At 72.7% G+C, this 224411-nt stretch carries 203 protein-coding genes, 6 tRNA genes, 2 rRNA genes, 1 other RNA gene, 1 pseudogene and 2 riboswitches (1 of these 215 running past the window's edge); of the genes and pseudogenes, 123 read left to right on the forward strand and 90 right to left on the reverse strand.

Features of this window, described 5'->3' with window-relative positions; translation table 11 throughout:
• A 23S ribosomal RNA gene (locus tag ACIP5O_RS03605) occupies window positions 1-141 on the forward strand; the annotation flags it as partial.
• 82 nt (window positions 142-223) lie between these two features.
• Window positions 224-340: ribosomal RNA gene (gene rrf / locus ACIP5O_RS03610) — 5S ribosomal RNA — on the forward strand.
• A gap of 94 nt (window positions 341-434) precedes the next feature.
• On the opposite strand, the gene ACIP5O_RS03615 is transcribed toward rrf, so the two are convergent.
• Genes ACIP5O_RS03615 through ACIP5O_RS03635 form a run of 5 tightly spaced genes read right to left on the reverse strand, consistent with a single transcriptional unit; the run spans window position 435 to window position 5881 of the window.
• Window positions 435-1745 carry a DUF58 domain-containing protein gene (locus ACIP5O_RS03615; protein WP_401288151.1) on the reverse strand — a complete coding sequence of 437 codons (1311 nt, stop codon included), beginning with the start codon at window positions 1743-1745 and terminating at the stop codon, window positions 435-437.
• 12 nt (window positions 1746-1757) lie between these two features.
• Window positions 1758-2741: an AAA family ATPase gene (locus ACIP5O_RS03620; protein ID WP_401288153.1), complete on the reverse strand. Its 984-nt coding sequence runs from the start codon at window positions 2739-2741 to the stop codon at window positions 1758-1760.
• Window positions 2738-3979: a DUF4350 domain-containing protein gene (locus ACIP5O_RS03625; protein WP_401288155.1), complete on the reverse strand. Its 1242-nt coding sequence runs from the start codon at window positions 3977-3979 to the stop codon at window positions 2738-2740. Before ACIP5O_RS03625 ends, ACIP5O_RS03620 begins: the two co-directional genes overlap by 4 nt.
• Window positions 3976-4668: a DUF4129 domain-containing protein gene (locus ACIP5O_RS03630; protein WP_401288158.1), complete on the reverse strand. Its 693-nt coding sequence runs from the start codon at window positions 4666-4668 to the stop codon at window positions 3976-3978. The genes ACIP5O_RS03625 and ACIP5O_RS03630 overlap by 4 nt, the downstream gene beginning before the upstream one ends.
• A 4-nt stretch (window positions 4669-4672) precedes the next feature.
• The gene (locus ACIP5O_RS03635) at window positions 4673-5881 is read right to left on the reverse strand and encodes a hypothetical protein (protein WP_401288161.1); all 1209 of its coding nucleotides are present in this window, start codon (window positions 5879-5881) and stop codon (window positions 4673-4675) included.
• 331 nt (window positions 5882-6212) lie between these two features.
• Between ACIP5O_RS03635 and mtrA the strand changes: the two genes are divergently transcribed.
• The 6 genes from mtrA to ACIP5O_RS03665 all read left to right on the forward strand — a co-directional run bounded on the left by mtrA (window position 6213) and on the right by ACIP5O_RS03665 (window position 13734).
• Window positions 6213-6890, forward strand: coding sequence for a two-component system response regulator MtrA (mtrA, locus tag ACIP5O_RS03640; RefSeq protein WP_010356958.1), 678 nt, complete (start codon window positions 6213-6215; stop codon window positions 6888-6890).
• Between the two features lies 1 nt (window position 6891).
• Window positions 6892-8934 carry an MtrAB system histidine kinase MtrB gene (gene mtrB / locus ACIP5O_RS03645; RefSeq protein WP_401288165.1) on the forward strand — a complete coding sequence of 681 codons (2043 nt, stop codon included), beginning with the start codon at window positions 6892-6894 and terminating at the stop codon, window positions 8932-8934.
• On the forward strand, window positions 8924-10786 hold the full coding sequence (locus ACIP5O_RS03650; protein WP_401288168.1) for an LpqB family beta-propeller domain-containing protein: 1863 nt from the start codon (window positions 8924-8926) through the stop codon (window positions 10784-10786). Before mtrB ends, ACIP5O_RS03650 begins: the two co-directional genes overlap by 11 nt.
• A gap of 155 nt (window positions 10787-10941) precedes the next feature.
• The gene (locus ACIP5O_RS03655) at window positions 10942-11793 is read left to right on the forward strand and encodes a ComF family protein (protein WP_401288171.1); all 852 of its coding nucleotides are present in this window, start codon (window positions 10942-10944) and stop codon (window positions 11791-11793) included.
• A gap of 294 nt (window positions 11794-12087) precedes the next feature.
• Window positions 12088-12783 carry a ribosome hibernation-promoting factor, HPF/YfiA family gene (gene hpf / locus ACIP5O_RS03660; protein WP_185893500.1) on the forward strand — a complete coding sequence of 232 codons (696 nt, stop codon included), beginning with the start codon at window positions 12088-12090 and terminating at the stop codon, window positions 12781-12783.
• Between the two features lie 198 nt (window positions 12784-12981).
• Window positions 12982-13734: a response regulator gene (locus tag ACIP5O_RS03665; RefSeq protein ID WP_401288175.1), complete on the forward strand. Its 753-nt coding sequence runs from the start codon at window positions 12982-12984 to the stop codon at window positions 13732-13734.
• A 19-nt stretch (window positions 13735-13753) separates the two neighbouring features.
• On the opposite strand, the gene ACIP5O_RS03670 is transcribed toward ACIP5O_RS03665, so the two are convergent.
• Window positions 13754-14923, reverse strand: a complete 1170-nt coding sequence (locus ACIP5O_RS03670; RefSeq protein WP_356540644.1) for a DNA glycosylase AlkZ-like family protein — start codon at window positions 14921-14923, stop codon at window positions 13754-13756.
• 87 nt (window positions 14924-15010) lie between these two features.
• The gene (locus ACIP5O_RS03675) at window positions 15011-15595 is read right to left on the reverse strand and encodes a GNAT family N-acetyltransferase (protein ID WP_401288177.1); all 585 of its coding nucleotides are present in this window, start codon (window positions 15593-15595) and stop codon (window positions 15011-15013) included.
• A 240-nt stretch (window positions 15596-15835) separates the two neighbouring features.
• Here ACIP5O_RS03675 and secA point away from each other — a divergent pair, with 240 nt between their 5' ends.
• A complete protein-coding gene (secA, locus tag ACIP5O_RS03680) occupies window positions 15836-18646 on the forward strand; it encodes a preprotein translocase subunit SecA (protein WP_401288179.1) in 2811 nt (936 codons plus the stop codon).
• A 117-nt stretch (window positions 18647-18763) separates the two neighbouring features.
• Here the strand turns inward: secA and ACIP5O_RS03685 are convergent, their stop codons facing one another.
• Window positions 18764-19516 (reverse strand): Rv3235 family protein, encoded by a 753-nt coding sequence (locus ACIP5O_RS03685; RefSeq protein WP_401288182.1) that lies wholly within the window; start codon window positions 19514-19516, stop codon window positions 18764-18766.
• A gap of 275 nt (window positions 19517-19791) precedes the next feature.
• On the opposite strand from ACIP5O_RS03685, the gene ACIP5O_RS03690 reads away from it, so the two are divergent.
• A complete protein-coding gene (locus tag ACIP5O_RS03690) occupies window positions 19792-20298 on the forward strand; it encodes a DUF6912 family protein (protein ID WP_401288185.1) in 507 nt (168 codons plus the stop codon).
• A 98-nt stretch (window positions 20299-20396) separates the two neighbouring features.
• Window positions 20397-21056 (forward strand): HAD family hydrolase, encoded by a 660-nt coding sequence (locus ACIP5O_RS03695; protein ID WP_356540651.1) that lies wholly within the window; start codon window positions 20397-20399, stop codon window positions 21054-21056.
• Window positions 21057-21082: 26 nt separating this feature from the next.
• Here ACIP5O_RS03695 and ACIP5O_RS03700 read toward each other — a convergent pair whose 3' ends face one another.
• On the reverse strand, window positions 21083-21637 hold the full coding sequence (locus tag ACIP5O_RS03700) for a DJ-1/PfpI family protein (RefSeq protein WP_366375172.1): 555 nt from the start codon (window positions 21635-21637) through the stop codon (window positions 21083-21085).
• A gap of 384 nt (window positions 21638-22021) precedes the next feature.
• Between ACIP5O_RS03700 and ACIP5O_RS03705 the strand changes: the two genes are divergently transcribed.
• Window positions 22022-26986 (forward strand): NAD-glutamate dehydrogenase, encoded by a 4965-nt coding sequence (locus ACIP5O_RS03705; protein WP_401288189.1) that lies wholly within the window; start codon window positions 22022-22024, stop codon window positions 26984-26986.
• A 64-nt stretch (window positions 26987-27050) separates the two neighbouring features.
• On the opposite strand, the gene ACIP5O_RS03710 is transcribed toward ACIP5O_RS03705, so the two are convergent.
• The 3 genes from ACIP5O_RS03710 to ACIP5O_RS03720 are packed head-to-tail and all read right to left on the reverse strand — an operon-like array spanning window position 27051 to window position 30275.
• Window positions 27051-28535, reverse strand: coding sequence for a glycosyltransferase 87 family protein (locus tag ACIP5O_RS03710; RefSeq protein WP_401288191.1), 1485 nt, complete (start codon window positions 28533-28535; stop codon window positions 27051-27053).
• 11 nt (window positions 28536-28546) lie between these two features.
• The gene (locus ACIP5O_RS03715; protein WP_401288194.1) at window positions 28547-29347 is read right to left on the reverse strand and encodes an ABC transporter ATP-binding protein; all 801 of its coding nucleotides are present in this window, start codon (window positions 29345-29347) and stop codon (window positions 28547-28549) included.
• Window positions 29340-30275 carry an ABC transporter permease gene (locus ACIP5O_RS03720; protein WP_401288195.1) on the reverse strand — a complete coding sequence of 312 codons (936 nt, stop codon included), beginning with the start codon at window positions 30273-30275 and terminating at the stop codon, window positions 29340-29342. The genes ACIP5O_RS03715 and ACIP5O_RS03720 overlap by 8 nt, the downstream gene beginning before the upstream one ends.
• 232 nt (window positions 30276-30507) lie before the next feature.
• On the opposite strand from ACIP5O_RS03720, the gene ACIP5O_RS03725 reads away from it, so the two are divergent.
• Window positions 30508-31107, forward strand: a complete 600-nt coding sequence (locus ACIP5O_RS03725; protein WP_401288197.1) for a TetR/AcrR family transcriptional regulator — start codon at window positions 30508-30510, stop codon at window positions 31105-31107.
• A gap of 37 nt (window positions 31108-31144) precedes the next feature.
• Here ACIP5O_RS03725 and ACIP5O_RS03730 read toward each other — a convergent pair whose 3' ends face one another.
• From ACIP5O_RS03730 to ACIP5O_RS03745, 4 genes are all read right to left on the reverse strand, one after another.
• On the reverse strand, window positions 31145-32020 hold the full coding sequence (locus ACIP5O_RS03730) for a carbohydrate ABC transporter permease (protein WP_356540658.1): 876 nt from the start codon (window positions 32018-32020) through the stop codon (window positions 31145-31147).
• A complete protein-coding gene (locus tag ACIP5O_RS03735; protein ID WP_401288200.1) occupies window positions 32017-33378 on the reverse strand; it encodes a carbohydrate ABC transporter permease in 1362 nt (453 codons plus the stop codon). Before ACIP5O_RS03735 ends, ACIP5O_RS03730 begins: the two co-directional genes overlap by 4 nt.
• 10 nt (window positions 33379-33388) lie before the next feature.
• A complete protein-coding gene (locus ACIP5O_RS03740) occupies window positions 33389-34747 on the reverse strand; it encodes an ABC transporter substrate-binding protein (protein WP_401288202.1) in 1359 nt (452 codons plus the stop codon).
• Between the two features lie 123 nt (window positions 34748-34870).
• Window positions 34871-38824 (reverse strand): FtsK/SpoIIIE domain-containing protein, encoded by a 3954-nt coding sequence (locus ACIP5O_RS03745; protein WP_401288205.1) that lies wholly within the window; start codon window positions 38822-38824, stop codon window positions 34871-34873.
• Between the two features lie 502 nt (window positions 38825-39326).
• On the opposite strand from ACIP5O_RS03745, the gene ACIP5O_RS03750 reads away from it, so the two are divergent.
• From ACIP5O_RS03750 to ACIP5O_RS03765, 4 genes are all read left to right on the forward strand, one after another.
• Complete coding sequence (locus ACIP5O_RS03750; protein WP_401288208.1) at window positions 39327-41105, forward strand: serine/threonine-protein kinase; 1779 nt, start codon at window positions 39327-39329, stop codon at window positions 41103-41105.
• Between the two features lie 107 nt (window positions 41106-41212).
• The gene (locus tag ACIP5O_RS03755; protein ID WP_401288210.1) at window positions 41213-42454 is read left to right on the forward strand and encodes a serine/threonine-protein kinase; all 1242 of its coding nucleotides are present in this window, start codon (window positions 41213-41215) and stop codon (window positions 42452-42454) included.
• Between the two features lie 84 nt (window positions 42455-42538).
• On the forward strand, window positions 42539-43642 hold the full coding sequence (gene prfB / locus ACIP5O_RS03760; protein ID WP_121830831.1) for a peptide chain release factor 2: 1104 nt from the start codon (window positions 42539-42541) through the stop codon (window positions 43640-43642).
• A 383-nt stretch (window positions 43643-44025) separates the two neighbouring features.
• On the forward strand, window positions 44026-45066 hold the full coding sequence (locus tag ACIP5O_RS03765) for a hypothetical protein (RefSeq protein WP_401288212.1): 1041 nt from the start codon (window positions 44026-44028) through the stop codon (window positions 45064-45066).
• Window positions 45067-45154: 88 nt separating this feature from the next.
• On the opposite strand, the gene ACIP5O_RS03770 is transcribed toward ACIP5O_RS03765, so the two are convergent.
• On the reverse strand, window positions 45155-45337 hold the full coding sequence (locus tag ACIP5O_RS03770; RefSeq protein ID WP_053648388.1) for a hypothetical protein: 183 nt from the start codon (window positions 45335-45337) through the stop codon (window positions 45155-45157).
• Between the two features lie 233 nt (window positions 45338-45570).
• Between ACIP5O_RS03770 and ftsE the strand changes: the two genes are divergently transcribed.
• From ftsE to ssrA, 5 genes are all read left to right on the forward strand, one after another.
• Entirely contained in the window at window positions 45571-46260 is a 690-nt protein-coding gene (ftsE, locus tag ACIP5O_RS03775; protein ID WP_053648390.1) for a cell division ATP-binding protein FtsE, read from the forward strand.
• 29 nt (window positions 46261-46289) lie between these two features.
• On the forward strand, window positions 46290-47207 hold the full coding sequence (ftsX, locus tag ACIP5O_RS03780) for a permease-like cell division protein FtsX (protein WP_401288216.1): 918 nt from the start codon (window positions 46290-46292) through the stop codon (window positions 47205-47207).
• A gap of 78 nt (window positions 47208-47285) precedes the next feature.
• Window positions 47286-48473 (forward strand): S41 family peptidase, encoded by a 1188-nt coding sequence (locus tag ACIP5O_RS03785; protein ID WP_401288219.1) that lies wholly within the window; start codon window positions 47286-47288, stop codon window positions 48471-48473.
• Between the two features lie 18 nt (window positions 48474-48491).
• Window positions 48492-49031, forward strand: a complete 540-nt coding sequence (smpB, locus tag ACIP5O_RS03790) for an SsrA-binding protein SmpB (RefSeq protein WP_356540675.1) — start codon at window positions 48492-48494, stop codon at window positions 49029-49031.
• 102 nt (window positions 49032-49133) lie between these two features.
• Window positions 49134-49527: a transfer-messenger RNA gene (ssrA, locus tag ACIP5O_RS03795) on the forward strand.
• Window positions 49528-49583: 56 nt separating this feature from the next.
• Here ssrA and ACIP5O_RS03800 read toward each other — a convergent pair.
• Genes ACIP5O_RS03800 through ACIP5O_RS03810 form a run of 3 tightly spaced genes read right to left on the reverse strand, consistent with a single transcriptional unit; the run spans window position 49584 to window position 51530 of the window.
• Window positions 49584-49841 (reverse strand): Txe/YoeB family addiction module toxin, encoded by a 258-nt coding sequence (locus ACIP5O_RS03800; RefSeq protein WP_401288222.1) that lies wholly within the window; start codon window positions 49839-49841, stop codon window positions 49584-49586.
• Window positions 49838-50113, reverse strand: a complete 276-nt coding sequence (locus ACIP5O_RS03805; protein WP_381400977.1) for a type II toxin-antitoxin system Phd/YefM family antitoxin — start codon at window positions 50111-50113, stop codon at window positions 49838-49840. The genes ACIP5O_RS03800 and ACIP5O_RS03805 overlap by 4 nt, the downstream gene beginning before the upstream one ends.
• Before the next feature lie 46 nt (window positions 50114-50159).
• Entirely contained in the window at window positions 50160-51530 is a 1371-nt protein-coding gene (locus ACIP5O_RS03810) for an MFS transporter (RefSeq protein WP_401288225.1), read from the reverse strand.
• Between the two features lie 83 nt (window positions 51531-51613).
• Between ACIP5O_RS03810 and ACIP5O_RS03815 the strand changes: the two genes are divergently transcribed.
• From ACIP5O_RS03815 to ACIP5O_RS03845, 7 genes and pseudogenes are all read left to right on the forward strand, one after another.
• Window positions 51614-52621 (forward strand): LysR family transcriptional regulator, encoded by a 1008-nt coding sequence (locus ACIP5O_RS03815; RefSeq protein WP_401289316.1) that lies wholly within the window; start codon window positions 51614-51616, stop codon window positions 52619-52621.
• Window positions 52622-52740: 119 nt separating this feature from the next.
• Window positions 52741-54096: a nitrate/nitrite transporter gene (locus ACIP5O_RS03820; protein WP_401288228.1), complete on the forward strand. Its 1356-nt coding sequence runs from the start codon at window positions 52741-52743 to the stop codon at window positions 54094-54096.
• Window positions 54097-54180: 84 nt separating this feature from the next.
• Window positions 54181-55317: a uroporphyrinogen-III synthase gene (locus ACIP5O_RS03825; RefSeq protein ID WP_401288231.1), complete on the forward strand. Its 1137-nt coding sequence runs from the start codon at window positions 54181-54183 to the stop codon at window positions 55315-55317.
• A 201-nt stretch (window positions 55318-55518) separates the two neighbouring features.
• Window positions 55519-55719: pseudogene (locus ACIP5O_RS03830) on the forward strand (GNAT family N-acetyltransferase); the annotation flags it as partial.
• A 63-nt stretch (window positions 55720-55782) separates the two neighbouring features.
• Window positions 55783-58125: a HelD family protein gene (locus ACIP5O_RS03835; RefSeq protein ID WP_401288233.1), complete on the forward strand. Its 2343-nt coding sequence runs from the start codon at window positions 55783-55785 to the stop codon at window positions 58123-58125.
• Window positions 58126-58528: 403 nt separating this feature from the next.
• Window positions 58529-59959, forward strand: a complete 1431-nt coding sequence (locus ACIP5O_RS03840; protein ID WP_125659098.1) for an NAD-dependent malic enzyme — start codon at window positions 58529-58531, stop codon at window positions 59957-59959.
• Window positions 59960-60303: 344 nt separating this feature from the next.
• Entirely contained in the window at window positions 60304-60585 is a 282-nt protein-coding gene (locus ACIP5O_RS03845) for an HU family DNA-binding protein (RefSeq protein ID WP_017237029.1), read from the forward strand.
• A gap of 186 nt (window positions 60586-60771) precedes the next feature.
• Here ACIP5O_RS03845 and murA read toward each other — a convergent pair whose 3' ends face one another.
• A complete protein-coding gene (murA, locus tag ACIP5O_RS03850) occupies window positions 60772-62118 on the reverse strand; it encodes a UDP-N-acetylglucosamine 1-carboxyvinyltransferase (RefSeq protein WP_401288237.1) in 1347 nt (448 codons plus the stop codon).
• 277 nt (window positions 62119-62395) lie between these two features.
• On the opposite strand from murA, the gene ACIP5O_RS03855 reads away from it, so the two are divergent.
• From ACIP5O_RS03855 to ACIP5O_RS03905, 11 genes are all read left to right on the forward strand, one after another.
• A complete protein-coding gene (locus ACIP5O_RS03855; RefSeq protein WP_401288239.1) occupies window positions 62396-62956 on the forward strand; it encodes a YqgE/AlgH family protein in 561 nt (186 codons plus the stop codon).
• Between the two features lie 117 nt (window positions 62957-63073).
• The gene (locus ACIP5O_RS03860; protein WP_356540691.1) at window positions 63074-63358 is read left to right on the forward strand and encodes a DUF3039 domain-containing protein; all 285 of its coding nucleotides are present in this window, start codon (window positions 63074-63076) and stop codon (window positions 63356-63358) included.
• Window positions 63359-63660: 302 nt separating this feature from the next.
• Window positions 63661-64965: an extracellular solute-binding protein gene (locus ACIP5O_RS03865; RefSeq protein ID WP_401288241.1), complete on the forward strand. Its 1305-nt coding sequence runs from the start codon at window positions 63661-63663 to the stop codon at window positions 64963-64965.
• A gap of 5 nt (window positions 64966-64970) precedes the next feature.
• The gene (locus ACIP5O_RS03870) at window positions 64971-65927 is read left to right on the forward strand and encodes a carbohydrate ABC transporter permease (protein ID WP_401288243.1); all 957 of its coding nucleotides are present in this window, start codon (window positions 64971-64973) and stop codon (window positions 65925-65927) included.
• Window positions 65924-66772, forward strand: coding sequence for a carbohydrate ABC transporter permease (locus ACIP5O_RS03875; protein ID WP_401288246.1), 849 nt, complete (start codon window positions 65924-65926; stop codon window positions 66770-66772). The genes ACIP5O_RS03870 and ACIP5O_RS03875 overlap by 4 nt, the downstream gene beginning before the upstream one ends.
• Before the next feature lie 4 nt (window positions 66773-66776).
• A complete protein-coding gene (locus tag ACIP5O_RS03880) occupies window positions 66777-68450 on the forward strand; it encodes a beta-N-acetylhexosaminidase (RefSeq protein ID WP_401288249.1) in 1674 nt (557 codons plus the stop codon).
• 246 nt (window positions 68451-68696) lie between these two features.
• Window positions 68697-69572, forward strand: coding sequence for an FAD binding domain-containing protein (locus ACIP5O_RS03885; protein ID WP_401288251.1), 876 nt, complete (start codon window positions 68697-68699; stop codon window positions 69570-69572).
• Window positions 69569-71047 carry a 2Fe-2S iron-sulfur cluster-binding protein gene (locus ACIP5O_RS03890; RefSeq protein WP_401288252.1) on the forward strand — a complete coding sequence of 493 codons (1479 nt, stop codon included), beginning with the start codon at window positions 69569-69571 and terminating at the stop codon, window positions 71045-71047. The genes ACIP5O_RS03885 and ACIP5O_RS03890 overlap by 4 nt, the downstream gene beginning before the upstream one ends.
• Window positions 71044-73380 carry a xanthine dehydrogenase family protein molybdopterin-binding subunit gene (locus ACIP5O_RS03895; protein WP_401288255.1) on the forward strand — a complete coding sequence of 779 codons (2337 nt, stop codon included), beginning with the start codon at window positions 71044-71046 and terminating at the stop codon, window positions 73378-73380. Before ACIP5O_RS03890 ends, ACIP5O_RS03895 begins: the two co-directional genes overlap by 4 nt.
• Before the next feature lie 193 nt (window positions 73381-73573).
• Window positions 73574-73876 carry a hypothetical protein gene (locus ACIP5O_RS03900; protein WP_401288257.1) on the forward strand — a complete coding sequence of 101 codons (303 nt, stop codon included), beginning with the start codon at window positions 73574-73576 and terminating at the stop codon, window positions 73874-73876.
• Window positions 73877-73881: 5 nt separating this feature from the next.
• Window positions 73882-74547, forward strand: coding sequence for a hypothetical protein (locus ACIP5O_RS03905; protein ID WP_401288260.1), 666 nt, complete (start codon window positions 73882-73884; stop codon window positions 74545-74547).
• Window positions 74548-74633: 86 nt separating this feature from the next.
• Here ACIP5O_RS03905 and ACIP5O_RS03910 read toward each other — a convergent pair.
• A tRNA-Cys gene (locus ACIP5O_RS03910) sits at window positions 74634-74708 on the reverse strand.
• Between the two features lie 186 nt (window positions 74709-74894).
• Between ACIP5O_RS03910 and ACIP5O_RS03915 the strand changes: the two genes are divergently transcribed.
• The 5 genes from ACIP5O_RS03915 to ACIP5O_RS03935 all read left to right on the forward strand — a co-directional run bounded on the left by ACIP5O_RS03915 (window position 74895) and on the right by ACIP5O_RS03935 (window position 79976).
• A complete protein-coding gene (locus tag ACIP5O_RS03915) occupies window positions 74895-76403 on the forward strand; it encodes an MFS transporter (RefSeq protein WP_401288262.1) in 1509 nt (502 codons plus the stop codon).
• A gap of 32 nt (window positions 76404-76435) precedes the next feature.
• Window positions 76436-76633, forward strand: a complete 198-nt coding sequence (locus ACIP5O_RS03920; protein ID WP_030210013.1) for an Arc family DNA-binding protein — start codon at window positions 76436-76438, stop codon at window positions 76631-76633.
• The gene (locus tag ACIP5O_RS03925) at window positions 76630-77001 is read left to right on the forward strand and encodes a type II toxin-antitoxin system death-on-curing family toxin (protein WP_401288264.1); all 372 of its coding nucleotides are present in this window, start codon (window positions 76630-76632) and stop codon (window positions 76999-77001) included. Before ACIP5O_RS03920 ends, ACIP5O_RS03925 begins: the two co-directional genes overlap by 4 nt.
• A 119-nt stretch (window positions 77002-77120) precedes the next feature.
• Entirely contained in the window at window positions 77121-78917 is a 1797-nt protein-coding gene (locus ACIP5O_RS03930) for a DEAD/DEAH box helicase (protein ID WP_401289319.1), read from the forward strand.
• Window positions 78918-79334: 417 nt separating this feature from the next.
• The gene (locus ACIP5O_RS03935; protein ID WP_053648453.1) at window positions 79335-79976 is read left to right on the forward strand and encodes an IclR family transcriptional regulator; all 642 of its coding nucleotides are present in this window, start codon (window positions 79335-79337) and stop codon (window positions 79974-79976) included.
• A gap of 365 nt (window positions 79977-80341) precedes the next feature.
• On the opposite strand, the gene ACIP5O_RS03940 is transcribed toward ACIP5O_RS03935, so the two are convergent.
• Window positions 80342-81301 (reverse strand): ArsR/SmtB family transcription factor, encoded by a 960-nt coding sequence (locus tag ACIP5O_RS03940; protein ID WP_401288268.1) that lies wholly within the window; start codon window positions 81299-81301, stop codon window positions 80342-80344.
• Window positions 81302-81380: 79 nt separating this feature from the next.
• Between ACIP5O_RS03940 and ACIP5O_RS03945 the strand changes: the two genes are divergently transcribed.
• Window positions 81381-82580, forward strand: coding sequence for an acetylhydrolase (locus ACIP5O_RS03945; RefSeq protein ID WP_401288270.1), 1200 nt, complete (start codon window positions 81381-81383; stop codon window positions 82578-82580).
• A gap of 58 nt (window positions 82581-82638) precedes the next feature.
• A complete protein-coding gene (locus ACIP5O_RS03950) occupies window positions 82639-83433 on the forward strand; it encodes a S16 family serine protease (RefSeq protein WP_401288272.1) in 795 nt (264 codons plus the stop codon).
• Here the strand turns inward: ACIP5O_RS03950 and ACIP5O_RS03955 are convergent.
• The 4 genes from ACIP5O_RS03955 to ACIP5O_RS03970 all read right to left on the reverse strand — a co-directional run bounded on the left by ACIP5O_RS03955 (window position 83387) and on the right by ACIP5O_RS03970 (window position 86121).
• On the reverse strand, window positions 83387-84700 hold the full coding sequence (locus tag ACIP5O_RS03955) for an MFS transporter (protein ID WP_401288273.1): 1314 nt from the start codon (window positions 84698-84700) through the stop codon (window positions 83387-83389). The genes ACIP5O_RS03950 and ACIP5O_RS03955 overlap by 47 nt on opposite strands.
• Complete coding sequence (locus tag ACIP5O_RS03960; protein WP_401288276.1) at window positions 84697-84885, reverse strand: hypothetical protein; 189 nt, start codon at window positions 84883-84885, stop codon at window positions 84697-84699. The genes ACIP5O_RS03955 and ACIP5O_RS03960 overlap by 4 nt, the downstream gene beginning before the upstream one ends.
• A gap of 48 nt (window positions 84886-84933) precedes the next feature.
• Window positions 84934-85539, reverse strand: a complete 606-nt coding sequence (locus ACIP5O_RS03965) for an ArsR/SmtB family transcription factor (protein ID WP_401288278.1) — start codon at window positions 85537-85539, stop codon at window positions 84934-84936.
• Between the two features lie 102 nt (window positions 85540-85641).
• Window positions 85642-86121, reverse strand: coding sequence for an Lrp/AsnC family transcriptional regulator (locus tag ACIP5O_RS03970; RefSeq protein ID WP_053648461.1), 480 nt, complete (start codon window positions 86119-86121; stop codon window positions 85642-85644).
• 121 nt (window positions 86122-86242) lie between these two features.
• Between ACIP5O_RS03970 and hppD the strand changes: the two genes are divergently transcribed.
• Window positions 86243-87388 carry a 4-hydroxyphenylpyruvate dioxygenase gene (hppD, locus tag ACIP5O_RS03975; protein WP_365538799.1) on the forward strand — a complete coding sequence of 382 codons (1146 nt, stop codon included), beginning with the start codon at window positions 86243-86245 and terminating at the stop codon, window positions 87386-87388.
• A 302-nt stretch (window positions 87389-87690) separates the two neighbouring features.
• On the opposite strand, the gene ACIP5O_RS03980 is transcribed toward hppD, so the two are convergent.
• Window positions 87691-89151 carry a hypothetical protein gene (locus ACIP5O_RS03980; protein ID WP_401288282.1) on the reverse strand — a complete coding sequence of 487 codons (1461 nt, stop codon included), beginning with the start codon at window positions 89149-89151 and terminating at the stop codon, window positions 87691-87693.
• Between the two features lie 98 nt (window positions 89152-89249).
• Here ACIP5O_RS03980 and ACIP5O_RS03985 point away from each other — a divergent pair, with 98 nt between their 5' ends.
• Window positions 89250-90653, forward strand: coding sequence for an FAD-binding oxidoreductase (locus tag ACIP5O_RS03985; protein ID WP_401288285.1), 1404 nt, complete (start codon window positions 89250-89252; stop codon window positions 90651-90653).
• A gap of 28 nt (window positions 90654-90681) precedes the next feature.
• Here the strand turns inward: ACIP5O_RS03985 and ACIP5O_RS03990 are convergent, their stop codons facing one another.
• Complete coding sequence (locus ACIP5O_RS03990; RefSeq protein ID WP_401288288.1) at window positions 90682-91173, reverse strand: SsgA family sporulation/cell division regulator; 492 nt, start codon at window positions 91171-91173, stop codon at window positions 90682-90684.
• A gap of 345 nt (window positions 91174-91518) precedes the next feature.
• Between ACIP5O_RS03990 and ACIP5O_RS03995 the strand changes: the two genes are divergently transcribed.
• Window positions 91519-92979: an RDD family protein gene (locus ACIP5O_RS03995; protein WP_401288290.1), complete on the forward strand. Its 1461-nt coding sequence runs from the start codon at window positions 91519-91521 to the stop codon at window positions 92977-92979.
• An 85-nt stretch (window positions 92980-93064) separates the two neighbouring features.
• Window positions 93065-93790: an RDD family protein gene (locus tag ACIP5O_RS04000; protein WP_401288292.1), complete on the forward strand. Its 726-nt coding sequence runs from the start codon at window positions 93065-93067 to the stop codon at window positions 93788-93790.
• A 28-nt stretch (window positions 93791-93818) separates the two neighbouring features.
• On the opposite strand, the gene ACIP5O_RS04005 is transcribed toward ACIP5O_RS04000, so the two are convergent.
• Window positions 93819-94115 (reverse strand): hypothetical protein, encoded by a 297-nt coding sequence (locus ACIP5O_RS04005; protein WP_401288294.1) that lies wholly within the window; start codon window positions 94113-94115, stop codon window positions 93819-93821.
• Window positions 94116-94440: 325 nt separating this feature from the next.
• On the opposite strand from ACIP5O_RS04005, the gene ACIP5O_RS04010 reads away from it, so the two are divergent.
• Window positions 94441-96885, forward strand: coding sequence for an immune inhibitor A domain-containing protein (locus ACIP5O_RS04010; RefSeq protein ID WP_401288296.1), 2445 nt, complete (start codon window positions 94441-94443; stop codon window positions 96883-96885).
• A gap of 122 nt (window positions 96886-97007) precedes the next feature.
• Complete coding sequence (locus ACIP5O_RS04015) at window positions 97008-97361, forward strand: hypothetical protein (RefSeq protein ID WP_401288299.1); 354 nt, start codon at window positions 97008-97010, stop codon at window positions 97359-97361.
• 30 nt (window positions 97362-97391) lie between these two features.
• On the opposite strand, the gene ACIP5O_RS04020 is transcribed toward ACIP5O_RS04015, so the two are convergent.
• Window positions 97392-97988 carry an isochorismatase family protein gene (locus ACIP5O_RS04020; RefSeq protein ID WP_401288301.1) on the reverse strand — a complete coding sequence of 199 codons (597 nt, stop codon included), beginning with the start codon at window positions 97986-97988 and terminating at the stop codon, window positions 97392-97394.
• A gap of 133 nt (window positions 97989-98121) precedes the next feature.
• Window positions 98122-99450: a nicotinate phosphoribosyltransferase gene (locus ACIP5O_RS04025; RefSeq protein WP_401288304.1), complete on the reverse strand. Its 1329-nt coding sequence runs from the start codon at window positions 99448-99450 to the stop codon at window positions 98122-98124.
• A 150-nt stretch (window positions 99451-99600) separates the two neighbouring features.
• On the opposite strand from ACIP5O_RS04025, the gene clpS reads away from it, so the two are divergent.
• The 10 genes from clpS to ACIP5O_RS04075 all read left to right on the forward strand — a co-directional run bounded on the left by clpS (window position 99601) and on the right by ACIP5O_RS04075 (window position 107491).
• Window positions 99601-99915 (forward strand): ATP-dependent Clp protease adapter ClpS, encoded by a 315-nt coding sequence (clpS, locus tag ACIP5O_RS04030; protein ID WP_383433558.1) that lies wholly within the window; start codon window positions 99601-99603, stop codon window positions 99913-99915.
• The gene (locus ACIP5O_RS04035) at window positions 99915-100505 is read left to right on the forward strand and encodes a DUF2017 domain-containing protein (RefSeq protein WP_401288306.1); all 591 of its coding nucleotides are present in this window, start codon (window positions 99915-99917) and stop codon (window positions 100503-100505) included. Before clpS ends, ACIP5O_RS04035 begins: the two co-directional genes overlap by 1 nt.
• A gap of 355 nt (window positions 100506-100860) precedes the next feature.
• On the forward strand, window positions 100861-102288 hold the full coding sequence (locus ACIP5O_RS04040) for an amino acid permease (RefSeq protein WP_401288309.1): 1428 nt from the start codon (window positions 100861-100863) through the stop codon (window positions 102286-102288).
• 76 nt (window positions 102289-102364) lie between these two features.
• The gene (locus ACIP5O_RS04045) at window positions 102365-102793 is read left to right on the forward strand and encodes a Mov34/MPN/PAD-1 family protein (protein WP_125661539.1); all 429 of its coding nucleotides are present in this window, start codon (window positions 102365-102367) and stop codon (window positions 102791-102793) included.
• 31 nt (window positions 102794-102824) lie between these two features.
• Window positions 102825-102898: riboswitch (cobalamin riboswitch) on the forward strand.
• A gap of 59 nt (window positions 102899-102957) precedes the next feature.
• Window positions 102958-103935 carry an ABC transporter substrate-binding protein gene (locus ACIP5O_RS04050; RefSeq protein WP_401288312.1) on the forward strand — a complete coding sequence of 326 codons (978 nt, stop codon included), beginning with the start codon at window positions 102958-102960 and terminating at the stop codon, window positions 103933-103935.
• The gene (locus tag ACIP5O_RS04055) at window positions 103932-105131 is read left to right on the forward strand and encodes a FecCD family ABC transporter permease (protein ID WP_401288315.1); all 1200 of its coding nucleotides are present in this window, start codon (window positions 103932-103934) and stop codon (window positions 105129-105131) included. Before ACIP5O_RS04050 ends, ACIP5O_RS04055 begins: the two co-directional genes overlap by 4 nt.
• Entirely contained in the window at window positions 105128-105913 is a 786-nt protein-coding gene (locus ACIP5O_RS04060) for an ABC transporter ATP-binding protein (protein ID WP_401288318.1), read from the forward strand. Before ACIP5O_RS04055 ends, ACIP5O_RS04060 begins: the two co-directional genes overlap by 4 nt.
• Window positions 105914-106044: 131 nt before the next feature.
• Window positions 106045-106155 (forward strand): putative leader peptide, encoded by a 111-nt coding sequence (locus ACIP5O_RS04065; protein WP_401288321.1) that lies wholly within the window; start codon window positions 106045-106047, stop codon window positions 106153-106155.
• Between the two features lie 101 nt (window positions 106156-106256).
• Entirely contained in the window at window positions 106257-106535 is a 279-nt protein-coding gene (locus tag ACIP5O_RS04070) for a MoaD/ThiS family protein (protein WP_125661526.1), read from the forward strand.
• A 5-nt stretch (window positions 106536-106540) separates the two neighbouring features.
• Window positions 106541-107491: a PLP-dependent cysteine synthase family protein gene (locus ACIP5O_RS04075; protein WP_401288324.1), complete on the forward strand. Its 951-nt coding sequence runs from the start codon at window positions 106541-106543 to the stop codon at window positions 107489-107491.
• A gap of 16 nt (window positions 107492-107507) precedes the next feature.
• Here the strand turns inward: ACIP5O_RS04075 and ACIP5O_RS04080 are convergent, their stop codons facing one another.
• Window positions 107508-107978: a type II toxin-antitoxin system PemK/MazF family toxin gene (locus tag ACIP5O_RS04080; protein WP_401288327.1), complete on the reverse strand. Its 471-nt coding sequence runs from the start codon at window positions 107976-107978 to the stop codon at window positions 107508-107510.
• A gap of 200 nt (window positions 107979-108178) precedes the next feature.
• Here ACIP5O_RS04080 and ACIP5O_RS04085 point away from each other — a divergent pair, with 200 nt between their 5' ends.
• Window positions 108179-108931, forward strand: a complete 753-nt coding sequence (locus tag ACIP5O_RS04085) for an MBL fold metallo-hydrolase (RefSeq protein WP_401288329.1) — start codon at window positions 108179-108181, stop codon at window positions 108929-108931.
• A gap of 79 nt (window positions 108932-109010) precedes the next feature.
• Here the strand turns inward: ACIP5O_RS04085 and ACIP5O_RS04090 are convergent, their stop codons facing one another.
• Both ACIP5O_RS04090 and ACIP5O_RS04095 read right to left on the reverse strand, forming a co-directional pair.
• Window positions 109011-110276, reverse strand: a complete 1266-nt coding sequence (locus ACIP5O_RS04090) for a PTS transporter subunit EIIC (protein WP_401288332.1) — start codon at window positions 110274-110276, stop codon at window positions 109011-109013.
• Window positions 110277-110544: 268 nt separating this feature from the next.
• On the reverse strand, window positions 110545-111849 hold the full coding sequence (locus ACIP5O_RS04095) for a PTS transporter subunit EIIC (protein ID WP_401288335.1): 1305 nt from the start codon (window positions 111847-111849) through the stop codon (window positions 110545-110547).
• Window positions 111850-112084: 235 nt separating this feature from the next.
• Between ACIP5O_RS04095 and ACIP5O_RS04100 the strand changes: the two genes are divergently transcribed.
• From ACIP5O_RS04100 to rdgB, 4 genes are all read left to right on the forward strand, one after another.
• Window positions 112085-112318 (forward strand): glucose PTS transporter subunit EIIB, encoded by a 234-nt coding sequence (locus ACIP5O_RS04100; protein ID WP_030210103.1) that lies wholly within the window; start codon window positions 112085-112087, stop codon window positions 112316-112318.
• Window positions 112319-112406: 88 nt separating this feature from the next.
• Window positions 112407-113138, forward strand: a complete 732-nt coding sequence (gene rph, locus ACIP5O_RS04105; protein ID WP_401288338.1) for a ribonuclease PH — start codon at window positions 112407-112409, stop codon at window positions 113136-113138.
• Between the two features lie 112 nt (window positions 113139-113250).
• Window positions 113251-113631, forward strand: a complete 381-nt coding sequence (locus tag ACIP5O_RS04110) for a hypothetical protein (protein ID WP_356540787.1) — start codon at window positions 113251-113253, stop codon at window positions 113629-113631.
• Between the two features lie 23 nt (window positions 113632-113654).
• A complete protein-coding gene (rdgB, locus tag ACIP5O_RS04115) occupies window positions 113655-114257 on the forward strand; it encodes an RdgB/HAM1 family non-canonical purine NTP pyrophosphatase (protein ID WP_401288341.1) in 603 nt (200 codons plus the stop codon).
• A 45-nt stretch (window positions 114258-114302) separates the two neighbouring features.
• Here rdgB and ACIP5O_RS04120 read toward each other — a convergent pair.
• The 5 genes from ACIP5O_RS04120 to bcp all read right to left on the reverse strand — a co-directional run bounded on the left by ACIP5O_RS04120 (window position 114303) and on the right by bcp (window position 117920).
• Window positions 114303-114377, reverse strand: a tRNA-Leu gene (locus ACIP5O_RS04120).
• 9 nt (window positions 114378-114386) lie between these two features.
• On the reverse strand, window positions 114387-115064 hold the full coding sequence (locus ACIP5O_RS04125) for an HNH endonuclease (RefSeq protein WP_401288344.1): 678 nt from the start codon (window positions 115062-115064) through the stop codon (window positions 114387-114389).
• Window positions 115061-115711, reverse strand: coding sequence for an HNH endonuclease signature motif containing protein (locus tag ACIP5O_RS04130; RefSeq protein WP_401288347.1), 651 nt, complete (start codon window positions 115709-115711; stop codon window positions 115061-115063). Before ACIP5O_RS04130 ends, ACIP5O_RS04125 begins: the two co-directional genes overlap by 4 nt.
• 126 nt (window positions 115712-115837) lie before the next feature.
• Window positions 115838-117334 (reverse strand): MFS transporter, encoded by a 1497-nt coding sequence (locus ACIP5O_RS04135; protein WP_401288350.1) that lies wholly within the window; start codon window positions 117332-117334, stop codon window positions 115838-115840.
• Window positions 117335-117446: 112 nt separating this feature from the next.
• Window positions 117447-117920, reverse strand: a complete 474-nt coding sequence (gene bcp, locus ACIP5O_RS04140; protein WP_401288353.1) for a thioredoxin-dependent thiol peroxidase — start codon at window positions 117918-117920, stop codon at window positions 117447-117449.
• A gap of 141 nt (window positions 117921-118061) precedes the next feature.
• Between bcp and ACIP5O_RS04145 the strand changes: the two genes are divergently transcribed.
• From ACIP5O_RS04145 to ACIP5O_RS04155, 3 genes are all read left to right on the forward strand, one after another.
• Window positions 118062-118382, forward strand: coding sequence for a DUF3618 domain-containing protein (locus ACIP5O_RS04145; RefSeq protein ID WP_401288355.1), 321 nt, complete (start codon window positions 118062-118064; stop codon window positions 118380-118382).
• 89 nt (window positions 118383-118471) lie between these two features.
• On the forward strand, window positions 118472-118810 hold the full coding sequence (locus ACIP5O_RS04150) for a co-chaperone GroES (RefSeq protein ID WP_030210124.1): 339 nt from the start codon (window positions 118472-118474) through the stop codon (window positions 118808-118810).
• A gap of 63 nt (window positions 118811-118873) precedes the next feature.
• Window positions 118874-118948: riboswitch (guanidine-III (ykkC-III) riboswitch) on the forward strand.
• Between the two features lie 30 nt (window positions 118949-118978).
• Window positions 118979-119299 carry a multidrug efflux SMR transporter gene (locus tag ACIP5O_RS04155; RefSeq protein ID WP_125661492.1) on the forward strand — a complete coding sequence of 107 codons (321 nt, stop codon included), beginning with the start codon at window positions 118979-118981 and terminating at the stop codon, window positions 119297-119299.
• A 15-nt stretch (window positions 119300-119314) separates the two neighbouring features.
• Here the strand turns inward: ACIP5O_RS04155 and ACIP5O_RS04160 are convergent, their stop codons facing one another.
• On the reverse strand, window positions 119315-121603 hold the full coding sequence (locus tag ACIP5O_RS04160; protein ID WP_401289322.1) for a transglycosylase domain-containing protein: 2289 nt from the start codon (window positions 121601-121603) through the stop codon (window positions 119315-119317).
• Window positions 121604-121809: 206 nt separating this feature from the next.
• On the opposite strand from ACIP5O_RS04160, the gene ACIP5O_RS04165 reads away from it, so the two are divergent.
• From ACIP5O_RS04165 to ACIP5O_RS04180, 4 genes are read left to right on the forward strand one after another with little or no spacing between them, the layout of a single operon-like run.
• The gene (locus ACIP5O_RS04165; protein WP_401289324.1) at window positions 121810-122610 is read left to right on the forward strand and encodes an ABC transporter permease; all 801 of its coding nucleotides are present in this window, start codon (window positions 121810-121812) and stop codon (window positions 122608-122610) included.
• A complete protein-coding gene (locus ACIP5O_RS04170; RefSeq protein ID WP_401288359.1) occupies window positions 122603-123475 on the forward strand; it encodes an ABC transporter permease in 873 nt (290 codons plus the stop codon). Before ACIP5O_RS04165 ends, ACIP5O_RS04170 begins: the two co-directional genes overlap by 8 nt.
• A gap of 10 nt (window positions 123476-123485) precedes the next feature.
• On the forward strand, window positions 123486-124475 hold the full coding sequence (locus ACIP5O_RS04175) for an ATP-binding cassette domain-containing protein (RefSeq protein WP_401288362.1): 990 nt from the start codon (window positions 123486-123488) through the stop codon (window positions 124473-124475).
• 11 nt (window positions 124476-124486) lie between these two features.
• Window positions 124487-125755: a DUF445 domain-containing protein gene (locus tag ACIP5O_RS04180; protein WP_401288365.1), complete on the forward strand. Its 1269-nt coding sequence runs from the start codon at window positions 124487-124489 to the stop codon at window positions 125753-125755.
• A 111-nt stretch (window positions 125756-125866) separates the two neighbouring features.
• On the opposite strand, the gene ACIP5O_RS04185 is transcribed toward ACIP5O_RS04180, so the two are convergent.
• The 11 genes from ACIP5O_RS04185 to ACIP5O_RS04235 all read right to left on the reverse strand — a co-directional run bounded on the left by ACIP5O_RS04185 (window position 125867) and on the right by ACIP5O_RS04235 (window position 134727).
• The gene (locus ACIP5O_RS04185; RefSeq protein WP_401288367.1) at window positions 125867-127114 is read right to left on the reverse strand and encodes a PQQ-binding-like beta-propeller repeat protein; all 1248 of its coding nucleotides are present in this window, start codon (window positions 127112-127114) and stop codon (window positions 125867-125869) included.
• Window positions 127115-127314: 200 nt separating this feature from the next.
• On the reverse strand, window positions 127315-127617 hold the full coding sequence (locus ACIP5O_RS04190) for a hypothetical protein (protein ID WP_401288370.1): 303 nt from the start codon (window positions 127615-127617) through the stop codon (window positions 127315-127317).
• 69 nt (window positions 127618-127686) lie between these two features.
• The gene (locus ACIP5O_RS04195) at window positions 127687-128730 is read right to left on the reverse strand and encodes a hypothetical protein (protein ID WP_401288373.1); all 1044 of its coding nucleotides are present in this window, start codon (window positions 128728-128730) and stop codon (window positions 127687-127689) included.
• A gap of 129 nt (window positions 128731-128859) precedes the next feature.
• Window positions 128860-129363 carry a TrmO family methyltransferase gene (locus tag ACIP5O_RS04200; protein WP_401288375.1) on the reverse strand — a complete coding sequence of 168 codons (504 nt, stop codon included), beginning with the start codon at window positions 129361-129363 and terminating at the stop codon, window positions 128860-128862.
• An 87-nt stretch (window positions 129364-129450) separates the two neighbouring features.
• Window positions 129451-129945 (reverse strand): ATP-binding protein, encoded by a 495-nt coding sequence (locus ACIP5O_RS04205; RefSeq protein WP_401288378.1) that lies wholly within the window; start codon window positions 129943-129945, stop codon window positions 129451-129453.
• A gap of 141 nt (window positions 129946-130086) precedes the next feature.
• Window positions 130087-130824, reverse strand: coding sequence for a class I SAM-dependent methyltransferase (locus ACIP5O_RS04210; RefSeq protein ID WP_401288380.1), 738 nt, complete (start codon window positions 130822-130824; stop codon window positions 130087-130089).
• A 63-nt stretch (window positions 130825-130887) separates the two neighbouring features.
• Window positions 130888-132288, reverse strand: a complete 1401-nt coding sequence (locus ACIP5O_RS04215) for a hypothetical protein (RefSeq protein ID WP_401288382.1) — start codon at window positions 132286-132288, stop codon at window positions 130888-130890.
• Window positions 132289-132290: 2 nt separating this feature from the next.
• The gene (locus ACIP5O_RS04220; RefSeq protein WP_401288384.1) at window positions 132291-133055 is read right to left on the reverse strand and encodes a hypothetical protein; all 765 of its coding nucleotides are present in this window, start codon (window positions 133053-133055) and stop codon (window positions 132291-132293) included.
• A 39-nt stretch (window positions 133056-133094) separates the two neighbouring features.
• Complete coding sequence (locus ACIP5O_RS04225; RefSeq protein ID WP_401288387.1) at window positions 133095-133679, reverse strand: hypothetical protein; 585 nt, start codon at window positions 133677-133679, stop codon at window positions 133095-133097.
• A 158-nt stretch (window positions 133680-133837) separates the two neighbouring features.
• On the reverse strand, window positions 133838-134137 hold the full coding sequence (locus ACIP5O_RS04230) for a hypothetical protein (protein WP_401288390.1): 300 nt from the start codon (window positions 134135-134137) through the stop codon (window positions 133838-133840).
• A gap of 80 nt (window positions 134138-134217) precedes the next feature.
• Complete coding sequence (locus ACIP5O_RS04235; protein ID WP_401288393.1) at window positions 134218-134727, reverse strand: nucleoside-diphosphate kinase; 510 nt, start codon at window positions 134725-134727, stop codon at window positions 134218-134220.
• A gap of 407 nt (window positions 134728-135134) precedes the next feature.
• Between ACIP5O_RS04235 and ACIP5O_RS04240 the strand changes: the two genes are divergently transcribed.
• Complete coding sequence (locus tag ACIP5O_RS04240) at window positions 135135-135788, forward strand: NUDIX hydrolase (RefSeq protein ID WP_401288396.1); 654 nt, start codon at window positions 135135-135137, stop codon at window positions 135786-135788.
• 2 nt (window positions 135789-135790) lie between these two features.
• The gene (locus ACIP5O_RS04245; protein WP_401288398.1) at window positions 135791-136204 is read left to right on the forward strand and encodes an NUDIX hydrolase; all 414 of its coding nucleotides are present in this window, start codon (window positions 135791-135793) and stop codon (window positions 136202-136204) included.
• A 146-nt stretch (window positions 136205-136350) separates the two neighbouring features.
• Here the strand turns inward: ACIP5O_RS04245 and ACIP5O_RS04250 are convergent, their stop codons facing one another.
• Complete coding sequence (locus tag ACIP5O_RS04250; RefSeq protein WP_401288400.1) at window positions 136351-137196, reverse strand: hypothetical protein; 846 nt, start codon at window positions 137194-137196, stop codon at window positions 136351-136353.
• Window positions 137197-137362: 166 nt separating this feature from the next.
• Between ACIP5O_RS04250 and ACIP5O_RS04255 the strand changes: the two genes are divergently transcribed.
• From ACIP5O_RS04255 to ACIP5O_RS04275, 5 genes are all read left to right on the forward strand, one after another.
• Window positions 137363-138058: a hypothetical protein gene (locus ACIP5O_RS04255; RefSeq protein WP_401288402.1), complete on the forward strand. Its 696-nt coding sequence runs from the start codon at window positions 137363-137365 to the stop codon at window positions 138056-138058.
• 24 nt (window positions 138059-138082) lie between these two features.
• Window positions 138083-139510: a hypothetical protein gene (locus ACIP5O_RS04260; RefSeq protein WP_401288404.1), complete on the forward strand. Its 1428-nt coding sequence runs from the start codon at window positions 138083-138085 to the stop codon at window positions 139508-139510.
• Window positions 139507-141333, forward strand: coding sequence for a DEAD/DEAH box helicase (locus ACIP5O_RS04265; protein WP_401288407.1), 1827 nt, complete (start codon window positions 139507-139509; stop codon window positions 141331-141333). The genes ACIP5O_RS04260 and ACIP5O_RS04265 overlap by 4 nt, the downstream gene beginning before the upstream one ends.
• A gap of 146 nt (window positions 141334-141479) precedes the next feature.
• Window positions 141480-142178, forward strand: a complete 699-nt coding sequence (locus tag ACIP5O_RS04270; protein ID WP_401288410.1) for an HNH endonuclease — start codon at window positions 141480-141482, stop codon at window positions 142176-142178.
• Between the two features lie 111 nt (window positions 142179-142289).
• On the forward strand, window positions 142290-143468 hold the full coding sequence (locus tag ACIP5O_RS04275) for a DNA cytosine methyltransferase (RefSeq protein ID WP_401288413.1): 1179 nt from the start codon (window positions 142290-142292) through the stop codon (window positions 143466-143468).
• On the opposite strand, the gene ACIP5O_RS04280 is transcribed toward ACIP5O_RS04275, so the two are convergent.
• The 3 genes from ACIP5O_RS04280 to ACIP5O_RS04290 all read right to left on the reverse strand — a co-directional run bounded on the left by ACIP5O_RS04280 (window position 143439) and on the right by ACIP5O_RS04290 (window position 146536).
• Window positions 143439-143924, reverse strand: a complete 486-nt coding sequence (locus tag ACIP5O_RS04280; RefSeq protein ID WP_401288415.1) for a very short patch repair endonuclease — start codon at window positions 143922-143924, stop codon at window positions 143439-143441. The genes ACIP5O_RS04275 and ACIP5O_RS04280 overlap by 30 nt on opposite strands.
• A gap of 20 nt (window positions 143925-143944) precedes the next feature.
• The gene (locus tag ACIP5O_RS04285; RefSeq protein WP_401288417.1) at window positions 143945-144949 is read right to left on the reverse strand and encodes an SEC-C metal-binding domain-containing protein; all 1005 of its coding nucleotides are present in this window, start codon (window positions 144947-144949) and stop codon (window positions 143945-143947) included.
• Between the two features lie 165 nt (window positions 144950-145114).
• Window positions 145115-146536: an MFS transporter gene (locus ACIP5O_RS04290; RefSeq protein ID WP_401288419.1), complete on the reverse strand. Its 1422-nt coding sequence runs from the start codon at window positions 146534-146536 to the stop codon at window positions 145115-145117.
• A gap of 100 nt (window positions 146537-146636) precedes the next feature.
• On the opposite strand from ACIP5O_RS04290, the gene ACIP5O_RS04295 reads away from it, so the two are divergent.
• From ACIP5O_RS04295 to ACIP5O_RS04315, 5 genes are all read left to right on the forward strand, one after another.
• Entirely contained in the window at window positions 146637-147161 is a 525-nt protein-coding gene (locus ACIP5O_RS04295) for a winged helix-turn-helix transcriptional regulator (protein ID WP_401288422.1), read from the forward strand.
• An 84-nt stretch (window positions 147162-147245) separates the two neighbouring features.
• On the forward strand, window positions 147246-147560 hold the full coding sequence (locus ACIP5O_RS04300; protein ID WP_401288425.1) for a DUF6412 domain-containing protein: 315 nt from the start codon (window positions 147246-147248) through the stop codon (window positions 147558-147560).
• 98 nt (window positions 147561-147658) lie between these two features.
• The gene (locus tag ACIP5O_RS04305; protein WP_401288428.1) at window positions 147659-148399 is read left to right on the forward strand and encodes a YidC/Oxa1 family membrane protein insertase; all 741 of its coding nucleotides are present in this window, start codon (window positions 147659-147661) and stop codon (window positions 148397-148399) included.
• 137 nt (window positions 148400-148536) lie between these two features.
• Window positions 148537-149394, forward strand: coding sequence for a fumarylacetoacetate hydrolase family protein (locus tag ACIP5O_RS04310; protein ID WP_356540825.1), 858 nt, complete (start codon window positions 148537-148539; stop codon window positions 149392-149394).
• 154 nt (window positions 149395-149548) lie between these two features.
• Window positions 149549-151366, forward strand: a complete 1818-nt coding sequence (locus ACIP5O_RS04315) for a choice-of-anchor A family protein (RefSeq protein ID WP_401288431.1) — start codon at window positions 149549-149551, stop codon at window positions 151364-151366.
• Here the strand turns inward: ACIP5O_RS04315 and ACIP5O_RS04320 are convergent.
• Together ACIP5O_RS04320 and ACIP5O_RS04325 are read right to left on the reverse strand one after the other, a co-directional pair.
• Window positions 151338-151820, reverse strand: a complete 483-nt coding sequence (locus tag ACIP5O_RS04320; protein ID WP_401288433.1) for a heme-degrading domain-containing protein — start codon at window positions 151818-151820, stop codon at window positions 151338-151340. The two genes, ACIP5O_RS04315 and ACIP5O_RS04320, sit on opposite strands and share 29 nt — an antisense overlap.
• Window positions 151817-152908 (reverse strand): Gfo/Idh/MocA family oxidoreductase, encoded by a 1092-nt coding sequence (locus tag ACIP5O_RS04325; protein WP_401288435.1) that lies wholly within the window; start codon window positions 152906-152908, stop codon window positions 151817-151819. Before ACIP5O_RS04325 ends, ACIP5O_RS04320 begins: the two co-directional genes overlap by 4 nt.
• Window positions 152909-152964: 56 nt before the next feature.
• Between ACIP5O_RS04325 and ACIP5O_RS04330 the strand changes: the two genes are divergently transcribed.
• The 13 genes from ACIP5O_RS04330 (at window position 152965) to ACIP5O_RS04390 (ending at window position 166027) form a co-directional block, all read left to right on the forward strand.
• Window positions 152965-154032, forward strand: coding sequence for an ROK family protein (locus tag ACIP5O_RS04330; RefSeq protein ID WP_401288437.1), 1068 nt, complete (start codon window positions 152965-152967; stop codon window positions 154030-154032).
• 205 nt (window positions 154033-154237) lie between these two features.
• Window positions 154238-155455, forward strand: coding sequence for a hypothetical protein (locus ACIP5O_RS04335; protein WP_401288440.1), 1218 nt, complete (start codon window positions 154238-154240; stop codon window positions 155453-155455).
• Between the two features lie 117 nt (window positions 155456-155572).
• On the forward strand, window positions 155573-156331 hold the full coding sequence (locus tag ACIP5O_RS04340) for a GntR family transcriptional regulator (protein ID WP_401288442.1): 759 nt from the start codon (window positions 155573-155575) through the stop codon (window positions 156329-156331).
• Window positions 156332-156475: 144 nt separating this feature from the next.
• Window positions 156476-157597 carry a TIGR03364 family FAD-dependent oxidoreductase gene (locus ACIP5O_RS04345; protein ID WP_401288445.1) on the forward strand — a complete coding sequence of 374 codons (1122 nt, stop codon included), beginning with the start codon at window positions 156476-156478 and terminating at the stop codon, window positions 157595-157597.
• 5 nt (window positions 157598-157602) lie between these two features.
• Window positions 157603-158289, forward strand: coding sequence for a phosphonatase-like hydrolase (locus ACIP5O_RS04350; protein WP_401288447.1), 687 nt, complete (start codon window positions 157603-157605; stop codon window positions 158287-158289).
• The gene (locus ACIP5O_RS04355; protein WP_401288450.1) at window positions 158286-159380 is read left to right on the forward strand and encodes an ABC transporter ATP-binding protein; all 1095 of its coding nucleotides are present in this window, start codon (window positions 158286-158288) and stop codon (window positions 159378-159380) included. The genes ACIP5O_RS04350 and ACIP5O_RS04355 overlap by 4 nt, the downstream gene beginning before the upstream one ends.
• Window positions 159373-160227 carry a 2-aminoethylphosphonate ABC transporter permease subunit gene (locus ACIP5O_RS04360; protein ID WP_401288452.1) on the forward strand — a complete coding sequence of 285 codons (855 nt, stop codon included), beginning with the start codon at window positions 159373-159375 and terminating at the stop codon, window positions 160225-160227. Before ACIP5O_RS04355 ends, ACIP5O_RS04360 begins: the two co-directional genes overlap by 8 nt.
• On the forward strand, window positions 160214-161011 hold the full coding sequence (locus ACIP5O_RS04365; RefSeq protein WP_401288455.1) for an ABC transporter permease: 798 nt from the start codon (window positions 160214-160216) through the stop codon (window positions 161009-161011). Before ACIP5O_RS04360 ends, ACIP5O_RS04365 begins: the two co-directional genes overlap by 14 nt.
• Window positions 161012-161039: 28 nt before the next feature.
• Window positions 161040-162098, forward strand: coding sequence for a 2-aminoethylphosphonate ABC transporter substrate-binding protein (locus ACIP5O_RS04370; protein WP_401288458.1), 1059 nt, complete (start codon window positions 161040-161042; stop codon window positions 162096-162098).
• Window positions 162099-162231: 133 nt separating this feature from the next.
• A complete protein-coding gene (locus tag ACIP5O_RS04375; RefSeq protein WP_401288460.1) occupies window positions 162232-163776 on the forward strand; it encodes an alkaline phosphatase family protein in 1545 nt (514 codons plus the stop codon).
• An 80-nt stretch (window positions 163777-163856) separates the two neighbouring features.
• Entirely contained in the window at window positions 163857-164636 is a 780-nt protein-coding gene (locus tag ACIP5O_RS04380; protein WP_121833311.1) for an HAD-IIA family hydrolase, read from the forward strand.
• A 132-nt stretch (window positions 164637-164768) separates the two neighbouring features.
• The gene (locus ACIP5O_RS04385; RefSeq protein WP_401288462.1) at window positions 164769-165347 is read left to right on the forward strand and encodes a hypothetical protein; all 579 of its coding nucleotides are present in this window, start codon (window positions 164769-164771) and stop codon (window positions 165345-165347) included.
• A 2-nt stretch (window positions 165348-165349) separates the two neighbouring features.
• Window positions 165350-166027: a class F sortase gene (locus ACIP5O_RS04390; RefSeq protein WP_401288463.1), complete on the forward strand. Its 678-nt coding sequence runs from the start codon at window positions 165350-165352 to the stop codon at window positions 166025-166027.
• A 67-nt stretch (window positions 166028-166094) separates the two neighbouring features.
• Here the strand turns inward: ACIP5O_RS04390 and ACIP5O_RS04395 are convergent.
• Window positions 166095-166168 (reverse strand) — tRNA-Lys (locus tag ACIP5O_RS04395).
• Between the two features lie 185 nt (window positions 166169-166353).
• On the opposite strand from ACIP5O_RS04395, the gene ACIP5O_RS04400 reads away from it, so the two are divergent.
• The 3 genes from ACIP5O_RS04400 to ACIP5O_RS04410 all read left to right on the forward strand — a co-directional run bounded on the left by ACIP5O_RS04400 (window position 166354) and on the right by ACIP5O_RS04410 (window position 171100).
• Window positions 166354-167754 (forward strand): peptidoglycan-binding protein, encoded by a 1401-nt coding sequence (locus ACIP5O_RS04400; protein ID WP_401288465.1) that lies wholly within the window; start codon window positions 166354-166356, stop codon window positions 167752-167754.
• Between the two features lie 776 nt (window positions 167755-168530).
• Complete coding sequence (locus tag ACIP5O_RS04405) at window positions 168531-170330, forward strand: SPFH domain-containing protein (protein ID WP_401288468.1); 1800 nt, start codon at window positions 168531-168533, stop codon at window positions 170328-170330.
• Window positions 170331-170506: 176 nt separating this feature from the next.
• Window positions 170507-171100: a lytic polysaccharide monooxygenase gene (locus ACIP5O_RS04410; RefSeq protein WP_356540853.1), complete on the forward strand. Its 594-nt coding sequence runs from the start codon at window positions 170507-170509 to the stop codon at window positions 171098-171100.
• Window positions 171101-171189: 89 nt separating this feature from the next.
• On the opposite strand, the gene ACIP5O_RS04415 is transcribed toward ACIP5O_RS04410, so the two are convergent.
• Both ACIP5O_RS04415 and ACIP5O_RS04420 read right to left on the reverse strand, forming a co-directional pair.
• A tRNA-Lys gene (locus tag ACIP5O_RS04415) sits at window positions 171190-171263 on the reverse strand.
• An 87-nt stretch (window positions 171264-171350) separates the two neighbouring features.
• Window positions 171351-172109, reverse strand: a complete 759-nt coding sequence (locus ACIP5O_RS04420) for an IclR family transcriptional regulator (RefSeq protein ID WP_401288471.1) — start codon at window positions 172107-172109, stop codon at window positions 171351-171353.
• 507 nt (window positions 172110-172616) lie between these two features.
• Here ACIP5O_RS04420 and ACIP5O_RS04425 point away from each other — a divergent pair.
• Complete coding sequence (locus tag ACIP5O_RS04425; RefSeq protein WP_401288473.1) at window positions 172617-173687, forward strand: LLM class flavin-dependent oxidoreductase; 1071 nt, start codon at window positions 172617-172619, stop codon at window positions 173685-173687.
• A gap of 292 nt (window positions 173688-173979) precedes the next feature.
• Window positions 173980-175689 (forward strand): glycosyl hydrolase family 18 protein, encoded by a 1710-nt coding sequence (locus ACIP5O_RS04430; RefSeq protein ID WP_401288476.1) that lies wholly within the window; start codon window positions 173980-173982, stop codon window positions 175687-175689.
• Window positions 175690-175820: 131 nt separating this feature from the next.
• On the opposite strand, the gene ACIP5O_RS04435 is transcribed toward ACIP5O_RS04430, so the two are convergent.
• Window positions 175821-177704: a putative bifunctional diguanylate cyclase/phosphodiesterase gene (locus tag ACIP5O_RS04435; RefSeq protein ID WP_401288478.1), complete on the reverse strand. Its 1884-nt coding sequence runs from the start codon at window positions 177702-177704 to the stop codon at window positions 175821-175823.
• 355 nt (window positions 177705-178059) lie between these two features.
• On the opposite strand from ACIP5O_RS04435, the gene ACIP5O_RS04440 reads away from it, so the two are divergent.
• On the forward strand, window positions 178060-179313 hold the full coding sequence (locus ACIP5O_RS04440) for a M6 family metalloprotease domain-containing protein (RefSeq protein WP_401288480.1): 1254 nt from the start codon (window positions 178060-178062) through the stop codon (window positions 179311-179313).
• A 78-nt stretch (window positions 179314-179391) separates the two neighbouring features.
• Here the strand turns inward: ACIP5O_RS04440 and ACIP5O_RS04445 are convergent.
• The 7 genes from ACIP5O_RS04445 to ACIP5O_RS04475 form a co-directional block, all read right to left on the reverse strand.
• Window positions 179392-179465, reverse strand: a tRNA-Lys gene (locus tag ACIP5O_RS04445).
• Complete coding sequence (locus ACIP5O_RS04450) at window positions 179456-180082, reverse strand: hypothetical protein (protein WP_401288483.1); 627 nt, start codon at window positions 180080-180082, stop codon at window positions 179456-179458. Before ACIP5O_RS04450 ends, ACIP5O_RS04445 begins: the two co-directional genes overlap by 10 nt.
• A gap of 232 nt (window positions 180083-180314) precedes the next feature.
• Window positions 180315-180671 (reverse strand): hypothetical protein, encoded by a 357-nt coding sequence (locus ACIP5O_RS04455; RefSeq protein WP_365538620.1) that lies wholly within the window; start codon window positions 180669-180671, stop codon window positions 180315-180317.
• Between the two features lie 127 nt (window positions 180672-180798).
• Entirely contained in the window at window positions 180799-182130 is a 1332-nt protein-coding gene (locus ACIP5O_RS04460) for an AAA domain-containing protein (protein ID WP_401288485.1), read from the reverse strand.
• Window positions 182131-182202: 72 nt separating this feature from the next.
• On the reverse strand, window positions 182203-183792 hold the full coding sequence (locus tag ACIP5O_RS04465) for a hypothetical protein (protein ID WP_401288488.1): 1590 nt from the start codon (window positions 183790-183792) through the stop codon (window positions 182203-182205).
• Window positions 183793-183829: 37 nt separating this feature from the next.
• Window positions 183830-184981 carry a hypothetical protein gene (locus ACIP5O_RS04470; protein ID WP_401288490.1) on the reverse strand — a complete coding sequence of 384 codons (1152 nt, stop codon included), beginning with the start codon at window positions 184979-184981 and terminating at the stop codon, window positions 183830-183832.
• The gene (locus ACIP5O_RS04475) at window positions 184914-185774 is read right to left on the reverse strand and encodes a phosphatase PAP2 family protein (protein WP_401288492.1); all 861 of its coding nucleotides are present in this window, start codon (window positions 185772-185774) and stop codon (window positions 184914-184916) included. The genes ACIP5O_RS04470 and ACIP5O_RS04475 overlap by 68 nt, the downstream gene beginning before the upstream one ends.
• Before the next feature lie 144 nt (window positions 185775-185918).
• Between ACIP5O_RS04475 and ACIP5O_RS04480 the strand changes: the two genes are divergently transcribed.
• Window positions 185919-186515: a histidine phosphatase family protein gene (locus ACIP5O_RS04480; protein WP_401288495.1), complete on the forward strand. Its 597-nt coding sequence runs from the start codon at window positions 185919-185921 to the stop codon at window positions 186513-186515.
• Between the two features lie 23 nt (window positions 186516-186538).
• Here the strand turns inward: ACIP5O_RS04480 and ACIP5O_RS04485 are convergent, their stop codons facing one another.
• On the reverse strand, window positions 186539-187837 hold the full coding sequence (locus ACIP5O_RS04485; RefSeq protein ID WP_401288497.1) for a tetratricopeptide repeat protein: 1299 nt from the start codon (window positions 187835-187837) through the stop codon (window positions 186539-186541).
• Window positions 187838-188061: 224 nt separating this feature from the next.
• On the opposite strand from ACIP5O_RS04485, the gene ACIP5O_RS04490 reads away from it, so the two are divergent.
• On the forward strand, window positions 188062-188505 hold the full coding sequence (locus tag ACIP5O_RS04490) for a hypothetical protein (RefSeq protein WP_401288500.1): 444 nt from the start codon (window positions 188062-188064) through the stop codon (window positions 188503-188505).
• 148 nt (window positions 188506-188653) lie between these two features.
• Window positions 188654-189517, forward strand: coding sequence for a spermidine synthase (locus ACIP5O_RS04495; protein WP_401288503.1), 864 nt, complete (start codon window positions 188654-188656; stop codon window positions 189515-189517).
• A 20-nt stretch (window positions 189518-189537) separates the two neighbouring features.
• Here the strand turns inward: ACIP5O_RS04495 and ACIP5O_RS04500 are convergent, their stop codons facing one another.
• Window positions 189538-190173 carry a hypothetical protein gene (locus tag ACIP5O_RS04500; RefSeq protein ID WP_401288506.1) on the reverse strand — a complete coding sequence of 212 codons (636 nt, stop codon included), beginning with the start codon at window positions 190171-190173 and terminating at the stop codon, window positions 189538-189540.
• Window positions 190174-190260: 87 nt separating this feature from the next.
• Between ACIP5O_RS04500 and ACIP5O_RS04505 the strand changes: the two genes are divergently transcribed.
• From ACIP5O_RS04505 to ACIP5O_RS04515, 3 genes are all read left to right on the forward strand, one after another.
• A complete protein-coding gene (locus ACIP5O_RS04505) occupies window positions 190261-190962 on the forward strand; it encodes a response regulator transcription factor (RefSeq protein ID WP_030210276.1) in 702 nt (233 codons plus the stop codon).
• Window positions 190959-192380 (forward strand): sensor histidine kinase, encoded by a 1422-nt coding sequence (locus ACIP5O_RS04510; RefSeq protein WP_401288509.1) that lies wholly within the window; start codon window positions 190959-190961, stop codon window positions 192378-192380. Before ACIP5O_RS04505 ends, ACIP5O_RS04510 begins: the two co-directional genes overlap by 4 nt.
• Before the next feature lie 193 nt (window positions 192381-192573).
• Window positions 192574-194088, forward strand: coding sequence for a cellulose binding domain-containing protein (locus ACIP5O_RS04515; RefSeq protein WP_401288512.1), 1515 nt, complete (start codon window positions 192574-192576; stop codon window positions 194086-194088).
• 86 nt (window positions 194089-194174) lie between these two features.
• Here ACIP5O_RS04515 and ACIP5O_RS04520 read toward each other — a convergent pair whose 3' ends face one another.
• The 7 genes from ACIP5O_RS04520 to ACIP5O_RS04550 all read right to left on the reverse strand — a co-directional run bounded on the left by ACIP5O_RS04520 (window position 194175) and on the right by ACIP5O_RS04550 (window position 202308).
• Complete coding sequence (locus ACIP5O_RS04520) at window positions 194175-195824, reverse strand: bifunctional aspartate transaminase/aspartate 4-decarboxylase (protein ID WP_401288514.1); 1650 nt, start codon at window positions 195822-195824, stop codon at window positions 194175-194177.
• A 30-nt stretch (window positions 195825-195854) separates the two neighbouring features.
• The gene (gene aspT / locus ACIP5O_RS04525) at window positions 195855-197558 is read right to left on the reverse strand and encodes an aspartate-alanine antiporter (RefSeq protein WP_401288517.1); all 1704 of its coding nucleotides are present in this window, start codon (window positions 197556-197558) and stop codon (window positions 195855-195857) included.
• A gap of 9 nt (window positions 197559-197567) precedes the next feature.
• Window positions 197568-199250, reverse strand: a complete 1683-nt coding sequence (gene aspT, locus ACIP5O_RS04530; RefSeq protein ID WP_401288519.1) for an aspartate-alanine antiporter — start codon at window positions 199248-199250, stop codon at window positions 197568-197570.
• A 188-nt stretch (window positions 199251-199438) separates the two neighbouring features.
• Window positions 199439-199511 (reverse strand) — tRNA-His (locus tag ACIP5O_RS04535).
• Between the two features lie 117 nt (window positions 199512-199628).
• Entirely contained in the window at window positions 199629-200231 is a 603-nt protein-coding gene (gene orn / locus ACIP5O_RS04540; RefSeq protein WP_125667717.1) for an oligoribonuclease, read from the reverse strand.
• A gap of 124 nt (window positions 200232-200355) precedes the next feature.
• Window positions 200356-201522: a helix-turn-helix domain-containing protein gene (locus tag ACIP5O_RS04545; protein ID WP_401288522.1), complete on the reverse strand. Its 1167-nt coding sequence runs from the start codon at window positions 201520-201522 to the stop codon at window positions 200356-200358.
• Between the two features lie 423 nt (window positions 201523-201945).
• Window positions 201946-202308, reverse strand: a complete 363-nt coding sequence (locus tag ACIP5O_RS04550) for a hypothetical protein (protein ID WP_401288525.1) — start codon at window positions 202306-202308, stop codon at window positions 201946-201948.
• A 398-nt stretch (window positions 202309-202706) separates the two neighbouring features.
• Between ACIP5O_RS04550 and ACIP5O_RS04555 the strand changes: the two genes are divergently transcribed.
• Window positions 202707-203228: a universal stress protein gene (locus ACIP5O_RS04555; RefSeq protein ID WP_030210300.1), complete on the forward strand. Its 522-nt coding sequence runs from the start codon at window positions 202707-202709 to the stop codon at window positions 203226-203228.
• A gap of 280 nt (window positions 203229-203508) precedes the next feature.
• Here ACIP5O_RS04555 and glmS read toward each other — a convergent pair whose 3' ends face one another.
• Together glmS and ACIP5O_RS04565 are read right to left on the reverse strand one after the other, a co-directional pair.
• Window positions 203509-205326 carry a glutamine--fructose-6-phosphate transaminase (isomerizing) gene (gene glmS / locus ACIP5O_RS04560; RefSeq protein WP_125665301.1) on the reverse strand — a complete coding sequence of 606 codons (1818 nt, stop codon included), beginning with the start codon at window positions 205324-205326 and terminating at the stop codon, window positions 203509-203511.
• A 70-nt stretch (window positions 205327-205396) separates the two neighbouring features.
• On the reverse strand, window positions 205397-205672 hold the full coding sequence (locus tag ACIP5O_RS04565; RefSeq protein WP_356540894.1) for a hypothetical protein: 276 nt from the start codon (window positions 205670-205672) through the stop codon (window positions 205397-205399).
• Between the two features lie 190 nt (window positions 205673-205862).
• Between ACIP5O_RS04565 and ACIP5O_RS04570 the strand changes: the two genes are divergently transcribed.
• Window positions 205863-207497 carry a beta-N-acetylhexosaminidase gene (locus ACIP5O_RS04570; protein ID WP_401288528.1) on the forward strand — a complete coding sequence of 545 codons (1635 nt, stop codon included), beginning with the start codon at window positions 205863-205865 and terminating at the stop codon, window positions 207495-207497.
• Window positions 207498-207629: 132 nt separating this feature from the next.
• Window positions 207630-208253, forward strand: coding sequence for a LysE family translocator (locus ACIP5O_RS04575; RefSeq protein ID WP_401288530.1), 624 nt, complete (start codon window positions 207630-207632; stop codon window positions 208251-208253).
• 40 nt (window positions 208254-208293) lie between these two features.
• Here the strand turns inward: ACIP5O_RS04575 and ACIP5O_RS04580 are convergent, their stop codons facing one another.
• Entirely contained in the window at window positions 208294-208503 is a 210-nt protein-coding gene (locus ACIP5O_RS04580) for a DUF397 domain-containing protein (protein ID WP_401288532.1), read from the reverse strand.
• Window positions 208500-209339, reverse strand: coding sequence for a Scr1 family TA system antitoxin-like transcriptional regulator (locus tag ACIP5O_RS04585; protein ID WP_401288535.1), 840 nt, complete (start codon window positions 209337-209339; stop codon window positions 208500-208502). Before ACIP5O_RS04585 ends, ACIP5O_RS04580 begins: the two co-directional genes overlap by 4 nt.
• A 100-nt stretch (window positions 209340-209439) precedes the next feature.
• Between ACIP5O_RS04585 and ACIP5O_RS04590 the strand changes: the two genes are divergently transcribed.
• From ACIP5O_RS04590 to ACIP5O_RS04605, 4 genes are all read left to right on the forward strand, one after another.
• Window positions 209440-209877 carry a hypothetical protein gene (locus ACIP5O_RS04590; protein WP_401288537.1) on the forward strand — a complete coding sequence of 146 codons (438 nt, stop codon included), beginning with the start codon at window positions 209440-209442 and terminating at the stop codon, window positions 209875-209877.
• A gap of 180 nt (window positions 209878-210057) precedes the next feature.
• Window positions 210058-210291, forward strand: a complete 234-nt coding sequence (locus ACIP5O_RS04595) for a DUF397 domain-containing protein (RefSeq protein ID WP_381407264.1) — start codon at window positions 210058-210060, stop codon at window positions 210289-210291.
• 77 nt (window positions 210292-210368) lie between these two features.
• On the forward strand, window positions 210369-211262 hold the full coding sequence (locus tag ACIP5O_RS04600) for a JmjC domain-containing protein (protein WP_401288540.1): 894 nt from the start codon (window positions 210369-210371) through the stop codon (window positions 211260-211262).
• Window positions 211249-211656 (forward strand): hypothetical protein, encoded by a 408-nt coding sequence (locus tag ACIP5O_RS04605; RefSeq protein ID WP_401288542.1) that lies wholly within the window; start codon window positions 211249-211251, stop codon window positions 211654-211656. Before ACIP5O_RS04600 ends, ACIP5O_RS04605 begins: the two co-directional genes overlap by 14 nt.
• A 77-nt stretch (window positions 211657-211733) precedes the next feature.
• Here the strand turns inward: ACIP5O_RS04605 and ACIP5O_RS04610 are convergent, their stop codons facing one another.
• The 4 genes from ACIP5O_RS04610 to ACIP5O_RS04625 are packed head-to-tail and all read right to left on the reverse strand — an operon-like array spanning window position 211734 to window position 217388.
• Window positions 211734-212894: an acyl-CoA dehydrogenase family protein gene (locus ACIP5O_RS04610; RefSeq protein ID WP_401288545.1), complete on the reverse strand. Its 1161-nt coding sequence runs from the start codon at window positions 212892-212894 to the stop codon at window positions 211734-211736.
• An 8-nt stretch (window positions 212895-212902) separates the two neighbouring features.
• The gene (locus tag ACIP5O_RS04615; RefSeq protein ID WP_401289327.1) at window positions 212903-213820 is read right to left on the reverse strand and encodes a hydroxymethylglutaryl-CoA lyase; all 918 of its coding nucleotides are present in this window, start codon (window positions 213818-213820) and stop codon (window positions 212903-212905) included.
• Between the two features lie 14 nt (window positions 213821-213834).
• Window positions 213835-215766 (reverse strand): biotin carboxylase N-terminal domain-containing protein, encoded by a 1932-nt coding sequence (locus ACIP5O_RS04620; RefSeq protein WP_401288548.1) that lies wholly within the window; start codon window positions 215764-215766, stop codon window positions 213835-213837.
• Window positions 215767-215780: 14 nt separating this feature from the next.
• Window positions 215781-217388, reverse strand: coding sequence for a carboxyl transferase domain-containing protein (locus tag ACIP5O_RS04625; protein WP_356540912.1), 1608 nt, complete (start codon window positions 217386-217388; stop codon window positions 215781-215783).
• Window positions 217389-217523: 135 nt separating this feature from the next.
• Here ACIP5O_RS04625 and ACIP5O_RS04630 point away from each other — a divergent pair, with 135 nt between their 5' ends.
• Complete coding sequence (locus ACIP5O_RS04630; RefSeq protein ID WP_356540914.1) at window positions 217524-218123, forward strand: TetR/AcrR family transcriptional regulator; 600 nt, start codon at window positions 217524-217526, stop codon at window positions 218121-218123.
• A gap of 90 nt (window positions 218124-218213) precedes the next feature.
• Window positions 218214-218993, forward strand: a complete 780-nt coding sequence (locus ACIP5O_RS04635; protein WP_401288552.1) for a phosphatase — start codon at window positions 218214-218216, stop codon at window positions 218991-218993.
• A gap of 9 nt (window positions 218994-219002) precedes the next feature.
• On the opposite strand, the gene ACIP5O_RS04640 is transcribed toward ACIP5O_RS04635, so the two are convergent.
• The 4 genes from ACIP5O_RS04640 to ACIP5O_RS04655 all read right to left on the reverse strand — a co-directional run bounded on the left by ACIP5O_RS04640 (window position 219003) and on the right by ACIP5O_RS04655 (window position 223348).
• Complete coding sequence (locus ACIP5O_RS04640; protein ID WP_401288554.1) at window positions 219003-219977, reverse strand: cation diffusion facilitator family transporter; 975 nt, start codon at window positions 219975-219977, stop codon at window positions 219003-219005.
• A 19-nt stretch (window positions 219978-219996) separates the two neighbouring features.
• Entirely contained in the window at window positions 219997-220905 is a 909-nt protein-coding gene (locus ACIP5O_RS04645; RefSeq protein WP_401288556.1) for an acyl-CoA thioesterase, read from the reverse strand.
• Window positions 220906-222063, reverse strand: coding sequence for an acyl-CoA dehydrogenase family protein (locus tag ACIP5O_RS04650; RefSeq protein ID WP_401288558.1), 1158 nt, complete (start codon window positions 222061-222063; stop codon window positions 220906-220908).
• A gap of 76 nt (window positions 222064-222139) precedes the next feature.
• On the reverse strand, window positions 222140-223348 hold the full coding sequence (locus tag ACIP5O_RS04655; RefSeq protein ID WP_401288561.1) for a helix-turn-helix domain-containing protein: 1209 nt from the start codon (window positions 223346-223348) through the stop codon (window positions 222140-222142).
• A 164-nt stretch (window positions 223349-223512) separates the two neighbouring features.
• Here ACIP5O_RS04655 and ACIP5O_RS04660 point away from each other — a divergent pair, with 164 nt between their 5' ends.
• Together ACIP5O_RS04660 and ACIP5O_RS04665 are read left to right on the forward strand one after the other, a co-directional pair.
• Window positions 223513-224118 carry a hypothetical protein gene (locus tag ACIP5O_RS04660; protein WP_401288564.1) on the forward strand — a complete coding sequence of 202 codons (606 nt, stop codon included), beginning with the start codon at window positions 223513-223515 and terminating at the stop codon, window positions 224116-224118.
• Between the two features lie 108 nt (window positions 224119-224226).
• Window positions 224227-224411 carry the 5' end (the start) of an ATP/GTP-binding protein gene (locus ACIP5O_RS04665; protein ID WP_401288566.1) on the forward strand. It continues 1075 nt past the right edge of the window, so 185 of the gene's 1260 nt are visible here — the first part of the coding sequence; its start codon is at window positions 224227-224229; the stop codon falls past the right edge of the window.

The raw sequence follows: 224411 nt of genomic DNA on the forward strand, positions 1-224411 counted from the left end.
CGGGAAGCCTGCTTCGAGATGAGTATTCCCACCTCCTTGAGAGGGTAAGGCTCCCAGTAGACGACTGGGTTGATAGGCCGGATGTGGAAGCCCCGCAAGGGGTGGAGCTGACCGGTACTAATAGGCCGAGGGCTTGTCCTCAGTTGCTCGCGTCCACTGTGTTAGTTCTGAAGCAACGAACACGCCCCCTGCGGGGTGCGGCGGTTCGTTAACTTCATAGAGTTTCGGTGGTCATAGCGTTAGGGAAACGCCCGGTTACATTCCGAACCCGGAAGCTAAGCCTTTCAGCGCCGATGGTACTGCAGGGGGGACCCTGTGGGAGAGTAGGACACCGCCGAACAATCATTGTGGGAAAGCCCCGCACCTTTATGGTGCGGGGCTTTTCTGCGTTCACGGGCCTTTTTACCCAGGTCCCCTCAGGCCGACGCGACCGGTCAGAGACGGCCGGCCGTCTTCAAGGCGAGGTATGCGTCCGCCAGGGCGGGAGCCAGGTTCTCGGGAGTGGTGTCGACGACCGTGACGCCGTGGCGTCGGAGCTGGTCTGCGGTACGGGTGCGCTGGGACTGCGTCTGGGTGGCCGCGGCGGCTTCGTACACGCCCTCGATCGTGCCGCGGTTCGCGGCCATGCGGGCGATGTGCGGGTCGGCCACGGAGGCCACCAGGAGCGTGTGGCGCTGGGTGAGCTGAGGGAGGACCGGGAGGAGGCCCTCCTCGACGGGGGCGGCGTCGAGGCCCGTCAGCAGGACGATCAGGGACCGGCGGGGAGCGCGGGAGAGCGCGATCGCGACCAGGCCGCGGGCGTCGGTTTCCACCAGCTCCGGTTCGAGGGGGGCGAGGGCGTCGGTGACGGCGGGCAGGACGTCGCCCGCGGAACGGCCCTGGACCTGGGCGCGGAGGCGGCGGTCGTAGGCCAGGAGGTCCACGCGGTCGCCGGCGCGAGAGGCGAGCGCGGTCAGGAGGAGGGTCGCGTCCATGGAGGCGTCCAGGCGCGGCACGTCACCGACGCGGCCGGCGGAGGTGCGGCCGGTGTCCAGCACGATCAGGACGTGGCGGTCGCGCTCGGGGCGCCAGGTGCGGACGGCGACCGCGGTCTGCCGGGCCGTGGCGCGCCAGTCGATCGAGCGGGTGTCGTCGCCGGGCACGTACTCGCGGAGGCTGTCGAACTCGGTGCCCTCGCCGCGGGTCAGCACGCTGGTGCGGCCGTCGAGCTCGCGGAGCCGGGCAAGACGGGACGGCAGGTGCTTGCGGCTGGTGAACGGAGGCAGGACGCGGACGGTCCAGGGGACCTCGTGGCCGCCCTGGCGGGCCGCGAGGCCGAGGGGGCCGTACGAGCGGACCGTGATCCGCTCGGCGCGGCGGTCGCCCCGGCGGGTCGGGCGGAGGGACGTGGTGAGGCGGCGGCGCTCGCCGGCGGGGACGGTGAGGCGCTGGCGCGAGGAGGCCTGTTCGGTGCCGGGGAGCCAGCTGCTGGGCGGCCAGGCGTCCCTGAGCTGGGCGCGGAGGCGGCGGCGGGACGGGTTGGTGACCGTGAGCCGCACTTCTGCCGCGTCACCGAGTCGAACGGATGTGTCACCGCTTCGGGTGAATTGGAGCGTTCGTACTGGCGCGGCCAGGGCGTAGTCGCACAGTATTGCGAGTGAGAGGGGCGCGTTCACCGCGAGCATCCCCGTCCAGCTGGGGGCGAGGATGCCGACGGGGAGCGATCCGAGGGCCGCGAGCAGCGCGGTTCGTCCGGTGAGGGCCATGGGGCGCCGTTCTCAGCGGGGGACGGGGACGTGGGCGAGGATCGAGTGGATGACGGAGTCGGCGGTGACTCCCTCCATCTCGGCCTCGGGCCGCAGGTGGATGCGATGACGCAGGGTGGGGAGAGCGAGGGCCTTCACATCGTCCGGGGTGACGTAGTCCCGGCCGGTGAGCCAGGCCCAGGCGCGGGCGGTGGAGAGCAGGGCGGTGGCGCCTCGGGGAGAGACCCCGAGCGTGAGTGAGGGGGATTCACGCGTGGCACGGCAGATATCGACGACATAGCCGGCGATCTCGGCGGAGACCGCGACCTTGGCGACGGCGGCCCGGGCGGCTTCGAGCTCGGCGGGGCCCGCGACCGGGCGGACGCCGGCGGCCTTCAGGTCGCGGGGGTCGAAGCCCTCGGCGTGACGGGTGAGGACCTGGATCTCGTCCGCGCGTGAGGGCAGAGGGACCGTCAGCTTCAGCAGGAAGCGGTCCAGTTGGGCCTCGGGGAGCGGATAGGTGCCCTCGTACTCGACGGGGTTCTGGGTCGCCGCGACCAGGAACGGCTCGGGCAGGGGGCGCGGGGTGCCGTCGACCGTGACCTGACGCTCCTCCATGGCTTCCAGGAGGGACGACTGGGTCTTCGGGGGTGTCCGGTTGATCTCGTCGGCGAGCAGCAGGTTGGTGAAGACCGGGCCCGGCTGGAAGGAGAACTCGGCGGTGCGGGTGTCGTAGACCAGGGAGCCGGTGACGTCGCTCGGCATCAGGTCGGGGGTGAACTGGACGCGCTTGGTGTCGAGTTCGAGCGCGGCGGCGAGCGCGCGGACCAGCAGGGTCTTGGCGACGCCCGGGACGCCTTCGAGGAGGACGTGTCCCCGGCAGAGCAGGGCGACGACGAGACCGGTGACGGCGGGGTCCTGGCCGACCACGGCCTTCGCGATCTCGGTGCGCAGGGCCTCCAGGGAGGCGCGGGCGCCGTCCGAGTTCGTAGCGGTCTCGGGGGTCGGGGCGCTCATGAGGTGCGTACCTCTCTTTCGAGGGCGTCGAGTTGGTCCGCCAGGCGGATGAGAGTGGAGTCGTCGGCGGGAGCCGGGCCGAAGAGGAGGTCCTCGGAGTCCGCGGCGGTTCCGGGGAGACGGGCGGAGAGCGCGGGGAGGAGGAGTTCGGGGGAGTGGGCGTCCCGGGTGGGGACGCCGAGGAGCGGGGCGAGCCGGGTGCGGGTCGCGGTGCGCAGGACGGAGGCGGCGCGGTCGCGGGCGTTCGCCTTGCGGTAGAGGCGGGCGCGGCCCTCGGTGGCCTCGGAGGCGCGGAGGGCGACGGGGAGCCGTTCGGCCACCAGGGGGCCGAGGCGGCGGCCGCGCCAGACGGCGGCGAGCAGGGCCGCGAGCGCGAGCTGGAGCGCTCCCCACAGCCAGCCGGAGGGGATGAGCGCGAGGAAGTTGCCGGTGGTGTCGTCTTCGGACGCGTCGGCGGAGGAGTCGTACAGGGAGGGGAGGTACCAGACGAGATGGGGCCGGGAGCCGAGGAGTTGCAGGGCGAGGGAGGCGTTGCCCTGCTGGTCGAGACGGGCGTTGTGGAGGATGTCGGGCGAGCCGAGGAGGACGGTGTCGGTGGTGCCGGTGCCGGGGAGGCGGACCAGGGTCGGCAGGCCGTCGGCGGGGTAGCAGGAGTCGGCGGTGGTGCCGGGGGCGACCTCGTAGCGTTCGCCGCCCAGGTCGACGCTGCCGGCGCGGGTGGCGGCGGGCAGGGTGCAGACGGGGGAGAGGTTCGTGACGGCCGTGCCGGGGGCGCTGGTGACCCCCGGGGCGAGCGTGCCGAGGGAGGGGGAGCCCGCACCGAGGAGGACCGTGCGGCCGGCGGAGTTCCGCGCGGTGGAGCGGAGCGTCGAGAGCTGGGCGTCCGTGAGCAGGTCCGGGGCGGCGACCAGGAGGGTGGTGTCGGGGTGCGTGGCCGCCGTGGCCTCGTCGAGGGTGGTGGCGAGGGTGAGCGTGACGCCCCGCTCCTGGAGGAGTTCGGCGACGGCCCGGCTGCCGTGGGGGTCGGTGGAGCGGGGGTCGAGGGCGCCGTGGGAGCCGGCGGAGCGGACCGTGGCGAGGACGAGGCCGCCGATCAGGACCACGGCGACGACGAGGGCCGCGCCGCGGACACGGGTCCAGACCTGGCGGGCGGAAGGGGCGGTCGACGTGGTGCCGTTCGGAGCGGTCGCGGCCGGTGTGGTGGCGGGTGCCAGGGGGCCGGTGGTCTCGCTGCTCATGCAGGCGTCCCCGAGGAAGAGGTGTCGAGGGTGGGGCGGGTCCGCTCCAGGGCGGTGTCCAACTCCTCGACGCGGCGGTACGCGGACTCGTCGGCGGTGCGGCCGCCATACGTGACGTCGTCGAAGGCACGGGCCGCGAGGCACAGGCCGTCCGCGTGGGTGGGGAGGGAGCGGCCCGCCTCGGCGGCCGCCTCGTCCGCGGTGCGGCCGGGGCGGGGGTCGAGCAGGGCGCGCTCTTCGAGGGAGCGGACGACGGCCCGCATCCGCTCTTGGACGGCCTCGTTCCAGCGGCCGGCGGAGGCGTGGCGGGCGGCGGCCTCCCGGTGGTCGCGGGCGGAGCGGGGGCCGTCCGCGAAGAGGGAGTCGCCCGTGGTGGAGGGCGTCCGGCGGGGGGTGCCCAGGCGCCACCAGAGGGCGGCGGCGAGCGCGACCACGGCCAGGACGATGACGACGAGGCCGAGCACCCCGCCCGGGGTGGCCTGGGAGGCGGAGCCGAAGAGGTCGTCGAGCCACTCCCAGAAGCGGTCCAGGCCGCGCTGGAGGAGGTTCGGATCGTTCTCGTGGTACCTCGGGTCGGACAGTTCCCGCTCCGCCGCCTCGCGGGCGGGGACACGGGAGATGTCCACCGGTACGTCGCCGTCGGCGCGCGGGCGCGCCAGTGCCGTGGCCGTGCCCCCCGTGCCCCTCACGCCATCAGCCTCCGACGGTCTCGGCGCCGGGGACGGGGTCGGGGCGGCCCGCGGCCCGGATCAGTTCGAGGTCCAGGGCTTCCCGGCGGATGCGCTGGTCCACGTAGAGGAGGACCGTCACCCCGGCGGAGATCGGGTAGGTGACCGCGCTGGTGATCACGCCGCCGATGCCGGTGACGATCAGGAAGGGCCAGCCGACGGAGTCGGCGGAGCCGGAGAGCAGCCCGGAGAGGGCCTCGCCGTCCACGACGAAGCCGATGATGGTGAACGGGATCGCGATGATCATCACGAACACGAAGATCAGCAGCTGTGTGAGCAGGGTGATGCCGAAGATCCGCCACCACGAGCCCCGCACCAGCTTCGCCGAGCGCCTCAGGGACTCGGCCACGCCCCCGCGCTCCAGCATCAGGGCCGGGGAGGCGAGGCTGAAGCGGACCATCAGCCAGACGTTCAGGACCAGCGCGCCGAAACCGCCGAGGGCGGCCAGGGCGATGCCCGGGGCGCCGCCGACCAGGATGCCGGGGAGCAGGCCGACGAGCATGGTGCCGGCGCCCAGCGCCGCGAGCAGCAGGGTCAGGCCGAGCAACGGGAGCAGGCGCGGGCGGGCCTCCCGCCAGGCGGTCCCCAGCGTGATCGGGCGGCCGAGGACCGCGCGGCTGACCACGACGGCAAGGAGGGCGGCACTGATCGTCGACGCCACCAGGGTCACGAGCAGGTCGGGGCCCAGGCCGATCAGGGAGGCCCGGGCCGATTCGAGGGACTGCCTCAGCTCCTCGGCGGGCGTGGCGTCCGGGTCGAGCGCCGGGGTTTTGGGGACGAGATACCGCTGGACCAGGGTGTGGGCGGTCTGGGCGAGCACCGCAACCGCGGCCGTGATGGTCAGCACCGTGCGCCAGTAGGCGCGGAGGGTCTTCACCGCGCTGTCGAGGATCTCGCCCACGCCCAGCGGGCGCAGGGGGATCACGCCGGGCTTCGCGGCCGGCGGCCTGCCCCACTGCACGCTGGGGGGAGGGGCTCCCCAGCCCCGGCCGGGGCCGGGGGGCGGTGTCCGGTCGGTGGGCGGGGACCACCGGCCGGCGGGCGGCTGGTCCTTGGACCACTGGGAGGTGGAGCCGTTCACGTCGGCCGGGCCGGCGGGGCGGGGGACGCCGGAGCCGTCCTGGCCGCCGGAAGGGGCTGATCCGGGCGAGGTCCAGCCCGGAGTGTCGTTCACGGTCGTGCACCTCGTGGGAATGGTCGCGGTGCCGGATCGGCGAACCGGCTCGGTCACGGCGGCCGACACCTGAACGCGGCGGCGGGCCGGGTGCCATCGTGCCACGCGGGGCCCGCCCGTGGGCGGGAGCGGCCTCGTCGTTCGTAGCTTCGTCCGGACCTTCATTGTGCGGGCGGCAGACGGCACACTGTGCGGATGCCCGATCCGGCCGTACGAACCGTGCGGCAGCGGGCCGAGCGGGTCGTTCTCCACAAGATCACGACCCTGACAGGGGGAGACGCTGTGGGACAGGTCACGGCAGGTAACGATTGGCTAATGGGATGATGTCGATATGAAGGGACGCGTTCTTGTCGTCGACGACGACACCGCACTGGCCGAGATGCTCGGCATCGTGCTGCGGGGTGAAGGGTTCGAGCCGTCGTTCGTCGCGGACGGTGACAAGGCGCTTGCCGCTTTCAGGGAGGCGAAGCCCGACCTGGTGCTGCTCGACCTGATGCTGCCCGGCAGGGACGGCATCGAGGTGTGTCGGCTCATCCGGGCGGAGTCGGGAGTGCCGATCGTCATGCTCACGGCCAAGAGCGACACGGTCGACGTGGTCGTGGGCCTGGAGTCCGGCGCCGACGACTACATCGTGAAGCCGTTCAAGCCGAAGGAGCTCGTCGCCCGCATCCGGGCGCGGCTGCGGAGGTCCGAGGAGCCGGCTCCGGAGCAGCTCACCATCGGTGACCTGGTCATCGACGTGGCCGGGCACTCCGTGAAGCGGGACGGGCAGTCCATCGCCCTGACCCCGCTCGAGTTCGACCTCCTCGTCGCGCTCGCCCGCAAGCCGTGGCAGGTCTTCACCCGTGAGGTCCTCCTGGAGCAGGTGTGGGGCTACCGGCACGCGGCCGACACCCGGCTGGTGAACGTGCACGTCCAGCGGCTGCGCTCGAAGGTCGAGAAGGACCCCGAGCGCCCGGAGATCGTGGTGACCGTCCGGGGTGTCGGTTACAAGGCGGGGCCGAGCTGACATGAGTACGGGCAGTGCTGCTCCGAAGCCCGGGGACCCGGGAAGCCGTACGGGGCGGGCTGCCGGACCGGGGCGGGGGGGCTCGCGTTCCGGCCGTCCGCCGCGCGGCGGACGGCTCCTCCAGGACGGTTCGCGGGGAGGGCCGGTCTTCCGGCTCTTCGCGCGCTGGATCCGTCGGCCCCTGCTGCCCGCCGTGCGCCTGTGGCGGCGGAACATCCAGCTGAGGATCGTCGCGGGCACCCTGCTGATGTCCCTCGGGGTCGTGCTGCTGCTCGGCATCGTCGTCATCGGGCAGGTCCGCAACGGTCTGCTCGACGCCAAGGAGAAGGCCGCCCAGAGCCAGGCCGCCGGCGGGTTCTCCGCCGCCCAGGACCGGGCGGCGACCACCCCCGCGACGCCCGGGCAGCCGGACGGCGGGCGGGACGGCGCCTCCGTGAACTGGCGCTCCACACTGGTCGAGCAGCTCGCCAGCGGTGGACAGAGCGCCTTCAATGTGGTCGCGCTCTCCCTCGACACCGGTGACACCGCGAGCCGTGGCGTCCGCGCCTCCGGCGAGGTCGACCCGGCCGCGAGCATCCCCGGTGACCTGCGGCACTCGGTGGCGCAGGGCACCGACACCTTCCAGAAGTTCACGCGGATCCACTACACCAGCAGCAAGGCGTCCGAGCCCGGCCTGGTGATCGGCAAGCGGCTGAACGACGCCGAGGGCACCCAGTACGAGCTGTACTACCTCTTCCCGCTGACCCAGGAGGAGGACTCCCTCACCCTGGTCAAGGGCACCCTGGCGACCGCCGGGCTCTTCGTCGTGGTGCTGCTCGGGGCGATCGCCTGGCTCATGGTGCGCCAGGTCGTCACCCCCGTGCGGATGGCCGCCGGGATCGCCGAGCGGCTCTCGGCCGGGCGGCTCCAGGAGCGGATGAAGGTCACCGGCGAGGACGACATCGCGCGGCTCGGCGAGGCCTTCAACAAGATGGCCCAGAACCTCCAGCTCAAGATCCAGCAGCTGGAGGAGCTGTCGCGGATGCAGCGGCGGTTCGTCTCGGACGTCTCGCACGAGCTGCGCACCCCGCTGACCACGGTCCGGATGGCGGCCGACGTCATTCACGAGGCCCGTGTCGACTTCGACCCGGTCACCGCCCGCTCCGCCGAACTCCTCGGCGACCAGCTCGACCGCTTCGAGTCGCTGCTCTCCGACCTCCTGGAGATCAGCCGTTTCGACGCGGGCGCGGCCGCCCTGGAGGCCGAGCCGATAGACCTGCGCCAGGTCGTGCGCCGGGTCATAGGCGGCGCCGAGCCCCTCGCCGAGCGCAAGAACACCCGGATCGTGGTCGTCGGCGACCAGCAGCCCGTGGTGGCCGAGGCGGACGCCCGCCGCGTCGAGCGGGTCCTGCGCAACCTCGTGGTCAACGCCGTCGAGCACGGCGAGGGCCGGGACGTGGTGGTGAAGCTGGCCGCCGCGGGCGGGGCCGTCGCCGTCGCCGTCCGCGACTACGGCGTCGGGCTGAAGCCGGGCGAGGCGACCCGGGTGTTCAACCGGTTCTGGCGCGCCGACCCGGCCCGTGCCCGCACCACCGGCGGCACCGGTCTGGGCCTGTCGATCGCCGTCGAGGACGCCCGGCTGCACGGCGGCTGGCTGCAGGCCTGGGGCGAGCCCGGCGGCGGTTCGCAGTTCCGGCTCACCCTGCCGCGCACGGCGGACGAGCCGCTGCGGGGCTCCCCGATACCCCTGGAGCCCGAGGACTCGCGCCGCAACCGCGAGCAGGCGGCCGCGGGCCAGGCGCGGGAGGACGCCCGCCGGGCGGCGGTGCCGGCCCAGTCCGGTGGGGACCGGGCGGCGCTCCCGGTGCCGCCGCGGCTGCCCGGGGCGCCCCGGGCGACCGTCGACCCGACGGCGCTGCCCGGCAGCGGGGCCCGGGTGGTGGCGCGGGCGGCGGCGGACACCGACGGCCGCGGGACGCACACGGCGACGGCCGGCCGGAACGGCGACGGGAACGACCGGGGGAACGGGAACGCGGAGCGGGAGGACGGGACACGTGGGCGCTGACTCCCGAGCGGAGCACGCGGGGCGGGGACGGGTCGCACGGACGACGGTGCTGGCCGCGTGCGGCGCTCTCCTGGCGGGCGGCTGCGCCTCGATGCCCGACAGCGGGGAAGTCCAGCCGGTGAAGGGCTCCAACACGGGGGACTCGCAGGTGCGGGTCTACGCCGTCGCCCCCCGCGAGAACGCGGTCCCGGACGAGATCGTCGACGGCTTCCTGGAGGCCATGACCAGTGACGACCCCGGCTTCGCCACCGCCCGCAAGTACCTGACGAAGAAGGCCGCGGGCACCTGGAAGCCGGAGCAGAGCATCACCGTGCTCGCCACCGCGCCCAACCGCAAGCAGGCCGACCGCAACGCCGATCCCGACAAGGAGGGCCGGGTCTACCCGCTCGCCGGTCGCAAGATCGCGACCGTGGACGCCCGCCACGCGTACCAGCCGATCAGCCCCGCCGACTACCTGTGGTCGATCCACGTCGTGCAGCAGCCGACGGCCAACGGCAAGGGCAAGGAGTGGCGCATCGACAGCCTCCCGCCCGGCCTGGTCCTCGGCGAGGCCGACTTCCTCCGCAACTACCGGTCGGTCAACAAGTACTACTTCGCCTCCGGGGAGGACTGGGTCGTCGCCGATCCCGTCTACATCCGGCAGCGGCAGGACCCGGTCACCCGGATGGACCCGGTGACCCAGACCGTCAAGGCGCTGCTCGACGGTCCGACGAACTGGCTGAAGCAGGCCGTCGACTCCAGCTTCCCCTCCCGTACGACGCTGAAGGCCGGGGTCACCTCGCTGGCGACGGACGACCAGTCCACGCTGAAGGTGCCGCTCCACTTCGAGGGGAAGCAGGTCGACGGGGTGGCGTGCCGGCGGATGGCGGCACAGCTCCTGTTCACGCTGCGCGACCTGCCGTCCGTACGGGTCGAGCAGGTGGAGCTGCTGGGCGAGGCGGGTTCGCTGTGCCGGCTCGGCAAGGGGCAGGCGGCCGAGTTCGCGGCGGTCCCGGAGACCGACCTCGACGAGAAGCCGTACTTCGTCGACGACGAGGGCAAGCTGAAGAAGCTGATGGTCGCGGGCAAGGAGACGGCCTCGCCGGTCGACGTGCCCGGGCCGCTCGGCAAGGGCACGGTGCGGCTCGGTTCGATCGCCGTCGACCGGGGCGAGGCCCGGGCGGCCGGGGTCGACGAACCCGGCCGGCGCCTGTTCGTCTCCTCGATCACCACGGAGCAGGCCTCCCGGCCGCCCGTCGTGGAGAGCAATGGCGTCCGGCCCGGGGACCGTCTCTCCGCGCCCAGTTGGGGCGGCCGGGGCGATCTGTGGGTCGCCGACCGGAACCCCGTCCGGCCTCGTCTGTGGATGGTGCCGGGCGGTACCGGGAAGCGCGTCGAGGTCCGCACGCCGTGGCTGGGGGACGACCGGATCGAGTCGCTGCGGGTCTCCGCCGACGGCGTCCGGATCGCCCTGGTGATCAGGCGGGGCGAGCGCACCACCCTCCAGATCGGCCGGATCGAGCGGCACACGACGGACGAGGAGGCCACCGTCTCGGTGGTGGACCTCCAGCCCGCCGCCCCCCGGCTGGAATCGGTCACGGCCGTCTCCTGGGCCGGGCCGAGCCGGCTCGTCGTGGTCGGCAAGGAGGCGGGGGGCGTGCAGCAGATCCGCTACCTCCAGACGGACGGATCGACCTCCACGACCTCGGTGCTCCCCGGTCTGAACGGGGTGAGTTCGGTGTCCGCGCCGCACACGGAGTCGGTGGAGACGCCCATGATGGCCGACTCCGAGGACGGCATCGTCCGGCTGCCGCCGGGGACGAACTGGCAGCCGGTGGTGAAGGACGGGGACTCGCCGGTCTATCCCGGCTAGTGGGTTCCCCGCCCCTCGCCCGCGCCGGTTCGCGCGGGGGCACCTGACGTACTTCCGGGGGTTCGCCGGGTCTCCCGGGGAGCGCCGGAAGGGGTGGCCGCCGGGGGTTTTCCACAGGGGTGGCCGAGGAGCGCGGGAAGGCGCACAGTGGAGCCATGCGGGGGTGGTGGCGCGAGATCGCCGGGCTGGTGCTGCCGGTCGCCTGCGGAGGCTGCGGCAGACCGCGGACCGAGCTGTGCCCGGAGTGCGCGGAGGCGTTGACCGGGACGGGGCCGCGCCGGGTGCGGCCGGCACCCGAGCCCGCCGGGCTGCCCGTGGTGCATGCCGCCGCGCCCTACGCCGACGCCGTACGGGAGGTGCTCCTCGCCCACAAGGAGCGCGGGGCGCTCGCGCTCGCCGGGCCCCTGGGCGGAGCCCTGGCCGGTGCCGTGGAGGCCGCCGCCGGGGCCGTCACGGGGCCCGGGGGAGGGCCGCTGCTCCTCGTACCGGTGCCGTCCTCGCGGCGTTCCGTGCGGGCGCGCGGTCACGATCCGACGCGGCGGATCGCCCTGGCGGCCGCCGCACGGCTGCGGCGGGCCGGGCGGGACGCGCGGGTGGTACCGGTCCTGAGGCAGCGGCGGTACGTGGCGGACCAGGCCGGGCTCGGGGCGCGCGGACGCCTCGCGAACCTCTCCGGGGCCCTGGAGGTCGTACCGGGCGGCGCGCGACTGCTCGCGACGGGACCGGCGGCGGGACGGACGGCGGGACGGGGCGCGGGGCCGGCGGCGGGAACGGTGGTGCTCGTGGACGACCTGATGACCACCGGCGCCTCGCTGGCGGAGGCGGCCCGCGCCCTCGGAGCCGTACACCTTTCGTTCATTCCTGAAATACCGCACGGTTTACCGGCCGGTTTTGCGCAGCGCGGATTCGAACAGCGGGCGGCGGCCGTGATCGCATCCTCTCCCGCCTCCTTCGAAATAAACCGGAACTCATTGAGATCTTGGAACGTTGCAGGTGGTGAGAGGTGAAAACGCTCGAACGGAGGTATGTCGCGGCAGCGGGTGCCGACACCCGTCCGAAGGGGCTATGTTCGGTTGTGAGGAATGGCGAAAGCCATCGTCTCGCCGAATACATGGTTGCGCCTCTGGACAGGAGTTCAGGGCGAATTAACCTCCTGTCGGTGGGGTGGGGATCTTGCCCACCGGGGAGGAGGAGGTGAAAGTCGCCGAGTCCGAGCTCCGGTAATCCACCGGAGTCTGGTGCAAAGGGAGATGCCCGGCGGTCGAGGAACCGGTCCGGGCGATCCGGGAACGGAGTTCTGCGTGGACATCGTCGTCAAGGGCCGCAAGACCGAGGTGCCCGAGCGGTTCCGCAAGCACGTGGCCGAGAAGCTGAAGCTGGAGAAGATCCAGAAGCTCGACGGCAAGGTGATCAGCCTCGACGTCGAGGTGTCCAAGGAGCCCAACCCGCGGCAGGCCGACCGGTCCGACCGCGTGGAGATCACCCTCCACTCCCGCGGCCCGGTGATCCGGGCGGAGGCCGCGGCGGCCGATCCGTACGCGGCGCTCGACCTCGCCAGCGACAAGCTCGAGGCGCGACTGCGCAAGCAGCACGACAAGCGGTACACCCGCCGCGGCAACGGCCGGCTGTCGGCGGCCGAGGTCGGGGACGTCGTGCCCGGCGTCGCCGAGTTCGACGGGGAGGGCAACCTCGTCCCGGGTGAGACCGACGAGGTGCCGACCAGGATGGTGGGCTCGATCGAGGTCCAGGGCGACGGTCCGCTCGTGGTCCGCGAGAAGACCCACAAGGCCGCACCGATGACGCTCGACCAGGCGCTCTACGAGATGGAGCTGGTCGGGCACGACTTCTATCTCTTCGTCGATTCCGACACCAAGCAGCCGAGCGTCGTCTACCGGCGACACGCGTACGACTACGGCGTCATCCACCTGGAGAGCGACCCGCTCGCCGAGAGCGACCCGCTCGCCGACGGCGGCGCGGGCGGTGCGCTCGGCGGCTGACCGCCGCCCCGCACCATCCACACCTCACGGTGCCCCTGGAGCGCACGGCGCGCCCCCAGGGGCACCCCCGTGCGTCCGAGGATCGACCCGCCGGCCGCCGGGGCATGAAATCATGGCGTGCACGCCAACCGGTGCTTCCTGGGCACCGGTTGGAGGACCGGAAACGAATTCAGGCCACGGCCTTCAGGGGGAGGAACGATGGCGGACAGCTTCGGGCCGGTGCTCAGCGGGCGCGAGCACGGTGAGTCGGTCCCGGAGGGATCGGATTCGGACAGCGGCACGTTCCGCAAGGAGCCGATCCGGGTCCTCGTCGTGGACGACCACGCCCTTTTCCGGCGCGGTCTGGAGATCGTCCTCGCGCAGGAGGAGGACATCCAGGTCGTCGGAGAGGCCGGTGACGGGGCCGAGGCCGTCGACAAAGCGGCCGATCTGCTGCCGGACATCGTCCTGATGGACGTGCGGATGCCCCGGCGCGGCGGCATCGAGGCGTGCACCACCATCAAGGAGGTGGCCCCCAGCGCGAAGATCATCATGCTGACGATCAGCGACGAGGAGGCCGACCTCTACGAGGCGATCAAGGCGGGGGCCACCGGGTACCTCCTCAAGGAGATCTCCACCGACGAGGTCGCCACGGCGATCCGCGCGGTCGCGGACGGGCAGTCGCAGATCAGCCCCTCCATGGCCTCCAAGCTCCTCACCGAGTTCAAGTCGATGATCCAGCGGACCGACGAGCGCCGGCTCGTGCCCGCGCCCCGGCTGACCGACCGCGAGCTGGAGGTCCTCAAGCTCGTCGCGACCGGGATGAACAACCGGGACATCGCCAAGGAGTTGTTCATCTCCGAGAACACGGTGAAGAACCACGTCCGGAACATCCTGGAGAAGCTCCAGCTGCACTCCCGGATGGAGGCGGTGGTGTACGCGATGCGGGAGAAGATCCTGGAGATCCGCTGAGGCTCCGGTACGGGGGCGTTCAGCCCAGTTCCCGTACCAGTTCCGGGGCCAGGGCCGGGAGGTTCACGCGGTCCGGGAGGATCGTCACCGTGTCGCAGCCGACCCACTCGGCCGCCTCGCGCAGGGCACGGGCCACCGCCGGGACCGCCTTGGGGCCGTCGAGGGTCACCTGGCGGGCCACCAGCGTCCGGCCCTCGCGGGCCGGGTCCACCCGGCCGACCAGCCGACCGCCGGCGAGCACCGGCATCGCGAAGTAGCCGTACACCCGCTTCTGCTTCGGCACGTACGCCTCCAGGCGGTGCGTGAAGCCGAAGATCCGCTCCGTGCGGGCCCGTTCCCAGATCAGCGAGTCGAACGGCGAGAGCAGCGTCGTGCGGTGCCGGCCGCGCGGCTCGGTCGCCAGGGCCGCCGGGTCCGCCCAGGCGGGCTTCCCCCAGCCCGCCACCGTCACCGGCACCAGCCCCGACGCCTCGACCGCCGCGTCGAACTGCTCGCCCTTGAGCCGGTGGTAGTCGGCGATGTCCGCGCGCGTGCCCACGCCGAGCGCCTCGCCCGCCTGCCGGACCAGGCGCCGCACGCACTCGGCGTCGTCCAGGTCGTCGTGGAGCAGCGCCTCGGGGACCGCCCGCTCGGCCAGGTCGTACACCCGCTTCCAGCCGCGCCGCTCGACGACCACCACCTCGCCGTACATCAGCGCCCGCTCCACGGCGATCTTGGAGTCGGACCAGTCCCACCACTCGCCCTTGTTCTTCGCGCCGCCCAGCTCGGTCGCCGTGCGCGGGCCCTCGTCCCGCAGCTGGGCGATCACCTTGTCGTACGCCCCGGGCGACAGCTCGTGGCCCCAGTGCGGGCGGCCGCGGTAGGCGCGCCGGCGGAAGGCGAAGAGCGGCCACTCCTCGACGGGCAGCACGCAGGCGGCGTGCGACCAGTACTCGAAGGCGTGCGTCCCGGTCCAGTACGCGTCCTCGACCGTCGTGCGGCCCACGGCGCCCAGGCGCGCGTACGGGATCAGCTCGTGCGAGCGGGCCAGGACCGAGATGGTGTCGAGCTGGACCTGGCCGAGGCTCCGCAGCACCCCGCGCACACCGGCGCGGCGGTCGGGCGCGCCCAGGAACCCCTGGGCGCGCAGCGCGATCCTGCGGGCTTCGTCGGCGGACAGTTCGGCGGCGGGGCGCGGCACAGTCGTCATGGACCGCACCCTAGGCCCCGGCACTGACAGTCCGGCACCGGCGCCCGGCACCGGCGGCCCGGTCCCGACACCCGGCGCGGGATCCCGTCAGGCCGCCGGGAGGTCGCGCGCGGGCAGGTACGGCAGGGGGCTCGGGAGGCCGAAGTCGGAGGGGAGCAGGGCGCCGACCCAGCCGTCCCGGAGCGTCCCCTTGTTGGGCAGGCCGGCGCGCTGGACGCCCTCCACGACGAAGCCGACGCGCTCGGCCACCGCGCGCGAGCCGGTGTTGCCCACCTCGGCGCGCCACACCAGACGGGTGCAGCCGAGGCCGGTGAAGGCCCAGTGGGCCAGGGCGCGGACGATCTCGGTCATGTAGCCGCGGCCGCGGTGGTCAGGGGCCAGCCAGTAGCCGACCTCCCAGGTGCCGGTGCCGCAGTCCCTCAGGGAGGCCGCGGCGAGCAGCGGGCCCCCGGCCAGCGGTTCGGCGGCGAAGACGTACTCGGTGTCCTCGCGCCAGCCGTCGGGCACCAGGCGGTTCAGGAAGAAGTCGGCGTCCTGCCGGGTGTAGGGGTCGGGGACGGTGGTCCAGCGCCGGATGGCGGGGTCCTGGCAGATCGCGTGCACGGCGTCGGCGTCGCCGGGGACGGGGTTGCGCAGCCGCAGCCGGTCGGTGGTGAGGGTGATCGGATCCATGCCGGGGATTGTGGTGACCGGTCCGGGTGGAAGCGAACACTTTTCGGGCGGGGCGGCACCTTCCGCCCACCTCGTGCGTTCTCATTCCGGGCGGGCGTACGGCTCCGGCACTGCGGGCCTCCCTGTGCGAGGGCGGTCTCGCTTACGATGGCCGTTGCGGTGGGGACCACCTGCCGTGCCCGCGCTCGTGTCCATGACAAGACCCAGTGCCAGGCCCGACCGGCAAGGAGACCAGCCTCAGTGTCCGTCTTCAACAAGCTCATGCGTGCAGGCGAAGGCAAGATCCTGCGCAAACTGCACCGCATCGCGGACCAGGTCAACTCCATCGAAGAGGACTTCGTCAACCTCTCCGACGCCGAGTTGAGGGCGCTCACCGACGAGTACAAGCAGCGGTACGCCGACGGTGAGAGCCTCGACGACCTGATGCCCGAGGCCTTCGCGACGGTGCGCGAGGCCGCCAAGCGCGTCCTCGGCCAGCGTCACTACGACGTCCAGCTCATGGGCGGCGCCGCCCTCCACCTCGGTTACGTCGCCGAGATGAAGACCGGTGAGGGCAAGACCCTCGTCGGCACCCTCCCGGCGTACCTCAACGCGCTCTCCGGCAAGGGCGTGCACCTGATCACGGTCAACGACTACCTGGCCGAGCGCGACTCCGAGCTCATGGGCCGGGTCCACCGCTTCCTGGGCCTGAACGTCGGCTGCATCCTCGCCAACATGACGCCGGCCCAGCGCCGCGAGCAGTACAGCTGCGACATCACGTACGGCACGAACAACGAGTTCGGCTTCGACTACCTCCGCGACAACATGGCGTGGTCCCAGGACGAGCTCGTCCAGCGCGGCCACAACTTCGCCTGTGTCGACGAGGTCGACTCCATCCTCGTCGACGAGGCCCGTACGCCGCTGATCATCTCCGGTCCGGCCGACCAGGCGACCAAGTGGTACGGCGACTTCGCCAAGCTGGTCACCCGTCTGACCAAGGGCGAGCCCGGCAACCCGCTCAAGGGCATCGAGGAGACCGGCGACTACGAGGTCGACGAGAAGAAGCGCACCGTCGCCATCCACGAGGCGGGCGTCGCCAAGGTCGAGGACTGGCTGGGCATCGACAACCTCTACGAGTCGGTGAACACCCCGCTCGTCGGTTACCTGAACAACGCCATCAAGGCGAAGGAACTGTTCAAGAAGGACAAGGACTACGTCGTCATCGACGGCGAGGTCATGATCGTCGACGAGCACACCGGCCGCATCCTGGCCGGCCGCCGCTACAACGAGGGCATGCACCAGGCGATCGAGGCGAAGGAGGGGGTGCAGATCAAGGACGAGAACCAGACCCTCGCCACGATCACCCTCCAGAACTTCTTCCGTCTGTACGACAAGCTGTCCGGCATGACCGGTACGGCCATGACCGAGGCCGCCGAGTTCCACCAGATCTACAAGCTCGGCGTCGTCCCGATCCCGACGAACAAGCCGATGATCCGCAAGGACCAGTCGGACCTGATCTACCGGACCGAGGTCGCGAAGTTCGCCGCCGTCGTCGACGACATCGCGGAGAAGCACGAGAAGGGCCAGCCGATCCTGGTCGGCACGACCTCCGTCGAGAAGTCCGAGTACCTCTCGCAGCAGCTCTCCAAGCGCGGCATCCAGCACGAGGTGCTCAACGCCAAGCACCACGAGCGCGAGGCCAGCATCGTCGCCCAGGCCGGCCGCCGCGGCGCCGTCACCGTCGCCACGAACATGGCGGGCCGAGGTACGGACATCAAGCTCGGCGGCAACCCGGACGACCTCGCCGAGGCCGAGCTGCGCCAGGCGGGCCTGGACCCGGTCGAGCACGTCGAGGAGTGGGCCGCGGCCCTGCCCGCCGCCCTGGAGCGCGCCGAGAAGGCCGTGAAGGCGGAGTTCGAGGAGGTCAAGGAGCTCGGCGGCCTGTACGTCCTGGGCACCGAGCGCCACGAGTCCCGCCGCATCGACAACCAGCTCCGCGGCCGTTCCGGCCGTCAGGGCGACCCCGGCGAGTCCCGCTTCTACCTCTCCCTCGGCGACGACCTGATGCGCCTGTTCAAGGCGCAGATGGTCGAGCGCGTGATGGCCATGGCCAACGTGCCGGACGACGTGCCGATCGAGAACAAGATGGTCACCCGCGCCATCGCCTCCGCGCAGTCGCAGGTCGAGACCCAGAACTTCGAGACCCGCAAGAACGTCCTGAAGTACGACGAGGTGCTCAACCGGCAGCGCGAGGTCATCTACGGCGAGCGCCGCCGCGTCCTGGAGGGCGAGGACCTGCACGAGCAGATCCAGCACTTCATGGACGACACGATCGACGACTACATCCGCCAGGAGACCGCCGAGGGCTTCGCGGAGGAGTGGGACCTCGACCGTCTGTGGAACGCGTTCAAGCAGCTCTACCCGGTGAAGGTCACCGTGGAGGACCTGGAGGACGCGGCCGGGGACCGGGCGGGCATCACCGCCGAGTTCATCGCCGAGTCCATCAAGGACGACATCCACGAGCAGTACGAGACGCGCGAGAAGCAGCTCGGCTCGGAGATCATGCGCGAGCTGGAGCGGCGCGTGGTCCTGTCCGTCCTGGACCGGAAGTGGCGCGAGCACCTCTACGAGATGGACTACCTCCAGGAGGGCATCGGCCTGCGCGCCATGGCGCAGAAGGACCCGCTGGTCGAGTACCAGCGCGAGGGCTTCGACATGTTCACCGCCATGATGGAGGGCATCAAGGAGGAGTCCGTCGGCTACCTGTTCAACCTGGAGGTCCAGGTCGAGCAGCAGGTCGAGGAGGTCCCGGTGCAGGCGGCCGCGCCCTCGCTCGACAAGGGCGACGCGGTGCCGGCCGGTGCCGGGCGTCCGGAGATCCGCGCCAAGGGGCTCGACGCCCCGCAGCGGCCGGACCGGCTGCACTTCTCCGCGCCGACCGTGGACGGCGACGGCGGTGTCGTCGAGGGCGACTTCTCCTCCGGCGACGGGGACTCCGGCGACGGCCTGACCCGCGCGGAGCGGCGCAAGGCGCAGAAGAACGCGGGCGGCGGGCGCCGCCGCAAGAAGTGACGCGCTGAGCTTCGGCGTACGAGGGGCCGTTCACCCGGTGGGGTGGACGGCCCCTTCGCCGTACCCGCTCCGTCGTCACGCGTGGTGGGCGGGCTTTTCGTCGTATCCGTCCTGCCGTCACGCCGTGCCCAGGCCGTCGAGCTCCACGGCCGCGCAGCGCCAGCGCCGGTCGGCGCCGCGCTCCAGGCGGAACGCCATCGCCCGGACGCGGGCGCCGGTGGCGATGGTCGCGAAGGCCTCGACGGCGTCCTGGGCGGGGTGCGTCTGGACCGAGCAGCGGCGCAGGACCGGGCGGGGGCCGAGGGAGCGCAGGGGCGTCTCCGGGGCGAGCCGGACGAGCTGCTCGTACGCCTCGCCGAGGGTGTGCCCGAGCATCCAGTGCACCGGCCGCTCCCCGCTCAGGACGGCGAGCAGGCGCTCGGCGAAGACGGTGTGGGGCGGGAGCGCGCGGGGCGCGCCGCGCTCGGGCGTACGCGGGCGCGTGCCGGCGGAGCCGCGCGGCCGGGTCCCGGCGGGGCCGCCCGGAGCGGTACGGGGGCGCGGGGCGCGGGGGCGGCGGGTGGCACCGCCGAGGGGCGGGACGGGGAGAGCGGCCGAGGCCGGGGCCGTGACGAGTTCGGCGGTCGGAGGTGCGGTGGGGACGGCGGGGAGGAGGGCCGTCAGAGCCGTGGTGGCAGGCCGGGCCGCAGTGGGTGCGGTGGTCGGAGGCGTGGGCGTGGCGGGGACGGCAGTCGGGGCGGGGGGCCCGGCGGGTCGGGTCGCCGTGGGCGGGGCGGTCGGGGACGGGGCCGTGGTGGTGGGGACGGCCGTCGTGGTGTGGCCGACGGGCGGAGTCGTGTCGGTGGTGGTCGTCGTGAGCGTGGTGGTCATGGTGATCCCCTGTCGTTCCGTAACCGAGTCGTACCAGTCAGTAACTACCGCTGGGGATCTTGTACGGCGACGACTCGGGGCATCGCAAGGCGCCGGCCACCCCGGGGTGGTCCGGAACGGGATCACCTATCCGGGTGACGCGGTCGGAAATCGGGTCTCCGGCGGTCCGGCGCGCGGGCGTCGGGGGTGGACGGACGGCGCGTCCGGCCCGCCGCCCCGAAGGGGGACTCCGCACGTATCCTGAGGATCTCTCCCTCTACGAAAGCGGCCAGCCGATGCGCGTCTACGTCCCCCTGACCCTCCCCGGTCTCGCACAGGCGCACAAGGCGGGCGAGCTGGGCCCCGGCCCGCTGACCGCCTACGCCGTCACCCCCGCGCTGCGCGAGTGGTACGTCTCCGACGACATCGAGGAGCTGGAGTACGCGGCCCTCGGCCGGGCCGCCGCCGCCTCCCTGCGGCTGCTCGCCGGCGACCCCGAGGCGCCCCGGCGCCGGATCGTCGTCGCCGTCGACGTGGCCGACAAGGACGCCGTCGCGGACCCCGACCGCGGGCTCGACGCCGACGCGGTCGGCGAGGTCCGGATCGCCGGGGCCGTACCGCTGACCAAGGCCGCCGCCGTCCATGCCGACGCGGACGACGCCGAGGCGGACGTCAGGGCGGCGGCGGACGCGCTGGGGGCGGCCGACCGGGGCGACGACGACGCGCGGTTCGTCGTGGACGGCGCCGAGGACCACGAACTGCTGTGGTTCGGGGTGCAGGAGATCCCCGGGTTGCTGGGCTGAGGGACCGGGAGGGTTCCGGGGGTTCCCGGGGGATTCCGGAAGGGTCTCGGAACGGCTCCGCGCTCTTCGCCGTCGGAGGCGGCGGGTACCGTCCTTCCATGGGGAAGCACGGAAAGCACCTGGTCTGGGACTGGAACGGCACGCTGCTCGACGACATCGACGCCGTCATCGGGGCGACGAACGCCGCCTTCGCCGAGCTGGGACTCGAACCGCTCACGCTGGAGCGGTACCGCGAGCTGTACATGGTGCCGGTGCCGCAGTTCTACGAGCGGCTCATGGGGCGGCTGCCCACCGACACCGAGTGGACCCTCATGGACGGCGTCTTCCACCGGCACTACCGGGCGCGCGCCGAGAACTGCGGCCTGACCGCCGGCGCCGCCGAGCTGCTCGCGGCGCGCCAGGCCTCCGGCTTCACGCAGTCGCTGCTCTCGCTCGCGCCGCACGCCGACCTCGTCCCCCTCGTGCGGCGGCACGGGATCGCGGAGCGGTTCCTGCGCATGGACGGACGGCCCGACACCTCCACGGACGGCAAGTCCGGGCACATGGTGCGGCACCTGGCCGCCCTGGAGGGGATCCGGGCCGAGCGGGTGGTCGTCATCGGCGACGCGGCGGACGACGCGCTGGCGGCGGCGCACGTCGGGGCGAAGGCCGTGCTCTACACCGGCGGCTCGCACAGCCGCGCCTCCCTGGAGCGGGTGGGCGTGCCGGTGGTCGACTCGCTCGCGGAGGCGGTCGCCGTGGCGGAGGAGCTGGTGTAGTCCTCCGCCCCGTACGACCGGGCCCCTCAGCCCTTCGACCTGAGGACCTTCAGGAACTCCCGCATCCAGACCGGGTGGTCCGGCCACGCGCGCGAGGAGACGAGCAGACCGTCGACCACGGCCGCCGTGTCCTGGAAGGACGCCCCCGCCGCCTGCATGTCCAGTTCCAGGGCCGGATAGGCCGTGACCCGGCGGCCCTCCAGGCTGCCGGTCGCCGCCGTCAGGAGCGGGCCGTGGCAGATCTGCGCGACCGGCTTGTCCGCGTCGAAGAAGGCCTTGAGGATCTTGCGCAGCTCCGGGTCGTTGCGCAGGTACTCCGGGGCCCGGCCGCCCGGGATCACCACCGCCAGGTACGCCCCCGGGTCGACCTCCGAGAAGGCCAGGTCGGCGGGCCAGGTGTAGCCGGGCTTCTCGGTGTACGTGTCGAAGCCGGGCTCGAAGTCGTGGACCACGAACCGCAGCGTCTTGCGGGCCGGGGCCGCGATGTCCACCTCGTACCCCTCTTCGAGGAGACGCTGGTAGGGGTACAGCACCTCCAGCGACTCCGCCGCGTCCCCGGTCACGATCAGGATCCTCGCCATGGCTCTCCCCGCTCGCAGAAGTCGGATGCCGTGCCCTGAGGACATGTGTCGCTGTCCATAACGTCAAACTTCCACCCCCTCTTTTGTACACATACGGCTCATGACGGGGCGGGGGGCGGGAGCGATAGGCTTTCGTCGTGATCAGCGCGATACGCCGAGGGGGCAGTGAAGCCCCCGGCTGCCGCCCGACCCGCTCCGGCGGTCGGGCCGACCGTGCGTTCGCCGATCTCCTCCGCCCGGGCGGGCCGCGATCAGTGGCCGAAAACGACCCGGGCATCTCTCATCCGGGCATGACGCCGTCTTCTGCGGAAACACGTCGTGGAGGCGTTGTGCCCTTCCTTCCACCGATGTCGCGCAACGGCGCGCGGCCAGGAGTCAGAGGACATGCAGACCAAGCTGGACGAAGCCAAGGCCGAGCTGCTCGAAAGGGCCGCCCGGGTAGCTGAGCACAGCCCGGTCGGGGGGCGACTTCCGACGGGGCCGGACGGTCCGGGCGAGCGCCCGGACGGCGACACCGTGCTCGAATACCTCCAGCGCTACTACCTGCACACCGCGCCCGAGGACCTGTCCGACCGGGACCCGGTCGACGTCTTCGGCGCCGCCCTCTCCCACTACCGCCTGGCGGAGAACCGTCCGCAGGGCACGGCGAACGTGCGCGTCCACACCCCGACGGTCGAGGAGAACGGCTGGACCAGCAGCCACTCCGTCGTCGAGGTCGTCACCGACGACATGCCCTTCCTCGTCGACTCGGTCACCAACGAGCTGTCCCGCCAGGGCCGCGGCATCCACGTCGTGATCCACCCGCAGGTCCTCGTCCGCCGCGACGTCACCGGAAAGCTCATCGAGGTCCTGTCGGCCCAGATCCACGGCGAGCTGCCGCACGACGCGCTCACCGAGTCCTGGATCCACGTCGAGATCGACCGCGAGACCGACCGCGCCGACCTCAAGCAGATCACCGCCGACCTGCTGCGCGTCCTGTCCGACGTCCGCGAGACGGTCGAGGACTGGGAGAAGATGCGCGACGCCGCGCTGCGCATCGCGGACGGCCTCCCCGACGAGCCCACCGCCCCCGACCTGCGCCCGACCGAGGTGGAGGAGGCCCGCGAGCTGCTGCGCTGGCTGGCCGACGACCACTTCACCTTCCTCGGCTACCGCGAGTACGAGCTGGTCGACGGCGACGCCCTGTCCGCCGTGCCCGGCACCGGCCTCGGCATCCTGCGCTCCGACCCGCACCACTCCGGCGACGACGAGGGCCACCACGCCCACCCCGTGTCGCCCTCCTTCAGCCGGCTGCCCGCCGACGCCCGGGCCAAGGCCCGCGAGCACAAGCTGCTGATCCTGACGAAGGCCAACAGCCGGGCGACCGTGCACCGCCCCTCGTACCTCGACTACATCGGCGTGAAGAAGTTCGACGCCGCCGGCAACGTCGTCGGCGAGCGCCGCTTCCTCGGCCTGTTCTCCTCGGCCGCCTACACCGAGTCCGTCCGCCGCGTCCCGGTCGTCAAGCGCAAGGTCCAGGAGGTCCTGGAGGGCGCCGGCTTCTCGCCGAACAGCCACGACGGCCGCGACCTGCTCCAGATCCTGGAGACCTACCCGCGCGACGAGCTGTTCCAGACCCCGGCCGACCAGCTCCGGGCCGTCGTCACCAGCGTCCTCTACCTCCAGGAGCGGCGCCGGCTGCGGCTCTACCTGCGCCAGGACGAGTACGGCCGCTACTACTCGGCCCTCGTCTACCTGCCGCGCGACCGCTACACCACTCGCGTCCGGCTGCGGATCATCGACATCCTGAAGGAGGAGCTCGGCGGCACCAGCGTCGACTTCACCGCCTGGAACACCGAGTCGATCCTCTCCCGGCTGCACTTCGTCGTCCGCGTCGAACCCGGCACCGAGCTCGCCAAGCTCACCGACGCCGACGTCGAGCGCATCGAGGGCCGGCTCGTCGAGGCCGCCCGCTCCTGGGCCGACGGCTTCGGCGAGGCGCTCAACGCCGAGCTGGGCGAGGAGCGCGCCGCCGAGCTGCTGCGCCGCTACGGCAACGCCTTCCCCGAGGGCTACAAGGCCGACCACTCGCCGCGCGCGGCCGTCTCCGACCTGGTCCACATGGAGGCCCTGGCCGGCAGCGAGAAGGACTTCTCGCTCTCGCTCTACGAGCCGGTCCTCGCGGCCCCCGGCGAGCGCCGCTTCAAGATCTACAAGACGGGCGACCAGATCTCCCTCTCCGCCGTCCTGCCGGTCCTCAACCGGCTCGGCGTCGAGGTCACCGACGAGCGCCCCTACGAGCTGCGCTGCGCCGACCGCACCCACGCCTGGATCTACGACTTCGGCCTGCGGCTCCCGGCCACCAACGGCAGCGGCGTCTCCCTGGGCGACGACGCCCGCGAGCGCTTCCAGGAGGCCTTCGCCGCCACCTGGACCGGCGAGGCCGAGAACGACGGCTTCAACTCCCTCGTCCTCTCCGCCGGCCTGAACTGGCGCGAGGCGATGGTGCTGCGCGCCTACGCCAAGTACCTGCGGCAGGCCGGCGCGACCTTCAGCCAGGACTACATGGAGGACACCCTCCGCAACAACGTCCACACCACCCGGCTCCTGGTCAACCTCTTCGAGGCCCGGATGGCGCCGGAGCGCCAGCGCGCCGGCACCGAGCTGATCGACGCGCTCCTCGAAGAGCTGGACGCCGCCCTGGACCAGGTCGCGAGCCTGGACGAGGACCGCATCCTGCGCTCCTTCCTGACCGTCATCAAGGCCACGCTGCGGACGAACTTCTTCCAGAGGAACTCGGAGGGCCGGCCGCACTCCTACGTGTCGATGAAGTTCGACCCGCAGGCCATCCCCGACCTGCCGGCCCCGCGCCCCGCCTTCGAGATCTGGGTGTACTCGCCGCGCGTCGAGGGCGTCCACCTGCGCTTCGGCAAGGTCGCCCGCGGCGGTTTGCGCTGGTCCGACCGGCGCGAGGACTTCCGCACCGAGATCCTCGGCCTGGTCAAGGCGCAGATGGTGAAGAACACCGTCATCGTGCCGGTCGGCGCCAAGGGCGGCTTCGTCGCCAAGCAGCTCCCGGACCCGTCCGTGGACCGGGACGCCTGGATGGCCGAGGGCATCGCCTCGTACAAGACGTTCATCTCGGCCCTGCTCGACATCACCGACAACCTGGTCGCGGGCGAGGTCGTGCCGCCGGTCGACGTGGTCCGCCACGACGAGGACGACACCTACCTGGTCGTCGCCGCCGACAAGGGCACCGCGACCTTCTCCGACATCGCCAACGGCGTCGCGGAGGCGTACGGCTTCTGGCTCGGCGACGCGTTCGCCTCCGGCGGCTCGGCCGGCTACGACCACAAGGGCATGGGCATCACCGCCCGCGGCGCCTGGGAGTCCGTCAAGCGCCACTTCCGCGAGCTGGGCCACGACACCCAGACCGAGGACTTCACGGTCGTCGGCGTCGGCGACATGTCCGGCGACGTCTTCGGCAACGGCATGCTGCTCTCCGAGCACATCCGCCTGGTCGCGGCCTTCGACCACCGGCACATCTTCCTCGACCCCAACCCGGACGCGGCCGTCTCGTACGCCGAGCGCCGCCGCCTCTTCGAGCTGTCCCGCTCGTCCTGGGCCGACTACGACACCTCGCTGCTCTCCGCCGGTGGTGGCGTCCACCCCCGCAGCGCCAAGTCGATCCCGGTCAACGCGCAGGTCAGGGCCGCCCTCGGCATCGAGGACGGGATCACCAAGCTGACCCCGGCCGAGCTGATGAAGGCGATCCTCCAGGCGCCCGTCGACCTGCTGTGGAACGGCGGCATCGGCACGTACGTCAAGTCCTCGGCCGAGTCGAACGCCGACGTCGGCGACAAGGCCAACGACGCCATCCGCGTCGACGGCCAGGACGTGCGCGCCCAGGTGATCGGCGAGGGCGGCAACCTCGGCGCGACCCAGCTGGGCCGCATCGAGTTCGCCCGCTCCGGCGGCCCCGAGGGCGAGGGCGGCAAGGTCAACACCGACGCCATCGACAACAGCGCCGGCGTCGACACCTCCGACCACGAGGTCAACATCAAGATCCTGCTCAACGGGCTCGTCGCCGAGGGCGACATGACCGTCAAGCAGCGCAACAAGATCCTCGCGGAGATGACCGACGAGGTCGGCACGCTCGTGCTGCGCAACAACTACGCGCAGAACACGGCCCTGGCCAACGCCGTCGCCCAGTCGCCGTCCCTGCTCCACGCCCACCAGCGGTTCATGCGCCGCCTGGGCCGCGACGGGGCCCTCGACCGCTCCCTGGAGTTCCTGCCCAACGACCGGCAGATCCGCGAACTCCTCAACAACGGCAAGGGCCTGAGCCAGCCGGAGCTCGCCGTCCTCCTCGCGTACACCAAGATCACGGTGGCCGACGAGCTGATTGGCACCGGGCTGCCGGACGACCCGTACCTGACCGGGCTGCTCCACGCGTACTTCCCGACGCTGCTGCGCGAGCGGTTCACCGAGGCCGTCGACGGCCACCCGCTGCGCCGCGAGATCATCACCACCGTCCTGGTCAACGACACCGTCAACGCCGGCGGTTCGACCTTCCTGCACCGCCTCCGCGAGGAGACCGGCGCGTCGATCGAGGAGATCGTCCGGGCGCAGACCGCCGCCCGCGTCGTCTTCCGCCTCGGCCGGGTCTGGGACGCCGTCGAGGACCTCGACAACCGGGTGCCGGCCGAGATCCAGACCCGGATGCGGCTGCACGCGCGCCGGCTCGTCGAGCGCGGCACGCGCTGGCTGCTCAACAACCGGCCGCAGCCGCTCCAGCTCACCGAGACCATCGAGTTCTTCGCCGAGCGCGTCGAGGAGGTCTGGTCGCGGCTGCCCGAGCTGCTGCGCGGCGCGGACCTGGAGTGGTACCGGTCGATCCTGGACGAGCTGACCGGCTTCGGGGTGCCGGAGGAGCTCGCGCGGCGGGTCGCCGGCTTCTCCTCCGCCTTCCCGGCGCTCGACATCGTCGCGATCGCCGACCGGACGGGCAAGGAGCCGCTCGCGGTGGCCGAGGTCTACTACGACCTGGCCGACCGGCTGCGGATCACCGACCTCATGGACCGGATCATCGAGCTGCCGCGTGACGACCGCTGGCAGTCGATGGCCCGCGCCTCGATTCGCGAGGACCTGTTCGCCGCGCACGCGGCGCTCACGCAGGACGTCCTGACGTCCGGCGGCGACGACGCGGGCCCGGAGGAGCGGTTCAAGGCCTGGGAGGAGAAGAACGCGGCGATCCTGGGCCGCGCGCGGACGACCCTGGAGGAGATCCAGGGCTCGGACACCTTCGACCTGGCGAACCTGTCGGTGGCGATGCGGACGATGCGCACGCTGCTGCGCTCGCACAGCTAGGAGCACGCGCGCGAGGGGCCCCGCCGGTTCTCCGGCGGGGCCCCTCGGCCTTTTCCCGCAGGTCTCACTCCTCCGGCGCGGCGGCGACCGTCGAGGTCCACAGGCGGCGGGCGGCGAGCAGGGTCGCGGCGAGCAGCAGACCGTTGCGCAGCACCATGACGGCGAGGCCCGTGGGGGTGCCATCGATGACGTCGAAGTACAGGACGGGGTACGCGAGCGCGCTCAGCGCCGCCGCCGGGAGGAGCAGCAGCGCCACCGGGCGCATCACGGTGTCCCGGGAGGTCAGGCAGACGGCGGCGAGCCCGAGCAGCCAGATCATGTACTGGGGGCTGATCACCCGGCTGGTGACGGTGAAGAGCAGGACGGCGGCGAACGCCGTGTCGTACGGGGTGGCGGGGGTCCAGCGGTGGGCCCGGACGCGCCAGAGGACCAGCCAGCACAGGGCGGCGGCGGTGAGCAGCAGGAAGAGGTGGCCCAGGGTGGAGACGTACGGGCCGACGTACTCCAGGGCGCCGTAGCGGAACTCGACCGTCCCCGGCCAGATGCCGGCGGACCGGGCGAGCGCGAGGGCCGTGCCGCCCAGGGACTCGATCTGGACGCCCCGGTTGCCCTGCTGCCGCAGGAAGCCGAGCGACTCGGAGAAGAAGAACGCGAGGGTGGCGAGGAGCGCGACGGCGGTGACGGCGGCGGCGGTCCACGCCTCCCGGGTGGTGCGACCCCGCGGGGTGCCGAGGAGTGCCAGCGCCGGCCACACCTTCACCATCGCGCCGATCCCGGCGAGCGCCCCGCCGAGCTGGTGGGCGGCGGTCCTGCGGGCGGTGAGGGCGAGCAGGGCGAGGACGGCGAGGGCGGTGGTCTGGACGTCGTACCGGGCGAGGGGGATGTGGAGGAGGAGCGGCAGGCCGCAGACCCAGATCCAGGCGCCGTGGGTGAGGCGGGCGCCGTCGGCGCGGGCGAGCGCGAGGGTGACGACCGCGTCGGCGAGGAGGGTGAGGGTGACGAAGGCCTGGAAGTAGGTGAGCCAGGGGAGGGCGCCGGGGGACATGATCACGAGCCCGGCCCCCGGCGGGTACTGCCAGGTGGCGTCGCCGGGCGGGAAGGTGCCCGCGGCGAACTTCCCGTACCAGTGCTCGTAGAGCGCCACCTCGCGGGCCACGCCGCCGATGCCGAGGTCGTCGCGGAGGAGCAGCAGGAGCATGCCGGCCCGGGTGAGGAGCCAGACGGCGGCGAGCGCGAGCCGGGGGCCGTTGCCGACCGTGACGAAGGTGGCGGAGGTGAAGGTCTCCGAGGTGAAGGGGGAGCGGGTGAGGGCGGGGGGTTCGGTGCTCGTACTGGTGGGGCGGGAGGCGTCGGCGGCCGGGTCGGATGTGGCCGGGTCGGACGCGGTGGAGACGGATGCGGTGGGGTCGGACGCGGTGGGACCGGACGCGGTGGAGACGGATGCGGTGGGGTCGGACGGGGTGGAGCCGGTCGCGGTGGGGCCGGTCGCGGTGGGGCCGGGGGGTTCGGTGCCGGCCGGGTGGGGGGTTTGGGGCTGATCGTTCGTCACCCCACCGCACTTTAGACCGTAATGTCTTTTTTGCCCGTGGTCTTCGCCCCTGACGCGGTGAACTCCTCGTACGCCGCCACCACCTCCCGCGCCGGGCCGTCCATCCGGAGCGTCCCCGCCTCCAGCCACAGGGCGCGCCCGCAGGTCTCCGCGACGGTGGCGTTCGAGTGGCTGACCAGGAAGACCGTCCCGGCCTCCGCGCGCAGCTCGTCGATCCGCTGCCGGCTCCGGCGCCGGAAGCGCGCGTCGCCGGTGGCCAGGGCCTCGTCGACGAGCAGCACGTCGTGGCTCCTCGCGGCGGCGATGGAGAAGCGCAGCCGGGCCGCCATCCCGGAGGAGTACGTCCGCATCGGACGGGAGATCGCGTCGTCCTTCTCGTTGACGCCCGAGAAGTCGACGATCCCGTCGTAGCGTTCGCGGACCTCCGCGCGGCTCATGCCCGTCGCGAGACTGCCGAGGACCACGTTCCGCTCGCCCGTCAGGTCGTTCATCAGGGCCGCGTCGACGCCGAGGAGGGAGGGGCGGCCGTGGGTGTAGATCCGGCCGCGGTCGACGGGCAGGAGTCCCGCGACGGCCTTCAGGAGGGTCGACTTCCCCGAGCCGTTCGAACCGATCAGGCCGATCGCCTCGCCCCGGTACGCGACGAAGCCGACCCCCTTGACGGCGTGGACCCGGCGGCCGGCCGGTGCCCTCCTCCACCAGCCGCCGCGCCCCTGATCTCGCCCGTGTCCTTGTCCGTGCACGGTGTACGTGACGTGGACGCCGTCGGCCACGACGGTCGGGATCCTCTCCTGCTCGCGCGTGTCAGCCACGGCCGTACGTCTCCTCCGCCTTCCAGAACCACAGGAACCCGCCCGCGAAGGCCAGGACGGCCCAGCCGGTGGCGAGCGCCCAGACGTGCGGCGGCAGCCGGTCCGCGCCGTGGCTCGCGATCAGGGCGAAGCGCACGAGGTCGATGTAGACCGCCGCCGGGTTGCACCGGAGGGCGAGCACCACGCCCTCGGGGAAGCGCCCGTCGTGCGCCAGGTTCCCGATCGACCACATGGCGCCCGAGGCGTACATCCAGGTGCGGAGCGCGAACGGCATCAGCTGGCCGACGTCCGGGGTGCGGGCCGCGATCCGGGCCAGGGCGAGCGCCAGGCCCGTGTTGAACAGGGTCTGGAGGGCGAGCGCCGGGACGGCGAGCAGCCAGCTCCACCGGGGGAACTCGCCGCAGCAGAGGAGGATCGCGACGAGCGCGGCGAGCGAGAGCAGGAGCTGCTGGAGCTGCTGGAGGGCGAGCGAGAGCGGCAGGCTCGCGCGCGGGAAGTGCAGGGCGCGGACCAGGCCGAGGTTGCCGCTGATCGCCCGGGTGCCGGCCAGGAGCGTGTTCGAGGTGAAGGTCCACACGAAGACGCCGGTGATCAGGAAGGGCACGTAGTCGGTCACGCCGTGCTCGGCGTTCATGAACACGCCGAAGATCAGGTAGTAGACGGCCGCGTTGAGCAGCGGGGTCGCCACCTGCCAGAGCTGGCCGAGGCGCGCCTGGCTGTACTGGGCGGTCAGCCGGGCGGTCGCGAAGGCGGCGATGAAGTCGCGGCGGGCCCAGAGCTGCCGGACGTACACGGGGAGCGGGGGGCGGGCCCCGCTGACGGTCAGGCCGTGGCGGAGGGCGAGGGCGCGGAGGTCCTCGGGGGGAGGGGCGGTCTGCGGCCGGGGCGGAGTGGTGTGCGGCGGGGGCGGCGCGAGGGTCGTGGTCATGGGCGGGCTCCGGGGCGGGCTTTCGGTCGGGCTTTCGGCTGGGCTTTCGGCTGGGCTTTCGGTACGGGGCGAAGTGGGGCGCGGAGGGCGGTGGCGGCATCGGCGACGGGACGGGGCGCGGTTGCCGGTCGCGACGGGACGGGTCCGTATCGTCGCTACCGGGACAGTAGGACGCTCAACGACGGAACGCAACCGTATCGTCGTCACGTCGTCGTTGGTTAGGATGCCGTTCATGACCGAACCGACCCCCCGCCGCGCCCCCGCCGGAGCCGCCGTACTCCGCGAGGACGTGACCGAGGCCATCCGCGCCGCCGTCTTCGAGGAGCTCGCGGCCGTCGGCTTCGCCCGGATGTCCATCGAGGGGATCGCGCGCCGCGCGGGCGTCGGCAAGACCGCCGTCTACCGGCGCTGGAAGTCCAAGCTCTCCCTCGTCCTCGACCTCGTCGGCGCCTTCGCCGCCCAGGGCCTGCCGGCGCCCGCCACCGGCTCCCTGTACGGGGACGTGCGCGCCCTCCTCGACGTGGCCGCACACGCCCTGAGCCACCCGGTCGCCTCCCGGGTCGTCCCCGACCTCCTCGTCGAGGCCGCCCGGCACCCCGAGATCGCCGACGCCGTCAAGGCCGCGCTGCTCGACGGACAGCAGGGCGTCGTCGCCCGGATCGTCCGCGAGGCCGTCGCGCGCGGCGAACTCCCCGGGGACGCCGACCCGGACCGGGCCCTCGACCTGATCGCCGGACCGCTGTACTGGCGCCTCGTCGTCGTCCGCACCCCGCCGCCCCCGGGGTACGTCGACGACCTCGCGCGCTCGGCGGTGGCGGCGCTCACGGGCTGAGCCCGCGCGCTCACGGGCTCAGCCCGCGAGGAGGGGGTCACTTCACCGCGCCCGCCATCACCCCCGACGCGAACTGGCGCTGGAACGCGAAGAAGACCACCAGCGGCACCACCATCGACAGGAACGCGCCCGGCGCGAGCACGTCCACGTTGTTGCCGAACTGCCGCACCTGCTGCTGGAGCGCCACCGTGATCGGCGGCGACTGCGAGTCCGCGAAGATCAGGGCGATCAGCATGTCGTTCCAGACCCACAGGAACTGGAAGATGCCGAGCGAGGCGATCGCCGGGCCGCCGAGCGGCAGCACCACCCGGGTGAACAGCCGGATCTCACCCGCCCCGTCGAGCCGCGCCGCCTCCAGGAGTTCGCGCGGGATCTCCGCGAAGAAGTTCCGCAGCAGGAAGATCGCGAACGGCAGGCCGAAGGCCGTGTGGAAGAGGACCACCCCGGCGGTCGTCTCGAAGAGCCCGACCACCCCGAACAGCTTCGACACCGGGACCAGGGCGACCTGCACCGGCACCACCAGCAGGGCGACCACGCCCAGGAACCACCAGTCCCGGCCCGGGAACTCCAGCCACGCGAACGCGTACCCGGCGAGCGAGCCGATCACCAGGACGAGCAGCGTGGCCGGGACGGTGATCAGGACGGTGTTGAGCAGCGAACCGGTGATCGTGTCGTTCGCCAGCAGATGGGCGTAGTTCTCCGTGGTCAGCCGGGCCGGGGCCGTGAACACCTCCCACCAGCCGCTCGCCGCGATGTCGGACGGCGAGCGGAGCGAGGAGAGCAGCAGCCCGACCGTCGGCAGCAGCCAGAACAGGCCCGCCAGGACGAGGAAGACCCGGACCGCGCCGGACGCGGCCACGGACGCGGCCCGCGCCGCCGGGGAGCGGGAGGGCCGCACCTGGGTTCCGTTCATCGGCGGGCCTCCCTGCGCATGCGGCGGACGTTGAGCACCATCACGGGGACCACGAGCAGGAGCAGCAGCACGGCGATGGCCGAGCCGACCCCGAGGTCCGCGTCCGTGCCGAAGGACGAGCGGTACAACTGGAGCGCGAGCACGTTCGCGTCGTCCTGCGCCGAGCCCGGCGCGATCACGAAGACCAGGTCGAAGATCTTCAACACGTTGATCATCAGGGTGACGAGGACGACCGCGAGGACCGGCGCCAGGAGCGGCACCGTGATCCGGCGGAACACCTGCCACTCGTTCGCCCCGTCCACCCGCGCCGCTTCGAGCAGTTCGCGCGGCACGGCCGCGAGCCCGGCCCCGATGAGCACCATCGCGAACCCGGCCCACATCCACACGTACGCCCCGATGATCGCGGGCGTGACGAGCGAGGGGCCCAGCCACTCGACGCCGTTGTACTGCTCCCGGAAGTTGCTCGCGGGCAGCCGGAGCACGGCCCCGTCCGCGCGGTCGGCGGGCAGCGCGAACGTGCCGTCGGCCGCCGCCGTCGCCGTGGCGACCACCTTCCCGTCCCGTACGGCCTCGATCCGCAGCCCCGCGAGGCCCCGCTCGGCCGGGTCGACCTCGTTCGGCCGCCCGCCGCCGCCCCGGGTGAAGTCCAGCCAGGCCGTGCCGGCGACCGTGCCCGGGTCCGTGCCGGCGGGCTCGGCGGCCGGGCGCGCGCCCTCCGGCATCTGCGCCGGGGCCACCCCGACCAGCGGGAGCCGTACGGGCTGCCCGGCCCGCACCGGTTCCTTCGTGACGTACGCGCCGTCCCCGGCCGCCTTCAGCGGGTGCACGGGCAGCGGTCGGGCCTTCGGGAAGACGGAGGACTCGGCGAAGGTGTCGTGGACGCCGACCCAGACGGCGTTCGCGACGCCCCGGTCCGGGTCCTGCTCGTACACCAGCCGGAAGATGATCCCGGCGGCCAGCATCGAGATCGCCATCGGCATGAAGACGAGCAGCTTGAACGCCGTTCCCCAGCGGACGCGTTCGGTCAGGACGGCGAAGACCAGACCGAGGGCGGTGGCGACCGCCGGGGCCACCACCAGCCAGATCAGGTTGTTCTTGACGGCCGTGCGGAGGGAGTCGTCCGTGAACAGGGCCAGGTAGTTGTCGAGGCCGACGAAGGAGGAGCCGGAGCGGTCGAAGAGCGAGCGCTGGACGGAGTACCCGATCGGGTAGACGACGAGCGCGCCGAGCAGGAGCAGGGCGGGCAGCAGGAACCCCGCCGCCACGGCCCGGCTCCGCCGCCCGTCCCCGCTCCCCTTCCTTTCGGAGGCGTCCGTTCCGGCCGTGCTCCCCGCGCGCGGGGCGGTGGTGGAGGACATCGCCGGCACCTCAGCCCTTCGCGGCGGCCCGGTACGCCTTCGCCGCGTCCGCCTCCAGACGCGCCTGGGCCCCGGCGACGTCCTTCGGGTTCTTCAGGAAGTCCTGGAGCGCCTTCCACTCGCCCTTGCCCGGAGTGCCGCCGAACGACTGCGGCATCTGGTCCGACATGTCGAAGCGGAAGTCGTCACCGGCGCCGATCAGGGCCTTGGCGATCTCGCGCTGGACGTCGTTCGGGTACGCCGCCGGGTCCAGGTTCTTGTTCGGCGAGAGGAAGCCGCCCGCGCCCGCCCAGATCTTCGCCGCGTCCGGGGAGGCGAGGAAGGCGAGCAGCGCCTGCGCGCCCTTGGTGTCCTTGAGGGCCACGGCCGCGTCGCCGGCCGTCACCACGGGCACGGTCCCGGCGTCCCCGACCTTCGGGAAGGGGAAGACCTTCGCGTCCGTGCCGATCTTCGCCTCGGTCTGGGCGATGTTGACGGCGGCGAAGTCGCCCTCGAAGACCATCGCGCCCTTCGGCTCGGCGCCGCCGGTGAAGGTCTGCGTCACCGAGGCCGGGTACTCCGTCTGCAGCGCGCCGCTCGCACCGCCCGCGAGCAGCGACGGCTTGCCGAACAGCTCGGCGAGCGTGGTCAGGGCGGCGGCGACCGACGGGTCCGTCCACTTGATCTCGTGCTTCGCCAGCCGGTCGTACTTCTCCGGGCCTGCCTGGGAGAGGTAGACGTTCTCGAACCAGTCCGTGAGGGTCCAGCCGTCCGCGCCGCCGACCGAGACCGGCGTGACGCCGGAGGCCGATATGGTCTCGGCGGTGGTCAGGAACTCCTTCCAGGTCTTCGGCTCGGCGGCGCCCGCGTTCTCGAAGACGGCCGTGTTGTACCAGACCAGGGACTTGTTGGCGGCCTTGAAGTAGACGCCGTACTGGGTGCCGTCCACCGCGCCGAGCTCCTGCCAGCCGCGCGAGTAGTTCGCCGCCAGCTGGGCCTTCGCCTCCGGGCCGACCGGCTTGAGCCACTTCTGGGCGGCGGCCTGCTGGATCGCGCCCACCTGCGGGAGCATCGCCACGTCGGGCGGGGAGCCGCCCGCGATCTTCGTTCCGAGGAAGTTCACGATCGGGTCCTGGGCGGGCACGAACGTCACCGTCGCGCCGGTCCGCCGCTCGAACTCCTTCAGGACCTTGGTGAAGTTCTCCTGCTCCGGGCCCGTCCAGACGGCGGCGACCTCGATCTTCTGGCCCTTCAGCGGGAGGGCGCCGGTGGGTTTCGCCTCCGGTTCCTCCGTACCCCCGTCGCCGCAGCCCGCGAGGGCGAGTGCGGCGAGCGTCGTGAGTGCCGTGAAGGTCACCCCGGCCTTGCGTGGACGAAGAGTTGTACGCATCGCTGCCCCGTCTCCTTCGTGCGCTGAGCTGTCCCGTGCCGACAGGTCTACGCCCGGTGATGCGGGGCCGCAATACCGCCTTCCGTGTCAAGTGGTGGATCGTGATTGGCTCGTGACGTGACGTCAGGAGGGGTTTCCGGCGGACGTCGCGGGAGAGGAGAGGGGGGCCACGGGCGTCGCCTCCACGGAGCGGGCCGCCCGGTCGAGCGCGCTCGCGAGGAGGGCCAGGTCCGTCGGTCCGTTGCCCAGCTCGCGGACCGGGCGGCGGGCGGGCGGGTCGCCCATCCGCTCCCACTCCAGCGGGACGACCGTCGGCCGGAGCGTCGCCGTCCGGGGGATCCGGCCGGTGACGCGGCCCGCCTGGAAGGGGGTCACCCGGCCGTCCGGATGCCCGAGCCGACCCCGGCCGGCCGCCGGGACGTCCGGTCCCGCCGTCACCGGGGGCGCGTCGAGCACGATCCGCAGCCGGGCGCTGTGGACCGGCTCGGTGTCGGCCGTGCGGTCCGGGCGGGCCGAGGCCACGACGAGGTGCACGCCGAGCCGCTCGCCGTGCCGGGCGACGGCCTCCAGGGCCCGCACGACGGACCCGGCGGCCGGCCGGCCGGGGGCGCCGAGCGCGGGCGCGACCAGGGCGTCGAAGTCGTCGACGAGCACGACCAGCCGAGCCAGCGCCCCGACCGCCTGCCCCCCCGCCGCCCCGCCCGAGCCGCCGCCGGAACCCGAGGCGGGCCGGGGGATCCGGACCCCGGGGTCCTCGGCACGGAGGGCGCGGCCGCCGGGACGGTCGGTGAGGTCGTCGGCGCCCGGGTACGGGCTCCGGCTGCTCGCCCGTCCGCCGAGGTCGTCGGCCCCGGCGCGGGGCGCGCGGCCGCTGGGACGGTCGGTGAGGTCGTCGGCTCCGGTACGGGGCACGCGCCCGCTGGGGCGGTCGGCGAGGTCGCCCTCGCCGGTCCGGAACGTACGGCCGCCGGCGCGGTCCTCCGGGCCGCCCCCGCCGTCACGGCGCGGCAGCCGCCCGCTGGGCGTGTCGGTCAGGAACGCGTCCGCACCGCTTCCGGGACGGGACACGCGCCCGCTGGGACGGTCGGCGAGGTCGCCGTCACCGGTGCGGAGGGTGCGCCCGCTCGCGCGGCCGTCCAAGTCGCCCGCGCCGGGGCGCGGCACCCGGCCGCTCGCCCGGCCGGTCACGTCGTCCGCGCCCGGGTACGCGCTCCGGCCGCTGCCGTACCCGCCGAGGTCGTCCCCGCCGGGGTACGCGCCCCGGCCCGGCGTGTCCCCCGGACGCGAGTACGGCGTGCGGGTGCTCCGGCTGCTCGGGAGGGCGCCGATCGTGCCGTCGCCCGTGCGGAGGGTACGGCCGCTGGGGTGGTCGCCGGTGTCCGGGAGGCGGACGGTCGCGCGGGCGCCCCGGGGGACGGACTCCGCCGCGCTCGGGGCGCGCTGGCCGATCAGCCGCTCGGCCACCTGCGGGGCGCGGGCGCCCCGGCGGTCGGCGAAGGGGGTGTCACCGAGCAGCTCGGCCCGCCGCTTCAGCTCGGCCCCGAGCGCCTGCGCGAACTCCCGCATCCGGACCGGGTCCGAGGCGACCAGGTGCTCGGTGACGTGCGGCAGCTCCGTACAGGCCGCGAGGCCCTCGCCGCGCTCGCCGCCCGCCCCGTCCACGAGGAGCAGGCCGAGCCGGTCGGGGCGGCCGCCCGCCGCGAGCGAGGCGGCGATCGAGCGGAGCAGCTCCGTGCGCCCGCTGCCCGCCGGCCCCTCGATCAGCAGGTGCGGCCCCTCCTGGGTGAGGTCCACGGCCAGCGGACCGTGCGGGCCCGCGCCCAGGACGGCCGTCCCCTCCCCGGCGGAGGCCCAGCGGGCCATCAGGGAGGCGGGGGTGGCCCGGGCGAGGCCCAGCTCGTCGAGCAGCCGGGAGGACGGGGGCAGCGCGGCGGCCCGCCCGTGCGGCGCCGCCGGGGTCTCCGGCCGCAGCGGGGCGAGGGCCCGCCCGAACCGCTCGGCCCAGGCGACGGAGACCGCGTCGACCACGCCGACGGTGCCGTGGCCCGCGACGCGCCCGCCCGCGGTCCGCAGCAGCCGCAGCGCCGTCGCCACGTCCCCGCTCAGGAGCGCGGCGGCCCCGCACTCGCGGAACGCCAGGGACGCCGCGCACGCGGCCTCGTAGGTCGCGGCCACCGGCGAGACCGGAGAGGCGGAGGGCGCCTCGGCGAGGCAGAGGAGGTGGATGCCGGCGGCCGCCCCGGCCCCCGCGAGCCGCGCCACCGTCTCGCGCAGCGCCGCCGTGCCGGGGTCGCCGTCCACGACGACGACCGTCCGGGGCCCCTCGTGGCGGGCGGCGGCCTCCGCGACGGACGCGCGGTCGGCGCTGGGCCAGCCGGGCCCGAGCGGGCCGTCGTCGAGCCGCCGGGTCAGTTCGGACGTACGCGCGTGGGCCTGGTCGCGGTCGTACGCCAGGAGCAGCCGGCAGTCCTGGCCGTGGGCCGGCCGGACGTGCGGGAGCCAGCCGAGCCAGCCCCAGGCGCGGCGCCGCTCCTCCAGGGGGCGGTTGCGGTCGGCGCTGACGAGGACGATCTCCAGGTCGGAGGGGGAGTGCAGGGCGGCGAGCTGGGCCACCACCGAGCGGGCGAACCCGGCGAGCCGGTCGCCGGGGCCCGCGAGGCCGAGCGACCCCGCCTCGCGCAGCCCGACGGTGACCGGGACCCCGGAGAGCTCGGCGCGGTCCGTGGTGCCGAGCCGGACCGCGAGGAACTCGGGGTGGTCCGGATCCCGCTCCCAGAGCCGGGGCCCGGGGCCGAGGGCGGTGAGCAGGACGGTCGCCGGGTCGGGCCAGGTGTCGGCGCCGGGCACGGGCCCCTGGGCGCCGTCCCGGGAGCCGTGGCCCTGCCGGGCGCCCGCGTGCGCGTCGGGGATCGGGGGGCGGACTCCGGCGGCCGGGGCAGGGAGTTCCTCGCGGCCCCCGGCGAGGCGCCGGGCCCACGCGCCGAGCCCGCGCCTGCCGCCCGCCCGCGCGGACGGGGACGGGACGGCCGGGGCCGCCGGGGTCCCGGCGCCGCTTCCGGTGGTGCCGTACGGGTCGTGGTGGTCGCCGTCGCGACCCCGGCCATGCCCGTCGCGCGTGTGGCCGTACCCGTCGCGCGTGTGGCCGTCGTCGTACGGGGCCCCGTGGCCCCCGCCGTACGGGCCGCCGTCCGCCGCGTCGCCGCCCCACGCGAGCGCGTGCCCGCCGCCGCCGTGGGTCGTATCACCGCGGGCCGTGTCGTCGTACGCCGGGCCGCGAGGAGCCGCTCCGGGGCCGCCGGGAGCCGTCCCGGGGCCGCCCGGAGTCGTCCCGGGACCGCCCTGAGCCGCCCCGGAGCCGCCCGCCGGGCCCGTCCGGCCGGCGCGGCCCGGTCCTCCCGGCCGGTCCGGTCCGCCGGTCCCGCGCATGAGCCGCAGGTGGCCCTCGCCGTCCGGGGCCGTCGCCACCGCGTCCGTACCGCCGGGGAGGCCGTCGCCGGGGCCCGTCAGGCGGAGGGCGGACTCGCCGAGGCGCAGCAGCGCGCCCGGGCGGAGCCGGACGGGGCGCTCGCCGACGGGGGCGCCGTCGAGGGTCGTGCCGTTCGTCGAGCCGTGGTCGGCGACCGTGACCCGGCCGTCCGCGCCGACCGTCACCGTGCAGTGCGCGCGGGAGACGTCCGGGTCGTCGAGCGGGACGTCGGCGCCGACGGAACGGCCGATTCTGATCGCTCCGCCGTGCAGCAGGTGCACCCCGCCCGCGTCCGGTCCGGCCACCACGTGGAGCCGGGCGGCCGCGGCCTCCCCGGCCCGGTCGTCGGGGCCCGGGACCTGGAGCGAGAGGACGGCGCCGTCGACCAGCGGGGGCTCGCCGAGCACGCAGCGCCGGCCGTCCAGCCGCTCCGCGCCCGCGTAGAGCACGGTCGTGCCCGAGGCGGAGGCCTCGGGTCCCGTGACGGCGGCGGCCAGCTGGGAGGCCACGGCGGAGAGCGCCGTCCCGGCGGGGGCCGTGACGAGCACGTCGCAGGCGCGCCCGGCGCCGTGGCCGGCGTGCGGCGCGAGGACGGTCAGCCGGATCTGCATCGCCGTCAGCGGTCCCTTCTGCGCGACGTGCCCGGCAGGGGAACCGCCCGATGTCTCCCCCCGCCCGACACGGACGCGTAGCCCGGTACAGGTCGGCACGGCGCGGGGCTCCCGACCCCATCGGTGCGACGTGCTGGAGGCATCCTCGCACCTGCCGCCGACAGCGCGCCCGCCGGTCGGCCGTAAGTGATCTTGAATGGTCGACTGTGGACGCAAAAGTGCCTGGTTGAGCATGCCTTCGGAACATGCCTGGCAACCGAACCGCTCGGACAAGCGTCTTCTTCCGGACAGAACCCGAGCTCATTCCGGACATCTCCGGTCGGAGCCGCCCCCGGGAACGGCCTGTGGACAACCGGCCCGCGACCCGTCCGGCACCGGCCATGATCGGCCCCACAGGCCCTAAAGTGGGTCGGACACCCGGACGGGTCACCACAGAGGAACAGGGACCGCGGGGACACCACGGGAACCACACCGGGACCACGATCAGCAGGGAGCGCGTGACGTGCGGCCTATCGGCAGCAAGTACCTGCTCGAGGAGCCGCTCGGCCGCGGCGCCACGGGCACCGTCTGGCGAGCCCGCCAGAGGGAGACGGCGGGTGCCGAGGCGGCCGTGGCCGGCCAGCCCGGCGAGACCGTCGCGATCAAGGTCCTCAAGGAGGAGCTGGCCAACGACGCGGACATCGTGATGCGCTTCCTGCGCGAGCGCTCCGTGCTGCTCCGGCTCACCCACCCGAACATCGTGCGCACCCGCGACCTGGTCGTCGAGGGCGACGTCCTCGCCCTCGTCATGGACCTCGTCGAGGGCCCCGACCTGCACCGGTACATCCGGGAGAGCGGACCGCTCACCCCCGTCGCCGCCGCGCTCCTCACCGCCCAGATCGCCGACGCGCTCGCCGCCAGCCACGCCGACGGCGTCGTCCACCGCGACCTGAAGCCCGCCAACGTCCTGCTCGCCGAGCGGAACGGCGCGATGCACCCGATGCTGACCGACTTCGGCATCGCGCGCCTCGCCGACTCCCCGGGCCTGACCCGCACCCACGAGTTCGTCGGCACGCCCGCGTACGTGGCGCCGGAGTCCGCCGAGGGCCGCCCGCAGACCTCCGCCGTCGACATCTACGGCGCGGGCATCCTCCTCTACGAGCTGGTCACCGGCCGGCCGCCGTTCGCGGGCGGCACCGCCCTGGAGGTCCTCCACCGCCACCTCAGCGAGGAGCCGCGCCGCCCCTCGACCGTGCCCGGCCCGCTGTGGACGGTCATAGAGCGCTGCCTCAGCAAGGACCCCGACCGGCGCCCGAGCGCGGTGAACCTCGCGCGCGGCCTGCGCGCGGTCGCCGCCGGCATCGGCGTGCACGCCACGCCCGCCCAGATCGAGGCGGCGGACGGCGTCGCGGCGCTCCTCGCCCCCGACCCGGCGCCCGCGCCGGTCCCGGAGACCCCCGGGGCCGCCGACCCGACCCAGGTGCTGTCCGGCGGCGCCCCCGGCTCCGCCGACCCCACCCAGGTGCTGCCCGCCGGGGCCGGGGCCCCGCCGCAGTACGACCCCGCCGGCGCGACCAGCGTCCTGCCGACGGGCGGCCCGGGCGGCGGCGCCGACCCGACGGCCGTCATGCCCCCCGTCCCGCCGGGCCCGCCGCAGGCCGGTCAGGGGGCGCAGTCCGACGAGCCGCACCCCTGGCAGAGCCAGCTGCGCGCCGCCCGCGACCGCAACGAGCAGACGCAGGTGCAGTACCTGGACCCGAGCCAGGACCCGCTGCGCCGGCGCCCGCAGCGCCAGCCCCAGCAGCCCCCGCACCCCCCGCAGAACCAGCAGCGGCAGCAACCCCCGCCGTACCAGCAGCAGCGCCCGGCCCCGCAGCGGCCCGCACCCCAGCAGTACCAGCCGCAGCACCAGCCCCAGCAGTACGCGCCCCCGCCGCCGCCCGCCCCGCAGCAGCAGTACGCCCCGCCCCGGCAGCAGTACACGCCCCCGCAGCCGCCGCCCCAGGCCCCGGCGCCCCGCGAGCCGCGCCCGCCGCGCGAACCGCGCCGGCGCAGCGCCAACCCGGTGCGCATCCCGGGGCTCGGCTGCCTCAAGGGCTGCCTGGTCATGATCGTCCTGTTCGTGGTCGCCGGCTGGCTCGTCTGGGAGCTGACCCCGCTCCAGAGCTGGGTCGCCGAGGGCAAGGGCTACTGGGAGGCGATCGGCGACGGCGTCTCGTCGTTCACCACCTGGGTCTCCGAGCTGCTCGACGGTGCGAACAGCGGCACCGGAACGGGTGCTACCGGCGGTACGGGACAGTAATACTGGTGATTTGTCGACTTCCGAGGGTCGTTTTCCCCTCGGAAGTGACGACCGGCGCCCGCGGACGCGTACGTTTGGCGTGAACCGCAGCCGCTGAGGGAGCAGTCTTGGCACGGAACATCGGCAGCCGCTACACCGCCCACCAGATCCTCGGGCGGGGCAGCGCCGGAACGGTGTGGCTCGGCGAGGGCCCCGAGGGGCCCGTCGCCGTCAAACTGCTGCGCGAGGACCTGGCGTCCGACCAGGAGCTCGTCGGCCGCTTCGTCGGGGAGCGGACCGCGCTGCTCGGACTCGACCACCCGCACGTGGTCAAGGTCCGCGACCTGGTCGTCGACGGCAACGACCTCGCCCTCGTCATGGACCTCGTGCGCGGCACCGACCTGCGCACCCGCCTCGACCGCGAGCGCCGGCTCGCCCCCGAGGCCGCCGTCGCGATCGTCGCCGACGTCGCCGACGCCCTGGCCGCCGCGCACGCCGCCGGGGTCGTCCACCGGGACGTCAAGCCCGAGAACATCCTGCTCGACATGGAGGGCCCGCTCGGCCCCGGCGGCGCCCACCCCGCCCTCCTCACCGACTTCGGCGTCGCCAAGCTCATCGACACCCCCGGCCGCACCAAGGCCACGCGGATCATCGGCACCCCCGACTACCTCGCCCCCGAGATCGTCGAGGGCCTCCCGCCCCGCGCCGCCGTCGACATCTACGCCCTCGCGACCGTCCTGTACGAGCTGCTCGCCGGCTTCACCCCGTTCGGCGGCGGCCACCCCGGGGCGGTCCTGCGCCGCCACGTCACCGAGACCGTCGTCCCGCTCCCCGGCATCCCCGAGGAGCTGTGGCAGCTCCTCGTGCAGTGCCTCGCCAAGGCCCCGGCCTCCCGGCTGCGCGCCTCCGAGCTCGCCGCCCGCCTCAAGGACGTCCTGCCGCTCCTCAAGGGCATCCCGCCCCTGGACGTGGACGAGCCCGACGCGGAGCCGGCCCCGGAGCCGTACGAGGAGGACGGGTACGCCACCACGACGGGCACCGCCGAGCCCGGCCCCCGCCGGGCCGCCGTCCCGCTGGTCCCCGGCGCCTCCGCCGACTCCCACCGCGACACCCACACCTCCATGCGGGTCCCGGCCCCCGACGAGCTCTCCGGCGGCCCCCTGGGCACCGCCCGCGCCCCCCGCCCCGCGGGCGCCCGCCGCCCCGGCTCGGCCCGCCACAAGGCGGGCGCGGTCCGCAAGCGCCGGATCACCCTCGCCGTCGCGGCGGTCGTCCTCGCGGGCGCGCTGGGCGCCGGCGGCTACTACGCGGCCTCCGGCGACGGGGAGACCCCGCCGCAGGACACCAAGCAGTCCTCCCCCGTCCCGTAGGGCCTTCCGGGCCCGGGGGACCGGCCGGACACCCCCCGGCGGTCGCGGGTTCGGCTCCCCGCCCGGAGCCGTTACGCTGGACGCGTGGCAGTCGTCGACGTATCCGAAGAGCTGAAGTCCCTCTCCTCGACCATGGGGTCGATCGAGGCCGTCCTGGACCTCGAGAAGCTGAGGGCCGACATCGCCGTGCTCGAAGAGCAGGCCGCGGCCCCGTCCCTGTGGGACGACCCGGAGGCGGCGCAGAAGATCACGAGCAAGCTTTCGCACCTCCAGGCCGAGGTCCGCAAGGCCGAGACCCTGCGCGGGCGGATCGACGACCTCGGGGTGCTCTTCGAGCTCGCCGAGGAGATGGACGACCCGGACACCCTCGCCGAGGCCGAGGCGGAGCTCACCTCCGTCCGCAAGGCCCTCGACGAGATGGAGGTCCGCACCCTCCTCTCCGGCGAGTACGACGAGCGCGAGGCCCTGGTCAACATCCGGGCCGAGGCCGGCGGCGTCGACGCCTCCGACTTCGCCGAGCGGCTCCAGCGCATGTACCTGCGCTGGGCGGAGCGCCACGGCTACTCGACCGAGATCTACGAGACCTCGTACGCGGAGGAGGCCGGCATCAAGTCGACCACCTTCGTGGTGAAGGCCCCGTACGCCTACGGCACGCTCTCCGTCGAGCAGGGCACCCACCGCCTCGTGCGCATCTCGCCCTTCGACAACCAGGGGCGCCGCCAGACCTCCTTCGCCGGCGTCGAGGTCCTGCCGGTCGTCGAGTCCTCCGACCACGTCGAGATCGACGAGTCGGACCTGCGCGTCGACGTCTACCGCGCGTCGGGCCCCGGCGGCCAGGGCGTCAACACGACCGACTCGGCCGTGCGCATCACGCACCTCCCGACCGGCATCGTGGTCTCCTGCCAGAACGAGCGCTCCCAGATCCAGAACAAGGCGAGCGCCATGAACGTCCTCCAGGCCAAGCTCCTGGAGCGCCAGCGCCAGGAGGAGCGCGCCAAGATGGACGCGCTCAAGGACAGCGGCAGCTCCTGGGGCAACCAGATGCGCTCGTACGTCCTCCACCCGTACCAGATGGTCAAGGACCTCCGTACGGAGTTCGAGGTCGGCAACCCGCAGTCCGTCCTGGACGGCGAGATCGACGGCTTCCTGGAGGCGGGCATCCGCTGGCGCAAGCAGCAGGACAAGTAGTCCCGCACCCCCTCCTTCCGGGCCCCGCACCGACACGGTGCGGGGCCCGGTCCCGTTCCGCCGTCTTCACCGAGTATTCGCTGACGCAAGCGGAAGACGACGCGTCAGGACGCTTTGTCGACAAGGGAACTGACTTGGCGGGGCCCGTGGTTCAGGGTTTACGTCACAGTTGCATCGTCGCATGTCGGTCAGTCGGTGATCTTTCGGGCATCGCACGCGCAACGACCTTGACGCTTCTTCGGAAACTCGGAAGGGTGGCGCACTGGCATGCGCATTTCTGGGGCGCGTGTGAACGGGGGCCGGTCCAGTCGTGACGCCGTCCCTGCCGCGCAGGCCCCGAGCGCTGCCCCATGACGAGATGAGCTACTGGGGGTAGCAGCCAGATGACCAACAAGACGCGGGTCCGCCTGGTGCGGGTCGCGGCCAGTGCCGTGATCATCGCCGGTGCGTCCCTGACGGCGGCCGGCGCCGCACAGGCCGTCGACAGCTTCGGCTCGGACACGAACCAGTCCGAGGAGATCAGCATCCAGGGCGGGGAAGAGGGCGACACCGACGGCACCACGATCGTCGGCCAGACCGTGGGCGGCAGCGACGGTGGCGCGGCCGACGGTGGTGCGGCCGACGGTGGCGCGGCGGACGGCGGTGCGGCTGACGGTGGCGCGGCCGATGGCGGTGCGGCTGACGGCGGTGCGGCTGATGGTGGTGCCGCTGACGGTGGCGCTGCGGATGGTGGCGCTGCTGACGGCGGTGCGGCCGATGGCGGCGCGGCCGACGGTGGCGCGGCCGACGGTGGCGCGGCTGACGGTGGCGCGGCTGACGGCGGTGCCGCTGACGGTGGCGCGGCCGACGGTGGCGCGGCTGACGGTGGCGCTGCGGACGGTGGCGCGGCCGACGGCGGTGCGGCCGACGGTGGCGCTGCGGACGGTGGCGCGGCCGATGGCGGTGCGGCTGACGGTGGTGCCGCTGACGGTGGTGCGGCCGACGGTGGCGCTGCCGATGGTGGTGCGGCCGACGGCGGTGCTGCGGATGGCGGCAACAGCGGTTCGTCGTCCAACAACGGCGGCTCCGGCAACAACGGCGGCTCCGGCAACGGCGGGTCCTCCGACAACGGCGGCTCCGCCTCCACCAACGGCGGTTCCACCTCCACCAACGGCGGCTCCACCGACGGTGGTTCCTCCAGCAGTGGTGACGCCGGTACCTGCACCGTCGACCTCGACGGTGCCGAGTGCGTCGACACCAACAACCCCGACACCAACAACGCCGGCTCGCAGCCCGTGCAGCAGGGTGAGGCCAAGGAGGAGCTCGCCGAGACCGGTGCGGCCGAGACCTCGTTCCTCGTCATCGGCGCCGCGACCATGATCGCCGGTGGCATCGGCTTCCGCATGCTGCCGCGTCTCGTCGCCGGCGGCCGTACCGCCGCCTGACGGCTCCGTACGTGACGAAGGGCCGGGGAGACCCCTCCCCGGCCCTTCGGTCGTGCTCCGGCTCGTGCGCGGGCCTTCCAGGCGGCTCCTAGGCCGTACGGACCGCCGCGAGCAGCGCGATCGCCGCCAGAAGGGCGATCGCCACCGTCAGCAGCATGGCGGGGGAAAGACCCTGGGGGGTCAGTCGCTCCCGGTTCGCGCGGCAGACGGGGCAGCGGCCCTCGGCGACCGGGGCCGCGCAGTTGGCGCACACCAGTCGGTCGTAGGTCATGCGCTCTCCTCCTCCCGCACTGGGGTACCCACCAGGGCAACGACCGGAGGGATCCGGACGTTCCCCTACCACTGTGCCAGCTCCGCGCCGTTTCGGCGCGCCCCGCCGGCCCGTCGTACTCCGCCCGGAAGGGCGAAAAGGATATACCGCGCAAGCCAGGACCGCGACTGCGAGGGCCGTCCCCGGTCGCGTAAGGTCACGCACACCTACTCCCGGCCGACCGTGGTGCATCCGTGATCCGATTCGACAACGTCTCCAAGTCCTATCCGAAGCAGAACCGCCCCGCGCTCCGGGACGTATCCCTGGAGATCGAGAAGGGGGAGTTCGTCTTCCTCGTCGGTTCCTCCGGCTCCGGAAAGTCGACCTTCCTGCGGCTGCTCCTGCGTGAGGAGCGCGCCAGTCAGGGCCAGGTGCACGTCCTCGGCAAGGACCTGGCCCGGCTGTCCAACTGGAAGGTGCCGCACATGCGGCGCCAGCTCGGGACCGTCTTCCAGGACTTCCGCCTGCTGCCCAACAAGACCGTGGCCCAGAACGTGGCCTTCGCCCAGGAGGTCATCGGCAAGCCGCGCGGCGAGATCCGCAAGGCCGTGCCCCAGGTGCTCGACCTGGTCGGCCTCGGCGGCAAGGAGGACCGGATGCCGGGCGAGCTCTCCGGCGGTGAGCAGCAGCGCGTCGCCATCGCCCGCGCCTTCGTGAACCGCCCGATGCTGCTGATCGCCGACGAGCCCACCGGCAACCTCGACCCGCAGACCTCCGTCGGCATCATGAAGCTGCTCGACCGCATCAACAGGACGGGGACCACCGTCGTCATGGCGACCCACGACCAGAACATCGTCGACCAGATGCGCAAGCGCGTCATCGAGCTGGAAAAGGGCCGCCTCGTCCGCGACCAGGCGCGCGGCGTCTACGGATACCAGCACTGAGCCTGTAGCGAGTAGGAGAAAGCAGACCCATGCGCGCTCAGTTCGTGCTCTCCGAGATCGGCGTCGGTCTCCGGCGCAATCTCACGATGACCTTCGCCGTCATCGTCTCCGTGGCCCTCTCGCTCGCCCTCTTCGGCGGCGCGCTGCTCATGCGCGAGCAGGTCAGCACGATGAAGGACTACTGGTACGACAAGGTCAACGTCTCCATCTACCTCTGCAACAAGGCCGACGCGGCCACGGCCGGCAAGTGCCCCAAGGGCGCGGTCACCGGCCAGCAGAAGGACCGGATCGAGGCCGACCTGAAGAAGATGGACATCGTCGAGTCCGTCCACTACGAGACGTCCGACGAGGCCTACAAGCACTACAAGGAGCAGTACGGCGACACCGCCCTCGCCTCCGTGGTGACGCCGGACCAGATGCCCTCGTCGTTCCGGGTCAAGCTCAAGGACCCGGAGAAGTACAAGGTGGTCGCCACGGCCTTCGCGGGCCGGGACGGCGTCGAGTCGGTCCAGGACCAGCGGAACATCCTGCAGAACCTCTTCGACCTGATGAACGGCATGAACATCGCCGCGCTCTGCGTCATGGGCCTGATGCTGGTCATCGCGCTGATGCTGATCGTCAACACCGTGCGCGTCTCGGCCTTCAGCCGCCGCCGCGAGACGGGGATCATGCGGCTCGTCGGCGCGTCCAGCTTCTACATCCAGATGCCGTTCATCATGGAGGCCGCCTTCGCCGGACTCCTCGGCGGCGGCGTCGCCTGCGTGCTGCTGCTCGTCGGCCGGTACTTCCTGATCGACCACGGCATCGCGCTCGCCGAGAAGGTCCAGCTGATCCAGTTCATCGGCTGGGACGCGGTCCTCGCCAAGCTGCCGCTGGTGATCGCCATCGGGCTCCTGATGCCCGCCGTGGCGGCTCTCATCGCGCTGCGCAAGTACCTGAAGGTGTGAGAAGACACCCCTGCCGGTGCATGGCGTCGTACGGCCAAAGCCCGTGCGGCGCCATCGTCTTGTCCTAGAGTGGGCGACATGCCGGACGGCACCGACCTCCTCTGTAGCCGGCCCCGCGGAGTGCTCCGTGGGGCCGTTCTGACGTTGGTCTTCACCGGCGTCCTCGCCACCGCAGCCGCCACGGGCTCGCTGCCCCGGCAGGAACCGGCGGTCAAGCGGGCCGGGGCGCAGCCGGGCGCGGGGCAGGGGCCCCGGGACCGCGCGCCCGTCGACAGCGCCGCGCTCAGCCGCGCCGCCGCCGCGGCCATGGCCGACGGGAAGTCGGGCAAGAAGGCCGCCGAGGAGTTCGTCAGCCGCAGCGGCGACCGCTGGGGCGCGGTGTACGACAAGCGGGAGTACGAGGAGTTCGAGCAGGCCCTCGACGGGGCCTACACGGGCGTCGGGCTCTCCGCGGGCCGGTCAGGCGGCGACCGGGTCCGGGTGACCCGGGTCCAGTCCGGCGGCCCCGCCGCCCGGGCCGGGCTCCGCGCCGGCGACTGGCTCCTCTCCGTCGACGGGCGCCCGGTCGACGGGCTCTCCGTCTCCGAGGTCGTCGCCCTGCTGCGCGGCGACGGGGTGCCGGGCTCGTCCGTCGCCCTGCGGGTCGAGCGCGGGCGCGCCGTCTGGACGCAGACCCTGCGCCGGGCCCGGCTCGCGACGGACCCGGTGACCGTCCGCCGCCTCGACGACGGGGCCGTGCTGATCCGGGTCGAGGCCTTCACCAAGGGCGCGGGCACGCGCGTGCGGGACGCGGTGCGGGAGGCCCCGGCCGGCGCCGGCGTCCTCCTGGACCTGCGGGGCAACGCGGGCGGCCTGGTCGCGGAGGCCGCCACCGCCGCCTCCGCCTTCCTGGACGGCGGGCTCGTCGCCACGTACGACGTGGAGGGCGAGGAGCGGGCCGTGTACGCGGAGGGCGGCGGCGACACCGGGCGGCCCCTGGTGGCGCTGGTCGACGGGGGCACGATGAGCGCGGCCGAGCTGCTCACCGGCGCCCTCCAGGACCGGGGGAGGGCCGTCACGGTCGGCTCCCGGACCTTCGGCAAGGGCTCGGTGCAGATGCCGAGCACCCTGCCCGACGGCTCGGTCGCCGAGCTGACCGTCGGCCACTACCGCACCCCCGCCGGGCACGCCGTGGACGGGCGCGGGATCACCCCCGACCTGACGGCCGAGGAGCGGGCCGAGGAGCGGGCGAGGACGGTATTGAGTGGCCTCGGAGGGGGCTCGTAGTGCGAAAATGACCGCACTATGGCAAAGGGACTCGTGAACGTGCAGGGCAAGCCTGCCAAGAAGAACCAGGACAAGGCGCCGGAGCGCAAGCTCGTCGCGCAGAACAAGAAGGCGCGGCACGACTACCTCGTCATCGACACCTACGAGTGCGGTGTGGTGCTCATGGGCACCGAGGTGAAGTCGCTGCGCATGGGACGGGCCTCGCTGGTCGACGGCTTCGTCCAGATCGACGGGGGCGAGGCGTGGCTGCACAACGTCCACGTCCCCGAGTACATGCAGGGCAGCTGGACCAACCACTCGGCCAAGCGGAAGCGGAAGCTGCTGCTGCACCGGGAGGAGATCGACAAGCTGGAGGCGAAGTCCCAGGAGACGGGTCACACGATCGTGCCCCTCGCGCTGTACTTCCTGAACGGCCGGGTCAAGGTCGAGATCGCCCTCGCCAAGGGCAAGAAGGAGTACGACAAGCGCCAGACCCTGCGCGAGAAGCAGGACACGCGCGAGACCAGCCGCGCCATCGCGGCGGCCAAGCGGCGCCAGCGCGCGGGGCAGTCCCTCTAGCCGGGGGAGCGCCTCCCGGGAATACGCTGGCGACGGCCGCCGTTGGTCACGTACGATGGGGCCTGCACCCCACCGCGGGTGCGACCTTTGAAAAATCAACATGGGGATGATCGGTTTCGACAGCGGATACCGATGCAGAGGAAGCGTGTCGAGGAAGCGGCAATGATCTCGTAAACCATATGTCGCAACCAATAATCGCCAACTCCAAGAGCGATAACTCCCGCTTCGCCCTCGCTGCCTAATTCTTAGGTAACGAACAGAAGCCTCTGTGAGGAGCGTCAGCCCGGGGACGGTCCCGACCCGGATCCTGGCGTCATCTAGGGATCTAAACCTCTAGCCCCGGTCACGGGGGTTGGAGGGAAATCAAACAGTGACTGAGCCCGTCGGAGACTTGTCCGCGTGATCTCCGGGGCTGAGAAACTCGTAGCGGACTGCACACGGAGAAGCTCTGCTTCCGTACCGTTGGACGCGGGTTCGATTCCCGCCATCTCCACTCATCCCATGTGGGCGAAGGCCCGGTGGTCACCACGACCGCCGGGCCTTCGTCATGTCTCAGTAGTGGTACCTGGCCTCGACGATCTTCACTTCCTCGGCGTCCGCCCGGTAGGCGAGACGGTGCTCGTCGTCGATCCGGCGGGACCAGTAGCCGGTCAGGTCCCCCTTCAGCGGTTCCGGTTTCCCGATTCCCTCGAAGGGATCCCGCTGGATCTCCCCGATCAGGCGGACGACCCGGCGTGCCGCCCGCCGGTCCGTGTCGATCCAGAACGGGAAGTCCTCCCGGGCCGCCGGATCGAAGTGGACGCTCCTCACTCCTCGCCTCCGGCCATCTCCCTCAGGTCGTCGGTGGTCGAGGCGACCGCCGCCCGTCCCTCCCGGTCCCGGGCCACGGCTTCCATGAGGCGCCCGGCGTTCTTGGGGGAGCGCAGCAGGTGGACCGTCTCCTGCCACGAGTCGTAGTCGGCAGCGGACATCAGGACGGCGTCACCGTTCCTGGAGGTGATCCGCACCGGCTCGTGGTCGTCATTGACGCGTTCGATGAGCGGGAAGAGCGTGGCCCGTGCCTCGCTGGCGCTGATGGACATGACGCGGTTCCCTTCCGTCGACCCGATGACGAGAAAACCATGGCCCTTACTTGTACCGGATAGTGGTACCAGTCTCTCTCCGGCGGCGGCTGTCGGTACGGAAAGCCATGCACAGGGCCAGCGCCGTGGCCGCCGCCGCGAGCGGGATCAGGAAGCCGGAGGACGGGAACGGCGCGTGGTCGGCCGCCCAGCCGCCGGAGGCCGAGCCGGTGGCGATGCCCGCGAGGAGGGCGGTCACGGCCAGGGTCATGCCCTCGTTGAGCCGGTCCGGGGGCGTGAGGCGCTGGACCAGGCCCATGCCCGTCACCATCGTCGGGGCCGTCGCCATGCCCGCGACGAGCAGGCCGGCGGCCAGGGCGGGCAGCGAGCCGGTCGAGGCGGCGAGCAGCGGCAGCGCCATCAGGGCCGCCATCGCGGCCAGGCAGGTGCGCAGCCGGGCGGTGCGGCGGGCGCGGCCGTAGAGCAGCCCCGCGGCGCAGGAGCCCGCCGCCTGGAGGGCGAGGACCGGTCCGGCGACGGGCCCGTCCACGTACGCGAGCGTCACCACCTCCATGGACCCGAAGACCGCCCCGGTGGCGAGGAAGACCGCGAGCAGCGGGACCATGCCGGGCGCGCGCAGCGGGGAGCCCGCCGGGGTGCGCGGGGCGACCGGCGGCTCGGTGGCGCGCTGGGCGGCGAAGAGGAGCGTCCCGCCGAGGAAGAGGACGGCGGCGGCGAGCGTGCCCGCCTGGGGGAAGAGCGCCGAGCAGAGGACGGCGGCGAGCACCGGGCCCAGCATGAAGCAGAGCTCGTCGGCGGCCTGCTCGAAGGAGTTCGCGGTGTGCAGCGCGTCCGGGTCGTCCCGCAGGAGGTGCGCCCAGCGGGCCCGGGACATGCCGCCCGTGTTCGGCGAGGTGGCGGTGGCGGCGACCGTCGCGAACAGCGCCCACGCCGGGGCCCGCTCGTACACGCACAGCGCCAGGACCAGATGGCCCAGGAAGGCGTACGCGGCGGCCGGGACCGCGACCCGGGCCTGGCCGTACCGGTCGACGAGCCGGGCGATCAGGGGCGCGGTGACGGAGCCGACGGCGAGCCCGGTGGCGGTGACCGCGCCGGCCAGGGCGTAGGAGCCGTACACCGACGCGATCATGATCACGGCGCTGACGCCGAGCATGCCCGCGGGCAGCCGCGCGACCAGCCCCCAGGCGGCGAAGGCGCGGGCGCCGGGGCGGGCGAAGAGACGGCGGTAGGAGGAGCGGGGACGGTCGGCCGGTCGGCCGGGGCCGTCGATCGTGCGGGCGGGGGCGTACGGGCGGTGGTCGCCCCTCCTCGGGGCGGGGACGCGCGGGCGGGCGGCGTCGGTCGTACGGGCGAAGTCGGCGTAGCGCGGTGCGAGCGCCGGGCCCGCGGGGGTCGGGGTGAGGTCCGGTTGCGGCATGGATCAAGGTTCGGGCGTGCGGTCCCGCCCGGTCCAACACCTGATCGGTGGCCATTCACGCACCCGTGTTGTTGAATGCGGCGGTGGCCTCCCCGTACGACACCGACCCCCGCCTCCTGCGCGCCTTCACCGCCGTCGCCGAGGAGCTGCACTTCACCCGCGCCGCCGCCCGCCTCTACGTCGCCCAGCAGGCCCTCAGCCGGGACGTCCGGCGCCTGGAGCGCGAGCTGGGCGCCGAGCTGTTCGTCCGGACCACCCGGCAGGTCTCCCTCACCCCCGACGGCGAGCGGCTCCTGCCGTACGCGCGCCGGGTGCTCGCCGCCCACGACGAGCTGCGCGAGGCCTTCCGCGCCGCGCCCCGGCCCCTCCTCGTCGACCTCAACAGCCCCGACCTCGCCCACGAGCGCGTCCTGCGCCGGGCCCGCGAACTCGCCCCCGACCTCGAACTGATGGCCCGCTACGAGAGCGGGCTCACCGGCGCCGCGTCGGCCGTCCTCGCCGGGCACCTCGACACCTCCTTCGGCCGGTACGGCGGCCTCGCGGCCGACCTGCGGGCCGGGCTCGACGCGCAGTTCGTGCGCTACGAGCCGATGGCCGTGATCCTGCCCGACGACCACCCGCTCGCCGACCTCCCCGAGGTCCCGCTCGCCGCGCTCGCCGGGGAGCGGGTCTACGCCGGGGCCGGGAACGAGCGCACCCCCGAGTGGACCGACCTCGCCGTCCGCCTCTTCGCCGGGCGCGGCATCGAGGTCGCCCCGCCCGCCCCGCTCGCCGTCGGCAAGGAGGAGTTCCGCCGGATCATGGCCAAGCACCGGCACCCGGTCCTCGCCGTCGTCGAGTTCCCGCCCATGCCCGGCTGCGTCCTGCGCCCGCTCGTCGACCCCGTCCCCCTGTCGCCCGTGAGCCTGGTGTGGCGCAAGGGGCTCCGCCACCCCGGCCTGGACGCCCTGCGGACCGCCGCCGCCGAGATCGGCGCCCGGGAGGGCTGGCTCGTCCGCCCGCCGGACTCCTGGCTGCCGGAGGACGAGCCCGGCCTCCCCGCACGGGGCCCGTCCGGCTCCCCGCTCACAGCGGTCCCGTCCCCCGGGTGAGAGCAAGGTTCCGCCGCCGTCACCTCCCGGCACCGGCCCGAAACGCGGCCTCCCTAGCGTCGTCCCCAGGAGGACCGGGGCTGTGGACGCCCCAGGACCCGACCCCGCGGAGGTGCGACATGGGCGGCCGGTGGATCGAACGGTGGGAACCGGAGGACGAGGTCTTCTGGCGCGAGGAGGGGGAGCGGACCGCACGGCGGAACCTGCTCTTCTCCGTCCTCTCCGAGCACGTCGGCTTCTCGATCTGGAGCCTGTGGTCGGTCATGGTCCTCTTCATGGGACCGCAGTACGGCGTCGACCCCGCCGGCAAGTTCTTCCTGATCGGCACCGCCACCTTCGTCGGCGCGCTGATCCGGATCCCGTACACCTTCGCCGTCGCCCGCTTCGGCGGCCGGAACTGGACCGTCTTCAGCGCCCTGCTGCTCCTGCTGCCGACCGGCCTCGCCTTCGCGGTCATGGAGCCCGGGACGTCGTACACCACCTTCGTCCTGGTGGCGGCCCTCACCGGGGTCGGCGGCGGCAACTTCGCCTCCTCCATGACCAACATCAACGCCTTCTTCCCGCTGCGGAAGAAGGGCTGGGCGCTCGGGCTCAACGCGGGCGGCGGCAACATCGGCGTCCCCGTCGTCCAGCTCGTCGGCCTCCTCGTCATCGGGACCGCCGGCGCGGTGCACCCGAGGATCGTGCTCGGCGTCTACCTGCCCCTGATCGTGGTCGCGGCCGTGTGCGCCGCGCTCTTCATGGACAACCTCGCCCCCGTCAGGAACGACACCGGGGCCGCGAAGGAGGCCGTGCGGGCCCGGCACACCTGGATCGTGGCCTTCCTCTACGTCGGCACCTTCGGCTCCTTCATCGGCTACAGCTTCGCCTTCGGACTGGTGCTCCAGACCCAGTTCGGCCGCACCCCGCTCCAGGCCGCCTCGCTCACCTTCATCGGCCCCCTGCTCGGCTCGCTCGTCCGGCCCGTCGGCGGCTCCCTCGCCGACCGGCACGGCGGCGCCCGCATCACCCTGTGGACCTTCGCCGCGATGGCCGCCGCGACCTCCGTGGTGATCTACGCCTCCCTGATCGAGTCGCTCGCCGTCTTCCTCGCCGGCTTCATCGGCCTCTTCGTCCTCAGCGGCCTCGGCAACGGCTCCGCGTTCAAGATGATCCCGGCGATCTTCCTCGCCCAGGGGCACCGCAAGGGGCTCGCGGGCGAGGCCGCCGAGGCGTACGGGCGGCGCCTCTCCGGGGCCGCCATGGGCATCATCGGAGCGGTCGGCGGGCTCGGCGGGCTCGGCATCAACCTCGCCTTCCGCCAGTCCTTCCAGACCTCCGGCACCGGCACCGCCGCCTTCGTCGCCTTCCTCGTCTTCTACGCGGCCTGCATGGGCGTCACCCGCGCGGTATACCTTCGACGGCCGGCGGCCGTGCCCGAGACCGCCGGGGACGTCACGGAGCCGGAGCCCCGGCCCGGTTACGCGAAGGTGTGATCCCCGGTGCCCGGCACGGACCGTAACGACCAGGAAATACGGGCGAACCGCGTCCGTCACGCGTCCCCGTCAGGCTCTGCGTCCATGGACGAGCAAGAACACGGCCCCCTCGCCGGCTTCACCGTCGGCGTCACCGCGGCGCGGCGCGCGGACGAACTCATCGCCCTGCTGCGCCGGCGCGGCGCCGCCGTCGTCCACGGCCCCGCCCTGCGGATCGTGCCGCTCGCCGACGACACCGAACTCCTCTCCGCCACCAAGGAGCTCATCGGCCACGCCCCGGACGTCGTCGTCGCCACCACGGCGATCGGCTTCCGGGGCTGGGTCGAGGCCGCCGACGGCTGGGGGTGCGGCGAGGAGCTCCTCGCCGTCCTGCGGAACGTCGAACTCCTCGCCCGGGGACCCAAGGTCAAGGGGGCCGTCCGGGCCGCCGGGCTCACCGAGACCTGGTCGCCGTCCTCGGAGTCCATGGCCGAGGTCCTCGACCGGCTCCTCGCCGAAGGGGTGACGGGCCGCCGGATCGCGCTCCAGCTGCACGGGGAGCCGCTGCCCGGCTTCGTGGAGGCGCTGACGGAGGGCGGGGCCGAGGTCGTCGGCGTCCCCGTCTACCGCTGGATGCCGCCGGAGGACCTCGGCCCGCTCGACCGGCTCCTCGACGCGGTCCTCGCCCGGAGCCTGGACGCGGTGACCTTCACCAGCGCCCCGGCCGCCGCCTCGCTGCTCTCCCGGGCGGGGGAGCGGGGGGTGCGGGCGGAGCTCGTCGCGGCGCTGCGGCACGACGTGCTCGCGGTGTGCGTGGGGCCCGTGACCGCGCTGCCGCTCCAGGCGGAGGGCGTCGGCACCTACCAGCCGGAGCGCTTCCGGCTCGGACCGCTCGTCCAGGTCCTCTGCACCGAGCTGCCCGCCCGCGCCCGGGTCCTGCCGGTGGCCGGGCACCGCGTGGAGGTGCGCGGCCACGCCGTCCTCGTCGACGGGGCCCTGCGCCCCGTCCCGCCCGCCGGCATGGCCCTCCTCGCCCTCCTCGCCCGCCGCCCCGGCTGGGTGGTCTCCCGCGCCGACCTGCTGCGCGCCCTGCCGGGCGCGGGCCGCGACGAACACGCGGTGGAGACGGCCATGGCCCGCCTCCGCACGGCCCTCGGCACCCCGAAGCTGATCCAGACGGTGGTCAAGCGGGGCTACCGGCTGGCCCTGGACCCGGCGGCGGAGGAGAAGTACGACGGGTAGGAACGGGTGCGGTGTCGGGCCGGCCGTTTCGTGGGAGCGGGCCCCCGCCTCGTACGCGCGACACGCCATCGCTTGCCCTGCGCGATCCTTCGCCCCGCCCGCGTGCCCACCCTCCCCCGGAGGGGGGACCCCCACGCCCAGCGGAACGACTGCCCACAACGGAGAGGCGCAAGGGCCGACCCGGGCGAGAGGGCCGAGGCCTGCCGCGCCGCCCGCGAGGAGCTCGGCCTGCACCGGATCGAGGCCGGGACCCTCCTCGACGACCACGCCTCCCCACGCGTCCTCGCCAAGGGCGGGTTCACCCGCATCGGCACCGCGCCCGGCTTCCTCCACATCGACGGCGCGTGGCGCGACCACCCCCTCTTCCAGCGGCTCCCGCACGACGACCCCCCGCCCGCCTGACACGGCGGCTCCCGGTGGCGTACGCTCGACGGCTGCCCAGTGCACGTGAGAAGGGGGCCTTAGGTGGCCGCGCAGGAAGCCGTGGACACGGTCAGGGACCGTGAGATCGGTGTCGAGCAGGAACATCTTGACCAGGTCTACCGCCGGCTGGAGGAGAAGATCCACGAGGCGGAGTTCCTGATGAACGACGCCGCCCAGCGCGGACAGGTCGGCACGCCCGGCGCGCTCGCCGAGCGCGACGCCCAGGTCTTCCGGGCCGGCATCCACCTCAACCGGCTCAACAACGAGTTCGAGGACTTCCTCTTCGGCAGGATCGACCTGCTGTACGGCAAGGACGGGAAGAAGGGGCCCGACGGCGCCTACACCTCCGTCGAGCCCGCCGAGGACGCCGTGCGCGCGGACAACACCGCCGACATCGGCGAGACCCTCCACATCGGCCGCATCGGCGTCCTCGACTCCGACTACGCGCCGCTCGTCATCGACTGGCGCGCGCCCGCCGCCGCGCCCTTCTACCGGTCCACGCCGGTCGACCCCGGCCGGGTCGTGCGCCGCCGGGTCATCCGCTCCAAGGGCCGGCAGGTCCTCGGCGTCGAGGACGACCTGATGCGCCCCGAGCTGCGGGCCACGCTCGACGGGCGCGAGCTGCCCGTCATCGGCGACGGCGCCCTGATGGCCGCCCTCGGCCAGGCCCGCAGCCACACCATGCGGGACATCGTCTCGTCCATCCAGGCCGAGCAGGACCTCGTCATCCGGGCGCCCGCCGCCTCGGTGACGTACGTGGAGGGCGGCCCCGGCACCGGCAAGACGGCCGTGGCCCTGCACCGGGCCGCGTACCTGCTCTACCAGGACCGGCGGCGGTACGCGGGCGGCATCCTGATCGTCTCCCCGACCCCGCTCCTCGTCTCGTACACCGAGGGCGTCCTGCCCTCCCTCGGCGAGGAGGGCCAGGTCGCGATCCGCGCGGTCGGCTCGCTGGTCGACGGCGCCGAGGCCACCGCGTACGACGATCCGGCCGTCGCCCGGATCAAGGGCTCCTCCCGGATGCTCGCCGTGCTGCGCAAGGCGGCCCGGGGCGCCCTGGAGACCCCCGCGCCCAGGGCGCAGCCCGAGCTGGGCGAGGAGGACGCCGACCGGGCGCCCGCCGGCACCCCCACCCGGCTGCGGGTCGTCGCCTTCGGGCGCCGCCTGGAGCTGGAGGCCGACGAGCTGCGGCGTATCCGCCACAACGTCCTCGGCGGCACCGCCCCCGTCAACCTGCTGCGCCCCCGCGCCCGCCGGCTGCTGCTCGACGCGCTGTACGCCAAGTCCGGCGCGGTCGGCCGGCACAGCGACCCCGAGCTCGCCGCCGAGCTGCGCTCCTCCTTCGACGAGGACGTCTCCACCGAGGACTCCTTCCTGGGCTTCCTCGACGCCTGGTGGCCCGAGCTCACCCCCCGGCGGGTCCTCGACGCGATGGCCGACGAGCGGCGCCTGGGCCGCTGGGCCCGCCGGATCCTCAACCCGGGCGAGGTGCGCAGGCTGGCCCGCTCGCTGCGCCGCCCGGAGCTCTCCGTCCACGACGTGGCCCTCCTCGACGAGCTGAACACCCTGCTCGGCGCCCCGGCCCGGCCCCGGAAGAAGCGGGAGTACGACCCGCTGGACCAGCTCACGGGCCTGGAGGAGCTGATGCCGACGCGGGAGGAGACCCAGCGCGAGCGGGCCGAGCGGCTCGCGGCGGAGCGCACCGAGTACGCGCACGTGATCGTCGACGAGGCCCAGGACCTCACGCCCATGCAGTGGCGGATGGTCGGGCGGCGCGGCCGGCACGCCACCTGGACGGTGGTCGGGGACCCGGCGCAGTCCTCCTGGTCCGACCCGGACGAGGCGGCCGGGGCCCGGGACGAGGCGCTCGGCTCCCGGCCGCGCCGCCGCTTCGAGCTGACCGTGAACTACCGCAACCCGGCCGAGATCGCCGAGCTGGCCGCCAAGGTCCTCGCCCTCGCCATGCCGGGCAAGGAGTCGCCCCGCGCGGTCCGCTCGACCGGCGTCGAGCCCCGGTTCGTCGCGGTCCCGGAGGGGGCCGGGGACGCGGATCTGGCCGAAACCGTACGTTTCGAGGCGCGAAGGCTCCTCGAACAGGTGGAGGGCACGGTCGGCGTCGTCGTCGCCATGCGGCGGCGCGAGGAGGCCGCCCGCTGGCTCGCGGAGCTCGGCGACCGGGTGGTGGCGCTCGGCTCCCTGGAGGCCAAGGGCCTGGAGTACGACGCCACGGTGGTCGTCTCGCCCGCGGAGGTCGCGGACGAGTCCCCGGCCGGCCTGCGGGTGCTCTACGTGGCCCTCACCCGGGCGACGCAGCAGCTCACGGTGGTCGCGGGGGCCGGCGACCTGCCGGACGGGGAGGGCGTGCCGGACCTGCTGCGGGACTGACGCCCACAGCCGTTCCCGGCGCAGTCCCCAGGGCCGTTTTCAGGTCAACCTGTGGCGCTGGAATCACCGGCGGGAGTGGTTTGTTAGCCTGGGTGTGGCACCGGCCCGATCCAAGCCCCCGGGCCCAACCTTCGTCCCTCAGAGGGACCACTTGCCGCGAGGCGAGCATGGCGGGTCGGTGCCACCTAGTACGTAGCTACGAAGTTGAGGTCCTCGTCACCCCTGGTGGCGGGGACCTCTTCTGTTTCCCGGACCTCTCTCGTATGGTGGAAACTACTTTCCGAAAACAAAATGACCGCATTACCTGCTACTCGCCGGTAGGTGCGACCATCGGAGGGCGCCGCCGGGCAACCAGCCGGGGCGGCGTAGCAACGAAGCTCAGGGAAAGCAGAGGATCTCGGCCATGGCAACGGCGCCCAGCGTCTCGTACTCGATGACGGTCCGGCTGGAGGTCCCCGCGAGCGGGACCGCGGTCTCGCAGCTCACCACGGCGGTGGAGTCGTCCGGCGGATCCGTCACCGGCCTCGACGTGACCGCCTCCGGCCACGAGAAGCTCCGCATCGACGTCACCATCGCCGCGACCTCCACGGCCCACGCCGACCTGATCGTGGAGCAGCTGCGCGGCATCGAGGGCGTCGTCCTCGGCAAGGTCTCCGACCGCACCTTCCTGATGCACCTCGGCGGCAAGATCGAGATGGCGTCCAAGCACCCCATCCGCAACCGCGACGACCTCTCCATGATCTACACCCCCGGCGTCGCCCGGGTCTGCATGGCGATCGCCGAGAACCCCGAGGACGCCCGCCGCCTCACCATCAAGCGCAACTCCGTCGCGGTCGTCACCGACGGCTCCGCCGTCCTCGGCCTCGGCAACATCGGCCCCAAGGCCGCCCTGCCCGTCATGGAGGGCAAGGCCGCCCTCTTCAAGCGCTTCGCCGGCATCGACGCCTGGCCGCTCTGCCTGGACACCCAGGACACCGACGAGATCGTCGCGATCGTCAAGGCCATCGCCCCCGGCTTCGCGGGCATCAACCTGGAGGACATCTCCGCGCCGCGCTGCTTCGAGATCGAGGCCCGGCTGCGCGAGGCCCTCGACATCCCCGTCTTCCACGACGACCAGCACGGCACCGCCATCGTCGTCCTCGCCGCCCTCACCAACGCCCTGCGCGTGGTCGGCAAGGGCATCGGGGACGTCCGGGTCGTCATGTCCGGCGCCGGCGCGGCCGGTACGGCCATCCTGAAGCTGCTCCTGGCCGCGGGCGTCAAGCACGCCGTCGTCGCCGACATCAAGGGCGTCGTCCACGCGGGCCGCGAGGACCTCGTCGAGGCCCCGGCCGACTCGCCGCTGCGCTGGATCGCGGACAACACCAACCCGGAGGGCGTCACCGGCACCCTCAAGGAGGCCGTGGCCGGCGCGGACGTCTTCATCGGCGTCTCGGCCCCGAACCTGCTCGACGCGCAGGACGTCGCCGCCATGGCCGAGGGCGCCATCGTCTTCGCGCTCGCGAACCCCGACCCGGAGGTCGACCCGGCCGAGGCGCGCCGGACGGCCGCCGTCGTCGCCACCGGCCGCTCCGACTTCCCCAACCAGATCAACAACGTCCTGGTCTTCCCCGGCGTCTTCCGCGGCCTGCTCGACGCCCAGTCGCGCACGGTCAACACGGACATGATGCTGGCGGCCGCCGCGGCCCTCGCCGACGTCGTCACCGAGGACGAGCTGAACCCGAACTACATCATCCCGTCGGTCTTCAACGACAAGGTCGCGGGCGCGGTCGCCGGAGCGGTCCGCACCGCGGCGAAGGCGGCCGGCGGCGGCGCGGCCCCGGCCGCGCTCTGACCGGGGGCACCGGCGGCGGGCGCCGCGCTGACGGCGCGTCGCGATTCGCGGTGGCGTAAACCCGCCTTTAGGGTTGCTTTTCGACTCCGCGTAGTTCGCGGGGAGTCGACAGAACGTCACCACCGCGGGGTTCCGGCGCTTTTCGTGTGACCCGCGGGGGTGCCGGATTGGCGTTCCCGCCGCTGGTGGGGGCAGGATGCGTGTTTGGGCGCGAGGGTCTGTCCATGTGACCCGGGTCCGGGGACTGTCCGAGGGCCCTGGCAGCATCGGCTTCGCTGTACCCAATCGCGCGGCTTCCGCCGCGTGGCACGCCTCACAGGCAAGAAGAACACGGGAGTAACAACATGAACCGCAGTGAGCTGGTGGCCGCCCTGGCCGACCGCGCCGAGGTGACCCGCAAGGACGCCGACGCCGTGCTGGCCGCTCTCGCCGAGACCGTCGGCGAGGTCGTCGCCAAGGGCGACGAGAAGGTCACCATCCCCGGCTTCCTGACCTTCGAGCGCACCCACCGTGCCGCTCGCACCGCTCGTAACCCCCAGACCGGCGACCCGATCAACATCCCGGCCGGCTACAGCGTGAAGGTCTCCGCGGGCTCGAAGCTCAAGGAAGCCGCCAAGGGCAAGTAAGCGGCCTGTAGGCGAGAAAGGGCGGCCACCCCGGTCCACGGGGTGGCCGCCCTTCCGTTCGCCCGCCAGAACGCGGCGTACGGCTCCGGCCGGAGCGCCGGGACGCGCCGCACGGGCCCCGGAAGGCCGGAACGGCCCCACGCGCGTGCGTGGGGCCGTTCCGGGACCGTTCCTCGTGCGTCGCTCCTAGACCAGCGCGCTGCCCGGCAGCTCGACCTTGGCGCCGAGCTCGATCAGCTTCTCCATGAAGTTCTCGTAGCCGCGGTTGATCAGCTCGATGCCGTGGACCCGCGAGGTGCCCTCGGCCGCGAGCGCCGCGATCAGGTACGAGAAGCCGCCGCGCAGGTCGGGGATGACCAGGTCGGCGCCCTGCAGCCGGGTCGGACCGGACACGACCGCCGAGTGCAGGAAGTTCCGCTGGCCGAAGCGGCAGTCCGAGCCGCCCAGGCACTCGCGGTACAGCTGGATGTGCGCGCCCATCTGGTTCAGGGCGGAGGTGAAGCCGAGCCGCGACTCGTACACCGTCTCGTGGACGATGGAGAGGCCGGAGGCCTGCGTCAGGGCCACGACCAGCGGCTGCTGCCAGTCGGTCTGGAAGCCGGGGTGCACGTCCGTCTCCAGGGCGATCGCGCTGAGCGAGCCGCCCGGGTGCCAGAAGCGGATGCCGTCGTCGTCGATCTCGAAGGCGCCGCCGACCTTCCGGTACGTGTTGAGGAAGGTCATCATCGAGCGCTGCTGGGCGCCGCGCACGTAGATGTTGCCCCCGGTGGCCAGCGCCGCCGACGCCCAGGAGGCCGCCTCCAGGCGGTCCGGGAGCGCCCGGTGGGTGTAGCCGTCGAGCTTGTCGACACCGGTGATCCGGATGGTCCGGTCGGTGTCCATGGAGATGATCGCGCCCATCTTCTGCAGGACGCAGATCAGGTCCTCGATCTCGGGCTCCACGGCCGCGTTCGACAGCTCGGTGACGCCCTCCGCGAGCACCGCCGTGAGCAGCACCTGCTCGGTCGAGCCGACCGAGGGGTACGGCAGCCGGATCTTGCAGCCGCGAAGGCGCTGCGGGGCCTCCAGGTACTGCCCGTCCGCCCGCTTCTCGATGGTGGCGCCGAACTGGCGCAGCACGTCGAAGTGGAAGTCGATGGGCCGGCCGCCGATGTCGCAGCCGCCCAGGCCCGGGATGAAGGCGTGGCCGAGGCGGTGCAGCAGCGGGCCGCAGAAGAGGATCGGGATGCGGGACGAGCCGGCGTGGGCGTCGATGTCGGCGACGTTCGCGGACTCGACGTGCGTCGGGTCGAGGACGAGTTCGCCGGGCTCGTCGCCCGGGCGGACCGTCACTCCGTGCAACTGGAGCAGTCCGCGGACCACGCGGACGTCACGGATGTCTGGCACGTTGCGCAGGCGGCTGGGGCCGCTGCCGAGCAGGGCGGCGACCATCGCCTTGGGCACGAGGTTCTTCGCGCCGCGGACGCGGATCTCGCCCTCCAGCGGGGTGCCGCCGTGGACAAGCAGTACGTCATGGCTGTCTGTGCCGGTCATGAATCTCGCGTTCCGAAAGTGGGTCCGACGGGTGGCCAGTGAAAAGGGTAAGGGCCCATGGAACCTTCTTCTGATGCTCGGGGGGACCCGTCAGACGTAATGAATTCGGCACAACACACTCTGTTCCCGCGATCTTGCGGAGCGTCACCGTCCGGTTGCCCCGGCGGGCCCTCCGCGCCGCCCGGGCCCGTCCCCTCTGAACTGCGGCGGTCCCCGACTTCCCGGCTTCGCGCCCGACGGGCCACGCGAACGCCGAAGATGCGGGATCATGTCTCGCATGACCGAGGTGTCCTCGCTCACAGGACGGCTGCTCGTGGCCACCCCCGCCCTCGCGGACCCGAATTTCGACCGCGCGGTGGTGCTGCTGCTCGACCACGACGACGAGGGCTCGCTCGGCGTGGTCCTCAACCGGCCGACGCCGGTCACCGTCGGTGACGTCCTCGCCCCCTGGGCGGACCTCGCCGGCGAGCCCGGCGTGGTCTTCCAGGGCGGCCCCGTCTCCCTCGACGCGGCCCTCGGCGTCGCCGTGATCCCCGGCGGCGAGGGACCGCTCGGCTGGCGGCGGGTGCACGGGGCGATCGGCGTGGTCGACCTGGAGGCCCCGCCCGAGCTGCTCGGACCGGCGCTCGGCTCGCTGCGGATCTTCGCCGGGTACGCGGGCTGGGGCCCCGGCCAGCTGGAGACGGAGCTCGGTGACGGGGCCTGGTACGTGGTCGAGTCGGAGCCCGGGGACGTCTCCTCGCCGACGCCCGGGACGCTCTGGCGGCAGGTGCTGCGGCGGCAGCGCGGCGAGCTCGCCATGATCGCGACGTACCCGGACGACCCGTCCCTCAACTGAGCGCGACCCGTCCCCCGACCGGGGGCGACCCGTCCCGCAACCGAGGGCGACCCGTCCCGCAACCGAGGGCGACCCGTCCCGCAACCGAGGGCCCGGCTTTCAGTACCCTTGGCGGTTATGAGCACTCTCGAGCCCGAGCGCGGGGCAGGTACGGGGACCCTCGTCGAGCCGACGCCGCAGGTGTCCCACGGTGACGGCGACCACGAGCGCTACGCCCATTACGTCCAGAAGGACAAGATCATGGCGAGCGCCCTGGACGGCACGCCCGTCGTGGCGCTGTGCGGAAAGGTCTGGGTGCCGGGGCGCGACCCCAAGAAGTACCCGGTCTGTCCGATGTGCAAGGAGATCTACGAATCCATGGGCGCCGGCGGCGACAAGGACAAGGGCGGCAAGGACAAGTAAGTCAGGTCCCGGCGTCGGGCGAGCCTGTGACGGCCCCCGTCGTGCGTGCTTCGGCACGCGCGGCGGGGGCCGTTCCGTTTTTCCGGCGCGCTTCAGGGGCGTGCGTGGTGACGGCCGTTCCGTTTTTCCGGCTCCTCCGGGCGTGCCCCCGTTGCGCAGGGTGCTTTCGCCGGTCACGGAGTGGTTGAGGTGGTCGAGACCTCTTGTCGGCCCGCCCGGAGTCCGCCTAGCCTCACGCGTGTTGTGCAGCGCGAAACGCTCATTGCACATGCTGCAACGCACGCACCTGGAGGGGATCCGCCATGAAACGTCCCGCAAGCGTCACCGCCACGGCCGCCGCGCTCCTGCTGGCCGGCCTCACCGCCACCGCCTGCGCGCCCCAGACCTCGGACGGGAAGGCCGCGACGGACGAGAAGAGCGGCACCCTGCGCGTCTGGCTCTTCCAGGAGGTGAGCAACAAGCCCAAGGAGCAGGCCGTCGAGCAGGCCGTCGCCGCCTTCGAGCAGCGCCACCGGGGCGCGGAGGTCGAGGTCGAGTACATCCCCGTCGAGACCCGCGCCCAGCGCGTCAAGGCCGCCTTCAACGACCCGAAGTCGGCCCCCGACCTCATCGAGTACGGCAACACCGACACCGCCGGATACGTCGAGGACGGCGGCCTCGCCGACATCAGCGCCGAGTTCGCCGCCTGGGACGAGGCCGAGGACACCGACCCCACCGCCCGGCAGTCCGTCACCGTCGGCGGCAAGGTCTACGGCGCCCCCTTCTTCGTCGGCATCCGCGCCCTCTACTACCGCACCGACGTGTTCGAGGAGCTGGGCCTGACGGTCCCCAGGACCCAGGCCGAACTGGTCGGGACGGCCAAGAAGATCCGCAAGGCCAGGCCCGAGCTGTACGGTCTCGCCGTCGGCGGCGCCTACACCTACGGCGCCATGCCCTTCGTCTGGGCCGCCGGCGGCGAACTCGCCACCGCGCAGGGCGACTCGTACAAGGCCGCCATCAACAGCCCCGAAGCCCTCAAGGGCATCACCGCGTACACCTCGCTCTTCGGCGACGACAACTGTCCGGCCGCCAAGTGCGCCCAGATGGGTGGCAACGCCACCACCACCGCCTTCGCCTCCGGAAAGGCCGGCATGGCCATCGGCGGCGACTTCAGCCACGCGGCCGTCGAGGCGGGCGCCGTGAAGGGCAAGTACGCCGTCGTGCCGCTGCCCGGCACCACCCCCGGCTCGATCGCCCCCGCCTTCGCCGGCGGCAACAACATCGGCGTCCTCAAGAGCACCTCGCACCGCACCCTCGCCGTCGACCTCCTCAAGTCCCTCACCGGCAAGGAGACCCAGGGCCGGCTCTTCGACGCGATGGGCTTCCTGCCCACGTACACCGACACGCGCGCCGCCGCCGCGCAGCGGCAGCCCTTCGTGAAGCCCTTCACCGACACCCTCGCCGCCGGAACGAAGTTCGTCCCCGCGTCCCCCGGCTGGGGCCGGATCGACGCCTCCCTCGTGCTGCCCACGATGTTCCAGGAGATCGTCAGCGGTCGTAAGGACGCCAAGGCGGCGGCGGACGACGCCGCGAAGAAGATGGACGCGGCCTTCGCGCCGGCGGGCTGATCCGCATGACCACCCAGCTCACCCCGCCCGTCGAGAAGCGGCCCGAAGCGGCCGCGGACCCCGCGCCGGGGATCCGCGGCCCCCGGCGCCACGGCGCCTGGACCCCCTGGCTGTACCTCCTGCCCGCCCTCGTCGTCCTCGGCGCCCTCCTCGTCCACCCCGTCTACCAACTGGGCCTGATCTCCTTCCTGGAGTACACCCAGGCCCAGGTCAGCGGCGGCGAACCCACCTCGTTCCAGGGGTTCGGGAACTACACGGCGCTCTTCTCCGACCCCCAGTTCTGGCAGGTCCTCCTCGCCACCGTCGTCTTCGCCGCCGCCTGCGTCGTCACCACCCTCGCCGTCGGCTGCGCCCTCGCGGTCCTCCTCACGCGCGTGCGTGCCCTGCCCCGGCTCGCCCTGATGCTGGCCGCGCTCGGCGCCTGGGCCACCCCCGCCGTCACCGGCTCCACCGTCTGGGTCTTCCTCTTCGACCCCGACTTCGGCCCCGTCAACCGGCTCCTCGGACTGGGCGACTTCTCCTGGACGTACGGGCGGTACAGCGCCTTCGCCCTCGTCCTGCTCGAAGTCGTCTGGTGCTCCTTCCCGTTCGTGATGGTCACCGTCTACGCGGGCATCCGGGCCGTCCCGACCGAGGTCCTGGAGGCCGCCGCCCTCGACGGCGCCTCCCAGTGGCGGATCTGGCGCTCGGTCACGGCGCCGATGCTCCGGCCCGTCCTGGTCGTCGTCACGATCCAGTCGATCATCTGGGACTTCAAGCTCTTCACCCAGATCTACGTGATGACGAACGGCGGCGGCATCGCCGGCCAGAACCTCGTCCTCAACGTGTACGCCTACCAGAAGGCCTTCGCCTCGTCCCAGTACAGCCTGGGCTCGGCGATCGGCGTCGTCATGCTGCTGATCCTGCTGGCCGTGACGCTCGTCCACCTGCGCCTGCTGCGACGCCAGGGAGAAGAACTGTGAGTGCCCTCCGGACACTGGGCGTCCGGCGCCCCGGGCGCCTCGCCGCCGAGGCCGGCACCCTCCTCGTCGCCGCCGCCACCGCCTTCCCGCTGTACTGGATGGTCCTCTCGGCCCTCAAGCCGGCCGGCGAGATCCAGTCCGCGCACCCGCGCCCGTGGACGCTCTCGCCGTCCCTGGACTCCTTCCGGCGCGTCTTCGAACAGCAGGACTTCGGCCGGTACTTCCTCAACTCGCTGATCGTGGCGGGCACGGTCGTCCTCGCCTCCGCGCTGATCGCGTTCCTCGCGGCCACCGCCGTCACCCGGTTCCGCTTCAAGTTCCGGACGACGCTCCTGATCATGTTCCTGGTCGCCCAGATGGTCCCCGTCGAGGCCCTCGCCATCCCGCTGTTCTTCCTCATGCGGGACCTCGGCCTGCTCAACACCCTCGGCTCGCTGATCCTGCCGCACCTCGCGTTCTCCCTGCCGTTCGCGATCTGGATGCTGCGCGGCTTCGTCCGGGCGGTCCCGGAGGCCCTGGAGGAGCAGGCCCAGATCGACGGCGCGAGCCGCACCCGGTTCCTGTGGCAGATCCTCTTCCCGCTGGTCCTCCCCGGCCTGGTGGCCACCAGCGTCTTCTCGTTCATCTCCACCTGGAACGACTTCCTCTTCGCGAAGTCGTTCCTCATCAGCGACACTTCGCAGTCGACCCTCCCCATGGCCCTGCTGGTCTTCTTCAAGCCCGACGAGAACGACTGGGGAGGCATCATGGCCGGCTCGACCGTGATGACCGTCCCGGTGCTCGTCTTCTTCGTACTCGTACAGCGCCGCCTGGTCTCGGGCCTCGGCGGCGCGGTGAAGGACTGACGCGATGACCCACCCCACGGACCCGATCCCCGCGGACCCGATCCCCGCGGACCTGATCCCCGCGCCCCTGTCGGTCGAACGCCGGGGGAGCGCCCCCGGGTACGTCACGCTCGACGGGCGGACCGTCCTCGACGCCGGACCCGGCACCGAGGGCACCGCCCACCGGCTGCGGGCCGCCCTCGGCGCCGCCACCGGCCTGCCGCTCCCCGACGGCACGGGCGAGCACGCCGTACGCCTCCGGATCAGCGAGGAGGTGGCGCGGGAGCACGGCCCCGAGGGGTACCGGCTGACCACCGAGGACCCCGGGGCCGCCGTCCTCGTCGAGGGCGGGGGCCCCGCCGGGGTGTTCTGGGGCGCCCAGACCCTCCGCCAGCTCCTCGGGCCCGACGCGTACCGCAGGGCGCCCGTGACCGGCGCGGCGTGGAACCTCCCGTACACCACGATCGAGGACGCCCCCCGCTTCGGCTGGCGCGGCCTCCTGCTCGACGTCTCCCGGCACTTCACGCCCAAGGACGACGTCCTGCGCCTGCTCGACCTCCTCGCCGCCCACAAGCTCAACGTCTTCCACTTCCACCTCACCGACGACCAGGGCTGGCGCATCGAGATCGAGCGCCACCCGAGGCTGACCGAGGTCGGCTCCTGGCGGGCCCGCAGCAAGTGGGGCCACCGGGCCTCGCCCCTCTGGACCGACACCCCGCACGGCGGCTTCTACACCCGGGACGACATCCGCGAGATCGTCGCCTACGCCGCCGAGCGGCACATCACCGTCGTCCCCGAGATCGACCTCCCCGGCCACTCGCAGGCCGCCATCGCCGCGTACCCCGAACTCGGCAACACGGACGTCGTCGACACCGCCGCCCTCACCGTCTGGGACACCTGGGGCGTCAACCCGAACGTCCTCGCCCCCACCGAGGAGGTCCTCCGCTTCTACGAGGGCGTCTTCGAGGAGGTCCTGGAGCTCTTCCCGTCCCCCTTCGTGCACGTCGGCGGCGACGAGTGCCCCAAGGACCAGTGGAAGGCCTCCCCGGCCGCCCGGGCCCGCATCGAGGAACTCGGCCTCGCCGACGAGGACGAGCTCCAGTCCTGGTTCATCCGCCACTTCGACCGCTGGCTCGCCGCCCGCGGACGGCGCCTGATCGGCTGGGACGAGATCCTCCAGGGCGGCCTCGCCGAGGGCGCGGCCGTCTCCTCCTGGCGCGGGTACGGCGGCGGGATCGCCGCCGCCGAGGCGGGGCACGACGTCGTCATGTGCCCCGAGCAGTACGTGTACCTGGACCACCGCCAGGCGCCGGGCGAGGACGAGCCGATGCCCATCGGGTACGTCCGCACCCTGGAGGACGTCTACCGCTTCGAACCCGTTCCGCCCGGCCTCTCCGAGGAGGCCGCCGCCCACATCCTGGGAACCCAGGCCAACGTCTGGACCGAGGTGATGGAGAACCGTTCCCGCGTCGACTACCAGGTCTTCCCCCGCCTCGCCGCCTTCGCCGAGGTCGCCTGGTCCGCGCTCCCCGCCCCCGAGGCGCGCGACTACACCGGTTTCGAGCGCCGCATGGACACCCACTACCGGCGCCTGGACGCCCTCGGAGTCGACTACCGGCCCCCCGCCGGACCCCTGCCCCGGCAGCGGCGCCCCGGGGTCCTCGGCAGGCCCCTGGAGGGAACGCCCCCGAACGTGTGAGGCCCGCCGGACCCCCGTCACCCGGGAGCGGTGAACCCCGCCGCCCAAGAGCGGCGAAACGGAACTCCCCGCCGCTCCCGGGACGTCCCGGACGGAACAGTCCTTCGCGGACCCTCGCGCCGGACGGCTCGGAAGATGTGCCAGAGTTGCCACGTCCGGCCTGTGAGCACGTACGGTACGCCCACACGCAGGCGCGACGGCCGGGCACAGTCGGGGACCGCCGGGACACCGGGAAGGGGCAGCGGGTTGACCACGCACGCACCACAGACGGCGCAGGCCGTGACGCTGCCCGCCTCGCTCGACGAGGCCGTCGCGGCGCTCACGGCCATGCCGGCGGCCGTCCCCGTCGCCGGCGGCACCGACCTCATGGCCGCCGTCAACAAGGGCCAGCTCAGGCCCGCCGGGCTCGTCGGCCTGAGCCGCATCAACGAGATCCGCGGCTGGCAGTACCAGGACGGCCACGCCCTCCTCGGCGCGGGCCTCACCCACGCCCGGATGGGCCGCCCCGACTTCGCCGCCCTCATCCCGGCCCTCGCCGCCGCCGCCCGCGCGGCCGGGCCCCCGCAGATCCGCAACGCCGGCACCCTCGGCGGCAACGTCGTCACCGCCGCGCCCACCGGCGACTCGCTGCCCGTCCTCGCCGCCCTGGAGGCCGACCTCGTCGTCCTCGGGCCGCTCGGCAGCCGCGAGATCCCCGTCTCCCACCTGCTCGCGGGCCGCGACCTGCTCGCCCCCGGCGAACTCGTGGCCTTCGTCCGGGTGCCGCTGCTCCACGCCCCCCAGGTCTTCCTCAAGGCCACCGGCCGCACCGGTCCGGCCCGCGCCTCCGCCTCCGTCGCCGTCGTCCTGGACCCGGCCCGGCGCGGGGTGCGCTGCGCCGTCGGCGCCGTCGCGCCGATGCCGCTGCGCCCCCTGGAGGCCGAGCGCTGGATCGCCTCGCTCGTGGACTGGGACAACGACCGGGGGCTCGCGCCGGAGGCGCTGACGGCGTTCGGCGAGTACGTCGCCGCCGCCTGCATCCCGGACCCGCAAGGGGGCGAGCAACTGCCCCCGGCCGTAATGCACCTGCGGCGCACCGTCGCCGCACTCGCCCGACGGGCACTGGGGAGGGCACTCGCGTGAGCAGCGACGAACAGCAGGGCAACCAGGGCGGCTGGGAGCCGATCCCGAAGAGCGAGGGGTACGACGGCGACGCGACCGCCTTCGTGCAGCTCCCGCCGGACTTCATGCTGGACGGCGTGCCCCTGGAGGCGCCCGGCCACGGCTACGTGCCGCCGATGATCACCCCGCTCCAGCCGCTCGCCCCGCCCCCGGCGACCGACCCGGGGGCCACGGGCACCTGGTCGGTCCACCTGCCGGTGGAGGCGGATCCGGTACGGCCGTACTTCGACCACGCGCAGGGGCAGGGGTACGGGCCGGAGCAGGGGTACGAGCCCGAGCAGGACCAGGGCGGGGGGTACGAGGCCGAGCAGCCGCAGGACTACGAGCAGCCCCAGGACTACGAGCAGCCGCAGGGCTTCGAGGGCGACCGGGGCGGGTTCGAGTACTTCGAGCAGCAGGGCGAGCCCTTCGACCGGCCCGAGTACGGCGGGCAGGATCCGCACGCGACGGCCCAGTGGCGCTTCACGGAGCCGGTGGAGTCCCCCCCCGCACCCGAGTCCTTCGCCGCCCCCGAGCCCGCCCCCGGCCCCGGTGACACGGGCCAGTGGCAGATCCCCGCCGAGGCCCCGGCGACCCTTCCGGGCGGCGCGCCCGCGCCCTGGGCGCTCCGGGAGGAGCCGCCGACGGAGGCCCCGGAGGAGCCCGCCGCCGTCGAGGACGCGGCCCCGGAGGCCGTACAGGACGCGCCCGACGCGGACCCGGCCCCGGAAGCGGAGGCGGACCCGGTCCCGGTCCCCGAACCGGACACCGCCGAGGCGGATCCCGCCCCCGAACCGGACGCCGGTCTCCGCGCGGAGACCGTCCTCGACACGGACGTTCCCGACCCCGCGCCCCCCGTCGCGGCGGAGGTCCACGCCTCCACCGACAGCGACGAGCACCCCCACACCTCGTACACCCTCCGGGTCAACGGCGTGGACCGGCCCGTCACCGGTTCCTGGATCGGGGAGTCGCTGCTCTACGTCCTGCGCGAGCGCCTCGGGCTCGCCGGGGCCAAGGACGGCTGCTCGCAGGGCGAGTGCGGCGCGTGCAACGTCCAGGTCGACGGGCGGCTCGTCGCCTCCTGCCTGGTCCCCGCGGCGACCGCCGCCGGGAGCGAGGTGCGGACGGTCGAGGGCCTCGCGGTCGACGGGGAGCCCTCCGACGTGCAGCGGGCCATGGCCCGGTGCGGCACCGTCCAGTGCGGCTTCTGCATCCCGGGCATGTGCATGACCGTGCACGACCTCCTGGAGGGCAACCACGCCCCCACCGACCTGGAGACCCGCCAGGCGCTCGCCGGCAACCTGTGCCGCTGCTCCGGCTACCGGGGCGTCCTCGAAGCCGTACGGGACGTCGTCGCCGAGCGCGAGGCCAGCGCCGCGGCCCACGCGTCCGAGGGCGCCGACGACGCCCGCATCCCGCACCAGATCCCGCACCCGCACGACGGAGGCAAGGCGTGAGCAGCGACGCGACCACCGCCGTTCCCACGGTCACGGTCACGGACGTCCCCGGACCCCTCGGACCCCTCGGACAGGAGTCGGCCCCCCACGGCCTCGGCACCTCGCTCCCGCAGGCCGACTCCCGGGCGAAGGCGGAGGGCACCTTCCCGTACGCCTCCGACCTGTGGGCCGAGGGCCTGCTCTGGGCCGCGATCCTGCGCTCCCCGCACCCGCACGCCCGGGTCGTCTCGGTCGACACCTCCGCCGCCGTCGCCATGCCGGGCGTACGGGCCGTGGTGACGGCCGCCGACGTGCCGGGCGCGGCCACCTACGGGCGCCGGGTCGCGGACCGGCCCGTCTTCGCCTCCGACCTGGTCCGGCACCACGGCGAGGCCCTCGCGGCCGTCGCCGCCGACCACCCCGACACGGCCCGGCTCGCCGCCGCGGCCATCGCCGTCGAGTACGAGGTGCTCGAACCGGTCACCGACCCGGAGAAGGCGTTCGCGGCCGAGCCGCTGCACCCCGACGGGAACCTGATCCGGCACATCCCGCTCCGCTTCGGCGATCCGGAGGCGACCGGCGAGGTCGTCGTCGAGGGCCTGTACCGGATCGGGCGGCAGGACCCGGCGCCGATCGGCGCCGAGGCGGGCCTCGCCGTCCCGCGCCCCGACGGCGGCGTCGAGCTCTACACGGCCTCCACCGACCCGCACACCGACCGCGACCTGGCCGCCGCCTGCTTCGGCCTCCTGCCCGAGCAGGTCAAACTGGTCGTCACCGGGGTCCCGGGCGCCACCGGCGACCGCGAGGACCCGGGCTTCCAGATCCCGCTGGGCCTGCTCGCGCTGCGCACCGGCTGCCCGGTCAAACTCACCGCCACGCGCGAGGAGTCGTTCCTCGGCCACGCCCACCGCCACCCCACCCTGCTGCGCTACCGCCACCACGCGGACGCGGAGGGGCGCCTGGTGAAGGTGGAGGCGCAGATCCTGCTCGACGGCGGCGCGTACGCCGACTCCTCGTCGGAGTCCCTGGCGGCGGCCGTGGCCTTCGCCTGCGGCCCGTACGTCGTCCCGCACGCCTTCGTCGAGGGCTGGGCCGTCCGCACGAACAACCCGCCGTCCGGCCACGTGCGGGGCGAGGGCGCGATGCAGGTGTGCGCGGCGTACGAGGCGCAGATGGACAAGCTCGCGGCCAAGCTGGGCGTGGACCCGGCCGAGCTGCGCATGCGGAACGTCATGGCGACCGGCGACATCCTGCCCACCGGGCAGACGGTCACCTGCCCGGCCCCGGTGGCGGAACTCCTGGCCGCCGTGCGGGAGTTCCCGCTGCCGCCGCTGCCCAAGGACACCCCCGAGGGGGAGTGGCTGCTGCCCGGCGGCCCCGAGGGCGCGGGCGAACCCGGCGCGGTGCGGCGGGGCGTGGGCTACGCGCTCGGCATGGTCCACATGCTCGGCGCGGAGGGCACCGACGAGGTCTCGACGGCGACCGTACGGGTCGCGGACGGGGTGGCGACGGTCATCTGCTCGGCCGTGGACACCGGTTCGGGCTTCTCCACGCTCGCCCGCCAGGTCGTGCAGGAGACCCTGGGCATCGACGAGGTGCACGTCGCCCCCGTCGACACCGACCAGCCGCCCGCCGGACCGGCCGCCCACGGCCGGCACACCTGGGTCTCGGGCGGGGCGGTCGAGCGGGCCGCGAAGATGGTCCGCACGCAGCTCCTCCAGCCGCTCGCCCACAAGTTCGGCATGTCGACCGAGCTGCTCCAGATCACCGACGGCAAGATCACCTCGTACGACGGCGTGCTCTCCACGACGGTCACCGAGGCGCTCGACGGCAAGGAGCTGTGGGCCACCGCCCAGTGCCGCCCCCACCCCACCGAGCCGCTCGACGACGCGGGCCAGGGCGACGCCTTCGTGGGCCTCGCGTTCTGCGCGATCCGCGCGGTCGTGGACGTGGACGTGGAACTCGGCGCCGTACGGGTCGTGGAGATGGCCGTCGCCCAGGACGTCGGCCGGATCCTCAACCCGGCCCAGCTCGCCACCCGCATCGAGGCGGGCGTCACCCAGGGCGTCGGCGCGGCCCTCACGGAGAACCTCCGCACCGCCCGCGGCCTGGTCCGCCACCCGGACTTCACCGGCTACGCCCTTCCGACGTCCCTGGACGCCCCGGACATCCGGATCGTGAAGCTGATCGAGGAGCGCGACGTGGTGGCCCCCTTCGGCGCCAAGGCCGCGAGCGCCGTCCCCGTCGTCACCTCGCCCGCCGCGGTGGCGGCGGCGGTCCGCGCGGCCACCGGCCGCCCGGTCAACCGCCTCCCGATCCGGCCGCAGGCGGCGGTGGCGGCGCCCAACCCGTAACCCACCGGGGCCCGTTGCTCGCGCAATCCCGAGCTGGGCTTCGGCGTGCCCGCTGGCTAGAGTGGGTCCTCGGGCCCGTTTGCGGTGGGGACGGTCACGGCTTCCCGCCGCCGGGCGGCCTCGACTCACCCATGGGGGAGCCGCCGCCGCGGGCGGGGTCGTCGCCCTGACCGGTGGCGCTGGCGGCGTCCTCGTGCCGCTGGCCGCCGAGACGGTGGGCGGGGCCGTCGTGACCTTCATCGGCATGGAGGCGGACGACATGGCCGAGAAGTACGAGAAGGACGAGATGCTCAAGAAGAAGTCGGACGACCTCTCGGACGAGGCGCTCGCCATGGGCAAGGAGAACTCGCTGCGGCCCGGCATCGCCTACGCGAACGCTCCCGGCTGGAGCGAGAAGGACCGCAACTACCTGGACGAGACGCTGGTCGACTACGTACGGGACGCGCGTCTGCACGCCCGGGACAACTCCCTTCCCGACCCCTACGAGAAGAAGTGACCGGCATGGGATCCGGACGGACGAAGACCATCGGTGCGGCCGTCGTCGCCGCGCTCGTCCTCCTCACGGGCTGCTCCGGAGACGGCGGAGACGACGGCGACGGCGGTGCGGCGCCGAAGGGGCTTTCGGCGGCCGAGGTCTGCGGGGGCTTCGCCCGGGAGGCCCCCGTCGCGGCCGCGCTCGGCGCGGTCGTGGGCGGCGGACGGTTCGAGGACGACCTCTCGAAGCCGGACGAGGCCCTCGCCGGGCTGCGCGACGCCGCCGCCGCCCCGCGGGCCGACACCTACCGGCCGCAGCCGGTGCGGTACTGCGGCCTCCGGCCCGCCGGGGGCGGGGCCGAGGGCGTCGCGATCGAGGTGACCGCCGTGGGGAAGGGCCCGTACCTGGGCCCGGAGCTCGCCCCCTCGGTCACCTCCTACCGCTCGGGGATCGAGGCCTTCTCCTCCGCGGGCCTCGCCAAGCTGTACTTCTCCTGCCGCCTCCCGGCGCCCGCCCGCGCGATCGTCGTCCAGACCTCCGTCCGGGGCCCGGCAAGCGTCCCGGACGCCGACCCGGAGCAGCCGACGCGCCTGATCACCCTCGCCAACGCGGCCGCCCGGCACGTCTCGGCGGAACTGGGCTGCGCGGGCGACGGGCTCGTGAAGGGGGTACCGGCGGAGACGAAGGGCTGAGCCGGGGGGTCCGGGGAGGACGGGCCCGGAGAGCGCCGGGCCGGAAAGCGGAATCGCCCGGTCCCGTGAGGGGGCCGGGCGACCGCTGGAGACCGTGGCGGGAATCGAACCCGCGTAACTCGCTTTGCAGGCGAGTCCCTGAACCACTCGGGCACACGGTCGTGTCGTGCGGTGCGACGAGTACGACCGTAGGGGGCGGTCCGAGCGGGCTCAAGGGTTCGCGGCGCCGTGCCACGCGACTGCCACACGCCCGCAACACTCCGTTCGCGGTCGTAGGTCCGAGGGCCGAGCGATCACCGGACTTCCGACAGGGGTCATTCAGGTCTACACCTCTTACTCTGGGGGGGATGAGCGCCCTCGAACCCCGAGACGCCGGCACCGACGCCGCCGTCACCCCGAGCCCCGGAACCGATCCCCGTGCCGGCCGACCCGCCGACCGGGGGTCCGTCCTCGACCCGGCCCACCGGGCGCTCAGCATCGGCATCGTCTCCGTCGTCCTGCTCATCGCCTTCGAGGCGACCGCCGTCGGCACGGCCATGCCCGTCGCCGCCCGCGAGCTGAACGGCGTCTCCGTCTACGCCTACGCCTTCTCCGCGTACTTCACCACCAGCCTCTTCGGCATGGTCCTGGCCGGACAGTGGTCCGACCGGCGCGGCCCGCTCGCGCCGCTCGCCACCGGCATATCCGCCTTCGCGGCCGGGCTGCTCCTCTCCGGGACCGCCGGCGCCATGTGGATGTTCGTCCTCGGCCGGGCCGTGCAGGGCCTCGGCGGCGGCCTCGTCATCGTCGCCCTGTACGTGGTCGTCAGCCGCGCCTACGACGAGCACCTCAGGCCCGCGATCATGGCGGCCTTCGCCGCGAGCTGGGTCGTCCCCTCCGTCGTCGGGCCGCTCGCCTCCGGCACCATCACCGAGCACCTCGGCTGGCGCTGGGTCTTCGTCGGCATCCCCGTCCTCGTCGTCCTGCCGCTCGCCCTCGCCCTCCCCGCGATCCGCCGCACCGCCTCGGGGCCCGCCGACCCGGAGGCGCCCGTCGCCCCCTGGGACCGGCGCCGGATCCGGCTGGCGCTCGGCATCTCCGCGGGCGCCGGGCTCCTCCAGTACGCCGGGCAGGAACTGCGCTGGCTCTCCCTGCTGCCCGCCGCCGCGGGCGCCGCGCTCCTCGTGCCCGCCGTGCGGGGGCTGCTGCCGCGCGGCACCTACCGGGCCGCCCGCGGCCTGCCCTCCGTCGTCCTGCTGCGCGGGATCGCCGCCGGGTCCTTCATCGCCGCCGAGTCCTTCGTGCCCCTGATGCTGGTCACCCAGCGGGGCCTGAGCCCCACCCTCGCCGGGCTCTCCCTGGCCGTCGGCGGCCTCACCTGGGCGCTCGGCTCCTGGATCCAGTCCCGGCCGTGGACGGAGCCGTACCGGGAGCGGCTCGTCGTCCTCGGGATGGTCCTGGTCGCCCTCGCGATCGCGGCGGCCCCGAGCGTCCTGATCACCGCCGTGCCCGCCTGGACCGTCGCGGTGGCCTGGGCCTTCGGCTGCCTCGGCATGGGCGCGGTGATCTCCTCCACGAGCGTGCTCCTCCTGAAGCTCTCCGCCCCGGAGGAGGCGGGCACCAACTCGGCCGCCCTCCAGATCTCCGACGGCCTCTCCAACGTCCTCCTCCTCGCGGCCGGCGGCGCGGCCTTCGCGGCCCTCGGCGGCGGCGCGGTGGGCCACGCGGCCACCTCCCACACCGCCGCCACCGGCTCCCACCCGGCCGCCTTCGCCGCGGTCTTCCTGCCGATGGCGGGGGTGGCGGCGGCGGGGGCGTGGGTGGCGACGCGGCTGCACGGGGAGCCGGTGCGGTCCGGGGGCCCGAAAGCCCTCTGACACCATCTGGTACCGCGCGGTACCATGGCGTCATGGCTGGTCTCAACGTCAGGTTCACCGAGGAAGAGCTGGACGCCCTGCGCGAGCGGGCCGAGGCGGAAGGGCGCAGCATGCAGTCCTTCGCGCACGACGCCGTGATCCGGGCCATAAACGAGCACTCCCGCCTCTTCAACGAGGCGGCCGAGCACGTGCTGAAGGTCAGTGAGGAGCTGAACCGGAGGCTCGCGTGACGTACTACCTCAAGCTCCCCGAGCTCCTGAACCTCGCACAGCGGCTCGGTGCGGACGAAGTGCGGGACTACGGTCTCCTCGACTCCGCCCTGGCACGTCCGCAGTCGAGCGTGTTCGGCCAGGACGCCTACCCGGACGTCTGGCAGAAGGCCGCGGCGCTCATGGAATCGCTCGCCCGCAACCACGGGCTCGTGGACGGGAACAAGCGCATCGCCTGGTACGCGACCTGGGTCTTCCTCCACATGAACGGGCATCCGCTGGACTCGGCCTTCGACGTCGACGAAGCGGAGGCGTTCGTCCTGGACGTCTGCCAGGGCGCCTTGGACGTCCCCAAGATCGCCGCACAACTGCCCCGGTTCGCACGCTGAACCGGAAATGTGACGCTCGCCGCACCGGGTGAGGTCGACCCCCCGTCGGGTACGAGGTCCGGGCCCGGCCGCCGGTAAGGTGGCCCGGTTGTCATATCTGGACGAGCGTCGAACCGGAGATCGTGACTACCACCGCCACCTCCTCACACCACCTCTCTCCCGCCTTCCCCGGCCGTGCCCCCTGGGGCACCGCCGGCAAGCTGCGAGCCTGGCAGCAGGGCGCGATGGAGAAGTACCTCCAGGAGCAGCCCCGCGACTTCCTCGCGGTCGCCACCCCCGGAGCCGGCAAGACCACCTTCGCGCTGACCCTCGCCTCGTGGCTGCTGCACCACCACGTCGTGCAGCAGGTCACCGTGATCGCGCCCACCGAGCACCTCAAGAAGCAGTGGGCCGCGGCCGCCGCGCGCATAGGGATCAAGCTGGACCCGGAGTACAGCGCCGGGCCGCTCAGCAAGGAGTACGACGGCGTCGCCCTCACCTACGCGGGTGTCGGCGTCCGCCCCATGCTCCACCGCAACCGCTGCGAGCAGCGCAAGACCCTCGTCATCCTGGACGAGATCCACCACGCCGGAGACTCCAAGTCCTGGGGCGAGGCCTGCCTGGAGGCCTTCGAGCCGGCCACCCGCCGCCTCGCGCTCACCGGCACCCCCTTCCGCTCCGACACCAACCCGATCCCCTTCGTCACGTACGAGGAGGGCAACGACGGCATCCGCCGCTCCTCCGCGGACTACACGTACGGCTACGGCAACGCCCTCGGCGACGGGGTCGTCCGGCCGGTCATCTTCCTCTCCTACAGCGGCAACATGCGCTGGCGCACCAAGGCCGGCGACGAGATCGCCGCCCGCCTCGGCGAGCCGATGACCAAGGACGCGATCTCGCAGGCCTGGCGCACCGCCCTCGACCCGCGCGGCGACTGGATGCCGAACGTGCTGCGCGCCGCCGACCAGCGCCTCGCCGAGGTCCGCAAGTCCATCCCGGACGCCGGCGGCCTCGTCATCGCCTCCGACCAGGAGTCGGCCCGCGCGTACGCCAAGCTGATCCGCGAGATCACCGGCCACCGCGCCACCCTCGTCCTCTCCGACGACACGGGCGCCTCGCACCGCATCGACGAGTTCAGCGAGAGCGACGACCGCTGGATGGTCGCCGTCCGCATGGTGTCCGAGGGCGTCGACGTCCCCCGCCTCGCGGTCGGCGTGTACGCCACGACGATCTCGACCCCGCTCTTCTTCGCCCAGGCCGTCGGCCGCTTCGTGCGTTCGCGCAGGCGCGGCGAGACCGCGTCCGTGTTCCTTCCCACGATCCCCAGCCTCCTGGGCTTCGCCAACGAGATGGAGGTCGAGCGCGACCACACGCTCGACCGGCCGAAGAAGGCGGGCGAGGACGAGGACCCGTACGCCGAGTCCGAGAAGGAGATGGCGGAGGCCGAGAAGCAGCAGGACGAGGACACCGGGGAGCAGGACATGCTGCCCTTCGAGGCCCTGGAGTCCGACGCCGTCTTCGACCGCGTCCTCTACAACAGCGCCGAGTTCGGCATGCAGGCCCACCCCGGCAGCGAGGAGGAGCGGGACTACCTCGGCATCCCCGGCCTCCTCGAACCCGACCAGGTGCAGCTCCTCCTGCAGAAGCGCCAGGCCCGGCAGATCGCGCACAGCCGCAAGAAGCCGGACACCGAGGCCGACCTCCTGGAGCTGCCCGCCGAGCGGCGGCCCGTCGTCTCCCACAAGGAGCTGCTCGAACTGCGCAAGCAGCTCAACACGATGGTCGGCGCGTACGTGCACCAGAGCGGCAAGCCGCACGGCGTCGTCCACACCGAGCTGCGCCGGGTCTGCGGCGGCCCGCCGAGCGCGGAGGCCACCGCCGGGCAGATCCGCGAGCGGATCAAGAAGGTCCAGGAGTGGGCCACCCGCATGCGCTGACCCTTCCCGGAGGTGGACCCGAGGCCCGTACGCACCGCCGCGTACGGGCCTCGGCCGTCCCGTCGTGAAGCGGGACCGGGACCGGCGCCGGCCCCCACGGCCGGCCTCCGGCAACCCCCTCCACGCCACGAGCGCGACATAGCCGTTCTTGTCGTCCGAAGTCCTCCCTCTGGCCGACGAAGGTCCCGAACCGTCTTCATACGGTCGCCGGCGCCCGGATTCTGGACGAGGTCTTCCGCTGAGCGGAGCGGGTCGCTACTGTCCCGGCTCAAAAGCATTCGCCCCGTGGCAGCGCCGCCGCGGAGCGCAGCCGGTGTACCCCTTCCTGCCGGCGGCCTCTGACGTGCGTCGCCGCGGGACCGGCGAGGCAACCCCGTGAGAGTCCCGCCTCCATCTCACTCCGAAGGAGAGGGCGTCGTGACCGCGGAGACCTCCCAGACGCTCGACCGGGGACTCAGAGTCCTCAAACTGCTCGCCGACACCGACCACGGCCTGACGGTCACCGAGTTGTCCAACAAACTCGGCGTCAACCGGACCGTGGTCTACCGCCTCCTGGCCACGCTCGAACAGCACGCCCTGGTCCGCCGCGACCTCGGCGGACGCGCCCGCGTCGGCCTCGGCGTGCTGCGGCTCGGACGCCAGGTCCACCCCCTGGTGCGCGAGGCGGCGCTGCCCGCGCTGCGCTCGCTCGCCGAGGACATAGGGGCGACGGCCCACCTCACCCTGGTCGACGGGGCGGAGGCGCTCGCGGTCGCGGTCGTCGAACCGACCTGGACCGACTACCACGTCGCCTACCGGGCCGGCTTCCGCCACCCGCTGGACCGGGGCGCGGCCGGCCGCGCGATCCTCGCCGCCCGCCAGGGCGGCCTGACCGAGCCCGGTTACACCCTCACCCACGGCGAACTGGAGGCCGGCGCGAGCGGCGCCGCCGCCCCGCTGGTCGGCGTGACGGGCGTCGAGGGCAGCGTCGGCGTCGTCATGCTCGCCGACGCGGTCCCCGAGCGGGTCGGCCCGAGGGTGGTGGACGCGGCCCGGGAGGTCGCGGACGCGCTGCGCTAGGGCGCGCGGCGGAACGGGACGGGGGCACGCGTACGGGGCGGGCCCCGGCCCCCGTGACCGCTTCCCGGCCGGTGGGCCTCGCGCCGGACCGCCGGACCGGGTCCTGCTCCGTGTCGCCGGTGCGGGCCGGGGCTTGTGCCGGCCCGTGCGGGCCTTGCGTTCCGTCCCGCCCCTGCGGGCCGGGGACGGTGCCACCTGTACGGGCTTCGGCCCGTGCGGCCCCTACGGGCCCGCGCCCTGTGCCGGCCCTGCGGTTCTGCACCCCGTGCCGCTCCTGCGGGCCCGGCCTCGTGTGGCCGCTGCGGCCCTGTGCCCCCGTGCCGGCCCTGCGGGCCCACTCCGTGCCCGTCCGCCCCGGAGCCGTCTCAGGCGGTCAACAGCGTCCCCAGCGGGGTGCGTTCGTGGTGGACCGATCTGCCCGTGCGGGTCGTCGTGAGGAGGCCCGCCGTGCGGAGGGCCTGGGTGTGGGACGAGGCCGTCGCGTTGCTGACGCCGAGGCGGCGGGCCAGGTCCGTCGTCGTGCGGGGGCCGTCGGACAGCGCGTGCAGGAGGGCGGCGCGGGTCCGGCCGAGGATCCCCGCGAGGGCCTCCCCGGGAGGCGTGCCGTCCGGGGCGGCGAGCGGCAGGCCCCGGCCCGCCGGGAGGGCGAGGACCACCGGGCGGCCCGGCGAATCCTGGACCAGCGGGCCGCCCCGCCAGTGGAAGGTGGGCAGCAGGACGAGACCGCGCCCGGCGAGCCGCACCTCACGGCGGACGACGGCGCCCGGCCACTCCCACACCCCGTCCCGCAGTCGCGAGCCCGGCATCCGCTCCGACAGGGCCGCGCCGAGCCCCCGCCCGGCGACGGCCAGCGCGTGCCGGGTGAACTCCGCCCGGTGCAGGTCCTGGACCAGCGGCCACACCGGCGCCAGGACCGTCTCGTACGCCGCCCGCTGCGCCCGCTCCAGCACCCGCCAGGCCCCGGCCTCCCCTTCGTAGAGGCCCCGGAGCCACGGCGGTGCGGCGCCCCGGCCCGCGTACACGCGCTCGAGTTCCGACCGTACGAGTTCCGGCCGCGCCTCCCGGAGCAGGGCGAAGCCCTCCTCCCGCGTCTCGCCGAGGACGTCGAGGAAGGACGGCGGCGACCCGCCCGGCACCAGGTCCGCGAGCGGCCCCGCCGCACCCGGCAGGGCGCGCAGGAGCCTGCCGCGCCAGCGGCCGAAGAGCAGTTCCTCGTGCGGCGCGCCCAGCATCGTCAGGGCCGCGTGCAGTTCCGCCACCGGGGACGGCCGGGGCGCGAACCGCACCCGGGCGAGGTCCTCCGCCGTGAAGTGGACGCGCAGCATCCGTCCCCCGCTCCCGCCAGCCTTTCGGGCAGGGCCTGAACCCTCGTCCACGCCCCCGTCCCGCCCAAGGATGCCGTGCATGGACTCCTTTTCCTCCTCCGGCCCCGGCCGCCGCACCGTCGCCAGGGCCGCCCTGCTCGGCGCCGCCGCCGCCCTGACCGGCCCCGCCGGAACCGCCACCGCGCGACCCGTCCCGCCCGGCCCCGCCGGGACCGCCGCCGCCCGGCCCGCCGTCCCGCCCGGCCCTACCGGGACCGCCGCCCGGCCCGCCCCCGCGCCCCTCGTCCTCCGGCTGCCCGCCCCCACCGGCCCCCACCCCGTCGGCCTGCGCACCTTCGTCCTGACCGACCCCTCCCGACCCGACCCCTGGAAGCCCGAGCCGGGGGAGCCCGCGTTCGGTGCGCGCCAGGTGGTGATCAGCGTCCTGTACCCGGCCCGTACCGTCCGCGGCTTCCCGCGCGCCCCGCAGCTCACCCCCGCCGAGGCCGGGGTCTTCGCCGTCCTCGCGCCCCGCGTCCGCCCCGGCCTCCCGGCCGCCGGCGTCGACTGGGGCGCGACCCTCACCCACGGGCACGTCGGCGCGCCCCCGCTCCCGGGGCGCCGCCCGGTCCTCCTGTACAGCCCGGGCGGCGGTGACTCCCGCACCCTGGGCACGACCCTCGCCGAGGACCTGGCGAGCCACGGCCGGGTCGTGGTCCTGGTCGACCACCCCGGCGACGCGAGCCAGGTGGAGCTGCCCGACGGGATGCGCGTCACCGTCCTGCGCGGAGAGCCGGACCCGGCGACCTTCCGCACCATGGTCGACACCCGGGTCGCGGACCTCCGCCTCGTCCTGGACCGGCTCGGGAGCCTGCCCCTCGCCCCCGTCGTCGACCCGGACCGGATCGGGGTCTACGGACATTCGGCGGGCGGCACCGCCGCCGTGTCCGCGCTGGCCGGCGACGACCGGATCGCCGCCGGGGCCAACCTGGAGGGGTACCTCGACCTGGACCCCGTGGACGGCCTCGACCGGCCCCTGCTGCACTTCCGTACGGACGGCTTCGAGGGCGCCGCCCGCCTCACCGCCTCCTGGGCGGGCGTCCCGGGCCGCCGTATCCGGCTGGCCGGAGGCAACCACTGGGTCTTCGGCGACCACGCGTCCCTCGTCCCGCAGCTCCAGGCGGCGGGGCTCGTCACGGCCGGGACCAGGGACGCGCTCGTCGGCCCCGCGCGTCCGGCCGCGGCGGTCTCCTCCGTACGACGGGAGCTGCGGTCCTTCTTCGCCCGCCACCTGTCCTGAACCGCCGGACGCCCGGGCCCCGGCCCCGTGCCCCCGCCCGTCCCAGTAGATTGGGGGCGTGCTCTCCCGCCTCTCCCGTCCCCGTGCCCTCGCGCTCTGCGCGCTGCCCGTCGCCGGCCTCTTCGCCGTCGTCGGGCTCGCGCCGCTGCCGTACGCGATCGCGCAGCCCGGCTCGACCGCCGACGTACTGGGCGAGGACGGGGGGAAGCCGGTCATCACGATCACCGGCGCCCCGGTCCGGAAGACCGACGGGCAGCTGCGGATGACGACGATCCTGGCGACCGGCCCGTCCGCGGACATCCGCTTCGGGGACGTGGCCGACGCCTGGTTCCGCGCCGACCGGGCCGTCCTGCCGAAGGGGTCCGTCTACCCCACGGGGAAGTCGGACGCGGAGATCGAGAAGCACAACCTCGGCCAGATGAGGCAGTCGCAGGACGCGGCCGCCCTCGCCGCCCTCGGGTACCTGAAGGAGGACCCCGAGAAGGTGAAGGTGACCCTGCACCTCGCCGACGTCGGCGGGCCCAGCGCCGGGCTCCTCTTCTCCCTCGGCATCGTCGACAAGCTCGACGGCGACGGGGACGGCGGCGACCTCACCGGCGGCCGGACCGTCGCCGGTACGGGCACGATCGCGCCCGACGGGAAGGTCGGCGCCGTCGGCGGGGTCTCCCTCAAGACGCAGGCCGCCGCCCGGGACGGCGCCACCGTCTTCCTGGTGCCGAAGGCTGAGTGCTCGGACGCGGAGGCCGAGCTGCCGAAGGGCCTGCGGCTCGTCCCCGTCACCGCCCTCGGCGACGCGGTGGCGTCCCTCAGGGCCCTGGAGCAGGGGCAGGAGTCGAAGGTTCCGTCCTGCTGATCGCTCCGGAAGGCGCGGACTTGGCGTCCATCTCCCGCCACACCGGGAACACCAGCGGCGAGAGCGTCGTCAGGAAGTAGAGCGCCCCGATCCCCAGCAGCGTCGCCGCCAGGCCGATCCGCTCGACCAGGAGGCCGGCCGCGAGGCCGCCCAGCGGGGTCGTGAGCAGCACCCCCGCCGTGCTCGCGCCCATGACCCGGCTGCGGAGTTCCTCGGGGACCCGCTCGTACATCACCGTGGACAGGATCGGGTTGAGCACCCCGACGCCGAACCCGGCCGCCGCGAGCGTCACCAGGAGCGGGGCGGTGGTGTCGGTGAGCGCGGCCACCGCGTACGGCGGGGCGCCGCCGACCAGGAACCCGGCCGTGAACACGGCGCGGCGCGGGAGGCGTTCCCCGACCGCCCCGTAGAGCAGCGCCCCGGCGAGCGCGCAGCCGCCGAAGACCGCGACCAGCAGGCCCTGGGTGGCGGGTCCGCCCAGGGCCTCCCGGGCGTGCACCGGGAGCAGGACCGAACTCCAGCTCTGACTGAGGCCGTTGGTCACCATCACCATCACGGTGATGCCGAGCAGCAGCTTGGCGCGGAACAGGTAGGCGTACCCCTCGCGCAGATCGGCCCGGTAGCGGGCGGGGGAGAGGCGCGGACCGCCGCGCACCGGCTCCGCCGCGGGCACCCCGCGCAGTCCGGCCAGGACGAGCAGCGCGGAGAGGGCGAAGGTCGCGGAGTCGAGGAGCAGGACCGTGTCGGCGCCCAGGAACGCGACGAGCAGCCCGGCGACGGCGGCGCCCGTCATCCGGGCCCCGCGCGACACGGCGTCGTACAGGCCGGCGGCCCGGGTGAGCGAGGTCCCGGCGCGCCCGGCCAGGTCGGGGACCAGGACGTGCCGGGCCATCTCGCCGGGCGCGTGGCACAGGCCGTTGACCGCCATCAGGGCGCACAGCATCCAGAACCGCAGGACCCCGGCGTGGTGCAGGAGCGGGATCGCGGCGAGCGCCAGGCCGCAGACGAGGTCGGAGGCGACGCTGACCCGGCGGCGGCCGAGCCGGTCGATGACCGGGCCGCCGGCGAGGGCGGAGACGAGGACGGGCAGGGCGGCGCAGAAGGCGACGAGCCCGGCCTTGCCGGGGCTTCCCGTGGTCTCCAGGGCGAACCACGGGACGCCGATGAGGGTGAGTGAATTGCCGGTGATCGAGACGGCGTTGGCGGACAGGACGGTGGCCAGCGGCCGTACGTCCCCTCGTTCCCTCCTTCCCCCCGGAGCGGTCACGCGGCCAGGGTGACCGGGCGGTCGGCCGGCGTCGCGAGCCGCAGCCCCAGCTCGACGAGGCGCCAGCCGAGCTGGACGCGGAGGGAGGGAGCCTCGAACTCCCTTTCCTGGCGGGGGCGTTCGGCGGCCCTGTGGGCCTCGGCGGCGGTCAGGGCGTGCAACTGGAGGTGGATGTCGGCATGCATGTGCGTGGTCCTTCCGTGTGCGTACGGGGGCTTCGGCGGGCGGTGCGCTCAGTTCTCGCGCTGCGGGAACGCGTGCAGGTGGACCCGTACGCGCTCGGCGTCCGGCGCGTCCTGCTCGGGGGCGGTCCGGTACTCCTCCATCAGGGCGTGCACCTTCTCGCCGAGCTCGCGCAGCTTCGCGGGCGGCAGCCGCAGCGTGAAGTCGCTCATGTCGGCGGAGCCGAGCCACTTCCGGCCCCAGTCCTCCCGGGTGCCGAGGTAGGTGTTCAGCTCCTGGGTGTGGATGTTCGCGATCTCGTGCATGTAGACGTCGACGGCGCCCCGGACCTCCGGGTCCTCGTTCCGGTGGAGCGACTCGTCGAAGGTCGTGCCGCTCGCGACCGCCTTCCACCACCGCTCCCGGCCCTTGCCGCGCTCCGGGTCGTCCTCGACGAAGCCGTGGGCGGCGAGCTGGCGCAGGTGGTAGCTGGTCGCCCCGCTGGACTCCCCGAGCCGCTCCGCCAGTTGGGAGGCGGTGGCGGAGCCCTGGTGGCGCAGGGCGCGCAGGAGCTGGATGCGGAGGGGGTGCGCGAGGCCGCGCAGGGAGCGGGGGTCGAGGGGGTGGACGACGTGTTCCCCGGGGGTTCCCCCGGGGCGCTTCTCGGGCTCGGGCATGCCCCGAGCGTAGACATGCAAAGAAGTCCTTGCAAGGCTTTCTTTGCAAGGACTTCTTTGCAGGGGCTTCTCCGGGTGGAACTCCCGGTGTGCGGCGGCCCGTTACGTCAGCGGCTCCCCGCTCGCCGCCTGCTCCACCAGCGGGATGATCCGCAGCGGCACCGGGTTCTCCATCACGATCGCCGTCGACGCCCGCACGATCCCCTCGAACCCCACCACCTTGTCGATCACCCGCTGGAGGTCCGCGTTCGAGCGGGCCACGAGCCGGCAGAGCATGTCCCCGTGGCCCGTGGTCGTGTGCAGCTCCAGGACCTCCGGCACCGTCGCCAGGTGCCCCCGCACGTCCGCGCCCTGCCCCTGCTTGATCTCCAGGGTCGCGAAGGCCGTCACCGGATAGCCGAGGGCCGCCGGGTCCACCTCCGGCCCGAACCCCCGGATCACCCCCGACGCCTGGAGCCGGTCGAGCCGCGCCTGCACCGTCCCCCGCGCCACCCCGAGGCGCCGGGACGCCTCCAGGACCCCTATGCGCGGCTCGCGCGCGAGCAGCGCGATCAGCCGCCCGTCCAGATGATCGATCGCCACAGCGGTCCCTCCGTGGTCAGGATGTACAAGTCGCCCGGCCATCCTCGCGTGTCGCTGTACAGATTGACCAGGGAGAAAGCAAACTCTTGCGCACCTTGCCGAACGACGGGACATTGCTGCCATGACTGAGACCATCCACCACACCCCCTCCACGGCGCGGCAGGCCGACCCCTTCCCCGTGAAGGGAATGGACGCGGTCGTCTTCGCCGTCGGCAACGCCAAGCAGGCCGCCCACTACTACTCCACCGCCTTCGGCATGAAGCTGGTCGCCTACTCCGGACCGGAGAACGGCAGCCGCGAGACGGCGAGCTACGTCCTCACCAACGGCGCCGCGCGCTTCGTGTTCACCTCCGTCATCAAGGCCTCCACCGACTGGGGCCGCTTCCTCGCCGAGCACGTCGCCGAGCACGGCGACGGCGTCGTCGACCTGGCGATCGAGGTCCCGGACGCCCGCGCCGCCTACGCGTACGCCGTCGAGCACGGCGCCACCGGCATCGCCGAGCCGTACGAGGTCGAGGACGAGCACGGCAAGGTCGTCCTCGCCGCCATCGCCACCTACGGCAAGACCCGCCACACCCTCGTCGAGCGCTCCGGCTACAGCGGCCCGTACCTGCCGGGCTTCGTCCCCGCGAACCCGATCGTCGAGCCCCCGGCCAAGCGCACCTTCCAGGCCATCGACCACTGCGTCGGCAACGTCGAACTCGGCAGGATGAACGACTGGGTCGGCTTCTACAACGAGGTCATGGGCTTCACGAACATGAAGGAGTTCGTGGGCGACGACATCGCGACCGAGTACTCGGCGCTCATGTCGAAGGTCGTCGCGGACGGCACCCTCAAGGTGAAGTTCCCGATCAACGAGCCCGCGATCGCGAAGAAGAAGTCGCAGATCGACGAGTACCTGGAGTTCTACGGCGGCGCCGGCGTCCAGCACATCGCGCTCGCCACGAACGACATCGTCGCCACCGTGCGTTCGATGCGGGCCGCCGGCGTCCAGTTCCTCGACACCCCCGACTCGTACTACGACACGCTCGGCGAGTGGGCCGGCGAGACCCGGGTGCCGGTCGAGATCCTGCGCGAGCTGAAGATCCTGGTCGACCGCGACGAGGACGGCTACCTGCTCCAGATCTTCACCAAGCCGGTCCAGGACCGCCCGACCGTCTTCTTCGAGATGATCGAGCGCCACGGCTCCATGGGCTTCGGCAAGGGCAACTTCAAGGCCCTGTTCGAGGCGATCGAGCGCGAGCAGGAGAAGCGCGGCAACCTCTAGGGGCTCCGCCCACGCGCGCGAGGGGGCCCGGGGCAGCACCCCGGGCCCCCTCGCCGTGCCACCGACCGGGCCGGCCCGGCCCGGCCACCCACCGGCCCGGCGTCCGGCCCCGGCGTTCCGGCGGGACACGGGGCTCGCCCGGGACGCCACCCTTCGAGGACGGCCGGGTACGCGCGCACCTGACCGCACGCGCGTACCCGGCTCCTCGCGCCTCCCGCACCGCTCCGGTTTCGCGGCCTTCCCGGACCACCCGCACCGCACCTACGCGCGCGTACCCGGCTCCCCGGGCCGTCCCGACCGCGCTACGCGCGCGTACCCGGGCCCGCGGCCGCCTTCTTCGCGCCCGCCGCCTTCTCCGTACGCACCGGCTTCCCCGTGTTCTTCGGCCCCGCCGCGTCCTTCGGCTCCGCCCCCTCCGGCAGTTCGTCCGGCGGCTCCCCGAGCGCCGCGAGGGCCGCCTCCGCCCTCGGGGCGTGCAGGGGCGAGAAGGACGGGTTGATCCGCAGGGCCTCCGCCAGGTGGCGGCGGGCCGGACCGCGGAGGTCCAGCGCCCGCTCGATCTCACCCCGGTGGTACGAGAAGAGGGCGCTCCGCAAGCCCTCGTCCGTGGCCCGCTTCGCGTACTCCAGGGCCTCCTTCGCCCGCCCCGACCGGAACAGCGCCCACCCCAGCGCGTCCGCCGCCCCCACCGAGCGGTGTCCGCGCGCCCATTCCGCCCGCAGCCGGGCGACCGCCGCCGCCGGGTCGCCGTGGTCCGCGTCGAGCAGCCCCAGGGGCACCTCCGCCCGCATCCACGTGCCCGTCCGCAGCCGCTCGTACAGGGCTCGCGCCTCCGCGTCCAGGCCCAGCGACTCGGACAACTCGCCCGCCTCCAGGGCGTACTCCGGCAGCGGCAGCCGGGCCAGGGCCGCCCGCCAGTCCCGGACGGCCTCCTCCGTGCGCCCCAGGGCCGCGAGGGCCCGCGCCCGGCCCGCGAGCGAGGGCCCGTGGTCCCGTACGAGCCGCAGCGCCGCCCCGTGCCGCTCCAGGGCCTCCGCCGGCTCGCCCCGCTCCCACGCCAGGTCCCCGAGCCGCCCCAGGGCCGCCGCCCTCTCCGCGTCCGACTCCGCGAGCGCCACCGCGTCCAGGGCCGCCGCGTCCGCGTCCTCGCGCCAGCCCCGGTCGCGGTACGTCTGCGCGGCACGCGCGCGGACCGCCGCGCCCGCGTGCAGCTCCTCCAGCTTCTCCATCGCCCCGCGCGCCGCCCCGTAGTCGCCGAGGCCGTTGTACGCGTCGATCAGGACCGGGTACACCGGCCAGCGCCCCGGCTCCGCCTTCCGCACCCGCTCACCCCACTCCCGGGCGGTCCGCCAGTCGCCCCGCGCCCCCGCGAGGGCCCCCAGGCCCAGCTGCGCGGCCGTGTTGCCGCGCGCGGCGGGACGTTCGGCCAGGGAGCGGCGCAGCGCCTCCTCGGCCCGCGGATGGTCCCGCACGTCCCCGAGCCGCGTCCCGCGCTCCACGTACGCCGCGCCGAGCTCCGCCCAGGACGCCCCGTCGCCCGGATGCGTCCGCAGCCACTGCTCCCGGTCCGCGATCAGCGCGGCCAGGTCCGGGAGCGCCGCCTGCGCGCCCGCGTGGGCCGCGATCACCGCCCGCTCCGCCGGTCCCGGCGGGGGCGGCGCCCCCCGACCGAGGAACTCCGGGGCGTACAGCAGCGCCGTCGTCGCGAGCACCGCGCCCGCCCCGGCGGCGAGGACCGTCCTCGACACGTTCTGGCTCTTCACGGCACTCACTGTGCGCCCGGCCCCACCCGCCCGAAGAGCACGCGAAGCGCCCGCCCCGGCGGGTTCACACCGATGGCCCCGGGTGCCACGCTGGACGCATGGACGATCTCCAGACGCCGCAGAAGGACGACCTCCGGTCACGGCTCCACGAGCGCCTGCTCGCCGGACTGCCCGCCGAGGCCCTGCTCACCGACCCGGACGTGACGGCCTCCTACGCCCACGACATGGCGAGCTTCTGCACGGCCGGCACCCCCGCGGCCGTCGTGCTCCCGCGCACCGTGGAACAGGTGCGGCACGTCATGCGCACCGCGACCGAACTCCGCGTCCCCGTCGTCCCGCAGGGCGCCCGCACCGGCCTGTCCGGCGGCGCCAACGCCTCCGACGACTGCATCGTGCTCTCCCTGGTCAAGATGGACCGCATCCTGGAGATCAACCCCGTCGACCGGATCGCCGTCGTCGAACCGGGCGTGGTCAACGCCGTCCTGTCCCGGGCCGTCGCCGAACGGGGCCTGTACTACCCGCCGGACCCGTCGAGCTGGGAGACGTGCACCATCGGCGGCAACATCGGCACCGCCTCCGGCGGGCTGTGCTGCGTCAAGTACGGGGTCACCGCCGAGTACGTCCTCGGCCTCGACGTCGTCCTCGCCGACGGCCGGCTCCTGACCACCGGCCGCCGCACCGCCAAGGGCGTCGCCGGATACGACCTGACCCGGCTCTTCGTCGGCTCCGAGGGCAGCCTCGGCGTCGTCGTGAAGGCCGTCCTCGCCCTCAAGCCGCAGCCCCCGGTCCAGCTCGCGCTCGCCGCCGAGTTCCCCTCCGCCTCCGCCGCCTGCGCCGCCGTCTGCGCGATCATGGAGCGCGGCCACACCCCCTCGCTCCTCGAACTGATGGACCGCACGACCGTCCGGGCCGTCAACGCGATGGCGCGCATGGGCCTGCCCGACACCACCGAGGCGCTCCTCCTGTGCGCCTTCGACACCCCCGACCCGGCCGCCGACCTGGCCGCCGTCGGAGAGCTGTGCGCGGCGGCGGGCGCCACCGAGGTCGTCCCGGCCGCCGACGCCGCCGAGTCCGAACTCCTCCTCCAGGCCCGCCGGCTCTCCCTCACCGCCCTGGAGACCCTCAAGTCCGCCACGATGATCGACGACGTGTGCGTGCCCCGCACCCGGCTCGCCGAGATGCTCGACGGCACGGCGGCCGTCGCGGAGAAGTACGGCCTGACCATCGGCGTCTGCGCGCACGCGGGCGACGGCAACACCCACCCCGTCGTCTGCTTCGACCACACCGACGAGGACGAGTCGCGCCGGGCCCGCGAGTCCTTCGACGAGATCATGGCGCTCGGGCTCGCCCTCGGCGGCACCATCACCGGCGAGCACGGCGTCGGCGTCCTCAAGAAGGAGTGGCTGGCGCGCGAGCTGGGGCCGGTCGGCCTGGAGCTCCAGCGCGGGATCAAGGCGGCCTTCGACCCCCTCGGGCTCCTCAACCCCGGAAAGCTCTTCTGAACCTCCCCGGAAGGACGCGCGCACGGGATCAGTACTCGCCGTCCTGCGCCTCGTCCGACGGCCACGGGTCGCGCAGCCACAGGTCGTCGGCGGCCACGGTGGTCGCGAGCAGTTCGGCGAGCCCGTCGTCGATGCCGAGCCGCTCCGACTCGGTGCCCGGCGGCACCGCGCGCAGGGTCCGCTCCAGCCAGGCGGACACCTGCGCGGACGGGGCCTCCAGCAGGGCGTCGCCGTCGGGGGAGGAGAGCGCCATCAGGACGACCCCGCGGCCGTCGACCTTGGTGGGCCAGATGCGGACGTCCCCGTGGCCGCAGGCGCGGAAGACGCCCTCCACGAGCAGTTCGCGCGCGAAGGTCCAGTGGACCGGGTGGTCCGTGCCGACGTGGAAGGTGATGTGGACGGCGTACGGGTCGTCGGTCCGGTAGGCGAGCCGCGCGGGCACCGGGACGGCGCGCTCGGGGGAGAGCACCAGCTTCAGCTCCAGCTCGCGCTCGACGGTGGTGTCGTCGGTGTTCTGCATGGTCGTACTCCTTCTCACGGACGGCCCCGGGCGGGCCTTCACCAGGAGAGAGCGGGGTGCCCGCGACTCATTACGCGACTTCGGGAAGATTTTTTCGGGAAGTTTTTTCCGGTCCCGTGTGCCCGGGGTCGTCCCGGGCATGCTCCTCTGGACGAGCGAACGGAATGCATCGGCCCGAACATCACGCGGAGTGACCGATTCCGCGGCGTGTCGCCCGAAGGCGGCCTTTCTCGCGGGCTCTTTCTTCCCTCGGCGACGTTCTTCGTTACTGTCATCCCTGGGCGCGGCACGCCCGGCGCGCTGCCGTGCGGATCAAAGGCGTTGTGACTGAACGGAGTCGGGGCAGTGGCTACTCCTCCTGGAGGCGGCGGAGAGGTACCGCAGGCGGGGTACTACCCGGACCCGTCCATTCCCGGATACATCCGGTACTGGAACGGGGGCGCGTGGGTCCCCGGCACGAGCCGGCCCGCCCCCTCGGACGGCGACGTCCCGTCCCGGCCGCCCGCCGCCGCGGTCCCGGCCGGCCCGCTCCCGGCCTCCGGCCCCGGCCCCGCCCCGACGCCCCCGGCCACGCCCGAAGGACCCGCCGCGCCCGAACTACCCGCCGCCTCCGTACCGGCCCAGGCGCAGGCGGTGGACCAGCCGCAGGCACAGGCTCGGGCCGCGGCCCAACAGCAGCCCCAGGCGCCCGCGCACGTGCCCGCCCAGGCCCAGGCGCCCGTCCCGGCCCCCGCCCCCGTGGCCGCGCGGGCCCGGCCGGAGTCCCCGGCTCCCGCTCCCGTCCGGTCCTCCGCCCCCGCCCCCGTACCCACGGTGGAGGAGACCGGGCCCGTCTTCCTCGACGAGGAGCCGGACCCGGCGGAGTCCGCCCCGGCCTGGCAGGCGGACAGCTCCCGGCAGACCGGCTTCGGCGGCGACCGCGACCAGAAGGTCTCCTGGGGCGCGCCCCGTTCCACCGATCCGCGCACTCCGGCGGAGTGGCCGGTCGCGGGCGCGAGCGAGCAGCCCGAGGTCCCGGCGCAGACGCAGGCTCCGGCGCAGGCCCCCGTCCCCGCGCGGTCGGTGGACCCCCGCCCGACCGGGAGCGCGGCGCGCCTCGGCGGCATGCCCGTCATGCCGATGCCCACCCCCGCCCCGGCTCCCGCACCCCAGCCCCAGCCCGCTCCGGAACCCGCCCCCGCCCCCGCTCCCTCCTGGGCCCAGCCGCAGCCCCAGCCCCAGCCGCAGCCGCAAGCACCGTCCCAGGAGCAGCCGCAGCAGCCGGTCGTCCCCTGGAAGCCGCCGGTCGAGGACCCCTTCCTCCAGGCGGCCCGCGCGCAGGCGTCCGCGCGTCCCGCCGGGCTCGGCAGGCGCCTGGTCGCCCGTCTGGTCGACTCCGCCGTCACGGGCGCCCTCGTCGGCGCGGCCGCCTTCCCCTTCGTGACCGCCGCGCTCGACCACATCGAGGACAAGATCGAGGCGGCCCGGCAGACCGGCACCACCGTCCAGGTCTGGCTGCTGGACTCGACGACCTCCGTCCAGTTCGGCATCGCCCTGGCCGCGCTGGTCGTCGTCGGGATCCTGTACGAGGTGGTGCCGACCGCCAAGTGGGGCCGCACCCTCGGCAAGAAGCTCTGCGGGATCCAGGTGCGGGACATCGAGGCGCACGAGCCGCCGACGTTCGGCGGGTCCCTGAAGCGCTGGCTGGTCTACGGCGTCCTGGGGCTCCTGGCCGTCGGCGTCCTCAACGTCCTGTGGTGCCTCTTCGACCGCCCCTGGCGCCAGTGCTGGCACGACAAGGCCGCCCACACCTTCGTGGCGCGCTGACCCCGGCGGGGCCCGGCCGGTGCCGGGTCCCCCGAACGGGCGGTGATTCCTTGCGGGGGCGTCCCGCCCGGGATGCACTGCCCCCATGAGCACCGACCAGCCGCCGCCCGGTCCGCCGCCCGACGAGGACCCGTTCCGCAAGGGGCCCCAGGAACCCCCGCCGCCCGCCGGCGGCCAGCCACCCCCCGGGGGCCCGCCCCCCGGCGGCCCGCCCCCGCCCGGGAACCCGTACGGCTCTCCGTACGGCGGCGGGGGAGGCTCCCCGTACGACAACGCGCCCCCGCCCCCGTACGGAGGCGGCTACGGCGGTGGGTACGGCGGGACCGATCCGCTCGCCGGGATGCCGCCGCTCGCCGACTCCGGCCGGCGCATCCTCGCCCGGCTCATCGACTGGGTGATCGTGGCGGTGCCGCTCGCGATCATCGGCATCCCGTTCAAGATCTACGACCGGGTGACGAACGACGACGACTTCAGCGACGCGGTCAACAGCTTCAACGGCGGGGGCCAGTTGGTCTTCCAGCTCATCACGATCGTCGCGTACGTCGCCTACGACACGGTCCTGACGGCCAGGAACGGCCAGACCCTCGGCAAGAAGCTGATGAAGCTGCGGGTCGCGATGCTCAACGACGGCTCGAAGCCCCCGATGAACCAGTCGCTGCTGCGCGCCGTCGTGCTGTGGCTGCCCGCGCTCATCTGCTGCGCCTGCCTGTGGCCGCTGCTCCTGCTGATCCTGATCCTGGTCGACAAGCCCTACAAGCAGGGTCTGCACGACAAGGCGGCGAAGACGGTGGTGGTCTCCGTCCCGCGGTAGGACCCCGTGCGATCCCGTACCGCGGACGTCACGAACCGATCCGGGTCCCGGCCCTCCCGCCCACGCGCGCGGCCGGCACCCGGATCTCCTCGTCTCCGGAGGTCCCGGGAGTCCCGGAAGCGGACGCGGTCGGCGCAGGGGTCTTGACGGACCCCGCCCGCCCCGGCATCGTCACCGCCACGAGGACGCCGAGCAGCAGTCCGACGGCACAGGCCGCGGTGACGCCGGGGGTCGTCGTCGTGCCGGAGAGCAGCAGCAGGGCGACGGTCGCGAGGACGACGGTGGCCGAACCACAGGTGAGCTGCGCGGCGTTCGGACGCTGCATGACGAGTACCCGCCCCTCAAGACAACGGTTCGACTCTACGACGGTCGATGCCCGCGCGGAACGAGGGGTAAGCGCGGTCCCGCCCGCCGCCGGTGCACGGGGGGCGCACAGGGTCATGTGATCGTCAAAAATCCTTCACGATGCGCCCACCGGGCGTCCGGTTACCGGAAACCCGCTCCCACATAGTGCAGTTGGTGTGCGCAAGTCAAGATCTGTCTTTTCTGGCCTCACTCCGGTCGAATGTCGTCACTTGTGACGCGCGACCCGCTGAACGGACACCCCACCTTCGGTCCGTCGGGGCGGGCGCCGGGGAGGACTACATCAAGTGACCAACAGACGACGGGCGATCAGAGCGTCCGCAGTCGTCGTGGCGCTCGCGGCCACCGCCGCCACCGCCTCGACCTTCAGCACCGCGTGGGCCGACAACCACGGAAGCGTGACGCCGGCCGACGTCCGCCACGACCCGGCGCCCGGCGCGCCCGGCGTCGGCATCGACAAGACGGCGGTCGACCACGACCTCGAGGGCCCCTTCAGCGAGCAGCAGGAGCAGCAGCGCAAGGCCGCCCTGGAGCAGGTGCTGAGCGGCAAGAAGAAGGTCGAGCGCCGCGGCGGCTCGCAGGTCGTCAAGCTCGACAGCAAGAAGTACGTCGAGCTGGGCCGCGAGAAGACCGACAAGATCTTCACGATCCTCGTCGAGTTCGGCGACAAGGTGGACAACACCACCCTGGTCGACCGCGCCGACGACGACACGACCGAGCCGAAGCCGAAGTTCGGCGGCACGCCCGGCCCGCTGCACAACCAGATAGCCAAGCCGAACCGCAAGAACGACAACTCCACGGCCTGGCAGAAGGACTACAACCAGGCGCACTTCCAGGACCTGTACTTCGGGACCGGCAAGGACGCCAAGGGCCAGCCCAAGCAGTCGCTGAAGACCTACTACGAGAAGACCTCGTCCGGCCGTTACTCGGTCGACGGCGGCGTCTCCGACTGGGTCAAGGTCGAGTACAACGAGGCCCGTTACGGCTCGAACTACTGCGGCAACAGCAACTGCTCCAACGTCTGGGACGCCGTCCGCGACGGTGTCACCGCGTGGACCGCCGACCAGAAGGCCAAGGGCCGCACCGACGCCCAGATCAAGGCCGACCTGGCGCAGTACGACCAGTGGGACCGGTACGACTTCGACGGCGACGGCAACTTCAACGAGGCCGACGGCTACATCGACCACTTCCAGATCGTCCACGCGGGCGAGGACGAGTCGGCGGGCGGCGGCGTCCAGGGCGGCGACGCCCTGTGGGCCCACCGCTGGTACGCGTACGGCACCAACGCGGGCAAGACCGGTCCGGCGAACAACAAGGCCGGCGGCACGCAGATCGGCGACTCCGGCATCTGGGTCGGCGACTACACGATGCAGCCGGAGAACGGCGGCCTCGGCGTCTTCGCGCACGAGTACGGCCACGACCTCGGTCTGCCGGACCTGTACGACACCTCGGGCCTCAAGGGCGCCGAGAACTCGACCGGCTTCTGGTCGCTCATGTCCTCCGGCTCCTGGCTCGGCCGCGGCAAGGACGCCATCGGCGACCTGCCCGGCGACATGAACGCCTGGGACAAGCTCCAGCTCGGCTGGCTGAACTACACCAAGGTCGCCAACGAGGCCCGCAAGTGGAACTCCACCCACAAGCTGGGCGTCGCCGAGTACAACACCAAGAACCCGCAGGCGCTCGTCGTCGAGCTGCCGAAGAAGCAGGTCACCACCGAGATCGTCGCGCCCGCCGAGGGCAACACGCAGTGGTGGAGCGGCATGGGTGACGACCTCAAGAACACCCTGACCCGCTCGGTCGACCTCACCGGCAAGAAGTCCGCCTCCCTGGAGCTCCAGGGCTGGTACGACATCGAGCTCGACTACGACTACCTGTACGCCGAGGTCTCGACCGACGGCGCCAACTGGACCGCCCTGGACGGCACCGCCGACGGCAAGGCGCTCCCGCGCGACGCGGCCGGCGCCCCGGCGCTGACCGGCGTCTCGGAGACCCACAAGAAGCTGGTCTACGACCTGTCCGCCTACGCGGGCAAGAAGTTCGACCTCCGCTTCCGCTACCAGACGGACGGCGGCGCGGGCGGCAAGGGCTTCACCGCCGACGCCGTCACCGTGACCGCCGACGGTGCCGCCGTCCTCTCCGACAACGTCGAGAACGGTGACAACGGCTGGGCCGCCAAGGGCTTCTCCCGCGTCGGCAAGGGCTTCACCAAGGCGTACGAGCAGTACTACATCGCCGAGAATCGCCAGTACGTCTCGTACGACGAGACCCTGAAGGTCGGCCCGTACAACTTCGGGTTCACCGGCGACAAGGCCACCTGGGTCGAGCACTACCCGTACCAGAACGGCCTGCTCATCTGGAAGTGGGACCTCTCCCAGAAGGACAACAACACCGCGGTCCACCCGGGCCAGGGTCTGATCCTTCCGGTCGACGCCCACCCGGCCCCGCTGAAGTGGAAGAACGGCACCCTGATGCGCAACCGCGTCCAGGCGTACGACTCCACCTTCGGCACCTACCGGACCGACGCCCTCCAGCTCCACAACGCGGACGTCGCGACCTTCGTGCCGTCGCTCAAGGGCAACCCGGTCTTCGACGACCGGAAGGGCACCTACTGGTACAAGGAGACCGAGCGCGCCGGTGTCCAGGTAACTGACACCAACACCAAGATCGAGGTCGTCAAGGAGCCGAAGAGCGGCGAGACGATCACGGTCCGCGTGGGTCCGTCGAAGAAGTAATCGGTAAAACAGCAGGTCAAAGCGTGATCGGCCGTCGCCCCCTAGCGGGCGGCGGCCGATCGTGTTTAGGTGCGTCTGACGCTTTTCCTATTGACACAACGACCACGGGGGAGTGGTTCCGCATGCCCAACGGAGGGTTCTGCAAGCTGCCGGGAGGCAGCGTGGTGGTGGCCATAGGGCTGCCCAGCCCGGCCGGCGACGGCGCCACCGTCCGCTTCCTGGTCCACGCGGCGAACCGGGCCCGCGCCCTGACCCGGCTGCGGAACCTGGGGCTGCGCGCGGTCTACCTCCGGGGGAACACCGAGCCGCCCACGCCGGACGAGGTCACCGCCGTCCTGCACCACCCCGACGGCCTGCTGTGGAAGTCCACCCCGGGCGCCGCCCAGGAACTCTGGCACCCGGCCCGCTCCCTGCCCCGGGAGCCGGCGGTACGGGACGCGCCCGCGGGCGCCGTGCCCCGGGGCCGCGCCGCCTAGGGCCTGTCCGGCGGAGCCCCGGGGACGGTCTCAGACCACCGGCTTGCCGGTCAGTTCCACGCCCGCCGCCCGCAGCTCCTCCAGGGCCCGCTCCGTCGTCGCCTCCGCCACGCCCGCCGTCAGGTCGAGCAGCACGTGGGTGCGGAAGCCCTCCCGGGCCGCGTCCAGGGCCGTCGCCCGGACGCAGTGGTCGGTGGCGATGCCCACCACGTCGACCTCGGCGACGTCCCGCTCGCGCAGCCACTCCGCCAGCGTCAGGCCGTTCTCGTCCCGCCCCTCGAAGCCGCTGTACGCGGCGTCGTACGCGCCCTTGTCGAAGACGGCGTCGATCGCCCCGCTGGCGACGGCGGGCGCGAAGTTGGGGTGGAAGCCGACGCCCTCCGTGCCCGCCACGCAGTGCACGGGCCAGGAGGTGACGTAGTCCGGCTCCTCGCCGGGTGCGGCGAAGTGCGACCCCGGGTCCACGTGGTGGTCGCGGGTGGCGACCACGTGCCGGTAGGAGGTGCCCGCCGTCTGGCCGACCAGGTCGGTGATGGCGGCGGCAACGTCCGCCCCGCCCCTCACCGCGAGGCTGCCGCCCTCGCAGAAGTCGTTCTGAACGTCCACAACGATCAATGCGCGGTGCATGGCGGGTGTCCTTCGGGCGTCGGAGGGGTGGGATCGAGCCTAGAGACTTCCCCTCCCCTTCGGGAGGGGGCGCCCCGGGCCACTACGGCGGCTACGCCGTCCTGTGTAGGCGTACGGACCGGACGCGCGGGCGTCAGGCGTACTCGGTCGGCAGCACCGGCTCGCCGCGCGACAGCTGGACCGCCGACATCGGCAGCCCGGCGCGGGCCGCGATGTGCCGGGACCTCGCGGCCTCCAGCGGCTCGCGTCCCACCACCTGCCCGCCCTCGACCAGTCGAACCAGGAGCTGCCGGTCGGCGAGCTCCGGCGGGACGGGGCCGGTGCCCACGACCTCCGCCTCGGCGACGCCGGTCGCGTCGGTCCTGCGGGCCGCCCACTTGCGCCCGCCGACCGAGGCCTTGCCGCCCAGGGACTTCTTGGCCACCGGCACCAGGGGCGCCTTCGGGTCGGCCGAGGCGGCCCGCGCGACCAGCTTGTAGACCATGGAGCAGGTCGGGTGGCCGCTGCCGGTGACGAGCTGCGTGCCCACCCCGTACGCGTCGACCGGGGCCGCCGCGAGCGAGGCGATGGCGTACTCGTCGAGGTCCGAGGTGACGACGATCCTCGTGTTCCGGGCGCCCAGCTCGTCGAGCTGCGCCCGCACCCGGTGGGCGACGAGCAGCAGGTCCCCGGAGTCGATCCGGACGGCCCCGAGCTCGGGCCCGGCCACCTCGACGGCGGTCCGCACGGCCTCGGCCACGTCGTAGGTGTCGACCAGCAGGGTCGTGCCGCGCCCCAGGGTCTCCACCTGGGCCCGGAAGGCGTCCTTCTCGCTGTCGTGGAGCAGGGTGAAGGCGTGGGCGGAGGTGCCGACGGTCGGGATGCCGTAGCGGAAGCCGGCCGCCAGGTCCGAGGTGGAGTCGAAGCCGCCGACGTAGGCGGCGCGGGAGGCGGCGACGGCCGCCAGCTCGTGGGTGCGCCGGGCGCCCATCTCGATCAGGCCCCGCCCGCCGGCCACGGCCGACATGCGGGAGGCGGCGGCCGCGATGGCCGAGTCGTGGTTGAGGATCGACAGGACCACGGTCTCCAGGAGCACGCACTCCGCGAAGGAGCCCTCGACCCGCAGGACGGGGGAGCCCGGGAAGTACACCTCGCCCTCGGGGTAGCCCCAGACGTCCCCGGAGAAGCGGTAGCGGGACAGCCACTCCAGGGTCGGCCCGTCGACGATCGACCGCTCGCGCAGGAAGTCCAGGACGGCCGGGTCGAAGCGGAAGTTCTCGACGGCGTCCAGGACCCGCCCGACGCCCGCGAGGACGCCGTAGCGCCGCCCCTCGGGCAGCCTCCGGGTGAAGACCTCGAAGACGGAGCGCCGGTCGGCGGTGCCGGCGGCGAGGGCCGCCCGGAGCATGGTCAGCTCGTACTGATCGGTGAAGAGCGCCGTCGACGGAACGTCCACCGGCAGCCCAAGGTCCGCAGCGTTCATGGCAGTGATGCTAGCGCAGAAATCGTCAGAGTGACGATTTCTAGGTCCCCCGCCGGATCCGCCGCCGGTCCCCCGCCGGATCCATCGCCGGATCCGCGCCCGTCCCGGAAGCGCGACCCGTTTGTGCGGGGGACCCCCCGGGATGGCAGCATGGGGGGAGTGAGCGTCGCGCCTATTGAGATCGAACGTACGGAATCGGCCGAGGAGGTCTCCGCGGTCGTCGAACCGGACGTGCCCTGGGTGACCCTCGTGCACAACGATCCGGTCAATCTGATGAGCTATGTGGAGTACGTCTTCCAGTCGTACTTCGGCTACTCCAAGGACAAGGCGCACAAGCTGATGCTCGACGTGCACCACAAGGGCCGCGCGGTGGTCTCCAGCGGCACCCGCGAGGAGATGGAGCGGGACGTGCAGGCGATGCACGGCTACGGCCTCTGGGCGACCCTCACCCAGGACCGCGGCTGATGGCCGGCCGCTTCGAGGCCCTGGCCGGCGGCGGCGCGGCCGTCGCCCTCGACGACGTCGAGATCTCCATCCTCCGCTCCCTCTCCGTCCAGCTCATGGAGCTGATCGGACCGGGCGACGAGCCCGCCGCCGACGCGGACCCGCTGGCCGCGCTCTTCGTCGAGGGCCCCAGCGAGCCCCCGTCCGACCCCGCCCTGCGGCGCCTCTTCCCCGACGCGTACGGGGACGACACCGAGGAGCTGCGGGCGGCCGCCTCCGACTTCCGCCGCTACACCGAGAACGACCTGCGCGCCCGCAAGCGCGAGGACGCCCTCGTGGTGGTGCGCGCCCTGGACTCCCTCTCCGCCGAGGCGGCGGGGGAGGGCGGCGCGGTCCTCAAGCTCACCCCGGACGAGTCCCGGGCCTGGCTCGGCGCGCTCAACGACCTCCGGCTGACCATCGGGTCCCGCCTGGAGGTCTCCGACGACGAGGAGAGCGAGCGGCTCTACCGGCTGCCGGACTCCGACCCGCGCAAGCCGATGGTGATGGCGTACCTCTGGCTGGGAGCCCTCCAGGAGTCCCTCGTGGAGACCCTGCTCTCCTCCTCCTGAAAGCCCCCGAGCTCTCCTCCTCCTGAAAGCCCCCGAGAAGGCCGCGACACGCGCTGTTCGCTCAGCGGACGCTCAAATCCGGATAACGAATGCGTTATCAGAGCGTCCGCTTGGCCGTCTTGTCATCACGTATGTCCGTATTTTTATGTGACCCGTGCCACGCCCATCTCCCTCGATCACCGTCCACGCCGTGATAAATCTTCACGACCGCTCGGGGACGCCACCCCTGTCCCCGAGGGCGCTTGGACCGGCTGACCGCCGGTGGCACTCCATCCACATCCGGGGGGATCAGGATCTGGTCCGCGGCAGACGCACTCGCAGTCGCGCGGATCAGCATGGAGAAAGGCGCACCACCATGACCTCTGTGCAGGTCGACAAGCAGCACGACGGCACCGACGGGGCCGTGGGCGGCGGCGAGGGCTACCAGCGTGGCCTCGGCGCCCGGCAGATCCAGATGATCGCGATCGGCGGTGCCATCGGCACCGGACTCTTCCTCGGCGCGGGCAAGGCCATCCACAAGGCCGGACCCAGCCTCATCCTGGCCTACGCGATCGCGGGCCTGGTCATCTTCTTCATCATGCGCGCCCTGGGCGAGCTCCTCATGTACCGCCCGGTCTCCGGCTCCTTCTCGGAGTACGCCCGGGAGTTCGTCGGCCCCTTCGCAGGCTTCGTGACCGGCTGGACGTACTGGCTCTTCTGGGTCGTCACCGGCATCACCGAGGTCACCGCCGCGGCCACCTACATGACGTACTGGTGGGACATCCCGCAGTGGATTTCCGCCCTCGTCTTCACCGTGATCCTCTACGGCGCCAACCTGATCTCCGTGAAGCTCTTCGGCGAGCTGGAGTTCTGGTTCTCCATGGTCAAGGTCACCGCCATCATCGGCATGATCCTGATCTGCGTCGGCGTCCTCACCGTCGGCTTCTCCGACGCCGGCGACACCGCCACGGTCGCCCACCTGTGGAACCAGGGCGGCTTCTTCCCCAACGGCGTCGGCAGCACCCTGATGACGCTCCAGATCGTGATGTTCGCCTTCCTCGCCGTCGAGCTGGTCGGCGTCACCGCCGGTGAGTCCAAGGACCCGAAGACCGTCCTGCCCAAGGCCATCAACACCGTGCCGTGGCGCATCGCCGTCTTCTACGTCGGCGCCCTGATCATGATCCTGTCCGTCGTCCCGTGGACCGAGTTCCAGCCGGGCGTCTCCCCGTTCGTCGCCGCCTTCGAGAAGATGGGCCTCGGCGCCGGCGCCGCCATCGTCAACTTCGTGGTCCTCACCGCGGCCCTGTCGTCCTGCAACTCGGGCATGTACTCCACCGGCCGCATGCTGCGCGACCTCTCGCTCAACGGCCAGGGCCCGAAGGTCTTCACGAAGCTGACCAAGAGCGGCATCCCGCTGCTCGGCACCACCTTCTCCGCCGCGCTCATGCTGGTCGGCGTCTGGATCAACTACGTCGCCCCCGGCAAGGCCTTCGAGTACGTGGTCTCCTTCGCCACCATCTCCGGCATGTGGGCCTGGATCATGATCCTGGTCTGCCAGATCCGCTACCGCGCCAAGGCGAACCGCGGCGAGCTGCCCCAGTCCTCCTTCAAGGCCCCGGGCGCCCCGTACACCAGCTGGTTCGCGCTGCTCTTCATCGGCATGGTCATCGTGATGATGGGCATCGACGAGGGGGCCCGCGTCTCCCTCTACTGCGCGCCGGTCTGGGGCCTGCTCCTGGGCGTCGCCTACCTGGTCCTGAAGTCCCGCAACCCCGAGGGCGCGGCCTTCGCCAAGCGCTCCTAGCCGGACCCGTCCCAGCATCCGGGCCCTTCCGTACCACTCCTCGGTACGGGAGGGCCCGTCTGCTTATCCTGTCGCCATGCTGACCATCACCCGGGCCCTGTACGACCAGATCGTGGAACACGCGCGCGCGGACCACCCGGACGAGGCCTGCGGCGTCGTCGCCGGCCCGGCCGGCAGCGGCCGCCCCGAGCGGTTCGTCCCCATGCTGAACGCCGCCCGCTCGCCCACCTTCTACGAGTTCGACTCCGCGGACCTGCTGAAGCTCTACCGCGAGATGGACGACCGGGACGAGGACCCCGTGATCGTCTACCACTCGCACACCGCGACCGAGGCCTACCCGTCCCGCACGGACATCACGTACGCCAACGAGCCGCACGCCCACTACGTCCTCGTCTCCACCGCCGACACCGACGGCGCCGGACCCTTCCAGTTCCGCTCCTTCACCATCGTCGAGGGCGTCGTCACCGAGGAGGAGGTCGAGGTCGTCGAGGCGTACGCCGCCTGAGACACTGACCCGGAACCCGGGCGGCAGGACCCAGGAAGCCGGTGCGAATCCGGCACGGTCCCGCCACTGTGACCGGCGTCCTCGGACGCCGGGAGCCAGGAACTGACCTGCCGCCTCCCACCACCGAACGGGGACGTGGAAATCCCCGGAGGAGGCACACCGCCATGTCCTGGCCCCGCCGCGTCCTGCTGCCCGCAGCCGCCCTCGTCCCCCTGCTCGCCGGCTGCTCGGCCCCCGCGGAGCAGGCGCCTGCGGCGAAGGCCGCCCCCGGATTCCCGTACACCGTCACCAACTGCGGTGTGCGGAGCACCTTCCAGGCCCCGCCGAAGCGCGTGGTCACCATGAACCAGCACGTCACCGAGATCATGCTCGCCCTCGGCCTGGAGAAGTCCCTCGTCGGCACCGCCTACCTCGACGACGCGGTCCTGCCCGCCTACGAGAAGGCGTACGACTCCGTTCCCGTGCTCGCCGAGGAGTACCCCTCCAAGGAGGCCCTGCTCGCGGCGAACCCCGACTTCGTCTACGGCGGTTACGCCTCCGCCTTCGACGCCAAGAACGGCACCGGTCGGGACGACCTGAAGAAGGCGGGCATGGCCACCCGCCTCAACACCGAGTACTGCCCCTCCGGCAAGACCTCCGTCGACGACCTCTATCAGGAGGTGACCGAGGTCGGCCGCACCTTCGGCGTCCCCGAACGCGCCGAGAAGTGGATCGCCGGGGCCCGCGCCACCGTCGCCGCCAACGAGAAGCGGCTCAAGGGCGTCGCGCCCGTCTCCGTCTTCGTCTACGACAGCGGCGACAAGACCGCCTTCACCGCCGGCGGCAAGGGCATCGGCAACGAGCTGATCACCCGCGCCGGCGGCCGGAACGTCTTCGCCGACCTCGACAAGGCCTTCGGCGACGCCACCTGGGAGCAGGTCGTCGCCCGCAGGCCCGAGGTCGTCGTCATCTACGACTACGGCTCCACCACCGTCGAGCAGAAGAAGAAGCGGCTCCTCGACGACCCCGCCCTCAAGGACGTCCCCGCGATCAAGAACCGCCGGTTCGCCGTCCTGCCCCTCTCCGACGCGGTCCTCGGCGTCCGCGTCCCCTCCGCCGTCGACAAGCTGGCCGCCCAGCTCCACCCGGCCGCCGCCCGATGAGCACCGGGACCCGCGCGCCCGGCGCCACGGACGACGGCGCCACGGACGACGGCGCCACGGGGGACGGCGCCACGGGAAACGGCGCCACGGGAAACGGCGCCACGGACCAAGACGTCGCGGGCCACGGCACCGCCGGGAAGCGGGTCGTCCCGGCGCGGGTCCCGCGTCCCCGGCCCCCCGCCGGGCGGCTGCCCTTCCCGGCCGTCGTCGCCGGGCTCCTGCTCGCCCTGGCCGCCGCCGTCCTCGCCTCCCTCGCCCTCGGCTCCGTCCGCGTCCCGCCCGGTCAGGTGATCGACGCCCTGACCGGGCGGGCCGGACCCTCCCCGTACCGGACGATCGTCCTCGACGTGCGGCTGCCCCGGATCCTGCTCGGCGTCGTCGTCGGCGCCGGACTCGCCGTCGTCGGCGCCGTCCTCCAGGCCCTCGTCCGCAACCGGCTCGCCGACCCCTTCCTCCTCGGGATCTCCTCCGGCGCCTCCGCCGGAGCCGTCCTCGTCCTCGTCGTCGGCGTCGGGGGAGGGATCACCACCACCCTCGCCCTGCCCGCCGGGGCCTTCGCCGGCGCCCTGGTCGCCCTCGTCCTCGTCTACGGACTCGCCCGGCGCGGCGGCACCATGACCGGCCCCCGCCTCGTCCTCGCCGGCGTCGCGATCTCGTACGTCCTGTCCGCCCTCACCACCCTGATCCTGGCCGCCGCCGGCCGCCCCGAGCACTTCCGCGAGGCGCTGTACTGGTCCCTCGGCGGCCTCGGCAGCGCCCGCTGGGACACCCTCGTCCTGCCCGCCGCCGTCCTGCTCCTCGGCCTCGGCGTCCTGCTCGCCCTCGCCCGCCCGCTCGACCTCCTCCTCGTCGGCGAGGAGGACGCCACCGTCCTCGGCCTCGACACCGCCCGCTTCCGCGCCGCCGTCTTCGTCCTCGTCTCCCTCGTCACCGCCGTCATGGTCGCCGCGAGCGGAGCCGTCGGCTTCATCGGCCTCATGGCCCCGCACGCCGCCCGGCTCGCCGTCGGCGCCCCGCACCGCCGCCTCCTGCCCGTCGCCGCGCTCGGCGGCGCGGTCGCCCTGGTCCTCGCCGACCTCGGCGCCCGGACCGTCACCGCACCCCAGGACCTCCCCGTCGGCGTCCTCACCGCCCTCACCGGCGGCCCGTTCTTCCTCTGGCTGATGCGCCGCCGCCCCGAAGGAGCGCCCCTGTGACCGAACTGCGCCTGGAGGGGCTCGCGTACGAGGACCGCCTCCGCTCCGTCGACCTCACCGTCCGCCCCGGCGAGACCGTCGGCCTCATCGGCCCCAACGGCAGCGGCAAGACCACCCTCCTGCGCTGCGTCTACGGCACCCTCGCCCCCACCGCCGGGCGCGCCCTCCTCGACGGCGACGACCTGCGCGCCCTCGGCCCCAAGGCCCGCGCCCGCCGCGTCGCCACCGTCCCCCAGGACACCGGCACCGACTTCGAGCTCACCGTCCGCGAACTGGTCGCCCTCGGCCGCTCCCCGCACAAGCGCTTCTGGGAGGGCGACACCGCCCCCGACCGCGCGCACGCCGACGCCGCCCTCGCCCGCGTCGGCCTCACCGGCTTCGCCGACCGCCCCTACCCCACGCTCTCCGGCGGCGAGCGCCAGCGCGCCCTGGTCGCCCGCGCCCTCGTCCAGGACCCGGCCCTGCTCGTCCTCGACGAGCCCACCAACCACCTGGACATCCGCCACCAGCTCGACGTCCTCGCCCTCGTCCGCACGCTCGGCACCACCAACCTGCTCGCCCTGCACGACCTCAACCTGGCGGGGGCGTACTGCGACCGGATCTACGTCCTGGAGCGCGGCCGGGTCGTCACCGGCGGCACCCCCGCCGAGGTCCTCACCCCGGACCTCCTCGAAGCGGTCTACGGCGTGGCCGCGGAGGTTGTCCCGCACCCCAGGACCGGCACGCCGACCGTCGTCTACCTGCACGGTCCGACAGGCGGTCAGCAAGCATCCACCATGTGAGATCACATTCCGGAACCCGGACCGGGAATCGATACGATGAGCCCATGGTTTCCCACGACGTGAGCGAAGAGACTCCGAGCGCCGTCATGCTCGCTGCATTCGCTGGCGCTCACTCCGCCTCCGCTCTTTTCATGGGAGCCTTCGGAGGCGGAGCGGCACGCCTGCACGTCGACCTGGGCCGCCTCGCCAGCGCGATCTGTACGAGCGGAACAGCGGCACGCCCGGCCCGCGCCGCGCTCTGAAGCGACCGGCGGCGACCGGCCGGGCGCCCTCACCGTACGACCCCTCCGCGCGGGGCCCCAGCAGCGCGCCCATCACGCCACTTCCGACAGGAGCCCACGCCATGGCCATCGAGGTCCGCATCCCGACCATCCTCCGCACCTACACCGACGGCGCCAAGGCCGTCGAGGGCAACGGTGGGACCCTCGCCGAGCTCTTCGCCGACCTGGAGACCCGCCACACCGGGATCGAGGCCCGCATCGTCGACGGCGACAAGCTCCGCCGCTTCGTCAACGTCTACCTGAACGACGAGGACGTCCGCTTCCTCGACGGCATCGACACCAAGCTCTCCGACGGCGACAGCGTCACGATCCTGCCGGCCGTCGCCGGCGGCATGGTCTGATCCACATGCGCTACGACTCCCCGCTGGCGGCGGTCGGCAACACGCCCCTGGTCCGCCTCCCCCGGCTCTCGCCCTCGGACGACGTCCGGATCTGGGCGAAGCTGGAGGACCGCAACCCCACCGGCTCGGTCAAGGACCGCCCCGCGCTCCACATGATCGAGCAGGCGGAGAAGGACGGCCGGCTCACCCCCGGCTGCACCATCCTGGAGCCGACCAGCGGCAACACCGGCATCTCCCTCGCCATGGCCGCCAGGCTCAAGGGCTACCGCATCGTCTGCGTCATGCCCGAGAACACCAGCGAGGAGCGGCGCCAGCTGCTGACCATGTGGGGCGCGGAGATCGTCCCGTCCCCGGCGGCGGGCGGCTCCAACACGGCGGTGCGCGTCGCCAAGGAGCTCGCCGCCGAGAACCCGTCCTGGGTGATGCTCTACCAGTACGGCAACCCCGACAACGCCGGTGCGCACTACGCCGGCACGGGCCCCGAGATCCTCGCCGACCTGCCCTCGATCACCCACTTCGTGGCCGGGCTCGGCACCACCGGCACCCTCATGGGCGTCGGCCGCTACCTGCGCGAGCACAAGCCCGACGTGAAGATCGTGGCCGCCGAGCCGCGCTACGACGACCTCGTCTACGGCCTGCGCAACCTCGACGAGGGCTTCGTACCCGAGCTGTACGACGCCTCCGTCCTCACCACCCGCTTCTCCGTCGGCTCCGCCGACGCGGTCACCCGCACCCGCGAACTCCTGCAGCAGGAGGGCATCTTCGCGGGCGTCTCCACCGGCGCGGCCCTGCACGCGGCCATCGGCGTCGGCAACAAGGCCGTCAAGGCGGGGGAGGGCGCCGACATCGTCTTCGTCGTCGCCGACGGCGGCTGGAAGTACCTGTCGACCGGCCTCTACACGGCCGCGACGACCGAAGAGGCCATCGAGACGGTCCAGGGCCAGCTCTGGGCCTGAGCCCCTTCGGGGGGCCTCAGCGCGCGAGATGACGGACCCGGTCCCACAGGGCCGGGTCCACCTCTCCCACCCTCCGCCGGAAGTCCGTCACCGGCACGTCCCGCAGCTCGTCCGTCTCCAGGAAGCTCGTCCGCCCGCGCGCGTCGCCCACCGTCCCCGCCGGCAGCGCGATCACCCCGGGCCGCTCCTCGTGGTGCTTGCTGGTGATCTTGGCGACGAGCGCGCCGCTCCCGCGCACCGCGAGCACCAGACAGGGCCGGTCCTTCGACCCGGGCCCGTCCTCGAAGGGCACGTCCGCCCACCAGATCTCCCCGGCCTTCGGCCCCCGGCCCTTGCGTGGTTCCGCGGGCCGGGCCGGCGGCCGGGTCCGCCCCGAGGGGCGGCGGGAGGGGGGACGGCGGGGCGACCGCTTGCGCCCGTCGACGACCGCCACCACCAGCGCGAGCACCACGACCCCGACCAGCGCGGGCCACCACGACGTGTCCATACCGCACGACGGTACCGGTGCGCGGTTGCCTCCGCCGTGGCGGGGCGGCATCCATCCGAACCGGTGACAGAGCCCGTGAGTTCGCCCACAACCGGCCACCGCGAAGGAGCGACGGGCCCCGGCGCGCCTTACGCTCGACAGACCGCACAGCCTCCCCTCCCCTGCGCATTCCCGCACCCGTCCACGGAGGTTCACGCTCCATGAAGCTCACCGTCGTCGGCTGCTCGGGGTCGTTCCCGTCCGCGGACTCGGCCTGTTCGAGCTACCTCGTCGAGGCCGACGGCTTCCGGCTGCTCCTCGACATGGGCAACGGCGCCCTGGGCGAGTTGCAGCGCCACATCGGTCTGTACGACCTCGACGCGATCTTCCTCAGCCATCTGCACGCCGACCACTGCATCGACATGTGCGGCTACTTCGTCGCCCGCTACTACCGGCACGAGGGCGGGCGCTGCGACGCGATCCCCGTCTTCGCCCCGGAGGGCGCCGAGCAGCGGCTGACCACGGCGTACGCGGACACGCCGACGCCCACCGCGATGGGCGAGGTCTTCGACTTCCACACGCTGAAGTCGGGCGGCTTCGAGCTCGGCCCGTTCTCCGTCCGTACGGAGAAGGTGTGCCATCCGGTCGAGGCGTACGGCATCCGGGTCGAGCACGGCGGCCGCTCGCTCACGTACTCCGGGGACACGGGCACCTGCGAGGCGCTGCACGAGCTGGCCGAGGGCACCGACCTCTTCCTCTGCGAGGCCTCCTTCACCCACGGCAAGGAGGACGTCCCGGACCTCCACCTCAACGGCCGCGAGGCCGGCGCCCAGGCGGCCCGCGCCGGGGTCGGCCGCCTGGTCCTCACCCACATCCCGCCGTGGACGGACGGCGAGCGGAACCTGGCGGACGCGCGCGAGGTGTACGCGGGGCCGTCGGAGCTGGCGAGATCGGGCGCGGTGTACGAAGTCTGAGTACGGGCGAGTCCCGAACATGGGCGAAGGGCCCCGGAACCGTGCGGTTCCGGGGCCCTTCGGCGGTGCGGGGCGGGACTCACGCCTTGGTGAGGTCCTCGACCTCCTCCTCGGGCTCGCGGCCCGGGGTGGGGAGGTTGAACTTGGTGATCGCGAAGCGGAAGACCACGTAGTAGATCGCCGCGAAGACCAGACCGATCGGGATGATCAGCCAGGGCTTGGTCGCGAGGTTCCAGTTCAGGCCGTAGTCGATGAGGCCGGCGGAGAAGGTGAAGCCCGCGTGGACACCGAGCGCCCAGGTCACGGCCATGGATATGGCGGTGAGGACCGCGTGGATCGCGTACAGGAGCGGCGCGATGAACATGAAGGTGAACTCGATCGGCTCCGTGATGCCGGTGACGAAGGAGGTCAGCGCCAGCGAGATCATCATGCCCATGACGGCCTTGCGGCGCTCCGGGCGGGCGGAGTGCGCGATGGCGAGGGCGGCGGCCGGGAGGCCGAACATCATGATCGGGAAGAAGCCCGACATGAAGATTCCGGCGCTCGGGTCACCGGCGAAGAAGCGGTTCAGGTCGCCGTGGACGACGTCGCCCGCGGCATTGGTGAAGTCGCCGATCTGGAACCAGGAGACGGTGTTCACGAACTGGTGCATGCCGACCGGGATCAGCGCGCGGTTGATGAGGCCGAAGAGGCCGGCGCCGACCGAGCCGAGGCCGGTCATCCACTCGCCGAAGCTGGAGATGCCGCTGCCGATGGGCTCCCAGATCAGGCCGAAGACCACGCCGACGAGGGTGCCGACGAAGGCCATGATGATCGGGACGAGGCGGCGGCCGTTGAAGAAGCCGAGCCAGTCGACCAGCTTGGTCCGGTGGAACTTCTGCCACAGGACGGCGGAGATCAGACCCATGAGGATGCCGCCGAGGACACCCGGGTTGTTGTAGGTCGCGGCGACGTCGACACCCTTGTTGGCAGTGGTGTTGACGACGGCCTCGGTGACCGGGAACGCCTTGAGGACGTTGCTGTAGACCAGGAAGCCGACGAGGGCGGCGAGGGCGGTCGAGCCGTCGGCCTTCTTGGCGAAGCCGATGGCGACGCCGATGCAGAACAGCAGGGGCAGGTTCGAGAAGACAGCGTCACCGGCCGTGGCGAACACGGAGGCGACCTTGTCCCAGCCCAGTCCGTCCTTGCCGAAGACATCGGGCTGGCCGAGACGGAGCAAGATACCCGCGGCCGGCAGTACGGCGATCGGCAGCTGCAGGCTGCGACCGACCTTCTGCAGGCCCTGGAACAGGCCGGATCCGCGCTTCTTGGCGGGAGCGGCGGCCGGGGCGGTGGCCGTACTCATCAACTTCCTCCAGTAAGGCAAGGCGCCGCCAGAGGACAGTGAAAGGGGGTGACGGCGGCGTCTCGTGGAACGCGGTGGTCTGGACCGCGTGGTCTACACCAATGAGTGGTGTAGACCAGTTTTAGCACGCGCGACTTAGATAAGGAACCTGTGAATTCTCACCCGCCCGGACACGCTCCGTAGCGGGCACGGAAAGGCCCCCGGACCACGAGGTCCGGGGGCCTGGGGCGGGCCCCGCCGCGGGAGGCGCGGCGGCGCTACCGAGGGCTCACTTCACGTTGTCCCGCTCCATCTCCGCCTCCACCTCCTCCGGCTCGCGGCCGGGCGTCGGGAGGTCGAACTTGGTGATCGCGAACCGGAAGACCGCGTAGTACACGACCGCGAAGGCCAGACCGATCGGGATGATCAGCCACGGCTTCGTCGCCAGGTTCCAGTTGATCACGTAGTCGATCAGACCGGCCGAGAAGCTGAAGCCGTCCTTCACCCCGAACGCCCAGGTCACCGCCATCGAGACGCCCGTGAGCACCGCGTGGATCGCGTAGAGGACCGGGGCGATGAAGAGGAACGAGTACTCCAGCGGCTCGGTGATCCCGGTGACGAACGAGGTCAGCGCCACCGACAGCATCAGACCGCCGACCTCCTTGCGCCGGTGCGGCCGGGCGCAGTGCGTGATCGCGAGCGCCGCCGCCGGCAGCGCGAACATCATGATCGGGAAGAAGCCCGTCAGGAACTGGCCGGCGTCCGGATCGCCCGCCAGGAACATGGGGATGTCACCGTGGACCACCGTGCCGTCCGGCTTCTTGTACGTGCCGAACTGGAACCAGATCGGCACGTTGAGGAACTGGTGGAGGCCGATGACGAGCAGCGCCCGGTTCGCCACGCCGAAGATGCCCGAACCCCACGCGCCCAGCCCGACCAGCCAGTCGCTGAAGCTCTCCAGGGCGTCGCCGATCGGCGGCCAGACCCACAGGCAGAGCGCGGCGAACGCGATCGCCACGAACGTCATGATGATCGGGACGAGGCGGCGGCCGTTGAAGAAGCCCAGCCAGTCGACCAGCTTCGTCCGGTGGTAGCGCTGCCACAGGTACGCGGTGAGCAGACCCATGACGATGCCGCCGAAGACGCCGGGATTCTGGTACGTGTACCCGGCGAAGGCGTCGTCCGCGCCCAGGCAGCCGCCGGTGATGTCCCGCGTCCCCGCGGGGCAGTCCTTCGGGAACTGGCGGAGCACCGTGTAGTAGACGAGGAAGCCGACCACGGCCGCGAGCGCCGTCGAACCGTCCGCCTTCTTCGCCATGCCGATGGCGACGCCGATGCAGAACAGCAGCGGCAGGCCGAGGCTGCCGTCGAGCAGCGCGCCGCCCGCGCCCGCCATCACCTTGGCGACGTTGTCCCAGCCCAGGCCGTCGGCGCCGAAGACGTCCGGCTGCCCGAGCCGGTTGATGATGCCGGCGGCCGGCAGCACGGCGATGGGGAGCTGGAGGCTGCGGCCCATCTTCTGGAGGCCCTGGAAGAGACCGCTGCCCCAGGACTTCTTCGGCGCGGCCGAGGCGGCGGCGCTGTCGCTACTCATGGGCGTCCTCCCTGCCCGGAACAAGCCGGGTGCGCGTCTCGTTGCACGGTGGTGTAGACCAGTTGCGGTAGGCTCCGGGAGCCCGCTGAGGACAGGCCGCCGGTGATCGTCATCATTCGGCAGAACGGCGGCACTCGCTCGCGAAGTTGGGCCAACCGTGGGTTACCGTGTCAAAGCGGACCGCAGGTGCGCCGACATTCGCGTCCTCGCGAACGGAACGGACAGGGAGAAACACATGGCCACCAAGGCTGAGAAGATCGTCGCCGGGCTCGGCGGCATCGAGAACATCGAAGAGGTCGAAGGCTGCATCACCCGCCTGCGCACCGAGGTCGTGGACCCCGCCCTCGTCGACGAGGCCGCCCTGAAGGCCGCCGGCGCCCACGGCGTCGTGAAGATGGGCACCGCCATCCAGGTCGTCATCGGCACCGACGCGGACCCGATCGCCGCGGACATCGAGGACATGATGTGAGGACCCGGTGCGAGTGACCGACTCGCATCGGAAGGGCCCGTTCCGGCAGGGGAACGGGCCCTTCGCCGTATCCCGATACCCTCCTCCCATGTCTCGTATCGACGGCCGTACCCCCGAACAGCTCCGCCCCGTCACCATCGAACGCGGATGGAGCAAGCACGCCGAGGGCTCCGTCCTCATCTCCTTCGGCGACACCAAGGTCTTCTGCACCGCCTCCGTCACCGAGGGCGTCCCGCGCTGGCGCAAGGGCAGCGGCGAGGGCTGGGTCACCGGGGAGTACTCGATGCTCCCCCGCTCCACCAACACCCGCGGCGACCGCGAGTCCGTCCGCGGCAAGATCGGCGGCCGCACCCACGAGATCTCCCGCCTGATCGGCCGCTCCCTGCGCGCCGTCATCGACTACAAGGCGCTCGGCGAGAACACGATCGTCCTCGACTGCGACGTCCTCCAGGCCGACGGCGGCACCCGCACCGCCGCCATCACCGGCGCGTACGTCGCCCTCGCCGACGCCGTCGCCTGGGCCCAGTCCAAGAAGCTCGTGAAGGCCGGCCGCAAGCCCCTCACCGGCACCGTCGCCGCCGTCTCCGTCGGCATCGTCGACGGCGTCCCCCTCCTCGACCTCTGCTACGAGGAGGACGTCCGCGCCGACACCGACATGAACGTCGTCTGCACCGGCGACGGCCGCTTCGTCGAGGTCCAGGGCACCGCCGAGGCCGAGCCCTTCGACCGCAAGGAGCTCAACGCCCTCCTCGACCTGGCCTCCGGCGGCTGCGCCGACCTGGCCGAGATCCAGCGCGAGGCGCTCGAAGGAACCCTCTGAGGAACCCCCGAGGAACCCTCCGGGGCGCCACGGCGTCCTGACGGACAACGGGCGCACGGACACGATCCGTGCGCCCGCACAACCGTCGTGAAGTACAGGGGGAGGACCCACCTTGAAGCGCCGCCTCGCACTCGCCGTGGCCACGGCCGCCACGCTCACCACCGTCCTGAGCGGCTGCTCGGCCCTCGACACGGCCCTGGACTGCGTCAAGACCGCCGACGCGATAGCCACCTCGGTCGGCAACCTCCAGCAGGCCGTCTCCAACGCCTCGAACGACCCGACGCAGATCGAGGAGTCCCTGACCTCGATCTCCACCGAGCTGGACAACCTCAAGGACACGACCGACAACGCGGACCTCTCCAAGGCCGTCGACGACCTCTCCAAGGGCGTCGAGACCGTCCGCGCGACGGTGAAGGACGGCGACACCACCCCGGACATCACCCCGATCACGGACGCGGCGGGCGAGGTCACGAAGGTCTGCACGCCGGGCTGACGGTCCCCGGGATAATCGACGGCATGACCCGTCTGATCCTCGCCACCCGCAACGCGGGCAAGATCACCGAACTCCACGCGATCCTCGCCGACGCGGGCCTCGACCTCGAACTCGTCGGCGCGGACGCGTACCCGGAGGTGCCCGACGTCAAGGAGACCGGCGTCACCTTCGCGGAGAACGCCCTCCTCAAGGCCCACGCCCTCGCGCAGGCCACCGGCCTGCCCGCCGTCGCCGACGACTCCGGCCTCTGCGTCGACGTCCTCAACGGCGCCCCCGGCATCTTCTCCGCCCGCTGGTCCGGCACCCACGGCGACGACCGCGCCAATCTGGACCTGCTCCTGGCCCAGCTCTCCGACATCGCCGACGAACACCGCGGCGCCTTCTTCGCCTGCGCCGCCGCCCTCGCCCTCCCCGACGGCACGGAACGCGTCGTGGAAGGCACCATGCCGGGCACCCTCCGCCACGCCCCCGCTGGCACCAACGGCTTCGGCTACGACCCGATCCTCCAGCCCGAGGGCCACGACATCACCTGCGCGGAACTGACCCCGGCGGAGAAGAACGCGATCAGCCACCGGGGCAAGGCGTTCCGCGCGCTCGTGCCGGTGGTACGGGAGCTGCTGGGCTGAGACATGACGGAGGCGCGGCGCCATGAGAGCGCCGCGCCTTCGCTGTAGGCCCGGTGGGACTCGAACCCACGACGCACCGCCTCTAAAACGGCGTCCTCTAACCAACTGGGATACGGGCCCGGACGCGGCCTACCTTACTGCCCCACCGGGAGCGGCGTAACGCTTGCCTCCCCTGCACCACGTACTCGTGATCGCATGGCAGTTGGGGCACAGCAGACGCAGGTTCTCCCGTCGATCGTCGCGCCAGTCCCCGTTGACGTGGTCGACCTCCAACGTCATGGGCTTGCCGAGCCACTCGGGCCCGACGCCGCATCGAACACATCGCTCGGGCACTCCGACCTCGGACAGTGCGCGGCGCAGCCTTGCCGTTGTCGTTCGGTACCTCTTGTCGTGCTTGACCAGCACGTCCTCCGGCGACGCGGCGGTCGGGCTCGGCTTGCCTCGCTGGTGCGCCTGTCCGAGGAAGTGGGCGGTGGTCAGGCCCGCCTCCGCCGTCCACCGGCGGAACAGCGCACGCATCTGCCCGCTGTCCGGCCGACCCAGGAGGCGCAGGGCACCGGCAATGGAGAGGGATCCCTCAACCGCATTCCGCAGATCCTCCACCGCCGGGCGGGGCGGGGGGCCGCCGCGTCGGCGGTGGGGGAAGTGCGAGATGTCGATGCCGTAGTCGGCGAAGCGCTTCAGGAGGTAGCGACGGAGTCTGTCGGACGGCTCCACGCCGAAGAAGTCCATCACCTCCTCGACGCTCGCGCAGCGCGAAGCCGCCCCGGCCAGCCGCTCGCGCGTGTACCGGACGCCTGCCCTCACCGGACGCGCCCCTTTCCCCGTCCCCGGTAGCTGTCCGTCGTCGAATGGCAGTTGGGGCAGAGCAGTCGCAAGTTCTCGATGCGGTTGTTCCGCCAGTTCCCGTCGATGTGGTCGACCTCCAGGGAAAGGGGTTCACCCAGCCACAGTGCTTCGTTCCCGCACAGTGCGCACCGGTTCTCGACACCGGACTCCTGCAATGCCTCTTTGATGCGTTTGCCGGTAGAGCGCCTCGCGTGAGGCGATTCGTCTTCGACCAACACCTCGGCAGGTGTTCGGCGGCGCTGGTTGAACCGCATGTTCTCCGTCCGGGTCGAGGCGACGAAATGCGAGGTGTCGATCCCGAACGCCCTCACCCGCCGACTGATGTGCGTGTGCTGCCCGCCCACGACCTCCACCCCCAGCCGCCGCAGCACCTCGCACATGTTCGTGGACGCGGCCACCGCCTCCTCCAGGACCTCCCGGGTCCACCGGACGCCCTCCCGCTCGAAGTGGGACGTGTCCACGCCCAGCTTCCGCATGCGCTCGGCCACGTACCGCCGCGTCGAACTCCTCGGATCCACCCCGAGCCGTTCCAGCGCCTCCGTCAGCGTCCCCGCTCCCCGCGCGGCCGACTCCAGCCGCTCCCTCGTGTACGCGCTCGTCCCCATCCGGCCCCCTCCCTGTCCGAACCTCGTACAGATCAACGAGCCGAATATCGGACGGTCACGTCATATCGCACGCGAACGGCCCGCGCCGGAAGCGACCGGGGCGGGCCGTGCATGCGAGGAAGGGCGTCAGAACTTCGGTTCCGGGGCCCGGGCCATGACCATCTGCGCCGCCTCCTCGTGGGTCTCCACCGACGGGGGCGAGCCCTCCAGGGGCTGTCGGGCCGTTTCCTTCATGCAGGCCACGGCGACGACGCCGACGAGGGCCGCGCCCATCGCGTAGTACGCCGGCATCAGGTTGCTGCCGGTCGTGTCGATCAGGGCCGTGATCACGAGGGGGGTCGTGCCGCCGAAGAGGGACGTGGAGAGGTTGTAGCCCACCGAGAGGGAGCCGTAGCGGACGTCCGTCGGGAAGAGGGCCGGGAGCGCCGCCGACATGGTGCCGAGCATGCAGACCAGGGACAGGCCGAGCATCAGCATGCCCGCCGTGACCGCCGGGATCCCGCCCAGGCCGATCAGCAGGAACGCCGGGAGGGAGAGGAAGAGGAAGCCCAGCATGCCCGCCATCAGGACCGGCCTGCGGCCGAAGCGGTCGTTCAACTTGCCCACCCGCGTGATGATCAGCATCAGGAGGACCATCACCAGGAGCAGGATCAGCAGGCCGTGCGTCTCGCTGTAGCCGAGCTCGTCCGAGAGGTACGTCGGCAGGTAGGAGAGGACCATGTAGTCGTTGATGTTGTACGCGCCCACCAGCGCGACGCACAGCACCAGCATCGGCCACTGCTGCCGGAAGATCTTCGCCAGGTCGCCCTTGGTCGTGGTCTCCACCGCGTCCGCCGCCTCCGACGGGTGCCCCGCGTCGGACTCCAGGCGCCGGAAGGCCGGCGTCTCGTCGAGCCGCATCCGCAGGTGGAGGCCGACCAGGCCCAGCGGCCCCGCCACCAGGAACGGCACGCGCCAGCCCCACGCCTCCATCGTGTCGGAGCCGAGCCACGCGGTGAGCGCCGTCACCAGGCCGGCCGCGCCGACGTACCCCGCCAGGGTGCCGACCTCCAGGAAGCTGCCGAAGTAGCCCCGGCGCCGGTCCGGCGCGTACTCCGCGATGAAGGTCGAGGCCCCGCCGTACTCGCCGCCCGTCGAGAAGCCCTGGAGCATCCGGAAGGCGATCAGGAGCACCGGCGCCCAGAAGCCGATGGAGGCGTACGACGGGATCAGGCCGATCGCGAAGGTGCCGGCCGCCATCAGGATCATGGTCAGCGCGAGGACCTTCTTGCGGCCGAGCCGGTCGCCCATCGGGCCGAAGACCATGCCGCCGAGCGGGCGGACCAGGAAGGCGACGGCGAAGGTCGCGAACGACGACAGGAGCTGGACCGTGTCGTTCCCGGACGGGAAGAAGACGTGCCCGAGGGTGACGGCCAGGTAGGCGTAGACGCCGAAGTCGAACCACTCCATGGCGTTGCCGAGCGAGGCCGCCTTCACGGCCCGCCTGACCGCCGCCTCGTCCGTCACCGTGATGTCGGTCCGCCGCAGCCTGGGCTGTTTGCGCCGGTCGACGGCCCTGAAGAGCCGGGGATGGCGTCTCAGGGCCTCGGGGTCGGCCGCGTGGTCGGTGTCGGGGGCCGGCATGACCGTCCGTCCTCTCTGCGGGAAACACACACAAGAGGCTCTTCTGCGCGACCGTGGCATTCGCAAACGGGGATCGTCCGGAGTGCGACCCCCGTCACATCCCGGGGGAGCGTCAGGCCTCGACGCCCAGGTCCCGGATGATCTTGGCGACGTGGCCGGTGGCCTTCACGTTGTAGAGGGCGCGCTCGACCTTCCCCTCCTCGTCGACGACCACGGTGGAGCGGATCACGCCCGTCACCGTCTTGCCGTACAGCTTCTTCTCGCCGAAGGCGCCGTACGCCTCCAGGACCTCCTTCTCCGGGTCGCCGACCAGGGTGACCTTCAGGTCCTCCTTCTCGCGGAACTTCGCCAGCTTCTCCGGCTTGTCCGGCGACACGCCGATGACGTCGTACCCGGCGCCCGCGAGCAGCTCCAGGTTGTCGGTGAAGTCGCAGGCCTGCTTGGTGCAGCCGGGGGTGAGGGCGGCGGGGTAGAAGTAGACGATGACCTTGCGGCCCCGGTGGTCCGCGAGGGAGACCTCGTTGCCGTCCGCGTCGGGCAGGGTGAAGGCGGGGGCGGTGTCGCCGGGCTGCAGTCGCTCGCTCATGGCTCTCCTCGGGAAACGTTCGCGTACGCGTCCAGAGCCTAATGGGGGTCTGGGGCGCCCCTTCGGCGGCGGAACTGACAGACTGTCCACCAACGACCGGATCACGACGATCACGGCGATCACGACTACGGAGGCAGTGCGGTGTCGGACGCCAGGACCCCTGCGCAGATCGAGGCGGACATCGTCCGCCGACGCGAGCAGCTCGCCGTCACTCTCGACGAGATCGGCATTCGAGTGCACCCGAAGACGATCATCGGGGACGCGAAGGCGAAGGTGGCCTCGACGGTCGACCAGACCGCCGGCCGCGCCTTCGTCGCCGTCAACCGGGTCGTCTCGGACGTGAAGGCCCACCTGACCCACGCGGACGGCGCGCCCCGCCTGGACCGCGTGGTGCCGGCGGCGCTCGCGGTCGTCGCGGTCGTCGGGCTGATCGCCTTCGCCGGCCGCAAGGCCAAGGGGTGACGGTTCCGGGCGCCGCCGGTGCGGTTTCCGGCGCGGCCGGGTGCGGCTCCCGTGCACGGGCGACACGCCCGGGCGGGTAGGTTCACCCCGTGAGCGAGAACACCCACGACAAGCTGCCCATCCGGATGCTCCACGACCGGGTCCTGGTCCGTACCGACTCTCCGGAGGGGGAGCGGCGCTCCGGCGGCGGCATCCTGATCCCGGCGACCGCCGCCGTCGGTCGTCGCCTCGCCTGGGCCGAGGTGGTCGCGATCGGCCAGAACGTCCGTACGGTCGAGACCGGTGACCGGGTCCTGTACGACCCCGAGGACCGCGCCGAGGTCGAGGTGCGGGGCGTCGCGTACGTGCTGATGCGCGAGCGCGACCTGCACGCGGTGGCGGCGGACCGCTTCCAGGGGACGTCCGACTCGACCGGGCTCTATCTGTAGGCCGGGCCCTGTCTGCTGGTGCACGAACCCCGTGAGGCCCCGGTGACCATGGTCACCGGGGCCTCCGCCCTTTCTTTGCTAGCCTGGAAGGACCCCGACGAGACGCGCCGTACCGGGTAGACGACAAGACGACGCACCCCTGTCGTTCCGTCTCACGGAGGTGCCGTCATGGCCTGGATCCTTCTCGTCGTCGCCGGTCTGCTGGAAGTCGCCTGGTCGATCGGGATGAAGTACACCGAGGGCTTCACCCGCCTCTGGCCGAGCCTGTTCACCGGCGCCGGGATCGTCGCCTCCATGCTGCTGCTGTCGCAGGCCGCCAAGACGCTGCCGATCGGTACGGCGTACGGCGTGTGGGTCGGCATCGGCGCGGCCGGTGCGGCGGTGTTCGGCATGGTGGTCCTGGGGGAGCCGGCGACCGCCGCCCGCATCTTCTTCGTATGTCTGCTGCTCGTGGCCGTGGTGGGCCTGAAGGCGACCTCGGGTCACTGACGGATCACTGACGGGTCACTGACCGTCCGGTGTCCGGCGGGCGGGCGTGCCCCGTTCGGCGGTACGGGGCCCGGTCTCCGGCCCGGGAGCGTCCGGGACGCCGCCCCGGGCCGCCGGGGCCGCTCCCGGGCCCGCCTCCCCGGTCACGTACTCCTCCAGCTCCTCCGTCCCCTCCGTCTCCCGTGCCCCTTCCGTCCCGCCCGTTGTCGGCGTCGCGGGCGGCGGCTCCTCGGCCCCCGGCATCAGGCGGAGGTCGAAGTCCCGCGGGGGCGTCTCCGCCAGGGCCTCACGGGTGAACTGCCCCCAGATCTCGGCGGGCGCCCCGCCCCCGGCGACCCGCTCCACGCCGAGCGCCCCGTACAGCGGCTCCTGGTGGCCGGTCTCGGGGTCCTGGCCCATCAGCGCGACGACCGTGGCGAGTTCCGGGGTGTAGCCCGCGAACCAGGCGGCCTTGTCGTCCTCCGCCGTGCCCGTCTTGCCCGCCGCCGGACGTCCGGCGGTCTGCGCGGCCGTTCCGGTGCCCGTCTCGACGACGCTCCTGAGGATCGACGTGGTGGTGTCGGCGGCCTCGCGGCTCACCGCCTGCCGGGGCCGCGGGTCCGGCAGCTCCAGCCGCTCGCCGCCCCGGGTGACGCCCTCCACCAGGGTGTACGTGCCGAGCCTGCCGTGGGCGGCGAGCGTGGCGTACGCGGTGGCCATGTCCACGACGCTGGCGGTGGCCGCGCCGAGCGCGATGGAGGGGGAGGCGGTGAGGTCGGGGGTGGAGCCGGGCACGCCGAGGGCGATCGCGGTCCGGCGCACGTGCGCGGGGCCGACGTCGACGGCCATCTGGGCGTACACGGCGTTCACCGACAGGTCGGTGGCGGTGCCGACGGGGATCTCGCCGTAGCTCGCGTCGTCCTCGTTGGCCGGGTCGTACGGGTCGCCGCTCCAGCCCTCCACCGGGCGCCGGTTGGTCCCGTCGTACAGCGTGGACGGGGTGATGGGCCGGCCCTGCTGGGTCTGGGCGCCGCTCTGCACGGCCGCGGTGAAGACGAAGGGCTTGAAGGTGGAGCCGACCTGGTAGTCGCGGCGGGTGGCGTTGTTGACGTACTGGCGGGTGTAGTCGATCCCGCCGTACAGGGCGAGGACCTGGCCGTTCGCCGGGTCGACGGCCGCCGCCCCGACCCGTACGAAGCGGTCGGCGGGGTTGCGGTCCGGGTCGAGCCGGGAGACGACCCGGTCCTCGACGGCCTCGGCGAGGGCCTCCTGCTTGGCGGGCTCCAGGGTGGTGGTGATGCGGAAGCCGCCGCCGGCGAGGGTCTTCTCGTCGAGGACGCCGTGGCTCGTCAGGTACTCCTCGACGGCCTGGACGACGTAACCGCGCTGTCCGGACAGGGCGGTGACGGGACGTGCGGTCTGGGGGTCGGGGAAGCGGAGGGCGGCGCGGCCGGCCCGGTCCAGCCACCCCTCGGTGACCATGCCGTCGAGGACGTAGTGCCAGCGGGCGACGGCCTTGGCGCGGTTCTCGGGGTGGGTGGTGACGTCGTAGGCGCTGGGGGCCTTGAGCAGGGAGGCGAGGTACGCGCCCTCGGCGGTGTCGAGCTGCTCGACGTCCTTGCCGTAGTAGGCGCGGGCGGCGGCCTGCACGCCGTAGGCGTTGCGCCCGAAGTAGCTGGTGTTCAGGTATCCCTGGAGGATCTCCTGCTTGCTCTTCTCGCGGCCGAGCCGGATCGCGATGAAGAACTCCTTCGCCTTGCGGCTGAGGGTCTGCTCCTGGCCCAGGTAGTAGTTCTTGACGTACTGCTGGGTGATGGTGGAGCCGGACTGGCGGCCCTTGCCGGTGACGGTGTTCCAGGCGGCGCGGACCATCGCCTTGGGGTCGACGGCCCGCGAGGTGGAGAAGTCGCGCTCCTCGGCGGCGAGGACGGCCTGCTGGAGGGAGAGCGGGATCCGGTCGAGCCGGACGTTCTCGCGGTTGACCTCGCCGTCGCGGGCGAGGGGGGTGCCGTCCCGGTAGAGGTAGACGTTGGACTGGGCGACGGCGGCGGCGTTGGCGGGCGGGATCTCCACCAGGAGGTAGCCGGCGGCGAGGGCTCCGGCGAGGAGCAGGGCGCCGAGGAGCAGGGTGCCGACGAGGAGGCGGAGGAGGCGCCGGAAGGGGCCCCGGCGGCGTCGGCGGTCCCGGCGGCTCGGGCGGGGCTCGGGGGCCGTCGCCCGGACGGGCGGGTGCGGCGGGTGCAGGGTGGGATCCCTCGGCTCCCAGCCCGGGCGGGACGTCCGGGGGGTGCCGCCCGGGTCGCTCGCACCGGGGCCGGAGCCCATGCCGGAGTCCGTACCGGGGCCCGTACCGGAGAAGGGGGACGAGGAAGGGGACATGGCATCCCATATTGCCCGTAATGACCGGAAAGTCCCGTACGCGACTCGAATATGACGTGAAAACGGGTCGCGACGGACACCACGCCCCCGCTAGGGTCGTGCGCTTCGCCTTCCTCCGTCCCTCCACCCCTTCCCGGAAAGGGAGCTCCATGCTGCGGCTGTACGCGACGGTGGCCGCGGGCGGGTTCCGGCGCTACGCCACCTACCGGGTGGCGACGGCGGCGGGCGTCTTCACCAACAGCGTCTTCGGCCTCGTCCTCTCCTACACGTACGTCGCCCTCTGGGACGAACGGCCGCACCTCGGCGGCTACTCCATGGACGACGCCCTCGCCTACGTCTGGATCGGGCAGGCCCTCATCACCGTCTGCGGCCTGATGGGCGGCGGCTTCGAGGAGGAGCTGATCGAGCGGATCAGGACCGGGGACATCGCCGTCGACCTCTACCGCCCCGCCGACCTCCAGGCCTGGTGGTTCTCGGCCAACGCGGGCCGGGCCGCCTTCCAGCTCCTGGGCCGGGGCGTCGCCCCGATGGTGCTCGGCGCGCTCGTCTTCGACTTCACGCTGCCGTCCGGGCCGGGCGGCTGGGCGGCTTTCCTGCTCGCGGTGGCGCTGGGCTCGGCGGTCGGCTTCGCCCTCTGGTACCTGGTGGCGATGAGCGCCTTCTGGCTGCTCGACGGCCAGGGGGTGATGCAGGTGGCCTGGCTGGGCGGCCTGTTCTTCTCGGGGATGCTGCTCCCGCTGAACGTCTTCCCGGGCGCCCTGGGCGAGGTCGCCCGGATGCTGCCGTGGGCCTCCCTCCTCCAGGTCCCGGCCGACGTCTACCTGGGGCGGTACGAGGGCTGGGAGCTCGCGGGGGCGTACGCCTTCCAGGGCTGCTGGGCCCTGGCGCTGCTCGGCACGGGCCGGGCGGTACAGGCGCTGGCGACGCGGAAGGTGGTGGTGCAGGGTGGCTGAGACGACGACCGCGGCGCCCGTCACGGGTGCGGGGGACGACCCGCCCCCTACGTACGGCGTCCTCGGCGACTCCCTCCGCACCTACCGGATGGTGGCGGCCATGTGGATCCGGTCCACGATGACGTACCGCTCCTCCTTCGCCCTCACCCTCTTCACCAGCTTCTGCGTCACCTTCTTCGACTTCGTCGTCATCCTCCTGATGTTCGGCCGGGTGAAGGGGCTCGGCGGCTTCTCCTTCGCGGAGGTCGCCTTCCTGTACGGGACGGCCGGCACCGCCTTCGGGATCGCGGACCTGACGATGGGCTCGCTCCAGCGGATGGGGAAGCGGGTCAGGGACGGCTCGCTCGACACCTTCCTGATGCGCCCGGCGCCGCTGCTCGCGCAGGTCGCGGCGGACAAGTTCGCGCTGCGCCGCTTCGGCCGGGTCGCGCAGGCGCTGCTCGTCCTGGTCTGGAGCCTGGTCCTGCTCCACGTGGACTGGACGCCGGTGAAGGTGGTCCTGCTGCCGGTGACGGTGGTCTGCGGGGCGGTGATCTTCGGCGCGGTGATGGTGGTCGGCGCGTCCGCGCTCTTCTGGATCCAGGACGCGGCCGAGGTCACGAACTCCTTCACGTACGGCGGGAACACCCTCCTCCAGTACCCGCCGACGATCTTCGCGCAGGAGCTGGTGCGGGGCGTGGTGTACGTGGTGCCGCTGGCGTTCGTGAGCTGGCTGCCCGCCCTGTACGTGCTCGGCCGGCCGGCCCCGGCGGGGGTGCCGGACGGAGCGGCGTTCGCGTCGCCCCTGGTGGCGCTCGTCTGCTGCGGGGTCGCGGGCCTCGCCTGGCGGGCGGGGATCCGCTCGTACCGATCGACGGGAAGCTGAGGACTCCGGGATGTCGTCCACCGAACCCTTCATCCACCTGGACGGGGTGGAGAAGACCTTCACGGTCCGCCGCAGGGCGGGCCTGGTCCGCCGCGAGAAACGGGAGGTCCGGGCGGTCGACGGGATCTCGTTCGGGGTGGAGCGCGGCGAGATGGTCGGCTACATCGGCCCCAACGGGGCCGGGAAGTCGACCACCATCAAGATGCTGACCGGCATCCTCACCCCCAGCGGCGGCCGGCTGCGGGTCGCGGGCATCGACCCGTCCCGCGAGCGCACCCGGCTCGCCCGGCGGATAGGGGTGGTCTTCGGGCAGCGGACCACGCTCTGGTGGGACCTGCCGCTGAGGGACTCGTACGGGCTGATGCACCGCATGTACCGCATTCCCGACGCCCGCTACCGCGAGAACCTCGACCGCTGCGTGGAGCTCCTGGACCTGGGGGAGCTGCTCGACGTGCCGGTGCGGCAGCTCTCGCTGGGGCAGCGGATGCGGGGCGACATCGCGGCGGCGCTGCTGCACGACCCGGAGGTGCTGTACCTGGACGAGCCGACGATCGGCCTGGACGTGGTGTCGAAGGCGAAGGTGCGGGAGTTCCTGCGGGACCTGAACGACGCGCGGGGCACGACGGTCCTCCTGACCACCCACGACCTGACCGACATCGAGCAGCTCTGCTCCCGGGTGATGGTCATCGACCACGGGCGCCTGATGTACGACGGCGAACTGGCCGGGCTGCACGAGGTGGGCGAGAGCGAACGGCTCCTGGTGGTGGACCTGGAGCGCGAGCTGCCCCCGATCGACGTGCCCGGGGCCCGCTTCGTACGGGCGGAGGGGCCCCGCCAGTGGCTCGCCTTCCCGGCGACGGACTCGGCGGCGCCGTTGGTCGCCGCGGTGGCCGCCGCGCATCCGCTCGTCGACCTGTCGGTGCGGGAACCGGACATCGAGGCGGTGATCGCGAAGATGTACGGGGGAACTCGGGAGGAGCGCCGGGAGTCCCTGAGGTAGGAGGTCGACGCATGGTGAGTTTCTCGTACACGGCCGCGGACGAGGAGAAGAGCAGGGGCGTCCGGCGCATGAAGGCGCTGGCGACGTCCCTGCTGCTCCTCGTGGCGGTGGTCTACGCGCTGGCGACGTGGGCGCGGAACTCCGGGGCGGGAGCCTGGGCGGGGTACGTCGCCGCGGCGGCGGAGGCGGGCATGGTGGGCGCGCTCGCGGACTGGTTCGCGGTGACGGCCCTCTTCCGGCACCCGCTGGGGCTGCCGATCCCGCACACGGCGATCATCCCGAAGAAGAAGGACCAGCTGGGCACGTCCCTCGGCGTCTTCGTCGGCGAGAACTTCCTGTCGGCGGACGTCGTACGGGGCAGGCTGACGGCCCTGGGCATCGGCGGCCGCCTGGGCGCCTGGCTGGCGGACCCGGCGCACGCCGACCGGGTGGTGGCGGAGCTCTCCACGGCCCTGCGGGGCGCGCTGACGGTGCTGCGGGACGCGGACGTGCAGGCGGTGGTGGGGGAGGCGATCACCCGCCGGGCGGAGGCGGTGGAGATCGCGCCGCCCCTGGGCAAGACGCTGGAGAAGGTGGTCGACGACGGGGCGCACCGCCGGGCGGTGGACCTGATCTGCACCCGGGCCCACGACTGGCTGGTCACCCACGGGGACTCGGTGATGGACGCGGTCCAGGGCGGGGCGCCGGGCTGGACGCCGCGCTTCGTGGACAAGCGGATCGGCGAGCGCGTCTACAAGGAACTGCTCCGCTTCGTCACGGAGATGCGGGACATGCCGGGGCACCCGGCGCGCGGGGCGATCGACCGCTTCCTGGCGGACTTCGCGGTCGAGCTCCAGTCGGACACGGACACCCGGGTCCGCGTCGAGCGCCTGAAGTCCGACCTCCTGGCCCGCCCGGAGGTCCAGGACATCATCGCCTCGGCGTGGTCGTCGGTCCGCTCCCTGATCCTCGCGGCGGCCGAGGACGACCACAGCCAGCTCCGCCTGCGCGCCCGCGCCTCCCTGATCTCCCTGGGCCGGCGCCTCTCGACGGACGCCCGCCTCCGCGCGAAGGTCGACGGCTGGGCGGAGGACGCGGCGGCGTACCTCGTCACCACCTACCGCACCGAGATCACGTCCCTGATCACGGACACGGTCGCGAGCTGGGACGCCACCCAGACCTCGCGGAAGATCGAGGCGAACATCGGGCGCGACCTGCAGTTCATCCGGATCAACGGGACGGTGGTGGGGGCGTTGGCGGGGCTGTTGATCTATACGGTGAGCCACGGGTTGGGGGGCTGAGCCCTTTGCGCCGGGTGCCCGGGTCCGTTTCCGTGGCGGTACGGCCACGGGGCCGGCGGCCGCCCGGCACACGGGTGGCGGGGGAGCGGACGCCGTTCACGGAGACGGGCGTCACCAGCGCTCGTACGCGCTGAAGGGTTTGACGCGGCCGCCCGAGCGGACGGCGATGATCCGGTCCTTGTACGGGAGCAGGTGGTCCAAGGGGCCGACGTCGTCGCGGAAGGCACGGTCCTCCTCCTCTTCGCCGGTGGCGGCGTCGAAGACGTGCAGGTTGTCCCCGTATTTGGTGGACCCCTTCACCACCATGACCCGGCCGGCCTCCGCGTGCAGCCCCTGGACGACGTAGGCGGCCCCGCCGATGTCCTCCCGCCACAGCTCGTCACCGGTCGTCAGGTCGAAGGCGACGAGACGACCCCACCGGCCGCCGTCGGTGAGCGCGAAGAGCCGTCGGTCGGAGACCACGGCGTGCGGCCCGATCGTGCCGTAGCCGTCACCGGTGGCCTGGATCCGCGCCTCGGGGCGGCCGTCCGGTCCGAAGGCGAGGAAGGCGTCGACACCCCGGTCGCCCTCGTCGACCCGCAGCACGACCGGGTCGGTGGCCATGATGGCCACGCTCGCCCCGGTGAGGACGCCGTTGCGGTCGTCGAGGGGCGTGGTCCACCGTTCCCCGCCGTCAGCCGGGTCGAAGGCGGCCAGCTTCATCTCCTCGCCGCACGCCAGGACGGCGACGACCTGCTTCGGCGCGACGGCGGTACGGACCGGGGCGCACCCCTTCGGCACCGCGGCCGTCCAGCGCGGGGAGCCGCCGCGCAGTTCGAGGGCGCGCAGGGCGGGGGCGCCCTTCCCGGTCCCGGCGTCGAGGACCACGCCGAGCCCGCCGCCCGCGGCCAGGGCGCCGGAGGCGTCGGCAGCGCCTCCGCCCGCCAGGGCGAGGGAGGCGCGCCACAGTTCGCGCCCGTCGGCGAGACCGAGCGCGACGACGACGGAGCAGCTCCCGGAGGCCTCTCCGGTCCCTTCGGTCGCTCCGGTTTTCCCGGTGTAGGCGATCAGCACGCGGGTGTCGTCGGCGGTCTCGCCGGCGGCGCAGATGTCGGCCCGCCGGGGCGGCACGAACTCCCAGCGCTTCCTGCCCGAGTCGGCGTCGAAGCCGGTGACGGCGTCGTACCGGGCGCGGACGAGGGTGTCACCGGCGAGCCAGGCCCGGCGGGTGCTGCCCTCGGGCGCCTGGCTGTCGCTCCGGGTCTCCCAGGCCGTCGTCACCGACGACCCCGGCCAGTAGCCCGAGGGCGCCAGAAAGGCCCAGGCCATGCCGATGACGATCCCCAACGGGACGCAGACGGCGGCCAGGCCGCGGAGCACGGAACGCCATGTGCGCGGAGTCGCCGTGCCGTCTCTTCGAACGCTGTCGGTCTGCTCCGCCACACAGATCCCCACCCCTGGCTCGGCCACTCGGATGGCCCACAGGGTAGGGGGCGGTGATCAACGGTGCCGCACGGACGAGGGCGGACCGCGGGACCGGCTTCCGGCCGGACCGCCGGTACCCCGGCGGCGCGGGCGGCTCAGCCCCGGTCGCGGGTGACGGCCCAGGAGGCGGCGGCGACGGCCCCGGCGACGGAGAAGACGGCGGGCCAGGCCCCGATCTTCTTCGCGAGCGGGTGCGACCCGGCGAACGCGGCGACGTAGGCGGACGTCAGCCCCACGGAGGCCTTCGCCCCACCCACCCGCTGCCACTCCCGGGCCGCCACCCCACCGGCCACGGCGAGCACGGCCCCACCGAGCGGCCGCTTCTTGGTCCACCGCGCGACGGCGTACCCGCCGACGAGTCCGGCGGCGGCGGTGAGGGGGGAGGGGATGCGGGGCATGGCGGGACCTTTCGGGTCGACGGGTCGTCCTCCGAGCCTACGAGGTGCGGACGGGGCCCCTGCGCGGGGTCACGGTTCGACGGGAACGCGGGAGCCGCCGTGGGCTTCCCGGCCGGGCGAGGGCGCGTCAGGGGTGCGGGGGAGGCACCGGGCGCACAGCGTCTCGTCCCCGACGGGCCGGAACAGCATCGGCTGGACGTGGTCGCCGGAGCACTCGCGCGCGCCTTCGAGCCGCGGGGAGAGCCGGGGCCCGGACGGCGATGACACGAGCCGGGGCAGGGCGCGGGGCGGCACCTCCCGCAACAGGTACCTGACCAGCCCGCCGGGCCGGTGTACGGGCGTCCCGGCACCGGGCAGGCCGCGCAGGACGTGCTCGTGGACGTCGGCGGAGGTGTGCCCGGCGTCGAGCCAGCGCGCGGCGAGGCGGGCGAGTTCGTCGCGCATGCCGGGCGGGATGTTCCGGAGGGCGGGGGAGAGGAGCGGCAACGCGCCCACGAGAGCGCGGGCCTCTTCCTGCCGGGGACTGGCGACGGGTGCGGTCTCGTCACCGGGCTCATCGGCCGGTTCGTCGGCCGCCGACGGAAGGTTGGAGGTGTCCTCCACGGGTTCTTTCTCTGGATGACCGCCGGTCGACGGAGCCTCCGGAGCACCAGCGGCCGGGACACCGACGGCTCGATTCCGCGGACTCGGCGCGACCTGCGGGGACACCGGGTCCTCGCAGGCGGGGAGGGGGGTCCGGGCGAGGATCTTGGCGGCCTCGTCGGCGGTCAAGGGGGCGCTGGAGACGAGTTGTTGGGTGATCCAGTGCCCACCGGCGCCCTGGACCCGCCGCTCGTGCACGAACCCCTCTTCCTTGAGCTGCCGCTTGGCGCGCCCGAAGGCGCATGCCCCGATCCGGGCACGCTCGGCGGTCCGGGAGAGCGATTCGCGGGCTCCCCGAGGAAGCGAGAGCTGCCAGGTGAGAAGGCGCACGGCATCGGAGTTGAGGCGGGGGTGCCGGATGATCTCGTGCGAGTACTGACCGAAGGCGCGGGAGGGCGCGATAACGTTGCGGTAGATCACTGTGGGTCGCTTCCACTGGTGGTTCAGGCCCTCGTCGATGGCGCCAACCATTGACGGGGGCCGTTTTGCGCGACCGTACAGCACGGAACGTGTCAAGCCATACACACCAAGTGAAGATCACCTATGTGGGTGATCTTCTGATCCCGGCTGCGGCCTCCATCACGGCATCCGCGCGTCTCCTCAACGCTGGGAGGCGTCCCGCCAGTAGTCCGCCAGCATCTCGCCCGGCCACGCCGGCTGGGAGACGGGCCCACGGGGCAGCATCTCCTGGAACACGGCCACGAGATCGACGACCTGGGTCCCCTCGTCGGCGTCGAGGTCCGTGACGTGCAGGTCGAGCCCGTCGACCTTGAGCAGCCTCGGGAAAGAGGTCGCGAGCCGGGCCGGGCGCCGGTGGTTGTGGTGCACGAAAGTCCCGGTCGCCGGCCAGGCGGGGTTGTCGCGGGGACTGCGGGCGTGCAGGGCGACGTCGTCCGGGGAGCCGAGGTTGAAGAACCAGGTGACCTGGAGGTGGGAGAACTCCTCGATGCCCCGCAGCGTCTCGACGGGGAACTCCGGCCGCAGGCGGATGATCGACTCCACCCCGCCCTTGAAGTCGTCGAGCTTTCCGGTGTGGCCCCCGACGACGTCGGCGATGACCGGGACCTCGATGAACTCTGTTGCCACGGCTGGTCCTTCTCCCATCGTGAAGGCCATCATTGCCTTCCGTATGACTCAACCTGAAGCAGAAAAGGCCTTGTTGTTACGCGATGCCGTAGCTGATCGGTTCGACTACAGCTCGCGTAGGCCGGTCAGGATTTCCCCGATGAGCATAGAGGTGGCTTGCCTGCCCCCGGTGGCTGACTCAACCGGGGCAGTGCTGGGACGAGCGGGAACCTCTGCCCAGACGATCTTCCCGGGATACGTCTGCGTAGGGGAGTAGCCCCACCGGTTTGCCATGGTCTCTACGAGGACAAGCCCGCGGCCTCCGGTGGCGCTGGTGTCGTGGGCGCAAGGTGTTGGCGGTCGCGGGTCGGGGTCGCTGACCGCGAGGATGATGCCACCTTCGATGGGCCAGAGCTTGAGAAGAATTGTGCCGGGGCCAGCGGATTCAGGTGTCTCCGAGAGCTGGGCATGTCGGATCGCGTTGGTGGTCAACTCCGAGACTAGGAGCCGGGCGACTTCGATCCCCTCATCGGGGAAACGCCAGCGCTGGAGGATGTCGACGGTATGGCGACGGGCCCAGGCGACGGCGCTGGGGGAGGTGGCGAGGGTCAGCTCGCTCATGGGTGGTGGGACCTGGTTCATGCAGGTGGCTTCCTCGGCGATGCTGCCGGGCGGGTACGGGATGCTGTGGCATGGGGTGGAGGCCCGCGAGTCCGGGCGGCTAGGGACGGGGCGTCCCGGACCCGCGGGCTGCTTGATGGGTTACTTCGTGGCGACGACGTAGACGCTGCCCCAGCGGCGCTTCGGGTTGGCCATGGTGGGGTCGAAGGTCCAGGGTTCGACGGTGGTGAAGCCGGCCTCGGTGAAGAGCTGGACGAGCTTCTCGTGGTCGTACGCCCACAGGTGCGGGGTGTACGTGGGGTCGTCGTCCTGGTCACGGAAGACGAGGTTCACGAGGTCGAGCCGCGTGTTGATGTCACGGCGGCAGTCGCGCTTGGCGTACCAGCGCTCGATCGTCTCGTCGCAGGCGTCCAGGGGGCCGGGATACTGGCTCAGGGCGAAGGCGGCGTCGGGGACGCCGGTGATGATCCGGCCGCCCGGCACGAGGACTCGGTGGGCCTCGCGGACGTACTGCTTGGCCGAGCGCGGGTAGTCGATGTGCTCAAGGAAATGCTCGGAGAAGATCCCCTCGGTGCTGTCGTCCTGGAGGGGGATGCCCTCACGGATGTCCCAGAGCAGGTCGGCCGGAGGGACGAGGTCGATGTTGAAGAAGCCGTCGATGCGGTGGGCCCCGCCGCCGATCTGGACCTTGGCGGGCTTGTCGTCGATGCGGCCGTTGGGCCAGGCGCGCCGGCTGGCGTGGTGGTAGCGGTGGAGCTCGATCTCCTTGGCGGCGGCCCGGAGGGTGCGGGCGAGACCGTGGGTAGTGGCGGGATCGGCGAGGACGGAGGCGATCTGTTCGCCGAGGAGGTCGACGGAGGGCATGCCGGAGGGACTCATCACGGATCTCCTGCGTGTGAGGTTGCTCGGGGTGGGGTGGGCCGCGGATGGCAGCGTCGGTGATCAGGCGGCGCTGGGCGCGGGGGCGGTCCACTGGTTGTTGCGCATGAGCGTGTACTTGATGTCCACCAGCCGCGGGGCAATGGTCAGCGCGAGCTCTTCGGCCGGGTGGAGGTGGCCGGCATCGTCCTGCTCGGCGCGCCAGACGCGGTAGTCGAGGTTGGGGTAGGCCGGGTTGATGCCGATCTCGCCCTTGGGCATCGTGCCGTTGAACGGGGCGACGATGTCCATGTGGTTCCAGTAGTTCCAGGCTTGCAGCGCCTTGTGCTGGTCGAAGTAGAAGTAGAAGTCGGGGTAGCGGCCGAAGGTGCGCAGCTCCCGGTGGATCAGGTGACCAAGGAGCGGTCCGAGCTGCGTGGCCAGGGAGTCGAACTCCCAGCGCGTGTGGTGCCAGGCTTCGGGGGAGTCGCCGGGCGCGAAGAGGCGGGCGGCGACGAGGTAGCTGATCCGCTCGACCAGGTATGCACTCGCGTGGCTGGTGTCGATGGTCGGGTCGATTCGGTGGATGAGCGCGGCCAGCTGCTTCGGACGTGGACGGAACCTCGCGAGGTCGAACCTGCCTTCCATCGCGGGGAAGGAGGCGAACAGCATCTCCTTGTACAGCCAGTTGTTCAGCTCGCCGAGCTCGGCCAGGCGCCGGGTGTGGCGGGAGACCGAGTGGAGCATCAGGTACTCGGCGACCGCTTCGAAGTACAGGTAGCCGAGGATCGGCAGCCGGGGGATCGTCTCGTCGAGCAGCTTGAGGAACGGCTCGGCGTCGACCTGGGTGCCCTGGTAGGCGACGGCGACGGCGGCGGCGGTGGCGAGGAATGCGGCTGAGTTCTTGACCCTGCTGACGACGGTCTCGCGCAGCTGGTGGCGTTCGTTCTTGCTCAGCAGGTATTCGAGGTGGCTGTAGATCTGCAGGTGGATGAGGCCCAGCCGCAGGTAGTCCACGCCGGCGAGACCGCGATACGCCTGCGGCGGGGTGTCGATCTCGAAGACCAGCGGGGTGGGGACGCGATCGGTGACGCCGAGCTTGGCCAGGAAGGCCGGCGCTTCCTTGGCCAGGACGTAAGCGCCCAGGTTGTGCATGCGGAAGCCCTGTTCGGTCGCGGTGAGCGGCGCGCAGTAGATGCTTCCGACGAGGCAGCCGCCCGACGGGTAGAGCACTCCCTGCCGACTGATCTCCTCCAGGGCGTGGGTGACGTGCAGGAGGTGCAGCTTGCCGTTTCCTCGCAGGGCCTCGAAGAGGGCGTTCTGCCGAAGCAAGTGGCCGTTCGGGGTCTCCTCAGCGAGCTGTCGGTCCCAGCCCGCAGCCTGGGTGGCGAGCGGGTCGGTGTGGTCGGCGGGGCTGGGGATGAGGGTGGAGTCGAAGAAGGCGTGGGCGTCGGCCCACAGGTGGTAGGTGCCGAGGAAGTCCATGGTCAGACCAGGCCCTTCTCGGCGAGCGCGTAGCGGACGGCCGCGGTGCCGCTGGCCCCGGCAAGGTAGGCCCGCTCCGAGACCAGGACCAGGTCGAAGGCGAGGCCGCGCAGCTGGTCGAAGGCGGACTCGCGGACGTACCGGGAGTCCGGCCACCACTTCAGCTTCGGCAGGCGGTAGCGGTCCAGGGCATCGGCAGCCTTGACCACGTCGGTGATGCGCTCGGCCCGGACGTGGTCGGACTTGTCGTCCGCAGTGAACGCCTCGTACGGAACGTCGTGCAGTCGGACGGCGGTGGCCGCTTGCACGATCCGCCGGGGCGTGGCGGCGAGGCCGAAGTAGCCCCAGACGGTGTCGGCGTTCGCGGCGAGCCAGATGGCCGCGCGGGCGCCGTGTCCGCAGTCGTCCTGATCGTGGCGCCGCTGGCAGTCGTGTACGGCGGCGGCGAGGATCGCCGTAGCGGCATCGGCGTCGCAGAGGTCATTCGCCTCGGCGAGGACGGCGGCGAGCGCCGCCGTCCTCATGGCGTGGCGGACGCCGTGGAGCGAGGTGTACAGGCGGGGGTCGGCCCACCACCGGGTGGGCAGTCCGCCGTGCGCGAGCAGCTCTTTCGACTGCGGGCTCAAGGCCGGCCGCGTTGTCGGCGGGAGGTCGGGCCTATTGTCGCTGATCCACGCGATGGTGGCGTGGTCCATGTGCTGGTGGAGCGGGAGCTGCCCACGGGCAGCCAGGTCGATCAGACTTGCGGTCAACGGGGTCGTGCTCACTCGTGCCCACCCCCTTGGTGGTCTCCGCGGTGATGTTCCCTACCGGATCGGCGCGGTCTGCTGTTCGCGCTCCTTGCGCTCCTTCTCGGCGGCCTCGAAGGTGGCGGTGAAGTCGGCCAGCTCCCGCTCCGTCATCAGGGTCACGCCGAGCGCCGTGGCGACATCCGTGATCTTGGCTTCTGCCTCGGCGCGGGCGGCGTCCGAGGCGCCGTCCTCCAGCAGGACCTCGAACTCGGCGTGGTAGCCCCACGCCTCGCTCCACTTGGCCGCGATCTCGACGCCGTCGAGGCGGAAGTTGTGACGGAAGTTGAACGCCTCGTGCATCGCCGACTCGAACCCGAGGGCGTTGAACACCTTCACCGCGGCCGGAACGTCGGCGGGTGCGATGGCGAACTCGGTCTCCGCGAAGGCCGCGCCCTGCCCGATCTTGCTCCCCTTGAGGGTGATCTTGGCGGTGCCGGCGGCGGTGTTGTCGGTGACCTTCAGGAGCTGGTCGGGGAGCACGTAGAAGTAGATGTGCTTGTCGTCGGGGCCCAGGTCCTCCCCGTCCGCCTTCAGGCGGGTGACGAGCTGGTCTTGGACCTCCTTGGTGAAGCGGGCGCGCATCTCGATCTCGACGGCCACGGGGCTGCTGCCTCCTCGTTTCAGGCATGACGAAGCCAGCCGGACCCTGCCGTGCGGGGCCTGTCCGGTCGGGCGATCGCTACGGGATTGGTGGTCGAGCGCGGAGTGATGCGGCCGATGCGGGTGCCGGCCGCATCACCCCGGTGGATCGGTGGGTGTCAGCCGAGGGTGCCGAAGCGCTCCTCGACCACACCCGAGTGCAGGTACGTCGGCAGCTGAACGCCTCCCACCGACGTGCGGCCGGTGGCGACCTGCTCCTCCGTCTCGCTGGGGAACCCCTCCAGCAGACGCAGGCACTGCTGGGCCCATTCTTGCGACGCGGGCCAGTCGCTCAGGTCGCGGTGGCGCACGGCCAGGGCGTACGCGGTCTCGGTGGCGGCCCACCGGTCGGTCGCCAGCTCACGCTGGAAGATCGACTCCAGCTCGTCGGTGGAGGCCAGGCGGGTCTGGTTGGTCATGGTGCCCTCTCGGTTCAAACGGTCGTGCCCCAGTGGTGATCAACGCCCTGGCGCCCCCGCGGTGACGCCGTGACCCGCTGCTAGTACGTGTAGATCTCGGCCAGCGTCTTGTAGTCCTGCAGTTCGTCCTTGTCGAACCACAGCTCCACCTCCTGCCTGGCCTCCTCCGCGTTGCCGGAGGCGTGCACGAGGTTTGCGACCGCCTTGCCCGAGGCGATGCTGGCCGCCGCGCTGTAGTGCGAGAAGTCGCCCCGCACCGTGCCGGCCGGAGCCTGGTTCGGGTACGTGCTGCCGACGATCTTTCGGACGGTGGCGATGGCGTCGAAGCCCTCCAGTACCAGGGCGATGACCGGCCCCTGCTGCATGAACGTCGCCGTAAGGTTGTAGACCTCCGAACCCAGCCGCTCTTCAAGATCGAAATAGTGCTTGCGGGTGAACTCCTCGTCCATCCACTTCATCTTCGTGCCGACGATCTTGAGCGCGGCATCCTCGAATCGAGTGATGATCCTTCCTGCCAGGCCACGCGCCAGCGCATCGGGCTTGAGCAGGACGAGCGTGCGCTCGACGGTGTGTGCCTGAACCTCGGCCATTGACTCCCTTTCGCCTTGCTAGCAACCGAACATGACGGGCAATCAGCCGTCTTCTGCTGAGGTTACCGGCGCTGGCAGGGCGGTTCGGGCGTGCGGGCAATGCCCCGGACGGGCGAATGCCGGCCAAGGTACGGCCAATCAGCCCAACGAGAAGCCCGATTCGGCCAACTTCTCTGTCTCTACTATCTGCTGGGGATGCGCACCTAGAATCTCCCTGTGGTCGTCTGGCGCTCTCGCGCCTCTCATACGATTCCCAGGGACTGAGCCTTCGACGGGTGATTTCTTGGCCCCTGGTGACTCCGATTCTTCCGGGGCCCTTCCCGCGTGACCATGAAGTGCCAGTGCAGTGGGAGTGCACTTTCGGCGCGCGGACTCCTGCACCGGGGCGGCGACGAGGGGGCAATCTTGTGGACGTGATCGAACGCTGGAGCGGCCGGTACGCCTGCCTGCTGCAGTCCGCCCTGCGCCTCGGAAACGAGCAGTTCGCCGCCCACCTCGGCATCGCCGTGAGGACGGTGGCCACCTGGCACTCCGACGCGGCCCTCGTGCCTCGCAGGGAGATGCAGCAGCTCCTCGACACAGCCCATGAGCAGGCTCCTGCGGCTGCGCGACAGCGCTTCGCGCTCCTGCTGGCGAAGGAACAGGCCCCAGCGGACTCGACGCCGCCCGGCGCGCAGGCGCTGCGGGTGGCCATCGCGGTGGTCGCCCGCGATGGCGATGTCCTCCTGGTGTGCCGACGGGACGACGACGCTGCCGGAATTACGTGGCAGTTCCCGGCCGGCGTCATCAAACCGGGAGGCAAGGCGGAGACCACCACGGTGCGGGAGACCTTGAATGAGACGGGTGTCCACTGCGCGGTCCGGCAGCACCTCGGGAACCGCCTTCATCCCGTAACCGGCGTGCTGTGTGAGTACTTTCTCTGCGAGTACCTGGCCGGCGAGGCCACGAACAGCGACGCGGCCGAGAACATCGACGTCATGTGGGTCCCCAGAAACGCGCTGCCTCGCTTCATCCCCGTCGATACGATTTTCCCACCCATCCTGGCCGTCCTGGAGGAGTAGACGTGACGAACCAGAACGCGGACGAGCGCCCGGGCATCGCTGCCGCCATCGTCGTGAACCAGGGATGCGTGCTGATGGTGCGCCGCCGGGTCAGCGAGGGACAGCTCTCCTGGCAGTTCCCGGCCGGAGAGGTCGAGCCTGGCGAGGCTCGCGAGGACGCCGCCGTGCGGGAGACCCAGGAGGAGACCGGGCTGACCGTGGCGGCCGTGAAGCTGCTTGGCGAGCGCGTCCACCCGAAGACGGGCCGACTCATGTCGTACACCGCGTGCGAGGTACTGGCCGGCATGGCCCACGTCGCGGACACCGAGGAGCTGGCCGAACTGGCCTGGGTTACCCATGACGAGATCCCGGAGTACGTGCCGTATGGGCTGTTCGAGCCGGTGCAGGAGTACCTGGACGCAGCCCTCATTTCCTGAGCGTCCCTGGCGCTAAGGAGCATGCACACAGCAGTTCGGTGCGGGGCTGCGTCGGCGGGTCAAGTCTCACCGCGGCGGCCGAGGACACCAGCCGGTTCGGCAACTGCGCTCAGGACTTCGTTTTCTTCCGGGGGCGCCGTTCTCCGTCAGGTCTGTGCCGGCGCATGCGCAAGCGCGGCCCGGAGGATCGCGCCGGCGTCATCTGGCAGGCCCAGGGCATGCAGCTCAACTGCGATGCGCATGACGTCCCTCTCGACACGGCTCCGGCCGTTGATGCCGATGGCCGTGTCCGCGAGGTCATCTTGGCCGCCACGCAACAGTGCGATGGCTGCTGCGCTCTCCAGAGGGGACAGTGATGCCGACGTGTCCTGGATGAGGGCGACCGCGTGACCGATCTGCCCGTTTCTGCGTAGGGAAGCGGTGCTGGTGGCCAGCTGCTGCGCTGCAGCCACATCACGTGCTTTCCGCTGCCGGTCCCCCGCCCGGCGGGGGACCGGCAGCGGAGCAGGGCGTGAGAGAGCGGCCGGATTGCTCCCCTCCGCGGAAGTGGACGGGGGGGAATCCATGGAGGGCTGGCGGGCGAGAAGCCGGCTGTTCTCGCCTCGAAGCCGTTGGTTTTCCCTGAGTGCCGGACCACAGTTCTGGCAGAAGGTCGCCTCGGCCGCCGCATGAAGCGTGTGCAGTTCCGTCGGGGAAAACGCCACCGAAGCAGGAGCTGCCTGGTCGGCAGCGAGCTTGTGGAGTGCGATGACGAAGCCGATGGGCGGCTTGCGGCGCCCGCTGCGGTAGCGGGAGATCTCACTCGGGTCCTTGCGCCAGCCTTCCAGCGCCAGCAGCTCCGAAGCCTCGACCAGCGTTCTGACCGCCAGGTGCTCGTAGAGAGCGGCTATCGCCTCAGCGAGTGCCTTCCGCCCTGGTGGCAGATCCGGCCCCGTCGCGCCTGCCGAGCTTTTTCCCGCCATGGCCACCCCCTCTAAACGTGCGTAGTCCATTGTGCAGCAAGAGGTTTTGACTACCTTGCGCGCAAAGAGGGCTGGGGGTAGACGGCACCTCTGACGGCCGTGCTGAATGGTCGAGCCAGCCGGAAGCCCGGCAGGGCAGACCCCCAGGTTTGCGCTGCCCGGTGAACGGCTCTTGAGGGTGTTCGTTGAGCGGAGGATGCAAGTGGCAGTGCCGTCGTGGCTCGACAAGTCGTTCGGTAGCAAGGTGCGCGCTGGCCTGTGGCTGGTGTCGGAGGTCGGGGAAGGAAACATCTTCACCAAGGGACAGCTGCGGGCGGCGTTCCCCGAGGTGGCGCAGATCGATCGCCGGGTACGCGACCTGCGGGATCACGAATGGCAGATCGACACCAGGCGTGAGGACGAGTCGCTCCACCTCGACGAGCAGCGTTTCGTGAAGAAGGGAGCTGACATCTGGCTTCCCGGACAGTCGAAGTCCCCGAAGGAGAAGTCCGGGCTGACCGCGGCCCAGCGGACCAAGGTTTTCGTGGCTGACAGTTTCCTCTGCCGGTCCTGCGGAATCGGCGCGGGCGAGTCGTTCGGTGACGGGGGCCAGGATGCACAGTTGGAAGTCGCACGGCGGCAGGTCAGGATGCCGGACGGGACGAGCGAGATCCAGCTCGTCACTGAGTGCAACCGGTGCCGGGTGGGCGGTCGGCAGCGTCAGGCCGACCTGGCCGGCGTACTGGACAGCATCGAGCGCCTTACCCCCCTGGAGCGGGACGTGTTTCTCAGCTGGCTGAACGCTGACCGCCGTGAGCCCAGCCCGCTGGAGCGGCTCTGGGGCGAGTACCGCACCCTGCCTGAGTCGGCCCGCAACGCGGTGCGGGACGCTGTGAACGGCACGGACAAGTAACAGACGAGGGGACGCAGTAAGCAGATGAAGCAGGAATTTTCACAGCCGCCGCGCGCCGCCGAGTTCAGCGAACTGGTCAAGAAGCGGCTTGAGGACGTGAAGAGTGCCGGCGGAACCCGTGAAACGGTCACGGTGGACTGGAACGGCCAGGCGCTTCACTGCGAGGTGATCGACTGCCCCATCAGCTCCGTCTTCTACAATCCCGGAACTCACCGCATCAGGGCACAGCGCAGCCATGACCCCGCCAAGGACGCGGCCCTGTCCGCAGATCCCTGGACGGGAGGCAGCCAGGAGTACCTGCAGTTCCTCCTCCAGGCCGATCCGGCCGACCCCAACCGCAGGGATCCGGACTTTGACAAGCTCAAGGAGAGCCTCGAACAGTTCGGGCAGAACGATCCCGGCCTGATCACCCACAGCGGCATCCTCGTCAACGGCAACACGCGTGCGGCAGCGCTTCGCGAGCTGGGCCAGCAGACGATGCGGGTGGGCGTGCTGCCGGAGTCGTTCACGTGGGCTGACATCAGCTCCGTTGAGCTGGCACTGCAGCTGCGCAGGGACCACCGGCGGGACTACTCGTACATCAACCGTCTCCTCGCCATGGAGGAGCAGGCCAAGCTTGGGCGGACACCCGACGCCATCGCGAAGGACTTCCGTATCCGGACGTCCACCTACCACCAGGAGCGCTGGATCCTGGGCACGATCCGCGAGCAGATCTCGCGCAGTGCGAACGGTGGTGCGCCCGGGTTGCGGCTTGTCGACTTCGAGGACCACCAGGAGAAGCTCAAGGAGCTGCACCGCGCACACGAGAAGCTCACCGGGGTCGATCCTGATCGCGCGGACGTGCTGAAGGAGCTCCGCATGGCTGCCATCGTCATGGGCTTCGCCAAGACGGACGTGCGGCACATCGATGAGGGCTTCCGTGACCGGTACCTGTCCCGGACGATGTCGCCTGACTTCAGCGAGCCGGCGGGCGCGCAGGCGGCTGTGTCCGTCCCGGGGCTGGGCGGCGTGACGCTTCCTGGCGCTTCCTCTGCGGTCTCGGAGGCCCGGGCTCTGAACGACAAGGTGCTCCGTGCGAAGGCGATGGCCAGCGCCTCCGGTGACGCGGCCTCTGACCAGGACAGGAAGCGGGCCCAGGATGTCTTCCAGGAGGCTCGCGAAGCCTTCGACCAGGCGATTGACGCTGCGGGCCGTGACGCCAGGCTGAAGAAGAGGAAGCAGATGGCGCCCGCCCGTATCGCGGACGCCTGTGCGGACATTGACCAGAGCGTGGTGGAGCTCGTGCAGGCGCGGGCTTCCCGCAGCCTTGACGAGGAAGCGCTGGACGAGGCCGTACTGAAGCTGCGCGAGAGTCTGCGGAAGCTTGCTCAGCAGGCGGGGCGTGGCGCCAAGACCCCCGGTGACGGTGTGGCCTGGCTCATCGAGGCTGTCTCCCTGGAGACCTCCGGATGAGTGAGGTCACCGAGGGTATGTCGCTGCGTCTTGATTTCGATGAGACGCGCACGAAGGTCGTTCTCCGGACGACGGAAGAGCACCGGGACGAACTCGTCCAGCTGGCCGCCCGATTCCGGTCGGGTGGCCAACTCGGCCCCGTAGCGGCCGTGGTCGAGCTCAACGACTTGCTGGGGGGCCTGGGTGCGCTCTCCTCTTGGCCTGACGCGTCTGGCGTGGAGTGGGCTCCAGAGCTTCAGGAGCTGGTGGTCGGCGTCCTCCAGGACGCCCAGGCGGTCAAGGACCGCTTGGACGCGGCGGACCATACGGGAGAGACCCCCCCTGACGAGGTCCCCTTTCTGCTGGGAGAGGAGTGGAAGGCCGACCTCAGTGACTTCCAGCGGCGTGATGTCGCCAAGCTGCTCTCGCTTCAGCACGGTGCCAACTTCAGCGTTCCCGGTGCCGGCAAGACGCGGGTGGGCCTGGCGGTTTATGCCAGCCAGAAAACCCAGGGAAAGGTCAAGCGGCTGCTCATTGTCTGCCCCAAGTCTGCTTATGAGTCATGGCAGTACGAGAGCGCGGTCTGCTTCCAGCATCCGCTGCGCACCGACATCCTCGGCAAGGCCTACGATCAGTGGGCGGAGGTGCTGATCGTCAACTACGAGCGGCTGGACCGGTCGCTCACGATGCTGGCTGCCTGGCTGAAGGCCGCACCATCGATGATCATCCTTGATGAGGCGCACCGCATGAAGCTCGGTGCGCGGGGTACGTACGGCGCTGCCTGCATGGCCCTGGGGCCGCTCGCCCGGCGCAGACTGATTCTCACCGGTACGCCCGCTCCCAACGGGGCCAAGGACCTGGAGAACCTGCTCGGCTTTGTTTGGCCCGGGCATGGGCAGCGTACGGTCACACAGGCGGTTGCCGGCGGCGACCTGGCCTATGCGAGCAATGTTCTGCGCCCCTTGTTCACCCGCACGACCAAGCAGGAGCTCGGGCTCCCGCCGATGTCGCTCCAGATGCGCTACGTGGACATGCCGCCGTTGCACGAGGAGATCTACACCTCGCTGGTCGGAGGAGAGGCGAACGGCGCCGCACGCGAGGATCTCAGCGCGCTCGGGAAGACGGCCCTGCGACTGCTGATGGCCGCGGTGTGCCCCGCGCTCCTGACCGAGGGTGCGAACCGGTACGACCCGCTCGCTTATCAGCTGCCTCCACTGGAGGTGCCGCAGGGAAGTTCCCTGTACTCCCTGATGCAGAACCTCCCGGACCACGAGATGTCGCCCAAGTACCAGGAGGCGGCTCTTATCGTGGCGGAGAATGCGGAGAAGGGCCGCAAAACGCTTGTATGGACGACTTTTGTCAGGAGCCTAGCAACGCTCGAGAAGCTTCTCGGAAAATTCGGTCCTGCGGTGGTGTACGGAGGAACGCCCGACCGGGAGGAGCAACTGCGCCGCTTCCGCGAAGATCCGGACTGCATGGTGCTGATCTCTAACCCGGCCACCCTGGGAGAGGGGATCAGCCTGCACCAGGTATGTCACGAAGCCGTCTATGTGGACCGGGATTTTATGGCTGGCCGGTTCCTCCAGAGTATGGACCGGATTCACCGTCTCGGCCTGCCGCCGGACACCGAGACCAATGCGACCGTTCTTGTGGCACGGAACACCATCGATGAAGTGGTGATGACGCGGCTTGAACAGAAGCTGGACTTTATGGGGCGCATCCTTGATGACCCCTCGGTGCAGCAGCTCGCAGACCTCGAAGAGGAGCCAGCGGTGGCCGCGGGGCTGGCGCCGGCCGACATGGCCGCCTTGTTGAGTCATCTAGGAGTGGGTTCGGTGCACTGAGTGTTCGCAGGTTGTGGGCGCATGAATCTGTGCAGGCAAGGGCCACTTGCCGCCACTTGCCGCGGCAAGTGTCGGCAAGCTATGGTTGTCACTCGAAAGAGTGGTTATCGAACGAGCTTGCGAGTGCTGGAAGGGTTGTGGCTGAGGTGGAACTGAGCTGGCGAGATGAGTCGCTGGGCGCTCGCATCCGTGTAGCGCTGTGGTTGCGTGACGAAGTAAAGGAAGGAGGGGTCTTCTCCAAGGCGTCGCTCCGCGAGGCGATCAAGGGGGCGGAACAGGTCGACCGTCGCATGCGGGATCTGCGGCCTGCCGGCTGGGTGATCCTGACCTACCGCGACAAGCCCAGTCTCCAGCCGGATCAGCTGTACCTGGAGAAGATCGGCCAGCCCGTCTGGGAGCCGGAGCACCGTGCGGCAGGATTGCGCCAGATCAGCGCGAAGACCAGGCGCTACGTGTACGAGAGGGACGGTCACATGTGCCGCCGCTGCGGAGCTGCGGCGGGTGAGCGGTACGCGGATGACCCCAGCGCTCGTGCGCGTCTCACTCTCGGTCATGTGAATCCGCACAAGTCGGGAGGCGGGAGTAGTGCCGAAGACCTGATCACGGAGTGCGCTCGGTGTAACGAGACGGTCAAGCACCTTACCGGCGTGCAGATGACCAAGGAACAGGTCTGGGATCGCATGAAGGAGCTGCCGCTCCAGGGCAAGCGCCACCTGCTGGCGTGGATGAAGGCGGACTTCCGGCCGCTGAGCCCGGCGGAAAAGGCGTGGGGTCTGTACCGGCAGCTCCCCGCCGTCACGCGTGAAGAGCTGGAGGGTGACCTCGAGAGGCTCATGAAGAGCTGATCGCCCGCAGTGCTCCAGGAGCGGCCGCGCCACTGACGTCAGTGGGGGATGCGACACTTGCACGCGTGCAAGCAACTTGCACGCGTGCAACCACCGCGCCTGGAGGAGTCCATGAGTACCACCGACCACAAGCTGACCTCGATCGAGATCTGCGCGGGTGCCGGTGGCCAAGCTGTTGGGCTCCACCAGGCTGGCTTCCGGCACCTCGCCCTGGTCGAGATCGACAAGCACGCCGTTGAGACGCTGCGGCACAACATCGGGAACCAGCGGGAGTGGGCTTGGGAGAAGGAGCACTGCCTCGTCGCGGAGGGGGACGTCAAGGATTTCCGTCCTCTTGAGCAGGTTCGGGCCCCTCTCGGGATGAACGGGGAAGAAGGCGACGCGCAGAGCGAGGCGGAGCTGCTCAAGCCGCGCCAGCTCGACCTCTTGGCCGGGGGAGTCCCCTGCCCGCCTTTTTCTTCCGCGGGAAAGCAGCTCGGCCGCGAAGACGAGCGGGATTTGTTTCCTAAAATGCTTGACCTTGTTGATGAGCTTCAGCCGCGCGCGGTCATGATTGAAAATGTGCGTGGCCTGCTTGAACCTGAACGTAAGTTCCGTTACTACCGCAATCACATCAAGAACCGGCTCCGCAAGTCCGGATATGTGATCTGTGGTTGGCGGGTGCTGGAAGCCCAGAACTTCGGAGTGCCGCAACTTCGTCCGCGTGCCATCCTGGTTGCCATCCGCGAGGACAGTTACCGGGGATTCTCATGGCCTGAGCCGTACTCCAAGATTGCGACTGTTGCAGAAAAGCTGGGCGATTCGATGGCGCAGCGGCTTGGGGGTAAGGATTCCCCTCGTTACCAAGAGTGGCTCAAGAAGGCCAGCTTGGGCACCGTAGCGCCTACGCTTGTCGGCGGTTCCAAGAAGCACGGCGGCGCGGATCTCGGACCTACGAGAGCGAAGAAGGCATGGGCTGCACTTGGCGTGGACGCCATGGGCGTAGCCAACGACGAGGACAAGATGGTCGACCCTGACCGTGACCTCGGAAATCTGGAACGAGGACCCAAGCTCACCGTTGCGCAAGCGGCGATCATCCAGGGCTTTCCTGAAGAGTGGGAGTTCAAGGGAGGCGGGAAGACTGCGCGCTACCGGCAGGTCGGTAACGCCTTCCCTCCGCCCGTCGCCGCAGCGGTCGGTGAGAGCATCCGGGAAGCCCTTCTCCGGACTGGTCCGTTGCACGAAGACCCCAGTCCCGAGTTCGAGCCGGAAGACGACCCGTCACTCGTCGCCCCGGAGCTTCCCCTCTAGCAGCCTTTCCCGGCGGTCAAGCACAGTACGGAGTACCGTGCTTGCGCATTCTTCAGGCGGCTGGTGTTCCCAGAAGCGCAGGACTGTCCAGCCCGCTTCCGCCAAGCGCTGATCGGTGTCCCGGTCGCGGGCCATGTTGCCCGCGACCTTCTCCGACCAGTAGCCGGGGTTCGTCTTTGGCGGAACATAGTGCTCAGGGCAGCCGTGCCAGTAGCAGCCGTCGATGAAGACGGCCACCTTCGTCGGCCGGAACACGATGTCCGCTGTCCGGCGCAGATTGGGCAACGGCTTGGCTGCTACCCGGTATCGGAGTCCTTGCGCGTGCAGCAGACGGCGCAGGAGCCACTCCGGTTTGGTGTCCCTGCTCCGGATCGCCTGCATGTTGCGGCGTCTCCCCGCGGACGATGCCCAGGAACCCTCCGGGGGTACCCAGGACTCGGCCTCCTTCACCTGCATGCCTTTCTCGTGGGGAAGAGCTACTCCTGCGAACCGCCGTGGCACTTCCCGTACGTCTCCCCCGACCCGCACCAGCACTCCGCCCCCCGGGCCGGCGGCCAGGCCGTGGCTCGGCCTCGGGCGGCCAGGGTGGTGGCGTACTGGGGGAGGAGGTCCGCGTTCGAGGGACGGGTGGATTCCGAGGCGGCGAAGGCTTCGTAGGAGGGGACCGTGGCGCGGACGATGCCCAGGTTGGGGGTGCCGGCGGTCGCCAGTTCGCGCAGGGAGGCCTCGATGTCCGTCAGGTGTGCCTCGTACGTCGGGTACTCCGTCTCCAGCTCCGGGTACGACGCGAGGAGCTCGTCCAGTTCCCTTTCGGGCCAGTGGAGGACCGCGACCGGGAAGGGGCGGGAGAGGGCCGTGCGGTAGGTGCCCAGTTCGGAGCGGAGGCGGGCGATCTCGGCCTGGAGTTCCGCCGGGTCCTCCGAGCCCAGGGACCAGAGGCGCTTCGGGTCGTGGAGCTCGTCCAGCGGGACCGCGCCCGTGTGCAGCCGGTCCGCCAGGGCGTCCCAGTCGTCGTGCGGCAGCGCCAGCATCCGGCGGACCCGGTGCCGGGTCGTGATCAGGGAGCGGGTCGCGTGGGGGAGGTCGTCCGGCGAGAGCACCAGGAGTCTCGCCGCCTGCGTCAGGGTCGACTCCGCCTCCTCCAGCTCGTCGTGGGCCTCCAGCGTCTCCGCCGCGATCTCCCACGGCGCCGCGTCCGACGGCCGGGCGCCCCGGAGCCCCTCGATGATCGCCCGGGCCTCGGCCTCGTGCCCGTACTCCCACAGGTTCGCCGCCTTCAGCGCCCTGATCAGGTGCGGGTTCGCCGGCTCGGACGACAGGAGGTCGTCGTAGAGGGCCGTCGCGCCCGGGCGGTCGCCCGCCAGCTCCAGGTGGGCCGCCGCCCGGAGGCACAGGGGCTCCCGGTCACCCGGGTACTGCGCGGCGGTGCGCAGCAGGCGCTCGGCTTCGGTGGTGTGGGCTGCAGGCGTGTCGGGGCGCATGCGTCCCACCGTACTGCTGTACGGCCCCGGAGAGTTGGTGCGTCCGTGCTTGTCGTGTCCCGGGCGGGGAGGGGGCGTGTCGCTTTCTTGCGCTTCACCTGCGGGGTTTTTCCCCCGGGTCTCGTATCCCTTTGTGGAGAGTGGGTGATCTCTCTTTTCGGGGCTTTATTTCCTCGCCAGGACGAGCGTCAGCCCCGCCCCCGTCAGTGCCAGCGCCGCCGACGCCGCCAGGGCCGCGTCCGGGCCCGCCGTCGTCAGGGCGAGCGTCAGGGCCACCCCGGCCGAGGAGCCGATGTAGCGGGCGGTGTTGTTGGCGCCCGAGCCCATCGCCGCCCGTTCCGGCGGTACGGAGTCGACCGCGAGGCGGGGGAGTGCCGCGTTCAGGAGGCCGCTGCCCACGCCCGCCACCAGCAGGCCCGGGAGGAGGCGCCACGCGCCCGCGTGGTTCTCCAGGGCCCCCAGGAACGTCAGTACGCCCGCCGCCGACAGGACGAACCCCAGGGTCAGTTGGTGCGCGGCCGAGAGCCGGGCCGCCAGGCGGCGGGTCTGGAGGGCCGACACGAACGCCGTTCCCGACCAGAGGAGGAACAGCCAGGCCGTGTTCAGGGGTGACATCCCGGTGCCTGCCTGGAGCAGGGTGGGCACCACGCTGAACAGGCCGATCACCGCCAGGCCCGTGAAGAGCGCCCCCAGCGTCGACGCCAGGAACGCGGGCCGCCGCAGCAGCGCCAGGTCGACCATGGGGTTCCTCCGCCGGGTCTCCACCACCGCGAACAGGGCCGTCAGGGCGGCCGAGGCCAGGAGCAGGAGGCCCACCCGGGGGCGCAGCCAGCCGTCCCTGCCCAGGGTGAGCGCCGTGAGCAGGGCCGCCAGGGCCAGGCCGAGGGTCAGTGCCCCCGCGATGTCCGGGCGGGGTGTTCCGGCGACGTCCGGGCGGGGCGCCCCGGTTCCGCTCCGGGACGCCGTCGGCCCCGGCAGCCATCGCGCTCCCGCCGCCGCCGTCACCAGCGCCCCCGCCCCGAGCGCCCCGTACGCCAGTCGCCAGTCCGCCAGGCTCAGCGCGCCCGCGAGGAGGGGGCCCAGGGCGATGCCGCCGCTCACCGACGCGCCCCAGACGCCCGTCGCCCTGATCCGGTCCCGGCCCGCCGGGTACGCGTGGGCGAGCAGGCCCAGGCTGCCCGCGAGGACGGCCGCGCTCGCCGCGCCCTGGGCGATCCGGGCCGCCGTGAAGGTGGTCGTGGAGCCCGCGAGGGCGCCGAGTGCGGTGGTGAGGCCGAGGGCGAGCGTGCCGAGGAGGAAGACCCGGCGCCGCCCGTACGCGTCGGCCAGGCCGCCGGCCAGGAGGAGGAGGGCGGCGAGGCCGAGCGGGGTGCCGTTGAGCAGCCAGGCCTGGGCGGAGGGCGGTGTTCCGAAGGCGGCCGCCACGGCGGGGAGGGTGGGCATCGGGGCCGTGTAGTTCATCAGCGCGACGGCGGTCGCGGTCGCCGTCACGGCGAGGACGGCCCCCGGGTGCCCTTCCCGGGACGGGGACGGAGAGGGGGAGAGGGAGGGGGAGGGGGCCTTGGGTAAGGGGGCTCGGCGTGGCACGGGGCGTCCTCCATCGGTCGACGGCTCGGTCGGTTCAATGAACGAACTCAAGGTAGCAGCTCGGTTCGTTCAATGAACCCGCTTCGGTACGATGGATCCCATGGCCCTCGGCAAGGACTACGCCCAGCAGCAGTGCTCCATCGCCCGCGCCCTCGAAGTGGTCGGCGAGCGCTGGACCCTCCTCCTCGTGCGCGACGCCTTCTACGGCGTCCGGCGCTACAGCGACTTCCTCGCCCACCTCGGCGCCCCCCGCGCCGTCCTCGCCGCCCGCCTCCAGGCCCTCGTCGAGATCGGCGTCCTCGAACGGCGGCGCTACCAGGAGTCGCCCCCGCGCGACGAGTACGTCCTCACCGAACGCGGCCTCGCCCTCTGGCCCGTCCTGTGGTCGCTCGGCTCCTGGGCCCGGACCGAACTCCCCGGCACCCTGCCGATGCGCCACTTCCACCACGCCGACTGCGGCACCGAACTCGGCCCCGGCGGCGCGTGCCCCGCCTGCGGCCTCCCCGTCCCGCCCGCCGACGTCGAGATGCGGCCCGGCGCCGGGCTCGACCCGGACCCCGCCGACCCCGTCGGCCGCGCCCTCCTGCGGCCCCGGCGCCTCCTCGTCCCCCTGGAGACCGTCTAGATCACGAGGCGGGGCGCGGGAACTTCCCCGTTCCGCCGTGCGTCTTCACGGCGGAGAGACCGGCGGTACGGAGGAGGTGACGGGATGACGGGCAGGACCCCCGCCCTGCGGGTCTTCGCGCCGCTGCTCTTCCTGCTCGCCCTCGCCGGACTGCTCCTGTCCGACGGAGCCGGCGCCCTCGCCGGAGCCGGTGTCTCCGCCGCCGTCGCCCTCGCCGCGGCCACCCTCGTCCGCGCCCTGTCCGGCGCCCGTACGGCCCCGGCCGTGCCGCCCACCGCCGTCCGCACCGCCATGCGCGACCGCGAGCGGCGCACCGCCTTCCTGCCGCAGCGCGACCCCGACGCCGCGGGCCGCCGCAGACCCCGGGCTCCCGGCCGTCCCCTCCCGACGGCCGCGTAGGGAGCTCCCGGACACCCTCGCAGGAACCCCTCGCGCGGATCCGTCATGCCGAGAAACACCTCTCCCCGGCACGACGAGACCCCACGGAGGGCTCCCCCATGTCCGCGCTCATGTCCCTGTTCGCCACCCTGGTCGAGCGGCTCGCCGAGCTGCTCCAGCCGCTCTTCGCCACCACCGCCACCGCCGCCGCGATCGTCCTCTTCACCGCGCTCGTACGGCTCGCCGTCCACCCGCTCTCCCGGGCCGCCGCCCGCGGCCAGAAGGCTCGCACCCGCATCGCCCCGCAGCTCGCCGCGCTCCGGAAGAAGCACGCCGAGAACCCCGAGCGGCTCAAGAAGGCGATCCTGGACCTGCACGCGAAGGAGAAGGTCTCGCCCTTCGCCGGCATCATGCCCAGCCTGCTCCAGGCACCCGCCTTCCTGCTCATGTACCACCTGTTCGCCGGCGACCGGATGGCCGGGCACGCCCTCTTTGCCGCCCCGCTCGGCGACCGCTGGGCCGACGCCCTCTCCCACGGCGGCGCGTTCGGCCCGGCCGGGCAGGTCTACCTCGTCCTGTTCGCGCTCGTCACCGCCGTCGCCGCCTTCGGCTACCGCCACGGCAAGCGGCAGCTCGCCGCCCAGCCCCTCGACCTCGGGCAGCCCACCCCCGGCGCGGGAGCGATCACCAAGGTGATGCCGCTGCTCTCCTTCGCCACCCTGATCACGGTCGTCGTCGTCCCGCTCGCCGCCGCCCTCTACGTCGTCACCAGCACCGCCTGGACCGTCGTCGAGCGCGCCCTCCTCTTCCGCACGCCGGAGGAAGGGGCGCCCGGCGACGCCGTTGCTACTCGCCCGTAAGGGTCCAGTGCGTGGGCGGGGGCTTGCCGAGCGGCCCGTTCTCTTGGACGATCGACCAATCCTCCGATGGCCGCACTCCATCGGCCGGGGCACCCCGGGGCCCACCCCGGGCCCACCTCGACCACAGGGAGAAGACCATGAAGCTGCTGCGTGTCGGCCCGCCCGGAGCCGAGCGGCCCGCCCTCCTCGACCAGGGCGGCACCCTCCGCGACCTCTCCGCCCTCGTCGACGACGTCGACGGCGGCCTGCTCGCCGACGCCGCGGCCCTCGACCGGATCCGCGCCGCGGCCGGTGCCGGGGTGCTGCCCCCGCTCGACGCCACCGGGCTGCGCGTCGGCCCGCCCGTCGGCCGGATCGGCAAGGTCGTGTGCATCGGCCTCAACTACCACGGCCACGCCGCCGAGACCGGCGCGGCCGCCCCCGCCGAGCCCGTCGTCTTCCTCAAAGCCGCCGACACCGTCGTCGGCCCGGACGACACCGTGCTCGTACCGCGCGGCTCGGTGAAGACCGACTGGGAGGTGGAGCTGGCCGTCGTCATCGGCCGCACCGCCCGCTACCTGGAGACCGACGAGGAGGCCCTCGCCCACGTCGCCGGGTACGCGGTCGCCCACGACGTCTCCGAGCGCGAGTTCCAGATCGAGCGCGGCGGCACCTGGGACAAGGGCAAGAACTGCGAGACCTTCAACCCGCTCGGCCCCTGGCTCGTCACCGCCGACGAGGTGCCCGACCCGCAGGCGCTCTCCCTCCGGCTCTGGGTCAACGGCGAGCTGAAGCAGGACGGCCACACCTCCGACCAGATCTTCCCGGTCGCGGAAGTCGTCCGGTACGTCAGCCGGTTCATGACCCTGTACCCGGGCGACGTCATCAACACCGGCACGCCCGCCGGCGTCGCCATGGGGCAGCCGGAGCCCAAGCCGTACCTGCGCCCCGGCGACGTGGTCGAGCTGGAGGTCGAGGGGCTCGGCCGGCAGCGCCAGGAGCTCAAGGGCGCCTGAGGCCGGGGAGGGCGGGCCCCTCCCGGCCCGCCCTCCCCGAACGGCCGCTCCTGACCCGCCGTCAGGGGGCGGGCCTGGGCCCTTCCGTTGTGAAAACGGCGACGTCCCGCGTGGGGCGTCGCCATTTTCATGCGCATTTTGCATATTTCCCGATATGGAACGAATTGCGCACGCGCAGTGGCGGGACCGGCGCCGTCTCGCCCTCATCGCCGCGTCCACGGTCGCGGCCACCGCCCTCGTCGGCACCCTGGCCGTCAGCGGCCACGCCGACCCCCTCCCGGGCGGCCTCGGGCCCTGCCTGCCGGGCAACTGCCCCACCACGTACCCCGATCTCAACAGCGCCCCCGTCCAGTACCGCGACAACAACATCAACATCTTCGTCGGCGGTGACTTCCTCGTCCGCGAGGCCGCGGCCGAGGCCGAGGGCAAGGTCGTGGTCCTGGGCGGCTTCGACATGAACAAGCGCGTGGGCGCCTCCGCCGTCTACAACGTCGGGATCGTGGGCGGCGGGTCCCGCGTCCCGCCCGCCAACGGCACCGACTTCCTCACCGTCGGCGAGGACGTGACGGTCGCCGCCGGGCAGCGCCTGCTCACCGAGGAGGGCTCGGTCAGCGGCGTCACGCGGTACGGGGGCACCCGCTCCGGCACGGTGAACCCGGACCCGGTGCAGGACGACGACGCGGCCGCCCCGTACCTCTCGCTCCGCGACCGGCTCACCGACGCGAGCCGGTGCTACGCCTACGTCGACGGCGCCCACCGCGCCACCACCGGCACCGCCGTCAACAGCGGCATGGAGACCCTCTTCACGGGTGACGGCTCCTCGGAGCTCCAGGTCTTCGACGTCGACTTCGACCTGGAGTCCGCGAGCGGCGGGCAGCAGAACATCCGCTTCGAGGGCGTCCCGGCCGGGGCGACCGTCCTCGTCAACGTCTACGGCGCCGACCGCACCGTCGACACGTACATCAACCAGCTGCCGAACGGTCTGCGCGAGCGGGTCCTGTGGAACTTCCCGGACGCCGCGGCGGTGACGTTCGAGGGGACGGCCCAGTTCGCGGGCAGCGTCCTGATCGGCAACCAGGCCAGCACGGCGACCGTGACCATGCCGGGCACGAACGGCCGCTTCTTCACCACCGGCAACCTGACGCACGCGTCGGAGACGACCGGTGGCGGCGGGCAGGAGATGCACGCCTACCCGTTCAACGGGGACCTGCCGTCCTGCGCGGGGCCGACGCCCACGCCGACGCCGACGGACCCGACCCCGACGCCGACGGACCCGACCCCGACGCCGACGGACCCGACGCCCACGCCGACGGAACCCACTCCGACGCCGACGGAGCCGACGCCGACTCCGACCGACCCCACCCCGACTCCCACGGAGCCCACTCCGACGCCGACGGAGCCGACGCCGACGCCGACGGACCCGACGCCCACGCCGACGGACCCCACGCCTACGCCGACGGAGCCGACGCCGACTCCGACCGAGCCGACGCCGACTCCCACGGAACCCACTCCGACCCCGACCGAGCCCACCCCGACCCCCACCGACCACACGAGCGGTGGTTCGTCGGACGGCGGTGGTGACGGCGGTTACGGTGACGACACCGGCGGCTCAGGGGACTCCGGGGGGCACGGCGACTCCGGCGGTACGGGCGGTCCCGGCGGGCACGGCGACTCCGGCGGTACGGGCGGTACGGGCGGTACAGGTGGCCCTGGCGGGCACGGCGACTCCGGCGGCGCCGGTGGCTCCGGCGGCGCCGGTGGTCACAGCACCTCCGGCGGTCACAACGGCACCGGCGGCCACGGCGGCACCGGTGGGTACGGGGACTCCGGCGGCGACCACGGTCCGGACGGCGAGCTCTCCGAGACCGGTGCCGGCACCGGGAAGATCGTCATGGGCGTCACCGCGATCGCCCTCGCCCTCGGCGGCGGCGTCCTCGTGATGATCAGCCGGCGTCGGCGCCGTACGCACTGAGCAACCGCTCCAGCGCCTCGACGACCAGGGCGTGATCCTCGGCCTGCGGCAGCCCCGAGACCGTGACCGAGCCGATCACCCCCGCGCCATCGACCCCGATCGGGAACGACCCGCCATGGGCGGCGTACCGGCCGGGGTCGAGGCGCGAGGACGCCTCGAACGTCGTCCCCTTGGCCCGGAACCGGGCCCCGACCAGGAACGAGCTCTCGCCGTACCGTTCGACGACCCGCCGCTTGCGGTCGATCCAGGCGTCGTTGTCCGCGCTGGACCCCGGCAGCGCGCAGTGGAACAGCTGCTGCGCCCCGCGCCGCACGTCGATCGCCACGGGCGCCTTCCGCTCCCGGGCCAGGGAGACCAGGAGCGTGCCGAGCGCCCAGGCGTCCTCGTGCGTGAAGCGGGGGAGGACCAACCGGGCTTCCTGCTCCTCCAGTCCGACGACCTCGGAGCTGCTCACGGCGTCACCGTGATCCCCTCGCGGGCCGACTTCCGCGCCGCCTCCAGGACGGCGAGGGCGTCGGCGGCCTCGTGCGCGGTGACCGGGTTCGCGCCCGTGCCGCGCAGGGCGGCGGCGACGGCCGCGTAGTACGCCGGGTAGGCGCCGGGCAGCGACTCGACCGGGTCTCCGCCGCCGGTCAGCGGCGACTCGCCGGCGCCGAGCCGGCCCCACAGCTCTTCCGGCTCCACGCCCCACGCCGCCCCGGGTTCCGGCCGCAGTCCGTCGCGCAGGGCGGCCTCCTGGGGATCGAGTCCGTACTTCACGAAGCCCGCGCGCTGCCCGAGCACCCGGAACCGGGGGCCGAGCTGGGCGGTGGTGGCGCTCACGTACAGGTGCGAGCGGACCCCGTTCGCGTGGGTGAGCGCGAGGAAGGTGTCGTCGTCGGCCTCGGCGCCCGGCCGGCGCACGTCCGACTCGGCGTACACCGAGACCACCGGGCCGAAGAGGACGAGGGCCTGGTCGACGACGTGGCTGCCCAGGTCGTACAGGAGCCCGCCGATCTCCTCCGGCGCCCCCGACTCGCGCCAGCCGCCCTTGGGCTTCGGCCGCCACCGCTCGAAGCGGGACTCGAAGCGCTGGACCTCGCCGAGCGCGTCCTCGTCGAGGAGCCGGCGCAGGGTGCGGAAGTCGCTGTCCCAGCGGCGGTTCTGGAAGACGGAGAGCAGCAGGCCCCGCTCCTCGGCGAGGGCGGCGAGGCCGCGCGCCTCGGCGGCGGTCCCGGCGAGCGGCTTGTCGACGACGACCGGGAGGCCCGCCTCCAGGGCGGCCGTGGCGACCTCGACGTGCGTCTTGTTGGGGGAGGCGACCACGACCAGGTCCAGCTCCTCCGCGCCCGGCGCCCACAGCTCCTCGGGCTTCGCCGCCACCCGTACGCCCGGATGGGCGGCGCGCGCCTCGGCGGCCCGCTCGGGGTTGCCGGTGGTGACGGCGGCGAGGACGAGGTCCTCGGAGGCGGCGATCAGCGGAGCGTGGAAGACGGAGCCCGCGAGGCCGTAGCCGACGAGTCCGACGCGGAGGGGGGTGCGGGGGGAGTCGGTGCCAGTCATGCTCCTCACTTAAGCAACGCTGTTGCCGAAGTGCAAGCGGCGGTGACAATGGGGACGTGAGGAAAGACCTGGGTGGAGTGAACGTACCGGCGCTGCGCAGCCACAACGCCGCGCTCGTGCTCGATCTGCTGCGCGGGGCGGGGGAGACCGGGATCAGCCGTCTGGAGCTGGCCGAGCGGACCGGGCTCACCCCGCAGGCCGTCAGCAAGATCACCGCGCGGCTGCGGGCCGAGGGCCTCGCGACGGAGGCGGGCCACCGGGCCTCGACCGGCGGCAAGCCCCGTACGGTCCTGCGCCTGGTGCCCTCCGCCGCGCACGCCGTCGGCGTCCACCTCGACCGCGACGAGCTGACGACCCTCCTGACCGACCTCGCGGGCACGGCCGTGGCACTCCGCCGCCGCCCGGTGGACCTGGGCGCGGGGGCCGGGCCGGTCCTGGACGCGGTGACGGAGGAGGTACGGGCGCTGCTCGGGGAGGGCGGGGAGGGGCGGACCGTCCTCGGCGCCGGGGTCGCCATGCCCGGCCCCCTGGACCACCGGGCCGGGGTGCCCGGCCGGGTCACGGGCTTCCCCGAGTGGGCCGGCCACCCGGTCCGCGCTGAGCTGGCCCGCCGCCTCGGCCTCCCCGTCGTCCTCGACAAGGACACCAACGCCGCCGCCCTCGGCCTCGCCCTGCGGCCCGGCGCCCCCGGCTCCTTCGCCTACGTCCACCTCGGTACGGGCCTCGGCGCCGGCCTCGTCCTCGGCGGCGCGCCGCTGCGCGGGGACAGGACCGGGGCGGGCGAGCTGGGCCACCAGACCGTCCAGCTCGACGGGCCGCCGTGCGGCTGCGGCGGGCGCGGCTGCCTGGAGGTCCTGTGTCTGGCGGCGGTCGCGCGCGGCGAGCGCGCCGGGGCCGCGCGGATCCTGGGGGCCGGCGCCGCCAACCTCGTACGCCTCCTCGACATCGACCAGGTCCTCCTGGGCGGCCGGGTGGTGCTCGCCGCGCCGGAGGTCTTCGCGGACGGGGTGCGGGAGGTCCTCGCCGGCCTCGGACTGACGGCCCCGGTGGGCGTCGTCGCGGAACGGGACGCGGTGGCGGAGGGGGCGGCGTGGCTGACCCTGGCGCCGGTCTTCGGGAAGTAGGCGGGCTGCCCCCGTCTCCTCGGCCCGGTGGGGCCCGGTGGGGCCCGGTGGGGCCCGGTGGGGCCGATGATCGGAAAGTAGGCTGATCGGGCGGATTCCCGGCCCTTCCGGAGGAGCCCCCGGTGTCGCCTTCCCGGCCCGCCCCCTCCCGTGTGGCAGCGTCGCGGCCGTCCCCCTGCCCGCGATCAGCAAAGGCACCGGCACCATGGCATCCGCACCCCTGCGACTGCGCAGCGTCCGCGCCGTGACCGTGGCGACCGCCGTGGCGGCCCCCTTCGCGCTCGCGGCCCCGGCCCCGGCGACGACGGCGGCGACCCCCGCCCCGGCGGCAACGGCCCCCGGCCCGGGGGCGGCCGCCCCCGCCGCCCCCGAACCCCCCGGCGCCCCGCGGCCCCCCGACGCGCCCGTCATCCCCGCCCCCGACCCGCCCACCCCCGGGTGCGGCATCCCGGACGACGGCGCCTTTCCGCTCGACACCCGGATCCACGGCGGCCCGGCCGGCTACGCGGCGGGCGGCCCCTTCCGGGACTGGCGGCTCGACCTCACGAACACCACCGGGTCGCCCTGCTCCGGCGTCCACCCGGTGCTCGTCCTCACCGACCGCGACCGCGCCCTGCGGCCCGAGCAGATCCGCTTCGAGTTCTACGACGCCGGGGCCGCGCGCTGGCACCCCGTGGCCTTCCAGGAGACCTCGGAGGCCGAGAACGTGGGCGTGTTCACCGACTTCGGCGGCTTCGCCGTCCCCGCGGGCGAGACCCTCACCGTGCCCGTGCGCCTGGCCTTCGGCGCGGAAACCGCCCCCGGCGAGGTCGTGGTCAACGCGGCGATCGTCCAGCGCCGGGGCGCGGACGGGGACTGGATCGGGGACTCCGGCGACTACCGCCTGACCGTCGGCCCGCCCGACCCGGACGCCCCGGCCGAGCCCCCCGGCCCCACCGCCCCACCCGTGACCACGGCTCCGGCCGACCCCGCCGAACCGCCGAGGAGCACGGAGCGGCCGACGGGCACGGAGAGCGCGAAGCCGTCGGAGCCGTGGGAACCGTCGAAGCCGTCGGCGCCGCCCAAGGCGTCGCAGCAGCCGGCGAAACCGGTCGGCCCCACCGCCCCCGCCGCCCCGACGCGATCGAAGCCCCCCGCGCCCACCACTCCCACCCGGCCCTCCCCGTCCGGAGGGACGCTCGGGGAGACGCCCGGGGAGACACCCGGAGAGGCATCCGGGAAGACCCCCGAGAAGGCCCCCGGGAAGCCCCCCGGGAAGACCCCCGGAGAGGCGCCCACCACCGCACCCCCCGGCACCCCCGAACTCGCCCACACCGGACGCGCGTCGGACGCCCGCGCCCGGGCCCTCGCCCCCTTCGCCGCCGCGCTGCTCCTGCTCGGCGCCGCCCTCGTCCGCGCGGGCCGCCGCCACCGGCGCCCCTGAACCGCGCGCCCCGCGCACAGGGCACCCCGTACCCCCGGGCCCGCCGCCAGGCGCCCCGCACCGCCGCGCCACCCTCCGTACACCTCCCCGTTCACCCCCGTCTGCGACCATCCCCCGGTGAACTACCAGAGCACTCCCGGCGCCCCCGTCCGCTCCGGCGTCCCCGAGCACGGGCGCGTCCCCAAGTACTACGCCGTCAAGGCGAAACTCGCCGTGATGGTCGACGAGTTGGGGGAGGGCGGGCTGCTGCCCACCGAGCGCGACCTCGCCGTCCGGTACGAGGTGTCCCGCGAGACCGTCCGGCAGGCGATCCGCGAACTCCTCCTGGAGGGACGGCTGCGCCGCCAGGGCCGGGGCACGGTCGTCGCGGGGCCCAAGCTCGAACAGCCCCTCTCGCTCGCCAGCTACACGGAGGGCGTGCGCCGCCAGGGCCGCCGCCCCGGCCGCAGCCTGATCTCGCTCGACCGCTTCCCCTGCCCGGAGGCGCTCGCCCCCGAGGTCGGCGCCGAACGCGGCGAGCCCGTCTGGCACATGGAGCGGGTGCTGCTCGCCGACGACGAGCGCGTCGGCCTGGAGAGCACGTACGTCTCCGAGGCCCGCGCCCCGCGCCTGGACGCCGACTTCGACCCGGACTCCTCCTTCTACGCCTACCTCCACGACCGGCTCGGCATCGTGTTCGGCGACGCCGACGAGCGCATCGAGACCGTGCTCGCGACCCCGCGCGAGGCCCTGCTCATCGGCACGCCGCCCGCCCTCCCGATGCTGCTGCTCCACCGCGTCTCCCGGGACACCGCCGGACGGCCCCTGGAGCGCGTCCGCACCCTCTACCGGGGCGACCGCTTCAGCTTCACCACCCACCTGGGCCGCCAGGACTGACGGGATCGAAGGGACGAGGACCCGCCCCGAAAGCTCGCGGCATCACAAGAAGGTAACGGGTCTGGTCCAAGTTTGGCGGCCCGTTCACCGTCCCGTCGTCCACCGGCCCCGTCCGGGCCACCCGCCCCCGCGACCGTCGTCGGCATGAAGGTGATCGTCGTAGGAGCCGGCGTGGTGGGAACCATGCACGCCTGGCACGCAGTGGAACGCGGCCACGAGGTCGTACACATCGAGCGCGAGGCCGAGGCGCGCGGCGCCTCCCTCCGCAACTTCGGGCAGATCTGGGTGAGCGGCCGCGCCGGCGGGGAGGAGCTCGACACCGCCCTGCGCGCCCGCGAACTGTGGGAGGGTATCGGCGCCCGCGTCCCCGGGCTCGGCTTCCGGGCCATCGGCTCCCTCACCCCCGTGCGCAACGCGCTCGAACTCGCCGTCGCCGAGGCCGCCCTGGCCCGCCCCGACGCCGCCGCCCGCGGCTACAAGCTGCTCACGGCCGACGAGGCCCGCGCGGTCAACCCGGCCCTGCGCGGGGAGTTCGAGGCCGCGCTCCGGTGCGAGCGGGACGCCGCCGTCGAGCCCCGCACCGCCCAACTCGCCCTCCGCGAGGCCCTCCTCGCCACCGGCAAGTACACCTTCCTGCCGAACAGGGAGGTCCGCGAGGTCGTCGGCGAGCACGCCGTCCGCGACGACCGCGGCGAGGTCCACAGCGGCGACGCCGTCGTCCTGTGCACCGGCGCCTGGCTCTCCGGCCTCGTCCGCGAGGTCGCCGGCGAGGTCCCGGTCCGCCGGGTCCGCCTCCAGATGATGCAGACCGACCCCCTCGGCGAACCGCTCACCACCTCCGTCGCGGACGCCGACTCCTTCCGCTACTACCCGGCCTACGCCTCCGACGCCCTCGACGCGCTCAACGCGGGCCAGGCGCAGGACCCCACCGCCGCCGCCCACAGGATGCAGCTCCTCATGGTGCAGCGCCTCGACGGCGGACTGACCATCGGCGACACCCACGAGTACGAGCACCCCTTCGCCTTCGACACCCTCGAAGACCCCTACGAGCACCTCACCCGCGTCGTCGAGTCCTTCCTCGGCCGCCCGCTGCCGAAGATCAGGCGCCGCTGGGCCGGGGTGTACGCGCAGTGCGTCGACACCACCCGGGTCGTGCACCGCCAGCGGGTCCGCGACGGCGTGTGGCTGGTGACCGGACCCGGCGGCCGGGGCATGACCTGCTCGCCCGCCGTCGCCGAGACGACCGCGAACGAACTGGGCTGGTGAATCCCGTGACCACGAAGAACACGTACGACCTCGTCGTCCTCGACATGGCCGGCACCACCGTCGCCGACGACGGCCTCGTCGAGCAGGCCTTCACGGTCGCCGCCGAGCGCCTCGGCGAGGACCCGGCCGCGATGATCGGCCACGTCCGCGCCACCATGGGCGAGTCGAAGATCTCCGTCTTCCGCCACCTCCTCGGCGGCGACGAGCAGCGCGCACAGCAGGCCAACCTCGCCTTCGAGGAGGCGTACGGAGAGCTCGTCGCCGACGGCAGGATCGCCCCGATCCCCGGCGCCGCCGAGACGATCGCCGCCCTCCAGGAGCAGGGCAGGACCGTCGTCCTCACCACCGGCTTCGCCCGGGTCACCCAGGACGCCATCCTCGACGCCCTCGGCTGGCGCGACCTCGTCGGCCTCACCCTCTGTCCGGCCGACACCGGCGGCCGGGGCCGCCCGTACCCCGACATGGTCCTCGGCGCGTTCCTCCGCACCGGCGCCGTCGACGACGTGCGCCGGATCGCGGTCGCCGGCGACACCTCGTACGACATGCTCTCCGGCGTCCGCGCCGGCGCAGGGATCGTGGCGGGCGTCCTGACCGGCGCCCACGGCGAGGCCGCGCTGACGGAGCACGGCGCCACCCGCGTCCTCGCCTCCGTCGCCGAACTCCCCGAGCTGGTGCGGGAGTACGAGGCATGACCACGGACGTACGAAGGGCGACCACGGAAGCGCGGGGAACGACCAGCGGCATCCGCTTCGACGCCGTCTCCGTCGCCTACGGCTCCACCACCGTCCTGGACTCCCTGGACCTGACGGTGGAGCCCGGCGAGGTCATGGCCCTCCTCGGGCCCTCCGGCTCCGGCAAGACGACCGCGCTGCGGGCCGTCGCCGGGTTCGTCCGGCCGGTCTCCGGGCGGGTGTTCATCGGGGACCGGGACGTCACCGACCTGCCGCCGTACCGGCGCGGGATCGGCATGGTCGTCCAGCAGTACGCCCTCTTCCCCCACCTCAGGGTGGACGCCAACGTCGCCTTCGGCCTCAAGGCCCGCAAGGTGCCCAAGGCCGAGATCCCCGGGCGGGTCGCCGAGGCCCTGGAGATGACCGGCATGGCCGACTACGCCCGCCGCCACCCCCGGGAGCTCTCCGGCGGGCAGCAGCAGCGCGTCGCCATCGCCCGCGCCCTCGCCGTGCGCCCCGACGTCCTCCTCCTCGACGAACCGCTCTCGGCGCTCGACGCGCAGCTGCGCTCCGGGATGCTGGCCGAACTGGCCCGGCTCCACCGCGAACTGCCCGACGTGTCGATCCTGTACGTCACCCACGACCAGGTCGAGGCGCTGACCCTGGCCGACCGGATCGCCGTCATGGACCGGGCCCGGCTCCGGGACTGCGGCACCCCGCAGGACCTGTACCGCAGGCCCCGCACCGAGTTCACGGCCTCCTTCGTCGGCAACGCCAACCTGCTGCCGGTGACGGTGGGCGCGGACGGGGTGACCCTGGGCGGGACCGCGCTGAAGGTGGAGACCGGGGGAGCGGCACCGGGCGCCGGCGCCACCCTCTGCGTCCGGCCCCACCTCGTCGGCCTCGGCGACGGCCCGAACGCGCTCCGGGGCCGGATCGCCGAGGTCCAGTGGCGCGGCTCCACCCACCGGCTGTACGTGGAGGTGGCAGGCCACCGGGTGAAGGCGGACGTCCGCGAGCTGCGGGAGACGCCCCCGCTGGGGACCGAGGTCACCCTGCACTTCGCCCCCGAGGACGCGGTGCTGCTCACGGCGGGGGTGACCGGTGGCTAGCGCCGTCACCACGGCCGCCCCGGCCGCACCCCCCGCGAGGAAGCCCCGCGCCACCCCCGCCTGGGTCTGGGCCCTGCCCCCCGTCGCCGTCCTCGGCCTCGTCTTCCTCTACCCGCTCGCCCTCGTCGTCCGGGAGTCCCTGGCCCCCGGCGCGTACGCCGCCGTCCTCGGCTCCGCGTCCTTCCGCGAGGCCCTCGTCACCACCGTGTGGATCGCCGTCGCGGCCACCGCCGGCTGCCTGGTCCTCGGCTTCGCCCTCGCGCTCGTCATCGCGTTCGTGCCCTTCCCCGGCGCGAAGGCGGTGGCGAAGTTCATCGACGTCTTCCTCTCCTTCCCGTCCTTCCTGATCACGCTCGCCCTGCTGTTCCTCTACGGCACGGTCGGCATGGCCAACGGGATCTGGACGGACGCCACCGGCGCCGCGACCGGACCCTTCCGGTTCCTGACCACGCCGTGGGGCGTGCTCCTCGCCGAGATCACGTACTTCACCCCGTTCGTGATGCGCCCGCTGCTCGCCGCCTTCTCGCAGATGGAGACGGCCCAACTGGAGGTGGCGTCCTCGCTCGGCGCCCGGCCGCCGCGGATCGTCCGGCAGGTGATCCTGCCCGAGGCGCTGCCCGCGCTCGCCGCCGGCGGCAGCCTCGTCCTCGTCCTGTGCCTCAACGAGTTCGGGATCGTCCTCTTCACCGGCGCCAAGGGCGTCACGACCCTCCCGATGCTCGTCTACGGCAAGGCGATCCTCGAATCCGACTACGCCGCCGCCTGCGTCGTCGCCGTCGTCAACGTCGCCCTCTCCACCGGTCTCCACGCCCTCTACCGAGGGGTGAGCCGCCGTGCTGGTGCATAGCCGTACGGGAAGGTGGACGGCCTGGGCCCTGTTCGCCGTCCTCTTCGTGCCGCTCTTCGCCCTGCCCCTCCTCGTCGTCCTCGCCGCCTCCTTCTCCACCCACTGGTCCGGCGCCTTCCCCTCCGGACCGACCACCGCCCACTACGCGGCGGCCGTGCGCGGCGAGTCCCTCCAGGCCCTGACCACCAGCCTGGTCACGGCCGTCACCGCCAGCCTGATCGCGCTGACCGCCGGCACCTGGGCGGCGCTCGCCTCGGCGGCCCTGGGGAAGCGGGGCCGGCGGATCGTGGACGCCCTCTTCATGCTGCCGGTCGCCGTGCCGTCGGTGGTGGTCGGCCTCGCCGTCCTCGTCGCCTTCTCGCAGCCGCCGGTGCTCCTCAACGGCACCCGCTGGATCGTGGTCCTGGCCCACACCGTGCTCGTCACCGCCTTCGCCCACCAGTCGGTCGCGGCCGCGATCCGGCGCCTGGACCCGATGTACGAGCAGGCGGCGGCCGGTCTCGGCGCCCGCCCCTCGTACGTCCTGCTCCGGGTGAGGCTCCCGCTCCTGCTGCCGTCCCTGAACGCGGCCGCCGGGCTCTGCTTCGCCCTCTCCATGGGCGAGCTGAGCGCCACGATGATGCTCTACCCGCCGGACTGGCTGCCGCTGCCGGTGCTCATCTTCACCGCCACCGACCGCGGCTCCCTCTTCACCGGCTCGGCGCTCGCCGTGGTCCTCATGGCCACGACGCTGCTCGCCCTGCTCGCCGTCTCCCGCGTCCGCACCAAAGCCTCGTACCGCTGAGCCCGTACCGACAGGAGAGAACAACGTCATGCTTACGCACGTCAGGCCGGTCGCCGCCCTCACCGGCGCCCTCGTCCTCGCCGCCTCCCTCACCGCCTGCGGCGGCTCCACCGCCGCCTCCGACGAGAAGGTCGTCACCGTCTACAGCGCCGACGGCCTCAAGGGCGAGGCGGGCGACGGCTGGTACGACAAGGTCTTCGAGGACTTCGAGAAGCAGACCGGCATCAAGGTGAAGTACGTCGAGGGCGGCTCCGGCGAGATGGTGCAGCGCGCCCTCCGCGAGAAGAGCAACACCCAGGCCGACGTCCTCGTCACCCTGCCGCCCTTCATCCAGCAGGCCGGCTCCAAGGGGCTGCTCCAGGCGTACGCGCCGCAGGGCTCCGACCGGGTGGACGGCGCCGACAAGGCGGCCGACGGCACCTGGACCTCCGTCGTCAACAACTACTTCGGCTTCGTCCACAACAAGAAGGAGCTGCCGACCGCTCCGAAGACCTGGGAGGAGCTGCTCGACGGGAAGTACGAGAACCGGCTCCAGTACTCCACCCCCGGCGTCGCGGGCGACGGCACCGCCGTCCTCATCAAGGCCATGCACGACTTCGGGGGCCGCGAACCGGCCATGGAGTACCTGAAGAAGCTCCAGGCCAACAACGTCGGCCCGTCCTCCTCCACCTCCAAGCTCGCCCCCAAGGTGGACAAGGGCGAACTCCTCGTCGCCAACGGCGACGTCCAGATGAACTTCGCCCAGGCCAAGTCCATGCCGAACCTCGGCATCTGGTTCCCGGCCAAGGGGAACGGGAAGCCCACCACCTTCGCCCTGCCGTACGCCGCCGGCCTGGTGAACGAAGCCCCGCACACCGAGAACGGCAAGAAGCTCCTCGACTTCCTGCTGAGCGAGGGCGCCCAGCGCGAGGTCAGCGCCGTCGGCGGCGGCTTCCCGGCCCGCAAGGACGTCAAGCCCACCGACGCCAACGCCCTCGCCCTCGCCGAGCTCCTGGAGGGCGTCGAGGTCTTCGAGCCGGACTGGGCCGACATCGACGCGAACCTGACGGCGTACGTCGACGCGTGGAAGTCCGCCACCGGAAGCTGAGAGTTCACCGTACGACCCTGGACCGCCTCCGCAGATCGCGGAAGGATAACGGGTACGGACCCAATGCCCCTGAGACGTCAGGGGCGTTGGCCCGTTCCGGCTCCCTTTCGTCCCTTCCACGGAGGACCCCGACATGCCGCTCACCGGCATCTCCCGCCGCACCGTGCTCGCCGCCGCCGGCGCCACCGCGGCCGTCGCCGCCACCGGACTCGCCACCGCCCCCGCCGCCTCGGCCGCCACGACCGCCGCCCCGACGCTCCCCGAGGGCACCAGCAAGGACAAGGTGCTCGTCGTCGGCATGGACGGCCTGCGGTACGACCGGATCGACGCCGCCCGGGCCCCCGCGCTCAAGTCCCTGATGGCGAACGGCACCTACGGCCGCTCCCTGCTCTACGCCAACCCGATGGCCGCCACCTCCTCCGGTCCCGGCTGGTCCACGATCTCCACCGGCGTCTGGCCCGACAAGCACGGCGTGAAGGACAACACCTTCACCGGCAAGAACTACGGCCAGTACCCCGGCTTCCTCGCCCGCCTGAACCAGGTCCGCCCCGGCCTCTCCCTCTTCGCCGCCGTCGACTGGCCCGAGCTGGACACCCACGGCACCGTCACCCCCGGCGCCGACGCCAAGCTCGTCTACAACAACGACTACGTCGTCAACGACAAGGTGATCACCGACATCACCGAGGACGTCCTGCGCAACCAGAACCCCGACGTCCTCTTCGTCTACTTCGGCGAGACCGACGAGATCGGCCACACCTACGGCGCCGCGCACGCCAAGTACCTCGAAGCCATCGACGTCCAGGACGCCTACCTGGGCCGGCTCCTCGCCGCGATCAAGGCCCGCCCGTCGTACGCCACGGAGCGCTGGACGGTCGTCGTCGCCACCGACCACGGCCACACCAACGCCGGCGGCCACGGCGGCTCCAGCATCGAGGAGCGGCGCACCTTCGTCCTCGCCCAGGGTCCCGGCATCGCCGCCGGCGCCCGCCCGATCGACACCCGGCTCGTCGACGTCGCCGCCACCGTCTTCCGCCAGCTCGGCATCGCCCCCGACCCGTCCTGGGGCCTGGACGGCAAGCCGGTCCAGGAGCGCTCCACCGACCCCTTCGACACCCTGTACGGGTCGCTGACCGGCCGCGTCGACGAGACCGGCATCCCCGCCGGGGTCCTCGGCTTCACCCACACCGCGCCCGGCGGCTGGTCCGTCATCAACAACGCGATGGGCACCGGCGGCGTGACCGAGTGGCGCGGCTGGTCCTTCGCCACCGACGAGTTCTGGTCCCGCTCCCAGCGCGACCAGTCCCGCGAGCTGAACGTGCGGTCCCGGGGCGTCTTCGCCGTCGCCGACTCCGACGAGTGGGCCGACAAGACCTTCTCGGGGACGTACGACTCCACCCTGGTCACGCCCGCGCACAACGTCTCGGGCGCGTCCTCGGTCACCCTCGGCTTCACCACCCTCTACCGCCAGGAGGGCTCCCAGACCGCCCAGGTCCTGGCGAGCTTCAACGGCGGCGCCCCGACCGTCGTCAAGAGCTACACCGCCGACGTCCTCTCTCAGGCCCAGTCCCTCACGGTCCCGGTCCCCTCCGGCGCCTCCACCGTGAGCTTCCGCTTCCGCTACACCGGCTCCAACAACTGGTACTGGACGATCGACGGGGTCAAGATCACTGCTTCCTGATTACGCTGGGGGCGTCGCCACAGCGCAGTCGCGGCGCCCCCAGCACCCCGCACGACATGCACGGCAGGAGTCCCGCACCCATGGCAGAGCGCAAGCCGATCGAATCCTGGCTCACCGACATGGACGGCGTCCTCATCCACGAGGGCGTGCCGATCCCCGGCGCCGACGCGTTCATCAAGAAGCTGCGGGAGACCGGGAAGCCCTTCCTGGTCCTCACCAACAACTCGATCTACACCGCCCGCGACCTGCACGCCCGCCTCGCCCGGATGGGCCTCGAAGTCCCCGTCGAGAACATCTGGACCTCCGCCCTCGCCACCGCCAAGTTCCTCGACGACCAGCGCCCCGGCGGCACCGCGTACGTCATCGGCGAGGCCGGCCTCACCACCGCGCTGCACGACATCGGCTACGTCCTCACCGACCACGACCCGGACTACGTGGTGCTCGGCGAGACCCGTACGTACTCCTTCGAGGCGATGACCAAGGCCGTCCGGCTCATCAACGCCGGCGCCCGCTTCATCTGCACCAACCCCGACGAGACCGGCCCCTCCCTGGAGGGCCCGCTGCCCGCCACCGGCTCGGTCGCCGCGCTCATCACCAAGGCCACCGGCAAGGAGCCGTACTTCGCGGGCAAGCCGAACCCGCTGATGATGCGCACCGGGCTCAACGCGATCGGCGCCCACTCCGAGTCCAGCGCCATGATCGGCGACCGGATGGACACCGACATCCTGGCCGGCCTGGAGGCGGGCATGCAGACCTTCCTCGTCCTGACCGGTCTGACGACCCGGGCCGAGGTGGACCGCTACCCGTTCCGCCCGTCCCGGATCGTCGACTCGATCGCGGACATCGTCGACCGCGTCTGAGGCGCGGAGGGGACCGGAGCGGCCCGGACGGCCGTCTCCGGATGCGAAAGCCACCGGAACGGGTGATCCTCCTAGCAGGAGGTCACGATGCGTTCAGGTCCCATTGCTCTCCGTGCCGCGGGAGCGGCTCTCGTGTTCGTCCTGGCTCCCGCGGCCGGGGCCGCGCACGCCCACGACGGGGTGAAGGTCACCGTCACCCCGTCCACCGCCTCGCCCGGCGGCGACGTGGACGTCCGGGTCGAGGGCTGCAAGGGCACGACCGGTGCCGCGAAGTCCCGGGCGTTCACCGCCGACGCGGAGCTGACCGGCCGGGACGGCGGAAAGTACCCGATGTACGGCGACGCCGTCCTCAGGTCCGGGCTCGACGGCGGTACGTACCCGGTGAGCGTCACGTGCGACGGCCACGAGCACCGCGACGCCGGCACCGTACGGGTCGAGCGCCGCGAGCCGACCCACCGGCCCACCCACGAGCCGGCCCACCACCCCACCCCGATCGCCCCGGTCCGCGCGGGCGGGGGCGGCGCCGCCGTCTTCGCCGCGCCCGCCGCCCCCGGCGTCGCCCAGACGGCCGGCGAGAACGGCCTCGGCACCCCGTACACCGTGCTCGGCCTCGGCATGGCCGCCGTCGCCGCCGTGGCGGTCGCCGTCCGCAGTTCCCGCCGCCGCACCGAAGACCCCTCCGGCAGGGGTACGCGCACGGGCGCGGAGTGACAGTGTCGTCCGGCACCCGCCCGGCGGGCGCCGGGCGACTGCTCACCGGCGCGGCCTGGTCGCTGCTGTTCCTCGGGCTCTGGCTCTGGGGCGGCGGGGGGATCGGGGGCTCCCCGGGCGGCCCGGGGCCGGTCACCGGCGACATCGCCGCCGTCGGCCGCCCGCCGGGCGCGGAGCTGCCCCCGGCCCGCGCCCCGCTCGCGCCCGCCGCGCCCCGGCGGATCGAGGTCCCCTCCCTCGGCGTCGACGCGCCCGTCGTGGCGCGCGGCCTGGACGGCACGGGCGCCATCGACCCGCCGCCCTTCGAGACGCCGGACACGGTGGGCTGGTTCGGCTCCGGCACCCAGCCGGGCGCGGCCGGGGCGGCCCTCTTCGTCGGCCACGTCGACACCGAGACCCGTCCGGCCGTCTTCTACGGCCTGAGCGCGGCCCGGCCCGGCGCGAAGGTCCTCGTCACCCGGACGGACGGCTCGGTCGCCGAGTTCACCGTCGACGACGTGCGGGTCTTCCCCCGCGAGGGCTTCGACGCCACCCGGGCCTACGGCCCCCGGGAGCCCGGCCGCGCCGAACTCCGCCTGATCACCTGCGGCGGCACCTTCGACCGCGAGGCGAACGCCTACACGGCGAACGTGGTGGTGTCGGCGTACCTGACGGGAGGCGCGGGAGGCACGGGAGGCTGAGAGGCCCGCTCCCGCCCGACAACGATCGAGGCCCCCTCACCATCGGTGAGGGGGCCTCGACTGTGCGTGCGCCGCCAGGGACTCGAACCCCGGACCCGCTGATTAAGAGTCAGCTGCTCTAACCAACTGAGCTAGCGGCGCCTGCTGACAGAGAGAACTCTACCCGACGCGAAGGCGTGCTCCTGACCAATAACCGTCGCCTCCGGCCTGTCGGATGGTCGTATCGGTCCTTTGATCCGTCAACATGTGATTTATCCGGACAGTTACCACACTGACGCCTCAAACGACGGTCGAAAAGATCTTTCACGAGTGTGGAGGGGAATCGCATGAGCGTGCCGGTCTTCGAAGAGTTCGAGCCAGCGGCCGACTGCGCCTGCCCGGGCTGCGCCCGGCAGCGGCGCGACCTCGCCCTCGGCCTGCCGGTCCGGGCGGGCGGCCACCCGGCGGCCCACGGCGCCCGCCGCGCCCTGGTCCTGGTGACGGCGGCGGGCGTGGTCCTGGGCGGCGGCGGGGCCGGCGCGGCGACCGCCCTCTCCCGCGCGACGGACGCGCCGGGCGCGCCGGGCGACACGCGGGTCCCGGCACCGGCGGGCGGGGCGGCGGACCCCGACCCCGCCTCCGCCTCCGCCGTGGACTCCGACACGCCGCAGGGCGGGCGGGGGCCGCTGCACGGCGCGCCGGGCCCCGAGCCCCAGCCCGTACCGGCCGCCACCCCGACCACCGGCCAGGTCGCGACCGACACCCTGCGGCCGACGACCCGCGCCGAGATCATCAACCGCGCCAAGCTGTGGGTCGACGCGCGGGTCCCGTACTCCATGGAGAAGTACTGGACGGACGGCTACCGCCAGGACTGCTCCGGCTACATCTCCATGGCCTGGAACCTGCGCGCCAACGAGTGGACCGGCAGCCTCGACCGCTTCGGCGAGAAGATCGCCCGCGCCGACCTCCAGCCCGGCGACATCCTGCTCTTCCACAACCCGGCCGACCCGACGCGCGGCTCGCACGTCACGATCTTCGGCGGCTGGACCGACCACACGCACACCTCCTACACCGCGTACGAGCAGACCAAGCCGCACACGCGGAAGAAGGCCACGCCGATGGCGTACTGGGAGAACTCCGACCGGTACGTGGCCTACCGCTACAAGGGCGTGGTGAGCGGCGACGGCACCGGTGCCGGGGGCGGGGAGACGGCCCAGGTGCCGCCGTTCCCCGGCGCGGCGAAGTTCGGGCCGGGCAAGAACAACGCGTACGTCACCCAGCTCGGACAGTTCCTCGTCGCGCGCGGCGGCAAGAAGTTCTACGCCGTGGGGCCCGGCCCGAAGTGGACCGAGGCGGACCGGCGGGCGACCCGCGCGTTCCAGGAGGCGCAGGGGTGGCGGGGCAGGGAGGCGGACGGCATCCCCGGGCCCGACACGTGGGAGCTGCTCGTGACCGGCAAGGGCCGGAGCATCGGCGGTTCGAGTGGTTCGGGCGGGTCGAGCGCGCATGCGACGACCTTTCCCGGGCGTGGCTCCTTCCGTCCGGGCCAATCCAACGCATATGTGGAGAAGCTGGGCGAACAACTGGTGAAGCGGGGCTTCGGCAAGCACTACCTGTCGGGACCCGGTCCGCGCTGGACGGAGGCGGACCGCCGCAACGTCGAGGCGTTCCAGCGGGCACAGGGCTGGCGCGGCGGAGCGGCCGACGGCTACCCGGGCCCGGAGACCTGGCGGCGCTTGTTCCGATGACCCCGAGAGCATGAGGTGGATCCCGAATGACGGCACCGACCCCGACCCCCGCGGACTCCGGCGCGGCGGCCTCGCGCGACGCGGCCCGCACGGCGAGACGCCTGACGGACGGCACCCTTCCCCGCACGTCCCCACCCCGGACGCCGGAGGGCCGCCCGGCCCCGGCCCCGGACAGCCCGTCCGCTCCGGCACCGGACGCCCCGTCAGTTCTGGCGGGGGACGGGTCGGCGGTCCGATCGCCGGAGGGGCCGGCCGCGGACGACCGACCGGCTCCGGCGCCGGGCGGCCCGTCTGCTCCGGTGGCGGGTGACCCGTCCGCTCCGGCGCCGGGCGGCCCGTCTGCTCCGGTGGCGGGTGACCCGTCCGCTCCGGCGCCGGGCGGCCCGTCTGCTCCGGTGGCGGGTGACCCGCCGGCTCCGGTCACGGGCGGTTCGTCTGCTCCGGTGGCGGGTGGCCCGTCCGCTCCGGTCACGGACGACCCGACGACTCCGGTCACGGGCGGCCCGTCCGGCGCGGCGCCGGACGCTCCGGTGGCCCCGGTGACCGGCGCCGCGCCGGACCGGGCGACCGGCACGGCGATGGCGGGCTCCCGGACGGCCTTGGCGGACGGTGCTTCGGCGAGCCCGGCGGCGGACGCGCCGGCGGATCCGGTGGCCGGTGGTCCGGCGGACCGGGCGGCGGATGCTCCGGCGGCCCCGGCACCCGGCACCTCGCCGGGCGGCGCTCCGGCGGCCCCGGCACCCGGCGCCCCGGCGCCGAGTATCTCTTCGCTCCCGGTGCCGGAGACCCCGGCGGCCTCGACGCCCAGCGCCCTGGCGACGAGCGCCCCTCCGGCTCCGGCGGGCGGTGCTGTCCCGGTGACCCGGACGGTCGTCGTTCCGGCGGTCCCGGTGACCGGCCTCCCGTCGCGCCCGACGGCCGGCGCTCCGGCGACCCGGGAGCCGGGCGCTTCCGCGTCCGGGGAGAAGCCGGACACGGCGGTGGCCGGCCCCGCTTCCGAGCCGGTGGCCCCGGTCGCGCGGGAGAAGCCCCCCGTCTCCCTGCTGAAAGCGGGCAAGGCTCCGGCCCCCGCCGCGCCGAAGGAGCCCACCACCCCCGCGAAGACCGGCCCGGCACCGACGCCGACCACAGCAACAGCAACAGCAACAGCAACAGCAACAGCAACGGCACCGGCAAAGGCCCCGGCGACAGCACCGGCAAAGACACCGGCGACAGCAAAGGCACCAGCCCCGGCACCGGCCCCCGCCCCACCGGGCGACCGCCCCGCCCCCCCGCCCCCCGCAGGGCCCCCCGCTCCCGACTTCGGGCGGATCAAGGGCGCCCGCGTCGCCGTCGTCGCCCTGCCCGTCGCCGGCGTGGTGCGGGTGGCGCGGCGGAAGAACGTGATCGGCACCGAGACCACCGGCTCCATCCCCGTGCACCTGCTCTTCCGGGACGAGCCGGAGACCGCCGCCCCCGGCGCGAAGGACGACGACGGGGGACCCGACACCGTCGCCATGGCCCCGCCCACCGCCCCGGCGAAGACCCGCGGGTCCGGCGTCCCGGGCCCGTCGAAGACCCCGGCCCCGGGCCGTACCGAGCGGGCGCCCGAGCCCCGTCCCCGTGCGGTGGCGAAGAGCAGGGCCAGGCACGCGGCCCCGCCGCCCTCCGCCCGCCCGGCCCCCACCGCCGACCCCGCGCTCGTCGAGCGTCCCGGCGCGGTGCTGCCCGGCTGGGTCGGAGTGGTCGCCGGGGCCCTGGCCATCGCCTGGTGCGCGGTGGTCGTGTGGTGGACGGGCGCGGTGCCCGACGAGGCGGCGCGGATGCTGCGGCTGCCGGTCCGCCCGTACCACGGCGTCCACCTCGGCCAGTGGGCCGTGCTCGCCCTCGGGATCGTGGCCGTCCTCTTCGCCCTCGGCGGCCTCGGCCGCGGCCGGGTCGGCCACGCCTGGGTCCTGACGCTGTTCGGGGACTACCGCGGCACGGTCCGCCGCACCGGCCTGATCTGGGTCAGCCCGCTGCTGCTGCGCCGCCGGGTGGACGTACGGCTCCGGCACTGGCGCAGCGAGCCGCTGCCGGCCGTGGACGCGAAGGGCACGGCGCTCGACGTGGTCGTCCTGGTGGTCTGGCGGGTGCGGGACACGGTCCGGGCGTCGCTCGGGGTCGACGGCCACGAGGAGTACCTGCGGGAGCAGGTGGAGGCGGCGATGGCCCGGGTGCTCTCGCAGCTCCCGGCGGACGCGTTCCACGAGGACGCCCCGACGCTCCGGGACGCGGAGGCGGTCGGCGAGGCCCTGACGCGGATGCTGTCGGCGGAGTGCGCGCCGGTCGGCCTGGACGTCTTCTCGGCGCAGCCGACGCGGATCGAGTACGCCCCCGAGGTCGCGACGGCGATGCGGCGCAGCCGGATCGCGGCGCTCGACGCGAAGCACCGGGAAAGCGTCCTGACGTCGGTCGTGGACGCGGTGGACGACGTGGTCCACCGGCTGACCAGTCGTGGTCTGGTGGAGCTGGACGACTACGACCGCAAGACGCTGGTCAAGGACCTGACGGTGGCGTTCTACACGGGAAGGGCGTCTTCCGTCGAGGGCGCCTGAAGGGATGGACAGGGCCAAGTTCGGTCCATACCTTGGTACTTGGTCCAGACCAAAACGCGTCACCGCCGTACGGCAAAGAACAAGGAAACAACCGCACCACCCGCATGACCCGCACCACCCGCACGCGTGCAGCACGGCCCGACGGAACTCCCCCACGTTCTTCCTGGAGCGACAGCATGCGCAAGAAATCGATAGGCGCGACGGTGGTGGCGCTCGGCGTCGCCGGCGTCACCCTCCTCGGCACCGGCAGCGCCGGCAGCCACGGCTACACCGACTCGCCGATCAGCCGCCAGAAGCTCTGTGCCAACGGCACCGTGACCAACTGCGGCAACATCCAGTGGGAGCCGCAGTCGGTCGAGGGGCCCAAGGGCTTCCCGGCCGCCGGACCCGCCGACGGCAAGATCTGCGCCGGCGGCAACGGCCCGTTCGCCCAGCTCGACGACCCCCGGGGCGGCACCTGGCCGGCGACGAGCGTCACGGCGGGGCAGAGCTACAGCTTCCGCTGGCAGTTCACGGCCCGCCACCGCACCACCGACTTCAAGTACTACATCACCAAGAACGGGTGGAACCCGAGCCAGCCGCTCACCCGGGCGGCCCTCGACCCCCAGCCGTTCCTCACCGTCCCCTACAACAACCAGCAGCCGCCGGCGACCCTCTCGCACTCCGGGAACCTCCCGGCGGGCAAGACCGGCCGCCACCTCATCCTGGCGGTGTGGACGGTCGCGGACACCGCGAACGCCTTCTACGCCTGCTCGGACGTGAAGTTCTGACGCGGTTCTGACGCCCGGGCGGACGTGGTCCGGTCCGCGCGAGCACGACGAAGAAGCCCCCCGCTTCCGCGAGGGGCTTCTTCCGTCGGTGCGCCGCCAGGGACTCGAACCCCGGACCCGCTGATTAAGAGTCAGCTGCTCTAACCAACTGAGCTAGCGGCGCCTGCTGACAGAGAAAATACTACCCGGTCCCGCGAGGTGCTCGTGACCACCGGTCCGGCGGTCGTGCCGGCGGCCCCGGGAGCGGTGGTCAGATGGCCAGCGAGAGCACCACCGGAGCGGCCCTGCGGTTGAGCGTGTCGGCCGCCGCGCGCAGCCGGTGGGCGTGCTCGATCGGCAGGGAGAGCGCCAGGCAGCCCACGGACGCGCCCGCCGTCAGCGGCACGGCGGCGCAGACCGTGCCCACCGCGTACTCCTGGAGGTCGAGCACGGGGACGGTGGCCGGCTGGCTGTCGAGCTTGGAGAAGAGGATCCGCTCGCTGGTGATGGTCCGGGAGGTCAGCCGGGCGATCTTGTGGCGGGAGAGGTGGTCCCGCCGCCCGTTCTGGTCGAGCTGGGTGAGCAGGCACTTGCCGACGGCGCTGGCGTGGGCCGCCGAGCGGAAGTCCACCCACTCGTTGACCTTGGGCGTGCGCGGGCCGTCGGCGAACTGGGTGATCTTGACCTCGCCGTCGATGTACCGGCTGATGTAGACGGCCGCGCCGACGGAGTCGCGCAGCTCGGTCAGGGTCTCCTGGAGCTTGGCCTCCAGGGCCTCGCGGCGGGTCATGCCGGAGCCCAGGAGGACCAGGGAGTCCCCGACCACGTAGGCGCCGTCGGCGACCTGCTCGACGTACCCCTCGCGGCGGAGCATCAGGAGCAGCGAGGAGAGGTGGGCGACGGGGAGACCGGTCTCGCGGGCGATCTGGACGTCCGTCACTCCGCCGCCGTGCCGTGAGATCGTCTCCAGGACGCGCAGGGCGTACTGCACCGAGTGGAACGGCGCGGTGGGCTCGGGCTTCAGCGCCACGGTTTCCCCCTACCAGGTTGTGACCGCAAGCTTTCGTACCACGATAACCGCCAAGGACCGTCCACGGGGCTGCTGTTGGCGAGAATGATGCGGAGGATCCGGGCCCCCATCTGGGACGCACCACTCTGGCATATGCCACTGTCACGCGTGCTCCGCAGAGCCTCAGGTCAGGGACGTGCGGCCTTGTGTTCGCGCGTGCGTTCGGGCATGCGGGAGCGGAGGATTTTCTGCGGGGAAGCGGACCCGGAAGACCCCCCTCCGGTGGCCGATAACGCACGGGAACCCGGTGGCGGGAACCCGTCGGCGCGCCGAGGGGGCGCGTGACGGAGTACGCGAGGGGCGCGCGAAGGGGCGCGTGGAAGAGTGCGCGACGGGTGCGGGGAGGGCCGCGCGGGGGGCGTGCGAAGGGGTGCGCGAGGACGCGCGAAGGAGCGTACGGAATAAACGGAGACCGCCTCCTGTTCTTCCCCGCATGTATCCGCACGTGTGCCGAGGAGGATCCCGACGGTGACCGACACCATTCGAGGAGAGGCGCGGGGCACCGCGCCCGTACCGCTGTCCGTACTGGACCTGGTGACCGTCGGCAGCGGGCGGACCGCGTCCCAGGCCCTCGCCACCAGCGTCGAGCTGTCCCGGCTTGCCGAGCGGCGCGGCTTCCACCGGCACTGGGTGGCCGAGCACCACTCCATGCCCGGGGTCGCCTCCTCCTCCCCGGCGGTCATCCTCGCCCACCTCGCCGCCCACACCCGGCGCATCCGGCTCGGCTCGGGCGGCGTCATGCTGCCCAACCACGCCCCGCTCGTCGTCGCCGAGCAGTTCGGCATCCTGGAAGCCCTCGCCCCGGGCCGGGTCGACCTCGGCCTCGGGCGCGCCCCCGGCACCGACGGCGCGACGGCCGCCGCCCTGCGCCGCACCGACCGGCTGAACGAGGGCGCCGACGACTTCCCCGAGCAGCTCGCGGAGCTGACCCGGTTCCTGGACGACGACTTCCCGGACGGGCACCCGTACGCCCGGATCCACGCCGTGCCCGGTCCGGTGCAGGGGCCGAAGGGGCGTCCGCCGATCTGGCTGCTCGGCTCCTCCGGCTTCAGCGCCCGGCTCGCCGGCGTGCTCGGACTGCCCTTCGCCTTCGCCCACCACTTCTCGGCCCGGAACACGATCCCGGCGCTCGACCTCTACCGGGACTCCTTCCGCCCCTCGGCGGTGCTGGACGCCCCGTACGCGCTGATCGGCGTCTCGGCGCTCGCCGCCGACGAGGCGGCGCAGGCCCGCCGCCAGGTCCTCTCCGGGGCGCTCGCGATGCTGCGGCTGCGCACCGGCCGGCCCGGTCTGGTGCCGACGCCGGAGGAGGCGGAGGCGTACCCCTTCAGCCCCGCCGAGCGGGAGTTCGTGGACGGTTGGCTCGCGAACGTCGTGTACGGCACCCCGGACGAGGTCCGCACGGGCCTGGACGACCTGCGCAAGCGGACGGGCGCCGACGAGCTGATGATCACGGCCAACGCGCACGGCGGGGAGGCGCGGCTGCGGAGCTACGCACTCATCGCCGACGCGTACGACCTGCCGGAGCTCGCCGGGTAGCCCGCGCTTGCGTTCCGGGTCGGAGACCGCCGGGTAAAACCCGGATTTCCGAGGTCCGCTGGTTCGGCGTCACACGCCCCCCGCGCCTTCCCTAAGTGAACCTTAAACCGCTCGTCACCGATGGTGGCGAGCGGTTCCTTTTTGTGCTGCACGCCTCTGACAAGGGCTTTCTTCCGTCAATTGGTCTAGTCCTCAATCTGGTTCAGACCATTGACTCGCCGTTCACGCGGCGGTTATCACTGCTCCAGCTCTTGTACGGCACCACCCAGTACCCCCCATCCGGAGGCCGCACGTGCACCCCCGTAAGTCATTGATCGCCGCGCTCCTGAGCTCGGCCCTCGCCGCCGGCGCGCTCGCCGCGACCGCCGGACTCGGCTCCGCCCAGGCGGCCCCCTCGTCGACCACTGCCTCTGCGGGCAACGTGCGCATCGCGTACTACGACCAGTGGAGCGTGTACGGCAACGCGTTCTACCCCAAGCACCTCGACACCCGGGGCATCGCGGGCCAGCTGGACGTCCTGAACTACTCGTTCGGCAACATCCACCCCACCAACCTCACCTGTTTCGAGGCCAACAAGGCCGCGGGCGACGACAACAACCCCAACGCGGGTGACGGTGCGGGCGATTCGTACGCCGACTACCAGAAGTCCTTCAGCGCGGCGGACAGCGTCGACGGCGTCGCCGACAAGTGGGACCAGCCGATCGTGGGCGTCTTCAACCAGTTCAAGGAGCTGAAGGCGAAGTACCCCCACCTGAAGATCAACATCTCGCTCGGCGGCTGGACCTACTCCAAGTACTTCCACGACGCGGCGAAGACGGACGCGAGCCGCAAGAAGCTCGTCTCCTCCTGCATCGACCAGTACCTCAAGGGCAACCTGCCGGTCGAGGGCGGCTACGGCGGTCCGGGCACGGCGGCCGGCATCTTCGACGGCATCGACATCGACTGGGAGTACCCGGGCTCCTCCGGCGGCCACCTGGGCAACCACTACGGCCCCGAGGACAAGCAGAACTTCACCCTCCTGCTCGCCGAGTTCCGCAAGCAGCTCGACGAGTACGGCGCGGCCAACGGCGGCAAGAAGTACCTCCTGACCGCGGCCCTCCCGGCCGGCCAGGACAAGATCAAGTACATCGAGACGGACAAGATCGGCGCGTACCTCGACTACGCGAATATCATGACGTACGACATGCACGGCGCCTGGGACGGCGACGGGCCGACGTACCACCAGTCCCCGCTGTACCCCTCCCCGAACGACCCGACCGACCCGATCGCGCCGGGCACCGAGAAGTACACGATCGACTCCGCCATCGACTCCTGGATCGACGGCAACCCGACCTACGGCATCACGGGCGGCTTCCCCGCCAACAAGCTGACCCTGGGCTACGAGTTCTACTACCGCGGCTGGAAGGGCGTCCCGGCCGGGACCACCAACGGCCTCGCGCAGACCGCCACCGGCGGCTCCAACGTCCGCCCGCTCAGCCAGCAGGCCGGCATCGCGCACTACAAGGAGCTCGGCGGCATCGTCGACAACCCGTCGACCACCTTCTGGGACGACCAGTCGAAGTCCTCGTACTTCTACAAGGACGGCGAGTTCTTCACCGGCCTCAACCAGAAGTCCATCCAGGCCCGCGTGGACTACGGCAAGCAGCGCGGCCTGGCCGGCGCGATGATGTACTCCCTGCTCGGCCTGGACGAGAACGCGACTCTGCTGAAGCAGATCAACACCGCGCTCGGCTCCACCACCACCCCGCCCACCACCCCGCCGACGACGCCTCCCACGACGCCGCCGACCACCCCGCCCACCACGCCCCCGACGACTCCTCCGACGACGCCGCCGACCACCGGCTGCGGCTCGGTCCCGGCCTACGTGGCCGGCACGGTCTACAACGCGGGCAACCAGGTCTCCCACAACGGCCGCAAGTACAAGGCCAAGTGGTGGACCCAGAACGAGACCCCCGGCACCACGGGTGAGTGGGGCGTCTGGCAGGACCTCGGCGCCTGCTGAGCGACCGGCCCCCGCTGAACCCCTCATGACCGCTGCCCCCGCCCGGAATGTCCCTCCGGCCGGGGGCAGTTCCATGCGCGGTCGTACGGGCCCGGGCCGCGCCGCTCGGACCGACAGCGGTTCCGCGCCGCTCAGACCGACAGCGGCTCCGCGCCGATCAGCTCCGCGATCCGCTCCGGGGCCACCGCCCGCGAGTACAGCCAGCCCTGCCCCGTGTCGCAGCCGATCCGCCGCAGCCGCCCGGCCTGCCCGGCGGTCTCGACGCACTCGGCGGTGACCGTGAGCCCGAGCCGGTGCGCGAGCTGGACGAGCGCCTCGACGATCAGCTCGTCGGCCGGGTTGGCGTGCTCCTCGTCCTGGAAGCCGCGCACGAAGGAGCCGTCCAGCTTGAGCACGGAGACCGGGAGCCGGCTCAGGTAGGCGAGGTTCGAGTAACCGGTGCCGAAGTCGTCGATCGCGATCCGCACCCCCATGTCGCTCAGCGCCTGGAGCGCCTGGAGCGGCCGGCCGGCCGAGCCCATCACGGCGGACTCGGTCAGCTCCAGCTGGAGCAGGTGCGGGGCGAGCCCGGTCTCCGCCAGGATCCCGGCCACGTCCGCGACCAGGTCGGAGTCCCAGACCTGCCGGACCGCCACGTTGACGCTCACGAAGAGCGGGCGCTCGCGCGGGTGGTCCTTCTGCCACTGCCGGGCCTGGTGGCAGGCGGTGCGCAGGATCCAGCGGCCCAGCTCCACGATGGAGCCGTCCTCCTCGGCGATCCCGATGAACCGATTCGGCGCGAGCGGGCCGAACTGCGGGTGGTGCCAGCGCACCAGCGCCTCCACCCCGCGCACGGCCCCGTCGGCCAGGTCCACGAGCGGCTGGTACTCCAGGGCGAACTCCCCGCCCTCCACGGCCGGCCGCAGGGTGGAGGAGAGCGCCTGCCGGGTCATCCGGTGGGCGTTGCGCTCGGGGTCGAAGAGGGTCCAGCGGGCCTTGCCGTCCGCCTTCGCCCAGTACAGCGTGGTGTCGGCGGCCTGCATCAGGGCCGTCGCCGTCGTCCCCCGCCCGGAGCGCTCGACCACGCCGATGGAGGCGGAGACCGACAGTCGCTGCCCGGCCAGGTCGAAGGGCTCCTGGAGCGCGTCGAGCACCGAGCGCGCCAGGTCGGCCACCTGCTCGGTGCCGGTGGAGTCCTCGACCAGGATGGCGAACTCGTCCCCGCCGAGCCGCGCCACGAGGTGGCCGCCGCCGCGGGTGTGGCCGTCGCTGTCCGCGCACTCGGTCAACCGCCCGGCGACGGCGGCCAGGAGCCGGTCCCCGACCCGGTGGCCGAGGGTGTCGTTGACCGCCTTGAAGCCGTCGAGGTCGAGGTAGCAGAGGCCGATCCGCCCTGTTCTGCCATGCCCGTAGGACTCGTACGACTCGTGTGACTCATGCGACTCGTGCGGTTCGGGTGACGCGTACGGCGCCCCGGGCTCCTGCCGGCCGGCGTCCAGGGCGGTCGAGAGGCGCTCGAAGAAGAGCGTGCGGTTGGGCAGCCGGGTCACCGGGTCGTGCATCTGGAGGTGGCGCAGGCGCGCCTGGAGCTCGCGCCGGTCGCTGATGTCCGCGACCGACAGCAGGACCCGTGGGCTGCCGGGCACGGGCGCGACGGTGACCTCGGCCCACAGCGAGCGCCCGTCGGGGTGCTTGAGGCGGCGGGTGCAGCGGAAGCCGGAGCGGCGTCCGCCGAGCACCTCCCGGTACGCCTGCCGGGTGCGCCCGTCGGAGGCGAGGTCGACGAGGTCGGCGGCGGCCTGTTCGCGGAGCGCCCCGGCCCCGGTGCCGAGGAGGTCGCCGAGGGAGTCGTTGGCCGCGACGACCACGCCGTCCGGGTCGACGAGGGCCATGGCGAGCCGGGCGACCCGGAAGGCGGCGCGGTAGTCGCGGAGTTCGGCCTCCCGGCGCCCGTCGTGACGCTCCGTGAGGGCGGGCTCGGCCGTCCGTGTCTCCGCCGGCTCCGGGTGCGCCGGTCCTTCGGGGGTTCCGCTCACCGCTCGCTCCCGTAGTGCGGTCGGGCCGGTCGCACGGGGACGGGACGGTCGGCCGAGGAAGAGTGAGCCGATCATAGGGCCAGGCCGGTCGGCCGTTCCAGCTCCGGGGTGCCCCCGGGGCCGTCCGGCGCTGTGAGGATCCCCACCGGAGCACCCCGCCAGATCGTTTCTGCCCGGCTCTGACAAGGGTCGATGGAGGGGTGATCGTTGGTGACTTTCCGTGAACGAATTTCTCTTCGTGTCGCGTCGACGTGGCGTCGTGCACTCACCCGACCGGGGCAGTCGAAACGTGCGAAGGTCAGCAAATCATCACAAGGTGGGTGGGGTGTCCCGCTTTCGTGATCCGGAGGTCGATGTGAGGGGTCAGCAGCCACCCGGGGGAGGGGAGCGGCGCCCGCGGCTGCGCGCCGGCGCGGCCGCCTTCACCTCCCTCGCCGCCCTGGCCGCCACCGGGCTCGTCGCGGGACCCGCCGTCGGCGTGCCCGCCGCGAACCCCTGCGCCCTGCCCCGCACCCAGGCCCACCACTCGCTCGGGCTCGACACCTGGAACGGCGCGTACCCGCGCCCGGACCGGGACCTCGACGCGGTCATGATCTTCCTGTCCTTCCCGGACTCCGAGCCGCTCGTCTCGCCGGCCGAGCTCGCCGCCGACCACTTCCCCGGCACCGGCGAGTTCTTCGAGCGCGCCTCCTACGGGCGCTTCACCCTGACCCCGCACGCCCGCACGACCTGGACCCCGATGCCGCGCGAATCGAGCGCGTACGCCATACGGCGGGACTGGGACGCCGGGAAGCGGGCCGAGTACCTCCGCGACGCGGTCGCCGCCGCCGACGCGGACGTCGACTTCTCCCGGTACGACGTCGTCTACCTGGTCGCGGACCCGGACGCGCCGGGCGTGGACTCCGACGCGACCAAGGTCGTCAACCTGGACCGCCCGCTGGAGGTCGACGGCACCGAGATCGCGCGGGTCGTCACGGTCTTCGAGCGGCACCCGCCGGACCGCAATGTCCTGGCCCACGAGACCGGCCACGTCTTCGACCTGCCGGACCTCTACCACCGCCCGGAGGACGGCAAGGGCGACTGGGACACCCACGTGGGTGACTGGGACGTCATGGGGAGCCAGTTCGGTCTCTCCCCGGACCTCTTCGCCTGGCACAAGTGGAAGCTCGGCTGGCTCTCCCGCGCGCAGGTGGCCTGCGTCCAGGGCCCGGCGTCCCGGGTGGTCGCCCTGGAGCCGACCGACGCCCCGACCGGGCACGGCGGCACGCTCGGCACCCGCCTCGCGGTCGTCCGCACCGGCCCCGACACCGTGCTCGCGATCGAGGCCAGGAGCGACGCCGGGAACAACGCCGAGACCTGCACGGAGGGCGTGCTCGTCTACCGGGTGCGCGGCGGTACGGCCTCCGGGGACGGCCCGGTCGAGGTCGTGGACGCCCACCCGCGCACCGAGGCCTGCTGGGAGCGCTCGGTCTACCCGCCGCTGGCGGACGCGCCGCTGGAGGAGGGCGAGACCTTCACCGTGCCCGGGACCGGCGTCCGGGTCGAGGTCATGGACCGGTCGGGGTCGGACGTCTGGACGGTCAGGGTGACCCCGACGGGAGGGGACTGAGCCGCCGTCCTCGGCACACGAAGAGACTCCGGGCACACGAAGAAGCCCCCCGCTCGCGCGAGGGGCTTCTTCCGTCGGTGCGCCGCCAGGGACTCGAACCCCGGACCCGCTGATTAAGAGTCAGCTGCTCTAACCAACTGAGCTAGCGGCGCCTGCTGACGTCGTAGACATTAGCACCCGGATCGGCGGGAGGAAAAATCGATACCCGCACGTCGGCGGCGGAAGCCGCCCGGACGGCCCGCACACAGGCCCAGAGCACGACCTCGGGGCCGGGCAGCCACGGGTGGCGGGTGTCGGGGGCCACCAGCCACCGCGGCCCGGCGGAGCCGGAGGGCACGAGCGGCGGCACGGTCACCGCGTCCCCGAGCCCGTAACAGAGCGGCCGGGGCACCTCCTCGCCCCACTCTTCCCAGCCGAGCAGGGCGGGCAGCCGCTGGGCCGTGCCGGGCGCGGCGAACAGCAGGGCCCGGCCCCGGTGGACCGCGACGGGCCCCGACCCCGGGCCCTCCGTCCACAGCTTGTCCAGCATCCGGCGCCCGAAGACCGCGTCCACGTTGACGACGTCGAAGACCGTCCCGCAGGGCAGCGCCGCCGGCGAGGCCGGCCGGGCCTCCCAGCGGGTGAGCGCGGACCCCCGCCCGCCGGCGGCCGAGGCCAGCCAGGCGGCCCCGTCGGCGGTCACCCGGGCCGTCTGGTGCCGCCCCTCGTCGCCCTCCCGGAGGAAGCGGAACACGTCGTGCGGGGTCTCTTCGCGCAGCCACGTCGTCATGCGTCCAGATGTACCGGGAGTGACGGAGCGGTTTCCAAGGGTTTCCGGAAAGCCGGACAGGAGGGGCGGGGGAGGAGTATCGTGCGCCCTCGGCATATGCCAGGGGTGCTTTTTCAGTCACTCCGCACGCCTCCGGCCACGCGCGCCCCCGTATCGCGCCCCCGCGCTCCAGGACGACGCCCACGCGCCCATACGCCCGTACCCCCTCCGGGCCCCCGGCCCCCGGACCGGCTCAGTCCTCCGCGGGCCGCCCGTCCGTCCGGATGAGGCCGCGGCCGAACTCGATCATCTTGCGGGCGTAGTCCTCGGTCCACTGGGCCCGCTCGGCGACGTCGGCCACCGTGAGCCGGTCGAACCGGCGCGGATCGGCCAGCTGCGCCGCCGCGATCGCCTGGAACTCGATCGCCCGGTCCGTCGCCGCCCGGAACGCGAGCGTCAGCTCCGTCGCCCGGGACAGGAGCTCCCGGGGGTCCTCCAGGGACTCCAGGTCGAAGAAGTGCTCCGGATCGGCGGACGCCTCGGCAGGCTCGAAGATCAGCGGCGCCGGCCGAAGCCTCCGCTGCCCGCTCCGCTCCGCGGATTCCGCCATCGTCGTTCTCCTTCGCACAGGCACGGCTCTTTGCACACACGGCACACACACGGCCCGGAATCCCGGGCCGTCATCCATTGTCCCGCGCCCCGCAAGAGCGCGAACCCCGGACCGCGCGCCCCCGGCCTCACGGCGACCAAGTCACCCGGTGTTCCTCCAGGTGGGAGAGGACCGCGTGGTTCGCCTCCCAGCCGTCGGGGAACGAGACCGCCACGCCGAGCTGGACCGGTTCCGTCGACGGGTGCTCGTCGAGGAGGTCCGCCACGCCCGCGCGGCACACCACCACGCACGCGTGCCGGTGCCGCGAGGCCAGCACGCACAGCCGGCCCGTCTCCAGGTGGAAGGCGGTCGCGTCCGGGCGGCCGGACAGCGGATGGAGGATCACCGTCACGTCGTACTCGCGCCCCTGGAGCCGGTTCGCGGTGTCCACCGTCACCCCGGACACGCCGAGGTCCGCGAGCGCCGCCCGGACCGCCGCCGCCTGGTCGCGGTGGGCGGTGCCGACCGCGATCCGGTCCGGCGTCAGGGGCACGGGGTGCTCCGCGCGCTCCGAGACCGCCGCCCCGCCCCGGTCCAGGAGCCGCCGCACCACCAGGGCGATCGCGCCCACCGCCTCCGGGTCGGTGCGCGGGGTGTGCCGGGCCGGGAGTTCGAGCAGGCCCCAGCCCGACTCGGCCGCCTCGTCCAGGACCCGGTCCGGGCCCGAGCCGTCCGACGGCACCCCGAAGGACAGCTTCCGGTCCCCGTGCCCGGTGCCGCTGCGGAACGGCGTGTACGGGTAGAACGCGTCCGACACCAGCGGCGCCGCCGACGCGGGCAGCCGCCACGACACCGGAAGCCGGTGCTGCGGCAGCTCCGGGTTGTGCGCGAGCAGGGTGGAGACCGCGCTCGCCGACGGGTCGTACGTCAGCCCCGCCCACTGCTCCGCGCCCACCACCGAGAACGGGTCCAGTTGCCCCGGGTCGCCCACGAACAGCGCCCGCTCGAAGAGCCCGGCCACCGCGAGCAGCGCGTCCGAGCGCATCTGGTACGCCTCGTCCACGATCGCGTGCGCCCACGGCTCGACGTTCTTCACGTGCCCCCACTTGGCGGCCGTCGAGAGCACCACCGGAAGCCCGGCGAGATCGCCCGCCTTCGCCGACTTCCGTACGTTCTCCAGGTCGTCGAGCGCCTTGTCGTACGGGTCGGAGTCGCTGGAGTGCAGCCGGCCCACCTCCAGGTCCGGCTCCTTCTCGGCGAGCCGCAGCACCAGGTCGTCCACCTGCGCGTTCGTCTGCGCGACCACCATCAGGGGGCGCCCCGCGGCGGCCAGTTCGAGGGCGGCCCGCACGACGAGCGTCGACTTGCCCGCACCCGGCGGGGAGTTCACGACCACGCCCCGCGACGTGCCGTGCAGGGTGTCCGCCAGGATCGCGTCCGTCGCGCGCCCGGCCTCGGCGGAGGGGTCGAACACGGTCACGGCACGTCCTCGGGGGTCACGGGGTCGAACGCGGTCACGACGCGTCCTCGGGGGTCATCGGGGCGAGCACGGTCACAGGACGTCCTCGGGGGTCACGGGGTCGGGCAGTTCCACGGCGTCCACCCGGGGCGGGCCGCCGTGCGTCCAGGGGGTCTCCTCCGGGTCCGGCAGCTTCGGCCCGCCCCGCTGGTCGTGCTCGAAGAGCGTCCAGGCGATCCGCTCGCCCTTCTCCGGCACCGACCCCTCCGCCGGTTCCTTCGACCGGCCCATCCGGTCCAGGACCCGGAGCACCAGCGAGCCGTCCTCCTTGTACCGCACGAACTCCGCCGCCTGCGGCTTCCCGTCGAGCGAGCGGTACACCCTCGTCCGCGCGTCCAGGTGCGGCCGGTCGTCCGTGCGGACCGTGAGCAGCGGCCGGGGCGCGGGGCGCTTCGACTCCGTCCACGCCATCGTCACCTCCACCACCTCCGCCGCGAACGCCTCGCCCGCGAGCCGCCGCCCCGCCAGGACCAGCGGGTCGTCCAGGGCCTCCTGCGCCTCCAGCTGGCCCTGCGCCTGCTCGCGGGCCGCGAGCTTCTGCGCCGCCGTCACCGCGTCGTCCCGGCGCGGCTGCGGCGGCTCGCCGGCCGCGACCCGGTCCCGGTGGGCGGTGAAGGACCAGCGGTCCCGGGTCCAGCGGTCCCCGACCCTGGCCCCCTCCGGCAGCTCCCGCAGCAGGCCGACCGCCCGCCACACCGCGTCCCACGTGGGCTTGAGCTGCGAGACGACGAGCCGGCGCACCTCCCGCTCGGCCGCGTGCAGTTCGCCGAGGGCCCGGTCGGCCGCCTCGGCGTCCTCGGCCGCGCCGGACGCCTGCCGGGCCCGGTCGTACCGCTCGATCGCGGGCGCGAGCAGCCGGTTGTCGAAGGCCGGGTCCGTGGCGGGCCCGGCGGGCGGGCAGAAGAGCTGCCCCCGCTCGTCCCGGCCCGCCTCGGCCCGCAGCGCCCCCTCCCGGCCCGGCACCCCGTCCGCCGGGTCGATCCAGGCGAGCAGCGCGCCCAGGTGCTGGTCCTCCAGGGAGGACTGGCCGGTCGCCCAGTGCCGGTTGAGCAGGTCCGTCGCCGCGAGCAGCAGCGACGAGCCGGGCACCCGCGCCCGCTCCCCGAAGTGCGTCAGCCAGCGCCCGAGCAGCGGCACGCGCGGCGGCGCGGGGAACGGCGTCTCCGGGTCCTGCTCGGCCGTCCGCCGGAACCGCGTCGACCGCCCGAGCAGCCGTACGTACTCGACGCCCGCCCGGCTCGGAACGATCAACTGCGGCGCGTCCGCGCACAGTTCGACCTCGACCCGCACCTTCTTGCCGGTCTCGGCGTCCGTCTCGTTGCGCTCGACCAGCTCGACGACGTCCGTGAAGGCGTCGACGTACGGCAGGACCTCCTCGGCCAGGTCCGCGAGGAACGCGAACCGCAGGTCCCGGTCGCGGGGCTGGGGCACCACCAGGAGCCGCGGCTCCTCGGGGTCGGTGCCGACGAGCGCGCCCAGCGGGGCGCCCGCCTCACCGGCGGTGGTCAACGGCACCAGGACCAGGGGTCGTTCGGACACGCGACGGTGCCGCACGGTGGCGAGCGGCTGCGCCCGGCCCGACTCGACGGCCTCCATCCGGGCCAGCGTGGAGATCAGCGACATGCGGGGCCCTCCCGGGGCGGGGTGCGGGAAAGGGACGTCAGCAGGGGCATTCGACGTGCTCCCGGGGAGTGCGGGCGGGGGCCGACGCCAGCGCCTCCTCGCGCAGCGCCCGCGCCCGCCGCAGGGCCGCCACCGCCGGGTCGTCCGGGTCGCCCGCCTCGCCGCGCGCCGCCGCCAGGACCGCGCCGACCGTCGTCAGACCGCCCAGCTCGCCCCGTACCGAACGGCCCAGGGTCTCCACCGCGCCCGTCTCCCGCGACCGCGCCCGGCAGTGGAAGGCCAGCTCGCAGGCGGCCAGGCACTCCGGCGCGTACTGGTGGGGCACGGACTCCACGGAGGCCGTCAGCTCCTCCGGCGAGCGCTCGGCCACGTCGAAGCTGACGCCCTCCGGCAGCGCCTGCGCGATCTCGTCGATCCGGGTGAGCCGACCGAGCTGACGCCGGGTCACCGCCCGCTGCTTGCGCACGTCGACGACCGAGGCCGTCGGCACGTTCGAGAAGTCCTTCGGGCATACGAGGAGCACCGAGTGCGCCACCCGCGCGCCCTCCGTGACCGCCGCCACCCGCTCCAGGGCCAGCACGTAGACGGCGGCCTGGCGGGCCGCCGCGCCCACCTTCGCCGCGTCGGCCGAACCGTCGACCGTCGGGAAGGACTTGATCTCGACCACCGTCCACCCGCCGTCGGGCCGGACCACCACCGCGTCCGGCTCCAGGTGGACCGGCGAGCCCGCCACCTCCAGGGCGAGCAGCGGATGGTCGAGCAGCGTCCACCCGCCGGACCCGGTCGCCTCCCGCAGCGCGAGCGCCGTGCGCGCCACCCGCCCCTCGGGCCCGGCCGCCGCCAGGTCGGGCACGGACACCTCGCCGGGCTCCTCCACCCCCAGCAGCCGCAGCAGTTCGCGACCGCCGTCCGCCTTCACCTTCGCCTCGAAGGAGTTGCCCCGCACGATCGCGAACTGCGACTGCCCGAAGGGGGCCGGAGAGCCGAGCTTCGCGGCGAGCGCGGACTTGTCGACCCCGGCACCGTCGAGCAGGGCCCGGCGCCGGCAGCCGGGGTTGGCGGCGAGCGCCGCGAGCGCCCGCGCGTCCAGCGGACGCGGTGCGACCCCCGGTCCGCGCAGCTCAGCGAGCAGGTGTCGACGTGTCGTCTGCGGCGGTCGCGACGGACCGCTGTCCGGGGATGTGCTCACCCGCGAAAGTCTCGCATCCCCCACTGACAACCGGAGGGGCTTCCCCCGTTCCCGCCGTCCGGGCCGTCGTCCCGCGCAGCCGGTCGACCACCCGCAGCGCGCGCGGCGCGAGCAGGAACCCGGCCCCCATCACCGCCGCCCCCGCGACCGCGTCGAGCAGGTAGTGGTTGGCCGTGCCCATCACCACCACCGTCGTGAGCAGCGGATACGCCACCCCGAGCGCCTTCGTGACCGGAGTCCGCCCGTACCGCCACAGCATCACCCCGCACCACAGCGCCCACCCCACGTGCAGACTGGGCATCGCCGCGTACTGGTTGGTCATCCCGCCCAGGCCGCGCGGCGCGCTGGCCTCGCCGCCCCACCAGCCGTACGCGCTGAAGTGGGCCATCGTGTCGGTGAATCCGTGCGCCGCGTCGAGCAGCCGGGGCGGGCAGGTCGGCAGCAGCGTGAAGCCGACGAGCCCGAGCAGGGTGGCGGTCATCAGCCACGCGCGGGCCGCCCGGTAGTGCGCGGGCCGCCGTCGGAACAGCCACACCAGGACCGCCGGGGTGACGAGGTAGTGCAGCGAGGCGTACGCGAAGTCCGCCGGGATCCCGAGCGCGGGGACGTCCGTGAACAGCCGGTTCAGGGGACGCTCGGCGTCGATCCCCAGCAGGCCCTCCAGGCGCAGGACCGCGAGCCCGTGGCCGACGGCCGCGGCCTCGTCGCCCCGCACGAGCAGCCGCCCGCCGGTGTAGGCCGCGTACACGACGCCGATCAGCGACAGCTCGGCCCACCAGCGTGGCTCGCGCATGGACAAGGTCCCTCCCGTAAGGCGTACGGCCCGGGGGAGGGGACGCCGGGCGGCACCCGGAGGTTGCCCGCGTGTCGCCCCGGATTCGGGTGGGCGATGATGGAGGGAGCACGCCCGCACCGCGAAACTCTGGAGAGCCCTCCCATGGCACCGCGCATCCTGCTCGCCCGGCACGGTCAGACCGAGTGGTCGCTCCTCGGCCGGCACACCGGCAGGACCGACATCCCGCTGCTCGAAGAGGGGCGGCGCGGCGCGAAGCTGCTCGGCGAGCGCCTGCACCGCGGCCCCTGGCAGGGACTGCCCGGCGTGGAGGTGCGCACCAGCCCCCTGGTCCGGGCGAGCGAGACCTGCGCCCTCGCCGGCTTCGGCGACCGGGCCGAGCCGTGGGACGCCCTGATGGAGTGGGACTACGGGGCGTACGAGGGCCTCACCCCGCCCCAGATCAAGGAGCGGCAGGCCGACTGGTTCATCTGGCGCGACGGCGTCCCGGACGGCGAGACGCTGGCCCAGCTGTCGGACCGCGCCGACGGGATCGTGGAGTGGGCCCGCTCCGCCGACCGCGACGTCCTGGTCTTCGCCCACGGGCACATCCTGCGCTCCATCGGCGCCCGCTGGCTCGGCGAGGACGTGTCCTTCGCCGCCCGCATCCGCCTCGACCCGACGAGCCTCTCGGTCCTGGGCTGGGCGTACGACGCCCCGGCGATCGAGCGCTGGAACGACACCGGGCACCTGGAGCAGTAACCCCCCGCACCTCAGCCCGTGCTTCAGTGGGCGGCCGCCAGCACCCGGCCCGTCTCCGCGAGGAGTTCGCGGATGCGGGCCGAGGCGATGCCGTCGAGGGAGTCCACCACCCGCCGCGCCTCCGCCGCCGCCTCGTCCGGACGGCCCGCGTGCGCCAGGTCCTTGGCGAGCTGGGCGCGGTAGAGCGCGAGGTTCCGGGCGAAGTGCGGGTTCTGCAGGACCACGGCCCGGTGGGCGTGGCGGACGGCCCGGCCCCGGTCGCCGAGCACCGCCCAGCACTGGGCCTCCTGCGCCTCCCGCTCCGGCTCCCCGAAGAAGGACATCCACTCGGGGTCGTCGTCGCCCGGGCCCCGCTCGAAGGAGGCGTGGGCGCGGCCGAGGGCCTGCTCGCAGGCGGACCGGTCGCCCAGCCCCGCCCACGCGCACGCCTCCCGCAGCGAGAGCAGCGAGAGCAGCCGGGCCGACCCCAGGGGCCGCGCGGCCCGCAGCCCGGCCTGCGCCGCCCGGACCGCCTCCCGGTGGCGGCCGGTGTCCCGGGCCAGGAACGACGTGTTGCAGAAGGCGTGCGCCTCCAGGGCCGCGTTCCCGGAACTCCCTGCCACGCGCGCGGTGGCGAGGGCCTCCGCGTAGTGCGAGCGCGCGTCCTCGTGCCGCCCCGAGTCGTGGGCCAGCCAGCCGACGGAGAGGGAGAGTTCGCCCGCGCCCGCGTGCAGCCGGTCCTCGGTGGAGCGGCGGGCCGTGGTGCCGGCGTCGAGCAGCGCGTACGCGGTACGGAGCGGCTGGGCGGCGACCTTGTAGAGCCCGTCGGCGCCGTGCCGGTCGTCGAGCAGCCGGATCCGCCGCACGGCGTCCTCGACGGCCCGCACCTCGGTCTCGCCGATCCGGTGGGTCCCGCGGGGGCTGGGGATCGCGACGGCGGGTCCGCCGAGTCCCAGCGAGGCGGCCGCCAGGGTGGCGGAGCCGCTCGTCATGAATGCGCGACGCAGCACGTCGCTCTCCTCATCGTTCCGGGTCGTGGAGGCGGCGGGGGACGGCGCCCCGGCCGGGACGGCCTGCCGCCGGCCGCGCACCGCCTCCCGTGCGGAGAACCCCAGGTCGCAGAGGTCGAGTCCGGGGAACATGTGCAGGAAGACCCGCTCGTACGCGTAGTTCGGGCAGCGGATCTCGCCCGCCTCCACGCGCCCGATGTAGCGGGCGTCGCACGCGACCTGTTCGCCGATCTCCCGCGCCGCCCGGCGGACGGCCGCGGCGAACTCCGCCGGCGACTGCTGCCCGCGGAGCCTGCGGAAGGCGAGGTTGGGAACTGCCCGTGACATCGCCATGGCCGAGCCCTCTCCTGGTGCTGCCGGGTGGTCCGGCGGCAGAAACGTACCCGCTGTGACCGAATGCCTACGCAGAGTTTGGCTACAAATCGGATATCTCGCCTGCGATCTGCCATGAACTGCCATCCTTTGCGGCGGGAAACCGCCGTAGCCGTTGACGCGCACGGGCGTTGAACCGTAAGGAGAGACGAAACGTGTCTCCTCATGGAGCGAGGAGGGGTTTCATGTCGGAGATCGGTTCGCAGTCGGCCGCTCGGCCCGCGCCCGCCCCGGGCACCGCCGGGGCCGAGTCCGCCGCCGAAGCCTGGGACCTGGTCACCGTGCCGGTCCGCCAGGGCCTGGAGGCCGTCGACATCCTGCGCCGCGCGGGGGCCCCCGCCGTCGGCCCGGTGGTGCACGACGGCACCTGCGACACCCTGGGCTTCCTGGTGCCGCCCGGCACCGCCGCCGGCTGGGACATGCCGGGCAGCGCCTGTACGCGCACCTCGGGACGCGGCCTCCGCCTCCCCGAGCTGCCGGAGCTGCCGGAACCGGCCGGGGGCGCCCCCCGCCCGGCCGGCTGGCTGCTGCCCCCCGGCGACACCGACCCGGTCACCGACCCCGTCGTCCTGCGCCGGGCGCTCGGCGAGGCGGCCCGGCTCATCGAGGCCGCCGACGGCTGTCACTGAGCCTCTGAGCCTCTGGGCCGCTGAGCCTCTGAGCCGCCGAGTCTCTGAGTCGCTGAGCGGCTGAGTCGCTGAGTCCGCCCGGCGCCCCCGGCCCCGTCCGACGGCCCCGGGCACGCCGGTAGCGGTCCGATCGTCCGATAATGGACCGATGGCCAGGAACAAGCAGCGCGACCGGGCGGCGGCGGCCCCCCTCACCGAGACCGTCGACGGCGGCCTCGCCGAACTCGTACCCGACCGGGAGCGCCCGCGCGCCTGGACGCTGCTCCTCGACGGCGCCCCGCAGTCGCACGTCGACCTGGACGACCCGGCACACCTCTCCTTCGAGTACCAGCGGCGCCTCGGCCACGCCGTGGACCTCGCCGCCCCGCCGAACCGCCCGCTCCAGGCCGTGCACCTCGGCGGCGGCGCCCTCACCCTCGCCCGGTACGTCGCCGCGACCCGGCCCCGCTCCACGCAGCAGGTCGTGGAGCTCGACGGGCCCCTGGTGCGGTTCGTCCGCCGGGAGCTGCCGCTCGACCCCGGCGCCCGCGTACGGGTCCGGACCGCCGACGCCCGCGCCGGCCTCGCCAAGGTCCAGGACGGCTGGGCGGACCTGATCATCGCGGACGTGTTCGGCGGAGCCCGTACCCCCGCCCATCTGACCAGCACCGAGTTCCTCGCCGAGGTGCGGCGGGCGCTGCGGCCCGGCGGCCTCTACGCGGCGAACCTGGCCGACGGCCCGCCGCTGGCCCATCTGCGCGGCCAGATCGCCACGGCCGCCGCCGTCTTCCCCGAACTGGCCCTGACCGCCGACCCGACCGTGCTGCGCGGCCGCCGCTTCGGCAACGCGGTCCTGCTCGCCTCCGACCGGGACCTCCCGGTCGCCGAACTGACCCGCAGGGTCGCCACCGACCCGCACCCGGGCCGGGTCGAACACGGGCGGGCCCTCGCCGACTTCGCCGGGGGAGCGGCCCCGGTCACCGACGCGAGCGCCAAGCCGTCACCGGCCCCGCCCGCGTCCGTCTTCCGCTGATCCGTCGTTCGCCGGGGGAGTCAGGCCGTGCGGTCGTCGATCTCCACGCGGGGCGCGGTGTCGTGCCACACGCAGAAGACCGACAGCTCGCGGCCGTCCCGGGTGAAGGTCACCCGGATCCAGGTCGTCTGCTTCCACACCTGCATCTGCCAGCCGGCGGCGGGCGTCGCGGAGACCAGCTCGGCCGAGGTCTCCCCGAGGTCGAAGGCGACCCGGCCGCCGTCCACGGCGTAGCTCTTCACGTTCGACCCCGACCCCGACCCCGACCCCGAATCCGAACCGGAACCGGAGCCCGGTTCCGCGTCCGAGCCCGTGTCCGGGTCCGCCTTCGGCGGCGGGTTCGCGTGCGAGGAGGTCGCCGCCGTGGGCTCCTGCCGTCGCGTCGGCGTGGCGGACGGGGTGGCCGAGGGCGTGGGGCCGGTCGTCGGCGGGGCGGACGCGGAGGTCCCGTCGGGCCCGGGATACCGGGTCGAGGAGGTCAGCGGGGCGTCGCCGGAGCCGTGCGTCCCGTCCGAGGCCCAGAGCGGCACGGGCAGCGCGCGCGGCGGGTCGTACACGGTTCCGGACAGCACCGTGTGCACTCCCCACCAGGACAGGGTGACCGCCGCGCCGGTGGCGAGTGACCAGGCAAGGGCGTGGACCAGTCCTCTTCGCACCGGCCCATAGTGCACCACCCCCGGCCGTTCCGGATCAGAGGGTGGACATTGTCCGATGATCCGTCCGCATGGCGTACGGTGCCGCCCATGGCAAGTGTGCTCGTGGTCGAGGACGACCAGTTCGTGCGCTCCGCCCTCATCCGGCAGCTCTCCGAAGCGTCCCACACCGTACGGAGCGTCGGCACGGCACTGGAGGCGTTGCGCGAGGTCGCCCATTTCCGTTTCGACGTGGTCATCCTCGACCTCGGACTGCCCGATCTGGACGGGTCCGAGGCGCTCAAGATGCTGCGCGGCATCACCGACGTGCCGGTGATCATCGCGACCGCCCGCGACGACGAGGCCGAGATCGTACGGCTCCTGCACGCCGGCGCCGACGACTACCTCGTGAAGCCCTTCTCGGTCGACCACCTCTCGGCCCGGATGGCCGCCGTCCTGCGCCGCGCCCGCTCCGGCGCCGGCGAGGCCCCGCCCTCGCGGGTCATCCGGGTCGGCGGGCTCACCGTCGACCCGCTGCGCCGACAGGCGGAACTGGACGGCACGCCCCTGGACCTGACCCGGCGCGAGTTCGACCTGCTCGCCTTCCTCGCCGGGCGGCCCGGCGTGGTCGTCCCGCGCAAGGAGCTGCTCGCCGAGGTGTGGCAGCAGTCCTACGGCGACGACCAGACCATCGACGTCCACCTGTCGTGGCTGCGGCGCAAGCTCGGCGAGACGGCCGCCCGCCCCCGCTACCTGCACACCCTGCGCGGAGTGGGCGTGAAGCTGGAACCGCCCGGGGAGCCGCGGCCGTGAGATGGGCGCTCGTCAAGGTGTGCCTCGCCGTCACCGCCATGGTCGTGGTCGCCTTCGCCGTCCCCCTCGGGCTCGTCGTCAAGGAGATGGCCCGCGACCGGGCCTTCTCCAACGCCGAACGGCGGGCCGCCGGGCTCGCCCCCGTCCTCGCCATCACCACCGACCGCGACGAGCTGGACAGGGCCGTCGCCACCACCGAGGACGGGGCCGCCGGCCGGCTCGCCGTCCACGTCCCCGCCGAGGTGCCGGACGGCCCGCCCCTGGAGATCGGCACCCGCCGGGCGGGGCAGGAGGCGCTGACGGCCACCCGCGAGCTCGGCCGGGCCTCCATCACCGAGGTGCCCGGCGGCTTCGCGCTGCTCCAGCCCACCGCGCTCAGCAGCGGCCAGGTCGCGGTCGTCGAACTCTTCGTCCCCGAGGGCGACGTGTCCAACGGCGTCGGCACCGCCTGGCTGGTCCTCGCCGGGGTCGGCGCCGCCCTGATCGTCGGCTCCGTCGCCGTCGCCGACCGCCTCGGCGTCCGCATGGTCCAGCCCGCCCAGCGGCTCGCGGGCGCCGCCCACGACCTGGGCGAGGGGCAGCTCGGCGCCCGGGTCCCCGAGGAGGGGCCGCCGGAGCTCAAGTCCGCCGCCGTCGCCTTCAACTCGATGGCCGACCAGGTCGTCCAACTCCTCGCCAACGAACGGGAGCTGGCCGCCGACCTCTCCCACCGGCTGCGCACCCCGCTGACCGTGCTCCGGCTCAACGCGGCCTCGCTCGGCTCCGGTCCGGCCGCCGAGCAGACCCGCGCGGCCGTCGAACAGCTGGAGCGCGAGGTCGACATCATCATCCGCACGGCCCGGGAGGCGAAGCCGCAGACCCAGGCGACCGGCCCCGGCGCGGGCTGCGACGCCGCCGAAGTGGTGCGCGAGCGGATGGACTTCTGGTCGGCGCTCGCCGAGGACGAGGGGCGCCGGGTGCGGGTCGCGGGCGTCGAGCGCCCGGTCCGCATCCCGGTCGCCCGCCCCGAACTCGTCGCCGCGCTCGATGCCCTCCTCGGCAACGTCTTCCGCCACACCCCGGAGGGCACCGCCTTCTCCATCGACGTCCACAACGGCGACGACGCCGTCATCGTCCTGGTCTCCGACGCGGGCCCCGGCATCGACGACCCGACCGCCGCCCTGGCCCGGGGAAACAGCGGCGCCCGGGACGGCTCCACGGGCCTCGGCCTGGACATCGTGCGGCGCGTGGCGGAGGGCACCGGCGGCGACGTCCGCATCGGCCGCTCGGTCCTCGGCGGTACGGAGGTCCGCGTCTGGATCGGCCTCGGCGGCCGGGCCGGAGCGGGCGGCCCGACCGGCCCGCACGGCCGCCGGGGCCACCGCCCGGCCCGCCGCAGACGCGGGGGCACGGGGACGCGACGGGCGAAGGAAGCCTGACCCCCCGGCAGTTGTCCCTCCCCGGGGAGGGCGCCCCCCGGGAGCCCGGGAAGAACCTTTCCTGGTTCCGATGGGCACCTTAAGCGGACCCTAAGGATCCCCACCCCCGCCCCCGATCCCCCGCTTTGTCCGTTTCCCGCTCGCTAGCGTGCTGCCGCACCCCCACTTCCGCACGCAGAGGCAGGCACGCCACATGGGCACCAGAGCGCACCGGCGCAGGGCGAGTACGAGGACCAAGGTCGTCGGAGCGGTCGTCACGGCGGCCGTCGTCGGCGGCGCGGCCCTCGCGCTCACCGGCACCGCCCAGGCCGCCTCCGTCGGCGCCGCCTACACCCGGACCAGCTCCTGGACCGGCGGCTACACCGGCCAGTACGTCGTCACCAACGAGACGTCCGCCGCCCAGACCGACTGGACCCTGGAGTTCGACCTCCCGGCCGGGACCACCCTCGGCTCCCTCTGGAACGGCGAGCACACCGTCTCCGGCCGGCACGTCACCGTGAAGCCCGCGAGCTGGAACCGGGAGCTGGCGCCGGGCCGGTCCGTCACCGTCGGCTTCGTCACCTCCGCCACGGGCGAGGCGGGCGACCCCGCGAACTGCCTGATCAACAAGGCGTCCTGCTCCGCCGGCGGCCCCGCCCCCACGCCCAGCGGCCGTCCCACCGAGCAGCCCACGGCCACCGCCTCGCCCACCGCGACGGTCAAGCCGACCCCGACCCCGACCGCGCCCGCCACCACGGCCCCCGCGCCGACCCCCACGCGGACGCAGACCCCGGCCCCGACGCCCACCCCGACGGCCTCCACCCCGGCCCCCGTCACCGGCGCGCGGTTCGCCCCGTACGTCGACACCTCGCTCTACCCGGCGTACGACCTGCTCGCGACCGCCGACGCCACCGGCGTGAAGGAGTTCAACCTCGCCTTCATCACCTCCGGCGGCGCCTGCGCCCCGCTGTGGGGCGGAGTCACCGACCTGGCGAACGACAAGGTCGCCGCCCAGATCGGCGCCCTGCGCGCCAAGGGCGGTGACGTCCGCGTCTCCTTCGGCGGCGCCGCCGGTCACGAGCTGGCCCTGAACTGCTCCTCCGCCCCGGCGCTCGCCGCCGCGTACGGCAAGGTCGTCGACCAGTACGGGCTGACCAAGGTCGACTTCGACGTGGAGGGCGCGGCCCTGCCGGACACCGCCGCCAACACCCGGCGCTCGCAGGCGATCGCCCAGCTCCAGAAGTCCCACCCGGGCCTGGACGTCTCCTTCACCCTGCCGGTCATGCCCGAGGGCCTGACCCAGCCGGGCGTGGACCTGCTGGCCGACGCCAAGCGCAACGGGGTCCGCGTCGACGCCGTCAACATCATGGCGATGGACTACGGCCCGGCGTACAGCGCCGACATGGGGACGTACGCGATCCAGGCCGCGACCGCGACCCAGGCCCAGATCAAGGGCGTCCTCGGGCTCTCCGACGCGGCCGCCTGGAAGGCCGTCGCCGTCACCCCGATGATCGGCGTCAACGACGTCACCACCGAGGTCTTCAAGGTGGACGACGCCACCCAGCTGGTCGACTTCGCGAAGTCCAAGGGCCTCGGCTGGCTCTCCATGTGGTCCTCGACCCGCGACAAGCAGTGCCCGGACGGCGCCGTGAACCGCGCCGACGCCACCTGCTCCTCGATCCTCCAGCAGCCGCTGGCCTTCACGAAGGCGTTCGCCGCCTACCGGTAGGCCCTCACGGACCACTGTGCCCCCCACACCGCGCGCCCCGGTCGGCCCCCCTACCTCCGACCGGGGCGCGCCCCTCTTGCCTCTCGTCAGGCCCCCGAGGCCCGCCACTCCTCCGCGTACGCGTCGAAGATCGCCCGCAGGTGGTGGCCGATCTTCAGGTAGTCCAGGTCGTCCAGGTTCGCCAGGGACACCCGGACCGACCACTCCGGGCCGTCGAAGCCGCCGCCGTTGAGCAGCACCACGCCCGTCTGCTGGGCCAGCCGGAACAGCGGGTCCACCGGCTCGTAGTTCTTCTCCAGGAAGTCCGCGAACGGCTTGCCGTGCACCCGCTCGGCCTCCGCTAGCAGGTCCAGCTCGATGTAGTAGGCGGCCCGCTGCGGATCCTCCGAGATCTTCATCCGGGCGCCCTCCAGGAGCAGATCGAGCCGCCGGCCGACGATCCCGCGGATCCGCTCCTTGTACGCCCGCCCCTCCTCCAGCATGTCGAAGAGGGAGAAGAGCACCATCATCACCTGCTGCGGCAGCGAGAGCCCGGCCGTGTGGTTGAGCGCCACCTGGCGCGAGTCCGCCACCATCCGGTCGATGAACCGCATCTTCTCCGGTTCGAGCGTCAGCGTCCCGTACCGCTTGTTCAGCCGCTCCTTCTCCTCCTCCGGCAGCCCGGCCAGCATCGCGTCGATCACGTTGTCGTCGTTCAGGCCGATGACGCCGAGCCGCCAGCCCGTGGCGCCGTAGTGCTTGGAGTACGAGTACACGAGCAGCGTGTTGCGCGGCAGGTCGGCGGCGATCGAGCGGAAGCCCGGCACGAACGTCCCGTACACGTCGTCCGTGACGATCAGCAGGTTCGGGTTCTTCGAGGCGACGATCTCCTTGATCTGGTCGGCGACCCGCCGGCTCAGCGCGAGGGACGGCGGGTTCGACGGGTTCACCAGGCAGACCAGCTTGACGGAGGGGTCCTCCAGCTTGGCGACCTCCTCGGCCGGGTAGCGCCACTGGCGCACCCCGGTCTCGGTGAAGAGGCTCGCCTCGACCGTCACCACGTCGAAGTCGTAGGTGTCCAGCTCGGGGATCTCGATGTACGGCGTGAAGACCGGGACCATCAGCGCGATCCGGTCGCCCTTCTTCAGCAGCCCGTTCTTCATCAGGGAGTCGAAGATGTAGCACATGGCGGCCGTGCCGCCCTCGGTCGCGAACAGCGAGGTGTTCCCGGCCGGCGGCTTCCCGTCGAACATCTCGTCGTCGAGGTAGCCGCGCACGATCCGCTCGGCGTGCGGCAGCATCCGGTCGGGGACCGGGTAGTTGTCGCCGACGGAGCTGTCCGTCAGCTCGTGGAGGAACGAGTCCCGGTCGAAGCCGAAGCGCTCCACCGCGTACGCCACGCTCTTCTCCAGGAGCTCGATCCCCGGCAGGTCGGGGTGCTGCCGGACGAAGGCGTCGAAGCGCTCGCCGGACCCCTTCACCTCGGGCATGCCGCCCAGGTCGTCGGCGGTCCACACGCGGCGGGACTCCGCCAGGGAGAAGTAGCCGAGGGCGTAGAAGGCCTCGCGCGGTCCGGTGGCCACCCAGTTCGGGTTGCCGCGGCCCGCGTTGAGCATCTGGACCTGCGACTTGTCCTTCTGCCCGGGCTGGTCCTCCTGGGCCTCCTTGGCGAGCGAGATGAAGGTGTCCTTGAGTTCGAACGGCGAGAGCTGCGCGAAGGACCTGATCTCCTCGCGGGTGAACGTGGGCTTGGGCACGGCATGTCCTTCCGTACGGGAGGGTTCGCGTCAGTGGTGGAGGATGACGATCACGGCGCCCCAGATGGTCAGCAGGACGTTGCCCACCGCGTAGGGGATCGTGTAGCCGAGGGTCGGGATCTGCGACCGGGACTGTTCGTTGATCGCGCCGATCGCCGCGGTCGTCGTCTGGCCGCCGGCCAGGACGCCCATCAGGATCGGGAAGCGGATCTTCTGGACGTAGTGGCCGACGAGGAAGCCGACGAGCAGCGGGATCACGGTCGCCACCGCGCCCCAGAGCAGCAGCCCCCAGCCGGCCGAGGCCAGGCCGCTGGTGAAGCTCGGCCCGGCGTTGATGCCGACGACCGCGACGAACAGGCACAGGCCCAGGGTGTCCATGAACCACTGGGCGCCGGGCGGGACGTTGCCGTACGTCGGGTACTTGCCGCGGATCCAGCCGAAGACCAGGCCCATGATCAGCGCGCCGCCGGAGGTGGAGAGCGAGATCGGCACGCCGGACACGGTCAGGGCCGGGATGCCGACGCAGCCGCCGAGGAAGACGCCGAGGCCCACCCAGAGCATGTCGGTGGCGAAGGAGGTCGGCACGGGCTTGCCGATCGCCTTCCCCGCCGGGTCCACGAGCCGCTTCGGCCCGGTCAGGACCAGGGTGTCGCCGCGCTCCAGGGTGGTCGAGAGGCGGTACGGGAACTCGGCGCCCGCCCGGTAGACCTTGTCGACGTACACGCCCACCATGAAGGGCTCCCGGCGCAGGTCCGCGATGCTCCTGCCGAGCTGGGCCTTCTCCGAGGCGACCACGTGCAGGGTCTCCGTCCGGTACCCGAGCAGCTCGACGTCGTCCGCCTCGGGCCCGACGTGGGTCAGCGGGTCGAAGTCGACGAGCGAGCCGCGCAGCGCGCTGAGCGCCACGGTGTCGCCCTCGTGGAGCACGGTCCGCTGGTCGTGGTCGAGAATTTTCCCGTCCCGCCGCACCCGGGTGAGGTAGACGCGGCGGCCGAGCGCCTTCTGCTGCTGCTCGAAGTCGTCGATGGTGCGGCCGGCGAGGTCGGGGCGCTCGACGCGGTACGCGCGGAGCACGACCTCGTAGTAGCCCTCGGACAGGTCGGGGTCGTCGCCGGGGGCGTCCAGCTCCTCGGCGAGCCGCGCCGACTCGGCGGCCAGGTCCCGCTTGTACAGCTTGGGCAGGACGTTGGCGAGGAGCAGCGCGCAGAGGATCGTGCCGAGCGGGTACGTGACGGCGTAGCCGATCGCGACCAGGTTCTCCTCGGTCTTCGTCTGCGCGGCGGAGAGCCCCGGCAGGTTGCCGATGGCGTCCTGGGCGACGCCGATGACGGCGGACTGGGTGAGCGCGCCGCCGAGGAGCCCCGCGGAGAGACCGGGGCCGTACCCGAGCATCGCGGCGAAGCCCCAGGAGACGAGGAGGCCCGTCACGCAGACGACGACGGCGTTGACGACCTGCGGCAGGCCGTCCTTCTTCAGGCCCCGGAAGAACTGCGGGCCGACCTTGTAGCCGAGGGCGAAGAGGAACATGGTGAAGAAGAGGTTCTTCACCGTGGCGTCGATCGTCACCTTGAACTGCGCGCCGAGCAGCAGCCCGGCCACCAGGCAGCCGGTGACGGCGCCGAGCGCGAGGGTCCGGTAGCGGAGCTTCCCGAAGAGGAAGCCGAGCGCGACGGTGATGAAGACGAGGAGTTCGGGGTGGGGCTGGAAGACGTTCCGGTTCAGGAAGTCGATCATCGCGCCGCCTCACGCCCCCAGGACGCCGACGAGCAGCGGGCCGGTCAGGGGGAGCAGGAAGTTGGAGAGGGTGTACGTGATCGTGTAGCCGAGCATCGGGACCGAGCTCTGGGCCACCTGGGTGATCGAGGTGATGGCCGGGGTCGAGCACTGCTGGCCCGCGATGGCGCCGATGAGCAGCGGCTTCTCGATCTTCAGCAGCTTGCGGCCGACGACGAGCGAGATCGTCGCGGGCACCAGGACCATCGCGATCCCCGCGAACGGCAGCAGCGCCCCGTACTCCTTGAGCAGCGGCCAGGCCTGCGGGCCCGACACCAGGCCCGTGCAGGCGATGAAGATCGCCAGGCCCATGTCCTTGAGGGTGGAGGCGGCCTGCGGGGGGAAGGCGCCGAAGGTCTGGGTGCGGGACCGGAACCAGCCGAAGAGCAGCCCGGAGATCAGACAGCCGCCGCCGGTGCCGAGCGACAGGGGGACGTCGCCGAACTCGACCACGACCTGGCCGAGCAGCGAGCCGCACACGATGCCGAGGCCCAGGTAGATGAAGTCCGTGGCGTCGTTCCTCACGGTCGCGCCGATCCTGGACGCCAGCTTGCCCAGGCCCGAGCGGGCGCCGACCAGGGTGAGCACGTCACCGCGGTCGACGACAGTCTCGGGGGTGGCGGGCAGGTGCTGGTCGTTGCGCAGCACGTCCGTCACGTACACCCCGCCGGAGGAGAACTCCGGGTGCTCCCTGGAGAGGGTGTCGAGGGACTTGCCGGAGACGCCCTTGTCGGTCAGGGAGACCTGGGTGGTGGCGAGCGGGGTGTCCAGGCCGGGGACGGCCGGCGTCTCGGGGCCGATGACCCGGCCCGCCTCGATGATGTTGGCCCGCCGGCCGACGGCGAGCACCAGGTCGGAGAGGGTGAGCGTGAAGCCGGGCGGGGGAGGGGTGAGCACCTTGCTGCCCCGCTTCACCGCCTCGACGGTGACCCGGCCGCCCAGCGAGCGCTCCAGGTCGGCCACCCCGGTCCCGTCCGCGTGCGTGACCAGGAACGTCCGGCCGACCAGGCCCGGGAGCGCCTCGCGCTCGTCGGACTCCAGGCCGCCGCCCTCGCCGCGCATCCGCTCCCAGAGCTCGCGCGAGGCGTCGCGGAGGTTGATCCGCATCAGCATCGGCATGATCTGGCTGGTGTAGATGACGATGGTGACGAGGCCGAACAGGTAGCAGACGGTGTACGCGGTGGCCACGTGGCCCTGGTACTGGGTGATCTGCTCCTGGGTCAGGTCGCTCAGCTTGGCGATGGACTCGGTGGCCGTGCCGACGACCGCCGACTCGGTGGCCGCGCCGGCGAGGATGCCCGCGGCGGTGCCGACGTCCAGGTCGAAGGCCTCCGCGAGGCCCAGGGCGATGCCGACGACGCAGACGACCTCGATGAGGCAGAGGGCGAAGAAGCGCAGGCTCTTCCTGTTGAGGTTGGCGAAGAACTGCGGCCCCGCCATGTAGCCGAGCGAGAAGATGAAGAGCGCGAAGAAGATCGTCTTCACGTCGTCGGAGACGGTGGCCTTCGTCCAGGCGCCGAGGAGCAGCGAGACGATCAGGGTGCCGCAGATGCCGCCGAGGGTGATGGGGCCGACGCGCAGCTTGCCGACGAGGTAGCCGGCCGCGAGGGAGAGGAAGAGGACGAGTTCGGGATGGTCACGCAGGATTCCCATCCACGCTCACCCCTCCCCCGACGACAGGAGAAAACCTGACGATATAGGACATAAAGGGAAGCTAGCAGGGGGTTCGGGTGCGGGGGGCGCCGCTTGACCCGAACGGAGGAGGGGGCGGGGGCGTCGAGCGCGGACGCACGGAAACGACCGAGGCCCCGGTTCTCGCGAACCGGGGCCTCGGTGCAGAGGGTGAGTAACGGGACTCGAACCCGCGACATCCTGGACCACAACCAGGTGCTCTACCATCTGAGCTATACCCACCATGACCGGCGGTTTCCCCGAAGGTTTCCCCGACCGGCCGAGAAGAAGTCTACAGGGTCCTGGGGGGTGCTCGCGCCCGCGTTTCCCGGAGGGGCGTTCGAGGGCGCGAGCGGGTGGCTATTCCGCGGGGAGCACGTGGCGCGCCGCGATCCGCTTGGCGGTCTCCGAGTCGGGGCCGGGCTGCGGGACGAAGACCGCCTCGCGGTAGTAGCGCAGCTCGGCGATGGACTCGCGGATGTCGGCGAGCGCCCGGTGGTTGCCGTTCTTCTCCGGACTGTTGAAGTACGCCCTCGGGTACCAGCGGCGGGCCAGTTCCTTGACCGAGGAGACATCGACGATCCGGTAGTGCAGGTGGCCCTCCAGGGCGGGCATGTCGCGGGCGAGGAAGCCGCGGTCGGTGGAGACCGAGTTCCCGCACAGCGGCGCCTTGCCGGGCTCCTTGACGTGCTCGCGGACGTAGGCGAGGACCTGGGCCTCGGCGTCGGCGAGCGTGGTGCCGCCCGCCAGCTCGTCGAGCAGCCCCGAGGCCGTATGCATCTGGCGCACGATCTCCGGCATGGTCTCCAGGGCCGCGTCCGGCGGGCGGATCACGATGTCCACGCCGTCGCCGAGCACGTTCAGTTCCGAGTCGGTGACCAGCGCGGCCACCTCGATGAGTGCGTCGTCCGTCAGCGAGAGCCCGGTCATCTCGCAGTCGATCCACACCAAGCGATCGTTCATGCGTCCACCTTAGGGCCTGCCCGGGGGATCGGATCCGGCCCCGGCAGCCCGACGGGCGCCCGGGGGAGGTGTCCCCGGACGCCCGTCGTTCCTGCGTGCGCGGCTTGTGGCCGCGGGTCTTCGGTTACGGCGCGCTGCGCTGGCCCGGAAGGGAGGGGCGCCCGGGAGCGTAGGCGTCGGACTGCGGCTTGCCCGGCTCCGGCGTGACCGGCCGCCGGACGCCGGCCGAGACCTGGGCGGGCACGACCGGGTCGAGCACCGCCGTACCGGCCTCGCCCTGCGGACGCCGGGCGCGGTACGCCGCCCGGTAGGCCGCCGGCGAGGAGCCGAGCTGGCGCCGGAAGTGGCCGCGCAGCGCCACCGGGGAGCGGAAGCCGCACCTGCCCGCCACCTCGTCGACCGAGTAGTCGGAGGTCTCGAGCAGCCGCTGCGCCTGGAGCACCCGCTGGGTGATCAGCCACTGGAGCGGGGCCGAGCCCGTGAGGGAGCGGAACCGGCGGTCGAAGGTCCGCCGTGACATGTACGCGCGCGCCGCGAGGGTCTCCACGTCGAACTGCTCGTGGAGGTGTTCGAGCGCCCAGGCGACGACCTCGGCCAGCGGGTCGGCGCCGATCTCCTCGGGTAAAGACCTGTCGAGGTAGCGCTCCTGACCGCCGCTGCGCCGCGGCGGGACGACGAGCCGGCGCGCCAGGGCGCCCGCGGCCTCCGTGCCGTGGTCGGTCCGCACGATGTGCAGACACAGATCGATTCCGGCCGCGGTGCCGGCGGAGGTCAGCACGTCCCCGTCGTCGACGAAGAGCTCCCGCGGGTCCACGTGGACCGACGGGTAGCGCTTGGCGAGCGTCGGCGCGTACATCCAGTGCGTGGTCGCCGGGCGGCCGTCGAGCAGTCCGGCGGCGGCCAGGACGAACGCCCCGGTGCACAGCCCGACGATCCTGGCCCCCTCCTCGTGTGCGCGGCGCAGCGCGTCGAGCGCCTCCGGCGGCGGCGGCGAGGTGATCGACCGCCAGGCCGGGACGACGACGGTGCCCGCCCGGCCGATGGCCTCCAGGCCGTACGGCGCGGTGAGTTCGAGCCCGCCGGTGGTCCGCAGCGGTCCTTCCTCGCCGGCGCAGACGAGCAGCCGGTAACGTGGCACTCCGGCGTCCTGCCGGTCGATGCCGAACACGGAGAGCGGGATGGAGCTCTCGAAGATGGGGCCGCCGCTGAACAGCAGCACCGCGACGACTTCGCGACGGCGGCGCCCGGACAGTTTCCGTCCGGCCTCCGCTGCGGTGGAGTCCTGGCTCATGACGCTAAGCCCCCCTCGGTGTTCGCGTCTCCCTGGTCGTGTCGCACCTGCACGTTTCCCCTCGGTTTTGCACGAGACCCCAGTCTTCGGTACCCATGATCGAATCTACTGCGTCCCGTGGCGACGGGGAGACAAGTTCTCCATCCGGTGGATTGTCGACAAGGCAACTTGGCGTGAAGCGATCGATGGCGGGCAGGTGCCTCCGGGGTCCCGGGAGGGGTCGGCCGGGGTGACGAACGCCCCGGTACGCGGGGGGTGTGGCCCCCTGCGGCAAGGCTTCCGGGGGTGCCGGGGCCGCGGTTGGCCAATCGTTACGCCAAGGACTCGCCGGGCACCGGAAGTTGGCTGAAAACGTATGGGCTCGGGTGTGCGAGCCTGTCAACTCGAAGGGGGTCCGGACCGGCCCCGGACCCCCTTCCGGAGTCAGCTCCGGCGCCCGCCCCGGGCGGTCTCCGCGCGCAGACCCCGCTCCGAGCGCCGCAGCAGCAGCCGGCAGGCCGCCGTCACCGAGACGAGGCCCAGGGCGGCGCCCGCCGCGCCGGCGAGCGAGGTGCCGTAGACGACGAGCACCACCGGGACCAGGACGCAGCAGAAGGCCGCCCACCGGACGACGTCGCCGGCGGCCTGCTCCCTCTCTCCCGCCCCCGTGTCCGGGACGGCCCGCTCCCCCTTTCCCGCCCCGGCGGCCGCGGGAGGGACGTCCGTACGGCGGTGGGCGCGGGGCGCTGCGAGCGTCGGGGTGGGGGTGACGGGGGACCGGCGGTCGGCGGTCGGCGGTACGGGCACGGGTGCTCTCCCTGCGACGGCGGGACGGTGGGGGGCGGACCTGTGGCAACGAGGAACGGAACGTTCCGGTCACTCCGGGTGGCGCCCGTTCGGCCCCGTGGGCCCGCCCGGTCCGACCTCCTGGGCCCGCACCGCCCGGCCCCCGGACGGACACCTGTAGGACACAACCGGCATTGCCAGATCCCGAACCGCTCGTGCATGCTCCCTGGAACGCCGCGCGCGAGCGGTGTGCCCGCCGGGTCCGCGGCCGTGGGCCCTGGGCAGGAGAGGAGTGCCGCCGTACCCTTGGGGGTATGGGCTTGGGAAGATGATTCCCGGACACAGCTCCGCCGCCACCCGTCGTTCCTCTCCCCCTTCTCCCGTCCCTTCCCACGAGGACCCTCTTCGCCGAGACACCGATGGCCGGTCACGAATTCCCCGAACCCGCGGACCGCAAGCGCGTCGCCGACTCCACGGTCGACCCCCTCGCGGTCGAACAGCCACGTCACGCCTGCGACCCGGCCTTCCGGCACGGGGTCGTCGTCGGCTTCGACGGCTCCACGTCCAGTGAGCGCGCCCTCGCGTACGCCATCGGCATGGCCCGCCGCTCCGGCTCGGGCCTGATCATCGTGCACGTGGCCAACCGGCTGCCCACCACGGTGTGGGCCGGCTGCGAGCCCCCCGTCTTCGTCGACGTGCCGGACCACCGCACCGAGGTCCTCGGCCTGGAGCTGGCCTGCGCCGAGCACCTCGCCGAGGTGCCCTGGATCCTGGTCGAGCGCGGCGGCGACATCTGTCACGAGCTGGAGGAGGTCGGCCGGGAGTACTCGGCCGACGCGATCGTGGTCGGTTCCACGCACGGGATCGTCGGGCGGATCTTCGGCTCGGTGGCCGGCCGCCTCGCGCGCCGCGCCCAGCGGCCCGTCGTCGTCATCCCGTAGCCCTCGCCCGGCTGCCCCTCCGGGCTCCCGCTTCCCCGGGCGCTCCCTCGACTGCCGTCATCCGGCCATGATTTCGGCCTTCCTCGGGTGAACCGTGTGCTGGTGAAGGCGGGATGAGGGCCGCGGAACACAGCGGCTCGCGCGGCACGACCGCGCGACGGAAAGTGCGACGGTCCCCGTGCACGGGAGGTGTGTGCACGGGGACCGTCGCGTGTCAGGTCGGGCGGCGCCGGGGGACAGGCCCGGCGGCGGGTCCGGGGGACAGGCCCGGAATCCGCTGCTACTCGACCGTGACGGACTTGGCCAGGTTGCGCGGCTTGTCGATGTCGCGGCCCATGGCGAGGGCGGTGTGGTACGCGAAGAGCTGGAGCGGGATGCCCATGAGGATCGGGTCCAGCTCGTCCTCGTTCTTCGGGACCACGATCGTGTGGTCGGCCTTCTCCTGCGGCTGGTGCGCGACCGCGAGGATGCGGCCGCTGCGGGCCTTGATCTCCTCCAGGGCGGCGCGGTTCTTCTCCAGCAGGTCGTCGTCGGGGACGATCGCGACCGTCGGCAGGGCCGGCTCGATGAGGGCCAGCGGGCCGTGCTTCAGCTCGGAGGCCGGGTAGGCCTCGGCGTGGATGTAGGAGATCTCCTTGAGCTTGAGGGAGGCCTCCAGGGCGACCGGGTAGCCGCGCACGCGCCCGATGAACATCATCGACTGGGCGCCCGCGTACTCCTCGGCGAGGCGCTTGATCTCGTCCTCGCCCTTGAGGATCTCCTCGATCTGGGCGGGGAGGCGGCGCAGGCCCTCGATGATCCGCTTGCCGTCGGTGACGGACAGGTCGCGGATGCGGCCGAGGTGCAGGGCGAGCAGCGCGAAGGCGGTCACCGTGTTGGTGAAGCACTTGGTGGAGACGACGCAGACCTCGGGGCCCGCGTGGACGTACACGCCGCCGTCGGCCTCGCGGGCGATGGCGGAGCCGACCACGTTGACGACGCCGAGGACGCGGGCGCCCTTCCGCTTGAGCTCCTGGACGGCGGCGAGCACGTCGTAGGTCTCGCCGGACTGGGAGACGGCGATGTAGAGGGTGTCGGGGTCCACGACCGGGTTGCGGTAGCGGAACTCCGAGGCCGGCTCGGCGTCGGCGGGGATGCGGGCCATGGACTCGATGAGCCCGGCGCCGATGAGCCCGGCGTGGTACGAGGTGCCGCAGCCGAGGATCTTGATGCGGCGGATGGTGCGGGCCTCGCGCGGGTCCAGGTTCAGGCCGCCCAGGTGCACGGTGGAGAAGCGGTCGTCGATCCGGCCGCGCAGGACGCGGTCGACCGCGTCGGGCTGCTCGGAGATCTCCTTGTGCATGAAGGTGTCGTGGCCGCCCATGTCGTAGGAGGCGGCCTCCCACTCGACGGTCTCCGGGGTGGCGGTGGTGGTCGCGCCGGAGGTCGTGTAGGTGCGGAAGTCGTCGGCCTTGAGGGTGGCCATCTCGCCGTCGTCGAGGGTGACGACCTGGCGGGTGTGGGCGATCAGGGCGGCGACGTCGGAGGCGACGAGCATCTCCTTCTCGCCGATGCCGAGGATGACCGGGGAGCCGTTGCGGGCCACCACGATGCGGTCGTTGAAGTCGGCGTGCATCACGGCGATGCCGTAGGTGCCCTCGATGACCTTGAGCGCCTCGCGGACCTTCTCCTCCAGCGTCTCGGCCTCGGAGCGCGCGATGAGGTGGGTGATGACCTCGGTGTCCGTCTCGGAGGCGAAGACGACGCCGTCGGCCTCCAGCTTGGCGCGCAGCTCGGCGGCGTTGTCCACGATGCCGTTGTGGACGACGGCGACCTTGTTCTCGGGGTCCAGGTGCGGGTGCGAGTTGACGTCGCTCGGCGCGCCGTGGGTGGCCCAGCGGGTGTGGGCGATGCCGGTGGTGCCGGTGAAGCGCTTGGGGACGCGGGCCTCCAGGTCGCGGACCCGGCCCTTGGCCTTCACCATCTTCAGGCCGGAGGCCTTCGGGCTGGTGACGACCATGCCGGCGGAGTCGTATCCGCGGTACTCCAGGCGCTGCAGGCCTTCGAGCAGCAGCGGTGCCACGTCGCGCTTACCGATGTAACCGACAATTCCGCACATAAAGGTGAAACCCCTCCAGGTCAGTGGATGTACTCGGCCGTTCGGGCCGTCCTTCGCGAGCCGGGGAGGCTCAGCCGTACACGATCCGGCGCAGCTGCCGGAGCGAGAGCTCCGGCGGGGCCACGGCCCGGTGCGGCAGCTCCGCCGCGATCCGTTCGAAGATCTCGGCGTTCACGGCCCCGCCGGACTGCAGTTCGCGGTGGCGGCGGCGGACGAAGTCCTCGGTCGGCTCGTCGAAGTACGCCAGCACGTCGAGCACCACCCGGGCGGCCTCACCGCGCTGGAGCGCGGTGCTGCGGACCAGATGGTCGATGAGGTCGTCGTGCGACGGACGGCGTTCGAGCACCCGTGCATACTGCGGGGTGATTCCGTCCTCGTGCAAGAATCCTGCCCGAAATCGGGCAGGGATCACTGCTTTCCCCGTCGACTCGGACGATTGGCCTAGACCTTGACCGTCCGGAACCCGACGGTACGGGAGGAGCCGGTGCGGATATAGACAGATCAGACGCGTCGATCACCCGAAGGGGAGCCCGCCTGTGAGACAGCGCCTAAGGATTCCGCGCCTGATCGGATCCCTGCTCCTGGTCACGGCCGCCGGTGTCGGATGCGGCGAGGCCGCCGCCGACACCGGCGGCAGGGCGGCGGGCCACCGGGCCGCCGCCGAGCCGGAGGTCCGCCCGCTCGGCCGCATCGTCCCCGTGCCCGCCTCCGTCACCCCCGGGGGCGAGCCCTACGCCCTCACCGCCACCACCCGCATCGGGGTGGACACCCGCTCCCGCGCGACCAAGGAGCTCGGCGCCTACCTCGCCGAGCTGCTCCGGCCCGCCACCGGCTTCCCGCTGCCCGTCGTCGACGAGCAGGCGGCCCTCGGCGGCATCCGGCTCCGCCTCGGCGCCGGCGACACCGCCCTCGGCGACGAGGGATACCGGCTCCGCTCCGGACCGGACGGCATCACCCTGACGGCCCACCGGCCCGCCGGCCTCTTCCGCGGCGTCCAGACCCTGCGCCAGCAGCTGCCCTCCGCCGTCGAGCGCAGAAGCGTCCAGCAGGGCCCCTGGAAGGTCGCGGGCGGCACGATCACCGACACCCCGCGCTACGCCCACCGGGGCGCCATGCTCGACGTCGCCCGCCACTTCTTCACCGTCGACGAGGTGAAGCGGTACATCGACCAGCTCGCCCTCTACAAGGTGAACGTCCTCCACCTGCACCTCTCCGACGACCAGGGCTGGCGCATCGCCGTCGACTCCTGGCCCCGCCTCGCCACGTACGGCGGCTCCACCGAGGTCGGCGGCGGCCCCGGCGGCTTCTACACCAAGGAGGAGTACCAGGAGATCGTCCGGTACGCCGCCTCCCGCTACCAGGAGGTGATCCCGGAGATCGACGTGCCGGGCCACACCAACGCGGCCCTCGCCTCCTACCCCGAACTCAACTGCGACGGCGTCGCCCCGCCCCTCTACACCGGCACCAAGGTCGGCTTCAGCTCCCTGTGCGTGCCCAAGCAGGTCACGTACGACTTCGTCGACGACGTGATCCGCGAGATCGCCGCCCTCACCCCCGGCCGCTACCTCCACATCGGCGGCGACGAGGCCCACTCCACCAGCCACGCCGACTACGTGGCCTTCATGGACAAGGTCCAGCCGGTCGTCGCGAAGTACGGCAAGAAGGTCATCGGCTGGCACCAGCTCACCGGCACCACCCCCGCGCCCGGCGCCCTCGTCCAGTACTGGGGCCTCGACCGCACCCCCGCCGAGGAGAAGGAGCGGGTCGCCGAGGCCGCGCGGAACGGCACCGGCCTGATCCTCTCGCCCGCCGACCGCACCTACCTCGACATGAAGTACACGAAGGAGACCAGGCTCGGCCTCTCCTGGGCCGGATACGTCGAGGTCCGCAGGTCGTACGACTGGGACCCGGCGGCCTACCTCCCCGGCGCGCCCGCGAGCGCCGTCAAGGGCGTCGAGGCCCCCCTGTGGACCGAGACCCTCGCCACCACCGGCGACCTCGACGTCATGGCCTTCCCCCGCCTGCCGGGCGTGGCCGAACTGGGCTGGTCCCCGGCCGCCACCCACGACTGGGACGCGTACAAGATCCGCCTCGCCGAACAGGCCCCGCGCTTCGAGGCCCTCGGCATCGACTGGTACCGCTCGCCGGAGGTGCCCTGGTCGGCGCCGTAGCAGCCCGCCGAAGGGGAACGCCCGGCCGGACAGGATTCCGGCCGGGCGTTCTTCGTGTGCGCGGAACCCGAATCGCCCGGACGGAAACGGGGAGACGGACGGCGACCACGACGAGGCCGGAGGCGCTGGACGATGGTGGATTTATCGGTACTGCCGGGCTACATCGCGGTGATCCTGCTCTTCCTCGGCCCACCCGGGCCCGACATGGCCTACATGCTCGCGGTGGGCCTGGAGGGCGGCCGCCGGTCCGCCCTGAAGGCGATCCTGGGCATCGGGACGGGCATGTGCGTCTACGCCGCCGCCGTCGTCGCCGGACTGGGGGAGATCGCCCGCTCCCACCCGTCGCTGCTCGACGCGGTGAGGATCCTGGGCGCGGCGTACCTGCTGTGGCTCGCGTACACGACCCTGCGCAGCGCCCGCCGCGCGATCGGCGGGCACGGTGACGTCGGGACGGGCCGGTGGTACCTGCGCGGGCTGCTGATCAGCCTGACGAACCCGAAGATCATCCTCTTCTACCTCGCGGTCCTCCCGCAGTTCCTGGGGGACGCGGAGGACCCCGGGGTGCAGATGGCCCTCCTCGGCGCGATCAACGTCCTGATGGAGGTGGTCCTCTACGGCGGCATCGGAATGCTGGCGGGCTCCTTCCGCACCCGGCTCACCGGCTCGTCGAAGGCGACGGCCGTACTGAACTACGGGGCGTGCGCGGTGTACGTGGTGCTGGCGGCGACGATCTCCGTCGAGGTCCTCCTGGGGTGAGGGCCCTCCTCTTCGGCTTCGCCGCCGCACGGACGGTCCCTCAGCGGGCGCCGAACCCGCCGTCCCGGACGCAGGCCACGAAGGCGGCGAAGGCGGGGGCGGGGAGGTCGAGGACGGGACCGGCGGGCTGCTTGGAGTCCCGGACGGGGACGGTGCCGTGGGAGGGGGCGAGGTTGGTGGCGACCTCGATGCACGCGCCGCCGTTGTTGCTATACGAGGACGTGAACCAGCGAGGGGTTTTGGTCGTCACGAGGTGCCCTTTCGTACTTCTTGAATCAAGGCCACCGAATCTGCCGGTGAGAGCGATGCAGCCTGAAGTTGATGGTAGGCCGTCAACAGAGGCACCACGGAGGTCGTCTGCCGGTCGAAGTGCCCCTGTGCCTGCGACTCGGTGTAACCCGCCACAGCCCGGTCGGCGAGGGTGAGGAGGTAGACCGGCAGGTCGAACGTGCGGCGCTCTCCTATGGCGTACGGGGCGATTTGAAGCAGGACGTTAGGGCGGTCCGTGAACTCGACGAGCCGCTCCAGTTGGGCGGCCATCACCTCGGCACCGCCGATGGGACGGTGGATGCAGCTCTCGTCCATCACCACGAAGACCATGGGCGGCTGCTCCCGTTCCAGTGTCGCCTGGCGTGCCTCCAGGAACGCGACCCGCTCGTCGGCCTGCTCCGGGGTAATGGCTCCGCGCTTCACGGCGCTGTTCGCCAGCACACGCGCGTACTCCGGGGTCTGCAGCAGGCCCGGGACGATCCCGATCTCGAAGAGCCGGATCTCCACGGCCCGGCTCTCGTACCCCACGTACTCCGGGAAGCCTTCCAACAGGACACCGTGCCGCATGTCCCGCCACTCGCGCTCGAACGACTCTTTGCTTCCGGTGAGGCCGAAGACCTGATCGGCTCTCCGCGAGAACGGCAGGGTTGGCGATTTGCGACCAGTTTCGAGCGCGGAGATGTGCTGACTGGAACAGCCCATCGGTTCGGCCAAGTCCTCCTGGGTCCAGCTTCGTTCCTCTCGCATCCTGCGTAGATGCGCCCCGTAAGCCGCCTGAGGGCTGGCTTCCGGACGTAACTCTTTGCGGTTGACCATGACTTGTCCTTCGCGCCGGATTAGTTGAAGGGAAGCCGACTGTAGTTCACGCTGGGCACCCCTGGTAGTGGATTCGCTACAGAGAGGAGCGGCTGTGCCCGTGTGCGACAACCCCTCGTCCCTCCCCGCCGCCGGCGTCTTCGTCGCCGACACCGGCGGGAAGACGGTCCGGCTCGGTCAGGTCTCCCGTACGCAGAGCGGGAGCGTGTACGTGCGGCCTCCGGGCGGCGGGGCCGAGTGGGCCGCCTCGCCCGGGGATCTGCGGGCGCCGACCGAGGAGGAGTGGACGCGCATCCGCGTCCTCACCACCCCCGTGCTCGTCCTCTCCGCCGACCACGGGCTCCGGCCCCGTCCCGAACCGGTCGCCGACTGCACGCCGTGCGCGCACCTGGCCCGGTGGTTCGACCGGTACATGAGCAGGGGCCCGCAGCACGACGAATCGGCCGCCGTGGACTGCGTGGTGGAGATCCGCAACCACCCGCACGACCCGCCGAAGATGACCCTGAAGAGGGACGCCCCGCCGGAAGAGCGGCGCTGACCTGCGTAAACGGGCCCGGTTGAGGTTCTCCGCCCTCCCGGGTGAACCCCCACGACTCCGCTCCCTCGTTCCAGAGGCGGCGGTCGCGTCCCGCCCCCGGTGATGTCCGGCAAGACCGTCCGGGGGCGGGACCCAGTCCCCATCGAAGACATCGAAGACAGAGACAGGAGACCCACGGTAATGAGTGATCTGTACGAGCGGGAGGTGTCCGGCGACTTCGCCGCGCTCTGCGGCGGCGGAACGGACAACGACGGGAACATGGAGAGCTGCATCACGCTCGCCGAACTGCACGGCGGCGGATACGCGCTCGGTGACAGCAAGCCCGAGGGAGCCGGCCGGGAGCTGCGGATGAGCGCGGAGGAGATCACCGCGTTCGCCCGTGGCTGGATCGCCAGGGCCGACGCGAACGCCTGACCCGGAGCGGGGCCCGTGCCGCTTGCGGGGGCCCCGCTCGTCCTCTCCCCCTTCCGCACATCCGTAAGGAGTCAGCCATGCCGCTGGCCGATCTCGTGGACGACGTCCCGGGAATCCTGACGAAGTGGCCCACCGGGCCGACGCTCTTCCACCGCGACCCCGCCGATCTGGCCCGTCTGTGGTCCCTCGCCGAATGCGACGCCCTGGTGGACGCCGAGTGCCTCCCCGCCCGCAACGTCGTCCTCCTCAAGGACGGGAAGGTCCTGGAGCGGCACGCCTACATCGACGGCGACATGCCCCGGCCCGGTGCCGTCCGCGCGCACCTGGACGGCGGGGGCACGGTCTCCGTCCGGCAACTCCATACCGTCAAACCGTCCCTGAGCGTCCTGCGCCGCGAGATCCAGGACGAGACCGGCTGCCTGGTGCACGTGAACGCGTACCTCACCCCGCCGGGCGCGCAGGGACTCAAGTACCACTACGACCCGTACGTCACGCTGATCGTCCAGCTCTCCGGGCGGAAGGCGTGGCCGCTGCACCCGCCGTTCGTGGAGAACCCGACCACGGAGCACGGGAACTTCCTGGAACGGGGCTTCACTCCTGAGGAGCGGCTCCATCTCGCCCGTACGGCTCCCGTCCAGTCGTTCGCCCTGGAGCCCGGTGACGTCTTCTGGCTGCCGCGCGGCTACGTCCACTCCCCGTACACCGTGGGCGGGGAGCCCTCGCTGCACCTGACGTTCGCGCTCAAGGAGCGCACGTTCCACTGGCTGGCGTCCGAGATGACGCGCGAGGTCCTGTCCCAGGCCCTGGTGGACCCCGCGCTGCGGGCGGAGATTCCACCGGTCTCCCTGCTGGCCGCACCGGACGCGGCCATCCGGTGGACCCGCGAGTACCTGATCGGGGCGCTCCTGCTCCTGGAGTCCGGGCGCGTGGCCGAGGTCGCGCGGAAGGCCGCCGCCCGTGTCGCGGGATGACGGGGGGCCCGTATCGCGGCACTGGCACGCGTACGCGTACACCGGCCGGTCCTACCCGGACTCGGCGATCAGGCGCGGCGAAGTACCGTCCGACCACCCGCCGATCGAGATCAAGGACTGGCTGCGGCGGTCCGCCGCCCAGGTGGTGGCCACGTACGCCGACGTGGAGGAGGCCGTCTCCTGGATCGAGGGGGAACTGACCCAGAACCCTCCCGTGGACCAGGAGCACTTCCCGGTCTGGGACCGGCTCCAGCGCGTCCGGGAGACGCTGAGGCTGACGGCCGGGAACGACGTGGTGCTCGGCTACTACTCGAAGGCGCAGCAGTACGTGTCGCGCGCGCTCATCGCCTGCCCGCGCGCGGAGGGCGACTCCTGCCCCTACGGGATCGCCTGAGACGTGCAAGGGAGAAAGGCCCGGGGGTCCGGAGGACGAGCGTCCTCCGGACCCCCGGGCCGTACGGGTGCGGGCGGTCAGCCCGTCAGGCCCAGCTCCCGCGCGATCAGCATCCGCTGGACCTCGCTCGTGCCCTCGCCGATCTCCAGGATCTTGGAGTCGCGCCACATGCGGGCCACCGGGTACTCGTTCATGAAGCCGTAGCCGCCGTGGATCTGGGTGGCCTCGCGGGCGTTGTCCACGGCCACCGTGGAGGAGTACAGCTTGGCGATGGCCGCCTCCTTCTTGAAGGGCTCGCCCAGGACCAGGCGGGAGGCGGCGTCGCGCCAGCCGATGCGGGCCATGTGGGCGCGGGTCTCCATGTCGGCGATCTTGAACTGGATGGCCTGGTTGTCGCCGATGGGGCGGCCGAAGGCGTGACGTTCCTTCGCGTACTTCACGGACTCGTCCACACAGCCCTGGGCCAGGCCGGTCGCGAGGGCCGCGATGGCGACGCGGCCCTCGTCCAGGATGCGGAGGAACTGGGCGTAGCCGCGGCCCTCCTCGCCGAGGAGGTTCTCCACCGGCACCCGCACGTCGGTGAAGGAGAGTTCGCGGGTGTCCGAGGCGTTCCAGCCGACCTTCGAGTACGGGGCCGCGACCGTGAAGCCCGGGGTGCCGGAGGGGACGATGATCGAGGAGATCAGCGGGCGGCCGTCCGGCTTGCGGCCGGTGACCGCCGTGACCGTCACCAGGCCCGTGATGTCCGTACCGGAGTTGGTGATGAAGCACTTCGAGCCGTTGATCACCCACTCGTCGCCGTCCCGGACGGCGGTGGTGCGCGTGCCGCCGGCGTCACTGCCCGCGCCGGGCTCGGTCAGGCCGAACGCGCCCAGGATCTCGCCCGCGCACAGCCGCGGCAGCCACTCGCGCTTCTGCTCCTCGGTGCCGAAGAGGTGGAGGGGCATGGCGCCGAGCGAGACGCCGGCCTCCAGGGTGATGGCCACCGAGGAGTCGACCCGGGCCAGCTCCTCCAGGGCGATCCCGAGGGCCAGGTAGTCGCCGCCCATGCCGCCGTACTCCTCGGGGAACGGCAGCCCGAACAGGCCCATGCGGCCCATCTCGCGGACGATCTCGTACGGGAACTCGTGCCGCTCGTAGTAGTCCCCGATCTTGGGGGCCACCACGTCGTGCGCGAACTCCTCCACCGTGCGGCGGAGTTCCTGGTGCTCGGCGGAGAGCCGGTGGTCGAGGGACATGGGTTCCTTCACTCCTTGTGGGAGAGGGCGCGGACGGTACGGGACGGGCTGGGCCGGCCCAGTTGTTCGGCCATCCACACGCTCGTGGCGGTGAGGGCGGCCAGATCGACCCCGGTCTCGATGCCGAGGCCGTCGAGCATCCACACGAGGTCCTCGGTGGCGAGGTTGCCGGTCGCGCTCTTCGCGTACGGGCAGCCGCCGAGGCCGCCCGCGGAGGCGTCGACCGTGGTCACCCCGTGCCGCAGCGCGGCCAGGGTGTTGGACAGGGCCTGTCCGTAGGTGTCGTGGAAGTGCACGGCGAGGCGGGAGGTGGGGATCCCGGCCTCGTTCAGGCCGGTGAGCAGGGCCTCCACGTGCCCCGGGGTCGCCACGCCGATGGTGTCGCCGAGGCTCAGCTCGTCGCAGCCCATGTCGGCGAGGGCCTTGGTGACCCGGACGACCTGCTCGACCGGGACCGGGCCCTCCCAGGGGTCCCCGAAGCACATCGACAGGTAGCCGCGGACCTTCAGACCGGCCTCTATGGCCCGGACGACGGTCGGCGCGAAGAGGGCGAGGGCCTCGTCCACGGTCCGGTTGAGGTTGGCCTTGGCGAAGGACTCGGTGGCCGAGGCGAAGACGGCGATCTCGCGGGCGCCGAGCGCGAGGGCCCGGTCGAGCCCGCGCTCGTTCGGGACGAGGACCGGCAGACGCACCGGAAGGTCGCGGACCAGCGGGAACAGGTCCTCGGCGTCGGCCAGTTGGGGCACCCACTCGGGGTGCACGAAGCTGGTCGCCTCGACGGTGCCGAGCCCGGCGGCGGCGAGGCGGCGGACGAACTCCGCCTTCACCTCCGTCGGGACGGCCGTCTTCTCGTTCTGGAGGCCGTCCCGGGCCCCCACCTCGTGGATCCGGACCCGGGCGGGGAGCCCGGTGCCGGGGACGGTCATCGGCAGTCCGGTGGTCACGCTTCCTCCCCGGAGGTCTCGTGCGGGGTGACGACGGCCAGGACCTGGTCCATCGCGACGGTGGTGCCGGGCGTGACGTCCAGCTCGGTGACGGTGCCGGCGTGCGGGGCGGAGATGACGTGCTCCATCTTCATCGCCTCGACGACGAGCAGGCTCTGCCCGGCCTCGACCTCGTCCCCGACGGCCACCTTCACCACGGTCACGGTGCCGGGCATCGGCGCGGCCAGCGTGTCGGCCCCGCCGTGCCGGGCGCCGCCGAGCGCGGCCTCGACCGGGTCGTGGTCGAGCACGTGCCAGGAGTCGCCGTCCCGGCCCAGCCAGGCGCCGGCCCGGTGGAAGCGGTGGGTGACCCCGTCCACGACGACCGTCACCGAGGCGTCCGTGACCCGGGCACCGGGCGGCGCCTCCACCGTCACGGGTTCGAGTCCCGCTACGCGTAGGGGGAAGGCGAGCGGGGCCGGAGCGCCGCCCAGGCGCCAGCCGTTCGGCACCGAGAAGGGGTCCGTCCAGCCGTCCCGGGGCGCCGGGGCCAGCTCCGCGAGCCGTACGGCCGCCGCCGCCGCGTACACCTCGGCGGGGACGTCCTTGGGGACGAGCCCCTCCGCCTCGCGCTCCACCAGGCCGGTGTCCAGATCTCCGGAGACCACGTCCGGGTGGGCCAGCAGCCTCCGCAGGAAGCCCGCGTTCGTCGGGACGCCCAGGGTGACCGTGTCCGCGAGGGCCGCGCGCAGCCGGCGCAGGGCCGTGGGGCGGTCCGGGGCGTGCACGATGACCTTCGACAGCATCGGGTCGTAGAGGCTCCCGACCTCCGTGCCCTCGCTCAGGCCCGAGTCCGTCCGCGCGCCGCCGCCCTGCGGCTCGTGGAGCGCCAGGACCGTGCCGCCCGAGGGCAGGAAGCCCCGGGACGGGTCTTCGGCGCAGATCCGGGCCTCGATCGCCCAGCCGTCGAGCCGGACGTCCTCCTGCGCGAAGGGCAGCGGCTCGCCGGCGGCGACCCGGAGCTGCCACTCCACCAGGTCGACGCCGGTGATCAGCTCCGTCACCGGGTGCTCGACCTGGAGCCGGGTGTTCATCTCCATGAAGCAGTACGAGGCGGGGTCGCCGCCCGGGACGATGAACTCGACCGTGCCCGCGCCCACGTAGCCGCAGGACCGCGCCGCCTCCACCGCCGCCGCGCCCATCGCCGCCCGGAGCTCCGGGGTCAGCAGGACGCTCGGCGCCTCCTCCACGATCTTCTGGTGGCGCCGCTGGAGCGAGCACTCGCGCTCCCCGAGGTGCACCACGTTCCCGTGGGTGTCGGCGAGGACCTGGATCTCGATGTGCCGGGGCCCGTCGATCCACCGCTCCACGAGCAGCGTGTCGTCGCCGAAGGAGGCGCGGGCCTCGCGCCGGGCCGCCGCGATCTCCTCGTCCAGGACCGCCAGGTCCCGCACGAGCCGCATGCCCTTGCCGCCGCCGCCCGCGCTGGGCTTGAGCAGCACGGGCGCGCCCAGCTCGCGGGCGGCCTCGGCCAGTTCGGGGTCGGCGGCGCCGGGGACGACGGGCACGCCCGCCGCCTTCACGGTCTCCTTCGCCCGGATCTTGTCGCCCATCAGGGCGATCGCCTCGGCGGACGGCCCGATGAAGACGAGCCCCGCCTCCGCGCAGGCCCGCGCGAAGCCGGCGTTCTCGGCGAGGAAGCCGTAGCCGGGGTGGACGGCCTGCGCGCCGGTGCGGCGGGCCGCGTCCAGCAGCGCGGGCACGGACAGGTACGACTCGGCGGCCGGCGGCGGACCGATCCGCACCGCCGTGTCCGCCTCCCGCACGTGCCGGGCGTCGGCGTCCGCGTCGCTGTGGACGGCCACCGAGCGCACGCCGAGCTCGCGCAGGGTGCGGATGACGCGGACCGCGATCTCGCCCCGGTTGGCCACAAGAACGGTGTCGAACATGCTCCGAGAACCCCTCACATCCGGAAGACGCCGAACTGGGGGTCACCCAGCGGCGCGTTGGCACAGGCGGTCAGGGCGAGGCCGAGGACCTGCCGGGTCTCCAGGGGGTCGATGACCCCGTCGTCCCAGAGCCGCGCGGTCGCGTAGTAGGCGCTGCCCTGGGTCTCGTACTGCTCGCGGATCGGGGCCTTGAAGGCCTCTTCCTCCTCCGCGCTCCAGCCGTCGCCGAGCTGGTCGCGCTTGACGGTCGCGAGGACCGAGGCGGCCTGCTCGCCGCCCATGACGGAGATCTTGGCGTTGGGCCACATCCACAGGAAGCGGGGGGAGTACGCCCGGCCGCACATCGAGTAGTTGCCCGCGCCGTACGAGCCGCCGACGACCACGGTCAGCTTCGGGACCCGGGTGGTGGCCACGGCCGTGACCATCTTGGCGCCGTGCTTGGCGATGCCGCCGTGCTCGTACGCCTTGCCGACCATGAAGCCGGTGATGTTCTGGAGGAACACCAGCGGGATGCCGCGCTGGTCGCACAGCTCGATGAAGTGCGCGCCCTTCTGGGCGGACTCGGCGAACAGGATGCCGTTGTTGGCGACGATCCCGACCGGGTGCCCGTGGATGCGGGCGAAGCCGGTGACGAGGGTCTGCCCGTACTCGGCCTTGAACTCCTGGAAGCGGGAGCCGTCCACGACCCGGGCGACGACCTCGCGCACGTCGTACGGGGTGCGCGCGTCGACGGGCACGGCCCCGTAAAGCCCGTACGGGTCGACCTTCGGCTCCTCGGCGGGCTCGACCGACCAGGGGAGCGGGCCGCGCTCGGGGAGGGTGGCGACGATGTTCCGCACGATCCGCAGGGCGTGGGCGTCGTCCTCGGCGAGGTGGTCGGTGACGCCGGAGATCCGGGAGTGGACCTCGCCGCCGCCCAGCTCCTCGGCCGTGACGACCTCGCCGGTCGCGGCCTTCACCAGGGGCGGGCCGCCGAGGAAGATCGTGCCCTGGTTCCGCACGATCACGGCCTCGTCGCTCATCGCGGGGACGTACGCGCCGCCGGCCGTGCAGGAGCCGAGGACGGCCGCGATCTGCGGGATTCCCGCGCCGGACATCCGGGCCTGGTTGTAGAAGATGCGGCCGAAGTGCTCCCGGTCGGGGAAGACCTCGTCCTGCATCGGCAGGAAGGCGCCGCCGGAGTCGACCAGGTAGAGGCAGGGGAGACGGTTCTCCAGGGCCACCTCCTGGGCCCGCAGGTGCTTCTTCACGGTCATCGGGTAGTACGTGCCGCCCTTGACGGTGGCGTCGTTCGCGACGATCACGCACTCGCGGCCCGAGACCCGCCCGATGCCCGCGATGACGCCGGCGGCCGGGGCCTGGTCGCCGTACATGCCGTTCGCCGCGAGCGGGGCCAGCTCCAGGAAGGGCGAGCCCGGGTCGAGGAGCGTGTCCACGCGGTCCCGGGGGAGCAGCTTGCCGCGCGCGGTGTGCCGCGCCCGGGACTTCTCGCCCCCGCCCAGCGCGGCCGCCGCGAGCTTGGCGCGCAGGGTCGCGGCCAGCTCGTGGTGCGCGGCCTCGTTCGCCTGCCAGGCCGGCGAGGCGGGATCCGCCGCACTCGACAGCACGGGTGCCTGCTGCATCGACCGATCTCCCTTGTCCGGTTAACGAGCCGTCCGGCTAATGAGCCGTCCGGTTGACGAGCCGTCCGGTTAATGAGCGTTAACGTATGGCGCACAGGTTAACGACCGCTAACGGGGTTGTCTAGAATCGAATCCATGACCACGACCACGTCCGCCACCGGCAGGACCGACGCCCCCACGCGGCGCGAGCAGATCCTCAAGGAGGCCGCCCGCCTCTTCGCCGAGCGCGGGTTCCACGGCGTGGGCGTGGACGAGATAGGGGCGGCCGTCGGCATCAGCGGCCCCGGGCTCTACCGGCACTTCCCCGGCAAGGACGCGATGCTCGCCGAGCTGCTCGTCGGCATCAGCGAGCGGCTCCTCGACGGCGGCCGGCTGCGGGTGGGGGAGGCGGGCGGCGACCCCCGGGCCCTGCTCGGCGCCCTCATCGACGGGCACATCGACTTCGCCCTCGACGACCGGCCCCTGATCACCCTCCACGACCGGGAGCTGGACCGGCTCAGGGACGAGGACCGCAAGCGGGTGCGCAAGCTCCAGCGGCAGTACGTCGAGCTGTGGGTGACGACGGTCCGCGAGCTCTACCCGGACGCCCCCGAGAGCGAGGCCCGCACCGCCGTCCACGCGGTCTTCGGCCTGCTCAACTCCACCCCCCACCTGGCCGCCCTCGGCCGCCGCCCCATGGAGGAACTCCTGCGGCGGCTCGCCCACGGGGCCTTCGGAGCCCTCGCGACCCCGTAGGGCACCCCCTGGCGGCTCCCGTCGGTCCCGGTCGTCCGAGAGGCGGAATGCGGTCCCCGTCCCGCCCGGGGCTCGGACAGAATGAGCCCCATGCCGATACTCAGCCGCCCCGCCCTCGTCGAGCACCTCGTCCGCACCCGGATCGCGGGAGACGTCGCCACCCCGCGCGACAACAACCTCTCCCACTACCGGAGACTCGCCAACGGCGACCGGCACTACTGGCTCGGTCTGGAGCTCGGCGACCGCTGGACCGACGAGCAGGACGTGCTCGCCGTGATGGCCGAGCGGTGCGGCGTCGTCGACGACCCGGCCCACCGGACCGGCCAGGACACCATCGACCCCGAGCTGACCGTGGACGCCCTCGACCGCATGGCCGCCCGGCTGCGCAAGGCCGCCGAGGGACGGGAGCGGGTCCTCTTCGCGACCGGCCACCCCGGCGCCCTCATCGACGTCCACAGCCGGGTCGCGGCCGCGCTGCGCGCCCGGGGCTGCGACATCGTCCGCATCCCCGGCGGCCTGATCGCCGACGAGGGGTACGTCGTGCAGTTCGCCGACGTCGCCGTCTTCGAGCGGGGCGCCAGCCTCTGGCACACCCACTCCCCGGAGCCGATGAACGCGATCCTGGACGGCCTGGAGGTGCTCGGCGAGCCCGCGCCCGACCTGGTGGTCGCGGACCACGGCTGGGCCGGGCGCGCGGGCCAGCGCGGCATCGACTCCGTCGGCTACGCGGACTGCAACGACCCCGCCCTCTTCCTGGGCGAGGCCGAGGGGACCATGCAGGTCACGATCCCGCTCGACGACCACGTCCTGGACCCCCGTTACTACGAGCCGATGACGGCGTACCTGCTCGACGCGGCCGGCCTGGGCTGAGCACCGGCCTCATTCCGCCCCGGCCCCGCTCTCGCGCCGTCCCCGGCCCGGCGTCGGGTCCAGGTACACCCGGCGGACCGCCGGCACGCGCGCGCGGAGCCGCTCCTCCGCCTCTTCGCAGGCCCGCTCGACCTCCTCGGCCGGGACCCCGTCCCGGAAGTCGATCTTCGCGGCGACCAGGGCCTCGCCCGGCCCCTGGATGAGGGTCGTCAGGTCGAGGACGGCCTCGACCTGCGGGACGGCCAGCAGCTCCGCCCGTACGGCCTCCCGCGTCTCCCTCGGCAGCGGGCGGCCGACGAGCAGCTCGGCGTTGGAGCGGCCGAGCACCCAGGCCACGTACACGAGCAGGGCGCCGATGAGGATCGAGGCGACGCCGTCCCAGACGCCGGAGCCGGTCAGCTGCCCGCCGAGCAGGCCGCCGGCCGCGAGCAGCAGTCCGGCGAGGGCGGCGGAGTCCTCCAGGACGACCGCCTTCACGGTGGTGTCGGGGGTGCGCCGCAGATAGGTGGCGAAGGGCGTCCCCCGCTCCTTCGCCTCGGCCCGGACCTGCCGGACGCCGGTCCGCAGCGAGAAGCCCTCCAGGACGAAGGCGACGGCGAGCACGATGTACGAGACGAGCGGGTCGCCCAGGTCCTCGCCCTTGGTGAGGGTGTGGATCCCGTCGTAGATCGAGAAGACCGCGCCACCGACGAAGGTGGCGACGGCCGCCAGCATCGCCCAGACGTACCGCTCGCCCGCGTATCCGACCGGGTGGTCCTCGTCGACCGGCTTCCCGCTCCGCTTGAGCGCGGTGAGCAGCATGACCTCGGTGACGGTGTCCGCGAGGGAGTGGGCCGCCTCCGACAGCATCGCGCTCGACCCGCTGATGAGGCCGGCCACGGCCTTGGCGACGGCGATCCCGAGGTTCGCCGCCGCCGCCACGAGCACGGTGAAGGTGCTCTCGCCGTTCCCGCCGTCCGTCCCGTCCTTCGCCTCTCGTCCCATGGTCGGAACGTATGCCCGGTCACGGACGCGGCACGCGAACGACACCCTCCTGGATGACCGAGATGGCCAGCTTCCCGTCCCGCGTCCAGATCCGGGCCTGGCCGAGGCCGCGCCCGCCGGCGGAGGAGGGGGACTCCTGGTCGTACAGGAGCCAGTCGTCGGCCCGGAAGGGCCGGTGGAACCACATCGCGTGGTCGAGGGAGGCCCCCACCACGTCCCCGACGGCCCAGCCGCCCCGCCCGTGCGCGAGCAGGACGGAGTCGAGCAGCGTCATGTCGGAGACGTACGTCGCCAGGCAGACGTGCAGGAGCGGGTCGTCGGCCAGCTTGCCGTTGGTGCGGAACCACACCTGCGAGCGCGGTTCGCGCGGCTCCCCGACCGAGCCCCACGGCGGGGTGTCGACGTACCGCAGGTCCACGGCCGCCCGCGCCTCGATCAGACGCCGGGCCACGTCCTCCGGCAGGTGCCGGGGCAGCATTTCGGCGGCCGTCGGCAGCGACTCCGGGTCCGGCGCGGCCGGCGTGTCCGCCTGGTGGTCGAGCCCCTCCTCGTACGCCTGGAAGGAGGCGGAGAGGTGGAAGACCGGCTGGCCGTGCTGGACGGCGACGACCCGGCGGGTGGTGAAGGAGCGCCCGTCCCGGATGCGGTCGACCGAGTAGACGATCGGCGCGCCGGGGTCGCCGGGGCGCAGGAAGTACGCGTGCAGGGAGTGCGCGAGGCGATCGGCGGGCACGGTCCGGCCCGCCGCCACCAGGGCCTGGGCGGCCACCTGGCCGCCGAAGACGCGGGGGACGAGCGAGGACCGGGAGCGCCCCCGGAAGATGTCCCGCTCGATCGGCTCCAGGTCGAGCAGATCGAGCAGGGCGTCCAGGGCCCCGGAGGTTTCCGGAACGGCCCGGACGCCCCGGGCGTCGTGCGCCTCGGGCACTTACAGGCCCATCGACTTCGCGATGATCGACTTCATGATCTCGCTGGTGCCGCCGTAGATGCGGTTGACGCGGTTGTCGGCGTACAGGCGGGCGATCGGGTACTCGTTCATGTAGCCGTAGCCGCCGTGGAGCTGGAGGCAGCGGTCGATGACGCGGTGGGCGACCTCGGTGCAGAACAGCTTGGCGCTCGCGGCCTCGGCCGGGGTCAGCTCGCCCGCGTCCAGGGCCTCCAGGGCGCGGTCCGCGACGGCCTCGGCGGCGTCGACCTCGGCCTGGCAGGCGGCCAGCTCGAACTTGGTGTTCTGGAAGGAGGCGACCGGCTTGCCGAAGACCGTGCGCTCCTGCACGTACTGCTTCGCGAAGCGGACGGCGGCCTTGGCCTGGGCGTAGGCGCCGAAGGCGATGCCCCAGCGCTCGGAGGCCAGGTTGTGGCCCAGGTAGGAGAAGCCCTTGCCCTCCTCGCCGAGCAGGTCCTCGACCGGGACCTTCACGTCGACGAACGCCAGCTCGGCGGTGTCGGAGGTGCGCAGGCCCAGCTTGTCGAGCTTGCGGCCGATCGAGTAGCCCTCGGACTTGGTGTCCACGGCGAAGAGGGAGATGCCGAAGCGGCGGTCCTCGGCCGACGGGGCGGAGGTGCGGGCGCAGACGATCACGCGGTCGGCGTGGACGCCGCCGGTGATGAAGGTCTTGGCGCCGTTGAGGACGTAGTGGGTGCCGTCCTCGGAGAGCTTGGCGGTGGTCTTCATGCCCGCGACGTCGGAGCCGGTGCCCGGCTCGGTCATGGCGAGCGCCCACATCTCCTCGCCGGAGACGAACTTCGGCAGGTAGCGCTTCTTCTGGTCCTCGGTGGCCAGCATCTTCAGGTACGGCAGGGCCAGCAGGACGTGGACGCCGGAGCCGCCGAACTGGACGCCCGCGCGCGAGGTCTCCTCGTAGAGGACCGCCTCGAACTTGTGGGTGTCCAGGCCCGCGCCGCCGAACTCCTCGGGCACGTTGATGCCGAAGATCCCCAGCTCGCCGAGCTTGTGGTAGAAGTCGCGGGGCGCCTGGCCGGCCGCGAACCACTCGTCGTAGACGGGGACGACCTCGGCCTCGATGAAGGCCCGGATGGTGTCCCGGAACGCCTCGTGGTCCTCGTCGAATACGGTACGGCGCACGGTGCGACTCCTCCGGTGTGCGGGCCCAGTTTTCTAAGCGCTTGCTCAGTCTGTCGTCAACGAAGTTACCCAGCGGTCACCCGCCCTGTCCAGACTCCCCGCCTGTGATCCAGGCCCGCTCCACGGAGTCGTACCCGTACACGGGCCGCCCCTCCACCCCGCTCGTCCGAAAGGGCGCACCGTCCTCGTCCCCGATCCGGACCGTGCCCCGGCGCCCCTCCGAGCTCCACTCCAGCTCCAGGTACCAGCGGCAGTCGCACTTTGCCGTCCCCGCCGAGACCAGCAGCTCCCCCGGCTCGGCGGCGCCGACCGCGTACGGGAAGGAGACCGCCGGGAGCGTCCGGCCCTCCTGCCCGGAGGCGTCGTACCCGTCCAGCGCCCGCGCCACCGGCCGCGGCCGGTCCAGGTCCACCTCGAACCGGCGCGGCGTCACCGCCCCGCCGCACCCGTCGTCCATCCGGTACGCCGCCCACGGCAGCGGCGCGCCCCGCTCCACCACCCGCACGTGCAGCGCCTGGAGCACCACCGCCGCCGCGCCCTTGCCCTGCACCGACACCCGCACCAGCGTCTCCCCGCCGTCCACGGCCCCCCGCGCCGCCGCCCAGCTCCGCGCGTCGGCCGTCCCCGGCGGGGGAGGGGGCGTCCGCTCCACGAGGTAGGTGTGCCCGCATCCGTTCTTCCAGAGGTGCGAGGCGACGGTCCACGTCAGCGGGGCCGGCGGTTCGGCGGCCGGCTCCGGGGCCTTCCCGGGCAGGAGTACGACTCCGAGCGTGACCGCTCCCACGACCGCCGACGCCCCGCCGACCAGGCCCGCCCACCCCCGACGGCGCCTCCGGCGCGGGGACGGGAGGTCCGGCGCGGGCGCGGGTTCGGGCGCGGGCTCGGGTGCCGTCTCCGGGGCCGGGGCGGGCTCGGGGTCGGGCTTCGGCTCCGGACCGGGTTCGGGCGCGGGCTCGGGGGCGGGCTTCGGCTCCGGACCGGGCTCGGGCGCCGTCTCCGGGGCCGGTTCCGGAGACGGTTCCGGTGCCGGAGGGCGGCGGGCGCCGTCCGCGCGGGTCCAGGCCGCCTCCAGGGCCCGCCGCTCCTCCTCGTCCGCCCCGCAGAGGAGGGCGAGGCGGTCGACCACGCCGAACTCCTCCGGGACGGTCGCGCCGGAGCAGTAGCGGTGGAGGGTGGACGCGCTGACGCTCAGGCGCCGGCCCAGCGCCTCGTAACTCCTCCCGTCCCGCGCCTTCAGCGCGCGCACGAGCCGCGCGAACTCCTCGACGGCGGCGTCCTTCGGCATTCCATCCCCCTCGGCCCTGCGTCCCACCCTTCACGTCCTTGCACGTCAGCAGGGGTGGAATGGTTCCGGGACGGAGGGCGGACGCGTCACCGTTGCGGGCGGCGGGCATCGCCCCCGACGCTGATGGAGCACTGACCGAACGACCCGACGGGGGATCCACCACCATGAGCACGTTCCGCACCGCACTCGCCACCACCGCCGCTGCCGCCCTGGGCCTCGCGGCCCTCGCCACGGCCCCGGCACAGGCCGCCGACCGGCCCGCCTTCCTCGCCGCCTCCCAGATGCCGCCGTCGTCGACGCCGTGGACCGCCACCCAGGTCTTCACCGGCGTCCCGGAGAACGGCGGCGTCCTGTGCGCCCCGTACAAGATCCCGGCGCAGAACAGCCGCTACCGCGAGTTCAGCACCGAGCTCGACACCAACGGCGTCCAGGTCACCACTGTCGCCCGCACCGAGGCCGACGCCGTGAAGCTGGTCGACACCCTCCGCAAGGCCCTGGCCGGCTGCGGCCCCCTCCTTGAGCAGCAGAACCCGGGCCTGAAGGCCGTCAGCGCCTCCCACGGCAAGATCGACGTCGAGGAGGGCGCCTGGGTCTACAGCCTGGACACCGCCGACCCGCAGATCGGCGCCACCGACATCCACCTCTTCTCCGTCGGCCGCGACGGCCGCACCGTCACCCTGGTCCGCTGGGGTCAGATGGGCGACCTGAAGGACGCCCCGCTGACGGCCTTCCGGACCACGACGAAGACCGCCGTCAACAAGCTCTACTGATCCGAAGGCCCTCCCAAGGGCTCACCACGGCTCCACAGCGGCGCGGCCCGAACCTGGGCGCGCCGCTGTCGTGCGCACCTACTACGCTGGCGGCGGAGAGGGGCCGGCATGCTGCTGAGATTCCGCACGGCCAACGTGCGGTCACTGCGCGACGAGCAGGAACTGACCTTCGTCGTGCCCGAGGACGCGCCGAGCGCAGCCGCCCGACGCGTCGAGCTGCCCGGCGGCGCGGTGGGCGTGCTCCCTCTGATCGGCGTCTTCGGCGCCAACGCCTCGGGCAAGTCGAACGTCCT

This window comes from Streptomyces sp. NPDC088915 (genome assembly GCF_044749825.1).
Taxonomy (GTDB): Bacteria; Actinomycetota; Actinomycetes; order Streptomycetales; family Streptomycetaceae; genus Streptomyces.

Excerpts from the sequence above, each read along its gene's own strand:
- ACIP5O_RS03615 (WP_401288151.1), bottom strand. The coding sequence starts at position 1,745 with ATGGCCCTCACCGGACGAACCGCGCTGCTCGCGGCCCTCGGATCGCTC.
- ACIP5O_RS03620 (WP_401288153.1), bottom strand. The coding sequence starts at position 2,741 with ATGAGCGCCCCGACCCCCGAGACCGCTACGAACTCGGACGGCGCCCGC.
- ACIP5O_RS03625 (WP_401288155.1), bottom strand. The coding sequence starts at position 3,979 with ATGAGCAGCGAGACCACCGGCCCCCTGGCACCCGCCACCACACCGGCC.
- mtrA (WP_010356958.1), top strand. The coding sequence starts at position 6,213 with ATGAAGGGACGCGTTCTTGTCGTCGACGACGACACCGCACTGGCCGAG.
- mtrB (WP_401288165.1), top strand. The coding sequence starts at position 6,892 with ATGAGTACGGGCAGTGCTGCTCCGAAGCCCGGGGACCCGGGAAGCCGT.
- ACIP5O_RS03655 (WP_401288171.1), top strand. The coding sequence starts at position 10,942 with ATGCGGGGGTGGTGGCGCGAGATCGCCGGGCTGGTGCTGCCGGTCGCC.
- ACIP5O_RS03665 (WP_401288175.1), top strand. The coding sequence starts at position 12,982 with ATGGCGGACAGCTTCGGGCCGGTGCTCAGCGGGCGCGAGCACGGTGAG.
- ACIP5O_RS03670 (WP_356540644.1), bottom strand. The coding sequence starts at position 14,923 with ATGACGACTGTGCCGCGCCCCGCCGCCGAACTGTCCGCCGACGAAGCC.
- ACIP5O_RS03675 (WP_401288177.1), bottom strand. The coding sequence starts at position 15,595 with ATGGATCCGATCACCCTCACCACCGACCGGCTGCGGCTGCGCAACCCC.
- ACIP5O_RS03685 (WP_401288182.1), bottom strand. The coding sequence starts at position 19,516 with ATGACCACCACGCTCACGACGACCACCACCGACACGACTCCGCCCGTC.
- ACIP5O_RS03690 (WP_401288185.1), top strand. The coding sequence starts at position 19,792 with ATGCGCGTCTACGTCCCCCTGACCCTCCCCGGTCTCGCACAGGCGCAC.
- ACIP5O_RS03695 (WP_356540651.1), top strand. The coding sequence starts at position 20,397 with ATGGGGAAGCACGGAAAGCACCTGGTCTGGGACTGGAACGGCACGCTG.
- ACIP5O_RS03700 (WP_366375172.1), bottom strand. The coding sequence starts at position 21,637 with ATGGCGAGGATCCTGATCGTGACCGGGGACGCGGCGGAGTCGCTGGAG.
- ACIP5O_RS03705 (WP_401288189.1), top strand. The coding sequence starts at position 22,022 with ATGCAGACCAAGCTGGACGAAGCCAAGGCCGAGCTGCTCGAAAGGGCC.
- ACIP5O_RS03720 (WP_401288195.1), bottom strand. The coding sequence starts at position 30,275 with ATGACCACGACCCTCGCGCCGCCCCCGCCGCACACCACTCCGCCCCGG.
- ACIP5O_RS03725 (WP_401288197.1), top strand. The coding sequence starts at position 30,508 with ATGACCGAACCGACCCCCCGCCGCGCCCCCGCCGGAGCCGCCGTACTC.
- ACIP5O_RS03730 (WP_356540658.1), bottom strand. The coding sequence starts at position 32,020 with ATGAACGGAACCCAGGTGCGGCCCTCCCGCTCCCCGGCGGCGCGGGCC.
- ACIP5O_RS03735 (WP_401288200.1), bottom strand. The coding sequence starts at position 33,378 with ATGTCCTCCACCACCGCCCCGCGCGCGGGGAGCACGGCCGGAACGGAC.
- ACIP5O_RS03740 (WP_401288202.1), bottom strand. The coding sequence starts at position 34,747 with ATGCGTACAACTCTTCGTCCACGCAAGGCCGGGGTGACCTTCACGGCA.
- ACIP5O_RS03745 (WP_401288205.1), bottom strand. The coding sequence starts at position 38,824 with ATGCAGATCCGGCTGACCGTCCTCGCGCCGCACGCCGGCCACGGCGCC.
- ACIP5O_RS03765 (WP_401288212.1), top strand. The coding sequence starts at position 44,026 with ATGACCAACAAGACGCGGGTCCGCCTGGTGCGGGTCGCGGCCAGTGCC.
- ACIP5O_RS03770 (WP_053648388.1), bottom strand. The coding sequence starts at position 45,337 with ATGACCTACGACCGACTGGTGTGCGCCAACTGCGCGGCCCCGGTCGCC.
- ftsX (WP_401288216.1), top strand. The coding sequence starts at position 46,290 with ATGCGCGCTCAGTTCGTGCTCTCCGAGATCGGCGTCGGTCTCCGGCGC.
- ACIP5O_RS03785 (WP_401288219.1), top strand. The coding sequence starts at position 47,286 with ATGCCGGACGGCACCGACCTCCTCTGTAGCCGGCCCCGCGGAGTGCTC.
- smpB (WP_356540675.1), top strand. The coding sequence starts at position 48,492 with ATGGCAAAGGGACTCGTGAACGTGCAGGGCAAGCCTGCCAAGAAGAAC.
- ACIP5O_RS03805 (WP_381400977.1), bottom strand. The coding sequence starts at position 50,113 with ATGTCCATCAGCGCCAGCGAGGCACGGGCCACGCTCTTCCCGCTCATC.
- ACIP5O_RS03810 (WP_401288225.1), bottom strand. The coding sequence starts at position 51,530 with ATGCCGCAACCGGACCTCACCCCGACCCCCGCGGGCCCGGCGCTCGCA.
- ACIP5O_RS03820 (WP_401288228.1), top strand. The coding sequence starts at position 52,741 with ATGGGCGGCCGGTGGATCGAACGGTGGGAACCGGAGGACGAGGTCTTC.
- ACIP5O_RS03825 (WP_401288231.1), top strand. The coding sequence starts at position 54,181 with ATGGACGAGCAAGAACACGGCCCCCTCGCCGGCTTCACCGTCGGCGTC.
- ACIP5O_RS03840 (WP_125659098.1), top strand. The coding sequence starts at position 58,529 with ATGGCAACGGCGCCCAGCGTCTCGTACTCGATGACGGTCCGGCTGGAG.
- ACIP5O_RS03845 (WP_017237029.1), top strand. The coding sequence starts at position 60,304 with ATGAACCGCAGTGAGCTGGTGGCCGCCCTGGCCGACCGCGCCGAGGTG.
- murA (WP_401288237.1), bottom strand. The coding sequence starts at position 62,118 with ATGACCGGCACAGACAGCCATGACGTACTGCTTGTCCACGGCGGCACC.
- ACIP5O_RS03855 (WP_401288239.1), top strand. The coding sequence starts at position 62,396 with ATGACCGAGGTGTCCTCGCTCACAGGACGGCTGCTCGTGGCCACCCCC.
- ACIP5O_RS03860 (WP_356540691.1), top strand. The coding sequence starts at position 63,074 with ATGAGCACTCTCGAGCCCGAGCGCGGGGCAGGTACGGGGACCCTCGTC.
- ACIP5O_RS03865 (WP_401288241.1), top strand. The coding sequence starts at position 63,661 with ATGAAACGTCCCGCAAGCGTCACCGCCACGGCCGCCGCGCTCCTGCTG.
- ACIP5O_RS03870 (WP_401288243.1), top strand. The coding sequence starts at position 64,971 with ATGACCACCCAGCTCACCCCGCCCGTCGAGAAGCGGCCCGAAGCGGCC.
- ACIP5O_RS03880 (WP_401288249.1), top strand. The coding sequence starts at position 66,777 with ATGACCCACCCCACGGACCCGATCCCCGCGGACCCGATCCCCGCGGAC.
- ACIP5O_RS03905 (WP_401288260.1), top strand. The coding sequence starts at position 73,882 with ATGGGATCCGGACGGACGAAGACCATCGGTGCGGCCGTCGTCGCCGCG.
- ACIP5O_RS03915 (WP_401288262.1), top strand. The coding sequence starts at position 74,895 with ATGAGCGCCCTCGAACCCCGAGACGCCGGCACCGACGCCGCCGTCACC.
- ACIP5O_RS03920 (WP_030210013.1), top strand. The coding sequence starts at position 76,436 with ATGGCTGGTCTCAACGTCAGGTTCACCGAGGAAGAGCTGGACGCCCTG.
- ACIP5O_RS03940 (WP_401288268.1), bottom strand. The coding sequence starts at position 81,301 with ATGCTGCGCGTCCACTTCACGGCGGAGGACCTCGCCCGGGTGCGGTTC.
- ACIP5O_RS03945 (WP_401288270.1), top strand. The coding sequence starts at position 81,381 with ATGGACTCCTTTTCCTCCTCCGGCCCCGGCCGCCGCACCGTCGCCAGG.
- ACIP5O_RS03960 (WP_401288276.1), bottom strand. The coding sequence starts at position 84,885 with ATGCATGCCGACATCCACCTCCAGTTGCACGCCCTGACCGCCGCCGAG.
- ACIP5O_RS03965 (WP_401288278.1), bottom strand. The coding sequence starts at position 85,539 with ATGCCCGAGCCCGAGAAGCGCCCCGGGGGAACCCCCGGGGAACACGTC.
- hppD (WP_365538799.1), top strand. The coding sequence starts at position 86,243 with ATGACTGAGACCATCCACCACACCCCCTCCACGGCGCGGCAGGCCGAC.
- ACIP5O_RS03985 (WP_401288285.1), top strand. The coding sequence starts at position 89,250 with ATGGACGATCTCCAGACGCCGCAGAAGGACGACCTCCGGTCACGGCTC.
- ACIP5O_RS03990 (WP_401288288.1), bottom strand. The coding sequence starts at position 91,173 with ATGCAGAACACCGACGACACCACCGTCGAGCGCGAGCTGGAGCTGAAG.
- ACIP5O_RS04000 (WP_401288292.1), top strand. The coding sequence starts at position 93,065 with ATGAGCACCGACCAGCCGCCGCCCGGTCCGCCGCCCGACGAGGACCCG.
- ACIP5O_RS04005 (WP_401288294.1), bottom strand. The coding sequence starts at position 94,115 with ATGCAGCGTCCGAACGCCGCGCAGCTCACCTGTGGTTCGGCCACCGTC.
- ACIP5O_RS04015 (WP_401288299.1), top strand. The coding sequence starts at position 97,008 with ATGCCCAACGGAGGGTTCTGCAAGCTGCCGGGAGGCAGCGTGGTGGTG.
- ACIP5O_RS04020 (WP_401288301.1), bottom strand. The coding sequence starts at position 97,988 with ATGCACCGCGCATTGATCGTTGTGGACGTTCAGAACGACTTCTGCGAG.
- ACIP5O_RS04025 (WP_401288304.1), bottom strand. The coding sequence starts at position 99,450 with ATGAACGCTGCGGACCTTGGGCTGCCGGTGGACGTTCCGTCGACGGCG.
- clpS (WP_383433558.1), top strand. The coding sequence starts at position 99,601 with ATGGGGGGAGTGAGCGTCGCGCCTATTGAGATCGAACGTACGGAATCG.
- ACIP5O_RS04035 (WP_401288306.1), top strand. The coding sequence starts at position 99,915 with ATGGCCGGCCGCTTCGAGGCCCTGGCCGGCGGCGGCGCGGCCGTCGCC.
- ACIP5O_RS04040 (WP_401288309.1), top strand. The coding sequence starts at position 100,861 with ATGACCTCTGTGCAGGTCGACAAGCAGCACGACGGCACCGACGGGGCC.
- ACIP5O_RS04045 (WP_125661539.1), top strand. The coding sequence starts at position 102,365 with ATGCTGACCATCACCCGGGCCCTGTACGACCAGATCGTGGAACACGCG.
- ACIP5O_RS04050 (WP_401288312.1), top strand. The coding sequence starts at position 102,958 with ATGTCCTGGCCCCGCCGCGTCCTGCTGCCCGCAGCCGCCCTCGTCCCC.
- ACIP5O_RS04055 (WP_401288315.1), top strand. The coding sequence starts at position 103,932 with ATGAGCACCGGGACCCGCGCGCCCGGCGCCACGGACGACGGCGCCACG.
- ACIP5O_RS04065 (WP_401288321.1), top strand. The coding sequence starts at position 106,045 with ATGGGAGCCTTCGGAGGCGGAGCGGCACGCCTGCACGTCGACCTGGGC.
- ACIP5O_RS04070 (WP_125661526.1), top strand. The coding sequence starts at position 106,257 with ATGGCCATCGAGGTCCGCATCCCGACCATCCTCCGCACCTACACCGAC.
- ACIP5O_RS04075 (WP_401288324.1), top strand. The coding sequence starts at position 106,541 with ATGCGCTACGACTCCCCGCTGGCGGCGGTCGGCAACACGCCCCTGGTC.
- ACIP5O_RS04080 (WP_401288327.1), bottom strand. The coding sequence starts at position 107,978 with ATGGACACGTCGTGGTGGCCCGCGCTGGTCGGGGTCGTGGTGCTCGCG.
- ACIP5O_RS04085 (WP_401288329.1), top strand. The coding sequence starts at position 108,179 with ATGAAGCTCACCGTCGTCGGCTGCTCGGGGTCGTTCCCGTCCGCGGAC.
- ACIP5O_RS04090 (WP_401288332.1), bottom strand. The coding sequence starts at position 110,276 with ATGAGTACGGCCACCGCCCCGGCCGCCGCTCCCGCCAAGAAGCGCGGA.
- ACIP5O_RS04095 (WP_401288335.1), bottom strand. The coding sequence starts at position 111,849 with ATGAGTAGCGACAGCGCCGCCGCCTCGGCCGCGCCGAAGAAGTCCTGG.
- ACIP5O_RS04100 (WP_030210103.1), top strand. The coding sequence starts at position 112,085 with ATGGCCACCAAGGCTGAGAAGATCGTCGCCGGGCTCGGCGGCATCGAG.
- rph (WP_401288338.1), top strand. The coding sequence starts at position 112,407 with ATGTCTCGTATCGACGGCCGTACCCCCGAACAGCTCCGCCCCGTCACC.
- rdgB (WP_401288341.1), top strand. The coding sequence starts at position 113,655 with ATGACCCGTCTGATCCTCGCCACCCGCAACGCGGGCAAGATCACCGAA.
- ACIP5O_RS04130 (WP_401288347.1), bottom strand. The coding sequence starts at position 115,711 with ATGGGGACGAGCGCGTACACGAGGGAGCGGCTGGAGTCGGCCGCGCGG.
- ACIP5O_RS04135 (WP_401288350.1), bottom strand. The coding sequence starts at position 117,334 with ATGCCGGCCCCCGACACCGACCACGCGGCCGACCCCGAGGCCCTGAGA.
- bcp (WP_401288353.1), bottom strand. The coding sequence starts at position 117,920 with ATGAGCGAGCGACTGCAGCCCGGCGACACCGCCCCCGCCTTCACCCTG.
- ACIP5O_RS04155 (WP_125661492.1), top strand. The coding sequence starts at position 118,979 with ATGGCCTGGATCCTTCTCGTCGTCGCCGGTCTGCTGGAAGTCGCCTGG.
- ACIP5O_RS04160 (WP_401289322.1), bottom strand. The coding sequence starts at position 121,603 with ATGGGCTCCGGCCCCGGTGCGAGCGACCCGGGCGGCACCCCCCGGACG.
- ACIP5O_RS04175 (WP_401288362.1), top strand. The coding sequence starts at position 123,486 with ATGTCGTCCACCGAACCCTTCATCCACCTGGACGGGGTGGAGAAGACC.
- ACIP5O_RS04180 (WP_401288365.1), top strand. The coding sequence starts at position 124,487 with ATGGTGAGTTTCTCGTACACGGCCGCGGACGAGGAGAAGAGCAGGGGC.
- ACIP5O_RS04190 (WP_401288370.1), bottom strand. The coding sequence starts at position 127,617 with ATGCCCCGCATCCCCTCCCCCCTCACCGCCGCCGCCGGACTCGTCGGC.
- ACIP5O_RS04195 (WP_401288373.1), bottom strand. The coding sequence starts at position 128,730 with ATGGTTGGCGCCATCGACGAGGGCCTGAACCACCAGTGGAAGCGACCC.
- ACIP5O_RS04200 (WP_401288375.1), bottom strand. The coding sequence starts at position 129,363 with ATGGGAGAAGGACCAGCCGTGGCAACAGAGTTCATCGAGGTCCCGGTC.
- ACIP5O_RS04205 (WP_401288378.1), bottom strand. The coding sequence starts at position 129,945 with ATGAGCGAGCTGACCCTCGCCACCTCCCCCAGCGCCGTCGCCTGGGCC.
- ACIP5O_RS04210 (WP_401288380.1), bottom strand. The coding sequence starts at position 130,824 with ATGAGTCCCTCCGGCATGCCCTCCGTCGACCTCCTCGGCGAACAGATC.
- ACIP5O_RS04215 (WP_401288382.1), bottom strand. The coding sequence starts at position 132,288 with ATGGACTTCCTCGGCACCTACCACCTGTGGGCCGACGCCCACGCCTTC.
- ACIP5O_RS04230 (WP_401288390.1), bottom strand. The coding sequence starts at position 134,137 with ATGACCAACCAGACCCGCCTGGCCTCCACCGACGAGCTGGAGTCGATC.
- ACIP5O_RS04235 (WP_401288393.1), bottom strand. The coding sequence starts at position 134,727 with ATGGCCGAGGTTCAGGCACACACCGTCGAGCGCACGCTCGTCCTGCTC.
- ACIP5O_RS04250 (WP_401288400.1), bottom strand. The coding sequence starts at position 137,196 with ATGGACTACGCACGTTTAGAGGGGGTGGCCATGGCGGGAAAAAGCTCG.
- ACIP5O_RS04255 (WP_401288402.1), top strand. The coding sequence starts at position 137,363 with ATGCAAGTGGCAGTGCCGTCGTGGCTCGACAAGTCGTTCGGTAGCAAG.
- ACIP5O_RS04260 (WP_401288404.1), top strand. The coding sequence starts at position 138,083 with ATGAAGCAGGAATTTTCACAGCCGCCGCGCGCCGCCGAGTTCAGCGAA.
- ACIP5O_RS04265 (WP_401288407.1), top strand. The coding sequence starts at position 139,507 with ATGAGTGAGGTCACCGAGGGTATGTCGCTGCGTCTTGATTTCGATGAG.
- ACIP5O_RS04275 (WP_401288413.1), top strand. The coding sequence starts at position 142,290 with ATGAGTACCACCGACCACAAGCTGACCTCGATCGAGATCTGCGCGGGT.
- ACIP5O_RS04280 (WP_401288415.1), bottom strand. The coding sequence starts at position 143,924 with ATGCAGGTGAAGGAGGCCGAGTCCTGGGTACCCCCGGAGGGTTCCTGG.
- ACIP5O_RS04285 (WP_401288417.1), bottom strand. The coding sequence starts at position 144,949 with ATGCGCCCCGACACGCCTGCAGCCCACACCACCGAAGCCGAGCGCCTG.
- ACIP5O_RS04295 (WP_401288422.1), top strand. The coding sequence starts at position 146,637 with ATGGCCCTCGGCAAGGACTACGCCCAGCAGCAGTGCTCCATCGCCCGC.
- ACIP5O_RS04300 (WP_401288425.1), top strand. The coding sequence starts at position 147,246 with ATGACGGGCAGGACCCCCGCCCTGCGGGTCTTCGCGCCGCTGCTCTTC.
- ACIP5O_RS04305 (WP_401288428.1), top strand. The coding sequence starts at position 147,659 with ATGTCCGCGCTCATGTCCCTGTTCGCCACCCTGGTCGAGCGGCTCGCC.
- ACIP5O_RS04310 (WP_356540825.1), top strand. The coding sequence starts at position 148,537 with ATGAAGCTGCTGCGTGTCGGCCCGCCCGGAGCCGAGCGGCCCGCCCTC.
- ACIP5O_RS04315 (WP_401288431.1), top strand. The coding sequence starts at position 149,549 with ATGGAACGAATTGCGCACGCGCAGTGGCGGGACCGGCGCCGTCTCGCC.
- ACIP5O_RS04325 (WP_401288435.1), bottom strand. The coding sequence starts at position 152,908 with ATGACTGGCACCGACTCCCCCCGCACCCCCCTCCGCGTCGGACTCGTC.
- ACIP5O_RS04335 (WP_401288440.1), top strand. The coding sequence starts at position 154,238 with ATGGCATCCGCACCCCTGCGACTGCGCAGCGTCCGCGCCGTGACCGTG.
- ACIP5O_RS04345 (WP_401288445.1), top strand. The coding sequence starts at position 156,476 with ATGAAGGTGATCGTCGTAGGAGCCGGCGTGGTGGGAACCATGCACGCC.
- ACIP5O_RS04355 (WP_401288450.1), top strand. The coding sequence starts at position 158,286 with ATGACCACGGACGTACGAAGGGCGACCACGGAAGCGCGGGGAACGACC.
- ACIP5O_RS04370 (WP_401288458.1), top strand. The coding sequence starts at position 161,040 with ATGCTTACGCACGTCAGGCCGGTCGCCGCCCTCACCGGCGCCCTCGTC.
- ACIP5O_RS04375 (WP_401288460.1), top strand. The coding sequence starts at position 162,232 with ATGCCGCTCACCGGCATCTCCCGCCGCACCGTGCTCGCCGCCGCCGGC.
- ACIP5O_RS04380 (WP_121833311.1), top strand. The coding sequence starts at position 163,857 with ATGGCAGAGCGCAAGCCGATCGAATCCTGGCTCACCGACATGGACGGC.
- ACIP5O_RS04400 (WP_401288465.1), top strand. The coding sequence starts at position 166,354 with ATGAGCGTGCCGGTCTTCGAAGAGTTCGAGCCAGCGGCCGACTGCGCC.
- ACIP5O_RS04410 (WP_356540853.1), top strand. The coding sequence starts at position 170,507 with ATGCGCAAGAAATCGATAGGCGCGACGGTGGTGGCGCTCGGCGTCGCC.
- ACIP5O_RS04450 (WP_401288483.1), bottom strand. The coding sequence starts at position 180,082 with ATGACGACGTGGCTGCGCGAAGAGACCCCGCACGACGTGTTCCGCTTC.
- ACIP5O_RS04455 (WP_365538620.1), bottom strand. The coding sequence starts at position 180,671 with ATGGCGGAATCCGCGGAGCGGAGCGGGCAGCGGAGGCTTCGGCCGGCG.
- ACIP5O_RS04465 (WP_401288488.1), bottom strand. The coding sequence starts at position 183,792 with ATGTCGCTGATCTCCACGCTGGCCCGGATGGAGGCCGTCGAGTCGGGC.
- ACIP5O_RS04475 (WP_401288492.1), bottom strand. The coding sequence starts at position 185,774 with ATGCGCGAGCCACGCTGGTGGGCCGAGCTGTCGCTGATCGGCGTCGTG.
- ACIP5O_RS04480 (WP_401288495.1), top strand. The coding sequence starts at position 185,919 with ATGGCACCGCGCATCCTGCTCGCCCGGCACGGTCAGACCGAGTGGTCG.
- ACIP5O_RS04485 (WP_401288497.1), bottom strand. The coding sequence starts at position 187,837 with ATGGCGATGTCACGGGCAGTTCCCAACCTCGCCTTCCGCAGGCTCCGC.
- ACIP5O_RS04490 (WP_401288500.1), top strand. The coding sequence starts at position 188,062 with ATGTCGGAGATCGGTTCGCAGTCGGCCGCTCGGCCCGCGCCCGCCCCG.
- ACIP5O_RS04495 (WP_401288503.1), top strand. The coding sequence starts at position 188,654 with ATGGCCAGGAACAAGCAGCGCGACCGGGCGGCGGCGGCCCCCCTCACC.
- ACIP5O_RS04505 (WP_030210276.1), top strand. The coding sequence starts at position 190,261 with ATGGCAAGTGTGCTCGTGGTCGAGGACGACCAGTTCGTGCGCTCCGCC.
- ACIP5O_RS04515 (WP_401288512.1), top strand. The coding sequence starts at position 192,574 with ATGGGCACCAGAGCGCACCGGCGCAGGGCGAGTACGAGGACCAAGGTC.
- aspT (WP_401288517.1), bottom strand. The coding sequence starts at position 197,558 with ATGATCGACTTCCTGAACCGGAACGTCTTCCAGCCCCACCCCGAACTC.
- aspT (WP_401288519.1), bottom strand. The coding sequence starts at position 199,250 with ATGGGAATCCTGCGTGACCATCCCGAACTCGTCCTCTTCCTCTCCCTC.
- orn (WP_125667717.1), bottom strand. The coding sequence starts at position 200,231 with ATGAACGATCGCTTGGTGTGGATCGACTGCGAGATGACCGGGCTCTCG.
- ACIP5O_RS04545 (WP_401288522.1), bottom strand. The coding sequence starts at position 201,522 with ATGAGCCAGGACTCCACCGCAGCGGAGGCCGGACGGAAACTGTCCGGG.
- ACIP5O_RS04555 (WP_030210300.1), top strand. The coding sequence starts at position 202,707 with ATGGCCGGTCACGAATTCCCCGAACCCGCGGACCGCAAGCGCGTCGCC.
- glmS (WP_125665301.1), bottom strand. The coding sequence starts at position 205,326 with ATGTGCGGAATTGTCGGTTACATCGGTAAGCGCGACGTGGCACCGCTG.
- ACIP5O_RS04575 (WP_401288530.1), top strand. The coding sequence starts at position 207,630 with ATGGTGGATTTATCGGTACTGCCGGGCTACATCGCGGTGATCCTGCTC.
- ACIP5O_RS04585 (WP_401288535.1), bottom strand. The coding sequence starts at position 209,339 with ATGGTCAACCGCAAAGAGTTACGTCCGGAAGCCAGCCCTCAGGCGGCT.
- ACIP5O_RS04595 (WP_381407264.1), top strand. The coding sequence starts at position 210,058 with ATGAGTGATCTGTACGAGCGGGAGGTGTCCGGCGACTTCGCCGCGCTC.
- ACIP5O_RS04600 (WP_401288540.1), top strand. The coding sequence starts at position 210,369 with ATGCCGCTGGCCGATCTCGTGGACGACGTCCCGGGAATCCTGACGAAG.
- ACIP5O_RS04610 (WP_401288545.1), bottom strand. The coding sequence starts at position 212,894 with ATGTCCCTCGACCACCGGCTCTCCGCCGAGCACCAGGAACTCCGCCGC.
- ACIP5O_RS04615 (WP_401289327.1), bottom strand. The coding sequence starts at position 213,820 with ATGACCGTCCCCGGCACCGGGCTCCCCGCCCGGGTCCGGATCCACGAG.
- ACIP5O_RS04620 (WP_401288548.1), bottom strand. The coding sequence starts at position 215,766 with ATGTTCGACACCGTTCTTGTGGCCAACCGGGGCGAGATCGCGGTCCGC.
- ACIP5O_RS04625 (WP_356540912.1), bottom strand. The coding sequence starts at position 217,388 with ATGCAGCAGGCACCCGTGCTGTCGAGTGCGGCGGATCCCGCCTCGCCG.
- ACIP5O_RS04630 (WP_356540914.1), top strand. The coding sequence starts at position 217,524 with ATGACCACGACCACGTCCGCCACCGGCAGGACCGACGCCCCCACGCGG.
- ACIP5O_RS04635 (WP_401288552.1), top strand. The coding sequence starts at position 218,214 with ATGCCGATACTCAGCCGCCCCGCCCTCGTCGAGCACCTCGTCCGCACC.
- ACIP5O_RS04640 (WP_401288554.1), bottom strand. The coding sequence starts at position 219,977 with ATGGGACGAGAGGCGAAGGACGGGACGGACGGCGGGAACGGCGAGAGC.
- ACIP5O_RS04655 (WP_401288561.1), bottom strand. The coding sequence starts at position 223,348 with ATGCCGAAGGACGCCGCCGTCGAGGAGTTCGCGCGGCTCGTGCGCGCG.
- ACIP5O_RS04660 (WP_401288564.1), top strand. The coding sequence starts at position 223,513 with ATGAGCACGTTCCGCACCGCACTCGCCACCACCGCCGCTGCCGCCCTG.